Raw genomic sequence first — 230,686 nt, 5'->3', positions numbered from 1 at the left:
TGGTAAAGTAATGTGCCATTCTTCTAATTGGCTGGCCTGTTTAAATAATTGTTTAGGAGAAACTTGTTCTAAAACTCTTCCTTCTTTCATAACAATAATTTCTTCAGCATAATTAGCGACATCGTTCATATCATGTGACACTAAGATAATGGTTTTATGATGTTCTTTTTGAATTTTTTTAAATAATTTCATTACTTGTTGACGGCTTTTTGGATCTAGACCTGCAGTTGGTTCATCTAAAATGATAACATCTGGATCCATTGCAAGTATTGAGACAATAGCTATTTTACGCATTTGACCACCAGACATTTGAAACGGTGACAATGACATAATGTTCTTAGAGAAACCTAGTTCTAAAAATAAGTCTAATGCTCGCGCTTTTACTTTCTCAACATCCATACCAAAGTTCTTAGGCCCAAATTCAATTTCTCTTTCAATATTATCTTCGAATAATTGAGACTCTGGAAACTGAAATACTAAGCCAACATTTTGGCGCATAGCACGTATATACTTATCTTTAGTTTTAGCTACAATAGTTATATTGTCATGCTCAATACTACCTTGTGTAGGTTTTAATAACCCATTCAGATGTTGTATTAACGTAGACTTCCCACTACCAGTCTGTCCAACAATCGCATAATACTTCCCCTGTTCTAACGTAAGGTCGATATGTTTTAAAGCTTCATATTCGTAAGGCGTGCCTTTTTGATAGGTATAAGAAACATCTTTAAAAGTAATAGTCATAGTTTATCTACCAACCTTTCATAGGTAGTATACTGGTCATCAAAACCTAAGAGTTGGTTCATCTTCATAGAGAAAGGTAAGTCTAACCCTATATTGTTCAAACTATCAATATCTTTAAAAATCGTTTCAGGTTTACCTTCTTTAAAGACTTTCCCTTGGTTCATCACTACGATATGGTCGCCTTCCATAGCTTCGGTTAAGTCATGCGTGATAGAAATAATCGTAACATCTTTATATTTTTTCACTTTACGTATTAATTCAAGCAACGATTGTTTAGCTTGAGGGTCAAGCATCGATGTCGCTTCATCTAAGATAATTACAGAAGGACTTAGTGCTAAGACACCTGCAATCGCTACACGCTGTTTCTGACCACCTGAGAGCGACTGTGGTTCATATTCAGCATAATCAGTCATTCCTACGTCTTTTAATGACTGAGCTACAATTTCCTGCATTTCTTCATGCGGGACTAAATGGTTTTCTAGACCAAATGCCACATCATATTTGACGATCGAACCCACGAACTGATTCTCAGGGTTTTGAAAAACAATACCTATATGATTACGAATTGTTTTAAGGTTGTCTGGCGTAATTAACGTGCTGTTAAAGAATATTTGCCCTTTAGTAGCATCCTCAATTCCAACGATGAGTTTCGCAATGGTAGATTTGCCTGAACCATTATGACCAACAATAGAGGTCCATTGATTTTTAGGTATTTTAAAAGAAACATCTTCAAGCGTGAAGGCTGCATCTCCTTGGTACTGAAAATCAATATTCTGTAATTCTATAATAGTTGAATGATTAGCCTCCACGATGTTCCCTCCTAAAATAATTTACTTATATATTTTACATGATAATTAACATTCTGTATATCTATGTTAAAGCATTGCGCTTCAAACGATCACTCTGTACATATACATAGGGACATAATATGAAGCGTTTATATAAAATGAGGCGTAGAGAGTATTCGCATTGAATCTTCTCTACGCCTATGGTTTAGGATTTGTATCCTAGAATTTATAATACGCTTTAAAGTAAGTCGCTAAACGCGTAACTTACTTTAAAACTAAAAAAGCGCGCACCCCATCATATTTTAGTTGAGTTCACGCTTTTTGATAATATTTAATTGATGGGGCACTCTGAGCTAGACAATATCTGTATGTGGCAAACATTATCGTTGCACTCATTTGCTTTAGATATAAGTAGTAAGTGTATTTATAAGTTGAATTAATCTACTAATTCGATGATAACTGATTCAGCACCGTCTCCACGACGAGGACCTACTTTAAGAATACGAGTGTAACCACCTTGACGTTCTGTATAACGTTCAGCAATTTCACCGAATAATTTTTGAAGTGCAGTTTGTGTAGTTTCGTCTTCATTTAAAATTTCAACGTTACGTAATGTTTTAGCAGCATTACGGCGAGAAGCTAAATCTCCTTTTTTACCTAAAGTGATTAATTTCTCAACAACACTACGAACTTCTTTCGCACGAGCTTCTGTAGTTTCAATACGTTCACTAACGATAAGTGAAGTAGCTAAGTCACGTAACATAGCTTTACGTTGATCAGAAGTACGACCTAATTTTCTGTAACCCATGAGTTGACCTCCTTTAACTTATTAATCTTCTTTTCTTAAACCTAATCCTAAATCTTCTAATTTATATTTAACTTCTTCAAGAGATTTACGACCTAAATTACGCACTTTCATCATATCAGCTTCAGATTTATCAGCTAATTCTTGAACAGAATTGATTCCTGCGCGTTTTAAACAGTTGTATGAACGTACTGATAAGTCTAATTCTTCAATAGACATTTCAAGTACTTTTTCTTTTTGGTCTTCTTCTTTTTCAATCATGATTTCAGCATTTTGTGCTTCATCAGTAAGACCTACGAAAATATTTAAATGTTCAGTTATAATCTTAGCAGCTAATGATACAGACTCTTGTGGAGTAATTGAACCATTAGTCCAAACATCTAAAGTTAATTTATCAAAATCACTACTTTGACCTACACGTGTATTTTCAACTGTATAGTTGACACGTTCTACAGGTGAATATAATGAATCAACAGGAATTACACCAATTGGTAAATCACTAGTATTATTTTGTTCTGCTAGTGCGTAACCTCTACCCTTATTAGCAACTAGACGAATTTTTAAATGTCCACCTTTAGACACTGTTGCGATTTTAAGTTCTGGATTTAGAACTTCAACATCACTATCATGAGTAATGTCACTTGCAGTTACTTCGCCTTCATCTCGAACATCGATTTCTAATATTTTATCTTCTTCAGAATAGATCTTAAGCGCTAATTTTTTGATGTTCATAATAATTGTAGAAACATCTTCAACAACGTTATCTATAGCTGAGAATTCGTGTAAAACACCTTCGATTTCAATGTACTTAACGGCTGCACCTGGTAATGAAGATAGTAGGATACGACGTAAGGAGTTTCCTAGTGTAGTACCGTAGCCACGCTCAAGTGGTTCAACAACGAACTTACCGAATTTAGCATCTTCACTAATTTCAATTGTCTCAATTCTAGGTTTTTCAATTTCTATCATTTGCAAAAATCCTCCTTAATTACGTCGACTTAATTTTAAACTGTTTCGCTCAGTGGCCTGTAACAATAACAAACTTAAAAAATTAGACGCGACGACGTTTTGGTGGACGACAACCGTTATGTGGTACTGGAGTAACGTCTCTGATTGCAGTTACTTCTAAACCAGCTGATTGTAAAGCACGAATAGCTGATTCACGACCAGGTCCAGGTCCTTTAACTGTTACTTCTACAGTTTTTAATCCATGTTCCATTGCTGTTTTTGAAGCAGTTTCAGAAGCCATTTGCGCTGCGAATGGTGTTGATTTTTTAGAACCTTTAAAACCTAATGCACCTGCTGATGACCAAGATAAAGCATTACCAAATTCATCAGTGATAGTTACGATTGTATTGTTGAATGTTGAACGGATGTGAGCTACACCATTTTCAATATTCTTTTTAACTCTACGTTTACGAGATACTTGTTTACGAGCCATTTATATTTTGCCTCCTTTACCTATTATTTTTTCTTGTTAGCTACAGTTTTAACTGGGCCTTTACGAGTACGTGCGTTATTTTTAGTTTTTTGACCGCGAACTGGTAAGCCACGACGGTGACGGATACCACGGTATGATGAAATTTCCATTAAACGTTTGATGTTTAAGTTTTGTTCACGACGTAAGTCACCTTCAACTTTGTAACTGTCTACAACTTCACGGATACGACCTAATTCGTCATCTGTTAAATCTTTTACACGAGTATCAGCTGCAATGTTAGCTTCTTCAACGATTTTCTTAGCTGTTGAAGTACCGATACCGTATACGTATGTTAATGAAATAACAACGCGTTTTTCACGTGGAATATCTACTCCTGCAATACGTGCCATATATATTTACACCTCTCTTTTATTATCCTTGTCTTTGTTTGTGCTTAGGATTGTCACAAATTACCATTACTTTACCTTTACGTTTAATGACTTTACATTTTTCGCAAATTGGTTTAACTGATGGTCTTACTTTCATTTTTATACCTCCCTATATTATGGAGTGACGATTATTTATAACGATAAGTAATTCTACCGCGTGATAAATCATACGGAGACATTTCTACAGTTACTTTGTCGCCAGGTAGAATTCGAATGTAGTTCATTCTAATCTTACCACTTACGTGAGCTAAAATTTCATGACCATTTTCTAATTCTACTTTAAACATAGCATTTGGTAAAGTATCTAATACTGTACCTTCTAATTCAATTACATCTTGTTTCGCCATTGATTAACTTCCCCCTTTTTACAATAGTAAGGTAATCGTCAATAGACAACTTCAACGATACGAATCTAATATAGTGACTAGTTATTATAAGTTTAACAAAATGCGGGAATTATTTATCGTCATTCGGCACTCAGAAAACTAATTCTTGCCAGAGAAACCTAGTTAAAATTCACTTCTTCATAGACCGTATAAAGTTGATCTATTTTAAATGATTTAAGATATCAATGACATCTTTGGTTACTTCGTCAATATCTTTTGCGCCATCAATGTTATTCAATACGCCTTTATTATCGTAATACTCTAATATAGGCTTAGATTGTTTAACATTTACACTTAAACGGTTAGATACTGTTTCTGGATTATCATCTTCACGTTGATAAAGTTTTCCACCATCGATATCACAAATACCATCAACCTTTGGAGGATTAAATACAAGATGATAAGTCGTACCACATTTTTCACAAATACGACGACCTGTAAGACGATTCATTAATTCTTCCTCAGGAACTTCAATGTTGATAACAGCATCAATGCTTCTGCCAAGCTCAGACATAATTTCATTTAATGCCTCAGCTTGATCGATAGTTCTAGGGAAACCGTCTAATAAGAATCCTTTTTTTGCATCGTCTTCAGAAATTCTTTCTTTAACGATACCTACAGTAACTTCATCAGGGACTAATTCTCCACGATCCATGTAAGATTTAGCTTCTTTTCCTAAATCTGTTTCATCTTTAATCGCTTTTCTGAACATGTCACCAGTAGATATATGTGGTATTGGGAATTTCTTAACAATTTCACTCGCTTGAGTTCCTTTACCTGCGCCAGGTAAACCCATTAAAATGATATTCATAAATTGCCCTCCTACAAATTATCTACCACCAAAGCCTTTATATTCTTTCTGACTCACTTGAGCTTCAAGTGATTTCATAGTTTCGATTGCTACACCTATTACGATTAATAAGCTCGTACCACCAATCTGAATTGATTGAGGTAAACTCATAAACTTAGTAGCCAATATAGGTAATATAGCAATAACGGCTAAGAAAATAGAGCCTACAAAAGTTAAGCGATAAAGTACTTTAGTAATATATTTTTTTGTTTGATCTCCAGGTCTGATACCTGGTACATAACTACCTTGTTTCTTCAAGTTATCTGCCATTTTTTCAGGGTTAACTTGAACAAAGGCATAGAAATATGTGAATGCAATAATTAGAATTACATAAACTATCATGCCGTAAGTGTTTGAAGGGTTAGCATATTCAGAAATTGTTTGCGCCCAATCAGCTTTCGGGAAGAACAATGTTAATGTTCTTGGCAATAAGAAGAATGCCATCGCAAAGATTACTGGAATAACCCCTGCTGAGTTTACTTTTAAAGGTAGATAAGTTGCTTGTGAACCTAATCTTTGGGCAGATTGTTTCTTCGCATATTGAATAGGAATCTTACGTTTAGCTTCAAGTACATAGATAGCACCAACAGTAAGTAAAATTAAACCTACTATTAAGCCTATAACTTTAAGCCATGCTAACGTTGTATCATCATTACCAACGAACGCTTGTTGTACAAACTGTCCGATAGATGATGGTAACGTAGATAAGATACCTGCAAAGATAATGATAGAAATACCATTACCTACACCAAATTGAGTGATTTGGTCACCAAGCCAAATTAGAAATGCTGTTCCAGCTGTTAAAACAACGGCTATCAATAAATAACTCATGATAGATTGATTAACAATCAATTTACCACCTAGATAATTATTGAATTGAAAAGCCATACCAATTGACTGTATAAAAGCCAAAATGATAGCGAAATAACGTGTTACATTGCTAAGTTTTCTTTTACCTACTTCACCTTGTTTCGCCCATTCTGAGAATTTCGGAACAATATCCATCTGTAATAATTGCATTACGATAGATGCGGTGATGTAAGGCATAATGCCCATTGCAAATATAGAAAAGTTCTTTAAGGCTCCGCCACCAAACGTATTAAGAAGAGCAGCGACACCTTGATCAGAACTTTGTTGTTCAAAAGGCTCTGGGTTTACACCAGGAGCCGGAATATAAGTCCCTATTTTGAATATTACTAACATTGCTAAAGTAAAGAAAATCTTGTTACGAACTTCTTTAGTTTTAAAGAAGCTCACAAGCGTTTGAAACATTAGATCACCTCGTGTGCTCCACCTTTAGCATCAATTGCTTCTACTGCTGAAGCTGAGAATTTATGAGCTTTCACTGTCAATTTTTTATCAAGTGAACCGTTACCTAGTACTTTAATACCAGATTTTTCATTCTTAACTACACCAGTTTCAACTAATAAAGCTGGAGTTACTTCAGTACCATCTTCAAATTTATTAAGTTGGTCTAAGTTAACAATAGCATATTCTTTACGGTTGATGTTAGTGAAACCTCGTTTTGGTAAACGACGGAATAAAGGTAATTGTCCACCTTCAAAACCTGGTCTTACGCCACCACCTGAACGTGCTTTTTGACCTTTTTGACCACGGCCACTAGTTTTACCGTTACCAGTACCAGCGCCACGACCAACACGGTTACGTACTTTACGTGAACCTTCAGCTGCTTTTAACTCATGTAATTTCATTTTATAGGCACCTCCTTAATTATTTTTCTTCAACTGTTAATAAATGTTTAACTTTGTTGATTTGCCCACGGATTGCAGGGTTATCTTCAACAACTACTGAACTATTAGTCTTTTTAAGACCTAAAGCTTCAACAGTTTTACGTTGTGTTTCAGGACGACCAATAACACTACGAGTGAGGGTAATTTGTAATTTAGCCATTATTTATTTTCCCTCCTTAATTATATAATTCTTCTACTGATTTGCCACGTAATTTAGCAACTTCTTCAGCGTTTTTAAGGTTTTGTAAACCATTTAGTGTAGCACGTACCATGTTAATAGGTGTGTTTGAACCTAATGATTTACTTAAGATATCAGTGATACCTGCTAATTCTAATACGGCACGTACTGGGCCACCAGCGATAACTCCTGTACCAGGTGCAGCTGGTTTCATGAATACGCTACCTGAACCATAACGACCAGTGATAATGTGTGGAGTAGTTCCTTCAACACGTGGAACGACTACTAAATCTTTTTTAGCTGCTTCAACAGCTTTTTTGATAGCTTCTGGTACCTCTTGAGCTTTACCAGTACCGAAACCTACACGACCATTTTTGTCTCCAACTACTACTAATGCAGTGAAACGGAAACGACGTCCACCTTTAACAACTTTCGCAACACGATTGATTGTAACAACGCGTTCTTCAAATTCTTTCGTTTCTTCTTCTCTACGAGCCATGTATTTGTCCCTCCTTTAAATTAAAATTCTAATCCGCTTTCTCTAGCAGCTTCTGCTAATGCTTTAACACGACCATGATATAAGTAACCGCCACGATCAAATACGATTTCTTTAATACCTTTGTCAGTAGCTTTTTTAGCAATTGTTTCGCCAACTTTAGTAGATAAATCAACTTTTGTAGTAGATTCGCTAGCGATATCTTTATCTTTAGATGATGCTTGAACTAAAGTTTCGCCTTTAACATCATCGATGATTTGAGCATAAATATGTTTGTTTGAACGATAAACATTTAAACGTGGTTTTTCAGCTGTACCTGATAATTTAGTACGCACACGAGCATGTCTTTTCAAACGCACTTTGTTTTTATCAATTTTACTGATCATTTTATTACTCCTTTCTTAAGAGAGTTATCTATTATTTACCAGTTTTACCTTCTTTACGGCGAACGTATTCACCTTGGTAACGGATACCTTTTCCTTTATAAGGTTCTGGAGGTCTTACTGAACGGATGTTTGAAGCAATAGCTCCAACTTGTTCTTTAGAAACGCCAGATACTCTTACAGTTGTGTTTTTCTCTACTGCGAAAGTAATGCCATCTTCAGCTTTAATTTCAACAGGATGAGAATAACCAACGTTTAATACTAAGTCATTACCTTGCATTTGAGCACGGTAACCTACACCTACAAGTTCAAGAGTTTTTTCGAAACCTTGAGAAACACCTTGTACCATATTATTTAATAAAGCACGAGTTGTACCATGAACTGTTCTATCATCTTTAGAATCAGTAGGTCTAACAACTTCAATTGTGTTTTCTTCTTGTTTGAAAGTCATTCTTTCATTAAAAGTTCTAGTTAATTCACCTTTAGGACCTTTTACAGTAGCTGTTTGACCATCAAAAGTTACTGTAACGTCGCTAGGGATGTCAATAATTTTCTTACCAACACGACTCATGTTATGGCACCTCCTTATTTATTATTACCAAACGTATGCGATAATTTCTCCGCCAACGTTACGTTTTCTAGCTTCTTTGTCAGTGATAACACCTTCAGAAGTTGAAACTAATGCAATACCTAAACCATTTAATACTTTAGGTACTTCGTTTGCTTTAGCATAAACACGTAAACCTGGTTTAGAGATACGTTTTAATCCTGTGATAACACGTTCATTGTTTTGACCATATTTTAAGAATAAACGAATAACACCTTGTTTATCGTCTTCAACGAATTCTACGTTTTTAATGAAACCTTCATTTTTTAAGATTTCAGCAATTTGTTTTTTAATGTTAGACGCAGGTAATTCTAACTTTTCGTGACGCACCATGTTTGCGTTTCTTACACGAGTAAGCATATCTGCGATTGGATCTGTCATTGTCATTGATTGTTGCCTCCTTTCAGACTCTTATATATTACCAGCTAGCTTTACGTACGCCAGGAATTTGGCCTTTGTAAGCTAATTCACGGAAACAAATACGGCATAATTTAAATTTACGATATACAGAATGTGGACGACCACAACGTTCACAACGAGTATATTCACGTACTGCATATTTTTGTTTTTTCTGTTGCTTAGCAACCATAGAAGTTTTAGCCACTTAATTAGCCTCCTTTTAGAGATTATTTACGAAATGGCATACCGAAGTTTGTTAACAATTCACGAGCTTCCTCGTCAGTGTTAGCAGTTGTTACGATAACAATATCCATTCCTCTTACTTTACTTACTTTATCATAATCGATTTCTGGGAAAATTAATTGTTCTTTGATTCCTAGAGTATAGTTACCGCGACCATCAAATGCTTTTTTAGAAACACCTTGGAAGTCACGTACACGAGGTAATGAAACTGCGATTAATTTGTCTAAGAATTCATACATTCTTTCTCCGCGAAGTGTAACTTTCGCACCGATTGGCATACCTTCACGTAAACGGAATGTTGCAACTGATTTTTTAGCTTTTGTTACTAATGGTTTTTGACCAGTGATAAGTTCTAATTCTTCTACAGCATTATCTAATACTTTAGAGTTTTGAACTGCGTCACCTACACCCATATTCACAACGATTTTTTCGATTTTTGGAACTTCCATTACAGAACTATAGTTGAATTTTTTCACTAAGTTTTCAGTAACTTCAGTATTGTATCTTTCTTTTAAACGGTTCAAAGTGGATCCTCCTTTCGACTAATTATTAATTATTAGATTTAATTTCTTCGCCAGATTTTTTAGCGATACGAACTTTTTTGCCGTCTACAAATTTGTATCCAACACGTGTAGGTTCATTTGTTTTAGGGTCTAATAATTGTACGTTAGAAACATGGATTGCTGCCTCTGTTTCTAAGATTCCACCTTCAGGATTTAATTGAGTTGGTTTTTGGTGTTTTTTAATAACGTTAACACCTTCCACAACGACACGGTCTTTTTTAGGTTCAGTAGCAACTACTTTACCTTCTTTACCTTTGTCTTTACCTGCGATAACTTTTACGTTGTCACCTTTTTTGATATGCATGTGGGCACCTCCTTAAATGATATGGTTTTTATAAATTATAGTACTTCTGGTGCTAATGATACGATTTTCATGAAGTTACCATCACGTAATTCACGAGCAACAGGACCAAAGATACGAGTACCACGTGGGCCTTTGTCATCACGAATAATGACACATGCATTTTCATCAAATTTGATATAAGAACCATCATTACGGCGAACGCCTGATTTAGTTCTAACAACAACAGCTTTGACTACATCGCCTTTTTTAACAACGCCACCTGGTGTTGCATTTTTAACAGTACATACAATGATGTCACCAATGTTCGCTGTTTTGCGTCCAGATCCACCTAATACTTTAATTGTAAGAACTTCACGAGCACCAGAGTTGTCCGCTACTTTTAAACGAGTTTCTTGTTGGATCATTAGTTAAACCTCCCTTATCTCTAATCTTGTATTAAATAATAACTGACTCTTCAACAATTTCTACTAAACGAAAACGTTTTGTTGCTGATAAAGGACGAGTTTCTTGAATTTTAACTGTGTCTCCTAATTTAGCTGAATTGTTTTCATCATGAGTTTTGTATTTTTTAGAGTATTTTACACGTTTACCGTATAATTTGTGTGTTTTGTAAGTTTCAACTAATACAGTAATAGTTTTGTCCATTTTATCTGAAACAACTTTACCTACATAAACTTTACGATCGTTTCTTTCACTCACTTTTGTAACCTCCTCTTTCAAATGGATTATTGATTAGCTTTGCTTTGTTCGATTTCTCTTTCACGAGCAACAGTTTTTAGACGTGCAATCGTTTTTCTAACTGTACGAATACGTGCAGTTTCCTCTAATTGACCTGTAGCTAACTGAAAGCGTAGGTTAAAAAGCTCTTCTTTTGAAGATTTGATTTGTTCTTCGATTTCTGAAGTGGTTAAGTCTCTAATTTCCTTAGCTTTCATTTGTTTCACCACCCAATTCTTCACGTTTTACAAACTTAGTTTTTACTGGAAGTTTGTGACTTGCTAAACGCAATGCTTCACGAGCTACTTCTTCAGATACACCAGCAACTTCGAATAAAATTCTACCTGGTTTCACAACTGCGATCCAGCCTTCAACGGCACCTTTACCAGCACCCATACGTACTTCTAAAGGTTTTTTAGTGTATGGTGTATGAGGGAAGATTTTAATCCAAACTTTCCCGCCACGTTTCATGTAACGTGTCATAGCAATACGAGCAGATTCGATTTGACGAGATGTGATCCAAGAAGTTGTTGTAGCTTGTAATCCATACTCACCAAATGTTACATAGTTACCGCCTTTAGAACGACCAGTTGTTTTAGGACGATGTTGACGACGATATTTAACACGTTTTGGTAGTAACATTCTTATTTTCCTCCTTCACTAGTATTCTTAGTAGGAAGAACTTCACCACGATAGATCCATACTTTAACACCTAATTTACCATAAGTAGTGTCAGCTTCAGCATGTGCATAGTCGATGTCTGCACGTAAAGTATGAAGTGGAACAGTTCCTTCTGAATATTGTTCAGCACGAGCGATGTCAGCTCCGCCTAAACGTCCTGATACTTGAGTTTTAATACCTTTAGCACCAAGTTTCATAGCTCTTGTAATAGCTTGTTTTTGTACACGACGGAATGAAGCACGGTTTTCTAATTGACGTGCAATATTCTCAGCAACTAAACGAGCGTCAATATCAACTTTTTTGATTTCCACAACATTGATGTGTACTTTTTTATCAGTTAAGTTGTTTAATTTGTTACGAAGTTTTTCAATTTCTGATCCGCCTTTACCAATTACCATACCTGGTTTACCAGTGTGAATAGCAATATTAATACGGTTCGCAGCACGTTCAATATCAACGTGAGAAACTGATGCTTCTTTTAATTCGTTATCAATAAATTTACGGATTCTTAAATCTTCGTGTAATAGAGAAGCGAAATCTTTTTCAGCATACCATTTAGCTTCCCAATCACGGATAATTCCGACACGAAGTCCGATTGGATTAATTTTTTGACCCACAGTATTCCCTCCTTAAGTAATTATTAAGCTTCTTTAGCTTCTTCTTTACCGTCACTTACGACGATTGTAATGTGGCTTGTACGTTTGTTAATTGCACTTGCACGGCCTTGTGCACGTGGACGGAAACGTTTTAAAGTTGGTCCTTCATTTGCATATGCTTCTTTAACAACTAATTCATCAGTGTTCATGTCATAGTTATGTTCAGCATTTGCTAAAGCGGACATTAATACTTTTTCAATTACTGGTGATGAAGCTTTGTTAGTTAATTTTAAAATAGCAATAGCTTCTCCAGCATTTTTACCTCTAATTAAGTCAAGAACTAATCTTACTTTACGAGGTGCGATTCTGATTGTTCTAGCAACCGCTTTTGCTTCCATTAGGATTTCCTCCTCTACTTCTATTTATTATCTTCTAGTTTTTTTATCGTCAGCAGCATGTCCTTTAAATGTACGAGTTGGAGCAAATTCACCTAATTTGTGACCTACCATATCCTCAGTTACATAAACAGGTACATGTTTACGACCATCGTATACTGCGAAAGTATGACCGATGAAGTTTGGGAAAATTGTAGAACGACGTGACCATGTTTTGATTACTTGTTTCTTTTCACTTCCGTCTTGAGCTTCTACTTTTTTCATTAAATGATCATCGACGAAAGGTCCTTTTTTAATACTACGAGCCATTTGGGCGCCTCCCTTCTTATTATGTGCGTGCAGCTTTTACGCCGCACACCCAAATAAGTTATTATTATTTTTTCTTACGTCCACGAACGATAAGTTTATCTGATGATTTTTTACCGCGACGTGTTTTCTTACCAAGAGTTGGTTTACCCCATGGAGACATTGGAGAAGGTCTACCGATTGGAGCACGTCCTTCACCACCACCGTGTGGGTGATCGTTAGGGTTCATTACAGAACCACGAACTGTTGGACGGATACCTTTCCATCTAGAACGTCCGGCTTTACCAACGTTAACTAATTCATGTTGTAAGTTACCTACTTGACCGATTGTAGCACGGCAAGTTGATAAGATCATACGAACTTCACCAGAACGTAATCTGATTAATACGTATTTACCTTCTTTACCAAGTACTTGTGAACTTGCACCCGCTGAACGAGCTAATTGCCCACCTTTACCAGGTTTTAATTCGATATTGTGAATTACAGTACCAACTGGAATGTTTTGTAATGGTAATGCATTACCAACTTTGATATCTGCATCAGCACCACTTTCAACTGTTTGGCCTACTTGTAATCCTTTTGGTGCGATAATGTAGCGTTTTTCACCGTCTGCATATACTAATAATGCAATGTTTGCTGAACGGTTTGGATCATATTGAATTGAATCAACTTTAGCAGTGATTCCATCTTTATTACGTTTGAAATCGATAACACGGTATTGACGTTTATGTCCTCCACCATGGTGACGAACAGTCAATTTACCTTGGTTGTTACGACCCGCTTTTTTCGGTAGCGGTTGTAATAATGACTTTTCAGGCGTTGTTTTCGTAATTTCTGCGAAATCCAAAGTAGTCATATTACGACGACCATTTGTAATTGGCTTATACTTTTTAAGAGCCATTGTCGCTTACCTCCTTAATGGTAATTTATTATATTTTATTTTTTAGTTGAATAAGTCGATTGAACCTTCTTTAAGTTTAACAATCGCTTTTCTTCTTTTGTTTGTATAGCCTTGGTAACGGCCCATACGTTTTTTCTTAGGTTTGTAGTTGATGATGTTAACATTTTCAACTTTAACGTCAAAAATTTCTTCAACCGCAATTTTAACTTGTGTTTTGTTAGCACGAGTATCTACGTCAAAAGTGTATTTGTCTTCAGCCATAGCTTCAGAAGATTTTTCAGTGATTACGGGGCGCTTAAGAACATCTCTTGCTTCCATTATCCGAGCACCTCCTCAACTTTTTTCGCAGCTGATTCAGTAATAATAACACTGTCAGCGCTAGTGATATCTAACACGTTTAAGCCTTGAGCAGTACTTACTTGTACACCAGGAATGTTACGTGCTGATAATTCAACATTTACATCTTCGTTTTCAGTAACTACTAATACTTTTTTAGGTTGTTCAAGTGTAGTTAATACGTTTTTGAATTCTTTTGTTTTTGGAGCATCAAAACCAAAAGCATCAACAACTGTAAAACTATTTTCTTGAACTTTGAAAGATAATGCAGAACGTAATGCTAAACGACGCATTTTCTTAGGCATTTTATATGCATAGCTTCTTGGTGTTGGTCCGAATACGATACCACCACCACGCCATTGTGGAGCACGGATAGTACCTTGACGCGCACGTCCTGTACCTTTTTGTCTCCATGGTTTACGTCCGCCACCACGTACAGCTGAACGATTTTTAACTGCGTGAGTTCCTTGGCGTAATGAAGCACGTTGTAAATTGATTGCTTCAAAAAGAACACTGTTATTTGGTTCAATAGCGAATACTGAATCGCTTAATTCAACAGAACCTGATTTAGATCCGTCTACTTTTAATACATCATAATTAGCCATTATGCTTTTTCCTCCTTTCGCTACTTATTATTTATTACCTTTTTTAATTGAAGTTTGGATTTCTACGAAACCTTTTTTAGGTCCAGGTACATTACCTTTTACTAAAATAACATTGTTATCTGTATCAACTTGAACTACTTCTAAGTTTTGAACAGTAACTGTGTTACCACCCATACGTCCAGGCATTTTTTGGCCTTTAAATACTCTAGAAGCATCTGAAGCCATACCTACTGAACCTGGTGCTCTATGGAAATGAGAACCGTGGGCCATTGGTCCGCGTGCTTGGCCATGACGTTTAATTGCACCTTGGAAACCTTTACCTTTTGAAGTTCCTGTTACATCAATGATGTCTCCAGCTTCAAAAGTATCTACTGAGACTTCTTGACCTACTTCGTATTCATCAACGTTAACGTTTCTGAATTCACGAATGAAGCGCTTAGGTGTTGCGCCAGCCTTTTTAGCGTGACCTTCTGCTGGTTTGTTAGCATATTTATTTGATTTAGCATCTTTTTTATATGCTTTTTTATCATCAAAACCTACTTGGATAGCGTTATAGCCATCAACTTCTTCAGTTTTCTTTTGTAATACTACGTTTCGACTTGCTTCTACTACTGTAACTGGGATTAATTCACCGTTTTCTCCGAATACTTGTGTCATCCCAATTTTTCTTCCTAAGATTCCTTTGGTCATCGAAAGTCCACCTCCTAAAATTTTCTATTATAATTTAATTTCGATGTCTACACCAGATGGTAAGTTTAAGCCCATTAAAGCATCAACTGTTTTTGGTGTTGGGTTAACAATGTCGATTAAACGTTTATGTGTACGTTGTTCGAATTGTTCACGTGAATCTTTGTACTTATGAACCGCACGGATAATTGTATAAACTGATTTTTCAGTTGGTAACGGAATTGGTCCAGAAACATCTGCACCAGAACGTTTAGCAGTTTCAACAATTTTCTCTGCTGATTGATCAATTACACGGTGATCATAAGCTTTTAATCTGATTCTGATTTTTTGTTTTGCCATAATTTTCCCTCCTTATTCGTCTACATTTAAGTGATAGACTTCTCCACGAAAACTATCTTACACAGCGCCATGGCAAAGCGGCCGGGTGTGTCAGTAACCTTTCGCTTCATCGCTTTCTTCAAGTCCAACATTAGATATGTTACATGAAAAACATTGATAAATCAAGGTTTTTCTTTAACTTTTTCTGTTCTTGTCTAACACATACTTTAGTATTGTACTGGAAATGTTTTGGTACTTCAACCATTTTAGGTAAATTTTTTCCCTTTTTTCTTTTTTCTATTATAATAGAGATATGTCTTAACAGTAATTTACACGATTATTATCTATTTAATAGTAGTTAATATATGGATAGGTTACTTTGTACAATTGATTAATATAAGATTAACTTCTTATTTTAATGAAGTTATCGGAGGCGAATATATTTTGAAAAAAAGCATTAAATTAACATTAGCAATTATGAGTTTCTTTTTATTAGCTACAGAATTTTTCTACGGCATCCCATTTTTAGGTGGTAGCGTCGTCTTAAGTTTTGCGTGGCAACCATTACTATTAAATGCGCTACTCTATTTAATAGTAGGAATTATTTTACTCGTTGATAGTCAAAATACGATTAAACCTATGGCTGTTATTCCGTTAATAGGTGTGATTGGTTCATTTATTGCGTTTATTCCTGTAGTTGGGATGTTTACGCATTGGGTACTATTCTTCTTGATGGTATTCTTCGTATTTATTGTCTTAAGTGCCCCAACCTATCTTCCTAATAGAGATGCTAAAGTCATTTACACACAATATAAAGATGAAGATCATCATCGACGCTAATCATTGCTAAATATATACAAATAATAAAAGAACTGCGTATTCTAAATTCACGAATACGCAGTTCTTTTTATGTTTAGCCGTGTACAAAAACAAAGTACAAGATAAATAAAATCATTAGGAAATACATAATAGGATGTACTTCTTTATGTTTTTTTGTAATTAACATTGTAATTGGATAGAAAATAAAACCACATGCGATACCTGTAGCAATCGAATATGATAAAGGCATCATAATAATTGTAATAAATGAAGGTACGGCTACTTCGAATTTTTTCCAATCAATTTCAGCAAAGTTAGCTGCCATTAATATACCTACTACTACTAACGCTGGTGTAGTAACGGTGCTTGTAACTATTTCAATAAGTGGACTAAAGAATAACGCAAGTAAGAAACAGAGCCCTGTGACTATACTAGCAAATCCTGTACGTGCCCCAACCGCTACACCTGACGTCGATTCTATGTATGAAGTAGTAGTTGTCGTACCAAATACAGCACCTACAATTGTTGCAAGAGAATCTGCAAATAATGCTCTACCCGCTCTAGGTAATTTATTATCTTTCATCATACCCGCTTGAGTAGCTACTGCTACTAGAGTTCCTGCCGTATCAAAAAAGTCGATAAAGAAGAATGTTAAAATAACAATTAAAAATTGTATTGTAAATAATTGAGCTGGATCTTTAAATGCTTCAAATGCTGCGCCAAACGTTGGCGTGATGCTAGGAATTTTTCCTACGATACCTGATGGCGTATGAATTAGACCAGTAATCATACCTACAATAGCAGTAATAATCATACCGATGAAGATTGAACCTGGTACTTTTCGTGCATATAGAATGATTGTAATAACAATACCAAATATTGCTAACAGTACTGGTCCGTCAGTTAAATGACCTAGTGTAACTAAAGTTGAATCATTCTTAACGATAATTCCGGCACTTTGTAGTCCTACGAATGTAATGAACAAACCTATACCTGCTGATACAGCCATCTTCATTTGATAAGGAATCGCATTAATAATGGTTTCCCTTAATCCGGTGGCGGTTAATATCGCGAAGAATATTCCTGAGAATAGCACACCTGTTAAGCCAATTTGCCAAGGAATGCCCATGGTTAACACTACAGTAAATGCGAAGAATGCATTTAATCCCATTCCCGGTGCTAAAGCAATAGGATATTTAGCGATAAGTCCCATGAATAAAGAGCCTACAAATGCTGCTAAAGCTGTCGCTACAAATATAGCACCTTGATCCATTTTCATATCGCCTGAAACACCTTTAACGCCTGCTAAACTTAAAACTTGTGGGTTAACAGCTAAAATATAAGCCATTGATAGAAAAGTAGTGATACCACCGATAATCTCTTTCTTATAGTTTGTACCATACTTATCGAATTGAAAGTATTTTTTCACGGCTTTAAACTCCTTTGTTTGAAATACTTTAATATTTTAATATTACTTATTAAAAAATACAATAGTAAAAACGAACTTTTCTACAAATATATGGAATTTAGTTCGATTTTGACTAAAGTTTTAAATTTTTAAGTGCATCTTTGAACGGATTATTATCAAGCGTTTCTTCCTTTTTCATATATTTATTCATTTCTTTTTTAGAAATCTTGCCACTAGATTTATTTTTAAATCTTTTATCCATTTGTTCTTGAGTCTCAGTATGACCACATGTGCAACGATACACTGCGTCCTTACCTCTACCGAACAATGTCATTTTCTTCTTACAATTTGGACAACGTGCATTAGTCTTACGCTGTACATTCTTCTTAGTTTTACATGCTGGATCTTGGCATACTAACATCTGTCCATTTTTAGTTTTAACTTTAATCATAAATTTGCCACATGTCGGACATTCAGTAGTCGTTAGATTATCATGTTTATACTTTTGTTCACTATTCTTGATATTATTAACAATCGTTGTTGTAAATTCTTTCATTTCATTAATAAAACGTTGTTGATTGTATTTACCTTTTTCAATAAGCAGTAATTTTTCTTCCCATTCTGCCGTCAATAACGGAGATGTTAACTCTTGAGGAGCTAAATCTAATATTTGCTTACCTTTAGTTGTCACTTTAATTTTACCATCTCGAGACTCTATTGCATTGATGTTAAATAGCTTTTCGATTATATCAGCTCTTGTAGCTACCGTTCCTATGCCGCCTGTTTGTTTTAATGTATTCGCATATTTCTTATCTTTTAATGAAATATAATTTTGTGGATTCTCCATCGCTTTGAGTAACGAGCCTTCATTAAAGTATTCTGGTGGCGTAGTTTCATGTTCGTTCACTTTAATATTTTGAAGCGTATAGGTTTCTCCTTTTTCAAAATGAGACCCTACTACCGCTTCATCTTTTTTAGACTTCAATGCCTTAAATCCTAAACGACGTGTAATCTTTTCATTTAATACAAAGGTATGTTTCCCGACATTTAAATCGACTTTAATAGCATCAAACTCATGTGGCTGCATTAATGTTTCTAAAAATCTTTCAGCTACCATTTGATAGATTTTCAATTCTCTATTACTTAAATTTTGGATGTCGGGGCGTACTTCGGTAGGAATAATGGCATGGTGATCAGAAACTTTATTATTATTGAAAATGCGCATCTTAGGCGAATATGATTGACCTATTAATGGACGCACGTGTTCTTTATATTCGGTAGCTAACAACGCTTGTAATCGTTCTTTAATTGTATCTACCATATCATCTGTTAAATAATTAGAATCTGTTCGTGGATACGTTAAAATCTTGTGACGTTCGTATAAGGTTTGAATAGTATTTAATGTTTCTTTTGGCCCCATTTTATAGCGTTGATAAGCTTCTTGTTGTAAGTCAGTTAAATTATATAAAGGCTTTGGATAGCTTTTCTTAATCTTAGAATCAACATAGCCAATTGTTCCCTCACTATTTTTAACTTCACTAGCGATGTTGTCGATCTCTTCTTTCGTCATATAACGTTTATCCGTTTTAAGTTGGAATGTTAATCCTTTAATATCTATGGATAAGGTATAATATTTTTGAGGCTTAAAGTGATTAATTTCTTGTTGTCTATCGTTAACGAGTTGTATTGTAGGTGTTTGTACTCTACCTAATGATAATTGAGCATCGTATTTTGTTGTTAGTGCACGTGTAGCATTAATACCTACAATCCAATCCGCTTCACTTCGTGCTAATGCAGCTTCATATAGATGGTTATAAGCGCGACCGTCTTTGAGTTGCTTAAAGCCTTGTTGAATTGCTTTTTTAGTAACCGAACTAATCCATAATCGCTTAATAGGTTTTTTATTCTTTACTTTATCTAAAATAAGACGTGCAACAAGTTCCCCTTCTCTACCAGCATCCGTTGCAATAACGATGTCTTTGACTTCGTTTTTTAAAATTAAGGATTTTACCGTTTTGAATTGTTTACTTGTTTTTCCAATAACGATAGTTTGCATTTTATTAGGAATAATTGGTAAATCTTCAAGTTTCCATTCTTTAAATGCTTTATCATAATGTTCTGGTTGAGCATTTGTAACTAAATGACCTAATGCCCAAGTGACAATATAACGTTCATTTTCAATATATCCGTTACGTTTACCTTTTATATTTAAAGCTTCAGCAATATCTCGTGCGACTGAAGGTTTTTCAGCTAAAATTAATGTTTTCATACTACTTTCCTTTCACAATAACTATATTTACAGACGTGCAATCATCCAATACTTACAATTGTAACACGATAGACAATAATCCAAACTTTCAATTACATTTAAATACCAATATAATTAATGTAATAGATTGATATTGAACTGGAGGTGCGCTATGAATATCGTTAAAGTAAGTGACCTAAATCAAATCGTATCATTTATTCAAACGTCTTCTAATGAATTTGCGTCTTATATATATAAACTATCTATCTCTCGAGAAGACGTTGAACGTTTATTAACTTCTGCACTCAAGTCTTCTGGAGTATTTTGCCTAATAGAAGATGATGAAATCAAAAGTCTACTGACCGCTATTAAATATGAAGACAATAAGTTTAAAGTTGTCGGCCCTTATGTTAGTAAAGTTTTCAACTTCACAGTAGATCATTTCGATGAATTGTTTACTGCTTTACGTAAGTCATTACCTAATGAATCTATATTTAATTTCTCTTACAATGAATGTACTCAAGATTCTAAAACACTTATGAAACATCTTGGAGCAAACTACAATTTTACCGATTATTATTTAAATGCGTATTCAACCTTAAATAAGTCAGGATTAGCACAAAATATTATTGAATATCAACCTGGTTTTCAACGGGCTTTTAGTAAACTACATGAACAAACTTTCAAACATAATGTCTTGACGCCACGTGAAATTGTCGAATCGTTGGACCATAATAATCGATTGTTTCTATTTGTAAGTGAAGGATTGCTTAAAGGATATTTATATTTACAAATCAATCCAACTGAATCAATAGGAGAAATACGTTACTTTAGTTCTCATAGTGACTATAGGTTAAAAGGGATTGCCTTTGATTTATTATCTTACGCCATTAATTTTGCATTTAACCATTATCAACTTGATAAAGTTTATTTTAAAATTCGTAGTAAAAACTCCGCCCTTGTAGAACGTTTTAATGAACTTGGATTTGAAATTGAAACAGAATATAAGAAGTATAAGTTTGAAGCTACACATGCCCGTCTTTAATGCCTAACTGCTTTAACTAAATATTGATACTCAGAGTCTTAGAGACTTGAGACAATCATCATTTATGCTTTGGAAACCAATTAACGGTGTCTGAAAGCTAGATTTTGTCCTCATCTCTAGACTCTTTTTTTATTAAAATAAATATGTAATGAGCAATTACGTTTGAACTTATGAATATTTCCGATAAAATACATCACGGGTGTTAGAAGAAAGGAAAGCACTTTTAGTAATTAAATAAGGAGAGTGGAATTGAATGCAATTCGTTGATATTTTAATAGCGTTATTACCTGCTCTATTCTGGGGTAGTGTTGTTTTAATTAATGTGTTCGTCGGTGGCGGACCGTATAACCAGATTAGAGGTACGACGCTAGGCGCACTTATCGTCGGTATCGTTTTACTATTAATGGGACGAGCTGAATTTGATAACTTAACAGTTATTATTGTTGGTTTAATTTCTGGTGCATTATGGGCATTTGGTCAAGGTAACCAATTGCGTTCGGTTAATTTAATTGGTGTATCTAAAACAATGCCTATTTCTACAGGTATGCAACTGGTAGGTACAACATTATTTAGTGCCATTTTCTTAGGAGAATGGAGTACAGGTGTTCAAGTCACTATGGGTATCGTTGCAATGATTCTCTTAGTTACTGGTATCGCACTTACTTCATTACGCGCTAAAAATGAAGGTACATCTAATGATCCAGAATTTAAGAAAGCAATGTTAATTTTACTTATCTCTACAGTTGGCTATGTAGGTTATGTAGTCATCGGGGATATCTTTGGTGTTAGCGGTACAGATGCTTTATTCTTCCAATCAGTTGGTATGGCCATTGGTGGTTTCTTACTATCAATGAAACACGAAACAAACATCAAGTCTACTGCTTTAAACTTGATTCCAGGTGTTGTATGGGCAATTGGTAACTTGTTTATGTTCTATTCTCAACCTAAAGTGGGTGTAGCAACTAGCTTCTCACTTTCACAATTACTTGTTATCGTGTCAACACTTGGTGGTATCTTCCTATTAGGTGAGAAAAAAGACAAACGCCAAATGATTGGTATATGGTCAGGTATTGTATTAATTATTATCGCTGCGTTTATTTTAGGTAATTTAAAATAATTGAATAATGCTAAGGAGGAGTCATAATGTTTCCCGAATTAGAAAATAAAGTAGTCGTCATTACTGGCGCTGGTAGTGGTATAGGAAAATCATTTGCTGAAAACTTTGGAAAAGCAAAGTCAAAAGTAGTTTTAAACTATCATTCTGATAAACATTTAGACGAAATTGATGAAATAAAAACGACAATCACTAACGCTGGAGGACAAGCTATTGCTGTTCAAGGTGATGTTGCCGTTGAATCAGATGTGAAGAACTTAGTTCAATCTGCTGTGAATGAATTTGGTACATTAGATATCATGATCAATAATGCTGGGTTTGAAAAGCCAATCCCTACTCATGAAATGTCCATCGATGAATGGCAAAAAGTGATTGATATTAATTTGACTGGTGCTTTTATCGGTTCACGTAAAGCGGTTAATCAATTTTTAAAAGAAGATAAAAAAGGCGTTATTATTAATACTTCAAGTGTGCATGATGTCATTCCTTGGCCAAACTATGTTAATTACGCTGCTAGTAAAGGTGGCTTAAAATTAATGATGGAAACAATGTCAATGGAATATGCACAATATGGTATCCGCATTAATAATATTTCTCCGGGTGCCGTTGTGACTGAACATACAAGAGAAAAATTCTCGGATCCAGATACACGTGCTGAAACGATTGAAATGATTCCAGCTAGAGAAATTGGCGAAGCACAAGATGTTGCTAATGCTGCGTTATTCTTAGCTTCAGATTTAGCAAGCTATATCCACGGCACTACAATCTATGTAGATGGTGGTATGACTAACTACCCTGCATTTATGGGCGGTAAAGGATAAAGTTTGTAAATATTCATGCAAGATGCTTTGATTATTTAAGTATTTATATATAGACTGGGACATTAAACCCACATTAAAAGCGTAGAAGTGATTCATGAGTGAATCACTTCTACGCTTCTCTTTTTATCAATACTCCGTATTGTTTGGCTCGCGTTCTTAGGGGGGAGCGTGACAGAAATCTAATGAAATTTCTAAGATTTCGTAGTCTCGCCCCGGCAAGGTTGACTAGAAATGAAGAAAGTGAGGCTCGAACGTCTCTTCATTTCAGACAACTACTGCCACGTTTAGCCTCGGCCTCGACACTCATCCTGTTCCCTCAAGAGTCTCGCCAACAATACTACATTATTTACATGTGATTTTACATTAAAATATTTAGATAAATATAGCTTGATATACATATAAGATAACGATACTAATTACAATGGATATATTTGTCACCATACCTATTAAAGGTAATGTTTTGTATTTAAATTGAATTGAATATGGAATAATAGCTACTCCTACTGGTAGTAACCATGTAATTAATAATGTGGTTTTAATCATATCATCTGAAACAGGTAAGAAATAATATACTAATAAACCTGCGATGAGTCCTATACCATAATGTGCAACTAAATATTTGATTGCAATTGGTAAGAAGTGTCGTTCAATTTTGAAGCTTAACATCACACCAAGAAGTATCATGGATAACGGCATATTAGCTTTAGAAATGATAGTGAAGAAATCAATTGAAACCTTAGGAAGATGAATGTTAGACATGTTAAGAATAAACATCACAATGTAAGTAACTAGAGGAACAGAAGTAATTAATTTTTTCCCTAAAAATTTAAAATTAAATTGGTCTCCTCCCTCACTAAAATAACTTCCTACGAAATAAGTCACACCAAACATAATTACTGCGCCACCTATATCAGCCATTCCGAAATATATCATGCCGTTTTTCGGCCAAATTGCATCGACTAAAGGATAAGCAAACAAGCCAATGTTAAGTGCTGCTGTCATCATTCCTACTGAGCCTTTAATATGGTTATCATATTTTCTAAATAGCCATACGACAATTATCTTTGAAAGTATACCGTAAATAATCATCATTACTGGTAAGATTGAGAAAGAAAAGTCTAATTCTGCACTATTTAAATTAACGATAACTAAAGAAGGTAACGTGACATTTAAAACAAGCGTGGATAACACTTGACTGTCTGTTGCTTTTAGAAAGTTAATTCGTTTTAAGAAATACCCTAATACAATTAAGAGGATAATCATTACGAATTGCTCTGTCACACATATCCCTTCTTTCTTGCTTTACTTTATTATTACAGTTAAATACTGTAACATAATTTCCATAATTTTTAGAAGTGTCTTGTTTCATGCTATAATTCTAATGATTAAGATATATAAGATAAAGGAGTTAGACTAACTATGGACTTAGAATCACAATTAGCTGAACTTAAATATGATTATACACGTCTACAAAATGACCTTGAAAAGCGTGAATCATTAAATCAAAATATTGATCCTTTATTACAACAACTAGAGAGCATCGAGAAGGAAATCTCGGAAGTTCGTTCAAAATTACGTCAGAAATAGCGTGTTACATCGTCTAGTCATTAAATAAACAACATGCTATTATTAGTCATAGTAGAAAGGATGTCATCTGGTGAAACTTTACCTAATATTATTACCCGTATTATATCTTTTTGTTAGCTACATAAGTATTTTTAAAATGAATTCAATTTTCACTCGTATTTTACGTATTATTATGGGAATTTTATTGTTATTTGTAGTAGCAATTACAACATTACAATTTCCAGCTGAAAATTGGTGGGTCTTCATCGTTTTATTACTTTTAGTAGGTAACGTTGAGGTTACTGCGTTCAAATCATTAAAAAATGATCATAAAGGTGTTTCAATTTTAAACATCTTATCAATTATATTATTTGTTATCTATATTATTTTAACTTTCGTAATGTATTAAACATGTACTTAGTCAGTTCAAATTATACTGAGAGCTTATTCTCATAACATAATAGCACCGCTTGGAAGGATGAAGTTCCCTCCGAGCGGTGCTTTTCTATATCATAATTAAATTTCGTTTCTAACACAGTATTGTAGCTATGACTGCTTCATGGTAATTAAACACAGTCATAGCTCAATTTACGTAAGATTACTTACGCATTATTTTATTTTTTAACGTGAATAATATTTCATAAATCACTGGTACCACGATTAGAGTAAGAATAGTTGAAGATACTAATCCACCAATTACAGTAGCAGCCATACCTTTTGAAATTAAGATTGAGCTATCTTGTCCAAATAGTAATGGTAGTAACGCACCTATTGTAGCAATGGCAGTCATTAAAATAGGTCTAATACGTGTGCCACCTGCTTCTAACAACGCTTCTTTCATAGTCATTCCTTGTTGCTCATTCGTAATCACCCTATCGATAAGTACGATGGCATTGGTTACGACCAGACCAATCAACATCAACATACCTATTAAACTAGGAACAGAAATAGTTTCACCTGTAATCAATAATGCGAAGACTACTCCGATAACCGTAAATGGTAGTGAAAATAGAATAGTGAACGGTGCTAGGCCACCTCTAAATGTAATGACCAAGACTAGATAAACAATTACAATAGCCACTAACATTGCAAACGCTAATTGATTCATAGCTTGATTGATATCATCTGAAGCGCCACCAACGTTAACTTTTACGTTATTAGGCTTGTCGATGTTATCTACTTCATTCATTACCTTACTTGACGTACCGCCTACGTCAGAAGCAGTGACTTTACCTGAAATCGTTGTAGCGTAGTCGCCATCTTCTTGTACTAACTTACTTGGTGTCGTAGTACGTTCAAGTTTCGCTATATCTTTAAGTTTTACAGTTTCACCAGTTGGAGATTTTAATTCAATATTATTTAATTTATCTTGAGACCAATCAGTTTGTTTATTTTGTTTTACTTTTACATCTATTTTATTACCATTTTCCTTAACTGTGGTAATTGTTTTCTCAGGTAAGTTTTCATTAAGATTTAAAGCTAATTGGCTAGCAGAAATGCCTTTATCTGTCGCTTTATTTTGATCAACTTTAATTTCATATTGATCGTATGTTTGTGATAAATCAGATTTCACATTTTCTAATCCATCGATAGACTTCATCTTATCTTCTATTTTAGCTACAGTACCTTTAATATCTTTAGTTGAAGGCCCTTTAACTGTTACTTCAATAGAATCATTTCCCATACCTGTGCCCATGTTTTGATTTTTCCATTCACCTGGGTCTTTCATCTTAGATAAATGAGAAATAACTTTATCTGGTTCTTCATCAAAGTTAGGCGTGTTTTTATCATATTCCACCATAATCGCCATACTATTAGTACTACCTGTTGGATCGGCTGGTGATGGACCACCTACAGAGTATTGTACCGTTTTAACTTTATCTTTACTTTGAAGATATTGTTGTGCTTTTTCTGCATGATTGAGTACTGCTTTTTCAGTTTCGCCTGGTTTAGGCGTATAAGTGAGTGCTAAGAATTTATCATCACCTGTTGAAATAAAGCTTGTACCTAATTTGGTAGCACCTAATCCAATACTTCCAATTAATATAACTAAACTTATAATTAACACTATCCATTTATGGTTAAGCGACCATCCTAATACTTTACGATAGCCACTACCTACTTTACTAGTGTTGTTTTCATGCTTGTCATTAGCATGTTGTTTCGTTTTAATTCCTTTTTTGAAAAAGGTAGAAGCTAAGGCTGGCACAACGGTAATAGATACGAGTAGCGATGCTAATAAACTAAAGGTAATCGCTAACGCAAATGGTCTAAACATTTCCCCTACCGAACCTGAAACAAAGGCAAGTGGTAGGAAGACAATAATAGTTACGATAGTTGAAGATAAAATAGGTTTAAATACTTCTCTCGTAGCACTTATAACTAAGTTATCTCCTTTAAGTTGTTCATGCGGATCAGATAACCGACGATATATATTTTCTACTACTACAATCGAGTCATCAATCACACGGCCAATCGCAATAGTTAATGCACCTAACGTTAAAATATTTAACGACACATCACTTAATTTTAAAGCAATAAGTGCGATTAAAATAGAAAGTGGAATTGAAACCACTGATATAGCAGTCGTTCTAATATTTCTTAAGAATAACAGTATAACGATAATAGCTACAATTGTACCTAATGCAGCTTTTTCAACCATTGTATAAAGTGAGTCTTCAATTGGTTTCGCTGTATCCATTGTCTTAGTAGCTTTAATGTCACTATTATTTTTAACAAATTCATCTATTTTCTTTTGAACGTCGTGGGCAACTTGTACTGTATTTGCGTCTTGTGCTTTCATAATTTGAACATTTACCGCATCTTTGCCGTTCGTTTTAGAAATAGATTCACGTTCGTCGCCAACACTAACTTTAGCTAAATCACTTAATGGGACACTTGGCATCTCGCCACTTGAAGCTTGAGAAGCAGGTTTACTTTGAGATTGACTACTACTAGATGTTGAAGCTTCATCTCCCGTACTACTCATGCTTTCAGCGCCACTGTCGTCTCCACTAGATTGACCTTGGCCACTAATATTTAGAGGGATTTCTAAATCTTTTAACGCGTCGACTGATTTAAATTGACCATCGACTACGATTGATTTTTCATTTTCTCCAAATTGGAATAGTCCAAGCGGTGTTTCACGAGTGGCTGTTTTTATGTAGTTTTCAACATCATCCGCCGTTAATCCCGCTTCGTCTAACTTACTTTGTTTAAATTTCAACGTTACCTGACGTGTTGTTTGCCCGTTAAGTTGGGCATTTTGAACGCCATCAATAGTTTGTAGTTTAGGAATTAATTGGTTATTAATTTCCTTCGTTGTTGTTTTTAAATCATCATTTTTATTAGTAAATGAATACGCTGCTATTGGAAAAGCATCCATAGAGTTACGTGTTAATTCTGGTTCACTTACCCCATCTTTAAAGTCTAATTTATCGATTTCTTTTTTCAGTACTTCTTCTGCTTTATCCATGTCTGTATCATTATTGTATTCAACAGTGACGATGGATGCATTTTGTATCGATTGTGTCTTAACACTCTCTACATAAGCTAAAGAACGGACTTGATTATCTATTTTCGAACTTATTTCATCTTGCGTCGTTTGAGGGGTAGCCCCAGGCATTGTAGTTTGAACAGAAATTACAGAATTCTCAACATCTGGTAATAATTCAAGCTTCAACTTTGCGCTTGAATATACGCCCCCTAAAATAACCAACACTATCATTAAGAAGATAGCGAACTTATTACCAAGAGAAAACTGTAGTATTTTTTTGATCATTCCTTCACTTCCTTTAACTCAACTTATAAACCGCTATATTTCTTTTATTGTCCCATATGATTTGTGAATGTGAATTATCATATTAAGATTAGGACATATTTTGCGTAAATTAGTACTTCAATTTAATCTTTCAGTATTAAGTAGCAGCTATATATATCCTATCTTCTATACAACCTATATTGTTTACTATTTTGCCTTAAACAATACGTTATATATTTCTAAAAAAACTGAACGCTACAATAATTGTAGAATCGTTCAGATTATAAGAATTATTTAAAATGACTTTATTTACCTTTTAGCTTACGGGAAATTTTAATTTTAGCTTTAGTTAAGCGTGGTTTAACTTGTTCGATTAATTGATAAAGTGGTTGATTTAATACGTAGTCGAATTCACCAATTTTTTCACTTAAATAAGTTCCCCATACTTTTTTAAATGCCCATAAACCATAGTGTTCAGTACCTTTTTCAGGATTATTATCTGTACCGCCAAAGTCATATGATGTCGCACCATGTTCACGTGCGTATTTCATCATTGCGAATTGCATGTGATGGTTAGGTAAGAAGTTACGGTACTCATTTGAAGATGCACCATATAAATAATATGATTTTTTACCAGCAAACATGAGTAAAGCACCTGATAAATAAACACCTTCAGGATGTTCTTGTTCTAAGGTAACCATTTCATCTTTCAATTCACTTGTTTTAGAGATTTTATTCTCTAAATCTTTTAATTTGTTAGCTGTTTTCTTATCATTTTTCTTCTCAAGTTTCTCTTGTAATTGCGTCTTTTCTTGGTGTTGTTCTTCAAGTTCTTGATTTAGTTGTTCTAATACAGGTTTTGGTTCTAATTTAACTAAGAAGAGTTCAGCGTCACCATCTTCATGGAGCGCATCATAAATATTTTCAAAGTAACTTATGTCTCTTGTTAAGAAACCATCTCGTTCACCTGTAATTTTCATTAATTCTGCGAAAGTTTTTAGACCTTCTCTATTTGACCGTTCTACTTTTGTGCCACGTTTAAGCGCTAATCTTACTTTAGAACGATTACGACGTTCATAGCTTTCAAAGATTTCATCATCTGTTTTATCAATTGGCGTAATCATTGTCATACGTGGTTGAATGTAATCTTTAGATAGGCCTTCTTTAAATCCTTTATGTTTAAACCCTAAAGCTTTAAGGTTTTTAAGTGCTTCAATCCCTTTATCCACTTCAACATCTGGGTCAATTTTAATAGCATATGCTTTTTCTGCTTTAGCAACTTTTTTAGTTTCTTCTAATAGCTTTTCTAGTGCAGCTTTATTACTATAATCTGTTACAAATCCACGAGATACATAGCATAATGTAAATGGTAACTTAGGTACTTTTTTAAATAATAATTGAGCTACACCTTTAATTTCACCATTTTCTCCAACTGCGACGCGCTTTGAATACCATCCAGTTAAGCGTTTTGTTTCTGCCCATTTTGTCAGTTGCAGTAAATCGCCATTCGGATGAGTTTTTACAAATGCGTCATGTTCTTGATTAGTGATGTTCATCTTTTCCATGCTATAAAAAACTCCTTTATCTTTACATTAATTACAATTATACAATCTACCTGAGTAGGTGTCGACAAACACGACACGTAAGTTCAATTTCCTTTAATATATATGCAAATTTGTTATACTTATTAGACTTAATAACGACCCGCACTTTAAATTTACACTTTATATAAAAGAGGTTTTATTCTTGAGAAATATCATTCTAACTATATTTATCATATGCAATTTAATCGCTATTATCTTAACACTTAGCCAACCACTTACTATCGCATATTTTAGTTTACGAGTTATGTTTGTCGCGTTGAGCTTCGTACTAACCATCTTCTTCCTTCTATTAAGAACGACTAGAATGTCAACGATATTAAGTTCTATCTCCTTAATTCTAGTTATTGTCCATATTGCTTTAATTGCCCATAGCACGTACGTATATCTCTACTAAATATTAATCTTCAGGTTCGAAGCGATACTTTGCTCCTTTAATATTGATGGAATAAGGGGCAGTCGATTCTTTATCTTTAAAAATGACAGTACGGTATCCTGAATGTTGCCCATCTTGAATACGGTAGATGATGTTATCATCTGTTAATCGTAAATCCGTATAATTGTCCCCTTCTTCAATAACGCTCATTTTAAACCAAGTTTGCCATTTAGCTAATGTCTTAGCACGTTTTGAACTATCAATAATAATCTTATCGATTTTAAATTGCTTTTGGAAAAGGGATTCCAATTTTTTATTGCGTTGTGTTTCACTATCTTCCCATTGAATAAAGAATGGTGGTTTAACCATGTAATCTGGATCAGCAATATATAATAATTTCCATTTAACTTTATCACCTTTTTTATTTTCTCGATGCATTTCAACTGGGCCAATGGTTTCCACATGATGTTCTTCTAACGATTGTTTAATCGCCTCGATATCGGATGTTCTAAATGCCATTGTTTTAAAACCTTGTTTAAAGTTGTCTTGCACAATTTTAGTTGCGAAAGCAACACGTCCCTCTTCAGTTTTTGCCTCTTTCTTTAGTTTTTCAGTATCTTCCACATCTAATAATTCTATATAGTTTTCATTGATAAAAGATAAACGATTAAACGTCCCAAATTTATGATGTTTCCCTCCAGAAGATAATTTTAAAATTTCCCCTGGGTATTTAAAATTCTTAAGGTTATCTACATAGTGAATGATATGATCAAATCTTAATTCCATTAGCAGTATGTCCCTTCTCATATATTTCTATTTATCTCTATCTTATCAAACCTCTTACTAGATTACTTCATATGAATTCTACTATTGCATTTTAATCGTATAAGTCATATACTAATTTCTGTCATTAAAACTAGTTAGCAAAGCTAACTTTTGAAAGGGAGTTACTTGTATGCTTATAAATGAATTTTTCAATAGTTTTATTGGAATTTATCGTCCTTATATTAAGCGCACGCAATTTATATTAGATAAATTTGAACTTCACCCAGGTCAATGGTTAGTACTAAGAGATATTGCAAATACTGGTCCTACAACTTTAGTACATATTTCTAAACGTCGATTTATCGAAAAACCAACTGCCCGCAAAATCATTAAAATTTTAGCTGAAAAAGATCTTTTAGTTATAACGCCTGGTCAGGATAAACGTGAAAAGCTTTTAACTTTATCTGACAAAGGACAAAAATTATTCGAAGATGTTAACCAACACATTATTCCTGTACAGAAAGCGCTCATCGAAAACTCTGGTCTTACGATGGAGGAACTAGAGAATGTGATTTCTACCATGAATAAACTTCATCATACGTTGGCTAAGGAGGAAGATGAATGACTCAAACGGAAAATTTAAAGCAACCTATTTTTACAAAGAGTTTTACAGTTAACTTTACTATAAACTTCTTTGTTTATTTATGTATGTATTTATTACTTGTTATTATTGCAGATTATAGTAAAACGGCTTTCCATGCTTCTGATAGTTTAGCTGGGTTAGTAGTAGGCTTATTTATCGTTGGCTCATTGGTCGGTCGTTTTGGAACGGGGAAATACGTCAATAAATTTGGTCCTAAGAAAATTCTTATCGCCGGACTTATCTTTTTAATTATTACTCAATTACTTTATTTTATACCTGGATCAATTACGTTCTTAATGGTTATACGTTTACTCAATGGTATAGCTACTGCCATTGCTACTACTGCGACTGGGACTATTGCAGCACATGTCACACCTGTAGAACGTAAAAGTGAAGGGATAAGCTTATTCTCATTAAGTTTAGTTTTAGGAACAGCTATTGGTCCATTCTTTGGTATTTTGTTATTGAAATCTTTTTCAATTAATTTATTATTTATCATCTGTGTCATATTAGGAATTTTGAGTTTAATTATTTCTTTATTTATCAATATAGATTTCAACCCTTCTACTAATAGAACCGATGAAAAAGTTGCTAAAGCGTCTGGGTTTAATATTCATAGCTTTATCGCAAAAGAAGCTGTACCTGTAGCTATCGTAATGATGATTATTGGTTTAAATTATGCTTCAATTTTAACGTTCTTAAAATCATTCGCAGAGCAACGAGATTTAGTAGAAGCATCTAGTTATTTCTTTATTTGTTATGCGGTTGCTTCGCTCATAACTCGCCCTATCGCCGGTCGTCTTATTGATGCACGTAGTGAAAATGTAGTCGTTTATCCCGCATTTATTGCCTTAATCATTACATTTATTTTACTTGTCTTTAGTCATAGCAGTTGGATGTTATTACTATCAGGTGTCTTCTTAGGCATAGGTTATGGTAATTTATCTTCTTCTATGCAAGCGATTGCGATTAAAGTATCACCATCTAGTAAGTATGGTATTGCGACTTCCACATACTTTATTGGTCTTGATGTAGGTATTGGCTTTGGTCCTTCACTACTTGGATTATTTACTGGTATGATTTCATATACACAAGTGTATTTAATTATGGCTATTGTGGCTGCCTTATGTACATTGCTATATTTCTTAATACATGGACGTAAAGTTCAACCAAACACATAACAAAGTTAAACAAAATAGAATACGAATATATAAAATTAGGCTTAGAGATAATTCATAATTGAATTACCTCTAAGCCTTTATTTCGTGACTGAGACATTAATGATTTGTGCTCTAGGAAACCGATATACGGTGTCCCAACCTCTTAATTCGCAATACTAATTGCTTCAATTTCACTTTTCATTTTATCTAATAATTGTTGTTGTGCGACATTGTAGAAGTAAAATACTTGTCGTTCATCAGTTTCAGAACGTATTTTTGAAATCGATTCTTTTTTATAAATTTTACGGATGATAACATCGATTTTACTTGTATCCCATAACATTTCAAAATGTAATGTGTCACGTAATTCTTTACCACTGATTTTTTTACCCTCATAAACTTTGAACAGAACTACAAATTCTTCGATAGAAATTTTATAAGATGATTTTAACCAGTGTTTCAATTGACTTAATTCTCTTTCAGCTTCAATAAATCGTTGTACTTTATTATCCATAATAACAATCCTCCAATGTTGATTCTAAGATGTTGTATTTGAATTATCAGTTAAAATTACTTAATGAAATTATATAACAGAAGTACAATTTAATCTATTAAAAATTTTATTTTATCTCAGATTATTATTTAATCTGCCTCATTATTTTCATAAAATTGCTCCCTTTTATGCATTCGTATACTTAAACCATAGTTTTTACTAAGATATTTAATGTTTATCAATCAATATTTATATTTAACTGATGACACTAAAAAAGCTATAACACAGTATAGGATTAAGGAATGTTTCAATTCCTCATCCACTGCATTATAGCTATAAAATATATTTCTTCTTAACCGCCAATATAATTCATATTAATCTTCTTACGCTGACGGTTTTTAACTGTTTGTTCAGTACGTTCGTCTGAATATCGATCATCTCTTATGTTCCATAAACTAATCAACTGCGCTCTTAATTCTTCATCAGTCACGCCTGAACGAATAAAGGATTTAATATTGAAACCTTCTACCGTACTAAATAGACAACCATAAAATTTACCATCCGAAGATAGACGTGCACGTGTGCATGTTGAACAAAATGACGCAGACACACTAGTAATTAAACCGAACTTCGCCCCATTATCTTTATGTTTATAATATTTAGCTACTTCACCAAAGTATTTCGGTGCGACTGGCTCGATATCAAAGTGTTCTTCAATAAGCTCTAACATTTCATCTTTTGTGACGACTTTACTAAAGTCCCAACCGTTATCATTGCCGACGTCCATAAACTCTATAAATCGTATTTCAATATTTTTTTCTTTAAAATACTCTATCATTGGAAGTATTTGATCATCATTAACTCCCTTTTGAATTACCACATTCACTTTGACATGGAATCCAATTGATACAGCATAATCAATTTGGTCTAGAATCGTAGAAGCTTTAATATTACGATTATTGATTGCTTGAAAGACTTCATTATCAATGGCATCTAAACTGACATTAATACGACGCAAACCTGCATCATATAAGTTTTGGCCATGTTTTTTTAATAATAAGCCGTTAGTGGTCATTCCAATATCTTCGATGCCTTCAATTTTATTAAGTTCAGCAATGAGTTGATATAAATTACGTCTTAATAATGGTTCTCCACCAGTAATACGTAACTTTTTAACTCCTAGTTCAGCATAGACCTTTGCGATTCTTACCATTTCATCAAATGTTAATAATTCATCTTTAGGGAGAAATACAAAATCGTCGCCAAAAATTTCTTTAGGCATACAGTAATCACATCTGAAATTACAACGGTCTGTTACAGATATACGTAAATCACGGATTGGTCGGCCTAATTTATCTTTGATTAGTGCTACCATAAACGCGGGCCTCCTTAATTATTAATCTGTTGTTTTAAAGAGTCCAAATCATGTTGGTAGTTAATGTTCTTATACCAATAATCATGTGATTGAATATCCTTAACATCCAGACATCTCGTCGTTACTTGTTGATAAACATGTTTTAAGCTATAATCATCTGAATCTAATGCATCTTTCATAATTTCTAAGATGTAAGGACTGTAAAATGCTATGGTTGGTATAACTTTTTCATTTTCCGAAAAAGCAGCAATATCGATTTGGTCTTCTATTAATCTGGAAACCATAAATTGATATAGTGCGCTAATTGCCTTTCCGGTAATCATCGGTGTGTCCACAGATACGACGAAGAAGAGCTCTTCATCACTATAACGTTTCATAACCGTATAGATACCTGCTAAAGGACCCTTATCTTTGTTATATGAATCATCTATAACAATATTATTGTAGTCAAATTGGTCAGCAAGCTGTTCATTTGCACTAATAATAATTTCATTAAACATATTTGTTGCTTCTAAGGTTTGTATAATTCGTTGATAGAACATTTGTCCATCAATCTTGGCAAAGGCTTTCGCTTCTCCAAATCGTTGCGAATGGCCTCCCGCTAAAATAATTGCTTTCATTTCCCAATTAACCCCCGCTTACTGGTGGAATCAATGCAACCACATCAGTTGGTTGTATGATATCCTCTTTTTGTACGAATTCTTCATTGACTGCCACTTGAAACTTTTTATTGCTAATTGAGGGGTGGCGTTCAAATAACGCTTTTTTAAATGATTTAACATCCATATTTTCTTTAATATCAATATTTTCAGAGTTAGTTTGCAGTATTTCTTTAATTTCTGCAAAGTACATTACCTTCACTCTAGACATCTCCTTTAGTAGCTTGCTCGTGGTTGCCCCGTTGATGACCCTGCCATTCTGATCCATCTTCCCAAATTTCTTTCTTCCAAATAGGTACAACTTCTTTAATACGTTCTATTGCATATTCATTAGCACGATATGCATCTTTACGATGAGGCGATGAAACTGCTATTAATACCGCAATATCTGAAATTTGAAGTGGCCCTATTCGGTGCACAATTGTTGTAATCGTTCCAGGCCAACGTTCTTGAATTTCATCACCAATTTGAGCGAGTTTCTTCTCAGCCATCGGTACATACGCTTCATATTCTAAATACTCAGTTTTAACGCCTTTTGTCCACTCTCTTACATGTCCGGTAAAGACTACTACAGCGCCTTGATGCTCATTTATAGTAAAATCTCGATACTGTTCTGTTTGAATCGGTTCAGTAACAATTTCGAATTGCTTCATTATATGTCAGTCCTTTTGTTCAATCCAATCTGTTAGCCATTTCTCATAATTTGCTAGAGCATTTTCTTCTTGAAAATGATAACAAAAACGCACATGAGATAATTGGTTTAATTGCTCTAATTCCTCTTGTGTACGGTAAACTACCACTTTATCGAAATCTTCATTCTTAAAACCTTCAACTAAAATGATATTACATGTTATTGTAACAGATTCGTCAATAATCTGAGTAAGGTTTTGTTTATGGGTTCTAGTTACCGTTTGTTGCAAAGAGTTACCTTGCACGATACTTTGATCCGCGCCAGCTTGAAAATGTTTCATATGATCGACATCATTATCTTGTAGTACAATATCCTGACCGTCATGCCCATGATGTTTAATAGTAACTACCGTATAACCCTTAGATTTTAAAAATTGGACCGTATGTTCCATTAATGTGGTCTTGCCAGAATTTTTAAAACCCACGATTTGTAAAATCATAGCGACATATCCTCTTCAAAAGCATTTGATTCAGTTAGAATTACATCTACTGTATGGCCTGCTTTAAATCCACGTGTGCCTCCAGGCAACATAATCATTGCATTACTATGCGCAATCGCTACTACTGCGCCAGATTTATTAAATCCTGATGGTACCACCGTCGCACCACTTTGTGAAAATGAAGCATGAGCTCTAATAAAGCGTGTAAAAGGATTGGCTTTAGTGAAGTCTTCCATCAACGTTGCTTTAACAACTTGTGGGTAAAAGGCTGTCGCCCCCATCATATGCTTAACAGCTGGTTTTACAAATAGTTCAAATCCTGTAAAACATGCGGACGGATTGCCAGATAAGCCGAATAGATATTGGTCATTAGCTACGGCTACTGTTGTAACACTACCAGGACGCATAGCTACTTTATTAAATAAGACGTCTGCATCTACAGCTTTATAAATTTCTGGTAAATAGTCGAAATCACCTACAGAGACACCACCAGTTGTAATCACGATTTCATGTTTAGCCATAGCGTTTTTGACTACGTCGATACTACTTTGTAAATCGTCTTGTTGTATCTTATAAGCTTCTACTTCTAAACCGAATTTCTCAGCTAGTGCCTTAATCATAGGGCCATTTGAGTTACGGATTTTGCCTGGCTCTAATTCATCATCCACATCTAATAATTCACTGCCCGTCGCAATAATGGCTACACTTGGTTTTTGAACTACTGGCACTTCAGTATATCCATAAGTGGCCAATACTGCTATCGCTCCTGGATTAATAGTTTGTCCTTTTTTCAAGACGATGTCGCCTGTCATCGTTTCTTCGCCTTTAAGTGACACATTTTCATATGCTTCAAAAGGTTTACGTATAGTAAAGGTATCTCCATTTTCAACTGTTTGTTCAAACATAACTACCGCATCTGCGCCTTCTGGAATTTGAGCACCAGTCATAATACGTACTGCTTCATTTTCACCTAATGTTTTGTCTGACACGGAACCTGCGCCAATATGATCAATGACCGTGAATTGCTTACGGTTCTCGGCATATGCGCCTGCTGAATCAGCACTTCGAATAGCAAAACCATCATAGGGTGATTTATTAAAACGTGGGATATCATAGGTTGCTTCAATATCTTGCGCTAAAATATAATTTAGACTATCTTCAAGTTTAACTTTAGTTTCACCCATAAAAATAGATTGTTTTACTACACGTTGAATCGCTTCTTTAACTGGGATTGGATTTCTTTTTTCCACTGCCATTTTATCAACTCCATTTTTATAATAAAAAATCATGATATACTAACAAAAGTGCTTAAAAGTTCTGATTAACTTTATGTTTGAGGAGGAATATGATGTCTGAATTTACTCATATTAATGAACAAGGTAATGCGAAAATGGTGGATGTATCAGATAAAAACGTTACAAAACGTACTGCACAAGCGCATTCTAGCATTACAGTTAACGAGACAATTTATCGTCAAATTCTTGATAATACTAACAAAAAAGGTAATGTATTAAATACCGCACAAATTGCCGGTATTATGGCTGCTAAAAATACTTCAACTATTATTCCTATGTGTCATCCCTTACCATTAACTGGGATTGATGTCACATTTTCTTGGGAAAAGAACGAAGATAATACCTACACATTAAATATTACAACTATTGTCTCTACTACAGGTAAGACAGGCGTTGAAATGGAAGCATTAACTGCTGCATCTGCCACTGCCCTAACTGTCTACGATATGACAAAAGCGATCGATAAAGGTATGATTATCGGTCAAACTTACCTCGAGTCTAAATCAGGAGGCAAGTCTGGCGACTATCAACGCTAATGTAGTTTACAAATGAACATAACGTTTCTATATTAAATATAATAGTCATGGCACCAAAACTTCAATTAGGGAAATCTATAATTGTAGTTCTAGCTCATGACTATTTTTCTATTTATTCAATTCATATACCATATGGTTAAGTTCAGGTTTAATTAACTTTTCCACCGCAAGTTTTACTGCACCCGTAGAGCCCGGCAATGTGAAGATAATCTTATTCATCACTGTTCCCGCTACAGCTCTTGATAATAATGATTTAGTGCCTACATCTTCCGTATAGCTTAAATATCTGAATAACTCTCCAAAACCTTCGATTTCTTTATCTAATAATGGACGCACCGCTTCAATAGTAATATCTTTTTGAGAGATACCTGTACCGCCTGTTGTAATAATTACGTCAATCTCAGAAGCGAGCCATGTTTCAATTTGCGATTGGATAGCTTCTTTATTATCTTTAACAATAGCATAATGTTCATTGTCTATTTCAATATTCATATCTTGTAATAGTGATTGAACGAGTTGTCCACCTTTATCATTGTCTTTATCACGTGTATCGGAAATTGTTAGTACGGCACATCGAATATTTCTATCTACTTTTTCATGTTCATGTTGATGCATTTAAACCACTCCTCTTATCCGAATAATTGATTAATTAAATTTATAGCCTCTGATGTTTTAGTCGTGCCATGTACGAGTATACGCCCACCTTGAAATGCTACAAGGCGATATCCTTTATACTTAAACATCAACATATATTTATTCTCGCGATACTTAAGTTGATGTTGATGTAAGAAATCACGAATCATTTCCTGGGTAATATTTGGGTTATCATACTGTACTGTATCTCTACCACATAATGTCGCATATAATGTATGATTATGCTTTAAATGCGGAAAAGTTGGATGAGACCCACACGTTGGACAATCTGCTCTATGCATACGGCTAAATCCAAACGTATAGTGGTCGCCTTCCCAAATATCACCATATGTGAGTTTTGTAGGAATTACATTGTCAGTAAGCAATTTAAGCGCATCACGTAATTGAAAACTCGTCGTCATTGTGACAGCAGGTTGAATAACCCCAACTGTATCACACGTCATATTAATTGTAGGAAGTTGTGGCATTAAACAGTTGAAACAAGGTGTTTCTCCTGGAATAAACGTTGCTTCAATGTAAGTACTTTGAACCACACCACCATATATCCATGGAATGTCCTCTTTGTATGAAAAATCATTAATGAGTTGTCGTGTGTCAAAATTATCTGTCGCATCAATAATGACATCGACGCCTTTTCCATAATTCTCTAAAAAATAATAATCTACGTGGGCGATATGCGCATAAATTTCAACGTCATGCCTGATTTGTTCTAAATGATGTTTAGCCGTCATCACTTTGGGCGACATTTGATTGGCGTCATCTTCAGTAAATAACGTTTGGCGTTGTAAATTGCTATACTCAATATAGTCTCTATCTACGATGGTTAATCTTTTAATGCCTGCACGTACCAGCCCTTCGGCAACGTGAGTCCCTAAAGCGCCCATCCCAACTATTAATACATGTTTCTGTTCTATCTTTTCTTGTCCTAGAGTACCAATTCCTTTAAATAAGGTTTGTCTTGAATAACGCCCTGTAGTCATAACACATGCCCTTTCTCATCTCTTCTCAGTTAACCTTATTATATCTAAAAAAAGACTGGAATAAAATCAAACGATTCGACAAAGACAAGTGTCATTTTAATCGAATCGTTTGATAGTCTATATTTTTATTTTTCGTTTATTTAACCAAGTTTGATAATTTTATCTGCTAGTACTTCCGCTTCAAAATTCGAATGCGTTACGAAGACAATTGGAATTGACCAGTCTTTGAAAATACGTTTGACCAATTTAATACCTTCATCTCTTGTCGCATCATCTAAACTTGAAAATGGTTCATCTAAAAGTATTAAATCAGGTTTTGTACTCAACGTACGTGCTAATGCTACACGTTGAGATTCGCCACCCGATAACGTTACTGGATATTGATCCATTAAATGACCAATGTTTAATTGTTCTGCTAATTCATCTATATGACTAGAATGCTTTGCCATAAATGTAATATTCTTGCGCACTGTCATATTCGGAAATAATTGATAGTCTTGAAACAAATACCCAATTCTTCGTTCTTGAATTTTAACGTTAATTTTATTTTCAGTATCAAGTAATAAATGATCATTGATTTTGATATAGGCTTTATCAGGTTGACGAAGCCCCGCAATCATATTCAACACTGTCGTCTTGCCTATACCTGAGGGCCCACGAATGGCATATATTTTAGGAGTAGTATCATTGATATCAATATCTATAAACGTCTTTTTTAACTGATATTGTAATTTAAGTCTTAACATCTACTCTACCTCCTGTGATTTATCCCTATTCGCGAAATTTAATACGCCGATAACGGTAATTGAAAATGCTACTAACACAAGAACCCATAACCAAGCTTGATTTTCTCTTCCTTGTTCAACTAAGAAATAAATTTCAAGTGGTAACGTGTTGGTTTTATTTGGTATATAACCTGCGACCATTAATGTAGCACCAAATTCACCGATAGCACGAGCAAAACTCATCATAATACCGGCAATAATTGACCGTTTAGATAAAGGTAATATCAGACGGTAAAAAATTTTATTCTCACTTGCCCCCATGGTACGAGCAGTATTTAACATTTTAGGGTTGATATTTCTAAATCCTTGAATCGTGTGTTGATACATTAACGGAAAACTAACAATGACAGATGCAATTACTGCACCTGTCATCGTAAATACCACTGGTAGATGTAGTATGTTTCCAAAGAATTGTCCTACAACACTTCTAGGAGAAAAGATAATCAGTAGAATAAAACCTAGTACCGTTGGCGGTAGAACAATGGGTAATAGTATAAAACTTTCAAGGAATTTAGTTAAATGCCCTTTTCCCTTATATAGTAATCGACTAATAAAAATGCCTAAGATTGAAACGATAATCGTACTAATAATGGCTACTTTGATCGATATCCAAAAAGGTGTTAAATCAGGCATAGGTTAAACCTCCTTATGCATCAAAATGATATTCTTCAAGAATGTCTTCTGCTTTGTCTGATTTTAAGAAGTCCATCCACTCTTTCGCTAATTTCTTATCAGAAGTAGCGCCTGCTTCATAAGTAATTGGTTTTTTAAGTTCAGCTTCTCTGATTTCATTTACTTTATCTGTTTTTTTGTTACCAGTGTATAAATCAGTTTTATATACAAAGCCCATCTGAGCGTTGCCTTTTTCCACATAATTTAACACTTGTTTAACGTCTTTTGCATAAACTAATTTATCTTTTACGTCGTTGTATAATTTTTGATCTTCAAGATATTGTTTAGCGTATTTACCTGTCGGTACAGTTTTCACTTCCCCAATCGCTAATTTTTCATCATCTTTTAAATCTTTAACTGAAGCTTCATTACTATTTTTGTCACCAATTAGGACAAGTTCATTATGCGCATATTTATATGTATCATGTGCTTTATCTTTATCTTTCAACATGTCTACATCTTTTGTATTTGCTGACATAAAGACATCTGCTGGAGCGCCTTTTTCAATTTGTTGTCTTAAAGCGCCTGATCCACCATAGTTAAAAGTGACATCCACATTTTTATGATCTTTTTTAAATTCTTTTTCTAATGCTTTACTTACATCACCTAAGCTAGCTGCAGCTGAGATTTGTAATTCTTGTTTTTTATCATTATCTTTATTACTTGAGTCAGATGATTTTTTACCCTCATCACTGCCCCCACCTGAGTTTGAACATCCTGCTAACACAACTGCTGATGTTGCAAGTATCGCTAAAGAACGTTTAAATTTCATTCCACAAATACCTCCTTATATATATAATGAATTATACACTTTTCAAATTTTTTTAAAAGACGATAACCAATATTTTCATTAAATTTTAAATTTATAATTTGAAAATAAACATGTACACTAGTTAATTTTAAAAACTTAATCTTTTCATTATTACTAGATAAGTTTTACTATAGTAATATATATTCTTAAAGGAGACAGACGTATGGATAAAGATGTGTTACAGGGACAAACCATTGTACGCTATGAAGACGGCCATTTGTTTGAAACTGAAGATAGCTATGTAACTGAATTTCCGTTAACGATAATGGTCAACGGTACAGAATTTGCTACCGTCATTTGTAGCCCTACCCATATGGAAGAACTAGTTATTGGTTTTTTAGCTTCTGAGGGGGCCATTTTCAAAAAAGAAGAAATAAAATCCATACAGATTGATGATAGTAAGGGGTTTGCGCATGTTGAGTTAACAAAGAAGTTAGGAGATCGATTTGAATACTCTACGAAACGCATGATTGCATCTTGCTGTGGGAAAAGTCGTGAATTCTACTTTCACAATGATGCAGCGATTGCTAAAACATCGATGTCAAAGATTACATTAACGCCGAGACAAGTGCTTAATATGATGACTGGCCTACAAAGTGCTAGTACATTGTTTAAACAAACAGGTGGTTTGCACAATGCAGCGATTAGTGATGGCGATGATTTTTTTGAACATAGACAAGATATAGGACGCCATAATGCGTTAGATAAACTGTATGGTTTCTGTATTCAAAGACATATCCCTGTGCGAAATAAAGTTCTAATCTTTAGCGGTCGCATTTCATCTGAAATATTACTTAAAGCAGCTAAAATTGGTGTAGGTGTGATTCTATCTAAATCAGCTCCTACTACATTAGCGATTACGCTTGCGAATGATTTGAACATTACAGCAATAGGTTTTATTCGAGATGGTAACTTTAATGTATATAGCCATCCCGAACGTATAAAAGGGAGCGAGACAGAAATCTAGGGAGCGGGACTGAAATCTAATGTAATTTCTAAGATTTCGTAGTCCCGCCCCGGCAAGGTTGGCTAGAAATGAAGAAAGTGAGGCTCGAACGCATCTTCATTTCAGACAACTACTGCCCAATGATACAAAAAACTAGGGAGTGAAGGTAAAACCATGAAAAAAAGAAAAATCATGAAGGAAAGATTAATTTTTTATTATCAATCCCTGATTTTTTTAGTGGTATATTTAAAATAATTAAAAATCTATTTACTTAAAAACATATATCAGTGGTGGAAATTTAAATAGAAGTTTCTATTGGTAGTGTGAGTTGTGTCGTATTATAGTTTTTATACATAAGACACCTCGTTAATTTAGTTTTAGTGATGTTGATTAAATTATACGAAAGTGTCTTATTTTTTAATTGTTTTAACGTAAAATCACATGTATATAACGTAGTATTGTGAGTGAGACTCCTGAGGGAATAGGATGAGCGTCGAGACCAAGGCTCGACCCATCCTCCTAGGAACGCGAGATTAACAATACGGAGTATTAATATAAAAGAAGCGTAGAGATGATTCATAATCGAACCATCTCTACGCTATTGTTTTGGGATTGTTGTCCCAGACACTTTTATCATTTATACAATATTTTCTTTTACAATGTGATAGATAAAACTTTGATAGGTATACCCTTGTTTTAGGTACATATCTTTGGCAGTATCTTCACCATCAGCTACAAGAATGACCGGACGTTGTCCAGCTAGATCACCTACATAAGATTGCATTGTAGTACCGATGCCTTGATGTTGATAAGACTCAATCACACCAAAACTATCAATCTCAACTGTATTTTCTGTTTCTATAACATCTACTGTCCCTACTGCTGTATCATCCAAATAAGCAAGTAACTTTAGTGTAACGTCTTCCTTGTTTAGTATACTTTGTCTCGCTATGTTAACGCTCTCTATGGCAAATTTCTCTCCATAAGGTAACGCAAATGAATAATAGATATTTAAATAATCTTCTATATTCTGCTCATTCACCACTTTAATGACTATGTCTTCTCTCTTAGGTAGCATAGCTAATTGAACCCCTTCGATAATGTAAAATTCTAATATCCCCAATTGAAATCCTTCATCTTTAAATAGTTTAAACCATGTTTCATCGAGACTTTCATTTTCAGGAAAGGTAAACGCTAAATGATTAGAATGCTGTTGTTGATGCAATTGTAACTGTTGAGTCATATCTTCATACCATTGTGCTATGGTAGGAACCTTTTTATAAACCCACTTATTAGTATCGTATTTTAATGGCTCAGAAGAAGTGAGATAAATTATTTTTCTCTCATCTTCTGAGTACAAATGTCCTTCTTGATAAATATTATGGATTGAGATACTAGCCATGTGATTATCCCCCTGGCTATTCAAATTTAATACCTTTATTGTATCAAATTTTTAAAGCGAGAGTGGTTTAACATTGTTGCCCCTATTAAACTAGCAATAATGCCTTTAACAATATCGCCAGGCATGAATGTTAATGATAAAACAACAGCTTTACTTACAGGTATATGTATAATGAAGCCCATAATAATTGTACCAACAATATCTAATAGCAATATACCAACGACTAATGTTGCTACAAATAAAATTGTAAAGTTGATTCTATCAAGATAACGATCTCTAACTAATCCAATGAGATAAGCTACTACAGGATATAAGAATAGGAAACCGGCTGAAGGTCCTGCAAATACGCCAACACCTCCACGTCCGCCTGATAAGACAGGTAAACCAGTAGCTGCTAATAATAAGAATACTATGACACTAAGTGCGCCATATTTTCTTCCTAGGATAATACCCGCTAGAAAAATACCAATGTTTTGTAAAACAATCGGTACGGGCATGATAGGTAATGGAATACTTGGCACCAAACCTAAAACACAAATAATCGCTGTCATCAATGCTGTATAAACTAAATTTCTTGTACTCATGTTGTATCCTCCTTCTACGAAAATGATTATACCACTATTGTAAACTTACGTGAATAAAAAGTTTACATTTAATTTAAGATTTAACTTTTTTTGCCAAATCTGTAATATAACGGAAGAAATCATCTCTGTTTACACCATTAACTACATTGATTGGTCGACCATCTTCTTTAATAAACGTACGTCCTTGACTTGGACCATCACTCTCAACATCTACATTCAGTTGAATAGATTGCACTAATTCAGGCTTACCTACATATGCTGTAGTGAGTACATCCCATAAGAAGTATGTGGAATTAGTTACAAAATGAGTAAGTGGAGGTACAGCAGCATAACTTACACCTAGGAAATCCACCCCTTTATATTGACGTTCATTTGCCCACATTTGGCGAATATCTAGGGTTAGTGGCACTTGATTCGTACTTTCTAAGGCAATCATTTCAATCTCTATTGGACTATCAAATACTATTTTTACTGCTTCTGGATCCCAAAAGGCATTCCATTCGGCTGTACCATCATGTTCTGGTTCTTCTACATTACCTTTTTCCAAAAATGTACCACCCATCCACACAAGTTTATGAATATTTTGCGTAATGCTCGGGTCTATCGTAAGTGCTTTAGCTAAGTCTGTAAGTGGGCCAGTAAATAATAAAGTGACTTTGTCATCACTTTCGGTTAAAACTTTAATAATATCTTCATAAGCTTCCAATTGGCTTATGGCAGACTGACGATTCATTGTGGGTTCATTTAAGATAGGTAAGGCGTCCATAAAGAAAGCATGCATTCTCCATTCTTTAGGAAAAGGATTTCTTCCACGTTCACGAGATGCGGCTACCTTAAGAGACAAATTTGAAAATCGATTAATGATTTTACTAGATGCACTTACTGAAGGTTCGACATAACAATCGGCACCAATTGTACTCACTCCAACTAAGTCGACATCTTCCATATGTAATAATAAAAAGAGTGAAATTAAATCATCCACTCCACCGTCGTGATTAAAATAAACTTTCTTCATTATTTATCCTCCTAGATACTCTCAATGACTTGATATAAAAAGAGCTATGATTACATTGTACATAATCATAGCTCAATAGCGTATTAAAATTGATATTCGTTTTAAATTCTACCTAATTATTTACTAGCTTTAATTAATTTGTCTTTTAAGTCTTTTCTCATGAAGTCAAGAGTATAAGGATCATTGTACCAATATGTTTCAGCTTTAACTTCAACTACACGATCATTTTGAACTGCTGGTAAGTTTTTCCAAATATTAGTTGTTTCATAACTTGGTTTAGATTTACCTTCACCAGTTGATACGATATAATCACCAGCTACGTCATCTACTTTTTCTTGACTTACTTCAGCCCAACCTTCTTTTTTAACTAAATCTTGTTGGCCTTTAGGCATATTTAAACCGAATGCTTGATATAAAACTTCTCCACCACGGCCCCAGTTATCGCCGTATGTGTATAATTTTTTATCGAACTCGTCAAAGATTGATACAGTTGAATCTTTACCAATTGCATTTTTGATTTCTTTGCCGTCTTTTTCAGTTTGTTTTTTCCATTTTTCTTCCCATTTTTTAACTTCGTCTTCTTTATCTAAAATTTTACCTAACATTTCTTGTTGTTCTAAGTATTTATGTTTACCATAATCAACAACAATTGTTGGTGCAATTTTTTGGTATTTTTTAATGTTTTTATCAGTAGAATAAACGATAATTAAATCTGGTTTTTTCTTAGTAACTTTTTCTACATCTTCGTCACCGATTTTAGTAGTATCTTTAAATTTATCTTTTAAAATTGGGCTTTGATCAACTTGTTTGTTAACTGCTACGATGTTAGCGCCTAATTTATGTAAACCACCTGCAAACGTAGGTGCTACTACTGCAATACGTTGAGGGTCTTTAGGAATTTTAATTGACTTACCACTATCTAATTTATATGACTTTGTTTCTTCTTTTGAATCTGATTTATTTGAATCACCTGAACCACCGTTATTGCCACATGCAGCTAACACAATGATTAAAGCAATCAATGGAAAAATTAACTTTTTCATAACATCCTCTTATTGAAAACGATTATCAATTTCATCAAAATTATACATGAGGCAATTGATATTTACAATAGAATTTTTAAATATTTAAAAAATAAAAAATTAGTCTCATAACAATAAACAGATGAGACTAATTAATAAATTCAATATATTTTTTAGTTGTTTAGTTTAAAACAGGTCTAATACTGATTTTGCAATATTAGTGTAAGCAGCGTCTTCCATTGGAGGATTGTGTAAACCTGCGCGCATATCGCGATAATAACGTTGTAGTGGACGTTCCATCTCTAAACTTTTCGCTCCAACAATTCGCATAGCTAAATCTATAACAGTTAATCCTTGGTTCATCACAAGGACTTTACTGGCTGCGGTCTCGTTCCAGACGTTAGGATTATCTTCAATAGTTTGATAGCCTTTAGCAGTACTCCATAAGAAATGACGTGCTGAAAGTAATAATGATTCCATTTTACCAACATTTTGTTGCACAGTTGGAAGATTGGCAATAGTTCCTTCAATACTGTTTGGACCATAACTTTTAGCAAATTCAACTGCATAATCCCTTGCTGCTTGTGCTATACCTAAATACGTACTTGGAATGTGTAATATCCAGCCGTTAGGTTGAGGCTTACGTTTTCCTTCTACGAAATACTCTTCTGGGACTATGACGTCATTTAATACTAAATCATGACTTTCTGTGGCTCTCATGCCAATCATATTCCAATTATCAGCTATTTCTACACCTTTGAATTCACGAGGTACTAAGAAGAAACCTACTTCTTCAAGTTCCTCAACGTAAGCAGCCACGATATAGTGTGTGAGTGCTTTACTCATTGAGGTAAATGTTTTAACTCCGTTTAATTGATAGCCCTTTTCCGTTTTAATGGCATGTGTTGCAGGTCGGCCACCACGAGTAGGACTTCCTGTGTCCGCTTCGCTTACCGCTCTATTAACAAGTGCGCCATTTTTAATTTCTTCGGCAAATTGATCAAGCATTTCTTGTTGCCACATATTTTGCTCATATAATTGGCCTACCACACTTAGATGCCAACCAAGAGAATTTCATCCTCAACTTAAGACTAGGTGTAAGTAAATTACTAGTTGATTATTTAATATATTTTTCAAGATCAGCAATCAACTTATTAATTTTTTCACGTTGCTCATCAGTAACGTAAACAATAACAATTCTTTCATCTCTAATACTACGTTTTTTTGATAATAATTGTAAATCTTTCAATTTTTGTAATGCTTTAGTTAAGTAATAAGGTTTAAACTCTGAATACGTTGCGATTTCTTTCGAAGTTATTTCATTTGTTTTACTTCTAGCTATGTAATTTAAAATATAAATCTCTTCATAATTTAAATTATACTTCTTTTTAGTATCCTTGAAGAATTTCTTAACTTGGAATGTTGCATTAACTAAATCATTAATATCTTTAATTTGTCCCATATTCTAAACCACTCCTCCGATGTACGTCTTGTTGCTACAAGGTTCGTGTACTATTTACTACTAACTAAAGATTTCTAATGCTATAAAATTTATTTTATAATATTTAAGTATAATATTTCAATGTTTTTATGAACTTAAAATGATATTACATAATAAAAACACGTTGACTAAATTAAATTATACTTAATCAATTAATCTTCAATACTAATAAAATGAAATAAAAAACTAGGAAGTTTGTCGCTATTTATTACGTCGTACAAACATTCCTAGTTATATATCGTTATTTAATTTTTGCTTCTACATATTCGACAAAAGTTTTAACATCTTCAGTTTGAATTTGTTTCATCGGCACCTTGCCAATATTAAAAGTAAATGCAATATTTTGGCCATCATATTCAATAGCTTCTACTTCATTATAAGGGATATTTCTATAATAAAATTGTCCATTCATATCCACATTCATTATTAAACGTTCTGAAGTCGCAATAAAGGCACCTTCAAATTCGCTTTGTCCCTGTACACTGTATTCAATCATTCCTAATACAGACGGTCCTTTTTGTTCAGTTGGGAATAAATCATCAGGATTTACATTATCTAAAATCATCTTTTGATACTCCTTATTGTCTATGTTATAAAAATTGATTTCATTTCCGCTTGAAACTCATTGTAACATTCAGCAAATAAGCTTTCTGTTTTATTGAGTTGAGACTCTAAAAATTTTATATACACCATGCGTTCATCTTCTGGCTTTCTATATTTTATTATATACCCTTTTTGATATAAACCATTAATAATTGAATTGATACAAATTAAATAGTGATGTGAAAAGGCTTGAAATGCTTTTAAAGAACTCACTTCTTGATGGGTAGTAAGTTTTCCTAATAAAAATATTTCATCTAATGTTAAATCAAACCGTTCCCCCACTAATTTAACTCGGTTTAATGCTTGATAAACAATAGTAATATAAGAAAGTTCTACTAAAATTTTAAAATCTTCATGCTTATTGAGATATCTTACTTTTAACAATTCTTCAACTTCACAAAATAATATTTGTAATTTTTCTTGATATTGCGCAGTGGGGAGAATTAATATCCTTCTTTGATTCACCTCATCGCGCAATTTAATAATCCATTTTAAATGGTAGAGCTGTTCTAAATGATATCGCACATTTTTTTTAGATAAGTCCACTTTTTTAATTAAGTCTTCAATATAAATACCTTGATGTTGTGCTTGGTAATAGTTAATGATTTCATTTAGTATCATTAAATGTTCAAGATTTAGATTATGTGTGTACTTTAATATTGCGTTAATAGCTTTTGTGAACATCAAATAAAATAAGAGTGTCTCAATGTTCTTTTTATTCATAATACTTGCCACCTCATGTCCTAACTTAATGCTTCCTTTAAGCATCGATTTAAAGATAGACATTTTGGTGTTGTAGCATTTTTAAATATCATTATCTTCACATATAAGTATTAATTAGATGAGAGTATCAATACTATCTAATATGAATAACGCTTTGTTTAACAACATCACACTCAACTTTTTATCTTATATGTTTAGGACAAAACATCCGATTTAAACACTCTCGAACAATGGAACAATGATTCGTCACTATTCGAAATTCATAATAATTGTTGAAACCTTAATTTATTGAGCTATTAATCGCTTTTGAAAAGTACAAATAAACCATTTTCTAATAATAATTACTTTTAGCTTCGGCTATTAATAATTGTGCTTCCTTATCAAATGGAATTTCTATCGTTTCTGAACTATTATAATGTATAAGTTGCTTATTCTTCCTAATTTGCCCTGGCGTTGCGCCATATTTGTTATTAAATAAAGCAATGAATCGTGGGTAATGATTAAATCCATGGTCGAAGGCAATATCTTGAATTAGTGCATTTGTTTTTAATATGTCTATCAAACATAATTTCAATCTCACATCGTTGATATACTGAGTAATATTATTGTATGGCGTATGATATTTTATAGCCTCGCTCACTTCTTTTGCCGACATATTCAAAGAATTTGCAAGTTCTTGCCTATTAATTTTTTGAGCATGATGTTCAATAATATATTCATGCACTTCATCGATTAACGTATTTTCCAATTTATAACTATCCCGACGTTTACGTTGAATATAACCTAACTCGACGCATAAGTGTTTCACTAATTTATCTTTAATATGCAATATATGCGGTTTCCGACTTTCAAATTCAAGTAAATTTATAATAAATGGTTCTAACTGTCTTCTTTCAATTGATGAAAATTTATGTCCGTTTAATCTAATGTAATCATCAGCAAATTTCAAATAATCTTTAAAGGCTATTTCAATCAATACTACAAAAGAATCCTCTTCACCATCAATTGAGTATAAGTCATTTAACATGACAAACATCAAATCGCTAGACTGCATTTGAAATTTGTCTAAATTTAAATTAACTACGCCTGAACCTTTTAACCAATAGATTAATTTTATATTCGATTCCTTTTGCCTACTTATCTTTATATTTTTTAAAAGTTTTACCGAAAAGTTATCAATCATACGTACGTCCTCTCACTTTATAATATATAAAGACATGACATAAATAGAAATAGAGTTACCTCCCCAATAACTTCTTTAGCTATTCTGAGGGTGAGCCATTAATAGTTATCTTCTTAAAAATTGATAAACTTTGTCTCAACCTCATTCTTCCTCGAATGTCTATCTTCATATATAATTGTATGTTTTCTTTCGGCGTTACCAGTAGCAAACTTTTGACTAATTATATCACTTTATTACCTTATTCAAATAAAATTATATATATAGCGCACTTAAAATATCACTTTTGGCAAAAATAATATACGCTTTTTTACCTAGTTCATATTTGATTTTAACTACGAGTAGCACATAAATGTGTTTTATATGTAAAAATATCGTACAAAATATATGATTTTTAAAGTTATTTCTTCAGAAATAAAGTTTGCTATTTTTTTACAATAAGATTACAAAGAAATGAGTATTCTTTTCATAATAATCTTCAAACATTGATATATCAATGTTTTTTAAAATTACAAAACATTACTAAAAGTATGTATGTCAAAACATAATATTAGCAAAAAATTACAAAATGATAACAACGCCCACAAACTCAATTTTTTTTGATAAAGTATGTTTTGTCGTTAAGAAACATTGAAACAAAGGACTCAAGGGTCATCAAATGACTATTAAATAATAAATAGAAATTAATTTAATTCTCAGGAGGATATTTACAATGAAAAAAATCGCTACAGCTACAATCGCTACTGCAGGAGTTGCTACAATCGCTATCGCTGGACATGGTCACGAAGCTCACGCAGCTGAACAAGGTTATAACCCAAATGATCCAACATCTTATAGCTATTCTTACACTATCGACCAACAAGGTAATTACCATTACATTTGGAAAGGTAACTGGAGCCCTGATCAAGTAAATCACTCTAGTCAATCAAATTATTCAAATAACAACTACAGCAATAATAATTACAACAACTACAATTCAAATTATTCATATAGCTACAACAATAACAATAATACTCAATCATATAATTCAAATGCACAACGTACTGGTGGCATGGGTGCTAGCTACTCAACTTCAGATCGTAACATCAAAGTAACAACTACAACTGCACCATCATCACGTTCAAATGGCGTATCAATTTCTAACTCTGCAAGCTCAGGTAGTAATTTATACACTAGTGGTCAATGTACTTACTATGCATATGAAAGAGCTGGCGGTAAAATTGGTTCAACTTGGGGCAACGCTAATAACTGGGCAAACGCTGCTGCAGCTTCAGGTTACACTGTAAACAACTCACCTTCAGCTGGTGCTATTTTACAAACTTCTCAAGGTGCATACGGTCACGTTGCATACGTTGAAAGTGTTGGTAGTGACGGTTCAGTTACAGTATCAGAAATGAACTATGGTCACGGTGTAGGTGTTGTTACTTCACGTACAATCTCAGCTAGCCAAGCTTCATCATACAACTACATTCACTAATATGAACTTATAATATAATTTAAATAAGCTGTGCTTCCGCAAACCATTACATTTAACAATGAGATGGTTTGCGTTTTTTTATTAGAGCACAGTGACAGAAATCTAGGGAGTGGGACACTAATGTAATTTCAAAGATTTCGTAGTCCTCCCCGACAAAGTTGACTAGAAATGAAGAAAGTGTGGCTCGAACTCCTTTTCATTTCGGACAACTACTGCAAAAAAATAAGAGACTAAACCATTTTTATGTTAATGGCTTAGTCTCTTATTCTAATCTAGCTATATTCTTACAATAAATTTATTATTTCATGATTGAGTTATATCTATTAAACCTGTTGTTAATAAATTCATTTACTCATCGTTCATGGATTCAATTCTCGCTACAAAAATTGAATCCACTACTTTTGAATATTTCGAGGATATTTACAGTTAAAACCTTATAGGAATAAATATCATCGCTACAATAATATCTATTTACTGTTCTAACATATAAATATATTTCCTTTTTTTACATAAATTAAACATAAAATTATAATTAATTTGATTTTTTACGAATTCCTAGACCTGTAAAGCCGTAAAAGACTGCTAATATAGCACATAAATAACATGGTACTGCCCAAATAAAGAATTGGTCTACTGATACGCCTAATTGTTGCGTATAATAAATACCTGATGTTCCCCATGGTATAAGTGGAAGCACCATTGTACTTGAATCTTCTAGTGTACGTGAAAGATTGCTTCGATCTAAATTCATATCTTCAAACATGTCTTTCATCAATACACCAACCATGATAATAACAATTGAAGCGACTCCAGCTGCAAAGACCATCATTAAACAACATGCGACTGTTATTAATATCAAGGTTCCTACTGACTTCACGCCTTTAGCTACTGTTTGTAACATCACATCTAGACATCCAGATTTCTCCACTATTCCAGCAAACGCATAACCGCAGAAAATCGTTACAAGAATCTCGGTCATACTCATCATTCCGCCTTGTTCTAATAGCGTTTTAGCGTTATCTGACAGATGAGTATGGCCAGTCATAGCAGGTGTAAATCCATTAAATGTCGCTTTGAATCCATCTACAATATTAAAATGATGAGCAAACGTTCCAATAACGATAGCCGTTATACTCGAAGCTAACATTGAAGGTACGGTTGACACTTTACATAATAAACATATAACAATAACAATTAACGGTACCCATACCCAGAAATTCAGATGATAGATGCTTGATAGTTCATTGAGCAAATGATTAATTTGCTTTGAATCTACGCTTCCTTTAGATCTTAGACCAGCAAAGAACCAGACCACTAGTCCAATAATAGAAGCGGGTATAGTTGTCCACATCATTGCTCTAATATGAGAAAAGATATTTACCTTAGTCACTAAAGCAGCTAAGTTGGTTGTGTCAGATAAGGGTGACATTTTATCGCCAAATACTGCACCAGAGATGATAGCGCCGGCTGCCATCCCTAAATCGACATTTAATTGGCCAGCGATAGATATTAGCGCAATACCTGCCGTTGAAGCAGAACCCCAAGCTGTACCAGTCGCAAGACTACATATAGCAGAAATAATAAATGCTGAAACTAAGAAATAATGTGGGTTTAAAAATTTCAATCCGTAATAAATAAGCGCTGGCACGGTACCTGAGTACATCCAACTACCTACAATAATCCCAACGGCTAAAATAATAAATATAGCGGGCATCGCTGTAGTTAAGCGTTTCGTAATACCTTCTTCTAAATCTTCCCATTTCAGTCCTACTCGTACTGCTATGAACGCAGCATAAGCAGAAGAAATAAGGAGCAATACTTGAATAGGTATATCAAAAATAATAAATCCCGTTGTTACAACAATTACCATTACAACGATAGTGGAGATGGCCTCCAAAAATGTTGGTGTTCTCTTCATACACAAGCTCCCTTCCCCTTATTTGATACAAGACCTCTTTTCTTTAATAAATAGTTATTGTTCGATTGATAGTGTTAAATTCTCGTAATCTAGTAACTTACCTGACTAGTTTATTCTAGTCCTAGCTTTTCAAGACCAAGTTCTTCAACTGTAAGTCCTTCTTCGAAAAAGTCACGTTCTAAAATCGTTGAAGCAATCATAATCACTGCATCAATATTCGGTGTCTCCACGTCAATTGCACGCCCTAAACTAGACCATAGTACAAGTCCGTATGCGATATCTTCAGTTAAATAACGATTTTGTACGGAATTAGGACCTGGTATTTGTGAAAATACTGGACTTGTATTAAACAAACGATTTAATGGTTCATCTTCGTCTTTACGTTCTAAATAGCCACGTTGTATACGGGCTTCTTTCGCTGTTAATAATTCAAACCCTAATTTACGGCCAAGTGTTAGACGTTCTAACTCAATGGCGTGTAGTAATCTCACTGTATGTTTCGTGATTCCCTCTTTGTACAATGCAAATGAATCGGCATAATCAATACGGCCAACGTTTAATAATGTTGGTCCTGGATGTACTTCAGGGTTACCATTTTCAAGATTTGTCTTCCATAAATTTTCTTCTTTCACTAGATAAGGATAAATTTGACTAACTTTTTCGAAACTGTCACTTAATTCTTTTTTATTAAAAGTAGAGAAGAAGACTTTACGAACATTTAAAGATAAGTCTACACGTGCTTCGTTAAAATCAACACGTGTGCCGTAAGTTAACGTGTTCGCTTCAGCAAATTTTGGACTGACATCTACGCGACGATCATCAAGTACGTTCATGAAACGGATAGAAGCCATTGCCGCGGCAATATTAAAGAAGATGAGTTGGTCATCAGTAATATGTTCAGCCATAATTTCTGCATAATATTCTATATATGAAGACGGGATAACTACTTGTACAATCTCCGCATCTTTAAGAACGTATTCAATATCATCACTGACATCAGTGAAAGGAACAAATTTCTCTTCACCTTCATTGTTAAAATCAAATCCACCTTTTTCTAAAGCGGTATTAAACTTTTTAATGGAAGAATTTCGGCAATATAATTTAACTTCGTGTCCTTGATCTACCATATCTACTGCTGCTGTAACAGCACCATTACCTGAACCTATAACTGCTATTTTCATACTAATAACTCCTTTATCTTTTTCTATCATAGAGATGTCATAATTATCTTAATTAAAAGAACTCAAAGTAATTGAATCTGTAGATTTCTATTTCATCTTCTTAAGCAATATAAAGAATAACATGTTTAAAATCAGATTCCTTACTTGTTCTAATAATTTCATAAATAAAGGAAGCGAGACAGAAATCTAAACAATTTAAAAGATTTCGTAGTCTCGCCCCGACAAAAATTAACTAGAAATAGAGGTTGGGACACCGTTTATTAGTTTTCTAGAGCACCAAATACACATGCCCCACTCTGCAATAATATCTTGATAATATATATCCAAATTCCCTTAATAATAAACACTTGTGTGTGAACTAGTTCAATTTTAGAAACTAGGCTAACGTTCTTTGGAGAAGTTTGTTATATTAAGGATGAATGATAATAAAAAAAGGAGTGTTCTCATGCAAGAACAATATAATGATTCGCAGCGTACTGAAATTATGAGAGATAATGAACAAGATGCACGTTTAATGTCTATGTTGATATTTTTATTAGGCTTCTTTACTTCTATTATTGGTCCAATTATTATTTGGGCTATCAAGCGTAATGATTCACGTTTAATTGATAAAGCTGGTAAGAATTACTTCAATATGCTCATTTCGTACTTTATTTGGAATGTCGTACTCGGATTATGTTTTATTCCTGTTTATCTTGGATTCTTATTTAATAATGATGCCCTTAGCATTATTTGCGTCATCTTATTAATCATTCTTTTTATAGCATTATTTGTACTTTCAATTCTTTATTTTATTTTCCATATCGTCGCTTGTGTGAAGTATTTTGGTGGAAAAGAATATGTGGTACCGCTATCAATTCGCTTTTTCAAATAAATCGATTGGCACCTATTGTTACAAACTGCTGTAACAATAAACATTTAAAATTTACTGTATGATATTAGATTAATGTAGAAACCATGCATTAATCACGTATTGTTACAGCCTGTAACCTTGGACGCTCTATTATTACGGAGTTGTTCAAGGTTTTTGTATTTCATTTACGAAATCGTAACATTGCACACACCTCTCAATTAATTTGCTAAAGTATGAGTTGTCGTTGGGAGCGACAGTTAATGAAACATAATAACTATTCAACATTTCGCTAAACAAACCAGTGTTGAATACAAATTTTGGGAGGACTTATTACTATGAAAAAAATAATTACAATTTCAACTTTAACAGCAGGTATTGGTATTTCAGCATTAGGTATTAATGCTAATCATGCAGATGCTGCAGAATATAATCATGCACCACAACCTCAAGGACAACATCATGGCGCACAACAACAAGGCCAATTTATGCCACAAGGTTATCATCATTCAAATCAACAATGGAATCCTCAATTCAACCATCATTCAAGAGGATATCAACAAACTCAATTTAAACAACAATCGTTTAACTCAAATACAACTGCGACTAGTACTCAGTCAACTAGTTCATCATCAAACACAAGTGAAACAACTTCATCTTCTACAACATCTACGTCAACTCAAACAACCTCATCTACATCTGGTAATTTATACACTGCCGGTCAATGTACTTGGTATGTATATGACAGAGTTGGAGGTAGCATTGGCAGTACTTGGGGTAATGCTAATAACTGGGCTAGCGCTGCACAATCAGCCGGTTATACAGTAGATAATAACCCAGAAGAAGGATCAATTATGCAGTCTTCTGCCGGAACTTATGGTCACGTAGCTTATGTAGAAAGTGTAAATGACGATGGTTCTATCACTGTTTCAGAAATGAACTATAATGGTGGCCCATACGTTAAAGACACACGTACGATTTCCGCTTCACAAGCAAGTTCTTTTAATTACATCCATTTATCATAATGTTTTAAAGAGGGAGTGCTCTCAGACATCTTTACAAGTCTAATAGATGTCTGTTGTCGCTCCCTCTTATTTGTTTACGTTGCGCAAGATGACCTCTTTTGAGAAAATACTTATATTAGACTTTTAAAATGGAGGTATAGTCATGCAATGGCTTAAAGTTGTGTTGGCGGGACTTGTAGAAGTGATATGGGTTACTGGTTTAAACAACGCCCATAATTTTATAACGTGGTTATTCACACTTATTTTCATAGCATTAAGCTTTTATTTAATGCTTTCTGCCTCTAAATATTTACCTGTAGGCACTGTCTATGCCGTCTTTGTAGGTATAGGTGCGGCAGGAACTGTAATCGTTGATATGATATTTTTCAACCAGCCGTTTACTTTTTCAAAAATTTCCCTTCTCTTATTACTTCTTATCGGAATCATTGGTTTAAAACTGTCTACTAATGATGATGTTGAAGGAGGTCATTAATATGGCTTGGTTATTTCTTATAGTCGCTGGCTTATTTGAAGTGTTAGGAGTTATTTTATTAAATGAGTTATCTCGCACAAAAAAACGTTTCTATATCGTCTTAATGGCTATAACATTTGTTCTTAGTTTCAGTACATTAAAAGTAGCAATGAATACTATACCAATGGGGACTGCTTATGCAATATGGACAGGTATTGGAACAGCTGGTGGTGCCATCATAGGCATGATATTTTATAGAGAATCAACTCATTTTAGTCGGCTATTTTTTATTTTCCTTATAATCGTCTCAGTAATAGGCTTAAGACTTATTCAATAAAACTGATAACAATTTAATTTGTATACGCTTACTTCTTTTATTATACTAAGGGAGAAGTATTCATTAAGGAGTGAGTGTAATGGAAAAAGTATATATTGCCGGTGCAATTCCTGAAGCGGGATTGAATCTACTTAAAGAACATTTCGAAGTTGAGATGTATGAAGGCGAAGGCATCATTGATAAAGAAACACTTAAGAAAGGTGTTAAAGATGCATCAGCTTTAATTAGTATATTATCTACTAATGTCGATCAAGAAGTGATTGATAGCGGTAAAAATCTTAAAATCATTGCTAACTATGGCGCTGGGTTTAACAACGTTGACGTGAAATATGCACGTGAAAAAGATATCGACGTTACTAACACGCCTAAAGCTTCTACAGCGGCAACTGCTGAATTAACATTCGGATTAGTTTTAGCAGTAGCTCGTCGTATTGTAGAAGGCGATAAATTATCTCGTACAAAAGGATTCGACGGTTGGGCTCCACTATTCTTTAGAGGTCGTGAAGTTTCAGGGAAAACGATTGGTATTATCGGTTTAGGTGAAATTGGTGGCGCAGTAGCTAAACGTGCTAAAGCGTTTGATATGGACGTCTTATATACTGGTCCTCATCAAAAGAAAGAAAAAGAACGTGAAATTGGCGCTAAATACGTTGATTTAAATACGTTATTAGAAAATGCTGACTTCATTACAATCAATGCAGCTTACAATCCAGATTTACATCATATGATTGATACTGAACAATTCAAAAAAATGAAATCTACAGCATATTTAGTTAACGCTGGACGTGGCCCTATTGTTAACGAAGAAGCGTTAGTTAAAGCTTTAGAAAATAAAGACATCGAAGGTGCAGCATTAGATGTTTATGAATTTGAACCTGAAATTACTGAAGGATTAAAATCATTAGATAATGTAGTAATTACACCACATATCGGTAATGCAACATTCGAAGCTAGAGATATGATGTCTAAAATTGTCGCAAATGATACAATCAAAAAATTAAATGGCGATGAACCTCAATTTGTCGTTAACAAATAATATGGAATAACATTAAGGACCTGCTTCTATGTGTGTACAAATACTCATAGAAGTAGGTCCTTCTTTTATCGTTTTATTTACTTTTAGCTTTATATAAAAACTTCGTTTGACCACTAACTAAACGCTTAGGCATACGTTTCATTAAGCCATTACGTAGGCTAACGGTCAACTTATTATCTTTTTGAGCAATTGTGCCTATTTTTCTAGAACGCTTAATAACTTTTGCAGTATGTTTAACTCTCAATTTATCATAACGTGTTAGTGCTTTATTAACGTCATACTCCGCTAAACAGTTAGCCAATACAATGGCATCTTCCATAGCTTGGCCTGCGCCTTGACCCATATTCGGCGTAGACGCATGGGCTGCATCACCTAGCAATAGTGTACGTCCGTAGACAAATGTTTTTAACGGCTTCATATCGTACATATCATGTTGAAGAATACCCGTTTCACTTTGTTTATCCAGAATTTGGCGTACTTCATTAGGATAATTATTAAAATATGCCTGTAAATGAGGTTTCTCAAATGTTGAATATTTAGCGTCCTTTTCAGCAGCATTAATTGTAATAAACCAATAAGCTTGATTATTAATTAAAGGCACGATGCCTACACGTCCTCGCGTGCCCCAATATTCATCTGCAGTTTCACGATTTCTCAAATCCGCTTCTTCTACTAAACCACGGAAACACGTGTACCCCTGATAAAGTACTTTGGCGCCAGGGTTAACCGTTTGTCTAATCGTTGAATGGATTCCATCTGCCCCAATACATAAATCAAACGTTTGGCTTGCATGTTTTGAAAAGTGAACCATCACATCTTGTTCATGATTATCCACTTTCGTTACTTCATAATTTGTCATAATACTGTTAGGTTGAACATAAGAGTGGATTAACTCAATCAATGTTTGACGTGCTAATGTCACATTCAGTGTACCCTCTTTTAATTTAGCAGCAGTTAACATGCGTCCTTTCGTATCAAACACGTTCATTGCTGATAAATTTTGACCAGCATTTTTAATACCTTTAGCCAAATCATGCGTGCCTAACTTTTTGAGCACATTATCACCGATACCAATACCGGCGCTAATTTCACTAATATTTGTTTTCTTTTCAAATATCGTTACGTTATGCCCCTGTTCTTGTAAAAGTGCCCCAGCAGTTAACCCACCGATGCCAGCACCTATTATTGCAATCTTCATTTATTTACACCTCAAAATTCAAATTCTTATATATTATTAATGTTTTAACTTAGGTATTCAACACGTTTAAGTCATTGTAGCCGGTGTCCCATATTTAAGAAGCATAATAATTTTTACGTACATAATCTTTTTTGATACCAAACTGTTCATAGTATGCTTTCATATAATGGGCTACATTATCAGCCCAAGCCACGTCACTTGCATACTGATGTTCCCCAGGTTGTTGAGGATTCCAACGCATTTGATATAGTGTTATTTGCTCATTATCGAAATACTGTGTACGCACAAACTTTGCTCCGCCTAGAATTGCTTTATAAGGCGATGTCCATGCTTGTTCTTTTGCGTAACTCTTACCTGTATGTACTGCATTCTCGTCAAAAGCACCTACACCAAAGAAATTATAATAACGTTTCCCATCATCTTTAATACCCTTGGCAAGTTCTGAATCTCCATTGGCAGTTTCTACACGTGCATGACTAATTAAATAAATAATATTCACATCATATTTGTCTTGAGCTTTGATAAAAGCATTCGCTTGGTCTTCAAGAATTCCCTGTCCTTTTAGCATAGTTTTAACTTCACTTTTAGACATTGGTACTTTTTGAGAAATATCCATGTACTTTAATGTATTATCTTTATGAGTAATCTTCATTGCTTGTTCAACTTCACTCTCTTGTGCATCGACAAACTTCCCATTCTTATCAATCGTATTTAATACACTGGGTTGTGTTTGCTTTTGAACCGCTTCTTGAAAAGTAAACTGCCGATCTTCACGTAGAATATTAGTTTGATTGATAACCAACAAGACAATGAGTATACCCAATAAAAGAATAAGTATAGTTATAGATAAACGTAAATTAAACTTCTTTTTCATGTGCGCTACAATCCTTTGTGTGCCTAATTAAGTTAAAAAGAAATATGTAATAATGATAACGATAACGACAATCGCAAACGATAGATTGATAATTATCTTCATTCCTGTACGGTCACGGAATAAAACGTTAAAAATCACTAGACTAATTGCTAGAGAAACAGCAAACATCGAAATAGCTAACATTAATTGCATCATAATTAAGAAGATAATCCCTAGTACGATAAATACGTTAGAAACGATAGCCATTAATTTAATTATATTTGGATGAATAGGTCCTCACCCCTCATTTTTAAAATTTAATATATAGTACACCTTACCATAATTCAATATGAAAGTACTGTTAAATTATAATCAAATTTCAAAGAAAAATCTCTATCAAGAACTACATGAAACCATGCATTTCTCAATAGAGATTCTTTAAATTGTTAGAGACTAGTCTTCGCCTCTAGACATACCTTTTAGTAAATTCAACATGTAAGTTAAACTACGGTTCATATCGTCATCTTTAAGCACGCCCATTAAACTACGCACACTTGTTTTAGCGTTAGGACTAGCTTGGTTAGCAACATGTAAACCTTTATTCAATTTATTTAAGAATTGACTTAATTCTTGAACATTTAATTCGCCTAACATAAAGACCATAGGTGCCAAGTTAGTAATTAAACCTGCATATAAATCTTTATTTAATTCAGTCATAAATTTATTTACAATGACTTGACGGCCTCTAATACCACCATTCATTAAATCAAGAATTTTGGCATCGTCTAAGGCTTTAACGATACGGATGGCTTTTAAAATACTGTCTTTATTTTCAGCAATCGCATCAGTGACTTCGTTTAAACTTTCAAGTTTGATTTGTTCTTCTGACTTTTCTAAACGTTTAATCTTTGTTATTCTTTCAGCCATTATTTATCCACCACATTTCCAGGGAAGACATAGTCTTGACGCTCCCATTTTTTCTGTACTTGGACACTATATTGAGGATTACGTTCTTTATCAACACGGAAGTTTGTAGGGTTTAATGGTGATTTACCTTTTCTAGTTAGTACTTCCATACGACAACTTGTACGTTTATATGATGGTGTATCAGTATATTTATCAACATCACTATTTGTTAGTTTGTTGATAGCACCTAAATCACCATTTGACATAGCGTCATTATTTAATGGAATGTAAATTTCTTTACCTTTAACGCGATCTGTTACCGTAGCAATCAATGTTGCCTCTCCAGTTTCAGAAATTAAGCGTATTTCCGCACCTTCGTGAATGTCTCTTTCTTTTGCAAGTTCTGGTGAGATTTCAACGAATGCATTTGGCATTTTATATTTAATCATTTCAGTTTGATATGTCATATTACCTTCGTGGAAGTGTTCAAGTAATCGTCCGTTATTAACATGTAAATCGTAAACTTCATCTTCTTTGAAGAAGTTATCAAATGTTAATGGGAATAATTTGGCACGTCCATTTTCAAAATTGAAACCGTCTAAATATAATGTTGGTTGATCTGTACCATCTGGAGCTACAGGCCATTGTAAACTATTGAATCCTTCTAAACGGTCGTAACTTACACCAGAATAAGATGGTGTTAAGCGTGCAATCTCATCCATGATTTCACCTGGATGACTGTAATTCCAATCTGCACCCATGCGTTGTGCTATTAATTGGAAAATTTCCCAGTCTGGTTTAGATTCGCCTAATGGTTGTAACGCTTTATTGATACGTTGAATACGACGTTCCGTATTAGTGAATGTACCATCTTTTTCAAGTGATGGACTAGCTGGTAATACAACGTCAGCGTATGTTGCAGTAAATGTTAAGAATTCATCTTGTACTACTAAGAAGTCTACTTTTTCTAATGCTGATTGAACGAAATTGATGTTTGAATCTACGATACCAGTATCTTCACCGTATAAGTATAATGATTGGATGTCTCCGTTATGGATACCTTCCATCATTTGGTGATTGTCTCGTCCTGGTGTTGGATTTAATTCCACACCGTATTCTTTTTCAAATTTAGCTCTAATTTCATCATCTGCAACTTTTTGATAGCCAGGGAATTGGTCTGGCATACTACCCATGTCGCTGGCACCTTGAACGTTGTTATGACCACGTAATGGATATGCGCCTGAGCCTGGTTTTCTGTAGTTACCAGTTACAAGTAATAGGTTTGAAATTGCTGTACTTGTATCACTACCAATATCTTGTTGTGTGACACCCATAGCCCAACAGATTGACATTGATTCTGCTTTAGCCGCTTCTTCAGCAAAACTAATAATTTGTTCTTTAGGAATGCCTGTTGCTTCTTCTGCGAAGTCCATTGTAAATAAATCTAATGATTTGTAATATTCTTCATAGTTATCTACCCATTCACTTAAGAATGCTTTATCGTGTAAATCATTGTCGATAATATATTTAGTAGCTGCGCCTAACCATACTAAGTCTGTACCTGGTTTAGGTTGGTAGAAAGCATCCGCACGTTCTGCCATTTCGTGTTTTCTTATATCAAAGACGTGCATTTTTTGGCCAAATAATTTTTGAGCGCGTTTCATGCGAGAAGCGATAACTGGATGTGCTTCAGCAGTATTTGTTCCAATTAATACCGTCATTGCTGCTTTTTCAAGATCTTCGATTGAACCTGAGTCACCGCCATGACCTACTGTTCTGAATAATCCTTTAGTAGCTGGTGCTTGGCAATATCTTGAACAGTTATCTACGTTGTTTGATCCAAAGACTTGACGTGAAAGTTTTTGCATTAAGTAAGATTCTTCATTTGTACCTTTAGATGAAGCGATAAAGGCTAAATGATCGCCACCGTATTCATTCTTAATACGAGTGAAATTATCAGCAACAACATTTAATGCTTCTTCCCATTCAACTTCGTGGAATTCTCCGTCTTTTCTTACTAAAGGTTTAGTTAAACGTTGGTCTGAATTGATATGACCCCAAGAGAATTTACCTTTTACGCATGTAGCGATTTTATTCGCTGGTGAATCATGTGAAGGTTGTACTTTAAGAACTTCTCTATCTTTTGTCCATACATCGAATGAGCAACCTACACCGCAATATGTACATACTGTTTTTGTTTTATTAATTCTTTCTTTACGCATTTCTGCTTCTGAATCTGATACTGCGAATAGTAATCCATCGCCTGGTTCTGCTTTTTTAGTTAAATCAATCATAGCAGCTAATGAACCTGGTTCAGTATCTGTCATGTAACCTGCGTTACCTTCCATATTCACTTCCATCATAGCGTTACATGGACAAACTGTTGCACATTGACCACATGATACACATGATGACTCGTTAATTGGAACATCATTATCCCAGATAACACGAGGGTGTTCGCGATCCCAGTCGATTGAAATCGTTTCATTAACTTCGATGTCTTGACACGCTTCAACGCAACGACCACATAAGATACATTGATCAGGGTCATAACGATAAAATGGACCATAATCTTTTTCATATGGTTTTGTTTTATATTCATAAGATTGTTCTTCTAAGCCCCACGCGTCCATAGCATTATGGATTTCACAATCTCCGTTATTATAGTCACATACTGTACAATACAACATGTGTTTTTCTAGAATTCTATCTAATGCTTCTTTTTGACTCGTTTTAACATCATTATTTTGAGTATTTACTGTCATAGGTCGATCTACAACAGTACTACACGCACGTTCAATTTTGCCGTCAATTTCGACCATACATGTATCACATGTTTGGATAGGTCCCATCGATTCGTTATAGCAAATTGAAGGTACGAAAGTATCACGAGATTTAATAAACTCGAGTAAACTCGTTCCCGGTTCTACAAGATAATCTGTACCGTCAAGCGTCACGATTAAATGTTCTTGCATACTCTCCACCCCATATATATAAATTTTCCGTAAAATCTTTAGACTAAGTTAATATTCCACATCAATACCCACATATATTGAACATAGAATTACATTCATTGTATAACTTATCACTATTATTGTTAAGACTTTCATAAATATTTTCAATATTTAAAGTATTGTTTTAAACTTTTTTATTTCTGAAAATTAAATCGCTATTCTAATGTACCTTAATTATGCATTAATAACTAAGTTACAAAGATGTATATGTACTATAATATCAGAATTTAAAATAAACTAACTCAAAAAATAGATCATTATATTAAAAAACCCTAAAAAAGAGCAGCGACTAAAATCTACTATAATTCCAAAGATTTCATAGCCCTGCCCTAGCAAGATAAAGTATATTGCTATTAATTATTTAAGTTGTTATTTAATACATCAGTTGCTTGTTGTTTAGAAGAATCGTTAGGGATAAAATACCATAAGCCATCGCTTTGTATGCCACCTTGACCTTCTAATTGATGACGATTCACTGTAGAATTAGCGTTTTTATAATTACTGCGGATAGCATTCATATCACTTAAAGTTAAATCTGTCGTCACATTTTTTTGAACTTCACCAATTAATGATGGGAAATGGGCAAGTGCTGAAGCGCTTGTCATTTTGTTCGCCATCGCTTGTAAAATCAGTTGTTGTCGCTCTTGACGGCCAAAGTCTCCACCGGCACCTTCTTCTTTACGACTGCGAATAAAATACATTGCTGTATCTCCATCCACGTGTGTCTTTGTTCCTTTAACGAAATGTGTGCCATGAGCTGTAAATGTGTCATTGCTTACTACGTCTATGCCACCCAATGCATCAATCATATCATGCAACCCGTCCATGTCTATCGTCGCATAATGATCAACAGGTACGTTCATTAACTTTTCCAAAGATTTAACAGCCATTGTAGGCCCACCATAAGCATAGGCATGGTTAATCTTCTCTGTAGTCCCTCGACCAACAATTTCAGCTTGCGTATCACGTGGTACGCTGACGATTTCAGTCGTCTGTTTGTTAGGATTAATAGATAATAACATGACCGTATCACTACGTTCTCCATCATTTGCACTTTTACGTTGTGCATCTGAATCCACTCCGAACAATGCGATTGTAAATGGATCACCATTTTTTAAATCTACGTTTTTCGAACGTAATTCTGAATGTTGGCGATTCAGGGGATTATGAATCTTTCCACCTGTAATATATATACTCGCAACAACAAAGATAACTGCTACGATTGCAAAAGCAGCCAAAATACCAATAAACCAAAGTAAAACTTTAACGGGCAGGCTCATTCTTCTATGAAATCTACGCATCCCACCACTCCTATTCTATTTTATGAAATATATCGTTTTAATTATATATTAAAATTAACATTTTACTATACGTCTCGAGTAGTAACTTTAAACAAAATAGAAGCCGTTGACGCCTATTTGTGATACCCACCATTACGATTTAAAATAGTTATCATATCGTTATAACAACCTGGGTTACTAATAATAAATGGTCCACTTGTCGCATAATCTAACGGTTGTCCATCTAATTGTGTCATCACTAGATTAAGCTCTTTAGCAAAGAGAAATTGTGCCGCTATATCCCATGGCTTAGGATTTGTATTAATATGCGCGCCAAATTGTCCTTTAATAACTCTCACTGAATCCAAACCACATGATCCAATATTTCGCACGCCAAAAGCCGTATTGTATAATTCTTTCACTGTCTGTTCATTCATATATTGGCTTCCAAATGAAATAATAGCATCGTTTAAAGATAAATGTGACGGTGAAGTCATAGGTTCACCATTTACATAAGCGCCTTCACCTGCTATTGCCTTATACAATTTGTCATGCGGATAATCATATATATAGGAGAGTTTTGGTTCAGCATTTTCAAAATAAGCTAATATAATACAGTAATCTTCTTGTTGTTTAACTAAGTTTGCCGTCCCGTCGATAGGATCCATAATCCATAAATGACCGTCATAAGGTTCGATATTATCGTTATTCTTTTCTTCACCTAACAATTGATGACCTGGAAAATGCTCAGCCAAATAGCTTTCAAATTGATGTTGTAATTGCTTATCAACATTTGTAACTAGGTCAAAACGATCCACCTTCGTGTCTGTGGTCATTTCTTTTATTAAATGAGGAAGTACGTCATCTAACTGTTTTAGCCATTCTATAATTTGACTATCTATATATTGAAGTCGGTTATGTTGCATTTTATCACCTCAAATTGATGTCTCAGTTTATTATATTCAAGTATACTAATAATTACTGTTGGATTAAATTATTTTATTAATAATGATGTTCTTATAATGACAAAATGATTCAATAACATCATATTATTTTTACATATGTATTTTAAACACAAAAAAATCGGCTAGTCTTCTGCTAGCCGACAAATAGAAAGGAAAGTAAGTAATAAATATTGAAGATGTTTCGATGTAACTCGAACGATTCACAATAAGCTATCTGTTATATAGCTTCTACCCCTTTGTTTGAACTCGTTCTCCCCTGTTACAAATAATATACTAGCACAAAATAACTAAAATTGTAAGCGTTTTCCTAATAAAAAATTAATTTTTAGCAATAAATTCTACTTTTATTTAATAAATGTCTTCCTTGCCAGTCTTATGTTATAATTATTGTAATATGTAATGTCCATAGGTGGTGTACAACGTGAATAAATTGGAGAGACAGAATCAAATTATTTCATCTATACAACAAGGTCATAAAATGAATGCAACAGAATTAGCTAAGCAATTAAATGTTTCTGTGCGTACAATCGGACGTGATATCGCTGATTTAGAAGCTCAAGGCGTCCAAATTTATGCGCACAAAGGCAAACTTGGTGGCTATCAAATTCAAGAAACTGAAGATAAAATACAACTTAAGTTAGATGAACAACAACTCATCGCCTTATTTTTAACCTTAAAAGAAAGTCAATCGTATTCGACTTTGCCTTATACCAATGAAATTCAATCAATCATCAAGCAATGTTTTAAAATTCCAAACACTCGCATTCGTAAATATTTAGCCCATATGACTGATTTAATTAAATTCGAAGATACTGAACAAGTTACCTTACCTCACCTTTTCTCTGACATTTTAATCTATAGTGCCGAAAGAAATGTCATGCTAATTGATTTTAACGATGGTTCTAAAACAATTGCCGAGAATGTTATTTTTATCGGTCTATTATGCCGTGACGGCGTTTGGTTAGCTATCATTTATGAGATTGGTTTGGGACGTACACGCGAACTTCCAGTACTTGATATTTACGATATTTCTTATTCATTTGAAAAGATGATCAAAACATATGACATCTCTATTGATAACTACACGCAATTTCTAAATCCAGTCGAGAACGAAGACTAAGGTCTCTCGATTGGATGATTTATTCATCATCTCCTCTTATTATTCTCCATTCATTCTCTCTAGAAAAAGGAGTTCATTAACAACCATGTCCAATCAATTTATAGACTATCAACAACATTTAATCCATTTCATCACACTTATTGAAAAGATTAAATATTACTACTTTATGGATGAATCATCTCTTCTACAAGCAATTGAACACTATAACGAAGAAGTTAAAAACTATGCTTTAAATCCTGTATTAAATGAAGAAATTTACTCAATTGCACCTAGTCAATTGTCCTCTACTTCTCCCAATCATCTGTACTATAAATTACTTATAGAACTTTCTGAGCAACCGCTTCACAACTTTCAACAAGGCACATTACTTTGTGATTTAAATAAACGACAACAACGTATTTATCATACCTATCTTAAAATTAAAGAACTTCAAAATGACTTATAAAAAACATTATATATAATTTATTAATTATATAGGTAAATTGTAATAGCAAGGTTAAACAGGTATAATTATAGGTGATTACAGTAATATAGAAGGTTACTTTTATGGTCATCTTAATGCATAGAAACTTACCATTGCATAAACCTTAGCATTTAGATATGTTTGAATGGAGTTTTTAACTTAACTGGCACCTATTAAAAGAACTATAAGGATAAACTAATATATTTGGGAGAATTATATTAGTTGTTCAACTCTTTATCAGTAACCTAAATCTTCGAAGCGCATCCACCTTTACTGAATCAATCGTTTTATACAGTATAAATGGGGAGTTTATAACACATTAATGGTGTATTAAATATGTTATTAATTTATATCATGATGCGACGTTAAATATAGTGTTTAGTGAGCTACTACACCTACGCGCATTATAAAATTTAAGTTATACAGGGATTTTTGCCCGTACCTATATTCACGATAGGGTTAAATAATAGAGAAACTTAGACAAATTAGGTGATTAAATGACAAATATTTTATATATCATTGATGAAGAATATCCTTCTTTTTCAAAAAATGAACAAAAATTATCGCGTTTTATTTTAAATTCACCTCAGAAGCTCATTCAAATGTCGAATCAAGAAATTGCTAATGAACTTAACATTAGCGTTTCCACGATGAATCGATATAGTCAAAAATTAATTAACGCTAGTTTTCAAGAGATTAGAGCAGAATTAAAGAAGCTCTTTCCCAAACAAATGTCGCCTTACAATATTGAATTAGTTCGTGATGAACCAATTGATACATTAAAAAAGAAACTTTTTCTTCAGGCCGAAGATGCGTTACAAAGAAGTTCAACGTTTACAGATAACACGACAATCGACAATATATGTAAGAGATTTAAATCGGCAAATAAAATATTTGTATTCGGGTATGGTACGTCGTTTGTCTGTGCCACTGATTTATATCAAAAACTTTCAAGAATAGGTCTAAATATACAATTAATACAAGAAACTCACTTATTTACTACTATGTTATCGACATATAATAAGGATGATTGTGTCATCTTAATTACAAATAATGGAGAACAAAGCGAATTACATGCCTTAGTTAAAGTTGTGTCGAACTACAACATCCCTATTATTACGATTACGAGTTCTGAGAGTAATCATGTTGCCAAGCATTCAGACATCGTTTTGACTTATGGGCATTCCGATGAAAACGAATTGCGTATGGGAACAACTACGTCTCTATTCGCTCAAATGTTTACGATCGATCTCTTGTTTTATCGTTATATAGCACTTAATTATCAGTCATCTTTAGACTTTATTACACAATCAAAGATGGCATTAGATAATTACCATAAATACCTATCTCATATTAAATTTAAACATTGAAGCATTATTCAAAAAATTAAACATTATAGAAAAACGGCGGTGAAATCAAATTCACCACCGTTTTTTATGTGTTGTTTGATGTTAATTTAATTATTGTTTTACTTTGCGTGATCCATCTCTTTTATGATGTCCACGAACGAAGTAATAAACTGTTACGCCTGTTAAGAAAACAATACCAATTAAAACTGATACGACTGTTTCTTTATTAAATAGCATACCCACAAGTACAACTAATAGGAATAAAATTGTAATCGCACTAGCAACTGTTCCGCCAGGCATTTTGAATGGGTGGCCTTCTACTTTTTCAGGATGTAATTTTCTAAAGCGAATATGACTAATTAAAATCATAAACCATGGAATCATACCTGGTAAGATTGATGCACTATATACATAAACAAAGATACTGTCTGCGCCTTTAACGAATAAAGGAAGAATAACATTTAATAATGCGCCAAGTAAGATACCTAGTGAAATCGCTAATACTGGATAGAATGGTACACCGTTTTTCATAACGCGTGTAAAGATTTTAGGTAATTGTCCTTTTTGAGCTAGTGTATAAATCATACGACTTGCACTAAAGATACCTGAGTTACAACCTGATAATGCAGCTGTTAATACTACAAAGTTGATTAAACCTGCTGCGAATGTGATACCGATTTTAGCAAATGTTGCTACGAACGGACTACCAATATCTCCTAATTGATTCCAAGGATAGATAGATACAATTACGAAAATCGCACCAATATAGAAAATTAATATACGCCAGATAACCCCATTAACAGCGCTTTTAATATTCTTTTGTGGATCTTTAGTTTCCCCAGCTGTAATACCAATCAGTTCAACCCCTTGATATGAACCAATAACGATTGATAGAGCGAAGAAGAAACCTAGGAAGCCGTTTGGCATAAAGCCGCCGTGAGACCATAGATTTGAAATCCCAATGGCATGTCCTCCGTTACCTATACCAAAGAAGATTAATCCTAAACCTGCAACAATCATTAATAGAATTGTTACGACTTTAATCATTGCAAACCAAAATTCAAATTCACCAAATGCTTTAACTGAAGCTAAGTTCGCCGCTAATAGTAGTAATACAGCAACGACACCTGGAATCCATTGTGGTAAATTAGGGAACCAGTAGTTCATATATTCACCAACGGCTATAACTTCACTCATACCTACGACAATCCACTGGAAGATATTACTCCACGCTGTCATATAACCAGCAGCAGGATGTATGTAGTCACTTGCAAATGTGGCAAATGATCCAGTAGTTGGATTTAAATAAACCATTTCTCCCATTGCTCGCATGATTAAGAATAAAAAGATACCTGCGATTAAATACGCAAAAATAACTGAAGGACCTGTCCACTTAATTGTACTAGTCGCTCCCATAAATAAACCAACACCGATAGTACCACCAAGTGCTATCATTCTAATTTGACGAGCACTTAGCCCCCTATGTAATTCATTGTTATCCATTTAAATAACCCCATCTCTATTAAATCTAAGGCATGAATACTTTCGTCTTTAAGAGCTAGGATACGACTTGTTTTTATTTTGATAGCTACGTCCGAATCGACACAATTTTCAAAAAATATTTACTAATCGTTCGTTGGCATTCAAATCCCAAACAATTCCCAATCTCTTGCTTTCCCCTAAAGTTCCCTGACCTTATTGAGGATATTATACTATAATTTGACAAAATTAAAACATAATTTTTACAAATTTTTGAAATCGCTTCCAATACTGTTGCAATTATATTTTTGGCATTTTTAAAAAACGTTGATTTCACAACATTTTAGCGTGCTAAAGTACCAAAATATCTAAATAAATTTTTTTGAATAAATTTTACGTTTTTCAATTTTTCTTCTTCAATTTTGAAATATCAGTTGCTTTATTTTAATGTTGTCTTATGTATGTAAGTCAAAGTAGAAACTAGAATATGATATACTTTTGATAGATTATTTAAGGGAGCATATTTAAATGCAGAAGTTAGTAAAAAAGAGCGCTAAAATATCAATTATTTTTGGAGTACTATTTTTTCTATTGAATTTTTTTAGTGTGCATCATGATACTATTGGCCCGTTATTAATTAGATCATTAATAGCTACTATTGCTTTTTTTATACTTTATATAGTGGTATTTTCAATATTTAATTCTGATGAACGTAAACTTAAATTCGGTATTACGTTGCCCATCGCTTTAATTGTCTTCTTAATTATTGGTGGAATATTTTTCACTGTGAAAATTGGTTTAATTATTGGTCTAATCGTAGGTATAATTGCTGGTTTTATTTGGGAATGGATGGAAAAGCGAAATGGAGGTACTAAATAATGACCATTACTATTGGGATTATTTTAATTATCGTTTTATTATTTCTAAGTTTAATTCCAAACTATAGCGCTATGAAACAAAATAAAGCGCAAGGCCAAAAGGCTACTCGATATACCGTCATGGTTGGTATTGATTTGATTCTTATCGTGTTATTAGTCGTAACAGTGATTTTAAAAATAATTATATAGAAAAAAGTTGGGACTTAATTCTCAATATAATAGCGTAGAGATGATTCAATCATGAATCATCTCTACGCCATTTTTAATTCAATGTTCTATTTTTTATGATTTTATATTTTCCCTTGTAAGAGTAGGAAGTATCCTATCATTGCTAGAATTAAATAGATAATGGTTCCAACTATGAATGAACGTACTTGTACTCTAAAGGGAATGTGCTTTTTAAAAATAGGTCCGAGTACTAAATTACCAATACCTATAATAATGGGCCCGGCTAGAAAGAATATAATAATTTGCCAAGACATCTATACTACTCCTTATCCTTTTCAAAGAAACGCGTAATAATCTCGTTAAAACTCATATCTCTACCAATATAAGAAATATTTGAAAAGTCTTGTTCTACAGTCATTTCATTCGTATTAACAATGACGTCTAACCCAGCATTCATTGCTGCTGACGCTCCATTCACAGAATCTTCAATAGCTAAACAATGTGCTGGAGAATAATTTAAACGTTGTACAGCAGTTAAATATAATTCTGGATTAGGCTTAACCGCTTCTACATCTTCTCGCCCTACTATCACATCTATAAACTCATCTAATCCTAATGCGTTAAATGTAGGAAGAATTTCTTCTCGATAACTACTTGTGGCTATTGCCATTGGAATATGATGCTGTTTTAGATATTTCATCAGTGCATAGACTGTATCAATAATATCTAATTCATGACTTGTATCATTATGTTCATCATATATATTTTGTTTATTTTCAAGGCCAAGTACTTTTTCAAGATAATCATGTAAACCACGGGCATGTCCACCGATGTGGCTACGATAAAATTCTAAAGAAATAGGTGCTAATTGATGATGCGTTAAATGTTTATTAATGATTTCAAATAAGTGTTTTTCTGTATCTATAATCGTGCCATCGAAATCAAATACAACTGCTTTATACATATGCTTACTCCTTTAAATTCTACAATTACAATTAAGTTTAACATATGTTATTAATGCTTTTCATGACCATTTTCAAACATCAGCGTTTAGACCAATACTTAGCTAAGATCGGACCAGAAATATTATGGACGAAACTAAATATTGCTCCTGGCACAGCTGCTAAAGGACTGAAATGTACTGTGGCAAGAGATACGGCAAGTCCTGAATTCTGCATACCTACTTCAATTGCGACAGCTTTCTTGTCACGATAATTGAGTTTTAGAAGTTTCGCTAAAGTATAGCCAAGGACATAACCTAAGACGTTATGGAGTACGACAACTAAGCAAACAAGTGCACCGGTTTGTAGTATTTGATCTTTGTTACCACCAACTACGGCTGCTAAAATTAATGAAATTGCTACAACTGAAATAATTGGCAATGCTTCTGACACTTTATTAGTCATACGTTTAGAGAGCAGTTGTAACACAAACCCTAAGGCAATAGGAATTAAAATAACTTGGACAACTGACCATAACATACTCATAAATGAAACATTTAGCCATTCATGTGCGAAGACGTAAATTAAAGCTGGTGTAACAAAAGGCGCTAATAATGTTGAAACACTTGTAATAGCCACCGATAATGCTACATTAGCTTTAGCAAGATAGCTCATTACATTACTAGAAGTACCACCCGGGCAACATCCTACTAAGATGACGCCGATAGCTAATTCAGGTGGTAATTGGAATATTTTTGCAATAAGATAGGCTAACGTAGGCATAATCGTAAACTGCAAAATCACACCAATGATGACAGGCTTAGGTGTTTGAAATATGGCTTTAAAATCACGAGGGTTAATTGTCATACCCATCCCTAACATGACAATACCAAGTAACCATGGCACGGCTGTTCCAAGTGATGCAAGCTGACTAGGAAATATAAACCCGATAATAGCTGCCACCAACATCCATAATAGAAATGTACTTGTTGCAAATTGACTGAGCCTATTTAACATTTTCTCCACCCCTTTTAAAAGAAATAATGACCAAAGATTACCACAGGTTGTAGCTACTATCAATAAACTTTTCTGAAAATTTAAAATAATTAATATATAATCAATTCTTGAGTTTAAAATTAGTTAAGATTATATTACAAAATAATTAAATTAAAGCTCGTTCAAAAGTCCTAGTGATAATATTAAAAAAGAGTGATACAATCAGTGTGTATAAAAAGAACGGCGCACGATTTTATGAGACAACATAGCTTATGCTGTAGATACGTTTAAGAAAAATAGGAGGTCATTGCATGTTGTTAGACAAATTTGAAACTTACATTTTAAATATTGTAGGTTTAAAATCTAGATCTACTCGAAAACAATTAATCAAAGTTTGCAAAGACGTTAAATTTTGCGACTCATTTCAATATTCAATAACAAAGCACGATAATATTCCAGTCTTAGAAGTAAGCTTACCTAAACAACAATTGCCATACTTAATTAGCTTTCTAAGCTTTTACCAATTCTCGATTTATCAAATTCTTTCTCCAAGACATTTAAATACTTTATTAGATACAGAACAATCATATCAATCTTCTAAGCGCTTTGATTTAGCGATTGATGGCCTCCAAGATGCTTTCATTAAAGATAAAGTAATTGATATCATGACATATTTCTCTAACCATTACGATATTAAATATACATTAAACAATAATTGTGCAAGTGTGTGCTGTGCACCTGAGATATTCACACAATTACTACAAACAATCGCATGTCGTAATATTGATATCCTATCAGCATCATATAAAGCACGTGTCATTCATAAAGCTAATATATCTTAATAAAGAGTAATAAAAAGTGAGTAGCCGAATAAAATAATATTAATATTAAAGGAGACGTAACAGTGATTTCTGATTGAATTCACTGTTACGTCTCCTTTAATTTTGGAATTTATTTACTAAATTCTATTGTATTCTCTATTATGCTTTATCATTCTCATCGTATACTAAATGTTCAAATGCTTCACGTACTTGAGGTACTGTCATTCCTACAACTACTTGAACATTTTTACCACTTTTAACTAAACCATGGGACATTTGTTCATGTGTAAAGTAGCCACTGTCTTCTACTTTAGATTCGTCATTAACCGTCAAACGTAAACGTGTTGTACAGTTTGTAACGTCTTTAATATTCTCTTTGCCGCCTAAACCTTCTAAGTAATACTGTGCTTTCGCTTCATATTCATTACTTGGTTTAAAGTCTGAAGTTGTCGCACCATCTTCGCCTTTTTTCGCTTTGTAATCTTTTTTAGAGAATAATTTCACTTCTTCTTCAGCACGACGTCCAGGTAAAGGAATATCGAATTTTAAAATTAAATATCTAAATACTACAAAATAAATACCAGAGAAGATTAAACCAATCACTACTTGAGCTACATAAGTTAACCAGTGATTTTGACCTAATGGAATCCAGTTTGTAGCGATAAAGTCTAGTAAGCCACCGCCCATGTTACCTACTACACCGAAACCGTACATAATTGTATCCATTGTCGCTGCTAATAATGCATGGATAACGAATAAGTATGGTGCAATAAATAGGAACGTAAATTCTAATGGTTCAGTAATACCAACAACTACTGCTGTTAATGTAGCTGGTACAAGTAATGCTGCCACTTTTTTACGATTGGCTTTTGGTGTAGTCGTATACATCGCTAAAGCGATACCGATTGCACCGAAGACTTTACCATTACCTTGTAACATGAAACCATAATGGAATTGATCTTTTAATGGTTTGCTACTTTCAGCAAATTGAGTTAAATGCTTGAACCATTCTGCTTTCAGACCGTCTTTTGCTACGACTGGTCCAACTTCGATTGGTGCATAAATAAAGTGATGTAATCCTGTTGGAATTAATACACGTTCTAAGAAATGGTATAACCAAACTCCAATATAACCTGAAGCGATAATGAAGTGTTGCATTGATTCGATACCATTTTGAATTGTTGGCCATACCACACAAGTAATCGCAGCAATTGGTAACATTACAAAGAATGAAATAGTTACTACGAATGTTAACCCTTGGAACACACCTAACATTTCAGGTAATTTCTTACTGTAAAATCTATTATGTATCCAAGTTACTATAGCTGAAATAATGATACCGCCTAAGATATTAGTATCTAATGTTTCAATACCGGCAATGGCTTTTAAACCTGTAACATTTTCAACGCCTTTTTCTAAATTAGCGCCGAACGTATGTGGCCATTGCGTTAAGATAGCATTGATAAATGTGTTAAACATTAAGTAACCCATTAATGCAGCTAATGCAGCATGTCCTGGTGCTTTTTTAGCTAAAGATAATGGTAATCCTACCACAAAGACAATTTCCATATGATTAAAGATGACCCAGCCACCTGATTCAATCACTGACCAGAACTTAAACCAAAATGTATGGTCATCTGCTAATCCACCCATGATTGTTGGATTTTTAAATAATGTCGCAAATCCCAATACAATCCCGAAGAATGCAAACATTAATACAGGAACGATCATCGCACTCCCAAACCGTTTAATTGCGTTCATATATGTACCCCCATATTCTTTTTTCTATATTATTTAACAATGATTAATGTATGAATTAATAATCGTTTATCTCTTTATACTTATTATAGTAAACGCTTTCATATATACAACGCCATTGACTGATTTTGAAATATTTTTGTATAATCAGTTTATGTTTTCTATATGTGAAAATTTTTTCAAGAAAAAATATGAGGTGTTTTTGTGTTATTAGATGAACGAGTAAATGCCAACTTTAATAAATTAAACGACAACGATCTACAAATTGCTCATTTTGTTAATACGAATGTCAATAAATGTAAGACTTTAAAAATCCACGAACTTTCAGCTTATACTCATGCATCAAATGCTACAATTCATCGTTTCACTCGTAAGCTTGGCTTTGATGGGTATAGTGATTTCAAATCGTATCTCAAATTTGAAAGTGAAAATCTAAGTCAACTTCCTACTGACTCTATGGATGCTTTTAAACAAGAAATAGAAACAACATTCACATATTTAGACCGCATTGATTATAACTTAGTCACAGATAAAATTAATAATGCTTCCACTGTATATTTATATGGTACTGGACGCGCTCAGAAAAATGTAGCTGAAGAAGCGCAACGTATTTTACTTACGATGCATAAAAATATTATTGTGTTACACGATGTTCATGAACTTAAAATGGTACTTAATCGTTCAGTAGATGAAGATTTATTCTTTATTATTTCATTATCAGGTGAAACGTATCAACTTACAGAAGTAACCAATCTATTGCAATTACGCCAAAAATACTTTATTTCTGTCACGACTATGAAAGATAATACATTAGCGCAAAAAGCAAACTATAATATTTATGTCTCAAGTAACACTTTCTATCTCTACGACGGCACAGATTATTCAAGTTTCATTAATTACCATATCTTCTTTGAAACATTATTAAGAAAATATAATGAACGCAAAGAAAAAGGCGAACTATACTAAATAATATTTTTTAATTAAGTGAGTTCTTCTCATGCTTTTTTTAAATTATAAAAGAAAAGCAACGTAGTATTGTAGGCGAGACTCCTGAGGGAATAGGATGAGCGTCGAGACCGTGGCTCGACCTGGCAGTAGTTGTCTGAAATGAAGATGCGTCCAATCTGTACTTTCTTCATTTCTAGTCAACCTTGCCGGGGCGGGACTACGAAATCTTCGAAATTTCATTAGATTTCTGTCGCCGCTCCCTAAGAAAGCAAGCCATCAATACTGAGTTTAAAAAAGGAGCGAAACAGAGACCTAATACATTAGATTTCTGTTCTCGCTCCTTTTTTAATACATTATTTTAATAAATCATTATCTTCTACATATTGTTCTAATACTTGGTGCATCTTATCAAACATTAATTCTAAACCATGCACTGTAGAGTCATGATATTCTTTTTTCTTTTGTTTATATTCTAATGTTGTTAAGCGTCGTTCTCTTTCAACTAATGATTGATAAAAGAAAAACATTTGTGTGCCACCAGTCTCACGCTCTTCAAACTCAACTTCTATCACATCTTCATGGTTGCTCAATTCTGGCATACCAATCGTCATCTTGATGTACTCATTATCAACTAATTCTTCATAAGTCCCTTGGATGACATTTTGTTTACCATTACGTGAATCAACAATACGGTAAACACCACCTTCATGCATATCGACATCAAAGGTTTGGTTGGTACGTTGCGACGTCATAAACCATTGTTTTAATAAATCAGCATCCGTCCACGCTTTGTACACGAGTTCTGGTGAATATTTTAATAAACGCTCGATATGAATTTCTACATGTTCATTTTCCACATTATACTTTGCCACTTGTTTCACCTACTTTCACTCTTACTTCTATTTTAACGCATTTATAAATAGTACCAAACTTTCAACTATTAAAATCTTTAAATTATTTTTCTATTTTCAAAAATTAAGCTACTTTACTTACGCTTTAGTACGTTTTTTAGTAGTATGTTTAGATTTAACACGTGGAAAGCGGAATACAATAGCTAAAATACCACATACACCTAATAATATTGAATAAATACAGTATGGCATAACACTAAATGGTGAAATACTAGCCACGCCCGCTGCTGCAATCACTTGTGGACTATAAGGTAATAATCCTTGGAAACAACCAGCAAAAATATCTAATAGACTAGCTGACTTACGTGGGTCAACATCATATTCATCTGCAATATTCTTAGCTAATGGTCCAGCCATAATTATTGAAATCGTATTATTTGCCGTCGAAATATCTGCTGCGCTTACTAAACTGGCAATGCCAAACTCAGCACCACGTTTAGATTTCACTCTGGACCTAACAAAGTTAAGTAACCATTCAATACCACCATTATGCTGGATAATTCCAACAAGGCCACCAATAAGTAATGCAATAATAGCGATATCTTCCATACCTATGATACCTTCTGAAACGGCTTTTAATAAACCTTTCCAGTCGAATGAATGATCGAATAAACCTATTATTCCAGAAAGGAATGTTCCACCAATGAGTACAATAATGACGTTTACGCCAATGAGCGCTAGAATGAGCACTAACACATAGGGAATGACCTTGATTAAGTTATAATCATAACTTTTCGAATGATCAATCGTTACACCATTAGTTAAGAAAAATAGCACAATAATGGTTAAAATCGCACCAGGTAGTACAATCCAAAAATTGACCTTGAACTTATCACTCATTTTCGTCTTTTGGGTACGAACTGCAGCAATTGTAGTATCTGAAATCATAGATAAGTTATCGCCAAACATAGCACCACCTACTACAGTACCCATAGCTAAAGCGGCCGGGATATCCGTAGCTTGTGCGAAACCAAATCCTACGGGCGCGATAGCTGCTACGGTTCCAACCGACGTTCCCATAGAAATAGAGACAAACATACATATAATAAATAATCCTACAATAATTAAATTTTGTGGAATTAATGATAAACCTAAGTTAACGGTAGACTCTACGCCGCCCATTTTCTCAGTAGTTGTTGAAAAGGCACCTGCTAATATAAATATAAATACCATTAAGATGATATTTGAATGCCCGGCCCCTTTCGTAAATACTTCAACTTTATCGGCAAATCGTTCTTTTCTATTCATCAATAAAGCTACAATCACAGTAACCGTAATTGCAACATTGAGTGGCATAGTTGTAAAATCACCTGTAACTGCGCCGACGCCTAAAAATAGTGCAATAAATAACACTAGGGGAAGTAACGCCCAAGCATTGCCTTTCCTCTTTTCTTCCATACTTTACCTACTTTCCTAAAAGCGAATTTATAATTAAAGTTACAAGATTCTTATATTGACGTCAACTAAGTTATATGGAATTTACATTTATCTATGTTGAGCCATCTTTATATTTTACGATTCAGGGCGTTGGATTGTAAATGTTTCTCCTAACTTAGCATAGTCATTTCCCGCTAAACGTGCGACAGGTTTTAGTTCATCAGGATTAATTTTACTATCTTCAAAGTAAGTTTCATCTTCAATATGATACATCACCACTTCACCTATTATTAAGTCAGCACCGTCTTCTTCAGAACCTAATACGACAATCTGATCTAATTTGCATTCAAAGCGAACTTTTGCTTCTTTTATAGCCGGAACACTAACAATTTCAGAATCAATAAGAGTTAAAGCAGTGTGATTTAATTCATTATCTCCCGCTTCAAATGGGGCTGCTGTCTTATTAATCTCCTCCACATTCATTTCATCTGTGATATGTACTACAAATTCTTTCGTTTGTTCAATATTGACCGCTGTATCTTTTCGTTGTCCACCAGCACGTTGCGCAGCAATAGCAATCATCGGCGGCGCATTATTAACGACATTAAAGAAGCTAAATGGTGCAACATTTAATGTCCCCTCCTGATCTTTAGACGTAACAAAGGCAATAGGTCTTGGAATGACCGAACCACTTAATAATTTATAATTTTGAATATCTGTTAAATGTTCTGGATTGAATTGTTTCATTTCACACATCCTCCTAAATTAATATAAAAACGCGAGAGCTTTTATCTTACCCTCGCGTTGGTTTAAATTATTCAATTAATCGATTTGCGTACCACCAGTGACTCCGTATACTTGGCCAGTAGTATAACTAGCATCCTCTGACGCTAATAAGACATACGTGCCTGCTAATTCAACAGGTTGACCCGCTCTACCTAATGGTGTATTTTGACCAAATTTTGGAAGCGCAGACTGTGGTTGGCCGCCAACGATTTGTAATGGTGACCAGAATGGACCTGGCGCTACACAATTCACTCGAATACCTTTTTCCCCTAATTGTTCAGAGAAACTTTTCGTTAGTGAAATAATCGCTGCTTTTGAGGCTGCATAATCGTGTAATAAGGCATTAGGGTTATAACCTTGCACAGATGACGTCGTTGTAATAGACGCTCCTGGTTGTAAGTACTCTAATGCTTTTTGGACAGTCCAGAATACTGGATATACGTTCGTTTCAAACGTCGTTTTAAAGGATTCAGTATCAAATTCTTCTAATTCCTCATGATATTGTTGATGACCTGCGACTAAAGTCACATTATCCAAGCCACCTAAATCACGATAGGCTTGTTCAACTAAATCATAGTTAAATTGTTCATCTTTTACATCACCAGGAATTAATACAGCTTTACGTCCAGCTTTTTCAATTACCGCTTTTACTTCCTGCGCATCTTGTTCTTCACTAGGAAGATAATTAAGTGCGACGTCCGCGCCTTCTTTAGCGTAAGCAATCGCAGCTGCACGTCCAATCGCTGAATCGCCACCAGTCACTAACATTTTATAGTCCTGTAAGCGATTGTGGCCTACATATGATTCCTCACCGCAATCAGGTGCCGGAGTCATTTCTGATTGTAAACCAGGTAGTTCTTGTTCTTGTTTTTCAAAATCTGAAGTTTTAAATTTTGTTCTTGGATCTTGTGCACCCATGTTCACTCATCTCCTAAAAAATAATCTCTTCTAATTTACCCAACTCGTAAAGTAGTTTAATCATTTTTTTGAAAATGCAGACCCATATTGCCTACAATTAAGTAGGATAAAGCGTCTAAAGACACGCATTATGAATACTCAGCAAGTAATTGATGAATTAACGTAATAAAGTACTCTGGAACCTTTTCCAAAATACGCTCATCAGGGTCATATTTAGGATGGTGTAAATCATAAGCACTATTAGAACCTATAAACGCAAAGACACCAGGATGTTCCTTTAATAGGCCAGAGAAATCTTCACCAATTGTCAATGGATTGTCTAGCTCTATAACATTGTACCCTACTGTTTCGGCTGCTTGTTTCGCTTGTTGCGTTAAATAGTCGTCATTAAAAACAGCACCTGGAAGATGTGTATAAATCACTTCAATTTCTACATTGAATAATTGTTCAAGACCTTTCGCAATATCTCGTAAACGTTGTTCAATATAGGCTTGAACTTCTGGCTTAAATGAACGGACTGTGCCTTGAACATAGGCGTTATCTGCAATTACATTCCACGTGTTGCCAGAAGAGACTTCTCCAATTGTCACTACTGCACTATCAAAAGCTGAAATATTGCGACTCACAATCGTTTGTAAACTAGTAATCAGTTGTCCTAAAACCATTACCGGATCATTACCCTGTTCTGGTTTAGCTGCGTGCGCCCCTTTACCATGAATTTTAAATTCAAAACGGTCCACAGCCGATGTAATAGCCCCTGATTTAATCGCAAAATCTCCTATATTTAATGTTGGATAATTATGAAATCCTAAGATGGCTTTCACATCATCTAACACATTAGTATCAGCCATTGCTTTAGCACCATAACCTATTTCTTCAGCAGGTTGAAATAAAAACTTCACACGACCATTTAATTTATCTTCTTGTGCTTTTAATGTTGTTGCGACTGCTAAGATACTAGCCATATGAATGTCATGACCACACGCATGCATCACGCCGGTATTCGTAGATGTAAATTCATGTTCTACTTGTTCATGAATAGGCAAAGCGTCGATATCTGTCCGTACTGCAATGCATGGTTCTCCCTGACCAATTTCAGCTACAAAGCCAGTTTCTAAAGGTATATCAATGATTTTAATTTGATACGCTTCTAATATGCGTTTTAAACGTTTGGTTGTTTCGAATTCGTTATTTGATACTTCAGGATATTGATGGAAAGTACGTCTCCAGTTGACGTAATCGGTATAATTTGTCATACATTCTCATCCCCTTTTTCAATAAACAAAATACATCTTTTAAACTAAGAAATGATGGATTAAATTAGCAGCTAACTTAGATGTACGGTTATCAATGTCGTAATCTGGATTGGTTTCTGCAATACTGATTGATGACACTTTTTCACTTAAAATGACTCGTTTACTAATATCAAACACATCGTGTGGATATAAACCTAACACGCTTGGCGCACTAACGCCTGGTGCGAAAGCACTATCGATAACGTCCATACATATCGTGAACATAATTGTGTCATGATCATGGATAAAACGTTCTACTTTATCTTTAATCGTAGGAGAGACTTGTTGTAATAACTCATCTGCATACACATAGATGATGCCCTTTTCGTTCGCATAGTCATATAGTGAACGTGTATTTCCACCTTGTGCTAAACCTAATACTAAATAATTGGCATTGTCATCATGGTCTAGAATCTGTCTAAACATTGTACCTGAAGTTGGTTCTGAATCTGGGCGGGTATCGAAATGTGCATCAATATTGATAATACCAATCGAAGCATCCGGATAAACGTTTCTTGTAGCTAAATATTGAGCATAAGCAACGTCATGCCCACCTCCGATTAGAAATGTTTGATTATGTTGTTTAATCACTTGAGCAGACAGTCTAGCCATTTCTTCTTGCGTACTACTCAGTTCGCCCTCAGTATATTCAACATTACCGTAATCAATTAACGATTCACACTCACTTAAATCAGGAAGTTTAGCAAATTCTTGCTTAATTGCATCTGGCCCTTTTCTAGCACCTATTCTGCCTTTATTTAATTCAATCCCTTTATCTACCGCGTAACCCAACATCCCCACACCTGTTTTGTCACCGCTAACTTTCATTTTTTCTAAATTAGCAAACTCTACAGTTTGAAAATGTCTAAATTGTTTTGGATCTGTTTCACTATCTATTCTGCCAGTCCATAGTTTTGGATTACCTTGTGTATACATGTCGCTGCCCCCTACATCATATTAGTTGCAAACAGTCTCTTTATTATTTACGTTTACATCTATACTTTAATCATACTACACATTAAAACCTATTTTCGAAATATTCTTGTTATTCTTTTGATACCCTTTACAAATTAATTAAGACATTAAAAATTGTTTTCAATTACATGAAAATAATTCAAGACTATTACATTTTAATGATATTTAAAATGGACAATTTATTTATCCCCTTGTAATATGTATAATATTAAAGAAAGAGTTTTTACGGTCACCCTAATGGAGGTTACATAAATGAAGACTAATCGTATTTCAGGATTCCAATGGGCGCTAACAATATTTGTATTCTTTGTTGTTACAATGGCGTTATCATTAATCTTACGAGATTTTCAAGCTTCAGTCGGTATTAAAAGATTTGTATTTAATCTTACTAATTTAGCACCTTTTATTGCTGCAATCATTTGTATTGTTGCTTTTAAAGATAAACGTGCACAACTTGCTGGTTTAAAATTTTCAATCTCTATAAGAGTTATTGAACGTATGCTACTTGCATTAATTTTACCTTTAATTATTTTTATTGTAGGTATGTTTAGTTTTAATGCATTTGCCGATAGTTTTATTTTATTACAGGCTACTGATTTATCTGTATCAGTGCCAGCAATTATTCTTGGTCATATCTTAATGGCATTCTTTGCGGAATTTGGTTTCCGTTCATATCTACAAAATATTGTTGAAAATAAAGTGAATGTATTCTTTGCTTCTATTATCGTTGGTTTAATCTATTCAATTTGGACGATTAATACAACGTATGGCATGGAATATGCCGGATATCATTTCCTTTATACATTCATGTTCTCAATCATTGTTGGTGAATTAATTCGCGCCACAAATGGTCGTACTATTTATATTGCAGTTATCTTCCATGCAGCTATGACATTCGCTCAAATCTTCTTATTTAGTGAAGAAGTTGGCGATGTATTCTCTATGAAAGTGATTGCCTTAAGTACCACAATTATTGGTATTATCTACATCATTCTAAGTTTAATTATTCGCTTTATCATTTACAAAACAACTAATCGTTCATTAGATGAAGTTGAACCTAATAATTACTTAGACCACGTTAATGATGATGAAGATGAAAGTAGCGTTAATTCTGACGATAAAACGTTAAATACTCGCGATAAAAATATTGAAGATACTAATCAACATCATGCCAACAACGATAAGAAGGCTCCTTCAACCGAAAATCTTAAAGACAATACTTCATATGAGAATGATAGACATTCTTCAGTCGTAGATAACGTTAAAAATGAAATTAACGATGTTAGCAAAACATCCCATACTAAAAACGACAAATAGTTCAAATTAGGAAACAAGGTATAAAGATTATTACGTTAAGATTTATACCCTGGCCTTTAAAAAATATCCCAAAATGACGTGTTAGTATCTCGTCATTTTGGGATATTATTTTAACTTTATTTATTGATTGTTCTAACACCTTGTTGTGTTCCAATAATAGCTTGTTCAGTAATGTCTAAGAAATAGCCTGTTTCTAAGACGCCAGTAAGATGTATTAGAAATTCATGAAGAGCATAAGGGTCTAGTTGTTCATGTAATTTACAATCTAAAATATAATTTCCATTATCTGTAATAAATGGTACATCGTCATTCATTCTACGTTCTGTTGAAATATTGAAGTTTGTTTCAATGTTTTTAGCGATATGCAACCAATTAAATTTATCTACTTCCACTGGTAATTTAAAACTTTGTCCTAAATAGTCGACAAGTTTACTTTCATCGGCTAAAACAACAAATCGTGTAGCCATTTCATCGATGACTTTTTCTCTAAATAGAGCGCCACCGCCACCTTTTATAAGATTTAAGTTAGAATCTACTTCATCCGCCCCGTCTATTGCTAAATCTACATGGTCGACATCATTGATATCTACAATATGTATCTTCAATTGTTTAGCGATATATGCACTTTTATTAGACGTACATACACCTGTAATATTTAAACCTTCACGTTGAATACGTTCAGCAATCTTCGGAATAAGTAGCTCAATCGTACTTCCTGTGCCAATACCTATCACCATATTGTTGTCTATTTGAGCAACAGCATCATCTACTGTCATAAGTTTAAGTTCTTTCGAATCTTTCATGTTTACTGCGACCCCTTTTTATTTATACTTATCTCTTATTTTACATGACGACAGTTAAAATACCTAGTTTCTATATGAATTTTATTTAATTATGTAGTAAACTTTTAATACTATCATATTGGGAGGTTAAACGATGATACCTGTATATGCTATTTCAACGGGAAAGATTAAAGACTTAGACTATGGGCAAAAGCGCGAGATGCTTTCTGCTTTAAATAAAGTTCCTTTTTCAGGAAAAATGTGGTTATCAAACACGGGCTTTGTAGAAGATGAACAAGCATATAAAGATCATGGTGGCCCTCATAAAGCGGTGTGTACTTTTAGCAAAGCGAACTATACTATGTATCAAGAAGATTTGGCTCATTTACCAGAGTATGCGATGTTTGGGGAAAATTTAACATTAGAAGATTTAGATGAATCTGAAGTTTATTATGGTAACCAATATCAATTAGGCGAGGCACTGATTGAGGTTTCAGAAATGCGTGAACCGTGTTGGAAGATACAAACAAAATACGACATTCCTGACTTAGTTAAGCGTATGAGCCGCTCAGGCAAGACAGGATTTTATTTTAGAGTGTTAAAAGAAGGTTATGTCAGTGCTAACGATAACCTTGAATTAATCAAAGAAGCCGAAACTTCTACACGTCTGTCTGTTCAAGAATTAAATGATATTTACTATAATGACCGTAAAAATGTAGAACGTTTAGATTATGCACTCCAAAACCCTTACTTATCTGAAAAACGTCTCGACAAACTCCAAAAACTTAAAGCCAATGCATTAAAGACTAATGCGACATAAAACCTAAAATAGATGCATAGAGATGATGAAATTGAGGCTCAAGAGAATCTTCATGTCAGTCAACTACTACAAAAAATAACGAGGCTAAGCCGTTTTAATATTAATGGCTTAGCCTCGTTAGTATATAAGTCGTTTAACTTTTGAAGTGCGATAATGATACCTTTAAAAATTACATTAGATATCAGTCTCACTTTCTTTTTCAGATATTTGATAGATTGTTTTTGAATAAAATTCTTCATCTGCTTTTAAGATAGATTGTGCTTTATTATTATAAATATTAATATCATTCGGTAAACATTGTGTTTCCAACGTTACACCTGAATGTGCTTTATAAATATTAAAATCACTTTGCCACTCTGTCGTATCATTAAAAGTGAATATAACGACGTTAGGCATTGTTGTTTCTAAATGTAAGGCAAATTCATTATTCTCCATCGTTAGTTCTTGATTCCCTATGTCAAATGGGTGATCTAAACCATTGAACGGTTCAATTTGTTGTTTGAGTTGTTCATTTTCAGAATTAAAAATATCTTTAAAACACACGCTATCGCTATTCAATGTTGCTAATAAGTCGATAGGTTGAGTGTTAGCTACAAGATGTGTTTCATCTATTGGATACATATTGAGCTTAGTACTCGTAATCTTATGGTTATCAATGACATTATTATCGCGATTTAAATTAAAGTACACATGGTTCGTTGGATTAAATACTGTGTCTGCAGTTGAATGTGCTTTATATTCAATTGTCCAACGATGTTCTACATCATATGTATGAATAACTTTTATCGTCATATCTCCAGGATAACCATCCTCTTCAGACTTTAATTGAATGGTAAATGTAAGTTTGATGTTTGTAATATTATCTTGGATGTCATAATCAAACAATCTATTATCCAAACCATGACTGCCACCATGAAGTTGATGAGGGGCATCATTCGCTTCTAGTTTATAATCATGTCCATTTAATTTAAATGTAGCATTCCCAATTCGTCCTGCGTAGCGACCGATTGTTGCACCAAAATGATAAGGATTAGAAGGATAAAACTCATCCGCTTCTACTTTGTTCCCCAATATGATGTTATTATCATGATATTTCCATGATACAATTCGAGCGCCATAATTCGTAAATACAATATTTGTGTCGTTGTTGTCGATTTTAATTAAGTCAATACCATGTCTTTGCTTTTCTACTTCAACTATCATTACTTACGTCTCCCTCTTAACACGCTTAATCAGGTTCTGTTCGGTAAAATCATGACTAATACACCAATAATACAGATAAGTGCACCTAAGAGATCATACTTATCAGGTACTTGTTTATCGACGACGTACGCCCATAATATACTCATGACTATAAAGACTCCGCCATATGCTGCGTAGACTCGACCGAATGTCGGAAATGACTGAAATGTTGCGATGATGCCATACATAATTAATACCGCCCCACCGATAAATCCTAACCAACTTGATTGCCCTTCCCTTAACCACAACCAAATTAGATAGCCACCACCAATCTCACAGAGACCTGCTAATAAAAAGATAAAGATTGAATAAAGCATTAAGATATCCTCCAACTTTTAATTAAGTTAGCATTATTGTAACAACTCATAACTACCTTTATCTAATTAAATTTTTAAGCACTGACTTTTTCACATACATATTGTTACACTTTTTTTATTAATATTCCATAGATTTTATATAAATTAAAAAATGAAAACGCTATCTCTTAAAATTTTTAAAAGATAGCGTTTAATAATGCTCAATATTCTTTTAGCGAGGACTTTAACTTCTTCTTTTTGATTGTATATATAACTAAAATAATAATTATAAAAGCCAATGTAATCATGCTACCAATTGGTAATTGCTGCATGATTAATTCAACAACTAAATCTACGATAGTAATTATGCTTAACCCAATCGTTATCCATTTAAAAACTGACGCATAACTCTTAGTAATCACCATCTTTTGTTGTTCATCGGCATATCTATAATTAGGGATAAGGTTGACTATCCCTTTAGGATTAGCATCTCGATCTTCAATACTTGGTAGAGATGCGTCACTATATTTAATACGTTTATCTTTGAAAAAGATTAATATCACGGCAAAGGCTGGAATAAAAATCATCGAGGCAGGAGTAACCACCCACTCAAATTGTCCATGTTGATAGATCATGGGGGTAATAATATTTGTAATTACAATAATATAAAACATCCATATAATGAAAAATATTAATCGTTTGGTGATTGAATGCCGATTAAGCGTTCTCTTATCTTTCTCATTGTCAACGTAAATAAATATGTTGTCTGCTGTCTCAGCGCGAAGCGTTAATTTACAACCAATTACTATAATTAATATGACACTCCCAATAAATAGTGGAGATAAAATTTCATTCTGTATGTCACTAAACATGGCAAAAAAGTCATTGCACATAAAAAATTCAAACTTATAATTCCTAGTTTTGCTTTTAAAGTTTGAAACTGTTTGTACAATAGCTCATCAGTCATCTATCCCGTTCTTCCCTGTTTTACTCTTACAATTCGAAGTTGTATATGAAGCTCAATTGGTTAAACAAATTTCTTAGGTCACTATGTTTGATAGTCGTTGTCTATCATCGCTCCCAAAATAAATCATCTAGTGTTACACCTAATGTTTTAGCAATGTTAATGCATAATTTTAACGAAGGATTATACTTGTCATTTTCAATCATATTAATCGTCTGACGTGATACGCCAATTGCTCGTGCAAGTTCTAGCTGCGAAATTTTTTTGACGCCGCGGTAAAATTTAACTCTATTCACTTTCCCTCACTTCTCCCATTGATTTAATCTTACTGTTAATTCATAAGTTTTGTCAAATATATATGACATACCCTCAATTTAAGTTACTTATTTTATTTCTTCTTTAAATTCAACTATAATTGTTATAATAATATATTTTAATCATCACGCTCTAGTCATAACTACTTGATTCAGAGCGTTTTTTTATTTTCCAAGAAAGAAGGCTTAAGAATGAATTTCATTTCACAACCAACTATTGAAACTGCTAAAGCATTACTCGGCGTGAAAGTTATCTATAAAGATGAATTTGAAACCTATACTGGTTACATCGTTGAAACAGAGGCGTATTTAGGCTTTAATGATCAAGCGGCGCATGGTTTCGGTGGTAAGCAAACGCCTAAAGTGACATCGTTATATAAAAATGGTGGAACTATCTATGGCCACGTCATGCATACGCACTTGTTAATCAATTTCGTTACACGTAGTGAAGGTGTGCCTGAAGGCGTACTGATACGCGCAATAGAACCTGAAGATGGTATTGACGCAATGCAACGTAATCGTAATAAGACAGGTTTTGAGATAACCAATGGGCCTGGTAAATGGACGAAAGCATTTAATATCCCTAGAGCAATTGATGGCTCAACACTTAATGACTGTCGCCTTTCTATTGATGAAAAAAATAGAAAATATCCTATCGAGATAGTTGAAAGTGCACGAATTGGTATTCCAAATAAAGGTGAATGGACAGCTAAGTCATTGCGCTATACTGTTAAAGGTAATCCTTATGTATCTCGCATGCGCAAATCCGATTACGTCCCAGCCAACACGACTTGGAAGTAACATCTCACCTCATAGTTTAATCTCTAAGTACAATTGTGAATCTTTGCCTTATTATATTTAATCAATTTAAAATTTAAGTTTTAATAAATTAATGATTTTTTATAATTAATAGTAAGTGTAAAACTATCTAACTTCTTCTTTAGATTTCAAAAATATAATTGACATAATAGAAATATATATTTTTTGTATGTATAATGTTAGTTATGGGATTTTATAGCGCTTTCAAAAAGCAATATAAAATCTAGGAAAGTACGCGTAAATAAAGGGGGATTTTAAATTGGAATTGGATGCAGTGACCACACTATGTCTCGCCTGTCTTTTATTTCTATTAGGTGAATTCATAGTCAATCATGTTTCATTCTTACAAAAAATTTGTATTCCACCTCCAGTTATCGGTGGTTTACTATTTGCTATATTAGTCGCGGTGTTAGATACATTTAATATTATTCAAATCAAACTAGATGCAAGCTTCATACAAGATTTCTTCATGATGGTCTTCTTTACAACAATTGGTTTAGGTGCTTCATTTAAATTATTCAAAATTGGCGGTAAAGTCTTAATGATTTATTTTATATGTTGTGCTGTGTTAGCCATTTGCCAAAATTTAATCGGGGTTTCATTAGCTAAACTATTACATATCAAACCATTATTAGGTTTAACAGCAGGTTCAATGTCAATGGAGGGTGGCCACGGTAATGCCGCCGCTTATGGTAAGACACTTGAACAGAGTTTCAATATTGATTCAGCCATTACAGCTGCTCTAGCTGCAGCAACTTTAGGTCTAGTCTTTGGGGGATTAATTGGTGGCCCATTAGTCAAAGCATTAATTAAACGCTATAATCTCAAACCAGAAAATAGCGATGATTCATTTAAAGACTATAGTAAAGTAGAAGAAAATAAAGCTTTATATCAAAAATATAAACCAACTAAAGTTTTCTTTATCCAATTAACAATTATAGCTTTCTGTATGGCTGTGGGAACCTTTATAGGTGATCAGTTCTCAAATTTAACAGGACAAAGTTTACCGATGTATGTCGGTTCAATGTTTGTAGCCGTAGCAATACGTAATATCTCAGAGTATTCAAATTGGCAAATTATCGATTTAAAACTTAATGATCAAATTGGCGATGTGTCATTAGGCCTCTTCTTATCCTTAGCCCTAATGAGTATTCAACTTACACAAGTCTATTCACTTGCCTTACCATTAGTTGCCATCGTCTTAGTACAAGTTGTCTTTATTTCACTATTTGCATTCTTCATCTTATTTAGAGTGTTAGGTAAAGACTACGATGCTGCTGTAATGGCAGGTGGTTTTATCGGTCACGGACTAGGTGCTACACCAAACGCTATGGCTAATTTAGATGTCATTACAAGCAAATATGGTAGTTCACCTAAAGCATATTTAGTTGTCCCTATCGTTGGCGCTTTCTTAATCGACCTAGCAGGCGTTCCAATTGTTATGGGCTTCATGAATATCTTTGGTATGTAACGCCATACTCGCTAATACAAATGTAAACGTGAAAAAGACTGTGAGCAGTCCAAACTGCTCACAGTCTTTAATTTATTATTAGTCTATCTTGGCAAGATAAAACAATGAAATCTTTCAACCTACTTAGACTTCGTCTCGCTCTCTATTAACCTCTATGAATATCTAATCCTCGTTGTTCAATCCATGATAATAATTTATGGTCAAACACAAGTTTGCTTTGTTTTAATTCGCTAATATCTTTCGCATCTACCATAGTCATAATAGCTTTCATATGTTCAATAAAGTCTTCTACATATTCAATCGTTTTAGTGATGCCGCCATTTTCAACTTGATTTAAAAATGGACGTGACATACCTACTGCTTTTGCACCTAATGCTAAACTTTTCACTACATCTAACGGCGTACGGACGCCACCACTTGCTAATACATTCAATGAGTCTTGATAAGCTGTGCTTTCGAGTAATGATTCTACAGTAGATTGACCCCAATTCGCTAAGTAATCCATATCTTTATTAGAGCGACGTTCATTTTCAATCGTAACGAAATTCGTACCGCCTCTTCCGCTAACGTCTACGTATGTAACACCTACATCAATTAAATCTTTATAAAGCTCTTTACTCATTCCAAAGCCAACTTCTTTAATAATCACAGGAACATCCACACGTTGAACAATCGCTGCAACATTATCTAACCATGTAGAGAACTCACGGTTACCTTCAGGCATAACGAGTTCTTGTGGCGCATTAACATGGATTTGTAACGCTTGAGCATCTAATAAACTCACCGCTTCAACTGCTTTATCTACTGGAACATCTGCTCCTACATTACTAAAGATGATGCCTTCTGGGTTCGTTTCACGTGCAATGCTAAATGATTCAGCCATTTTAGGGTTTCTAAGCGCAGCATGTGTTGAGCCTACTGCCATCGCTAAACCTGTTTCGCGTGCAACTACTGCAAGTTTCTCATTAATTTGCTTCGTCCACTCACTTCCGCCCGTCATGGCATTAATATATAACGGATACTTCATGTCGAAATTTGTAGTGTTACTTGTTAAGTCAACTTGATCTACGTTGATATTAGGAATAGAATGATGCACAAACCTCACACGGTCAAAATCAGATTGAGGGGCATCATGTTGAGCCATTGCTATTTCCACATGTTCATTTTTCCTCTGTTCTCTTTGAAAATCACTCATACGCGTACCTACCTTTGCTTAATTTAAATTTATAGCTATTTATATTAAAACCATTTTTTTCGTTTGAAAAAGATAATCAAAGCAATTGCAATCACTAACATTATTAACATACATATTGGATAACTATATTGCCACTTTAACTCTGGCATATATTCAAAGTTCATACCATATACCCCGGCAATAAATGTTAAAGGCGAGAAAATAACGGATACAAGCGTAAGCACTTGCATAATGCTATTCATTCTAAATGAAGAATAAGATTCGAAATTCTCCCTAATCTCATTAGCCATTTCTTGAGATGTACGAATAATATTGTTTTGTTTAATCAAATGGTCATCGATATGTTGAATATACATGGAATGTTTACTATCGACAATTAAATTACCTTCAGTTTTAATGGTATTGACTAATTCTTGCATAGGGAATAATACCCTTTTAATTTTAATTAAATCTGAACGTATCTGGAAGACATTGTCCATCACTTTTTTACTCTGTGTATCATCGACATGAGCTGCCTCAAAATTATACGTCTTTTCTTCAATGGTATAGACAAAATCGAAGTACTTATCCACCATCATATCTAAAATATGAATCACAATATCAGCACAATCTAAATCTGGAGCATGATTATTTGAATTCATCTTCGCCACTTCATTTAAAGATTCAAAATGGTTTTGATGATATGTAACAAGGACTTTCTCGTTCACAAAGACGTTTAACGCAATAGGCGAAAAATCATCTTTATACATACTGTGAAAGACAAGATATTGATAGGTATTATAAGCTTTATATTTAACTCGAGGAACGCCAGTAGTGGCATCTTCTAACTCTAAGTAATTGAAATTAAAATTATTAGTTAAATAGTTATTTTCTTCTTCAGACGCATCTTCAAAATCAAACCATACGATAGTGGCATCGTCAGGTATGTTTTTTACTGTATCAACTTGAGTTAGTGATTGACTAGTAGTTTGATATCGAATTGTCATTGTCATTTCTAAGGTTACCTCCTGCATCACTATACGTCTTACATTCTACCATGAATTAAATATTGTGTAAGCGATATTTTTATTTAGTAAAATAAACATATAACTATTATTAAGTGAGGTAATTATTATGAGCCATCTATTTACTATTAATAAAAAGGTTGAAGCTTCTCAGATTGATCATAATCAACATATGCATGATGCTAAATACAATGATGTGTTTAGTGAAGTGATTAGTGATTTCAACTACAGCCATGGTCTCTCACAAGAAGAAAGAGAGCGCTATAATTATACAACCTTTTCATTAGAAGAACATACCACTTACTTATCCGAACTATCTTTAAATACGCCCTATCGCATTGAAGTTAGAATTTACGATTATGATGAGAAACGCGTCCATTTCTTTTTAATGCTTTATAAAGAGGATAATGTACTAGCAGCCACAAATGAAGTGATGATGATGGGAATAGATAAACGTAGTCGCCGCGGAGCCCCTTTTCCTAAAAAGTATAAAGAACAAATAGAAAATTATTATAAAGCACAAGGCGATGTAGAGTGGCCTAAACAATTAGGCCATCAAATAGGTATTCCGAAAAAGGAGAATAAATAGCTATGTCATATACATTAAAAGACGAGATATTGAACAAGATATATGATTTAAATGATGAATTAAAAGTAAATTTAATTGAAATAAATTCTACGAAGCAGTTATATATGAATGGTCCGAGTCAGGAATTATTAAAAAGAGCATTTAATATAAGTTATTATCAAGGCCAGAAACAAGCTATTGAAGCGGTACAAAAGATGGTGGAAGATGCAGACAAAGAATCCTCTCTTATAAATGAACTAGAAGCATATCATACCCATTTAAATTATAACCATTCAAATTTAGTTGATGTGCTAAAACATCTAGATGACGCTCAATACAATGTAGCGCAATCTTTAGATGAGTATTATCATAATTTAGGACAAGAAAATATTATTACTCAAATTAATCATCTAGCCACAGATTTTAAAAGCTGAATATACATGAGGTTACAAGGATTAAAATAGAAGTTTCTAGTAGTGTATGCTAAGTCATGTTATTTTTTTACATAAGACACCTCGTTAATTTAGCTTATCGGTATTTGTATGAGATGTCTTATTTTTTAAGCATTTTAATGTAAAACTACATGTGCTCAACGTAGTATTGTAGGCGAGACTCCTGAGGGAATAGGATGAGCGTCGAGACCAAGGCTCGACCCATCCCCTAGGAAATGCGAGCCAAACAATACGAAGTATTGATAAAGAAGAAGCGTAGAGGTGGTTCATAATTGAACCGCCTCTACGCTAAATATTTTATGATTTACATCCTAACCACTCTACTCATAACTTTTATTCATTATCAATCGTCTTTGTAATTTGTTTAATTACTTTATGAGACTCATGTATTGGGAACAACGCGAAGTCATGGAACATTTTAGGGTATTCGAAAAATTGAACTGGTTGATTTACTTCTTCAAGTAAATACGCTAAACGTTGCATATCAGGATAGTAAATTTCTCTTCCAGCACCAAACATGATAATCGGTGGTAACCCTTGTAACGAACCATAAATTGGAGAGATAAGTGGATTTGCTAACGCGTCCCCCGCACTCCATTGATTCAAAATACGTTGTAGGCCTTCAATATTTACGAAACGATCTTTATTGACTAAGTCTTCAGTAATTTGATGATTTGTCATCGTCGCATCTAACATTGGAGAAATGAGATATAATCTATTCGGAAGTGCTCGCTCTTGTTCTAAAAGACGTTGTACATAACTAAGTGCTAACGCTCCTCCAGTACCGTCACCCATAATGACAATGTGTTTTGGATCAACCTCTTCTAAAAGTGATTCATACACCTCATCGATAGCTTTAAATGTATCATTTATATGATATTCTGGCGTTTTAGGATAAATGGGTAAGACCACTTCATATAGTGTATTAAGCGCAAGTTTATCCATAAATCTCCAGTGAAATGGAGAGGGTTGTAATGTATTATAACCACCATGAATATATAATATTTTCTTTTTCGTTTCATGACGGAAATTAAATCGAAATACTTGCATGTCACCTAACGATAACTTGTCTAAGTTTGCTTTCACATTTAAAGTTGAGGGTTGTTTATGTTTCGCTCTATTAACATCTTTACGTTTACTCATAAATGCATCAAAATCATCTTGATTCTTAAACAAAATGGAGCGATTATGCAGTAAATATTTATTTATAATTCTATTTACCATACGTGATCTCATATACAATTCTAACCTACCTTATATTTATTATTGATAAATGTTTAAAACGTCATTACATGGTGTTTAAAAAGCGATATAATAAAGAAGATGTTCTTTAAGTTAGGAATCGAGACATTCACGGTCTATGTGACGTGAAACTAGTTGAAATGTCCAAACCTCGACATATTAAATCTAGTATAAATTAGTCAATCTTAGAAAACAAATGAATGACGGCAAAGGAGTTACAAAATGTCAGATATTAGAAAAAATCATTACGACGAGGATAATGATATTAATAACGATTACTTTATTCGTTCTCAACGTAGAGTGAAGAAAAAAAGATCTTGGATTAGCCTGATTATCCAATTTATTGTGTTAATACTCGTGGGTATTACAGGCTATAGTATGTATAAACAACCTATATTCAATCTTGTATTTGCCGACCAACCGGTTAACTATGAACAAATAAAAACCCTTCAAGATACAGTGACGCAAATTGGTGCGTTAAATATTAATTTAAACCAATTAGCTAATTTTGAAGATATTACTAACCGTCTTGTTCTAATATTTAATATCTACTTTATACTTATCATCATTAGTATGGTTATTGCAGTTATCACGATTATTTTTAATCGTACATTACTAAAGATACTTAACTTTATTGTGATTGCTATACTACTTGTAATGTCACTTTACTTTAGCTATGCTATTCAGATGATTGGGCAACGAATCGCCGAGAAATTACAAAGTTATGCTTTAAATATTAATGCTAATCAAATTATTGTGGAAGCGGATGCCCTTCATAATGCTTTAATTTTATTAGTGAGTAGCCTCGCTTTATTAATTATTAGTCTTTTCTTTAGAAACCGATATCCACGTTTACGTTAAATATATTGAAATGGGAACTTGTCCACGAAATCTATGGTAATTCTAAGATTTCGTTGATAAGTTCCTTTTTTAATAAAAAAAGTATCGATAACCCTCCAACAGGTGTACCGATACTTTAAAAATCATGTCCCCACAACACAATTTTATTTAAATTTACTTCCTTCTGCATGCATCATTTTATCATGCTCAGCATCAGCGCCTTTTTTACCTTTTAAGAATAAACTTAAAATTAACGCTAATACTGCTAAGCCAGTTGCGATCCAGAATGCATCATTGATACCTTGAATAGTTGCTAATTGATTAACATATTTCATGATAACTTGTAATGCTCCAGATTGACCGCCATATTCTGCTGCCATTTGACGTACACTATCTTGAATAACAGGATTTGTTTTATCTAAGTCATTTGCAAATGCTGCAACATGATTAGTAGTTTGTGTAGTCATAACAGTAACAAGGATTGCTGTACCAATTGATCCAGCTAATTGTCTCATAGTATTTAAGAATGCATTACCATGAGAAATTAAACGTGGTGGTAAAGCGTTGATTGCTGCTGTCATTAGAGGCATCATTACGAATGCCATACCGAATGAACGAACTACGTAAATAGCCATAATATGGAAATAAGGTGTATCCATATTTAATTTCGTAAGTTCCCAAGTTCCGTATGCCATTACCGCAATACCAAATAAAGCTAATGGCTTCAAACCAATTGTGTCTAGTAATTTACCAGTAATTGGGCCTAGAACACCCATAATTAATGAACCAGGTAGTAATAGTAAACCTGAATCAAGAGCAGAGAAACCTCGTAGGTTTTGTAAGTAGATTGGTAGTAAAATCATACCACCAAATAAACTCATCATTACAACCATGTTAATAATTGTTGTAAGTGTAAATGTTGAAGATTTTAATACTTCAAGATTTAACATTGGCGCTCTCATCGTCAATTCACGAATAACGAATGCTGCAATAAATACTACCCCAATAATAAACATTGTAACGATTTCAACTGAGCCCCAACCTTTATTACCAGCTTCACTGAAGCCGTATAATAAAGCACCGAAACCGATTGTACTGTAAACAATACCTTGATAATCGGCTTTAGGATTTGTCGTTTTTTGGTAAAGTCTGAACCAGAAATTACCAAAGATAATTGTTGCTACACCTAATACAAACATACCGTAGAACATTACGTTCCAATGGTAGTTTTGAACAATGTAACCTGAAAGTGTAGGGCCAATCGCTGGTGCTAGGATCATGGCAATACCCATTGTACCCATAGCTACCCCACGTTTTTCAGGTGGGAAAATAGTAACGATTACATTAGAACCTAATGGCATTAACACACCGGCACCAATGGCTTGTAGTACACGTCCACCCATCATCATAGGGAAGTTAGTTGAAAGCGCACATACAAGTGAACCGATTGTGAATAATACCAACGCTATAATAAATAATCTACGATAAGAATATTTATTGAATAAGAAGGCACTAATTGGAATCAAGATACCATTTACTAACATGAAGCCTGTCATCAACCATTGTCCAGTTGATGCAGAAATATTAAACTCGGTATTAATTTTTGGTAATGCTACGTTAAGTAATGTTTGGTTTAAGATGGCAATAAACATACCAAACAACATTGCCGTTAAAATTTTACCTCTTGTAATATTTTTACCGAACACGAAATCTGATTCTTGTTTTTTGATGCGTTCATTTACGCGTCCTTCTTGAGAATCAGGATTAATCGGTTCATAAATTGAATCTTTAGGAAGATGTTGGTTATTAACATCTCTGTCATCCCTATTTTCTTCACTTGCCTCATCTGTGTGAGATAAAGGTTGTGATGCTTGTTTTTGTTCAGGATGCATATTTTCTATTGAACTGTCTTGTTGATCTTGTTCACTTTCAAAACGATCTTTTCTTTTATCATTATCAAAGCGATGTGCATTATCTTCATCATCTAAGTGACGAGATGCTTCTTCGTCACGATGAGAAGAAGTTCTTTCATTCGAGGCATTGTCTCGTTCTAAGTCACTTATTTTAAATTTAGATGGATTACTTTGACTTTTAGATTCTTCATTTACATGTTGTCCCTTAGTTTGGTTCTTAGACGGCTTCTTGCGAGATTTCAATACAAGAAGGTTAATTAAACCAACTAAAATGACCGCTACAACTATATATCCAATAATGAAGGTCGTTGTCATACTATGACCTCCTTAATCTTTATGAATTTTAACTTCAGCGTTCATTCCAGGAACAACGTTTTTAGATGGTGTAGAATCTAAAGAAATTTTAACAGGTACTACTTGAGATACTTTTGTATAGTTACCGTCAGTGTTTGATGAAGGCATTAATGAGAAGCTTGCTGCAGTAGCTTGGCCTACTTCTTCAACTTTACCGTCAACATCAGAATCTTGACCGTCGATTGATACATCAACTTTATCGCCTTTTTCTACACTGCTAACATCTTTTTCGTCAATATTTGCTGTAATATATAAATCATCTAAATTGTAAGCATAAGCAATTGGTGAGCCAGCTTGAGCAACTGAACCTTCCATGCCGTCAGTTTTTACGATTGTACCGTTTTGAGGCATTTTGATTTCCATATCTTGTGATTCACCGCTTTGGCTTTGACCACTTACCTCAGCAACTTTGTCGCCTTTTTTCATTTTGTCGCCTTGTTTAGCGTCAAAAGATTTAATTTGACCTGATGCAGGACTTGAAATTTTAATTTGATTACCATCAACTTTTGCGTTATCAGTTGTTATATAGCTTGTCGCATTATGATATAACATAAAGCCTACAATACCAACAACAAGTAAAACGATAATTGTGATGATATTAATTAACACCATTTTCTTCATTGAACATTTCCTCCTATTTGCTTTTCAAAATCACTTTTAATATTATAGACGTATGCGATTAAAAAAAATACCAACAATTATTATAAAATTGTTGGCTAATTGAAGATACGAATAAAATAGGTGACGTTATGAAACAAAAAGCAAAATACAGAATCATTAAAAGCTTAATTGATTTATTAGAAGAATATCCATTTGAAAGTATCTCTATCAAAATGATTTGTGCAAATAGTAATGTAAATCGGTCAACCTTTTATGACAACTATCAAGATAAATATGATTTATTAGCTAAGCTACAAAATTATCATCTAACGAAATACGAGAACTTACTTAACACTTTTTCATTGAACTTCAAAAGTATTAAGAAAGATCCAGATAAAGTTTATCAATTCTTTAGAATTATATTAAAATATATTTATCGAAAACAAGCCTTTTATCACGCAATCTTTATCACTCACCCTAACAAAGACCTTGTACATGAATATTTAAATATCACGAGAAGCTATTATGTTAAGGTCTTAGGAGAGAATAAAACTACCATTAAAAACAAATCTTTTTTCATCACCTATACAATGAGTGGCCAAGTTGGCGTTATTCTAACTTGGTTAAGAGACAGTTGTAAAGAAAGTCCAGAAGAAGTAGCAAATATATTATTAGCGAACACTATCAAAGTACAAAGATAATTGAAGAGATTATAGAAAAAAGCGAGGCTGGGCCATTAATATAACAATGGCCCAGCCTCTCGTTTTGGCAGTAGTTGTCTGAAATGAAGATGCGTTCGAGCCTCACTTTCTTCATTTCTAGCCAACCTTGCCGGGGCGGGACTACGAAATCTTAGAAATTACATTAGATTTCTGTCATACTCCCTAGATTTCTGTCCCGCTCCCTTTGTTTTAAATACACTAATATTTAAAATTTGTAAGATGATTAATAAGATAGCCGTGATACTAATAATAATGATATAAGGCGAACTATCATATTCCCCTTTTAAATTAACTAGAGGAGTCACCACGCCTCCAAGAAGAGACTGTAATAATCCTAATAAACTTGAAGCACTACCACTTCCAGTCGTACGTTCCTCCATAGCAATCGAGAATCCCAATGTAGCTACACCCGTCACCGGAGCCACTAAAATAATAAAACCAATGACTAAGAAGGCAAAATGCCAGTGATTTAGTAGAGTTAACGCAACTACAATCACACCTACGACTTGGATTATTGTTAAAGCACGTAGTAATAATTGTGGATGAAAATAATCGACTAGTTTTCCAGTCAGTTGACTTGAAATAATGAGCGTAATGCCAATCCCGGCAAACATCCAACTAAAATGGAGTGGAGATACGCCGTAAATTTTCTGAACTAAGAATGGAGAAGCAGAAATATAACTAAATAGCATTATAAAAGTGACGCCTTGAATTAACATTGGTAAGACAAAGCGCGGTGTCGTTAATAAACTTTTAAAGTTTTTGAAAATGACTCCTATACCGCTAGTGTCGCGTTGTTCGACCGCAAGTGATTCAGGTACTTTAAACAATGAACCCACTACCATCAATACACCAAAGATGGTCAAGATAATAAAGACCATTCGCCATACACTGACACTTAATATAAGACCACCTAATGCCGGCGCGATAACAGGAGCTACCCCATTTACGAGCATGAGTAATGCTAAAAACTTAGTTAATTCATTCCCGTGATACATGTCACTAGCAACCGCTCTTGAAATAACAGCTGCCGCGCCACCCGTAAATCCTTGCACAAATCTTAAAAAGACCATCAACCAAATATTATGTACGAAAACAATGCCTAAACTGGCTAATGTAAAAATAACTAACGCAATAATCAGTGGTTTCTTACGCCCTACACTATCTGAAATAGGACCTACAAATAAATTTCCTAAACCAAGACCAATCATAAATAGTGATAAAGTTAATTGTGCATTTGCCGTCGTGGTGCTGAAATCATTTTTAATTTCAGGTAGACCTGGTAAAAACATATCTATAGACAACGCGCCTATTGCGGTTAATGCGCCTAAGACAACAACAAATAGTAACGAGTTTTTATTATTTTTCTGCTCAGTATTCATTTAAATTCACCCTTTTATCTATATAAAAGAGTGGGAGATGACTCATATTAGAGTCATTTCTCCCACTCCTAATTTGAATTAACTAATTGGAGTTCGCCGCTATCGCTATCTTCCGTCAATTCATAGTTAGTGTTTTCTAGTTGACCATATTCATTCGTTTCTTGTACTTCAGCTTTAATTTTATCCCCTTTTTGAGAAGCATTTAAGATTTGAGGATTAGATAAACCCTTAGAATCATCTAATTCATTTTTGAGTCCTTTATAAATCTTTGAATCTTCTTTTAAGAATGTATTCACTAAACTGAAGTTGCCTTGAGTAATAGCAGAATTTAATGATAACGCATAGTTGCTAAAAAAGTTGCTCAACTTAGTTTTTAGGCTATTCTCTTCTTTTTCTTTCTCAATAATATAATCACTAATCGCTTCATCATCAAATTCTAAGGTAGCACTATTAATATTACCCAAGTCTCTTGCTTTCATAGTTTTACTTTCAGACTTAAATGTTTTTCCTTTTACTTTTCCAGTAGCAGAAACCGTAATATCTTTATTTTGAGGATATGGACCATACTCTCTTGAAGTTGAATAGTCCATTTCTTTATCATTTATTTTAACTTTGAGTGAGTCTTCATCTAAATCACTCTTACCTTTTAATTTCACTGTCAACAACGCTTCATTGAAGTTCTCATTGACTTCTACAGTATCACTTTTACCATATCTAAAATCAAATTTCAATTGGCCGGTAAACTGACCATATTCTGTTTCCTTTTTAGCATCAATAGAATAAATACCCGGGATGAATTTACCAAGAGAAGTTGTTTTATTTCCTTCTGCCACAACGGTTTTATCTTTACCGCCATCTCTAAATTCATATTTAGTATCTAGTTTAGGTTTTACAATCGCTTCTTTAGTCGGCGCCGTATAACTCATATTATCGAAAATGAATAATCGAGTACCATTCTTACTTACTCTTAAGTAATTGTTACCTGCCCGCGTTTTTAAATATGAAGCTTCTTTAGCTTCGCTTTTATTAAGCTTTCCAACTGTTTGTCGAATGTCACGAACAAACTTCTTCATTCCCACTTCACTCTTAATATAATTTATGTACACACTTGCCTCTTCTGAATCAATATGTGTCGCTTTAGTACTCATGAGTGTTGCTACTTTTTGTGAGTCATTATTATCTATCGCATTGACGAGAATCTTTGTTTGCGCTTCTGGAGAATTGTAATTTCTAACTAAAATAAAGACTATAATCAATAAAATAATGATAAAACCAACAATAGCCCAAGGAATAAACTTTCTGATTTTTATATTAGATTGATCTGATTGAGGGGGAGTATGTTGTTTCGTTTGAACATTTTTAGCTTTAAAGCTTTTCCCGCAACTTGGACATTTACTTGCCTTATCGTCGTCAGTTTTTTCTCCGCAATTTGGACATATCTTCATTGAGTCACCAACTTCCCCTGCCTGATGTTTAAATTATCTATTCTCGAATTAATAGATTCCAATTTTTAATATGTATTCTATTATATAATATTCATTCCTTATAGTTCTATTAATTTAATTTATTTTATGTTCAGTCCTGGTTTTAATTATACTCTATTTTTGGAAAATGGTTTTATATATCTCAATGGTCTTATATATTAGTTTTTAAATATTCGCATTAAATCTCTTCACTCTCTCATCAATGATGTAAAGAATACTCAAAGCTTGCTCAATATCTTTAGTCGATAAATCCCCGACTATATCACTTACAATGGAACTAACTATTTCTTTATTTTCTTCTGTATACTTGCGTCCTTTGGCTGTTAAGGTCACATATTTCAAACGTTGATCGATGTCATTACCAGTCTTGTATAATTCGACAAAGCCTCCGTCAATCAACTTTTTAATTCGACGGCTCACTGCAGCTTTATTCACACCTTGCTTCTCGGTAATTTCAGTTATCGATAGCGTATGATGATTACTTAACAGACGCAAGACATTCGACTGTTCCATCGAGATACCATATTTACTCTGTTGATCTTTAAGTAATTTGGCAGTTAAAGTATTTGTATCATCGATAAAACGTTTCATAAATTCAATGTGATTTTTTGAAATTCTACTCATTACGCAACTCCTTGGCTCTTTTCACTATAAATATCTTTCTTATATTCTGTTAAATAATAACAATAAACCTCCCTATTGAAAACCATTATATAGAGTTAATAGTTGCTAAAATGTGACGCTTTCCATTACATTTAAAGATATCAATAAACAAGAGGTTTTGACTATGCTCATAACGACACTATCCATAATTGTAATACTCACCTTAGTTGCCGTTTTATTTAACATATCTTGGTTGCTCTCACTACCGCCATTTATTATTACGATTATACTGTGTTTTACCATTACTGTTTCCGATTTATTAACAAGAACCTTACCCATTAATTTAATTATTATTGCTACCGTGTCACTTATTGGTTTGATAGTTAAACATTACCATCTCTTTACCTTTGAAAAGGGGCTTCACTTCTTAAGAAACATAATTAAACATATACTACGTGTCATTTTATTTCTTATCATTTGTCTCTATATTAGTACCGCCCCTCTTCCAATTGTGAATGGTATTTTTTTATGGTTAGCTTTAATCGCATTTAGTGCTTGTTATAGTTTTCTCATTTATATGGTTTGGTCATCTGCATTCGGACGTACTACTAGTAAAAGAAAATACAATCTAATCATGGTGTTAGGCGCTGGCATTTTTATTGAGCAAGTAACCCCTATGTTAGCTGATAGACTTAATCAAGCACTTGCCGTTTTTAACAAGCAAGATTCAACATGCAAGATTTTGGTAAGTGGAGGTCAAGGACTTGATGAACCTATCTCTGAAGCTTTAGCGATGCAGCGCTATATCATTGCTCATGGTGTTCCTGAATCTTCAATTATTATGGAATCACAATCGACAAGTACCTATGAAAATTTCTCGTTTTCAAAAAAAGTCATAACATCTCAGTTTGATAAATCTACCAAGATGTTATGCATTACGAGTCAATTTCATATTTTAAGAGCCTTGCGATTTGCACAACAAGTTAAATTGAGAACTGATGGAATAGGAAGCCATACGCCCTATCATTTCTTTGATATCGCATTAATTCGTGATTTCTTAGCGCTAATGTATCAATATAAACTATTACTCACCATTTATTTTGCAGTTCTATTCTTTTCTGCAATTTATATATTATTCTAATTAACTTATAGAACGGTTAACTCAACAATATAAAATAACGACGAGGTCTACCTACATTGATAGACCTCGCCGTTATTTTTTTAATTCGTTATTTTGCCGTCTTCCAGTTTAATAATACGGTCTGCATATTCAAATAAGCGTTTGTCATGCGTTATCATTATGCCTACCATATTATTATCTTTAATACGTTGTTTAATCATTTCTACTACACTTGTAGCACGTTCTGCATCTAAACTTGCTGTCGGTTCATCTGCTAAGATAATTTTAGGATTATTCATAAATGCACGCATAATTGCGACACGTTGCTTTTCCCCGCCAGATAACATATGAGGATAGGCATCAAAGCGATGTTGTAAACCAATATCTGTAAGTAACTCCTCTGCGTGTTTAAGTGCTACTTTAGACTTTTGACCCGCTTCTTTCGCAACACTACTAAGTTGTTCTTTTACCGATAAATATGGCACTAGATGTGAAGATTGAAAGATAAAACCAATATCATTTAATCGAAGTAGTGTATTATTTTTTTCTTTTGAAAATAAAGGCTGTTGGTCATATAAAACATCACCTTCTGTAGGGGTTAACAAGCCACCTAAGATATTTAATAATGTAGATTTACCCGAACCAGAAGCACCATTTAAAATAACAAACTCTCCACGTTCAACTTCTAAATTGACGTCTTTCAATACTGAAGTCTTAGCTTCACCTTTACCAAAACTTTTCGTGATATGTTTAAGTTGTAATGTCATTATTCTCCCCCTCCAATAGCTTCAATTGGATCAACTTTTACCACTTTAATGAATGATAATAATACGCCAATAAAGCCTACAATTAGGAACATCACTACCATTAAAATGACATTGCTATTACTTAAATAGAATGGCATTGATACTGGCATTACTAAATCTAAGAGTAAAATGATAGCGAGTGCGATAATTACGCCAATCATTGTAGTAAAAATAATTTGAAGTATAAGTGATAGTAATAAGTGTTTTGTTTTAATTCCAATTGCTTTTAATATGCCGATTTGTGGTATTTTTTGAATAGTCATAACATAGAAGAAAGCACTAAGGACAATCGCTGTTATAACGAATAAACTAATAATCATTAGATTAAGTGGCATTTGTTCAGCTTGGTAACTTGGGATATTACTCGTTAGTGTCTCTTCATTAACTACTTTCACACCATCTATTGAATTTAAATGTTGTTCATCTTTATCGCTAAGTTGATTTACAGGATAAAATGTTGAAGCTTGTTTATTCATGTTGTCAAAGCCTTTAGGTGACATTAAGACCATTGAACTATGTGAATACATTGTATCTTCAATAATGCCACTTACTTGATAACGCTCATCATGCCCTTTGAACGATACATAATCTCCTTCTTTAACACCTTCACTTGTCAATTTATCATTAATTGCAATTTGGTTATCTTTAGTTGGATATGAACCACTTTTCAATGAAGGGTATAATTTTTTTGGTGTACTTAACGTTGTAATATCTTCCTCTTGATTTTTAATCTTTAAAGTTTGTGCACCAATCTTAGTCGGTTGTTGTTTAACATCATCTTCAATTTGAGATTGTTGTTTATCGCTAAGTTGTGAACTTTCCAACTTAGGCTCTTTTGTATCTTGCATAACATATTTTTGCGCAGACATGTTATTTAAGAAAGATACATTTTCTCTAGCTAATCCTTGTGCTAAACCACTAATAAATAGCACCATGATACCTAGTAAAAAGATAATTAACATGATTAAAATATAGCGGAATTTGTAGAATTTCATTTCCTTCCATGCTAAGTTCATTTTTTAATTCCTCCCCATTACTATTTCAATTTGTAGTTTAGTAGTAGAATATGAACTGAATATGAACTTTAGAAATATTTGTGTTTTTAAATAGGTTACGTATAATAATTTTAAAAAAAGGAGTAAGCGCAGCATGGTAAAGTGTTTAATTGTAGATGATGGCCCTAAACTATTACATTACGTTTCACATCATCTCGAAGCTGATCGTATTCGTACTATTACACAGTCTAGTGGGGAAGCTGCCCTTGACTATTTAAGTCATAATCAAGTTGATATAGCTGTCGTAGATATCATGATGGGTGGTATGGATGGCTTTGCTTTATGCCAAGTATTAAAAGAAAGTTATGAATTACCAGTGATTATGTTAACTGCTAGAGATGCTTTAACAGATAAAGAACGGGCGTTTATAAGTGGTACGGACGATTATGTAACCAAACCATTTGAAGTGAAAGAATTGCTCTTCCGTATTCGTGCCGTACTTCGTCGCTATAAAATTAATGCCCAAAGTGAAATTAATATAGGAAATGTCACACTCAATGAAGAATTTATGGAAGTCAGTGTCGCATCAAAAAAGATGAATTTACCTACTAAAGAATTTCAATTGCTCTATTTATTAAGCAGTAATCCAAAACAAATTTTCACGAGAAATACGTTGATTGAAAAGATTTGGGGATTTGATTATGAAGGAGATGAGCGGACTGTTGATGTACATATTAAACGATTACGTCAAAGATTGTCTAAACTACAAGCTAATATTGAAATACAAACCGTACGTGGCCAAGGATATAAGGTAGATCATCATGTTTAAATCATTATATACACGTATCGCAATTTATACGATTACTGTTATTTTATTTAGCGCATTGGTCAGTTTCTTATTTGCAAACGTTTATTATCATTTTAATTTAAAAGAACATAATGATGCTAAAATCATGCGTACACTTAAAGATGCGCGTGCTTATAACGACTCACTAACTTCAAATGACTTTCATGCATATTTCAATCATTTAGGCCATATGAATTATCAAATCATGATAGTTGATGAGCAACATGATACAATGTTTTACGGTGAACCTTTTCGAAAAAATAATATTTCAAAATCAGCTATTAACCAAGTATTGAAAGGTAAAGAATACCACGGAATAAAAGACAAACCTTTCGAATTATTCGTAACAGGCTTTTTCGATAATGAAACCGACAATACCGTTGGCTTAAAATTTGAACATAACAACAAGCCTATTGCCGTCTTTATGCGTCCGGATATCGGTGAGACATTTAGCGAGTTCCGTACCTTTTTAGTTGTTATATTAGTGTGCTTACTCATTATTTCAATTTCTTTAGTTATTGCTTCAACCTATTCAATTATTAAACCAGTCAAAATACTGAAAGATGCTACTGAACGCTTAATGCATGGAAACTTTGACACACCAATTAAGCAAACACGTCAAGACGAAATTGGCACGCTACAATTTCGTTTCGATACGATGCGGCAATCACTAAAACAGTTGGATGATATGCGACAACACTTCGTTCAAAATGTTTCACATGAAATTAAAACACCTTTAACTCATATTCAACGGTTATTGACTGACTTACAACAAACATCATCTTATGACAAGCGTGAAAATTATATCAATGAAATTCACGACGAAGTTACACGTCTTAGTAATTTGACGAAAGAATTATTGCTTTTATCAGAACTTGATAACGCTAACCATATTCAATTTAACGACTCTATTCATTTAACTTCAATGATTACAGATATCATTCGACATGAACAATTTGCGATTGATGATAAAGATTTAATGCTATTGTCTAATTTAGAAGAAGTTTATTTCCGAGGAAATACGCGTTTATTACATCAAGCATTTTCAAATTTAATTCAGAATGCAATTAAATATTCTACATTAGGAAGTGCAATCGAAGTCACACTTTCAGTTGAAAAGGATACCATTCAATTTACTGTAAACAATGAAGGTCATATGATTCCAAGTGAAGCACAAGCACACCTATTCGAACGATTTTATAAGCTAAACGCACAAGATAATAGTAATGGTTTAGGGTTAGCTATTACCCAATCAATTATTTCATTACATGACGGTACCATTTCGGTAACAAGTACAGAGGAAGACGGTACAACATTCATGATTGAATTAAATGATGAACAATCATTTGATTAAACTATTTTAATATTAAAAGTGGAGCAGAAATCTTGTTGTATTAAAATGATTTCACTGTTCCACTTTTATTTTATCTTCTTTATTCTCCCACTTACTTCTTAATTACTACCGTTTATTCATTTTCACGAAAAAACAATGATATTAATGGTTTAATAATATTGAGGAGGAGGCAACCCAATGAAACTTAGATTGTTTATAGCTCCAGAGGAAAAAGAAAAATACTTAGCAATTCATGCACCTAAATTTGATGAGGATATTCAACAGATTATTTCACATATTGAAAACTTAGATAAACTCACGCAGATTTACGGTAAATTAGATAATGAAATCTATGTATTAGAGGTTAAAACAATAACCAGCTTTCGCACCCATAAAAATCAGGTCATTGCACTTAAAGATGGCCAACAGTTTAAACTAAAAGATCGTTTATATTAATTAGAGATGAAATTACCTACATCATTTATTAGAATTTCAAAATCTGAAATCGTTAATATTGAGATGATTGAGAAATTACTTCTTGAACCTAATGGACTTATTAGAATGTATTTGAAGAATGAAGATTATACCTACTCCTCTAGACGATACTTAAAATCTATAAAGGAGAGATTATCATTATGATGAAATTTTATAAGTTTACAAGTATTCCTTTATTAATAGGATTAGCCTTATCTATCCTATTTAGTTATTTATTCGCAGGTAATCAATATTATCCACTATCACCTAATTCAGCAATGGGTCAATTTTATTATCATCATTTAAGCGAGCCCGTGGTTATGATTGTCGCCATACTATTATGGATATCAATTGGTATATTGTTTTATTTTACTAATTTAATTTTCACCCAAACTGATTGGAGTATTACCCGTGCAACCCTATTACATTTTTTATGTAGCTATATAGGCCTATTAGCTATAGGTATTTTAGCTGGCTGGTTTTCACCAAATTTAGCTAATGTATTATCTTTCACTGTGGAATTTATTATTATTTATTTGTTTATTTGGCTCTTTAACTATTACAGAAATAAGAAATACGTAGCAGAAATTAATCAACAACTTGCGAATAAGAGACGTTAAAAAGCGGATAAAGATAGGACATGAGTCATCCAAATGTCCTATCTTCATCCGCTTCATTTTATTTTACATTTAAATATTTTTGAATTTCTTTATTAACTGCACGGTACACGTCTTCATGTTCTGTTAATTTCAGACCAAATGATGGTACCATTTCTTTAATTTTTGGAATCCAATTTTTAAACTCAGAGTCATAACAACGTTGTAGTAAGTCTAACATAATATCTACCGCTGTTGATGCTCCTGGTGATGCACCTAATAACGCAGCAAGAGAACCGTCATCTGATGTGATAACTTCTGTACCAAATTGTAAGTTACCTTTAGAATCTTCAGTGTCTTTAATGACTTGTACACGTTGGCCGGCAACCACTACTTCCCATTCATCGTCTTTCGCATTAGGGACAAAGACGCGCAAGTCATTCATACGATCTTCATGAGATAACATTAATTGTGATACTAAATATTTAGTTAATTTCATTTCTTTCGCGCCTGCTGATAACATTGTTAATAAATTATTAGGTTTTACAGAACGAATTAAATCTAAATTTGAACCTGTTTTTAAGAATTTAGGTGAAAATCCAGCGAACGGTCCAAATAATAATGAACGCTCTCCATTCACAAAACGTGTATCAAGATGTGGCACTGACATAGGTGGTGCACCTACGTTGGCTTTACCATATACTTTGGCATGGTGTTTTTCTATAACGTCTGGGTTTGTACAACGCAAGAATAAACCGCTAACTGGGAATCCACCTACATGTTTAGATTGTTTAATGCCAGTTTTTTGGAGAAGTGGCAAGCTTGCGCCCCCTGCACCAATGAAGACAAATTCTGAATCATATACGTGTTTATCACCAGTTTTTAAATCTTTCACAGTAACACGCCAATTGCCATTATCTAATCTTTTAATATCTTCGACTTCTTGTTTATAAGATACTTCTACATTACGTTCTTTTAAGTTAGAGATTAATTTTTTTGTAAGTGCGCCAAAGTTGACGTCTGTTCCTGTTTCATCACGAGATAAGGCTATAGGCACATTGGATGTTCTACCTTCCACCATTAATGGAACCCACTCGGCGATTTTATCTCGATCTTCAGTAATATCCATATGTTCGAATAAAACATTTTCTTTTAATGCTTGTACACGGTTTTTAAGGAATTTAACATTAAAAATACCTTTAACAAAACTCATATGTGGAACAGATTGAATAAAATTACCTGGATTTTCTAATTGGCCAGTTCGTACTAAGTGCGCCCAAAATTGTTTTGATACTTGGAATTGTTCATTAATTTTGATTGCTTTTTCAATATCAACGCTACCATCTTTACCTTCTTTAGTGTAGTTCAATTCACATAATGCAGAGTGTCCTGTTCCCGCATTATTCCATACGTTTGAACTTTCTTCCCCAGATTGTTCTAATTTTTCAAAAATTTTAATTTCTTTGTCTGGAGATAATTCTTTAAGTAGTGTGCCTAATGTTGCGCTCATAATTCCGCCACCAATTAAGATGACATCTGTTTTGCTATGTTGTGTAGTCATAACAATACAGTCCCCCTTTTTTATAATCACATCTTTAGTCAATCAATATAAACTTTTGGCATAGTAAAATAAAACGCTTTCTTTAACTAGTAAAAATTTTTAATATGGCTTTTATAGGACGTAACCGATTTTTAATAACTAACTTAATTATATACATAATTTCTTTACGAAAAAAGTGTTTATACGAATTCTTGCATAATTTAAAGACGTAGTACATTTTAATGTCACAATATCTGTTCATTACTTATAGATACTCGCTCATTTCTATTAGTCACGGTGGGTTACATGCTATAATTTTATATTATGACGAATTTGGAGTGTAACTATGAAATCATTTACTTTTTTAATGCATAATATCTATGCAATGGGCGGTACCGTTAAGGCAGTAACAGAACTTGCTAATACCCTTTCCAATAAGGGACATACAGTGAACATCATCTCAGTTTTTCAAGCACAAGATAAACCCTATTTCGAGGTTAATGATGCCATTCACATTAAAAGTTTGATTGACTATCGTGTGAAACCTCAAAATATAATCTCTATTATGATGAACCGTTTGAACACGTACACACCATTCTTAAAACCTAAACAACTGTCGCAATATGAACCAGGGTTGAATCAATTTTCAAAATATGTAGAGCGTAAAATGATAAAAGAGATTCAACATGTTGATACAGATGTGTTAGTTGGAACAAGAGCCAGTTTTAACATTTTAATCTCAAAATATCGTCCTGCGCATGTGCTCACTATAGGCATGGAACATATGAATTTAGACGCACATCCTAAAGCTTATCAAGAAGAAATCTTAAAAGCATATAACGATTTAGATGTCGTAACGACTTTGACCTCAGCTGATCAACAACACTATGAACAATTCATTCATACACCAGTCTATACCGTGCCTAATGTAATTAACGTTGAAAAGCTTGATTTACCTAAAGAGAATACCATTATTAGTGCTGGTAGACTTGAACATGAAAAGGGATTTGATATTTTAATCGAGGCTGTTCGACGTATTCAAGATAATTTACTTCAATCTCATTTTAAAGTACATATCTATGGTGATGGACAGGAACGTCAGAATCTTGAACAATTAATTAAACGTAGTGACGTTAATGATTTAGTTACCATTCATCCTGCAACGACTCAATTGAATGAGAAGTTAGCTCAAAGCAAAGTAACTGTTGTACCTTCGAGAAACGAAGGTTTCGGCATGGTAGTTTTAGAAGCATTAGCTCAAGATAATGTAGTGATTAGTTTTAAAGATACCCTTGGTCCAGCCAGTATCTTATCGCATGGTGAAAATGGCTACTTAGCTAACTATGGCGATTCGGGCTCTCTTGCTAAATATATTGATATTGCCATTAATCATATTGATGATATGCAAGAGATGATTCAACAAGGCCATGAGACCATCGCCCACTATTCTTCAGACGCTATTTATACCAAATTCATTAAGGCAGTTAATAGAAATTAAATAGATATTCTAAAACAAAACGTAGAGGTGATTCAATGATGAATCACCTCTACGTTTTTTATATAGACTCCATATTGATTGACGGAGCTTTTCTTATAATATTAGTGAAAGGATAAATGTCCAGATACAAATGAAGACTAATAACCCAATACTATAACGTAATGTCATTTTAAGTAATTCTGATTCTTTACCTACTTCTTTAACTGCTGCAGTAGCGATTGCGATTGATTGTGGTGAAATCAATTTCGCTGCTACCCCACCAACTGTGTTAGAAGCTACAAGTAATGAACCGCTTGTACCAATTTGTTGAGCAACTGATGCTTGAATTGGTGCGAATAGTGAGTTGTTGTTAACAACTGATCCTGTCATAAATACGCCAATCCAACCTAAAATTGGTGATAAGATTGGGAAGACATTACCAGCTTTTGCAATACCTTGTCCCATAGCAGCACTTAAGCCACCGTATGTTGTTACTTTTGAAATAGCAAGGATGAAGCAAATTGTTAAGACTGGTAACCATAATTCTTTAAAAGTAACTCCGAATAAACGACCAGCATCTCCAAAGCTAACTTTTTTAGCCATTAATACTGTAATGATAATAGTTAATAGAATTGCTGTACCTGTTTGTCCAATAAAGTTAAGACTTAAAGTAATTGGTTTATGTGCTACCTCACTGAATGTACCTGGCAAGTTAAAGCTAAATACTAATGAAGCAAGTTTGCCATTTGGTAAGAATAAGTTTTTAAAGAATGTAGCACTCCAAATCATAACGATAACAGTTAAGATAACGAATGGGCTCCATGCATAAATAATTTCTTTAGCACTATGATGTTTGACCGGTTCAGGTTTGACATCTTTTTGGACCCTGAAAATATTTTTCGGTTGGAATTTTCTTGAGAATAAAGCTAATGCACCCATTGTAGCTAAAGGTGGGATAATGTCAGCTAATTCTGGACCGCTAAATACTGTAAGTAAACCTTGTAATACTGTATATGTTACTGATACAACTAAAATAGCAGGTAATGTTTCTTTAATACCTTTAAATCCATCAATAATAAAGATTAATAAGAATGGAATTAAGAAGTTAATGATTGCTAAAGTTAATGTAGAAGTTTGTGATACTCCCATAGCATGAACATCGCCTGGTAAGTGAAGTGTATCTACTACTCCTACTGGAATACCGATAGCACCAAATGCACCAGAAGCTGCGTTAGCTACTAAACATAACATTGCGGCTTGTAAAGGTCTAAAGCCTAATTGAGCTAATAATAATGCACAAATAGCGATTGGCACACCAAAGCCGGCTGCACCTTCTAAGAACGCATTGAATGCGAACCCAATCAATAATAATTGAATACGTTGGTCTTGAGAAATACTAGTAATACTGTCTTGAATAGTACTGAATTGACCAGATTCTTGAGTGATTTTATAAAGTAATACAGCCATCATTACGATATAACCAATTGGAATAATACCTTGATAGAATCCTTCAACAACTGCACCAGAAGCTATACCAACTGGTAATTTAAAGAATGGAACTGCAATAATTAGTGTAACAACTAATGTTGTGATGGCAGCATAAATACCTTTCATTTTAAAAACGGTTAAACATAGTAAAAACAAGATAATTGGTACTGCTGCTATCAAACTGGATAACACTAAATTATCAAAAGGGTTAAATGTTTGAACTAACATAATTTTGACTCTTCTTTCTTTAGTTTTTATTAATGAATATTCTAGCTAATTTAGTTATCCCTTTGTAGTTTTAGATAACTGGCAAAAAAATTAACAATTGTCGACAAGTTAATCATGCTAGATTTCACAATTTCTCTTCTTGTGAACATTTTCACAAGAAAAATATAACACCTTTTCACTTAAATGACAACAGTATATAGTACTTTTAGTTAAAAATTTGTGATTTTTTTAACAAAATTATTTTTTCATAAATAATCATATACTTTTATCATATATTTTAAAACCAAATTTAGAGTCAAAACTTCGTTATTGTGATTTTTTTAAATGCGCGTGGTAAAATGTACATAAGAAATTTACGAGCAAAAGGATAATGTATGATGATTAAACAAATAAATATTTCTAATATGTCACATCTCGAATTACAACTTAATAAGGCCAAATCAGCTGGATTCTCACATTTCATTCCATATTCTAATGAGATTAAAATTAATCAAGACATGCTTGAGGCAATTGAATTAACAAGTCATTCTATCGCCGTTGACTATACTATTAATGCAACTTATCTAAATGATTGTCGCTATTTCGGCGATGACAAATTAACGTTCTTATCTTGGATGAAAAATATTAATCATTATCCAAACTTAATTTACAATATTGACACAGCACTCTTACATTTATCAAAATACGATATCCACTCTATTATGGATTTAGCAGTCATAACAGTGCTAAAAGACGAAATCGATATTGATGGCCATGTATTATTTGATTTCGTAAGTGAGCTGCCAACGAGTAAAGCATTTTGGAAATCGCTCGATATTCATGATATTAAAAAAGTAAATCATTTCGATTTAAATAAACTAGCATACATACACGGCCATGCTGTTCCGTACTCAAAGTTCAAATATCCTCACAAAGAAGAGGAAATGCGATTCGCAGAAAGTTGGTTAGTAACAACTAAATTTAAATTGCCTAAATGGATTTATAACAAAATGAATAATCATGCTTTAAAGAAACATCGTAATTTAAGTTATGTTTATGAAAAAGACCCGTCACAACTCAAAAATCATGTTGTATTCCTAGGGTTCGATTATGGTTACAGAGGAAATTCAAAATATTTATTTAATTATTTTGTGAAAAGAAATCCTACTACTGAAGCGTATTTTATTACTAATGATCGGCGCGGCCCATATTTCTTACCTACCGATGCAGAAGGTAATAAGGAATTAATTGAAACAGCTAAGATTGTTGTGGTAGAAAGTTATATTCCAGACGAATTTAAACCTAATGGCACTGTAATTCAATTATGGCACGGCACACCGATTAAAAAATTATTCTTAGACAGCAAAGAACCGTATCAAAATAAAAATATTTATAATTATAGAGCCCGTAAATATAATAAATGGTTACAACAAGATTATTTCTTAACTGATTCACCTGCTGCTGAAGGCTTGTTTGAAACAGCTTTTCCAAATCATAATACACAATTTGTACCGTACGGCTATCCAAGAGTAAATTACTTATTGCATTATCAACACGACAAAAATCATCATAAAAAAGTAAAAGACTCGTTAAATGTTGATCGTACGAAACCAATCTTGTTATATGCACCAACATGGCACACATCAAATGAAAGTGCGGAAAGTTTAATTATCACACCTGAATTATTAGAAGAATATCACGTTATTTATAAAGGACACGTTGAAGGTAAAGATACTATTCCTGAAAATGTAATCGAAGCACCAAAAAATATCGAAACACAAGATTTATTAATGGTAGCCGATGTAGTAGTCACAGACTATTCTTCAATCATTTTCGACGCATTAACAATTGGGAAAAAAGTTTGTTTATTTACACCAAATCATGAGGCTTATAAAGACGAACGTGGCGTTTATGAAGACGTAATGCAAAGTTTATCTAAAGTTTGGTATACTGACGCTGCTCTATTAACGGACAATTTGGTCAACCACACGTTATTAGATATTAATCAACATCCGCTAATTAATGAGAAAAATAATTCACTAAAAAGATTAACACAATTAATGCGCTATATTTTAAACGAAGAACAATAAGATATATTCAAAAATAATAGGCATGAAGACGGTTTTTAAGTGATACGAATCGTCCTCATGCCTATTTTATATCGTTTTTAGTATTCATTCTGCTATACGTTTCTTTCCATAATAAAATCGATGTCAACAACTTCGCCAGTGATAAATTCATGATGACCAGTCACTTTAAATCCTTTGTTTTTATAAAATCTTAGTGCTTGTTCATTATGTTCCCACACGCCTAACCATATTTTAGGCTTATTAAATTCACGTGCTTTGTCTAAAGCCAATTCAATAAATTTATTCCCTCTACCTTTGCCCTGAAATTGCTTATAAAAATAGATACGTTGAATTTCTAAATAGTCTTCCCCTTTGTCTTCTGTTTGCGCTTCCCCTATATTAAGTTTCAAATATCCAGCAATTTCATTATCAATTTTGTAGAAATAATGGAAAGATTGTGGGTTATCTAACTCTTCTAATAGTATCGTTTCATTGTAACTTTTGGAAAAAAACGTTTGAAAATCTTCTGCACTATATTCACCTTCAAAGGTATCATGAAATGTAGTTTCTGAAATTTTTCTAAGCGCTTCTACTTCTTCTTTTTGAACTGTTTCAATATGTTCAGTCATAGCTAGCTCCCCCTTAATAAAATATAAAAATTAATAATTTATTCCTTATTATATTACTTTCAAACATTTAAATATATTTAATTTGTGAATAAGCAATTTTCTATTGATAATATTTATCAATGAGTATAAAGTAAAGATGATATTAGTATAAAACAGAGTGAGGTTTTTTCCATGTTCCAAGATGTGTTTGTATTAGGCATTACAGGGCCTACAAGTTTAGTCGTGATTAGTATAATTGCGTTAATTATTTTCGGACCTAAAAAATTACCGCAATTCGGCAAAGCAATTGGAAGTACACTAAAAGAGTTTAAGTCTGCTGCTGAGGATTTAGATTCAGATGATGTGCATGATACTCCCAGTAAAGAATCTAAGCAACAACGAGATCAATCAAAATAGTTCGACCTTATTAGAGCACTTTGATGAATTACGTTCAAGAATTGTCAAAGTGTTCATTGCTTTTATTATTTCTGTCATTATTGTATATATTTCGTCTCATTGGTGGATGAAGCCTTTTATCCATTATGTAAAACGTGCTCATGTGACCTTACATGCTTTTTCGTTTACAGAAATGATACAGATTTACGTAATGATTATATTCTTTGTAGCTTTATGTTTAATTATTCCGATTATTTTTTATCAATTATGGGCTTTTATTGCGCCAGGACTCCATCCTCATGAACGAGTATTTATTTATAAATATAGTATCTGGTGTGCCTTATTATTTATTATTGGTGTCGTTTTCGCATTTTTCATAGGTTTTCCATTAATTATTAATTTTTCAATAAATCTATCAGTTATTTTAAGTATTCAACCTGTCATTGGTTTTAAAGCTTATTTACATGAACTGATACGGTGGTTGCTCGTTTTTGGCTTGTTGTTTCAGCTACCGACCTTATTTATGGGCTTAGCTAAATTTGATTTAATAGATATTAAAGAACTCAAAAAGTATCGTAAGTATATTTATTTTGGATGTTTTGTAGTTGCCAGCATTATAGCACCACCCGATTTAATGTTAAATTTATTACTTACATTACCTTTAATCATACTGTTTGAATTCAGTATGTTAATCGCTAAAATTACACATCGTACATAGCTTTTAAGGTTAAATTATCCATATTAAATAGCCTCGAGTGAGTTTCAATTAGAACTCATTCGAGGCTTTTGTTATTCATCTTTTATTTTATTTAACGCGCGTTTCTTTTTTATCTTTACGATTTTTCAAAACAAAGAAAACGATTAAAATAATATAAATCAATTGCGCGACAATCGTTTCAACGCTTGGATAGAAACCAATAATACTTATAGTAGGTAAGCCCTCAATACTATGTTGTGGGACAGTACCTAATAATTGTAATTTTTGAATACTTACGCCAAGCATCTTGAATGCCATTACAAAGATTAATATCGATAGTACTCTAAAAATGTAATAAATAGGAATTAGCTTCACAATAAATCTGAATAGGAAGGCAAAGATAATTAAGATGACTATGGCTAAAGCAATACCAAGTACGAAATCCCAAGTCGTAATGCTACCAATCATACCCATATAGAAAATAATTACCTCTACACCTTCACGTAAGACTGAAATTAACCCAATTGTACCTAAAAGCAATAGATTTCCATTACTAATCGCATTTTGATACATATTCTGAATCATTTCATTCCATCGTTGAGCACTAGAACGACGATGCATCCAAATACCAACGACATACATTAATACTACTGCTACGATACCAAGTACCGCTTCCATACCTTCACGCAATAAACCATTATTACCTAGCGTTTGAATGAAGACGACGGCTAGCGTAATACTTAGAATTAATCCTAGAATACCACCGCCAATAACACTGGCAGTACCTTTAGTATCTTTGACGTTACGTGTCATAGTTGTTAATGTCATGATAATTAATAATACTTCTAAACCTTCACGTAGGAAGATAATCATAACATCTACAAATGAGTAACTGTCTTGGCCTACTGTATCTTTAATATCTGAATTAATTTCTTGTAAGCCTTTTTTAACTCTATCTTTATTACTATTATCTAAAATACTTTGATAATAAGGTATTTTATCCTCAATCGTTGTATACAATGAACCATTCTTAGTTTGAATTTTACCTTCAACGTACGGCCATACTTGTACAAATTTAGACAGAGCATCATCTGTTTGAGTTAAGTTATTATCTTCAATACCTTTAATCGCTTTATCTAATTCATCATTTAATTGGGTAACTTTGTATTTACCAGATTCTTCACTTGATTGCTTTTGATCAACCGTATCAATACTTGATTTGAATGTTGTCCATGCGTTATCTGCCTTTTTAGCATTAAAAGGTTCTTTTTGAACTGCTACACGGAATTGCATTAAGTTGACTTCGATTTGACCATATTTACCTTCATCATAGTTACGAATAGAAGTTTCATGGCTTGTCCAAATCTGGTTTAAACTGTTGTTGATAGATTGTAATTCAGCGGTATTTTTACTTTTAATGGCATCTTTTACTTTGCTATCTTTCGAATCAACTTGTTGTTTTAAAGTTTTTATTTCACCAGATACGTCTTTAGTCGACACAGCATCTTCATAGGCAATAAGTGATTTCGTTAGTTCTGATAAATTATTATCTTGTTTATTTAGCGAAGATGTTTGATCAAGATCTTTTAATTTTGATTTAACATCTTTACCTTCTTTATTATCTTTAATATCTAAAGCATTTACTTTTGATTTAATATCTTCAACGGCTTTTTTCTTCTCTTTATCGCTTTTTTCTTTATCTTCAATTGTAGATTTAGCATCAGTAATCGTAACATACACATCACTTATGTTGCTATCTTCAGCTGCATGAACCTGTGCAAGTGAAGGTGTAATTCTCATTACTGTGAAAATAAGTGCCATAGCGATTAAAAGTCTAACTAAATAATGTTTCACCGAGATAGCCTCCTTTTTTTACACCTGGCAAGACAATGAAGGATGCAGAACCTCGATGTGTGATATATTCATTTAATTTATCTTTATGGCCTAAATTATTTTGAATATCAATAAATTGTTGAGTAGACTTTTGGAAACAAATAAACATTAATCCTGTTTCCAAGGCCCCAGTTTTAGCGTTTGTACCATCAGTATAATTATATGCACGACGTTTAATTGACGTCTTAACTTCACGTGCTAATCGCGCATGTGCATTAGGATCAATAACATAATTACCACTGCTATCTTTGGCATCTAAATCTAGATTTTCAAATTCTTTTTTACCAGTTAAAGGGGCACCAGAAGCACGTTTACGTCCGAAAGTCGCCACTTGCTCATCTAGAGAGGTACGGTCCCATGTTTCGATATGAATTTGGATACGTCTAATAATGCAATAGGTACCATTTTTAGCCCAACCATCATTAATAAAGACATAATCTTTTAATTCATCATTCTTCCGTGGATTGACTGTGCCATCTTTAAAGGCCATGAGGTTTCTCGGCGTTTCTTCTAACTTCCCTGATACAAATCCATTTTGAGACCATTTCATTTTAACAATATCTCTAAATGGACGAATTAAATTATGAATCGCATGAAACGAGACTTGTGGGTCATTAGAACAAGCTTGAATCATTATATCTCCATCACTATATTCATCATCTAATTGATCATTTGGAAAATGTGGTAAGTCTTTGAAGCCTGATGGAATTTTAGACGACAAGCCTACTTTTTTCAAAAAAGATTTACTAACACCGTACGTTAACGTTAACTTGCTAGCCCCTAGTCCGATTGATTCGCCTGTATCTACTGGCGGTAATAATTCATTCTGACTATCTTTTTCAGCAGGCTCACCATCTGTCATATTGACTGACATTTGCGTCCATTTTTTAAACATATCTTTAATTGCACTTTTGTCTTTAGACTTTAAATCTAAAGCTACGAAATTACAGTTTTTCTGTGTAGGCGTTGTTATACCTGCTTGTACACGTCCATAAAATTCAAAGGCATCTTTGTCTTCGTTCTCAGGTGTATCAAACATTGATTTAAACGAGAAAATACTACCTGCACCACTAGCGCCGATGACTACACCGGCGCCGCCTATACCTAGCATTTTTAAAAAGGAACGACGTGAAACATTTGAATCTTGTTGATCGTCTAGCTTACTCATTCTGTAACCACAGCCATTTTACTTAACGGTTCACCAAGAGAGTTTACAGCGTCAGATAATGCTTTTCTATCTTCTTTTGTTACTGCGCTATAATCTTTATAACCGTCACCATCTTTATATTTATCTAATAAGCTATTAACTTTATCAAAGTTCTTTTGAATATCTTTGCTTAAGTTTTTATCTTTTTTCTCTAATTCAGGTTTAAATAATTCGTAAATTTTTTGTGCACCTTCAATGTTGGCTTTGAAGTCATACAAGTCAGTGTGAGAATAGATTTCTTCCTCACCTGTAATTTTAGATGTAGATACTTCGTTTAATAAGTCAACTGATCCTTGTAACATTAATTTTGGCGTGATATCTAACGTATCTACTTTAGCATCTAGTTCTTTGGCATCTTTCAATAATTGATCAGCATCTTTTTTAGTCGTTTCATCTATTTTGTTATCTTGATAAAGAGACTTTTCAATTTTATGGTAGCCAGTCCATTCATCTGCTTTATTTTCTTCTTTCATATCTGCTAAACGTGCATCAATCTTAGGATCTAAATCACCGAATGCTTCCGCAACTGGTTCAGAACGTTCATAATACATACGCACTTTAGGATATAATTCTTTAGCTTTCTCCATATCATCATTTTTAACTGCTGATACAAATTCTTCTGTACCATCTAAGAATTTATCAAGTTGATTATCTGTGTATTTTTTATACTCTTTTGTGGCTTTATCTAACGCTTTGTTATTTTCACTCTTGCTACTTGAGTTTTGTGATGAGCTATCTTTGCTACTACTATCATCACTTTGGTCGTTTGTGCCACATGCTGCTAAAAGTAACGATGACGCTAATAAAATAGTTGGTAATTTTTTCATAATTTTTTCCACCTCAGTTAAGTTTCAGTGATTATCTATCGACGCTGAATCTTTTTAATTGAGAACACTATAGTCACCCCGAAAATTTTAAAAACCTATTCTATGCTAGCCTATTCAGATTGTTAGCCTACTCTCAATTTTGCACTTAGAAAGCCCTTCAATTTCAATTGATAATCATTATCAAATTAATTATAAGTTTGTCTTTATTTTATGTCAATAACAATTCTATCTTAATTTTAATCAACAAAATTTTTATATTTTGCTGATATTTTAGTTTTTATATTTTTAGTCAACCTAATAACTCTCGAGCATGCATAAAATGCAATAAGGGTATATAATTTACATCTGAAATTTTATTTCTTTAAAAAGGAGTCATAACATATGAGTACACAATTCAAAGCATTTTTAGTGGATCAAAATAAAGAAGGTCAAATTAATAGTGATTATAAACAACTGACTACTGATGATTTATCTGAAGGTAATGTTCTAATTAAAGTACACTATTCAGGTATTAACTATAAAGACGCTTTAGCAACAACTGATAATAATAATATCGTCAAATCATATCCTATGGTTCCTGGTATCGATTTAGCAGGTGTCGTAGTAGAATCTGATGACCCTACTATTGAAAAGGGCGAAGAAGTAATTGCGACAAGTTATGACTTAGGTGTTAGTCATTATGGTGGGTTCAGTGAGTACGCTAGAGTAAAATCAGATTGGATTGTTAAACTTCCAGATAATCTCACTTTAGAAGAAGCAATGATTTACGGTACTGCTGGCTATACTGCAGGCTTAGCAATTGAAAAATTAGAAAAAGCAGGTTTTATGACGCTTGAAGGCGGAGAAGTTCTAGTACGTGGTGCTTCAGGTGGCGTAGGATCATTGGCAGTAATGATGCTTTCAAATTTAGGTTATAAAGTTATAGCAAGTACAGGTAATAAAGAAGCTACTGAAAAATTAGAACAATTAGGCGCTAAAGATATTATCGACCGCATTACTGACAACGATGATAAGCCACTCGGTTCACGTACATGGCAAGCTGCGATTGATCCAATTGGAGGCGAAGGTACACCGTATGTCGCTAAACACATTGATAATAATGGTGGTGTCGCACTTATCGGTTTAACTGGTGGTGTGAAATTTAGCACAACAGTGCATCCATTTATTTTAAGAGGTGTTAGTCTTGTAGGAATCGACTCAGTATTCACACCTATGAAATTACGTGAACGCGTTTGGAGACGTTTAGCTACAGATTTAAAATCAGACCAACTACATGATATTAAACGTGTCGTGTCATTCTCTGACTTACCAGACGCAATTGAAACAGTTTTAAACCATAAAAATACAGGACGCATCGTTATCGACTTTAATAAATAATTTAAGATTAAACTATTATTATATAAAAATGGCTTGAAAGGAATTCATTTGGAACTCCTTTCAAGCCATTTTAATGCTTTAATAAACGATATACATGCCACCTGATTTAGGTTCTGTCGATTTAAAACCAAATTTTTCATACAACTTATCTGCAGGATAATCAGCAATTAAACTTACATAAGACCCTTTCATAGCAATCGATTCAATATAAGCCATTACTTTTTCAAGAATCATTCTACCGTAACCTTGACCTTGGTACGCTGGGTCTACGGCTACATCAACAATTTGAAAGGCAGTGCCTCCATCACCAATCACCCTGCCCATACCAATGAGTATATCATCATCATAAATCATTATACTAAAACAGGCATTAGGTAGGCCTTTACGTGCCGCTTCTTCTGATTTCGGACTCATCCCTGCTTTCACTCGTAAATCACAATAGGCTTTAGGTTCAGGTGGCTCATTCGAGTATCGAATCATCTTTTTTCGTCCCCTCTTATCTCACTAGCTATAAATATTGACTAATGACCGCTTTATTAGATTCTTTGAAAATGTCGTTATGACTTGAAACGTAGCCTTCTTTGTAGGCATCAGGTTCAATATACGTTTTAGCTAAATTAGCAGCATTTCCTGCATCACTGAAGGCACTCGCAATCAAATGAACTTTCGCATCATGATGAACGACGTCACCACAAGCAAAGATACCTGGAATGCTCGTAGTTGTATTACCAAAGCCTTTGACGCGATATTCATCATGTAAATCAAACTTAGAAGTACACTCTTTCAATAATGGATTTTCATGATCGAAACCATGACTAATAATTACATCATCGAATGATTGCGTAATGACATCACCCGTTTCAATATTTTCTAATTGTACTTCTCGAATTCGCTCGCAATCTGTGTCACCAATTAATTTATTAATTTGTGTTTTAGGTAGTAGTTTGACATTTAAATCTTCTAAAACATTAATCATCGCTTCATAACCACGGATTTCTGGTTTTCTATAAATTAAAGTGACAGATTGTGCTATTTCGGCTAAATCTCTTGCCCAATCAAGCGCAGTGTTTCCTCCACCTGAGATGAGAATATTTTTATCTTTAAATTTAGAGAACGATTGTACTACATAATGTAGATTAGTAAGTTGGTACCGTTCAGCGTCTTTAATATCAAGTGGTTTAGGATTAATAATACCGCCACCTACCGCAAAAATAACTGCCTTAGACTCGTAGATATTGCCTTGGTCAGTTTCAACTTCAAAGTGACGTTCCCCTAATTTACGAATATCTATCACACGTTCATTCAAATTCACTTCCGGTTGAAAATGTAACCCTTGTTTAATTGTATCTTTAATAATTTCATAACATGGCTTAGGTGCTACGCCACCAATATCCCAAATAATCTTTTCAGGATAAATTTGCATCTTGCCACCTAATTTATCTTGCACATCGATAATTCTGACTGACATCCCACGTAGTCCGGAGTAAAAACTGGCAAAAAGACCTGCGGGGCCTCCCCCAATAATTGTTACATCTTGCATATGATTTCCTCCCAAGTCTCTCTATTATAAATGATAATAATTATCATTGACTTTCATTCATTATACTATATGTTGATATAATGTTGAAGAAATCCCTTTCGCCTAAAATAAAACTTTGTATTAAAAAAGCTAGAAGAAAACAAAATTGCTCTTCAAATTTTGTCAAATCACGATGATATTTGCCAAAAACCCCCCTTTTGCGACACCTAAATCACAAATTATTAATGGCTTATTCTCATATCAGTCAATTACTGCCAAAACTAAAGGCTGAACCATATTATATTAATGGCTCAGCCTCATCAAGCTTAGTATTTTGGGAGTTCCATCCCATTCTTTTTTATAAAACGGTCGTATAAAATATTACTCTTTTGGTTCTTTTAATATAGCTTGACGCAATAAGAAGAAGAGTAGTAATAATCCAGCTAGCATTCCTGTGTGACCAATACCCGCAAATCCAGCAAATGCTTCGGGTTGGAAACTTTTACCGATAACTTGGAATGTACCTTTAGTTAACATCATCCCTATTGTGACAATTACGCCTAAATTATAAACAATAAAGAACCAATTGAATAAATAATAACTACTTAATTTAAATGACTTTTCAAGTGAAAGTAATATTAAAAACATAAACATACCTAAAATAAGGGTATGTGTGTGTACTACTGATAATTGTGTGCCGCCCGTAAAATGGTGTGCTTTAGTTAATTCTCTATAGTAAAAACCACTAAATAATCCAATTATCATATAGACTAAAAAAGCATATAATAATCTGCGCATATGAAAATCCTCCCTCACGTTACTATTATAATTGAAAATAGACATCTTTAAAGTGACAAAATATGTAAGAATATTCCTATATGAAAAAGGAACGAAACTAAAATCAAATTGAATTTCAAAGATTTATAGTTTCGCTCCGGCTAGGTTTAAGGTTTATTTATTTCTTGAATGTTTGAATAAAGCTATCAATGATAAAATGATTGCTATAATTGATACAATCCATAATGCGATTGAACCACCTGAACTTTGTTGTTCACTAGCCGTATCATTAGATTTTTCTTCTTTAACTGTTGTTGCGTTAGCATCTTTTTTAACTTCTAGTGTTGGTGCTGGGTGTTCACTGTCTTCTTTACCAGTCCATTTAACTTTATCACCATTATCGTATGATTGAATTGCTTTAAAAGCATATTTACCTTCTTCTTTAGGACTAGCTACTACAAGTGGAAAGTCCATAAATTCATCTGGGCCAATACCTTTGTCTTTAGCTTTCCATGTAATTTTAGTGATATTCCCTTTTTTATCTTTCTCTAATTTATATTTGTAGCCTTCCACAGGTTGAATATTGACTACTTGAGCTTCTTTAGGAACTTCTAATTCAATTTTCTCTGTATGATCTTTTTGCTCTACAGGAACACGTACATCAACGCGTTCATAAGATTCCGGCTCAACTGCTTTAGGGTTTAACGTAACATGGGCATCCGCGATTTTAAAGAAACCCATTGTAAAGAAGAGTACTAAACTCGTTGCTAATAATTTTTTAATCATCTTTTTTCTCCTTCTTATGGAATACTAATTTGACTCATAATTACTCCGACAAGTATCAGAATCACACCTATTGTGACTTCAACAATTAATGAAGCTTTGTTAACTCTATTTCGACGGTTTAATGCGCGAGTCGTCTGCATGAAACCTAATCCCATCATGATTAATGTACCTACAACTTTAACAATTAAGAAGATTGTCCATGTTTGCATATTTGACCAAATTGAAAGAATTTTAGTTTGGTCTATAGACATTAATACACCAGAAATAATAATAATCGCTACTGCACTTGCGTTAATTTTGAATAAGATTTCGCGTAATAAATCTACAGCATCTTTCTTTCTAGTGAACACTGAAACTAAAAGATAAACAAGTGCGCCTAACCATAAACTAATACCAGTTAAATGTAATGTTCTAAGTAAAAGTGACCAAAGTGGCACACTTTGTGACCAAGCGTGTCCAGACATACTTAAAGCTAAAATCATAGCAATCGATATCATCCAATACCATGATCTTTCCATATTACGTAATACAAATAAACCACTTAAGATAATTAATGCAATTGAACTTAAAATATAAGGAAATTGTATTAATGTATTAGGATTAAGTGTGAGTATTGCATCTAACACATCTGACGATAAGGTCATTAAATATAAGATGAGAGACATTAAATATCCCATCATCATGATTAATGATACTGCTAAATGTCTTGGAAAAATATCAAATGTAGATAAATTATTACGACGTGCAATACCATTTAACCAATAAAGTCCAACTAATAAAATTGTAGCGCCTTCCGCTATGTATCGTAACAATCCAAACCAAAAGTCTGGCGTTTCATAAAAAGCAGGCGAAGTATCTACGCCATTAGCTGTTTTTTCTCCTACAGAAAATTCAAATCGATCACCAATTTCATGGCCATCTGCTGAAACGGTATGCCACTCAATTTGATGTGTACCCTCTCCTACTTTGTCAGCAGGAAACGTTAATGTTTTAGAATGGCCTGTTGTCGACGGGTCAATGTCGGCAATTTTATTACCCTTATCATTATATATCGTAAGGCCTGAATAATCGGCATTAACAGGTTCATTAAATGTCAATTCAATAGTATCAGGTTTCTTAGATACTACTCCATTTTGTGAAGGTGTTGTTTTTTCTAAAGTAGCATGTGCGGATGCGATGTTTTGAACGTTTGGAATTAAAACAAATAAAAGCATCATCATGATTGCTAAAGCTACTTTGGAACTTCGCTTAATTTTCACCATTGACGTCCCCCCCAAAAAATTTACTCATTTATTAATAATAAGATAATGTATGCTATTTAACAATAATAATTCTAATTTGTCACTTTTTATCCAAAAAAAAGGGAGCAGGACAGAAATCTAGGGAGTAGGACAAAAAAAGGGAGCAGGACAGAAATCTAGGGAGTGGGACAGAAATCTAATGTAATTTCAAAGATTTCATCGTCCCACCCCGGCAAGGTTGACTAGAAATGAAGAAAGTGAGGTTCGAATGCATCTTCATTTCAGACAACGACTGCCAAATTTCAAAGATTTCGTCGTCCCGCTCCGGCAAGGTTGACTAGAGATAAAGAAAGTACGGTTTTAACGCATCTTCATCTCAATCAGCTACTGCCTAATCAATAGATTAGGAGATAATATTTTTTGTTCATCGTTTGTTTCTGCTCAAATTCTAAACACTTTTGTCTCAACCTCTCTAACATTAATAAAACAATAGCTTAAGTTTTAAATTTGATAGTTGTTGAGACTAAGACATTAATCATTTGTGCTTTAGGAACTGATAAACGGTGTCCCGTCCTCGCTCTTCCTATTAAATACTTTTCAAAAATAATTAATTTCTATTCTTCAACTAAAGCTTGTGTATCAACAGTAAGGCGATTTCTTAATAAGTAAACAATAAGCATAGCTAATAAAGCACAAATTGTTTCGGCAATAAGTAATGACCAAATTACTCCAGCTAAGCCAAACAAAGCATTCATTACAAACAATACTGGAATAATGATTGTACCTTGTGCAATAGCCATAATAGTTGCTCCACGGCCTTGACCAGTTGCTTGTAACATACCAGTAAACAAGAAGCCAATACCATTTAATAATAATGATGTCATTGTCACTTTAAGAATAAATGTAGCTAATGTAACAATTTGTGGGTCAGTACTAAATAATTGAACGATTGAATGACCAAATAATAAAACTACTGTCATACATACCGCGAAAATTACGGCGATAGACATAATAACGACTTTGATTGTATCTTTCATGCGTGTTTTATTAGAAACAAAGTTATAAGCAATCAATGGTACTACACCTTCAGAAAGCCCCATAATAATCAATTCAGGAAATTGTACAAGTCTAAATGAAATACCATAACTTGCGATGGCATAGTTACCATAGTGTGCTAAGAATAAGTTTACTACTAAACCAGTTACACCCATTAGTACTACCATCAAGAATGCTGGGATACCAATTTTAAACACTTCTTGCATAAGTGCTTTTGTTGGTTTCGCAAATTTAATATTTAATGATAGTGAATCGCTTTTTTTAGCAAAATAAATAACAAAGAATAATGCAGCGACTACGTTTGAAATTGCAGTACCTAATGCTGCACCTACAACATCTAAATGGAAACCAAAAATTAAAATTGGATCTAAAATCATATTTAAAACGACACTTGAAAGCATACCAACCATTGAAACAATTGGTTTACCAATCGCACGTGCAAATTGTTCAAGTACGAAGAATAAAATAACGAATGGTGTGCTTAGAAATTCTATTTTTAAATAGTCACTTGTATAGCGTAATGTTTCTCCGCTTGCACCTAAAACACTCGCGATTTGGTCAGTAAATGGTAATGTGATGATTGCGATAATAATCCCTAATGCAATACTGCTATAAATTGAAAAGCTACTTACGTAATTCGTTTTAGTATAATCTTTAGCGCCAAGCAAACGAGAAATGTATGTTCCGCCACCTACACCAAATAAGTTACCAAATGCCATTAACACTGCAAAAATCGGTAATGTTAAAGAAATAGCTGAAATCATATGGCTATTGTCTAAAAACCCGATAAAATAAACATTTAAAATACCATATATCACGCTTAATAATGAACCTATCATCATAGGTAAAGAAAAATGCATCATTGCTTTAAAAATTGGTGATTTCTCAAAATAATATAATTGTTCGTCTTTCATTTCCATAATCTCCTTTAATATTAGACGCCTAATAATTAGGTACCTAACTATGTGTTGAAAAAGATAGCAGGAGCGAAACCTATTGAATGAAGAAGATTTCGTCATCCTACTCTAGCAATAATCATTATTGCCTAACTTACTAAAATACAAATTTATTTAATTTAATCCTAAATTTCTATATTAAATTAAGACTATTGATTTTACATTTTTAGTCTTAGATTAATTAGCTTTTTTAATATTGTCTAACATACGCTCAAATAAATTACTTAATTGCGCTTTTTCTTCTTCTTTCAAATCTTTAACTAGAATTTCTTCTATTTCATCAAAAATACTAACAAATGATTCTACCAGTTCATTCCCTGCATCTGTAAGTTTTAGATTTTTACGTCTTGAGTCCTCAGGGTCAACCATACGGTAAATAAGTCCCTTACTCTCTAAACTTTTCAAAGTTGAGCTTACTGTAGACCCTTTACGTTGAAATGTCTTAAGCAGTTCATTTTGCGTTATACTTCGTTCTTTATGGCGATACATATAACCGAGCGTGTGACTTTGTTCTTGGGTAACATTATATTCATCTAGCCTACGATCGGCATAATTTTTCATTTCATGTGCCAACGTTCTTAATAAATACTGATATGTTACTTCCATACTTTCACCTCATTTAGTTAGATGTCTAACGAATATAATACTCCGTTTTTCGATATAGTCAACCGATATATTAAAGTTTAAATTTTCAGTTTATTTACCACTAAAAATTAACCCCCAACATAGTATGTAATCATACTACATCGAGGGCAGAGAAAAACTATTATGCTGGGATTTCAGTACGTTTAGTACTATGTTTTCTAACGATAGCTGCTACTAAACTAGATACCGCACCAAAGATAATTAATCCAATCATCATCCAGATTGTTGAATTCATTTCAATAGGATGTCCCATATAAATGATTTGTCTTAATGTTGTTGTGTAGTGAGTGAATGGATCAATATCATACACCCATGTTTGATAGCCTTTAGGAAGCATTTGTTTTGGTAATGTAATCAATTGCATACTAAAGAACATTAATAATACAAAGATTGGAATAGATTTCATTCCAAGCCATACCATGATACCTAAGATTAAACCAATAAATCCTAAGATTGAAATAGCTAAGAAGATTGCTACACGATTAGTATGACCAAATTCAAATCCTAATACACCATGCATGAAGTAAACATATGCGAAACTTGCTACAAACGCAGTAATAACTGCTAATAACATTTGTCCTAGTGATGCAATAATTCTGTGTTGAATTTTAAAGTTGTTACTAGTTCTGAATGCAAAGAACAATAGTACTGATGTTACTAATGAACTCATCCATACTGGCATAAACATTAAGAATGGAGCGTTACCGCCACCTTGATGGTCTTTAACTTTGTTAATTGTTTTGTCGTCCACTTTAACTGGATTAGTTATCCCTTTAATGTCTGATGCATTAACTTTTACATCTTGTTTTTCTAATGTTTTTAAGCTTTGAGATGTAATTTGTTTATTTAAATTATTACCCATACCATCTAAAACATTACCTGTAATTTGAGATGCTTGCATACTCGCACCTTTGTTCACGATTGTTTTAAATGTTGCTTTTTTAACATCAACTTTTTGGTTACCCATTTTTTCTTGCATTTGTTTGGCAGCTGCTGCTGGTACTTCACCAGATTCAACTTTCTCTTTCATTTCAGCTTTTTTGCTGTCCATAACTACTTTTTGCGTTTTACTCATCGCATCTTTAGAAAAGTCTTTATTGAAAATTGCTGCCCCGTAATATTTTTCATCTTCAAGGCCTTTTTTAATATCTGATTCTTTGTCCACTTTAACCCATTTAACAGTGTCTGAATCACTATCCATTAATTTATCTTCAATTTTTTTCCCGATATTTACTTTATTCCCCTGAATGTCTACACCTTTATCATTATTAACAATTGCAATTGGCATTTCTTTAGGTTTAGGATTAAACGCAGGATAGAATGCCAAAGCAAATATTGCTAATAGTAAAATTGCTGCAACAGGTGCAAGCCATAATAATTTGCTTTTAAAAATATTCATGAATCATTACCTCCTTATATTTATTGAACAATGTGTTGAATATTTAGTACGTTGTAAATTATAATAAGGTAGTCAAAAATTAACAATAGTCAATTATTTAAATACCGTATGTTTTTGAACATATTGTTCAATATTGTCTATTAACTATCAGGAGGTCGTTACATATGAAAGAAGATAGGCGGGTTCGCAAGACTAAAACGGCCATTAAACGAGCTTTTACCAATTTGCTCAAACAAAAGGACCTCGATAAAATCACCGTTCAAGATATTTCAGATTTAGCTGATATTAATCGTGGTACCTTTTATTTACATTATGAAGATAAATATTCCCTTTTATCAGATATGGAAGATGAATGTATAGTTGAAATTGAATCGTTATCACAATTTAATCAACTTGGGGGCGATAACCCTGAAGCTATTGCAACTACGTTTATTAATGATGTTTTGACTAAAATTTTGCAACATATCGCTGATAATATGGAATTTTATCACACTATCTTGCAATTAGAACGTAAAAGTAAATTGGAAGACAAAATTCATTCCCTAATCAAGGAAAATATGCAAAACTTTATAAGTATTAATCATGAAATTGATGGTATACCCGAAATGTACTTCCATAGTTATGTTGCAGGTGCTACAATTTCAGTTATTAAGTATTGGGTACATGATGATAATCGAATTCCAGTCGATGAATTAACGCAACACATTTTCAAAATTATTTATAATGGACCACTCAGAATTATGGTTAAAAATCATTATAAACGTATCCAATCTAACTAACACCAAATGAATATGAAAGGAATCATTAACCATGCTAACTGCATATAAACATTCAGCAACAAATGAAATTGTTGAAACTACGTTAGATCATTCTGCATCATGGATTAATGTTGTAGAACCTGAAAGAGAAGAAGTTGAAGAGTTAATTGAAAAATTCAATCTCCCTGAAGACTTTATTCGAGATCCATTGGATGCCGATGAAAGTGCGCGTATAGAATATGATGAAGATACAGGTTACTCTCTTATCATCATCGACTTACCTATCGTGAGTTCATCTAGCCGTCGCGTATTGTCTTTCGTTACCATTCCTTTAGGTATCGTAATTGGTAAAGGTCTGGTTCTAACGATTTGTGACGCTGAAAATGAATTCTTAGAAAATTATGCGCGTCAAGATGACATTAATTTAAAATATCACAGTCGTTTTGCGCTAGATATTTTATTAACTATTTCAAATCACTACAACAGAAATTTAAGACTTTTAAATAAATCACGAATTCGCATTGAACGTGAACTAAAAAACAATATTACGAATAAACAACTTTATAAACTTATGGAAGTTGAAAAAAGTTTAGTCTACTTCTTAGCTGCTTTAAAAGGTAACGACACGGTAATTAAAAAATTATTCCGTTTACCTGCGATTAAACGTTTTGAAGATGATGAGGATTTATTAGAAGACTTGGTAATTGAAAACAACCAAGCGATTGAAACTACAGAATTGTATACAGGCATCTTAGAGAGTGTCACTACTTCATATTCTTCTCTCTTATCTAATGAGATGAATACGATTATGAAAACTTTAACACTATTTACAGTCTTGCTTACGTTACCTACCTTAGTATTTAGTTTCTTTGGTATGAACGTGCCACTTCCAATTGATGATAAAAGTTATGCCTCTTGGATTATTATCCTTGTCATATCCTTAGTACTGGTCACTATTGTTGGTATTTTCTTATGGCGTAAACAGAAACTTTAACTATTTTACTAATACAAATTGAAATGCATTGGCATTTCTAAAATATAAGAAAGGCAATTTCTATTTATTTCATTAGAAATTGCCTTTCTTATATTTATTTACCGCTTCTTATTCAGCGGCAGCTTTATATACTTTTCTACGAGAGAGTATTAACGTAATCGTTACTGAAACAATAAATGCAATAAGCATACCTATAAAGTAATGCAGCCAACCTGAATGTGCAGGGTTAATTGAAATGAAACCTGGAAGTCCAGCAGTACCTAAGGCGATTGCTTTAACTTTAAAGAATGATATATATGCTGCGCCGACAGCTGAACCTACAATGGCACCAATAAATGGATATCTTAGTTTTAAGTTAACACCGAACATAGCTGGTTCAGTGATACCTAACAATGCTGAAATACCTGCTGCAGAAGCAACACCTTTAAGTTTTTTATTATTTTTAATAATTAAGAATGCTGCTAAAGCCGCGCCACCTTGGGCAACGTTAGACATAGTAGCTATTGGGAAGATAAATGAACCTCCCGTTTTAGCTTGGTCTGCAATAAGCGTAGTTTCTACTGCTATAAAGCTATGATGCATTCCTGTTATAACAATTGGCGCGTAGAATAATCCGAAGATAAATCCACCAATCGCTCCACCGAATTCGTATAACCAAGTTAAGCCGTCTGATAACCAGTAGCCGAGTTGACGCGTAATAGGTCCTACAAATAGGAATGTGAGAAACGCTGTGACTAAGATAGATAATAATGGTGTTAATAAATTATCTAACACTGTCGGAATGACTTTACGTAGCCACTTTTCAATAGTAGCCAAGATATAAGCTGCAACTAACATTGGTAATACTTGACCTTGGTAACCTACCTGATTAATATGTAAGCCGAATAAATCCCAATGTGGAATAGCTTTGCCCGCTTCTACTGCTTTTGGAAAATCATACGCACTCATCAATGACGGATGAACTAAAATCATACCTAATGCCGCACCTAAGAATGGATTACCTCCAAAGCGCTTGGCAGCACTAAAGCCTATGAGTATCGGCAACAATGTAAATGGCGCATTCGCGAAGATATTAATCATCTCTGCTAACCCAGCAAATTGACTATGCACCTCTATGAATGATTGCTTATCGTAAAATAAGTCTGGAGCAGTTAGAAGGTTATTAATCCCCATTAATAAACCACCCGCAACGATAGCAGGAATGATAGGTACAAAGATATCAGATAACATCTTCACAAAACGTTGTAATGGGTTCATATTCTTCGAGGATTTATCTTTAACATCAGCAGTGGTTGATGCCTCTTTACCAGTTATTTTTTCTAATTCATTAAACACTTTATTGACCGTTCCAGAGCCAATAATAATTTGATATTGTCCCCCAGTTGAAAATGTTCCCTTAACTACATCCATGTTAGCTAATCGTTCTTCATCTACTTTACTCTCGTCATTTAGCACAAGTCTGAGTCTTGTAGCACAATGAGCCATGGCATCTAAGTTTTCTTCTCCGCCAATAGCATGTAATATATCTTCAGCTGATTGCTTATAATTCATTCAATTGCCCTCCTCTTCGATGGAACCGGTTCTATTACTTACTGATATTGTAACCGGTTCCAAAATAGAAAGCAATATTCTTTTTAAATTTTCCAAAATTAGACAAATTTAGTTATGTAGACATGTATGCCACTCTTTTAGGGAAAATAAATAATAGAACTTACGAATGTGAAATTAATATAGCGAGCAATCTCAAAGGAGATGACCTATGAAAGAACGTGGATATATTGAAAAGCTATGGAGAGAAGAAAAATACCATATTTTATTTCATAGCCAATATTATTACGAGGAGATTCGACAATTATTAAAAGGGTCCCCTAGTTTAGAAGAAGTACAACAAATGATTGATATAGGCCTTCGTGAAGAACCTACTCAAGGTTCAATTATTAATGCTTACGATCATATGTGGGGCTATTTTAAAAAGAAAGCGACTAGTTCTGAAAAAGCGCAATCCCTATCGTTGAAACAACAATTTATGAACGATAATGTGTCTAGTACAGAATTACTTAAGTTCTTAAAGTCCCTTGCCGATAAATACGAAGTGACCTATTTACAACAAAGTACAATCTTAAGAAATAACAAAAAATAAAAGGCCGAGAGCGGGTTCGCGAAATCTTGTATAACATAAGATTTCTGTCCCGCTCCGAACCTCTTTTCATGTATTAATTCTATTCTTTCTATTAAATGAATATACGTTCATGATGTCGAATGAATAAATTAATGTATATATTTAGAGTGATTAGATGTAAAGACTATTATACGTTGCAATTATAATTATATACTTTGGGGAGTTATAGTTAATTCTAAATATACACTGCTTTGCTACTGATAACGCCTATTGTTCATGAGGCAGATGCTTATTCTGATTCTGTGATGTATGGTAGATAGTTGTGTTGTCTGACTTAATCTCATTATTAAATGAATACTATTAATCGTGTTGTTGAGTCATCATGAGGTAGTTTAAATAGTATTCCTTAATTATCAATGTGGCTTAAGTTGTTAAATCCGATAAGATGTTTTGATTTGAGGTGGCAAGAGCGGAATTAACTATTTAAATTAATAATCAATTACTAGACTGCTCTCTACACACATTGATTTGAGAAGTGGAGTTCACATCTGCATATGACAATTTTAAAAAGAATACTGTTCTTATTCATTATATTCTAGGTGCTCATATTCTTTAAGTTGTTGTTCGTTGATGTTTTATAGAATTAATACGTTCTAATTTCGAGATGTACTAAGATTCTTGATTAGTTATATATTGTCTGTCATTTTATCTTAGACAATTTGTCTCGAAATCTATTTATATTATGCAACGAATTAAATTTGTTTACGCTATTAAATGTATTCAAAACTATAACGCTATATTCCTAAATTTTTATTTATATTGTGTATCAAAGAAAATTTTTAACGCTTTCATAAAGATATTGACAAAATATTTTTATTTTTGACTATTAATATTTCTCTATTTTTAATTTATAATAGCTCTTATTATTCACAATTCAATTAAATACTACTATTTTGAGAAAATTAAATACTTAGGAGAAATTCAAATATGAATAGCACACTTTTTTTGCATAAACATATTACCACTATTCCAACACGTAATATTACCGATGTCATTTTATTCTTTTCATTAACGAATGAACTAACAATTTCAATAAATGGTGAAACTAAAGATGTGCATAATCACATTGCGATTATAAATCAAGGCGACTTCTATCATATTAAGTCCGCAAAAAATTTAGTTGAATTGAAAATCCCTGTTATCTATTTTTATCTAGAGGATAGTGATTTCTTTAATTGTTTCTTTGATCGCCATCTTTTACAGTCAAATCGTTTTATAAAATCCATTATCTTACAAAGCATGACCAACTTTTCAAATAATGAAGCTCAAGATGAGGAAACCGTTTCAAAGATTATTCAAACATTATATAAGGAAGCCGTAGTTAGAAATCTTGCTCCTTATATTCCAAACATCTCTGTTAATCATCAATTGTTATCAAAAGCTTTATTATTTATAAATGAACATATTACTGCGAATATCTCCCTCCAAGATGTAGCACAAAACGCCCTGATTTCTAAATCCTATTGTTCTAACTTATTTGGCCGCTTTTTAAATGTAAACTTTAAGGATTACTACACCAGTTTAAAAGTCATCCATTCTCTCAAATTATTAATAACGACTAATGAAACGATTACTACGATTTCTGAACTTTCAGGATTTAGTAGTCATACTAACTTTACTAATCAATTTAAAAACTATCTTGGTTTAAGTCCTAAACAGTATCGTTCCGAATTAAATCAATATGAATCTTTGCCAACAATTACAATCAAGCATTCTATTGATGAGAAATTTTTAGATTTAATTTCTCAATTTGAATTTACGAATCACGTTATGACTGAAACGACGACGATTAATATTGATGAATTTGAACCAAATGATCGCACTAAATCTTCGAAGGCATTTATTCATTTTCAGAGCATTACCGAATTATTTCAATTTGTATTCAACGACTATTACGATATTGATTTATCCTATTTACCAAGAACGGCAATTTTGATTAATGATGTTAGCGATATTGTGAAAGAACGTATTAATATGAATTTATTACATCGTTGTTTTGAAAAGCTTTTCGAGAAAAATATTAGTTTAGCTATGACGATTAAAAATCCTTCGGAATTCAATACGATATATCACCTTATCATCTCGTTTCTACAGAGTAATCAAGACTATAAATGGAATAAAAAACGCGTTAAATTTATGCTTGTATTCAACACTGAGACAATGAGCGTTCAAGACATCCATCTGGCCCATCTCAAGTAAAAAAATAAAAATAGAGAAATCAAATACGGTTTAATCGTAGATGGTCTATTGCATCAATATAATTCATTACAAGAAACGTATAATATCATGAATCGCATGAACTTCGATTATTATTTTGTAGATATTGAAAATATTAATACTAAGAATATACTTATCGATAAACAACGTGGGTTCACCCATGCATCTACGCATTTCGAGAACTATTTACGGTTTATTAAAGATTCCAACATTCCTTCAACACAGTTCGTCTATAGCAATTTGTCATTACGCTGTTTTAAATATACAAATAATGGGGCTAACCCGCTTCAGCTATCAGATATTGTGTGTCATTTGACCGAGCTGATGAAATACGGCGGTGGCGTTTGTTATCGACTTATAGAAACCGATCCAATGTATCTTTCATTATTTAATAGTCACGGTAGTCTCTTACCTATCATGCATTTATATCAATTTGTGGCGGCATTTGTAGATGAGCCTATCCAGATCTCTAACAACTTTGTCATGAGTCGTAAAGACGGGAATTACCATTTCCTACTTTTCAATAAGATTAATGATTGTTATTTATCTGATAATAAGCAGTTTTATCATTTTGAAAATGACTTAAACGAGAACTCGCTCTTTATCATTAATACACTTAATAATGAACACGGATCTATTCATAATTTAATTCCTCAAGCACAATTACCTGTGTATATTGAAAAAAGTATTATTAAACAATTAGATAAGTCTAATCAACCTAAAACAGAATTATTCTTTCAAGAAAATGATAAAGCACCGTTCCAAGTTACTTTAAAAAATGATGAAGTGAAATATATCTGTATTAAGCCAATTTAAGTACTTCACAAGTTTAGGAATCTCCTTATACGGCTATACTATGTGTAAGGAGATGATAAGTTTGGATAAACAACAAGCAACACAAGCCATTGAAAAAGTATTAAATACTTCTAAAGTTGGTGTATTATCAACTGCTTATAACAATAAACCAAATAGTAGATATATGGTGTTTTATAATGACGGTTTAGATTTATATACTAAGACAAGTACGAAGACAGCTAAAGTCGATGAAATTGAAAGTAACCCAAATGCTTATATTTTATTAGGCTATAACGAAACTACAAATAATAGTTTTGTGGAAATTGAAGCTTCAATGGAAATTGTTAAAGACCAAAAAGTTATTGACTGGTTATGGGAAACACAGGATAAAACATTCTTTAATTCTAAAGAAGATCCTGATTTATGTGTCTTAAAAGTTAATCCTAAAACTATCACACTAATGAACGACGATGATATCGATACACCAGTAACGATTGAAGTATAAGTGAGAGAATAGCATCATTAATATAGGAGTAGAGGTGATTCAATGAAGAATTACCCCTACTCCTTTTTCATTAATTTCTAGAAGGAGTCTCGTTAGCGTACTACGACGATTATATGTAAGCTTACATTGGACTATCTATTTAAATTTAAAATTGTAATAACAATGACACAATTTAATGCATCATATTCATGTATTTTATTGCAATTTAATATTATTTTCTGTATAAAAGAAGTAGTATGTTTAAAGGAGTCTTAATATGAAAAATAAAAAAGGTTTGGGTTTAGGCATTGGCTTAATTGCGATTATGTTAATCGTAGGTATCGTGTTAATTATTATGATGCTTAGTGGTAGTCAAAAAGAAACTTACTACGGTTATATGAAAGATAGTCATACAATCGATAAAATGGTAAATGAACAAACTGAAAAAGTAGAGAAAAATGTTGGTTTACCTTCTGATACAGACGTTAAAGTTAAAAAAGGTGATTTCGTATTTCTTGTAAAAGAAAAAGGATCAGATAAATTTTCAAGAGTATCTAAAGTAGATCACGATGATGTGCCTCATGGTTTAATGATGAAAATTCATGAAATGCATGATATGAAAGGCATGTAATAGAACTTTAGGTAAAGAGACCGGGATACAAATCCTAAAATGATAGCGTAGAGATGATTCATGATTGAATCACCTCTACGCTTCCTTTGTATCAATACTACGTTATATACATGTATATTTTACATTAAAGTACTTTAAAAATAAGACACTTTCGTATAATTTAATAAACATCACTAAACTAAAATAACGAGGTGTCTTAAGTACAAAAATTATAACATGACTCAATTTACACTACTGTTAAAAACTTCTATTTTAATTCCTACTAATTAATAAAAAAACCGAGCTTTTAATAAGCTCGGTACAAAAAATGTCAGATTTCTTTTTAAATTGATTCTAAATATTTTTTACCTTTATCTTTATCATACACTTTTTCCCATTTAGAGATAACAATCGCTGATAACGCGTTTCCAATAACGTTTACGCATGTACGTACCATGTCTAGTAAACGGTCAACACCGATAATTAACGCAAGGCCTTGTGCCGGTAAGCCCATTGCACCTAACGTTGTAAGTAATACTACGATAGATACGCCTGGTACACCCGCCATACCTTTAGATGCGACCATAAGCGTTACCATTAAGACAATTTGTTCTGATATAGATAAATGTATGCCATACATTTGTGCTACAAATAATGCAGCAATAGATTGGTATAATGCTGAACCATCTAGGTTAAATGAATATCCAATCGGAATTACGAAAGATGTAACGTCTTTCGGAGCACCAAATTTCTCCATTTTATTCATCATAATAGGTAATACTGCTTCAGAACTTGACGTTGAGAAGGCAAGTAATAATTCGTCTTTTAAAATTTTGATAATTGAGAAGATACTAATACCACAAATTCTAGCCACGATACCTAAAACTACAATAATAAAGAATACCATCGCAAAGACTACAACTAATACTAATTTTGCTAATGGAATTAATGCTGATGCACCAAATGTCATTACAGTTGTACAAATAAATGCAAATACACCAATTGGCGCTAATTTTAAGATTTTATTAATCATCCAGAATACTGCTTCTAAGGTTCCATTTAAAAATCCTTTAACAGGTTCTGCTTTCTCTCCAATGGCAGCTAATCCTAAACCAAAGAACACTGCAAAGAAGATAATCGGTAACAATTCACCTTTAGTTAAAGCTTCAAATATGTTTGTTGGTACAATATTTACAATGGTATCTATAAAGTGATTTCCATATGTAGATTGTTCTGCTGCTGAAGCAGATGATTGATATTTAGAAATATCGCCTTTAGGTAATTTAGTTGGATCTAATCCAGAACCAGGTTTAAATAAATTACCAAAAATAAGTCCTAAGCCGATAGCAATTGTTGTTATAATTTCGAAGTAAAGTATTGCTTTCCATCCATAGCTACCAATCTTTTTTGAATCCCCTAAATTAGAAATTGATAAAGCTAGTGCACAGAATACAATTGGAATGATGATCATTTTGATTAAATTTAAGAAAATATCACCGAAAGGTTTAATATAATTTGCTACATTGTCTTGTCCGAATAATAATAAACCTACTACTACACCTAGCACCAATGCGATTAACACTTGCATTGGCAAGCTAATTTTTCTCTTGAACAGAGTCATGTTGGAACCCCCTTCATCTGACATCGCTTAATTATATCAGATAATTTAAAATTGGGGTATAAAATTTTCAAACCTAACAATTAATATATTATTTGATTTAGCTAAAATTATTAATTTAAAAATAAAAAAGCTGTACAAAGAATTGACTAACTAAGTCTTTGTACAGCTTATTCCTATATATTAGGGTTTAAAATTTCGATCAAAGTCATTATGTTTCGCATCTTTAATATTTTTCTTAGTTTCAGAATCGAATCCTTCTGAGAAGATGCCTTTTCTAGTTCCGATTGGTTGAATCACATATGTCATATTTGGCTCATCTTTAAATACAACTTCTTTATAATAAACACCTTTTTTAGCACTATATAATGTTTCTTCAGATTTCACTTTATCTTTCAAGTGTTTCTGTTCTAAATAAGTATCTACTGTTTTTATATTTCTATGACCTTGATATGTCTTCATTCCAAAGAAGAATGCGATAGCCACAATTAATGAAATCACTAAAATAATAGTTACTCTAATAATTTTTTGCTTTTTACTCATTTAAAAGCTCCTTTGTTTATAACCTATTCAAAACGTCTTTAATTTATTATCTAAATAATTATGAATGATATAGCTGTTTTTTTAAAGACCCAAATAATCTTTGTAACAAAATATACTAATATTCCATCTTAGTTTTCAATTTAAATCAACACTTTAAGACCTTATGTAGACGTACTTTCTAACTTCTGTCAAAAGTATCAAAAAGTCTATAAAATACTATGATAACGCTATTGACATTGGTTTTAGTTCATACTATCTTTAAATAAGTTAAGGGGGGATAAATATGTATGTAAAGGACAGCTATTTAAGTAAGCAATTATGTTTTTTATTCTATGTTACTTCTAAAGAAGTAATTAAGAGATATACTTACTATTTAAAACAACACGATTTAACATATACAAGCTTTATGGTTATCATGGCCATCGAAGATGATGAAAAGATAAATATTAAATCACTTGGTCGCCGCGTCTTTTTAGATTCAGGAACACTTACACCTCTCTTAAAAAAATTAGAGAAAAAAGGCTATGTACAACGTATGCGTGAAAAAGAAGATGAAAGAAATTTACAAATTTCATTAACTGAAAATGGCGTTAACATTAAACCTACGTTGGAAGCTATCTCTGACCGAGTTTTCGATGACTTTGATATTTCTCATGACGAAGCAAAAGACCTCGTCCATAGCTTAAGACATGTTATTTCAAATAACTTTGATTATACAGCTGATTAATCATCCAAACATGACAAAAGCAATCCATTCATCATTTGATACTTGTTTATAAAAGACTTTATACATAATTAAACTTTTGTCATGTTCCTTTCTCGTTTCTGCTTTTCTTACGCTCCATGTACCTCATGTACCTCTCCTTATTCATTTCATAAATGCTTTTACTTTACGTCACGCTTCACTCTTTATATAATGAAGTTGAAAATTTTCACTTAACAACTACGACTTTACTCTTAATATAAAGGAGCGCGTATATAATGAATAATAGAGATTTTTTCGAACAATCATTTTTAAAAAATAACCCAAAAGACGTTTTTCGTGATTTAGGTGAACAAGTGTTTAATCAATTTTCATCTAAAAGTTTTCCAACTAACATTTACAATCAATCAAGCCAATATATTTTAGAAGCTGAATTACCTGGGGTTAATAAATCAGAAATCGAATTAAAATTTGATCACTCTACACTAACAATCAAGGTTCAAAAACAGGTTTCTGAACAAACTGGCAAAGTACAATTAAGTGAACGTGCGAGTGGTGAACTTGTAAGACGTTTTGAATTTGAGGATATTAATAAGTCACAAATTAAAGCAAGCTATGACGATGGTATTTTAACAGTTACTTTACCTAAAGAAGTTAGCGCACAAGATGATGCGACAACAATTACTGTAGAGTAATTAAATAGAAGAAAGAGCATGGAATTCTTTCCGCGCTCTTTCTTTATACATATTAAATTGTGTATTCCTTTTTATATAAATGCCACATAGTAATAAAAGCAAGAACCCCAAATAGTGCTAATAAAATAAATGCAAGGTGACTTGTTCCTGTTAACCCAGTGACGTACGTTATAACTAATGGTGGGAAGAAACCACCTAATCCACCCATCATTGAAACAATACCGTTAGCCGCACCAGATTCTTTAGCAAAATATGATGGTACTAACTTAAATACTAAGCCATTTCCAATTCCAGCACATATACTGATAGTTAAACAACCAATAGTGAATAACGCAATATGACTAGAGATGCCAAGTATGACGGCACCGATAATCATTACAATAAAATCAATCATTAAAACTTTTACTGCATTAAACTTATCACCTAAAATACCACCAATTGGTCTCAGGAACGTGGCTAAGGCAATAAATACACCTGATCTTATACCAGCGTCCACTTTATCAATACCGAAATTATTAACTAAGTAATTAGGTAAAAATAAGCCAAACGCTACAAATGAGCCAAATGTAATAAAGTACCATAAACTTAAATAGTAAACTTTATAATTGGAAGATAATTTTTTAATTTGAGACATTAAAGGAACTTTCACTTTAGTTTCATTGTTATCTCCAAGTAAGAACATCAATACCGCAAAAATAGCGATTATAATTAAGTAACTTCTCACTGTTGTTTGCCATCCTATAATCCCTGCTATAGGAGGTGCTAAGAATGAAGATACAGCTGTACCAATATTACCCATGCCATAAATACCATTCGCAAGCCCTACTTTATCTTTTGAAAAATATTTAGGAATTGAGGTTACGCCCACTGAAAAGATGGCTCCGCCTACACCTAAAAAGAATCCTGATAGCATTAACATGCCAGGCGTTTGGGCTTGTCCTAAAAAGAATATTGGGAATAATAATACTATAAAACTACAGAAAAATACCCACTTCGCACCAATGATATTTGTTAAATAACCAAATGGCACACGAAGTATAGAACCTAAAATTACTGGAATTGCTAAAATAATAGATAGTTGTCCTGGTGAAATATCAATATCTTGCGATATGTACGGCATTAATGGAGAAATAATACTCCATGCCATAAACCCTACGACAAGGCTTAGCGTTTGAAGCGTTAATTGAAATCCACCCTTAGTTTTATTCATTTTCTCACCTTCATCATTTTTTCTTTATCAGCAGTCTTTATATTTAAAAGAGGTCAAGGTTTAATTCATTAGATTGCTGATTACATATAAATTTTAATTAATATGTGAAAAAATGAACATAAGGATATTCCCTCATAATTATCAGTAATCCCCCTAATTTTGTATTACCTTTATAAGACAATATAAAAATAAACCAGAGTGTCACTATAGACCCTGGTTTATACCTATATACATTTAGCTTTAATGAGTAACTATTACTAAAAATCTAATAGTTTTTTCTTAAGTGTATATTCTACTAATTCTGGTTTAGATTTCAAATCTAATTTAGTCATGATATGTGTTTTATGTGCTTCAACAGTTTTAACTGAAACAAATAACTTTTCAGCGATTTCTTTGTTACCATATCCTTTAGCAATCAAAGGTAAAATTTCTAGTTCTCTTTTTGAAAGTATCTTAAATGGATCGTTAGTAGCTTTTTCGTCTACATTAGAATGGTTAACAAACTCATTTACTAGTGATGTAGTAAGTTTCATATCTACATAAGTTTCACCCTTGAATACAGTTCGCACTGCTAGAACTAATTGTTCATCTGGAGAATTTTTTAAGATATAACCTTTAGCACCATTTCTTAAAACATGGAATAGGTACTCATCATCATCATACATTGTTAAAATTAAAATTTTAGTTTCTGGAAAACTTTCAGAAATTTTACTTGTAGCAATTAATCCTGATTCACCAGGTGGCATACTTAAATCCATAATTAATACGTCCGGCTTGTATTCCATTACTTTTTGATAGGCTTCTACGCCATCTGCTGCAGTTGCGACGACTTCCATGTCTTCTTGAAAATTTAAGATCATTGAGAAGCCTGTTCTCACTACTGCATGGTCGTCTGCGATTACAATTTTCAATTTAATTCCCCCAACATGCCTAAAGTGGTATTTCTAAGGTAATAATCGTGCCTTTACCCATGTGAGTCTCTATATTTACCGTTCCCTTAACCAGTTCAGCTCTTTCATTCATGCCATATAATCCTAATCCCGTACCTTGTGGGGTTGAATTTGGGTCAAATCCTATTCCTCTATCAATAATTTCAGCCATTAAAGTTCCGTCAGTCTGTTGAATTGAGACATCTACTTCACTGACACCTGCATATTTCAACGCATTAAATACTGCTTCTTGAACAATTCGATAAACGACTGTTTCAATTTCACTATCATAACGTGCATTATTAATATTAGAATTATAGATAACTTCTAGTCCATAATTCTCTTCAAATTGTTTAAAATAAGATTTAAAAGCCGCTTCTAACCCTAAATCATCTAATGACGATGGTCTCAATTCCACCGATAAATTACGTATATCATCAATTAATTTAGACATTAGCCCTTCGATATGTTCAGACTTATCTACGAGTTCCGTCATATCTTGTTGATACTTTAACAATCTTAATTCCACATCAATATTTAACATTTCTTGCACAACACTATCATGTAACTCTCTTGAAATTCGTTTACGCTCATTTTCTTGAGCTGAAATCGTTTTTCGTAACATTTGGTGTTGGTACATCTTCTCTTGTCGTTCAATTTGAGGTGAAATATCTTGCAACGTGAAGGCATAAATATTTTTATTGTCATCAATACATTGATAACTTGCGGTAAATGGTTGTACTTTATTATCGACCGTCTTCATAAATACCTGAAAGTTTTTATCATTAGGTCTCGATGTATATAAATAACAATTAATACAACTTTGCAAAGCAAATTCATTGGAATATCCTTCACATCGATTACATATTGCATTCGTCATTGCACTATAATTATTATCCTCTGAAATAATTTCTTGAGCTGCTTTATTCATAGCTATTACTTTGCCTTCATTATTTACAAAGACAATTTTTTCATTTGTAGTTTCGTAATATTTCTTCAGCAAGTCTTCTATCATTTCATTTTGTATATCCAACACTTGTGTCACCTACATTTCTTCAGTAAATGCCCATAACTTACCATAAATATTTAAGCTATTGTCTTTTGGTAATGGTTTCTCGTTTCTTTGGCCTAACAGTAATACACCATAAATTTGTTGTTGGAAACATAACGGTATAGCCACAACTGCTGTTAGTTTTTCGCTACTTAAGATTGGATAATTAAATCTTTCTTCAGGTGATAAGCTTTGAGAAACATCGGCAATAATCATTCTCTTAGCGGTCTTCATTACCATTCCAGCTAACCCTCTGCCTTTTCTTAAAATAATCAATTTATACCGATCATTTAAATTTCCAGAAACGTAACGCCACTTTATCGGCGCCGAAGTAGAATGTTGTTCATACAAAGCTATCCCCGCGAAATCATACCCCTCTGATTCTCTTAAAGCGTCTAATTCTTCTTGAAAATCATGTGTTTCAAATAATGGTTCAGATGCCACTATCGTATCTCCTTTCATATCATGAACGTGTTTTATGTCTTCTATAAACAATATATCTTCTATTCGCATATGATAAAGGAACGCTCCACACATGTACTAAACGCGTAAATGGCCAGCATGCTAATATAGTAAAGCCTAATAAAATATGAATCTTGAATGATAATGGCACGCCTACCATTAAATTAGCATTAGGTGAAAATGTGAAGAGATGTCTAAACCATATAGAAATTGTTTGTCGATAATCAAAATCAGTTATAACAGCATTAGTTACTAACGTTGAATAGCAACCCATAAATATGATAATGATTAATAAAGCATTAACAAATATATCCGATGCCGAACTTAACTTTCTTACGTTCTTTATAGTAAGACGTCTTGCTGTTAACATTAACATACCAATAAATGTCATTATACCAAATATACTACCAATATACACCGCACCGAAATGGTACATCCCTTCGCTTACACCTAAACCATCTATCCATTTTGCAGGGATTGCTAATCCCACTACATGTCCGAAAAATACGGGAATAATTCCTAAATGAAATAATAAACTTCCCCATTTAAGCTGCTTTTTTTCTAAAAACTCACTAGACTTTGCAGTCCATGAAAATTGATCATATTTATAGCGCGCAATATGGCCTACTATAAAAATCGCGACACATAGATAGGGAAAGATAATCCACAAAAATTGATTAAGCATGATGTGTCACCTCTTTAGGTACGTCTATGCATTCTTTCAATGTTTCTCTTAATGCTCGAATCACATAAGCATATGGGTTATTATCTTGAGCTAGATGATTAGCCATTTCATAAGTACCATCTTCAATAATCATGATGACTAGTTCAATATTACCTTCAGCACGTGGGTCATCTTGCCATTTAGCAACATGTAAGAACTGTAACATTAAAGGTAGAAAGTCAGATAACTCGTTATCAACCATTTTTAAGCCAAACATTTCATATAATACCTTTAATTTAGCCAACATTTGACCTCTCTCTTTTTGAGTATCAAATTTATTGTAGGTCATATATAATGGAAACTTTTTATTAAAATCAAAGGTATCTGTATAAATCGCTTTAATTTCAGATAGTGTAAATTGGTGCATGATATCACGATATTGTACTAAATCTTGATAACCGGGATGTGACGCATCAATAGCTTCGTCAAACGTTTTAGGATGAAAGGTTAGCTTTTCAGGAAAATTAAGTTGCTGCGCAATGTAGCCTAGACTTTCTTGATAATAATAAAATTTATCTAAATTAATCACGGAAGATACCTCCATAAAAATTATCATTATAAATTTCTTGTCCTGTTTTTCCTGAACCGACTGCTACGCCACAACCTTCACAGTTATCCCCAAAGTATTCGCCGCCATATCCTTGGCTTCCTTGTGCATGGTACGTATCTAAATAACTTTCTTTATGTGATGTTGGCACGACGAAACGATCTTCATATTTAGCTAAGCCTAATAGACGATACATTTCTTTCGTTTGAATTTCTGAAAGTCCTAATCTTTCTAATCTAGACGTATCAAATTCCTTACCTGTAACTTCAGCTCTCATGTAGCTTCTCATCATTGCCATACGTTGTAATGCCTCTTTAACTGGTTCGACTTTTCCAGCTGTGAATAAATTGGCTAAATATTCAATTGGTAAACGCATTTCTTCAATTGCTGGGAAAATCATATCAGGATTTTGGCCAGCATTTTTACCTTCAAAGTAACTCATGATTGGGCTAAGTGGTGGACAATACCATACCATTGGCATTGTTCTAAATTCTGGGTGCAATGGGAATGCTAATTTATATTCTATTGCCAATTTATAAACGGGTGAGTTTTGAGCCGCTTCAATCCATTCATAGCTAATGCCATCTTTTTCAGCTTGTTCAATGACTTCTTCATCAAAAGGATTTAAGAATATATCTAGTTGTTTTTCATACAAATCTTGTTCGTTTTCTGCTGACGCTGCTTCATGCACTCTATCAGCATCATAAAGTAATACACCTAAATATCTCATGCGACCTGTACATGTTTCTGAACATACGGTAGGTAAGCCTGCTTCAATTCTAGGGAAACAGAATGTACATTTCTCCGCTTTATTTGTTTTCCAGTTAAAATAAACTTTTTTATATGGGCAGCCTGTCATACAATAACGCCAACCACGACAAGCATCTTGGTCTACTAGCACGATGCCGTCTTCATCTCTTTTATACATTGCGCCTGATGGACATGAAGCTACGCAACTAGGATTTAAACAATGTTCACATAGACGTGGCAAATACATCATAAATGTTTCATCAAACTGGAATTTAATGTCTTCTTCAATTTTTTGAATATTTGGATCTTCTGGACCAGTAATATGTGCACCAGCTAAATCATCTTCCCAGTTAGGTCCCCATTCAAGATTCAGTTTATCTCCAGAAATTAAAGAATGTGCTTTTGCTACAGGTGAATGTTTACCTTCTTTAGCTGTAGTTAAATGTTCATAGTTATATGTCCATGGTTCATAATAGTCTTTGATAAGAGGCATGTCTGGATTGTAAAAGATCTTACCTAGTGCCATTTTAGTCCATCGACTACCAGATTTAAGTTCAAGTTTACCTTTTTTATTTAGGACCCAGCCACCTTTATATTGTTCTTGGTCTTCCCAACGTTTTGGATAACCGATACCCGGTTTAGTTTCTACGTTATTAAACCACATATATTCGGCTCCGGGTCTATTAGTCCATGTGTTTTTACATGTAACACTACATGTATGACACCCTATACATTTATCTAAATTTAACACCATTGCAATCTGCGCTTTAATCTTCAAGCCAATTTACCTCCTTCATCTTTCTAACGGCAACATATACGTCTCTTTGGTTACCGATAGGACCATAGTAATTGAAGTGATAGCTAATTTGAGCATATCCTCCAACTAGTTGTGTTGGTTTTAAGTGAATTCTTGTTGGTGCATTATGAGAACCACCACGTGTATCAGTAAGTTCTGAACCAGGTGTTTCAATGTGTTTATCTTGAGCATGATACATAAACATCGTACCTCTTGGCATACGGTGTGATGTAACCGCTCTCGCTGTTACTACACCATTTCGGTTATATACTTCAAGCCAGTCATTATCATTAATGTCATGTTCGGCAGCATCTTCATTTGAAATCCAAACTACTGGGCCACCTCTGAATAATGTCAACATACGTTCATTATCTTGATATGTTGAATGAATATTCCATTTACCGTGAGGTGTTAAATAGCGAAGTACTAGTGCATCTTGTCCACCTTTAACTTGTTTATCTCTAGTACCAAATACCATTGGCGGTAACGTCGGTTTGTAGACTGGTAAGCTTTCTCCAAATTGTTGAAATACTTCATGGTCGATGTAATAGCTTTGTCTACCTGTCAATGTTCTAAATGGAACTAAGCGTTCAATGTTTGTAGTGAATGGTGAATATCTACGGTCATTTTTATTAGAACCTGGGAATACAGCTGTTGGAATGACCTCACGTGGTTGAGAAGTGATATTTAAGAAAGAAATCTTTTCAGATGCACGTTCTTTGGAAATATCTTTTAACTCCATACCAGTTTGGTTTTCTAAATCTTCATAAGATTTTTGTGATAACTTACCGTTCGTTGCAGATGAAATATTTAAAATAGCGTCTGCTACTTTGCGAGCAGTATCAATTCGCGGTCTATCATTTCTTACAGAGTCGTTATCATCATCATTCCATGTGCCAACTATACTTTTTAATTCATCATATTCATCTTTGACACCGTAACTTACGCCATGCGCACCTATCTTACCGTTTTCAAGTTTTGGACCTAATGTAACGTATTTATCATAAATTTTTGTATAGTCACGTTCTACGATTGAGAAGTTCGGCATCGTTTTGCCTGGGATGCCTTCTACTTCATCTTTAGACCAATCTTTAACTATGCCATATTCAGAACCAAGTTCTTGTTTAGAGTCGTGGCCTAATGGCGTAGTTACAACATCTTTAAACGTACCTGGCAAGTAATCTTTTGCCATTTCTGAAACAGCTTTACTTAGTGTTTTATAGATATCCCAATCCGAACGTGATTCCCATAATGGATCAATAGCTGGATTAAATGGATGAATAAATGGATGCATGTCAGTTGATGAGATGTCATGTTTTTCATACCATGTCGCAGCTGGTAAGACGATATCAGAGTACAACGGTGTCGCTGTCATTCTGAAATCAAGTGACACTAATAAATCAAGCTTGCCAACTGTATCTTCTCGCCATTTAATTTCTTCTGGTTTATCCTCTTCATTTGGTTCTGCCATAAGACCAGAACGTGCGCCCAATAAATGTTTCATAAAATATTCTTGACCTTTAGCTGAGCTTGAAATCAAATTAGATCTCCAAACGAATAATGTTTTAGGATGATTTTTTCTTAAATCAGGATCTTCTATAGCAAATTGTGTTTCCTTATTCTTCACTGAATTGATTGCATTTTTTAAAATCGTTTCATTAGAAGCATCGCCCGCTTCTTTAGCTTCTTCTCCAAACAATAAACTATTTTTATTAAATTGAGGATATGAAGGTAACCATCCTAAACGCGCTGCAGTAACGTTATAGTCAGCAGGATGTTGATGTTTAATATTTTTAGCTAGTGGCGATTTTAATTTATCGACATTAGACTCTTCGTATTTCCATTGGTCTGTAGCAAAATAGAACCAACTTGTACCGTTTTGTAAGCGTGGTGGGCCTTGCCAATCTTTAGCAAAGGCAATTGTGTTCCATCCTTCGATTGGTCTACATTTTTCTTGACCAACGTAGTGTGCCCAACCTCCGCCGTTAACGCCTTGGCAACCACATAACAATACTAAATTTAAAATTGCACGATAAATCGTATCTGAATTAAACCAGTGATTAATACCGGCGCCCATAATAATCATTGAACGACCTTCAGTATCGATTGCATTTTGTGCAAATTCTCTTGCTACTTGTGTAACCAAATTACTTTTTATGCCTGTAATTTCTTCTTGCCAAGCAGGTGTATATTTAGATTGAACATCATTATAAGATGTAGCTTCTAATTCATGATTGAAACGTTTGATACCGTATTGACTGGCCATTAAGTCATAAACTGTAGCAATATAGACCTCTTCTCCATTTGCTAATGTGATTTTTTTAGTAGGAATAACTCTTTCAAATATTCCATCACCTTTACTATCAAAATATGGAAATTGAATTGTTTGTAATTCGAACTCATCCTCAGTCATTGATAGTGCTGGATTAATTTTAGTACCATCTTCTGTTTCAAGTTTTAAATTCCACTTTGTATCTTCTTCCCAACGTTGACCCATTGTTCCATTAGGTACTACTAATTGTTGGCTAATCGTATCTTGAATAACTGGTTTCCATTCACCATTTTTATTGTCTTGACCTAAATCACTTGCACGTAAAAATCTTCCAGCTTTATAGCCGTTATCATCTTTGTCTAGCATAATGACAAATGGCATATCTGAATATTGTTTAGCATAATTGATAAACATTTCACTTGGATTATCTTCATAAAACTCTTGTAAGATAACATATGTCATTGCTTGTGCAACAGCAGCATCTGTACCTGGATTAGGTGCTAACCAGTTGTCAGCAAATTTAACGTTTTCAGCGTAATCAGGTGCAACGGAAATAACTTTTGTGCCTTTATATCTCACTTCTGTCATAAAATGTGCATCTGGTGTACGAGTTAAAGGTACATTTGAACCCCACATGATAATATATGAAGCGTTATACCAATCACTTGATTCTGGCACATCTGTTTGTTCTCCCCAAATTTGCGGTGAAGCTGGTGGTAAATCGGCGTACCAGTCATAGAAGCTAAGCATTTCTCCACCAAGTAAATTAATAAATCTTGCCCCTGATGCATAACTGATCATTGACATTGCTGGAATTGGTGTAAAGCCTGCAATTCTATCTGGGCCATCTTTTTTAATGGTATATAAGATTTGTGCTGCAATAATATCAGTAGCATCTTTCCAATTAGTACGAACAAGTCCACCTTTACCTCGCGCTTCTTTATATGATTTGGCTTTTTCTTCATCTTCAATAATAGAAGCCCATGCAGCAATACGATTACCATTATTTTCTTCAAGTGCTTCACTCCATAAATCCAATAATTTACTACGGATATAAGGATATTTCACACGTAATGGACTATATTCATACCATGAGAATGAAGCGCCACGCGGACAACCACGAGGTTCAAATTCTGGCATATCTGGTCCACAACTTGGATAATCGATTTGTTGATTTTCCCATGTGATAACACCATTTTTAACAAATACTTTCCACGAACAAGAACCAGTACAATTCACGCCATGTGTAGTTCTTACCACTTTGTCATGACTCCATCGCTCTCGATACATTTTCTCCCATTCTCTGCTTTTACTTTCTAATACGGACCAGTTTCCATTAAATTTTTCTGTTGGTTTAAAAAAGTTTAATCCAAATTTTCCCATTTATATGAATCCTCCTACCTCTATAGGTATTAGTTAACTATGTTAAATGCCGATTACATGTTTATTTATCTAGATTGTACAATTTTTCACAATTAATAAATATTAGGGATTTGCCTATTTAACTATGGGGATTCCCTGAATATTGAAGATTTAGGAGGAAGTAATTGGAAAATTAAAAACAGCCCAGAACATGTAATAAAATGTTTCTGGACTGCCTTTCGCTTCTTAAACTTCTATATATTTAATATTATTTGTTTCAATAATGCGTTGATATACTTGTTCTTGAGAACTATGGTATTGAGCTCCATAGTCTACTAAACATCTCTGTCCTCTATCTGATCGAATCTCAGCTTCAATTAACACATCTTCTTTTGAACCTTTAATGATATATAAAGTATCATCAAATGAATAATTAGAGCCTACTATATGTTCGACATCGATATAATCAATAATCGCACCGAGTATACAAATACCAGGTTCACCATCTAATTGAAGTTGTTGTAGTTGATGCTCAATGTTACTTAATCTTCCTGTCACCACTTTTTGATTATAACAAGTTGCATTAAAAACAATCGCAATTGAATAATCTTCATCCGTAAATTGAGAGATTTGTTGGATAATATTTCCAAGACGTTTAACTCCCATATAAATTGCAAGGGTGCCACCATTTAACAAATTACGAATATCTGTATCGTGATTGCTAGAATTTTTAAAATGTCCTGTGGAAAATGTGACACTTGGAGCTACGGCACGCATAGTTAATCCTAAATCCATAGTCGCAACGGCCGCACTTGCTGAAGTTACGCCAGGTACAATTTCATATGAGATATTATATTGTTTCAAAGTATTCACTTCTTCAGTGACACGTCCAAATATCGCCGGGTCTCCACCTTTTAATCGCACCACTGTTTGATGTTTCTGTGCTGCTTCAACTATTTTAAGATTAATATCGTCTTGTTGAATGTGCTTTACATAAGGTTTCTTCCCCACATCTATAACTTCGGATGTTGCGGGGGCATATTGTAATATTAATGGATTGACTAAACGATCATATAGAATGACATCTGCCTTTCTAATTAAACGTTCAGCTTTTTTGGTTAATAGATTAGGATTTCCGGGACCCGCTCCTATTAAATAAACTTTATTGCCACTGTCTATAGACATACATAAACCGCTCCGTCTATTACTTCAACTTTATATTTCTGAACACAACCTGTATCTGGCTCTTGCACTTCACCTGTTCTTAAGTCTATTTTTTGGTCATGTAAGGGACAATACACATATTCTCCACTAACAGTTCCTTCAGATAATGGGCCTTGTTTATGGGGGCAAACATTATTGATAGCGTGTATATCTCCTGATTCAGTTAGAAAAATACCAATTTGTTTGCCATCGACAATCACTTTTTTCCCAATTAATGGTGTTAACTCCTCTAATGTAGTCACTTTAACTTTTTCCATTGCTTGCATCATTTACACCTTCTCAACTTCAAAGATTTTTTGTTCTTCTTTATTTTCAACAATTGCTTCCCAAGGTTCGCTGTCAATTGCTTTTTTAGCATCCATAATTCGATTGAACAATTCGTCTTGTCTATCAGCATCGAGTAAGACTTCTTTAACGTTTTCAAAGCCTAATCGATTTAGCCAAGGTGCAGTTCTTTCAGCATAAATTCCAGTTTCTCTATAATATTGCATTAAAGCACCACATAATTTGATGACATCATCTTCTGTTTCAACAGTTGTTAGTAATTGACCGATTGTTACATCTGTTCCACCGTTGCCACCGATATAAATTTGATAACCATTTTCTACTGAAATCACACCGAAGTCTTTAACTCCTGATTCTACACAACTACGAGGACAACCTGAAACACCCATTTTAAATTTATGAGGTGTGTCGATATATTCAAATGTTTTTTCTAATCTTATACCTAATCGAGTGGTATATTGCGTACCGAAACGACAGAATTCTTTACCTACGCAGCTTTTTACTGAACGTGTTTTTTTGCCATATGCTGAAGCTGAACGCATACCTAAATCTGCCCAAACTTTTGGTAGTTCTTCTTTTTTCAAACCGTATAATCCTACACGTTGTGAGCCAGTGACTTTAACTAATGGCACATTATATTTCTTCGCTACTTCACCTAATCTAATTAATTGGTCAGCATCTGTGACGCCACCACGCATTTGCGGGATTACTGAGAACGTACCATCATTTTGAATATTCGCATGATAACGTTCGCTCGCAAAACGAGACTCTTTTTCATCTTGATGATCATGTGGGTAGACCATATTGAGATAGTAGTTAATTGCTGGACGGCATTTTGGACATCCATTTTTATCTTTAAAATCTAGTACGTGACGTACTTCTTTAGATGTTTTAAGTCCTTTAGCTCTAATTTGAGTAACAATTTGATCTCGAGTTAAATCAGTACATGCACAAATTCCAGAAGGTTTTGCTGCCACGAAGTCATCGCCTAAAGTACATTGTAGTAATTCTCCAATTTGACCTTTACATTTACCACATGAGTTACCAGCTTTTGTTGCTTTTGTCACTTCATCTACAGAAGTTAAACCTTTAGTTGTAATCGCGTTTACGATAGTTCCTTTATCAACACCGTTACAACCACAAATCGTTTCATCATCTGGCATATCGGCAATAGAAGTCGCAGCTTCTTCGCCACCTTTATACAATAATGAAACTAATGTATAGTCTTCTAATGATTCATGTTTTTTCATCATATTATAGAATCGTGAACCGTCGTCTGTATCTCCGTATAAAACGGCGCCTACCACTTGACCATTACTTAGATATACTTTTTTGTAGATATTGTCCACGCTATTAAATATTTCTATACCATGTACATCTTCACTTTCAACAATTTGTCCGGCGCTATATAAATCGCAACCTGATACTTTTAATGAAGTAAATGTTGTAGAACCTTTATAGCCGTCTGTGTCTTTACCTGTTAAATAATCTGCAAGCACTTTACCTTGTTCATATAAAGGCGCTACTAGCCCATATACTTTACCATTATGTTCTGAACATTCGCCTACAGCGTAGATACTAGGATCAGAAGTTTGAAGATAATCATTGACTACAATACCTCTATTTACTTCTAAACCTGCATCTTTTGCTACATTTACAAATGGACGAATACCAACTGCCATTACTACCAAGTCTGTTTCAATAACACGCCCATCTGATAATTTAATTGCTTCCACATCATCATTACCGATAATTTCTTTGGAATTGGCCTGAAGTTCAATGTGCATACCTTGACGTTCTAAATCCGCTTTAAGCATGCCGCCTGCTTTACGATCAAGTTGCATTTCCATTAACCATTCCGCTAAATGTAATACAGTCACGTCCATGCCTTGATCCATTAAACCACGTGCACATTCAAGTCCAAGTAGTCCCCCGCCGATAACTACTGCACGTTTTTTAGTTTTAGCAATTTCAATCATACGTTCTGTGTCTTCAATTGTTCGCCAACCGATAACGCTCGGTAAATCAGAGCCTGGGATTGGTAAGACAAATGCGCTAGACCCTGTCGCAAAAATACAAATATCGTAGTCTACATCAATGCCGTTTGATGTAGTAACAATTTTATTTGCTCTATCTACTGATTCAACAGGATCATTAACTATCAATTGAATGTTATTGTCTTCATACCAATCATACGGATTCATGATTGTATCTTCGACAGTCATTTTCTTTTGTAAAATATTAGATAGCATGATTCTGTTATAGTTAGGATAAGGTTCTTTACCAATGACCGTAATATCGAATTGGTTATCAGAACGCTCTAATATTTCTTCGATTGTTCTAATACCAGCCATACCGTTTCCTATCATTACTAGTTTCTGTTTAGCCATAAAATATTCCCCTTTTATTACTTGAGATTTTAATATTCCTCTATATGCAAAATTATTAATTATTAGACTTTTTAAGTTTTCTTTGTCGTTACTGCCATTCTATAACAGTTTTACTTATTTTTGTGAATTTATTCACATAAAAATATAAAATCAGGGATTTCCCTAATACGTAATTTAGAGGTTTTAGCTAAAGTTTTTGGTTGATCTATTTTCAAAACGAAACTGGCTGAATAACTACAAATAAAAAAACAATCCAAGGCACGTAGTTCATGCTTCGGATTGTTCATATTTGAAATCTATACTTTAACAAGCTCAATATTCATCGTCACGCTTAAAAGGACTAAATAAACATTGAACGCTTCCCTGTTTTACACCGTTAACTGTGCTAAGCGTTCGCTAATAATGAGTTTAAGAATATTATCAAAATTAATGGACGGTGTGATATGTAAGGTATTCTCTATCTCCATTTCTGAAATAAGACGTTTGACTTTATTAACTAGACGCCCGTCGTATAAAAACATCGGGACGATGATAAGGTTCTCATATTGACGTGATAGCTGATCTAAGTCATTTCTAAATGTGATATCTCCATAGAGTGTGCGACTATAAATGGGTGCGTCTTGAGTTAATTTTCCACTAAATTCCTTTAACTCTTCATGTGCTTGAGTGTAAGAAAAGCTACCATGTGCGATTAATACAATCGCATAATTTTTAGTCTTATCGATGTGTACGTCGTTAATACGTTTTTCAACTAAATCTACCATATAGTCATGTGTACCTAGTGGATTACTGATTTCATAACTTATTTCTGGATGAGCGTGTTTGATATTTTCTAAAATTTCTGGGACATCGACAATGTAATGCATGGCTGAAAAAATAAGCAGCGGTACGACTTTGAAACGTGTTTCGCCTTGTTTAATAAGACGCTCTACTGTCTTCTCGATACTTTTTTCTTCACTTTCAATAAATGCTAATTCATAATCATACGTTTCATCACTTAAAAGATGCTCTAGAAATTCTCCAAGTGCTTTATTTTGTTCGCCTTTTCTCATGCCGTGAGCGACTAGAATATTAGCTACCATATCTCTCATCCCTTTCATTTTTGGAAAATAAACGCTTTGTATCTGGCTAAATCTTAATGTTGATTAAAATGATATGTTTTAATGCGTAGTAAGTCAACCTTGATGTGATAGACTGCCTTATTTTTCAAATTTAATTTATAATTATTTAATGCTTAAACTGTCGCGTTGTCCATTAAGATAAGCGTAGACGAGACCTACAAAGATACCTCCACCAATATAGTTACCAATTAAAGCGAAGATGATGTTTTTCGCAACTCCTAACCATGAGACGGCATCTAAATTATAAAACACCATACCTGCGTATAATCCTGCATTAAAGACAACGTGTTCATAGCCCATAAAGACAAAGACGATGACGCCTGTTGCAATAAAGAATGTTCTTGATAAACCATCTTTAAATAACATAGACACGTAGATACCAATATTAATAAAGAAATTACAGAAAATCCCTTTAACTAATATATTTAACCATGTAGATTCTACAGTCTTCATATGTACTGTTTTACTTAAACTAGCGACCATTTCTGGTGTCATAATATGTGTACCTTTCATTAAGAAAAATAATATAAATCCGCCTATAATATTCCCCACAAAACAGAATAGAAAGATGTATAACATTTTCTTGATAGAAAGTGCTTTATAGTACCAACCGACTGTTAAATACATGAAATTACTTGTTAGTAATTCAGAATTTGTTAAGACGATTAAGACTAACGCTAAACTAAAAGCAATAGCACCTAATAAGTTAACTAATCCTTCATTGGTACCGGCAAATTGTGTTTTTATCGCTAACATAAACACAGTTACAATAGCCAATAAAAATCCTGACATCATGGCTTTTAAAGCATAACGCCCTGGTGTTTTAAATGCCATGACTTCCTTAGTTTGTACCTGGCTTACCGCCGCTTCAACGATATCGCGGGTTGCATGGGTATCGTTAATCGTTTTTTTGTTGTCTAACATATGTAATTCCCCCTATCTCAATATAATACTTTTCATTATATAGTTTTAATTCACTCGTTCATAGGAGAATTGTCATTTTTGTTACATAAAAAGATGCCGAACAGAAATCTAGAGAGCGGAAATCAAACGTATCTTCATTTCAGACAACTACTGCCAAAAATAAAAGCCGAGCCATTATTATATTAATGACTCGGCCTCAAATCTCTATTCAATTTCTAGTGCTTATCCTCTTTTTAATTTAGATAAGTAGTGTAAGCCACTAGCGAATATACCATAACCTAATGCTGTTCTTAAGACGTATTTAACTACGCCATTATTTAAGCATTTAGAATTAAATATTAATGTAGGTATTAATGTACTAACGGAAAATAATGCTAGTACTTTCAAGTATCTTTTGTTCACATTATCAACCCCTCTTCCCCCTACATTATAACTTAATTTTTATTTTATAAATTTGACATACTTATGACTTTTTATTTTTTAATAGTGTATCAAGTTGGTCAAGTGTAGCATTCATACCAGCTTCTACACCCATATTAAGTGCACCTTCAGCAGCTTCTTTAGTTGGAAAAACAGACGTTGATGTAATCGTCGTTCTCTCATCGCCTTGCGCATCAAAGTCTAAATATACTTGCATACCCGGTAAGCGTGTATCTTTCTCTCCTTGTGGTGTTGCAAAGAAGTCGAGATACTCAATATGATTAGGCTGATCAATAGTTTTATATTCAGTCAGTGTGTAACTAGTATGTTCAGAAGTTTCAATTGCAAAGAACGCTTCTCCACCTTCTACTGCATTAAATTTGAACACTTTTGTTTTAGCACCTTGTGGGTGAAACCATTGTTCGAACAACTCTTTAGTAGTATAAGCTTTAAACACTTCATTAATTGGCGCATCAAAGGTTCTAGTAAAAATGATTTTATTATCTTTCACTTCTATTGTCATCATGTGTCTCCCTTATTTTCATCACTTTATATCTCATAATATAGCAATCTTTCTTAATTATCATAACAAAAGATTCAGACAAAAATCTAATTTCTACAAATAGGTGCCGTAAGACACTTATACTATCTAAAATGAAAAAGAGTCAGTACAAGGCGTCATTGCCTCGTACTGACTCATATTAAATGTTTATATTCAAAAATTGATATTATTCTTCAATAGGAAATTCTAAATCGAATTCAACATCTAAATCTTTACCTAATAAGAAACCACCTGTTTCAAGTTGTTGGTTGAATGTGATTTCATATTTTTCACGGTTAATACTACCTGTAATTACAAAACCGGCAGTGTTTTTACCGTTTAAAGGATTTAAACTGATACCTTTGTAATCTAGGTCGAATGTTTCTTCTTGTGTTTGGTCTTTAATAGTTAAATTACCAGTTACTGAATTCTCGTTTACTTTTGTAATTTCAAATTTAATTTTAGGATAATTTTCAACATCTAAGAAGTCTGCACTTTTAAGATGATTATCACGATCTTTCACTTTAGTATCGATTGAATTAGCTTGAATTACAAATGTACCTTGTAATGAACTTAAATCGTTAAAATCACCTGTGATGTCAGCGTCGAATTCATTAAAACGACCTTTAACGTTTGATACTACTAAATGTTGAATAGAAAAGTTTACTCCTGAATGTACTGGATCTAAATTAAAATTAGCCATGCTTACATACCTCCAATGATTTAAATTATGAAACTACAACTAAGAATCAGTTTTATAGTTTGTATAATTATTATACTTAGTATATTAAAGCAACTAGAAGTTAATTACAAGTAAAAAGACTCAAGTTGAAAATGGTTGATTATTTAATTTTCAAATTACTCTAATTACTTTAGCTAATTTTTCTATTCCCGTTTTTCTTAAAAGTAATGTTATTGAGATTGAGACATTAATGATTTGCGCTCTGGGAAACCGATAAACGGTGTCCCAACCTCGTCAGTTTTACGACCTATTTTCAAACGTTATTCAGATTCAGAATCTTTTATTTTTGTATTTGTATTAAGTGCTTTTTCTAAGACTTCGATATTTTTATCCATTAATTTTTGATAGCTTAGGCTATCATCTTTCATTTGGTCTTTACTTAGTGATTCCATATTATAGAATTTCAATGCTTCAGCATCAGTATCTTTTCTAAGTGTTTCAGTTACTTTGTTAGAGACGTTATCTTCATATAATATGTATTTAACGTTGTTCTCTTTAATTTCTTTAACTAATTGTGTTAATTCTTTTTGAGATGGGTCTTCCGCATTCATATTTTGAATACCTTTTTGAACAAAGCCATAACGATCAGCTAAATAACCTAATGATTCATGGGAAATAAATACTGCATTACCTTGTTTGTCTTTAGTAATATCTTTCATTTTAGAATCAATGTTATTTAAGTCTTTTACTAATTTTTTATAATTTTTTTCATAGTCTGCTTTATGGTCAGGGTCTTTTTTAACTAATTGATTTTTAATTTCTTTAGCGAATACTTCATCTTTTTTAGGGTCTAACCATACATGAGGGTCGTAAGCACCGTGATGATGATGTTCATGTTCTTCGTCATGTTCATGGTCTTCACCATGTTCGTGTTCTTCACCATGCTCGTGTTCTTCACCATGTTCATGGTGGTTAGCTAATAAATCTGATTTGTCTAAGCCTTTTTGAAGAGATAACTTGTTGTCATCTTTTTTTATAGTTGATGCTACTTTTTTAGCAACTGGGTCTAAGTCATCACCTGTATAGATGAATAAATCTGATTTATTGGCTTTTAACATGTCCTTTTGAGTAGGTTCATAATCATGCAAGTCTGTGCCCGCAGGATACATAGAAGATACATTAACATGTTTGCCCCCGATTTGTTCAGCAAATGATTGTAATGGATAAACAGTTGTTATGATGTTTATCTTACCGTCTTTTTTACTTTCACCTTGTTTATCACTATCTTGTTTTCCACAAGCCACAAGGCTAAGTACTAAGACAGCAACTAAAGCTACTATACCTATAATTCTTTTCATAATGCCCCTCCTAAATAGTAATGATTACGATTAAAAATTATAACCTTAACTTTTTAAAAATACAAGACTATATTTAGAAATTAATTTAAATGAGTACAATATTAAACGTGTAACAACAAATTCTGTTAGCTCTTTAACCAATAAAAATACTCCCTCTATAGTTCCACCTTATAAGTGAATACTACGAGGGAGTATATACGTATTAATTAAATTATAAATGCTTTTTCCAACCTTTAACGGTATATGGATCTTCAACCTTTTTCCCATTGATAAAAACAGTAGGTACAGATTTAATATGATTCTCTTTAGTTAGCTTTTTCTGTTGCTCTGCTTTTTTCCATGAGTCGCTATCTTTTGTTTTATACTCTTTTTTGATTTTAGCTTTTTGTTGTGCTGAAATATCTAATTTATCAATTTCTTTATCAAGAAAGGTTTCAGTTAACCATTTTTTATCTTCATCTTGCTGTTGTGCAAAAATATGATGTTGAAAAGTTAAATATTCTTTTGGCGCAATTTTTTGTACAGCGTTGCCTGCTCTAGACCCTACTATTGAATCCTTAGCTAAAAAGCCGGCATTGATAAATTCATATTCTACTTTATTTGTATCAATATAGTCTTCTTTAATCGTAGGCATGACTTTATCTTCAACTTTCTTACAATAAGGACATTTAAAATCGCCATATTCAACGATTAAAATCTTATCATTTTTAGTTTTAGTCGGCTTTTTCTCTTCTTTATTCTTTGAACAAGCGCCGATAATGATTAAAAGAACCGCCAATATGCTTATCATTAAAACTATTCTTTTCATAGGTGCTCCTTTAGGGATTATGTATTAATTCATATTTTCTTCTTTATAATCAGCATCATGCGTACCTATATACTTTTTAGTATCAAAGTTTTCTAGATAGTGTGCTTTTTTCCCATTAAATTGATACATATAGTAATGAACTTCTTCATTGTTACTTAATGGCTTGTATGCGAGTACTACATATTTTCCATCTTCATAAACATAGATGTTCGCTTCTTTTTTATCAAAATGCTTCACAACATCGCCTTTTTCATTTTTGGCCATTTGTTCTTGCTTTTGATCTTGTAATTTAACTGCTTTATCTAACTTATCTGTATATTTATCATTTCCGCAGCCTGCCACTAACATCATACAGACGCTTAGCGCTACAATTAATCTTTTCATACATTCACTCCTAATGCTCAATTCGGTATATCACTTTAATTATACTTCTATTGCAAGTACTATCATACAATGCTTTTACGATATGCGCTAGGTCATTAAACATCAAATTTTTAATAGTTAAATAACGTATTCTTTTACAAACAGTTTTTACCTACTACTAAAGTATTACTCAATATACTAACTAAATATGTGTAATAACCTGGCTAGTTTGATAAAATAAATAAAAATTCTTATAAATGACAGAGGAGTAGATTATCATGAAATTCGAGACTTTAACCCCGGAGGAATTTGAGAAATTTACAACTGAAAATTTCTCGCATTATACACAGTCCCGTATACATTATGAAAATAGAAATAAAATGAGAAACGATGTACACGTGGTCGGTGTTAAAGATGACAACGGGAACGTGATTGCCGGAACTTTAATGACCGAAGCGCGCGCATTGAAGTTCTTTAAATATTTTTACACTCATCGTGGACCAGTAATGGATTATAGTAATATTGAATTGGTTCACTTTTTCTTTAAGTCACTAACAGCTTACTTAAAGAAACAAAACTGTTTATATATCCTAGTAGACCCATATATATTAGAAAATTTACGTAATGCAGACGGAGAAATTCTCGAAAGTTACGATAACCGTGCAGTTATCAAAACGTTAGAAGATTTAGGTTATAAACATCAAGGTTGGTCAGTTGGTTATAGTACGATGAGTCAAATCCGTTGGTTATCTGTACTTGATCTTAAAGATAAAACAGAAGACCAATTAATGAAAGAAATGGATTATCAAACACGTCGTAACATTAAAAAGACATATGAGATGGGCGTAAAGGTAAGAACTTTACCAATCGAGGAAACAGATACATTCTTCGAATTATTCCAGATGGCAGAAGAAAAACATGGCTTCAAATTTAGAGATAAACCTTACTTCTATGATATGCAAAAAACATATGAAGACCATGCTATGTTAAAACTAGCCTACATCGACTTAAATGAATATTTATCAACGCTTCAACAAAAACAAGACGATTTAGCACAACAATTAGCTGAAGTCGATGAAGCGTTAAAAGAAAGCCCTAACTCTAAGAAAAATAAAAATAAACGCACTCAAGTTCAACAACAATTTGATAGTAATGAGCGTAAGTTGAACCAAACAAAAGACAAGATTGCTGCAGAAGGCGAAATCTTAAACTTAGCGGCTGCACTTTATCTTTATAATGACCATGAAGTTTATTATCTATCCAGTGGTTCCAATCCTAAATATAATGAATATATGGGCGCATATCGACTACAATGGGATATGATTAAATTTGCTAAAGAACATAACATTGACCGTTACAACTTTTATGGTATTACAGGCGACTTTAGTGAAGATGCTGAAGATTATGGTGTACAACAGTTTAAAAAAGGCTTTAACGCTAATGTCTACGAATATGTTGGCGACTTTATCATACCTATTAAACCATTCGCTTATCAAGTTAAACAATTACTAGAACGTAGATAACAGATAATCTAACCTACTTAATTATTACAAAATAAATATAAGACCAAGACATAAACATCTCGGATTAAAGAGAAAATGGTAACTTCTATCTTGTTTCAATAGAAGTTACCATTTTTTATTTTATATACTTTAGTGTCTCTTGGTCTTTATTAAATTATATGAAGTGTCATATTTTTAATTATTTTAATGTAACTTCACATATAACCAACGAAGTATTTTTGGCGGAGACTCCCGAGGGAATAGGATGAGTGTCGAGACCGTGGCTCGACTTGGCAGTAATTGTCTGAAATGAAGCCACGTTCGAGCCTCACTTTCTTCATTTCTAGTTAACCTTGCCGGGGCGGGACGACGAAATCTTCGAAATTGCATTAGATTTCTGTCGCCGCTCCCCCCTAGGAAAATGCGAGCCAAATAATACGAAGTATTGATAAAAGAGAAGCGTAGAGGTAATTCAATCATGAATCACCTCTACGCTTAAATCTAAGATTTATAACCTAAACACTTTAACTATTCTTTGTTTATATTATTCATTAATAACGTTAAGGAAACGACGTAATTCCTCAGTTTTTGGATGATTAAACATCTCTTCTGGTGAACCTTGTTCGCCAATTAATCCTTCATGAATAAAGACGACTTTGTTAGACACTTGTTGAGCGAAACGCATTTCATGCGTAACAATCACCATTGTCATCCCTTCATCAGCTAATTCTTTAATAACCTTTAATACATCTTTAACCAGTTCAGGGTCTAACGCAGATGTAGGTTCATCGAATAACATCACCTTAGGATTCATTGCTAATGCTCTAGCAATGGCTACACGTTGTTGTTGTCCACCAGATAAAGCATGAGGGCGTTGGTCTTTTACACTTGTTAATCCAACTTTTTCTAATAAGCTTAACGCTCTTTCTCTTGCTTCAGCTTTATTCATCTTCTTAACTGTGACTAACCCTTCCATCACATTTTCCAAAGCGGATTTATGCGGGAAAAGGTTATAACTTTGAAAGACCATACCAGATTGTTTACGTACATTAATCTGAGACTTTTTGTTGTCAGCTGTATAACTTTCACCATTTACAGTCACATTACCTTTAGTAGGAATTTCGAGTGCATTAATCATACGTAGCAATGTTGTTTTACCAGAGCCAGATCGACCGACAAGCGTCACGACTTCCCCTTTTTCAACATTTAAATCAATGCCTTTAATGACTTCTTTATCATTGAATGATTTATGGATACCACTTAATTCAATCATGAGTTATACCCTCTTTCAATATATGATTCATAGAAGCTTTGTAGGACTGAAATGATGAAACATATTACCCAATACATAACTGCTACAAGAATATAAATTGTGAAATATTCATATGTAGTAGATGCTACTTCTTGAGCTTTACGGAACATTTCTGCCACTAAGATAAATCCTAATAAAGATGTATCTTTGATTAAACCTAAGAATGTATTACCTAAAGCTGGAATCGAAACTCTAATTGCTTGAGGTAAAATAATTCGTTGGATAGTTTGACGATAGTTCATTCCAATTGAATAAGCCGCTTCAGTTTGACCTTTAGGAATTGAAATAATACCACCACGGATAATCTCTGAAGCGTAGGCGCCGACATTCAGAGATAAACCAATAATTGCTGAAAGCACTGATGAGAGCGTCCATTGTTCATCGGCATTACCAGTCATCAATCGACCTAATTCCGGAATACCATAGAAGATAATAAACAATTGAACAATCATTGGTGTCCCACGAATAATTGAGACATAAACACGTGCGATACCTTTTAAAATTTTACTTGTAGAAATGCGCATTAACGCTGTAAATAAAGCAATAATTAATCCTAAGATAAATGTAACGATAGTAATTGGAATTGAGTATTTAACTAACCCTTCCAACATTGGCCCGAATGCTTGGCTTGCCGCGTCAAGTGCATGTTGTTGTTCACTATTTAGGCTCAGAAACATTTTCACCAAACCATTTCTTACCGATTTTAGCTAATTCGCCATTTTCTTTAAGTTTTTTAATACCATCATTAAAATCAGAAACTACTTTTTTGTCTACATCTTTATTGAATGTAAATGCTGATTTATTTTGTTCCGCATTACCTTCAATTGATTTAATTTTAGCGTTAGGTTTTTGTTTTTTATAATCTAAATAAGATAAGCTATCGTTGAATGTGCCATCAACACGGTTAGATAATAATAAGTCCATAGATTGGTTGAAACCATCTACTTTAGTAATATCTGCGCCTTTATCTTTCGCTAATTGACCATAGTTAGACGTAAATGTTTGTGCCATTTTTTTGCCTTTTACGTCATCAAATGATTTAATGTCTTTTTCATTTTCACGTACTACTAATACTGCACTTGAATAAGTATAAGGATCAGAGAATTTATATTTTCTTTCTCTATCTTTATTAATACCTACTTGGTTAGCGATTACGTCGAAACGTTTTGCGTCTAAACCTGCGAACATTGAATCCCATGATGTTTCATTGAATTTAAGTTTGTAGCCTTCTTCTTTAGCTACTGCTTTAATAACATCAATGTCGTAACCAGTTAATTTGTCTTGTTTGTCATGATAAGTGAATGGTGCATATGTACCTTCAGTACCTACTTTTAATGTTTTGTTGTCGCTACTGCTTGATTTAGAATCACTATTTTTATCAGATGAGCCCCCGTTACCACAAGCAGCTAATACAAAGATAAGTGCTAAAGCAACAAATAAAAGTCTTTTCATCTATCTTTACCTCCATATTCCTATTAGATTAGTCAGAATAAATTAATTCTAATCTCATAGGTAGGAATAGTCAATATTATTTTACATCTTTCTAAGTGTTCAGAATGTTTGGATATTACATAAATAAACGTCCACATCATGCATTTCATTTACTATAATGAACTACATTAGTGGACGTTTCTAATCATCTACTGTGAACTTTTCTGAGATTCAGCTTTAATTTTCTTTTTACTTTTTATGAAAAATGTCAGCAATAAACTGATTACTGTAATGGCTACGGCAAACAAGAAACCTGAATGATAGCCATGTAACATAGCATCAATTTGAATTTGACCAGCCATTTCTTTCTTATTCATACCTTGATAGTCACTCATCGTAGGTTGAAAATTCTTACTGGCAACACTCAAGATAGTAATTAATCCAGCCGTACCAATTGAACCTGAGATTTGTTGAATGGTATTCGTCATTGATGAACCATGCGCATTTAATTCTGGTGTTAGTTGATTCATCGTATGGGTCATAATAGGCATTAAACCAAGTGCGATACCAATCATACGAATCGCATATACGACTGCTAGCACTACTACAGAAGTATGTTCATCCATAATCACAAAGTAAGAAGTTGTAACAATCACGATTAACATACCAAGAATGGCAAGTACTTTAGCACCAAATTTTTCATATAACCAGCCTGAGATAAAGGACATAATCGCCATAACAATAGCCCCTGGTAATAAGATTAATCCTGAATCAACCGGCGTACGTTCTAATAAGTTTTGAACGAACATCGGTAACACCGTTTCAGAACCAATCATTGAAATCATTGTCGCGGCCATAATCGCTAAACCTACTGCGAACTCTTTATTTTTAAAGACTTTAAAACTTAGTAATGGTATTTCAAGACGTTCTTGTCTCCAAATAAATAGGACTACTAAGATAATGCCACCGATAATAGTTGTAAGTACGACCGGATCATCCCAACCGTCACTAGAAATTGAACTTACGCCGTATAGTAGACCACCGAAACCTAGTATAGATAACATAATTGATATCATATCAATCGGTGTTTTCACTTTAGTTCCTACGTTTTTAATAATTTTAAGAGCGATAATAAATGTAATCGCTGAAATTGGGGCTACGACGTGGAACAACGATCTCCAGTTTAAATATTCTACTAAATAGCCAGATAATGTTGGGCCAATTGCTGGCGCTAATCCAATCACTAATCCAAACATTCCCATATATTTACCACGTTCATGTGGCTTAAATATATCAAGAATTGTCGTCATCATTAATGGCATCATAATTCCTGATCCTAAGGCTTGTATAATACGTGCAATTAATAGCGTAGTGAAATTCGGACTAAATCCTCCTAATAATGTACCTAACAAGAAGATAATGATACCTGTTAGAAAGACTTGTCTTGTTGTGTAACGTTGAATAATAAAGGCTGATAGCGGAACTACTACCCCATTGGTTAATAAGAATGCCGTCGTTAACCATTGAACTTGTGAATATTCGATGTTAAAGTCTTTCATTATTCTAGGTAAGGCCGTCGTTAATAATGTTTCATTTAATAAGCCGAAGAACCCTCCGAGTAACATCGTAAAAATCATGGCTAACTTTCTTCTATGAGACATGCGTGAACCTCCAATCTAATTTGTATCGAAATATATTTGACCATTATACAGATTTCAAATCATATTGCATTAAATATGTTTATATTATAAATCGTAATAATTCCTATTTACATTTTTACTATTTCCCTTTATACTTTTTGAAAAGGAGGAATCAAATATGAAACAAGATGTACAAACAGCACGTCGCAATTTGAACAGTCCCAATATTAAAACACGTAAGCGCGCGCTAAAAATTATTAAACAACATAAACGTAATCGTAAATCAGCATAGTATACCCTTTTCTTCCATAAATAACTCCTATTACAGAATAAGAGCGAGAGGACTTAATCTATTGTACATACAAAAGTTTCGTTCCCTCGCTCTATCCATTTAAACGTCTTCTTATTTAATTAATAATTAATTATAAATAGTAATGATCAGTTACATTTAAGTGCTCATCTAGTTCATAAATGAGTGGCGCACCTGTTTTAATTTCATAACCGACAATATCTTCATCTGAGACATTATCTAAATACTTAATTAATGCACGAATTGAATTACCGTGAGCAGCCACTAACACTGTTTCTCCGTCTAATAAGTGTTGTGAAATTTTATCTGTCCAAATAGGAACCACACGTTCTAAAGTTGTTTTTAGACTTTCTGAATATGGCATCATGCGATGATCTAAGTAACGATAACGGCGATCTTTTAAGTAAGATTCACGTTGTTCTTCAGTTTGTGCTGGAGGTTTCACATCATAAGAACGACGCCATTGATGTACTTGTTCTTCGCCAAACTCTTTACGTGCTTCATCTTTATTAAGACCTTGCAATTTACCATAGTGACGTTCGTTTAGACGCCAACTTTTATGCACTGGAATCCATTCTTGATCTGATTCTGCTAAAAGATATTGTGTCGTTTCTAATGCTCTTGTTAATAATGAAGTAAAAGCAACGTCAATTTCAATTCCACTTTCTTTTAACTTACGACCAGACGTAATAGCTTCATTTCTACCTTGTTCAGATAATTGGACATCTTCCCAACCAGTAAATAGGTTTTTAGCGTTCCATTCGCTTTGTCCATGACGACATAAAATTAATTTTGGCATATAAGACACCTTCCTGTACGTTAGTTTAGGGAGTGTTGCTTAACTTTTTAATGCATTACCCACTAAACTTATCTTTTTTAAATATCGTTGTGCTAAGAAACTGAATACTTTTTCTATTTATTAATTTTATTATAAAACTATTTCAGTTATTTTCATAATAATGCCGTTTATTCATCTTCTTGGAATATATGTCTTACTTTTGTCATGTTTGTTATGTGTGCTTTATTTCTGAAATCTACTTTTGATTTGGTGGTAACCTATGACATCTTTTGTGGTGTTATAGTGGATTTACCGTAATCGATCGCAAAGTTTGTGGGAGTACTAATTTTCCAGAAAAATTAATCAAACCAATAACTAAAGGAGAATTTTATTTATGAAGAAATCAATATTTGCTTTAATGACAATGGTATCTTTAGGTGCCGCAGGTTTAGAATCAGGACAAGCTCATGCGAGTGAAGCAACACCTAATCAATATAATCAACAATCAAATGTAACGACGACTAATACTGCTTCAAGTGATAGTACATCTTCTGTCTATCAACGTTTTATCGCAGCTGGTGGGACTCAAGAACTTTGGGAAAAGGTAGTCTTACCTGAATCAAGTGGTAATCCAAATGCCTCAAATGGTCAATATCACGGTTTAGGCCAAACGAACCAATCATGGGGCTATGGTTCAGTAGAAACACAAACTAAAGGTATGGTCCAATACGCTAAAGAACGCTATGGTTCAATCGAAGCAACGATTAGCTTTAGAGAATCTAATGGCTGGTGGTAAGCGAATAGACACATTGACTAGACATGAACAAAGTACAATTTCAGTCAATACTACACAAAAGAGGCTAGAACATTTCGTATCGCAAAATGTTCTAGCCTCTTTGTTTATTCTAGTCTGTAATCTATTATTCCAATAAATTCATTCTACTATTTAGTCTCTGAATTAACTAATGTGTCCGGTTCTGGATGTACATACACTGATGAAATACCTTTACTATGTAAATGTTCTTCTACTTTATCGCAAATTTCATGAGCTTGTTGTAATGATAAACTAGCATCCACTACTATTGTGACATCTAAAAATATACTACTTCCATGATAACGGCCTTTAAGATTATTAACATCTTTAACTTCTTCGACCTCTAACACTTCATCACGATATTCTTCTAAATCTTTTTCATTAAACCCGTCACTAAGTGTAAATATAGATGTTCTGAAAATACCAAATCCTGTATAGATAATTAATAACCCTAATACAGTAGCTAAAATAACATCGACAATAGGTAAACCAAATTGCGTGAAGACCAAGCCAACTGCAGTACCAATACTTACTAAGCCATCTGATAAATTGTCCTTAGCTGCAGAATCTAATGAACTACTATTTGTTTTTTTAGCTAGACGATGATTGACGGCATATACACCAATCATCACGATACCACTAATTAAACTCACTACAATCGTAATAATATTAGGCGTATGATGTTCATTTGTCAGTATGTGGGGAGCATTTTCAATAACAACTTGTATACCCACAAACATAATAATAAATGACACTAATAACGTTGAAATATTCTCAGATTTCAAGTGACCATATGGATGGTTCTTATCGGCCGGTTTAATCGATATTTTAAGACCAACGATTACTGCAATAGAGACAATAATATCTGTCATATTATTTAACGCATCTGCTCTAACCGCAGCTGAATCATAAATAAAACCAGTAATATATTTAGATACAGAGAGAATAATATATACTACTAAACTTAAGTAAGCCCCTCTTTGAGCCAATTTAAGATTTTCACTTTGAGACATTCGGTTAACCACCTTAAACGCTTTAATATCAATAGTATGAACCATAAAAAATCTAATGACAACGTTTTTTAAATTCTATATTTTTTATATAAATAAGCTAATTAATTTTTTAGCAAAACCTAAATTTCTGAAAATTTGGCATAAAAAAAGAGCGGTCAGAAATCTTATAAATTACATTAGATTTCTGTTCCGCTCCCTAATCTCTTAAGATCCATTTTGATAATACGAATGTAATAGGAATAGTAACGATTAATCCTACAAATGGAGCAATTTCAGTTGGAAAATCAAACCATCTTACGAAGATATATAATAGAAATGTTTGCATTCCCATATTCACTACTTGGGTAATTGGAAAGCTTAAAAATTTCTTCAATGTCGGTTTTACTTTATAAACAAAATAACAATTTAAATAGTAAGAAATAATAAAGCTTACTAAAAAACCAATAATATGACTGAACATATAATTCACATTTAATAACTTCAATAAGATTAAATACACGATGTAGTAGTCTAGTGTATTAATCCCGCCCACTATGACGAATTTAATAATTTCATAGTGTGTTTGTGTTAACTTCATAATTAGGCTCCTTTGTAGTCTTTTTAAGGTCTTTTAATTAGTTTAATTTCTTCATATAAATAGAAAGTATTTGTATACTGAATGTGTTAACATTTCAAAATATATTATAATCACTATACGCTAAATTGCCTAGCTTAGATATGGAATTGTTTATGAATCAAATTCACAATTATTATTTAAGCAACCTCTTAAACTTCTATGCGTTATAATAATAATTAAGAATATCATGTCATTTTTTAAATTGCTTGAAAGCAAATAATAATGTCACACATTTTAATATCTTTAAAAAATTAAGGAGTGGCTATACATATGAATCTCAATCATATCGTTATCTCAACAGATTCATTTAAAGAGAGTATGTCAGCTAAACAAGCAGGATTAGCTATTCAACAAGGTTTCACTAATGTGTTCAAAGACACTGTCAGCTTTGACATTATACCTATGGCCGATGGTGGCGAAGGAACCACAGATGCCTTAAAGGAAGCACTTCATGCTCAATCACATACCGTAAAAGTTCATGATCCTTTATACCGTGAAATTAAAGCTAGTTATGCACGTTCACAAGATGATACGGTAGCTATTATTGAAATGGCAGCAGCTGCTGGTTTAGATTTAATTTCTAAAGAAGAACGCAACCCTTTAATAACCACAACTTACGGTGTAGGCGAGCTTATTTTAGATGCTCTCGATCATGGGGTATCAAAGATTATCCTTGGCATTGGCGGCAGTGCTACCAACGACGGCGGTAGTGGTATGTTAAGCGCGTTAGGCGTTAAATTTCTTGATGCTAATCATGTCCCGTTAAAACCAGGTGGAGAACCACTTGCCAGCCTAGCACACATTGATATTTCATCATTAGACAAACGCCTTAAAGACGTACACTTTGAAGTTGCTTGTGATGTGACTAATCCACTATTAGGTACGAATGGCGCAACAGCTGTTTATGGCCCTCAAAAAGGTGCAACTCAAAAGATGATACCAAAGTTGGATTCCGCTCTGACAAACTATCATGCTATGATAGAACAAGAACTTCATACACATGTAAAAGACATCCCTGGCGCTGGAGCTGCTGGAGGATTAGGTGCAGGTATTCTTGCTTTCTTTAATGCCTCACTATCTAAAGGGATTGATATCGTGCTACAGGAGACCCACTTTTCAGAAAGAGTGAAAGATGCCGATTTAGTTATTACCGGTGAAGGCAAGATGGATGCGCAAACAATCTATGGCAAGACGCCAATCGGAGTAGCTAAAGCTGCGAAAGCCTATCATATTCCAGTCATTGCCCTGTGTGGTAGCTTAGGTGAAGATTATCAAGCCGTTTATCAACATGGCATCGATAGTGTGTTTAGCATTATTGAACAACCTGAGGATATCGCTACGCTCTTGGATAATGGTGAGCGCAATTTAACACGCACTGCTGAAAATGTCGCAAGAGTACTTAAACAGTTAACTTAAACTATTAAATAGAAGAGGTGACTATCATGAAACGAACAGATAAGTATAAAGATTCATATAAATATGATGAACAATACCGCAAGCGGAATCGTCAAAGTAACGAGGAACGTTATCGTCAAGAACGCCGACACGATGAAGAAGCGTATCGCCGCAACGATGCCCGTTATCGTGATGAAGATCCAAGATATCGTGATGACGACTATGAGCGTGAAAGAGACCATCGCCGTGATGAATATGACCGTGATGGCAATCGCTATTACAATGAACGTGACTTTCGACGTGAACAACAATTGGAAGAAGAAAATGAGAAAAACAGAAAATCTAAAAAGTGGTTAATCGCTATTATTGCCATCTTAGTTATTATTCTAGCAGTGTTTGCGACGCGCGCTTTACTCAATCATAATAGTGATAGTAATGAACAAGCAACAGAGTCATCAAATGATAATAATGTATCGAAAAACTATCAAAAAGAAGTTGAAAATCAAAGCGACGATATTAAACAACAAGTTGAAAACGCTAAGAATGATATTAAAGACAAAGTCGATACAGACGGTCGCATTAAACAACTTCAAGATGAGATTAATAATTTAAAAAATAATGAGCAAAATGGCGAAGATTCAAAATTAACTAAGTTCTATCAAGAACAAGTGGATAAATTGAAAGAAGCCAATAATGCACAACAAAATAACGAAAATGAAAGTAAAGTAAATGATTTATTAAATGATGTAAATACAAAATTTGATGATATTAAAGAAAAACTCAATAATATCCTAAACAACTCAAACGATTCTTCATCTCAATAATCTTCATACTTTACAATGCCATACGCCTTCTAGTTGGATATAACATCTGGCTAAGGGCGTATTTTAATTTCCACTAAAGATAGGTTCCAACTTATTTTTTAAAATGTAAATTGCAAATACTATAAAAACCTATATAATATAGCCATAAAAACTTATATAATATAATTGTATACACTTTAAGGAGAACAATTATGCAAAATACACAAAACACCAAATTGCCCTTACTTTTATTAATCGTTTTAGGTGTCATGACAGCATTCGGACCGATGATTATTGATATGTATTTGCCGGCATTGCCAGAAGTACAACATCAATTTAAATCATCAACTTCAGAAATACAACTCACCCTCTCATTTGCGATGATCGGTTTAGCGCTAGGCCAATTTTTATTTGGTCCATTGTCAGATGCGTTTGGCCGTAAAAAGATGGCTTTAATTATATTAAGCGTCTTTTTCTTAGCTTCTGTATGTGCAATCTTTGTCACAAGCTTAAGTTTATTTCTAGTTATTCGTTTTATTCAAGGTTTAACTGCAGGCGGTATTATTGTGATGGCTAAAGCCTTTGCCGGAGACAGATATGAAGGCGACGTATTGGCAAAATTTCTTGCCTCGCTTATGGTCGTGAACGGCATTGTAACTATTATTATGCCATTACTCGGTGGTGCCTCACTGACATTAGGTTCATGGAGAATTATCTTCATTATCTTAACTATCATTAGTATTTTAGTTATTTGTGGCGTAGCTTTCAATATGCCGAAAACAACTAAAGCCGAACATACAACGTTAAACTTTAAAGCTATATTTAAAGACTTCGGTAGTTTATTGAAAAAGCCACGTTTTATTATACCGATGTTATTACAAGGTTTGACTTACGTCATGTTATTCAGCTTTTCATCTGCGTCACCTTTCATTACGCAAAAGGTTTACAGTATGACGCCACAACAATATAGTGTGATGATTGCCGTCAACGGTATTGGATTAATTGTCGTTAGTCAAATCGTTGCATTACTTGTAGAATACATTAATCGCTTCAAATTACTTATTTATTTAACATTAATTCAAGTACTCGGCGTTATTTTAATCGTCATCACCTTAGCTACACATGGACCACTATGGATCTTGCTTATCGCTTTCTTCTTAAACGTTTGTCCAGTAACGTCAATTGGCCCACTCGGTTTCTCAATGGCTATGGAAGAACGTACAGGTGGAAGCGGAAATGCTTCAAGTTTATTAGGATTATTCCAATTCATGCTTGGAGGTATTATTTCACCATTAGTCGGTCTCAAAGGTCAATACGATGCAACGCCATATATGATTGTCATTATATTAACAGCGATTATCTTAATTACACTTCAAGTAATTTACTTTAGTAATCACCGTAACCCAGCTTAAATTACATTTCAGACATACCTTTTAAGAGAACCAACATGGGATAGTTTAATATTCCGTGTTGGTTCTTTTTTATAATTTTTATATAAAGTTTTAACAAATATATGACATTTTCAACATTCGTAATTGAAAATCATTATTATTTAGTATACTTGAATTGAAATAAGGGAGGAATAATTATGATTACAAAACAATCCATCGTTGCAGATATTGTAACTGACCACCCACTCAGTTCAGATATCTTCAGACAATATGGCATAGACTTCTGTTGTGGAGGCAACATTTCCATTGAAGAGGCCGTTAAGAATAAAAAAGTAGATGCTGAGACACTAATCGATAAAATTAACGCTTTACCTCAACAACAAGCTGGTAATATTAACGTTAAATATCTCGACGTACCATCATTAATTCAATATATCCAATCACGTTATCATCAAACGATGCGTGAAGAATTTTCAAATCTTTCTCCATACGTAACTAAAGTCGCTAAAGTCCATGGTGGCAACCATCCATTTTTACTTCAACTACAAGATTTATACCGACAATATAGAGACGGCATGTTAGAACATATGGCTCAAGAAGATGACCAAGATTTCCCTCAATTAATTAAAATCTCTAAAGGTGAACATGTAGATAATGCTGATAGTATTATTCAAAGTTTAGTAGATGATCATACGCATACTGGAGAATTACTTGAAGAAATGCGACGTTTGACGAACGACTATCAACCACCTGCTGAAGCTTGCCAAACTTGGAGACTAGTTTATCAAAGACTTGAGAATTTAGAACGTGAAACACATGAACACGTTCATCTCGAAAACCATGTATTATTTAACAAATTTTAACAGACATAGAGGTGTTCAATATGGCGAAAAAAATAGCTGGCCATACTTTTCTAGCTCAATTAGGTAAAAAACGCTTACGACCTGGAGGCATAGTCGCTACAAATTGGCTCATCGATAAAGGGCATTTTTCAAAAGAAAAACGTGTATTAGAAGTTGGCTGTAATATGTGTACGACTTCTATTGAACTAGTTCAAAAATTCCAATGTCATATAGAAGGCGTCGACCTTAATAAAGCTGCTTTGGAAAAGGGACAACAAAATATTTCTAAACATCAATTAGAGGATTACATCCATTTAACACAAGCAAATGCTGCATCCTTACCTTTCAAAGACAATAGCTTTGATATTATCTTAAATGAGGCCATGCTGACAATGTTACCATTATCAGTTAAGGAAAAGGTGCTTCAAGAATATTCACGTGTACTCAAACCAAATGGCGTGTTGTTAACGCATGATATTGCTATTGTGAATCGAGAACAGGAACAACTTGTCGTTAGCGAGTTAAGTGAGGCCATAAACGTTAAGGTGACCCCACTCAAACCTGAACATTGGTATCAACTTTATCAAGACGCAGGCTTTTCTAACATTCAATCTCACATGGGACCATTATCATTAATGACACCACGTGGTATGATTCGCGATGAAGGACTGTTAGGCACATTAAATATTATTAAAAATGCCCTTAAACCATCTAATCGTCCAATGTTTGTAAATATGTTCAAGACAATGCGCACACATAAAGATGACATGAACTATATCGTCCATGCCGTAAGAAAACAATAAATCGTTATAAAAATGAGGCTGAGCTATTAAGATAGAAATAGCTTAGCCCCTTTTCTTTGGCTCTAATAACTTTTTAAAATATTTCCTGGTAAATAATGTTCAAAATAATATACGAGATTGCGTTCAAGGTATATAATAAATTTACTTTAACTAGACCGTACACAACGCTTTATATGGGTACGAAGGAGAACGCGTAATGAAGAAAACAATCTTACCTATTAAACCGATAAGTCAATTATTTCCAATCCCGATGATAATGGGGTGCGAAGGTGTCTCAGCAGCAATGTTATTACAATATAATCAACACAATATTCGTGCCACTGATATTATGAAATACTGGCCGACACATCCTAATAATCCCTACAAAGGATATGTAGGACATCATCTACTTATTAAATTAGGATATCATCAAACGATATTTCCAGATGCCTACGTGCCCTATTTAAAAACGATTGATGAGCGTTTCGTCGATGGCACAGGTACTGACTTAAAAGATTTAGAAACAGTCATTGATGCAGGTCAGCCTGTTATCATGTATCACACAAGTTTAGGACGCAAGCCATTTCATAGAAAGTTTAAATTCGATAACGGTGCGATGCGACTTGTTTCTAATATTCATGTCACATTATTAATCGGCTATGATGATGACTATTATTATTATATTGACCCATTATGGAGCCACTTTTTCAAAAAAATTATCCTACCCGCCATCGTGCCAAATCATTTTCAATTGATTAAAATCAAAAAAGAAAAGTTAGAACGTAGTTTTAATGCTCCTGGCAAAAAATGTATCTACTTACAACCTTAATTTGAGAAAACCAGAAATCTAATATATTTTAAAAGATTTCTGGCCTTCTCGTTACTATTAAATATCTATTTCCATTAAAGCATGATTCATTTCTTGCTCGATATTAGACGTTCGCCACTGACGTTGATAACCAAGACACGGGCATAAATATGTCGTGTTCTGTTCAACAAGTGACTTACGAAAATGAACGTGCCCCATAATACTGTATTTGATTGGAAACCTTGCATATAAATCATCAAATTCTCTAGTGCCTATAAACGCATTGAAAAAATCAAAGATACGATGTGGTGTTGGCACTACAAATTGAGGATGCGTAACAATATGCGTCATTAAGATTACTTGTCTGTTACCCACTTGTTCTAAATCATGTCTCGTCTGTTGCGCAGCTACTTTAGACCATGTTCTATCATCCATTTGCCAATCTATTTTCACCTTATCTTGCCATGTCGCACCATAAAATTTACCACGCGCTATACGTTCCATATCAAACTTGTCATCGGCATAACTATAATCATACCAAGCTGTATGACCTACAATTGCCCACTCGTCATTAATTATATAGGGCTTGCCAATTAAACACTCCGGCTTACTCACGTAAAAATCATATATTTCCGTTGATGTAGGCATATTCTCGTCCGTCCAATAATCATGATTTCCAGGCACAAAGAATATAGGAATAGCGCAGCGTTCTTTTAAATCTACAATAAATTGATAACTTCGTTGAAAATGATTAGACATATCGCCAGCGATTAACAATAAATCTATGCGTCTTTGTTTTACAACATGTGTCAAAGCCTCAAGATATGTCTCCGCTTCAAGTTTAGGATGACGATCAATATGTAAATCTGCTATGGTTCCAATTTTCATGACACTATCCCTCTCCACTATTTAAGCTTTAGAATTTAATAATTATGTCATAGTTATCATATATTATAAATTATTCTGTTTCTTAAATTTTCAGAAATTTTTTTGTATTTCCACAAATTAAGAGTATAATAAAAATAACTTTTAGCAAAGTTACATTTTTTGTAAACAATTAAAATTGCAAATCTAAAAAAACTGAATACTTCAACACCTAGACATTTTTAACTTAGCTGATTTATAAATAATCCATTTCTTTGTTGAAAGTGAGTATTAGATTACTATTAAAAGAAAGCGTTTACAATACTAAAGCGTCAAATTATAAGCGTGCTTTCTAAGGAGGAAGTATATGGCTAGACAGTTAGAGAGAGAGTTAAACAACAGACACATCCAATTAATCTCAATTGGGGGCGCGATTGGAACAGGTTTATTCTTAGGTTCAGGTCAAACCATTGCTTTAACAGGACCTTCACTTCTACTTACATACATGATTATTGGTATGGTGCTTTTTGCTTTTATGAGAGCACTAGGGGAATTATTACTTAGTAATACACGATTCAATTCATTTGTGGATATTGCCAATGAATATATAGGACCTTTTGGAGGATTCGTGATTGGCTGGACTTACTGGCTTTCTTGGATTTTTTCAAGTATGTCGGATTTAACCGCAATGGGACAATATTTTAGTTTTTGGTTCCCACAAGTTCCACACTGGATTACCGTGCTTTTTATCGTACTCATGCTTATTTCATTTAATATGTTAGGTGCTAAATTATTTGGGGAGTTAGAATTTTGGTTCTCAATCATTAAAATCATCACGATTATCGCAATGATTATCGTCGGTCTTGTTATGATATTCTTCTCATTTAAAACATCATATGGACATGCCTCATTTGGTAACCTAGTTAACCATGGTGGTATCTTCCCAAATGGTCCATTTGGTTTCTTGATGGCTTTCCAAATTGCAGTTTATTCATTTATAGGAATTGAATTAATTGGGGTTACTGCTGGAGAAACAAAAGATCCAAGAACAGTTATCCCTAAAGCAATCAACAATGTACCGATACGTATTCTATTATTCTACGTGGGTGGTTTACTTGTTATTATGTCAGTTATCCCATGGAATAAAATTGACTCAAACAGCAGTCCATTTGTAACAATGTTCAGTTTAATTGGCTTACCTTTCGCAGCTGGATTAGTTAACTTTGTGGTACTTACAGCTGCCGCTTCAGCAACGAATAGTGGTATTTATTCAAACAGCCGTATTTTATTTGGTCTTTCAAAACAAGGGCTAGGCCCGAAAGTATTAAGTAAAACCAATAATAATAGCGTGCCATACCTATCATTATTTGTGTCATCTGGAACATTATTAGGCGCAGCCTTATTAAACTTTATTTTCCCAGATGCAATTCAATTATTTATATACGTTACAACATTATCTACCGTCCTATTCTTAGTCGTATGGGCAATGATAATTATTTCTTATATTATATATGTGCGTAAAAACCCTGAAGAACATCGTAAAAATAAATTCAAATTATTTGGCGGACAAGCCATGGCCTATGTCGTACTTGCCTTCTTCGCCTTTGTATTTATTCTCTTATTCTTCAGTGCAGATACACGAATGGCGATTTTCATTTCACCGATTTGGTTCATTTTCCTAATTCTTTTTTATAGAAAATATAAAACCAATGCCCAAGCTCTGGCTGAAAAGACACGTAGCCAAGGTCGTCATTCAATTAACTATTAATTTTCAAGAGGTCTCACAGCATTAACTGTTTTCAATATGAACAAACTATAATGCTTTACTCCTCTATTTATTAAAAGACTCTTAAATGATGTGATTCCTAGTCATTTAAGAGTTTTTTAGTATCTCATCCGTTCACAACAATTCTTCCAAGATAACTTAATTCGCCATTCCATATAAGCCTAAATAATAATAGTTTTATAAAATAGTACTCGTGTTTTGATAGCGCATTTCATATAATGGTAAAATAATAATGATTTTATTTTACAAAGGAGTTATTTATGGAACTATTAGAAGCATTTTTATTATTTATATTCGCAGTAATCATTAGTTCTATTATTTATAACAGGTTTCCCGTAATTCCTACTGCCTTTATTCAAATTGCATTAGGTGTTTGTCTATTTATTTTGCCTATCCCTATTCATTTTGAATTTGAGTCAGAAGTATTTATGATGGCAGTCATCGCCCCACTATTATTCGTTGAAGGAACGCACGTGTCTCGTACCAAACTTCTTGAATATCGTAAACCCGTTATTTTGATGGCAATGGGACTTGTCTTCACTACCGTCATCGGTGTTGGTTTCTTTATCCATTGGATTTGGCCTAACTTACCTATGCCAGCCGCGTTCGCTATCGCTGCGATACTCTGTCCAACAGATGCTGTAGCCGTGTCTGCGATTACTAAAGGTAAACTCTTACCTAAAGGATCGATGTCAATTTTAGAAGGTGAATCATTATTAAATGATGCAGCGGGTATCATTTCTTTTAAAATTGCTGTGACAGCACTTGTGACTGGTAGCTTTTCTGCATTTGACGCTATTGGACAATTTATCATTTCAACTATTTTAGGCATTTTAGTTGGAGCGATAATTGGTGCACTTGTGGTTAGTCTAAGAGTCTACCTTACTGCCAATAAAGGATTAAAAGATGGTAACACACTTACATTTATTCAATTATTAACACCCTTTGCGATTTACTTCGTCGCAGAAGAAGTTCACGCGTCAGGTATCATCGCTGTAGTTGTTGCAGGTTTAATTCACGGTTTAGAACGCGATCGACTAATACGTGCCCAAACTGAAATCCAAATGAACTACAATCAAATTTGGAACACGTTAAGCTATGCCTTAAACGGTTTCGTCTTCGTAGTGCTTGGTTACATCGTTCCAGAAGTATTTATGGAAATTGTAAGAGATGAACCTCAAAACATCCTATTTCTAGTTACTACCGCACTATTAATCGCCTTAGCAATTTATATCTTTAGATTTATCTGGGTATATCTATGGTTTAAAGATTTTTATTATCCGAAAAATATGCAATCTTACCTAGACGATGAAGAAGATACCGGCCCACCTAATCGTAAACATTATGCGTTTATCATGACGATGTGTGGTATTCACGGTACAATCTCGCTATCAATGGCACTAACCTTGCCATTTATGATGAATAATAACCAAGAATTTATTTATCGTAATGATTTATTATTTATTGCTTCGCTAATGGTATTAATTAGTTTAATCCTAGCTCAAATTGTATTACCTTTCATCACCCCTTCTGAACAAACGTCAGAATTTAAAGGGATGTCTTATCAAGCGGCTAAAATATTTATGGTTCAAAATGTCCTTGATGCATTTAAAAATAAAATGAAGGAAAATACTAATGTAGATTATCGTCCAATTCTTAACCAATACTTTAACGAATTATCATTCCTAATTAATATGGAACCTGATAATAAAAACACGAAAGAATTGCGACGTTTACAAGAACTTGCTGAAGATGAAGAAACCGAAACACTTGAACGCTTAATTCAAAAAGGACGTATCACTAAAAAAGACTTAACTGATTATCGTAACGTGATGGAATTCAGTCAGTCCTATCGTGAAATGTCACTATTGAAAAAGATAAGTCGTTTCTTCAGACTCCTCTTCTTACGTTTTAAAGCACGTAAAGATTCAAGAAAAGAAGCGCATCGCGTCCATAAAGAGGAACGTGCTTTAATTAAAGAAGAACATAATGCAACATCTCAACAGCATATTGATAGTGCAAAAGAAAGACGTGAAGAATATAAACAAGAGCGTGAAAAATTAAAAGAAACACGTAAAACGCAAAGAGAAGAATTTAAAAATAGCTTTAATAAAGTACAACAAATTATGCGTGTGGTTAATCACAATATTATTATGAAAATGCGTGATGAACAAAATAGTTCGAATGTGCTAGAAGTTAGTTTAATTATTAACCAATATCACAATCTCTCTCGTACGATTCGTCAAAATCAAACGAGAAAGCAACAAAGAGAACAGAATAAAGAAGTGTACGAGTTAACGACGCAACAAGAACAAGATGTAAAACTCGAAGCACTCTACATTCAACGTGAATTGTTAGATGAACTGATTTCTAGAAATAAATTAACCAACGAAGTAGCAACACAACTTCGTGAGAATATTAACTATAACGAAATCGTATTGGCCCATGAAGCAAACCATTAAAACATAACAGTCTGGTGCCTAAATCCCAAAATAATAGCGTAGAGATGATTCAATTCACCTCTACGCTTCTTTTTTATAAATACTTCGTATTGTTTGGCTCGCATTTTCCTAGGGGGAGCGGAACAGAAATCTAATGTAATTTCTAAGATTTCGTAGTTCCGCCCCGGCAAGGTTGACTAGAAATGAAGAAAGTGAGGTTCGAACGTCTCTTCATTTCAGACAACTACTGCCCAAAAATGACGAGGCTAAGCCATTTCTATTTTAATAGCTCAACCTCGTTATTCTTATTTCTGAAGTTTGAATGGTACTGTGGCTAGGATAACGTTTTTTTGATAAAACAAGTGCATTTTTAAGCGTATGCTTGTTTGGTTGTGTAAGAAATTGTGCCAAGATTTTTTAGTAATAAACTGTGGTACTACCACTGTAATCACATAGTTTTTATCGTTGGCTTTTTTATTAATTTTATCAATAAAGCGTGAAATCGGACGTATTACACTACGATATTCTGAATGTAGTATAACTAGACGTACGTCTGGGAAATGACGTTCCCATTTTTCCGCAAAACATTTATCCGCTTCATCTCCAAACGATACATGTACGGCAATGACATCATCAGCAATCATTTGCGCATAATATACTGATTTATCGATAGAAGATGTAATAGTACTTACTGGCACAACAGCCAAGTTTTTATCGACCGTTGGCATATCTTGGACCATAGCAGTCGATCTAAGTTGTGAAGCGATATCTTTATAGTGACATTTAATACGTAAAAATACATATACGACAAATGGTAAAAAGATTAAAATCGGCCACACTTGGCTGAATTTAGTAATTAAGAAAATCATAAAGACGATAAAAGTAATGGTACCACCGACTGCATTAGCAATAAGTTTTGTTGCCCATCCTTTTTCACGTCCTTTAATCCATTTAATCACCATGCCATATTGCGCTAAAGTAAATGGAATAAATACCCCTACTGCATATAACGGAATTAAGTTTTCAGTTTTACCATTAAACACAATAATTAATAAAATCGCACATGCGCCTAACGTAATAATCGAATTAGAATAACCTAATCGGTCACCACGTACTCTAAACATATGTGGCATATATTTATCTTTGGCCATACTGGCAGCTAACATAGGAAAAGCGGTAAAGCCTGTATTAGCAGCAAGTACAAGAATCATAACAGTAGTAACCTGTACAAAATAATATCCTACATTATGACCTAAAATATTCATAGCCAATTGAGACAATACCGTCGTTTCAGTTTCTGGCATAATACCATACCAATAAGCTAAACCTACGATACCAACTAATAAGAAAGCTAAGATGCTTCCCATGGCAATCAATGTTTTAACCGCATTTTTAGGTCCAGGATCTTTGAAGTTCGTTACGGCATTTGAAATAGCCTCCACACCTGTTAAAGATGAGGCACCTGATGAAAATGCTTTTAACAATAAAAATAATGTTACGCCTGGCACAGCTGTACCTACTGTCGCATGCATATGAGGTGTAGCTTGCCCAGTAGCCACTTTCCAAACGCCAACAAGAATCATAATAATTAACCCGATAATAAATAAATATACTGGATATGACAATACGGTTGCCGATTCAGTCAATCCACGTAAATTCATAATTAGAATGAACAATACTAATAAACACGCAATAAGTACTTTGTGATTATATAATGAAGGAAATGCAGCTACGAATGCATCTGCGCCAGATGAAATACTTACCGCTACCGTCAAAATATAATCAACTAATAAAGAACCACCTGCAAGTAAACCCCATTTTTCACCAATGTTTGTCTTCGATACCATGTATGCACCGCCGCCTTTAGGATAGGCATAAATAATTTGGCGATACGATAAGATTAACGCAGCCAATAGAATTAACACGGCACAAGCAATTGGCAATGTATACCAAGAAGCTACAGCCCCAACTACCGCTAAAGTAATTAAAATTTGTTCAGGACCATACGCCACGGAAGACAACGCATCAGAAGATAAGATTGCTAAAGCCTTAAAGTTACTGATTTTTTCATTTTTTAAATCTCGATTACGTTTAGGCTTACCAATCAAAAGTCTTTTAAATTGAGTAAACATAATAACCCTTACCTCTTTTATATTCAGTTTTAATGGATAAAATATACTCCCATTCTTGAAAAATGTATAGCTATTACATTTAAATTTAATATATCTTTTTACTCTTATGGTGTCATTTTATCATTATATTTTTAATAATTTTATTAAAAATATGTTTTGTAAATACATTGTTTGCAACGAATAAATAGATGTTCTTACGCTTTTCAAAAAAACTTGCTATACTATTCACGATATTATATTAAATGGACCACGATATGAAAATGGATATAGAGGATACAACTAAATGAAAAAGAATTTAACTATTAGCGGTACAATTTTAGTCATCATTATACTTGTCACTTCAATTGTAATTAAAATTACACCTAATTATTCGATGTTTAGTCCAGCATCTCAAAATTATATTGATCATATGATTAAGAATGAAATGCATGACGGCCATATACCTGGTATGTCTGTATTAATTGTGAGACACAACAAAGTTATCCTTGATAAAGGATATGGTTATGCAAATATTAAAAAGAAAGTTAAAGTATCACCGAAAACACGTTTTGAGATTGCTTCAAATACTAAGGCGTTTACTGGTTATGCCCTTATGCAATTGGTTAAAGATGGGAAAATTCAATTAAACGAGAAAGTAAGCCATTATATTCCTGGATTTTATATGACCTATAACGGTCATAAACAAGATATCACCGTAAATCAACTTGTCGCTCAAACAAGTGGGATTCCTGCTGATATTACTGATAACGATAAGATTACTCAGTCAAATAATAGCTTAGAAGGTATTGTAAATAGTGTTAAAGGCCGACATTTGAACGCTAAACCTGGTAAGAATTTCGAATACTCGAACATGAACTATGATATTCTCGGCCTCATTGTGCAACAAGTGTCGCATGAATCTTATGCTTCCTATCTTAAGGCGCATATTTTCAAACCTTTAAAAATGAAGCATGTAACTACTAAAGAGAGCAATAACAAAACAGCTAAAGATGCGCAAGGTTATGACATTCAAGGGACTAAAGCGTATATAAGTAACCCTGAATTTAACGTCGGCGATACCCCTTCAGCTTACATGATGTCAGGCACCAAAGATTTAGAGCCATGGATCAGATTCCAGTTGAACCCACCTAGCGATTTAAATACGATGGTTGAAACGACACATCAAGCTAAAGTGAAGACAGAAAGCGGAGAGAACGCTACGGAATATGCGACTGGCTGGTTTATCGACCACAGTACCGGTGAAAGACTCGTCTATCATCCCGGCACTCTGGAAAATTATTCATCATATATTATTCTAAATCCTAAAAAAGACTACGGCATCGTGGTTTTAGCTAATGCCTATTCTAAAGATGTATCCCAATTAGCACATAATTTAAATATCCAGATGAGTAATGGAAAACATGTGACTACTATGCAACATCTTATTAATCAATGGCAACCTTATATTGTTGTCTTAACGGTAATCATTTGGGTAATCATTGTAGCCGTTTTACGTCTTATTTATCGCTATATTAAACGTATCACGCCACTTCGATTTACTCTGACATTACCTAACGTAAAATTAAATATAGTGATGTTAAGCGTCGCCTTTATACTCATTTTAGGCTTACTTCACTTATTACCATCACTTATTCTTTCAGGCTCTGACTGGTATTTTATGATGTCTTGGTTACCGATATCGGTGGAAATTGCTTTATTAAGTTTAATCATATTACTTACAAGTTGTTTTGCTTTTCTTTTCCTAAAAATAAGCACATCTAACATTAAGGCAAAATAATTCACATTTATATGTTAATCTATATGTATTAAAGACTAAGATTATTAAAGACCTCAGTATATAGGAGTTTATACATGAAACATAAATATCCCCTCTTCTTATTGAGTGTAATCACATTATTGGCGGGTTGTGATTACTCTCATGCTGAAGATCAACATGGTGTCTTTTATTCAGTATTTGTAAAGCCGATGGATACATTGCTTCATTTTCTCGGAGGAGCATTTAACGAGAATTATGGCTTAGCGATTATTGTCATCGTATTGATTATCCGCTTGGTGTTAATGCCTTTAATGTTTATTCAGGTGAAGAATATTCACGTTATGCGCGGGAAAACTAAGGTCGTTAAACCTGAAATTGATAAGATTCAGGAGAAAATTAAGCATGCGACATCGCAAGAGGAAAAAAGTGCTGCAAATAAATTATTAATGAAGAAGTATAATGACTATGGCATTAACCCTTTTAAAAGTTTAGTCGGTACATTGCCTATTCTAATTCAAATTCCAATTTTATTAGGTTTATATGCGTGTATTAAGTATCCGACAAGCGGTGGTATTAAGGAACATCCACATTTCTTATGGTTTAACTTAATGCATACCGACATTATAATGACTTGTCTTGCAGCATTACTTTATTTTATTCAACCCTTGGTTAACTCAATTCATTACCCTAAAAATGAACGTCGCTCATATTACGTGATGATGATTTTATCACCGTTATTTATTATTTACGCATCACTACAATCCGCTTCAGCATTAAGTTTATATTGGGCTATCAGTGCGACATTTTTAATTATTCAAATGCATTTCGCCCACAGTCACTATGCTAAAGTCGGGAAATTAGCTAGCGACAAGTTGAAACAACGAATCGAACAACAACGTCGCGAGCGTGCGAGCGCACAAACTACTCAATCAGAAACAGAGTTAACAACTACCACTAATGAACGACCACCACAGATTTAATGAACATGATAAAAAGGTTGGGAGACCGATAAATGGTATCCCAACCTTTTCTAATTCTAATATCTAATATCATTTTTAATCATTTATTTTAATGGATGCATGCCGTCTTTCCATGAATTATAGATTAATTTACCACCTTGTGCTTTGAACTTATCATTCGTAATACCACGTTCAAAATCTTGAGCTGGTGTAATATTCACGTTAGGTTTTACACCTACTTCTTGTGCATACCATTCTGCGAAATCAGAACCTTTAACAGGCTCATCATCTGCTACATTATAAATACCATTATCAAAATTCATTGCTTGAATAGAAACTTCTACCGCATCATTTAAATGGATAAATGATGTCACGCCATCAGATAATGTCACGTCGCCCTCTTTAAATTGGTTATAAATCATACCATCTTTACCATACCAAGTGCCTGGGCCGTATAACCAACCGAAACGTAAAACAACATATTGATCCATACGTGCCGTTTCTTTTTCAAGACCTACAACACCATCAACTGTAATCTTTCTATCCCCGTCAGAATTATAATCTAGAGGCGTTTCCTCAGTTGCTAATCCTTGACCAGGTTCATACATGAAACCAATACTTTGCGCCACCACTTTCTTCACGCCATATTTTAAGGCTGCATCTGTTAAGTTTTTACCACCTTCAACACGGACTTTTGTGTTTGCCGCCATATCGACGTTCTTCAAATCAGTAATTTGATTAATAATAATTTCTGGACGGAAATCTCCAATAGCTGCGTCAATCGTGTCTGCTTTAAGAATATCACCAATGTACGCTTTCGCATTGAGGCCTTCTAACTTGGCTTTACCTCTCTCTGAAGTTGTAAATCCAGCGACCTCATGTCCTTCTTCAATAAGACGTTGCGTCAATCGTGTTCCAATTAAACCTGTTGCACCAGTAATAAATATTTTAGCCATAGTTAATACTCACCTTTCTATCTCTCTTTTTTGAAAATGAATATGTCAATTGAACTTATTTTTCAGAATCTCTAACTAAATCAATGGTATTCATCCATACAATATGACCGAATAACTCAGACATACGCTCTTCAGTTGGTAAATCTTTCACAGGAGGCGTCAGGTTAAGTTTCGGTAGTATATACTCATGAAATGCAATATGGATGGCAATACCAAATAATGAGCCATGTAATGCAGTGACTTTCGGACATTTTTCAGCTAATAAAGCATACGCCATCGCATTCGCTACTGAAAATCCATAATGTACGCCCATTACCGTAACAGGAATGTCATGACCATTATAGTGATACGTCGCATCCTTAATATTGCTAGGAAGACCTAGTTGTTTAAGTAACGTCATTGGTGGTGGCTCTTCATCGCGTTGTGGGGTTCTTGGTGGTACAAGGGCTTCCCACCCCATCTTCACGGCACCGCTTAATAATCCACCAACGACGCCAGTTAAAATTATTTTTTTAGTTGAACGATTCATAGTCTAACAACTCCTTAATTTCACTTAATGATGTTCTACCCGATTTCATTAATTTTAAAATTCAGTTGTATTAAAATTAAGTGTTGAGTGGGTTATCTTACCATCTTTTCAATGTGGTTATAAACGTAAGCGCTCACTGTTGTAAAAATAAATAAAAAACCCTTCAAAGTGCTTATAGATGAATGCCTACTTTGAAGGGCCAATGGAATACTTATATTTAATTATTGCGCTTGACGTTGCTCTTCTTTAGCATGAATCATATTAGCTACGAATTGATTCACAGGAGCTTTAATGTCATGTTCAAGTCCTAATTTCGCTACGGCACCATTAATGTAGTCAATTTCTGTTAAACGATTGTTATTTATTAAATCTTGATACATAGATGGGAAATGTGGTCCTACTTTGTCATTTAAATCGATAAGATAATGGTAAACTTCATCTGCATTTAAATGAACACCATCAATTGTTGCTACTTGAACGATTTCGTTAGTAATTTTATAAACTAACTTTCTCGCATATTCACTTTCATTAAGATTTGATAAACGACATTCTAAGATTGTACATAACGCATTTGCCGTGCCGTTAACACAAATCTTTTTCCAAATAGATTGTTGCAGATTATCACTCTTTAACGGTTTAAGATCTGCTTTTTCTAATAAATCATACACTACATCCACGTTAGCTTGACCTTCTGGCACGAGTGCACCAATTTCTACTGGGCCACTACCCATTAAATGTGTGTGACCTGGAGACTCTAAACCAGCTGTCCATGTGGTTACACCACGTACAATACGAGCTTCATCCACCACATTCGCAATATAGCGCTCATGTTTTAATCCGTTCATTGTACATACCATAATCGTATTGTCATGAATATGGTGTTTAATATGACCTAACATATCTTGTAATTGCATTGCTTTCGTAAATAAAAAGACCACATCAAATTGAGCGTCTTGAGGGATGTCAGTGTCTTGATACATAGGAATGTTCAGATGATGTTGTTCCCCATTAATATCAATATGTAGTCCATCTTTTTTTACGGCAGTAGCTTGTGGTTGCCATCCGTCAATTAATGTTACATCAAAACCTTGACGATATAACATGGCTCCAAATCCACTTCCTAAGGCGCCTGAACCGGCGATAGCTATTTTCATAAGGCATGACTCCTTTATCAAATGTTGTTTTTAAAATACTACTTTACTCAATAGCCGTCAATATTGTAGACACAATATTCTTAATTTTAAGATAATTATATAGTGTAAAAATGAAGGCTAAGACATTTTATGTGCTAATGTCTCAGCCTTATTTCAAACAACTGTTTAAACTACTTAGTTATTTTGTAACTTTTTCGGAACTAAGAAGAAAATAACTATAAACGCAGTGAAGGCAATACCGGCGTTAAATAACACACCAGCTGCGCCACCTAATTGTAAATTCATTAGTGAAGCACAGAAGCCATAAATTGTACTAGACATTACGACACCAAAGGCATTACCTAATGATGACGCCATCTTATACAAGCCTGAAGCTACGCCGACTTTATCGTCAGGTGCTTCAGCAACGGCTGTATCTGTTGAAGGTGTTGCATACATACCTAAACCGATACCAAATAGTAAATAGCCGATGATACTTGAAATAATATAAGCTATATCTGGTAAGAATGTTAATGATAGTAATAACAATCCTACAAATGTGAAACCACTCCCCATTAATAGCGGTTTCTTAGCGCCTAGTTGTTGTAATAACTTTTCACCTGCGCGAATCATTATAAGGACGGCAATAAGGTACGTAATTGAAATTAAGCCCGCTTGCAATGAACTAAATCCTAGTTGACTTTGGTAATACGTATTAACAACGATTAATGTACCACCAGCCACACCATTTAACATAAAGTTTGAAAGCGTAGCCCCGCTATAACCTTTATTTTTGAAAATGTGGAAATCAACTAAAGGATTTTTAGCTTTCATTTCACGAATAATAAATAATATTCCCGCAATGATGAACACAGCGCCTAAAGATAAAATGAATGGTGAGAATAATCCACGATCAGCAGATTGTGTAACCATTACATTGACACTTAATAAAGTAATGACAAGTAAGATTAAGCCACTCACGTCGAACTTAGATTTATTATCTTTTTCATTCGGACCTGGTTCAACTTTCGTTTCTGGCGTATGTTTAATTAAGAAAAATGCGACAATTGATAGCACAATAGATACAATAAAAATCCATTGCCAACCAACTGTTGAGGCCATAAAGCCACCAAATAATGAACAAATACCACTACCGCCCCAAGAACCAATTGACCAGTAACTTAAAGCACGTTGTCTCTCAGTTCCTTTGTAATATTCATTAATAATCGCAAGTGTTGATGGCATAATAAATGCGCCAGAAAAACCTTGTAACGCACGGCCAAGTATTAATAACCAGGCGTAAGGTGCGATAATCAATAATAATGAACCGATAATACTTAAAGCTAAACCTACGTACGTCATTTTCACGCGACCAAATTTATCCGCAACGTCTCCGGCTCCAACAATGAATAAGCCAGAAATTAATGCAGATAAACTGACTGCGATATTGATTGTTCCCAAATTAGTGTTAAAAGACGATTGTAATGTTGGAACAATATTTAGTAATGATTGTGCAAACAACCAAAATGTAAGTACCCCTATAATAATACCTACAAGTAATTTATTATCTCCCCTAAATTGGTTTGAAGATTCCATCTCAAAAAACTCCTCCTACTATACCCTTAAAAAACTATAAATTAGTTTACAATGAAAACCTTATCATAATTAAGACTAAAAAACTTAACAAAAACACTAATTATTTTTATAGTTTTTCACAATATATACTTTTATAAGATATATCCGTTTGAAATTATGTCTAAAATATAACTTTTAATTTTAAACTATTCAGTTAATTTTTTCCATACTATAATAAAGTAATAGCTTAAATTTTGAGTTTAAAAAAATATATCATAGGTGCTAAATATGTTTAACTTATTTATTTTATTACTTGAACGCGTTGGTTTAATCATTATTATTGCTTATATGTTAATGAACATTAATCATTTCAAGACAATGATGGGTGAACGTGAGAAGTTACGCTCGCAATGGCAATTAACCATTCTCTTCTCGCTCTTTGCGATTATTTCGAACTTTACCGGCATCGAAATTGAAAATGGCAAAATTGTGTCTAGCAATATTTATTACCATTTGAGCAGTGAAGCTTCTATGGCTAATACGCGTGTATTAACGATAGGCATGTCCGGCTTGATTGGTGGGCCTTTTGTTGCCATCATTGTAGGTATTATTTCAGGACTATCACGTCTCTTTATAGGCGGGGCGAACGCTTATACCTATCTGATTTCATCTGTGATTATCGCATTGATTTCAGGATTTTATGGCTATCGTACTATGCGTCGATATACGTACCCTACTGTTTTAACCGGGGCAATTATTGGTGCTGTAAATGAGGCCATACAAATGATTTGTATCATCGTATTTGCTAATCATACCTCTGCCGCTTGGTCCTTAGTACAATTTATTTCATTACCGATGATTTTAATTAATAGTATCGGCACGGCAATATTTTTATCGATAATTTTGTCAACTTTACGACAAGAGGAACAGACACGTGCAATTCAAACGCATGATGTTTTAGAATTGGCTAATAAGACGTTACCTTATTTTCGTTCTGGATTGAATGAAGCGTCTGCACGTCCGGTTGCTGAAATCATTTTAAAATTAATGAAAGTATCGGCCGTTGCGATTACAAATAAAACTGATATCTTAACGCATGTGGGTGCTGGCAGTAATCATCATGTAGCTAAAAAAGAGATTATTACTCATCTCTCCAAAGAAGTGATTCGAACTGGGAAATTAAAAGAAGCACATTCTAAAGAAGGGATTGGTTGTAATCATCCTAATTGTCCACTTAAAGCTGGGATTGTTATTCCTTTAATGACTAACAATGAAGTTGCAGGAACTTTGAAGTTTTATTTTACGGATAAGCACGATATTACCACGTCGACTAAACAACTCACTCGAGGTTTAGCAGACATTTTCTCAAGCCAACTGGAATTAGGACAAGCTGAAACACAAAGTAAACTCTTAAGAGATGCAGAAATTAAATCATTACAAGCACAAGTGAATCCGCATTTCTTCTTTAATGCGATTAATACAATTTCAGCTTTGGTACGTATTGATAGCGAGAAAGCACGAAAATTATTATTACAGTTGAGTCAATTCTTTAGATCTAACTTGCAAGGTGCTCGAAATAATACAATTACGTTAGATAAAGAATTACAACAAGTTGAAGCGTATTTAGCACTTGAACAAGCACGTTTTCCCGATCGTTTTACGATTAAATATCATATTGATCATTCTTGTGAAAATGTGTTAATTCCACCTTTCATTATTCAAATTTTAGTGGAAAATGCGGTGAAACATGCGTTTAAACATCGCCGTAAAGATAACATCATCAATGTAGAAGCACATTCTAAGCAACAAACGCTTAAAATTACAGTTAGCGATAATGGGCACGGTATTGATGACGAGAAATTACCTCTAATTGGGCAAATGAGTGTGGCGTCAGAAACTGGAACAGGTAGCGCCTTAGAGAATTTAAACCGACGTTTAATAGGACTATATGGTTCAAAAGCACAATTGCATTTTGAATCCACTACACAAGGTACAACTGTAAGTTGTTATATTCCCTATAGTTACACAAAGGAGGACAACTAAGTGAATACATTAATCGTTGATGATGAACCCTTAGCTCGTAATGAATTACATTACTTACTTGATGAAATATCAGGATTTGACTTGATTGACGAAGCGGAAAATATTGAAGAAACGCTAGAAAAATTATTATACGAAACTTATGATTTAGTCTTTATAGATATTAATTTAATGGACGAAAATGGTATAGATTTAGCACATAAAATACAGAAAATGAAACATGCGCCTTATATTATTTTCGCGACGGCACATGATACATTTGCGGTCAAAGCGTTTGAACTTAATGCGATTGATTATATTCTAAAACCTTTTGAACTTGACCGTGTAGAACAAGCTATACAAAAAGTAAAAAAATTCTCTGACTTTCCGTCTGATACTTCAGAAGATGCAACGTCTAATCAGCAAGTGTCATTTTCCAAAATGTCACAAACTTCAAATAATGAGGAATCAGTCATCCCCATCGAAGTAAACGAACGTATTTATATTATTAACATCAACGATATTACTGCCGTATCTGTCCACAATGGTGTGTCGACGATTACGACTACTAAATACACATATGAAACGACTGAACCGCTTAATTACTATGAAAAGAAATTGCCAGACAATAAATTTATTAAGATACACAGAGCTACGATTATAAATAAACAACATATCGACTGTATTGAACATTGGTTTAATTATACGTACCAAGTTACGATGCGATCTGGCGCAAAATTCCAAGTGAGTCGTTCATATATGAAGCCTTTCAAACATGAAATAGGACTGCTTTAAATTAAAAAAAAGATTAAGAAGCAATACTTAGTATAAAGACGTAGAGATGATTCATAATAGAGTCATTTCTACGTCTTATCTTTATCAATACTCCGTATTGTTTGCCGATGCTTTCCTGGGGGGACTGGCTAAGCCTCGGTCTTAGCCTAGCCCTGTTCCCCTAGGAGTCACGTCAACAATACTACGTTGGTTATATAATTTCTCATTAAAGTACTTAAAATAATAAGACATTTCCAATTGGTTTTTATATAGAATCAGTGAACATAATAGTCTCTATTTTATTACAATAGACGTTGTCATTTTCTATTTAGTTTAAAACATTTCTCTCCGTCTTTTAGATTTTTATTTAACCAATTTTAATAAAGCGCTTTATTGGTTTTCAGCTGTAATTTAATGCAACTCACCCAATTATTTCTGTAACTCACAGATAAAAATGCCACAAAAAACCTTTTCCGTTCTATTCTAAATACATTAAAAGAAAGAAAAGGGAGCGTTTATTTATGTCAAATGACAATGCCTCAAATGGTGCTGCTCAACGAAATGGTAAGTTAGCCAAAACTTACAACTTTTTCCAACAAGCATTAACCATTGCCATAGTATTATTCATTTCTAAAATTATTGAAAGTTTTATTCCATTTCCAATGCCCGCTTCAGTAATTGGTCTTGTATTATTATTTATTCTATTATGCACAGGCATCGTGAAATTAGGACAAGTTGAAGGTGTAGGAACTGCACTCACAAACAACATTAGTTTCCTATTCGTCCCTGCTGGTGTATCTGTAATTAATTCATTACCAATCTTAAGCCAGCATCCTATATTAATCATTTTATTAATCGTAATTTCAACATTATTGCTATTAATCTGTGTAGGTTTTGTTTCTCAATTATTCGTAACAAAATCATTATTCCCATCTAAAGAACAAAATGAACAAACTAAACTTGGGGAGGGTAACTAATGGTTGATCATTTAGGTATTACAACACCATATTTTGGAATTTTAGTTTCACTTATTCCATTCGTTATCGCGCAATATTTTTATAAAAAAACAAATGGCTTTTTCTTACTTGCACCACTTTTCGTAGCGATGGTAGCAGGTATCGTATTTCTAAAAGTAACTGGCATTAGCTATGCTAACTATAAAATCGGTGGAGACATCATTAACTTCTTCCTAGAACCAGCAACAATCAGTTTTGCGATTCCTTTATACAAAAAACGTGACGTACTTAAAAAATATTGGTTACAAATCTTCGGTGGTATCGCAATAGGAACATTAATTGCACTTATCTTAATTTACTTAGTCGCAATCATCTTCCAATTAGGCGATAAAATTGGAGCATCAATGTTACCACAAGCCGCTACAACAGCTATTGCCTTACCAGTATCTGAAGGTATCGGCGGTGTGAAAGAATTAACATCACTAGCCGTTATCCTTAACGCAGTTGTTATTTCTGCACTAGGAACTAAAATTGTTAAATGGTTTAAAATTTCAAACCCTATTGCCCGTGGTTTAGCATTAGGTACAAGCGGACATACACTTGGTGTTGCCGCTGCTAAAGAACTTGGTGAAACTGAAGAATCAATGGGTAGTATCGCCGTAGTTATCGTCGGTGTTATTATCGTAGCCATCGTTCCACCACTCGCTTCAATCTTGTTTTAATCATTAAAAAGCAGCTATAAGAAATCTATAATAATAGGTTTCCTATAGCTGCTTTTTCTATTACAAAAATACAATTGATTTTATTTTAATTAATACTTTGAACTTGGTTTTGTCGTTTTTTACTTTTATTTGTTGGATCTAATCGACGTTCTAAAAAGCGTAGTCCTAAATCAATAAGAATAGCGATTAAGGCAATTGGAATGGCCCCTGCTAAAATATATACTGTACCATCTGTTGAATTGGTACCACGAATAATAATATCACCTAATGTTGGCGCTCCAATAAATGAACCGATTGCCACAATACCAATCGCTACAACTAACGCAATTCGAATGCCTCCAAGAATAACAGATAATGATAATGGTAGTTCTATCATACGCATAACTTGGTTCTTAGTCATGCCCATACCTTTGCCGGCATCTTTAATATTATTGTCTACTTCCGTAATACCAGTATACGTATTTTTTATAATTGGAAGTAAAGCATATAAGAAGACCGCAAATACAACCGTTGTAGGTCCTAGTCCAAGCGATAACATTAGTATCGCTAACATCGCGATTGCTGGTACCGTTTGAATAATGTTCGCAATCGTAATCAACGGCCATGCCAATTTAGTGTAACGTGAAATTAAGATGCCTAAAGGAATACCAATAATACACGCGAATAGTACTCCATAAACTGACATTAATAAATGTTTAAAAAATAACTCCATCAGATAGCCAAAGTTCAAGGTATAGTATTCATAAAGTGAACTTAATAAGTTACCTTTCATTAGTTTTGACCACCCTTCTTAGTATCATCTTCGAAATAATTATGTTTTTTCACATACTCTTCAGCAATAACGGCTGGCTCTTTTCCTTTACCATCCGCTTCATAATTTAATTTCTGCATTTCTTCCGTACTAATCTTGCCTTCAAGTTTTTGTAAAGCTTTATCAATTTCTGGGTTATCTTTAATTAGTTTTTCAGTTGCTAACGGACTACCGTCATATGGTGGGAAGAATTTACGATCATCTTTTAAGATTTTTAAATCATACGCAGCAATACGACCATCTGTTGAATATCCGACTGCTACATCTAGCTTTTTATTCTTCAACGCATCGTAAACCAAACCGATTTGCATTGGTCGTGCACTCGCAAATTTGAAACCATAATCTTTTTGGAACGCTGGATAACCATCACCCGCACGGTTCATCCACTGCGTATCCATGCCTAAACGCAATTCATCTTTATATTTTTTCAAATCTGAAACCTTTTCAAGATGATATTTCTCAGCAACTTCTTTCGTTACCATAAATGCATACGTATTCTCAAATCCAAATGAATTATAGAATTTTTGATCATATTTCTTTTTGAAAAGTCTTTGCGACTCTGACATCGCCTTTTTCGTATCTTTAGTAGGTGGCGCCTCAAGTACACTTGTCAATTCAGTACCTGTATATCTTACAGCTGACATATTGACGTCGCCACGTTGTAAAGCGTTATGTTGAATAATACTAGAACCCAAGTTACCAACAATCGTCGGCTTAATTCTGTCATTGGTATAATGTTCAATCATTAACTTTTCAATATTTGCCATAATTTTTGTTTCACTTGTTTCAGTAGCGGTAATCTTCACACTATCTTTGCCATCGCCTAAACCTGGTAAGCTACATCCAGATAATACAACGAGAGACAATGCCATAAGTATGAAAGTAAGTTTTAACTTTTTCATAAATTAGATATCCTCCCTTATTATCTAGATACTTTTAGTCCTTTAGGCACGGCCCATTTTTCAACTAAAGAAAGTAAAAAGTCTACAATTAATGCTAAACATGTTACTAGAATCGCTGCGCTAATAATCATTGGTGGTTGGTAAAGGTTTAAACCATTAAATACTAAGTCGCCTAAACCACCGGCACCAACATAACTGGCAAGTGTTGCCCAACTAATCACATAAACACTTGATAAGCGAATACCACTAATAATTAATGGTAAAGCCAATGGTAATTCAACGTCTTTCATAAGTTGTAATTTCGTCATACCCATACTCGTACCGGCTTGGATAATATTTTTGTCAATATTTTGCACACCTAGCACAGTATTATTTAAGATTGGTAATAATACATATATGAATAATGCAACTATTGCTGGTGTTTTACCTACACCAAAGATTGGAATCATAATGGCTAATACGGCTAACGTAGGAATGGTTTGAAGCACGCCCGCAATCGTCAGCACTACATTCGCAGTTCGTTTCGTCTTAGACAATAAGATGCCTAATGGTACCGCAACGACAATCGCAATGAGTAATGCGATGATTGAGATATAAAAGTGTTCAACCGTTTTCGATACGAGCTGACTTCCATATTCTTGAAAAAATTGTCGCATTAACGATCAACTCCTGACTCATGTGTTTCATCTAAGTCGTGTGTGTCCAATCTATCTGTAACATCTTTCTGTTTATCCGTTGCATCTTTATTATTTTGTTTATCAAGATCTCTCTTCTCTTGATTGCCTAGTTCATTTTCACGTTCAACATCGTTCATATGTGAATCTGACAAGGTCGTGTCTTGGTCTTCTTCGCCCCAAATTGAGTCATACACAATATCAACAAGGTTCGCACGTGTAATAAGACCTATTAACGTATTGTCATTATCTACTACTGGAATATTTCTAACGTTTCTTTTCAAGATTGTGCGTACAGAATCTTGTAACTTAGAATCAATATGTACTTTATAGACATCGCGTTGCATCGTATCTATCAATTCTTTATGGTGACGTAAGCCTTGGTTGATATCTTCAATATCCAAGAATCCTAATAAACGATTATGACTATTCACTACAAACAGTGTATCTACACGACGCTCTCTCATTATATTTACTGCGTCGTTAAGTGAGTCATCAGCTTTGACTGTAACCGGCGTAATCATCGCATCTTCAACAGTTCGCATATTTGGACGATCTTGAATCAGTCTATTTTGACCGATAAATTCACGCACGAAGTCATTTGCCGGATTTCTAAGAATATTATCTGGTGTATCATATTGCACTACTTTACCTTGCGACATGATACAAATACGGTCTGCTAATTTAATCGCTTCGTCCATATCATGTGTAACAAAGATAAATGTTTTACCTAATTTTTGTTGTAATTCTTTAACTAAGTCTTGTAAGGTATCACGAGTGATTGGGTCTAAAGCACCAAAAGGTTCATCCATTAAAATGATATCTTGTTCTGCCGCTAAGGCACGTACGACCCCTATACGTTGTTGTTGTCCACCTGATAATTCAGAAGGATAGCGATCTAAATATTCTTCAGGTAAGTCTACTAATTTAATCAATTCTTTAGCTTTTGCGTCTTTCTTTTCTTTAGACCATTTTAAAAGTTTAGGTACTAAGACAATGTTCTCACGAATAGTCATATGTGGCATAAGCCCAATTTGTTGAATCACGTAACCAATGCTTCTACGCAATTCTACAGGGTTCATATTGCGTACATTTTTACCATTCATTTCAATTGTTCCTTCGGTAGCTTCAATCATACGGTTAATCATTCTTAACGCAGTTGTTTTACCGCTACCACTTGTCCCAATAAAAGCAATAAATTCGCCTGATTCAATATCTAGTGAAATATTGTCGACTGCTTTTTTATTGCCAGAGTAAATCTTTGTTAAGTTTTTCACACTTAGCGTCATTCCATTTCCCCCTCTTGTTATTCCCGATGAAAAATTTTCCGGACACAAAAAGGCCAACAGTCCCGTTGTTAAACATATACTTGATAAGTCAAACAAGAGCCTAATGGCCTTTGCTTTTTAATTTTTTAATTTTAATTCAAACGGAAAATCATCAATTTTTCATCATTTATAAATATATACCCTATATAATTTTTTGAAACATTTGTAATACCAACTATTAAAAAAGTTCACAAATTATTTTTTTATGAATCATTTAAATATTAACAAACATTGCACTACTAATTCAAATCCGACTAATAACTAAAAATTCACACAATTGTCAATAATCCGAAATAATACTTCCCAATTATATAGGTTAAATTGAATTCTTATCGGAATAGTATTAATCTATAAGTGTAGTAAGTATTTAACGAAGGGATGTTTTACTAATGAAAGCAGCAGTATGGTATGGTCAAAAAGATGTTCGTGTGGAAGATCGCGAACCTAAACAATTACAAAACAACGAAGTTAAAGTAAAAGTATCGTGGGCAGGTATTTGCGGTACAGACTTACATGAATATTTAGAAGGACCTGTCTTTATTTCTACAGATAAACCTGACCCATTCTTAGGTCAAAAAGCGCCTGTAACGTTAGGTCATGAATTCGCAGGTGTTGTAGAAGAAGTTGGTAAAGACGTAACTAAATATAAAAAAGGCGACCGCGTTGTTGTTAACCCAACTGTATCAAAACGTGAAAAAGACGAAAGTGTAGACTTATATGATGGTTATTCATTCATCGGTTTAGGTTCAGATGGTGGTTTCGCAGAATTCACTAACGCTCCTGAAGAAAATGTTTATACATTACCTGAAAATGTTTCAGACAAAGAAGGTGCATTAGTAGAACCAACAGCTGTAGCAGTACAAGCCGTTAAAGAAGGTAATTTACTATTTGGTGACACTGTGGCTATCTTTGGTGCTGGCCCAATCGGTTTATTAACAGTTGTTGCAGCTAAAGCAGCTGGCGCAAGCAAAATCTTCGTCTTCGATTTATCAGAAGAACGTTTAGCAAAAGCGAAAGAAGTTGGCGCAACTCACGTTATCAATTCTGGTAATACTAACCCTGTGGAATTCATTAATGAACATACTGAAAATGGCGTAGACGTTACTTTCGAAGTAGCTGGTGTTGGCGTAACATTATCTCAATCAGTACAAGTTACTCGCCCTAGAGGTACAGTTGTTATCGTTTCTATCTTCGCTCACGAAGTAGACTTCGACCCAATGTTATTAACTAACTCTGGTGTACACTTAGCATCAACAATTGCTTATTCACCAACTACATTCCAACAAACAATTGATTTAATTGCGAACGGTAGCTTAGACGTTAAGAGCGTAGTTACAGACGAAATTGAATTAGAAAACATTGTTGAATCTGGATTCGAACAATTAGTGAATGACAAATCACAAGCTAAAATCCTCGTTAAATTAAACGGATAAATTTAAATACGCATCATTCAAAAGAATGGCTTGAGGGCGTTTTCAATGAAAACACCCCCAAGCCTTTTTAATTATTTATCATGCATGCCTTTGCCTTCTAAGATATGGTCAACATATTTATCTACTCTGTTTTGTCGTGTTTGGCTACGTTTGGCTTGGCTAATATGGTAAATATATTGATGTTGTCTTCCAGGTGTTAGTTGATAAAATGCTTTTTCAAGCTCTGGCATGTCTTCAAATTTATGTTGTAACTCTTCAGGGATGGTATAATCTTCAGTCTGTTTTAAGGCCACTTTTTTACCTGCTTTTTCGACCTTAATCGCTTTATTAATATAATATAGAATTTCTTCTTGGCGCTCTTTAATCTCATCTAACGTATTAAATCTTAATTGTCTTGCTGCCTGCACCTTCTCAGTTTGTTGAATAAGTGTCTGATAACGGTCCTCTAGGATAGCCCCTTTATGAAATAACAGTGCTACATAATGCTTGAACCCATGGATTAATACTACATTTTTATCATTCAATGTATAACATGGATGCATCCATTTATAAGTTTCTTCTAACTCCGTTTCTTCAAATATCAAATTTCTTAAATATTGATATGCTTCCTTCCATTGGCTTTCTTTTTCTAAAAATGTTAAAACATCAGCATTCGCCTGTTTCTGAGTCATGTGACACATGTTTTAGTTCATAATTTTAAAACAATACAGTCATTATAATATGATAATTTCTAATTAACTATAAATAACACAATATTTTGTAAAATCGCAAAATCATAAATTGACTAATTTATTGATAAGCGTATAATTATATTGTGTCATTTTTAATAAATATTAAAAGAAATAAAAGGAGATTTTATGGGACAGAATAACAACGATAGCAATAAGATCAATCTGACTCAACTAGTCTTACTTGGGTTAGGCGGTTTAATCGGTTCCGGATGGCTCTTTGGTGCGTGGGAAGCCTCTTCAGTGGCTGGACCAGCATCGATTATCTCTTGGATAATTGGGTTTATCGTCATCGGATCTATTTCATATAACTATATCGAAATTGGAACAATGTTTCCGCAATCAGGTGGTATGAGTAACTATGCTCAGTACACACACGGCTCCCTACTAGGATTTATTGCAGCGTGGGCAAACTGGGTATCACTTGTAACCATCATTCCTATTGAAGCGGTATCAGCCGTTCAATATATTAGTTCTTGGCCTTGGGACTGGGCTAAGCCAACATCTGCATTAATGCACGATGGAACTATCAGTACGATAGGTCTATTTACCGTTTATGCGATTATTATCATCTTTTCACTATTAAACTATTGGTCAGTGAAATTATTAACGTCATTTACAAGCTTAATTTCTATATTTAAACTCGGCGTACCTTTATTAACAATTATCATGTTAATTATCTCTGGTTTCGATACGAGTAATTACGGTTCATCAATAGGTGAATTTATGCCGTATGGTAGTGCGCCAATCTTTGCGGCTACTACAACGTCAGGTATCATTTTCTCATTTAATGCATTCCAAACAATCATTAACATGGGTTCTGAAATTAAAAATCCTGAAAAGAACATTGCACGTGGTATCGCAATTTCTTTAACATTAAGTGCGATTTTATATGTAGCTTTACAAAGTACATTTATCACATCAATGCCACAATCAATGATTCACGAACACGGTTGGCACGGTATTAATTTCAACTCTCCTTTCGCTGATATGGCGATTCTATTAGGCTTAAACTGGTTAGCTATTTTACTTTATATTGAAGCCGTAGTTTCACCATTTGGTACAGGTGTATCATTCGTCGCAATCACAGGACGTGTATTACACGCAATGGAGAAAAATGGACACATTCCTAAATTCTTAGGAAAAATTAATTCAAAATATAATATCCCACGTGTGGCAATTATCTTTAATGCCATCGTAAGTATGATCATGGTAACGTTATTCCGTGATTGGGGCGTACTTGCGGCGGTTATTTCAACTGCAACATTAGTTGCTTATTTAACTGGTCCAACGACAGTTATTGCTTTACGTAAGATGGGGCCTAAATTACACCGTCCATTCCGAGGTGCATTATTAAAATTCATGGCGCCATTCTCATTCGTTTTAGCATCACTAGCCATCTATTGGGCGATGTGGCCAACAACTGCCGAAGTTATCTTTATTATTATTTTAGGTTTACCAATTTATTTCTTCTATGAATATCAAATGAATTGGAGTAATACTAAAAAACAAATCGGCGGTAGTTTATGGATTATCGTTTACTTAATTCTTTTAGCTACAATGTCATTTATTGGTAGTAAAGAATTTAATGGTATCAATTTAATCCATTACCCTTACGATTTCATTGTTATTATTGTATTAGCGTGTATCTTCTATAAACTTGGTACAATCAGTCACTTTGAAAGTATTTATTTCAAACGTGCGAAACGTATCAATAAGAAAATGAAAGAAGATACTATGGATACAACACAACAAGACGTTAATCAACAACAGTCAGAGAAATAAGTAAAATTTAGAAGTGAGACAGAGATTAATTTAGATTTCTGTCTTGCTTCTTTTTTTTAATGGTAAAGTAAGGATAAATAGCTTATAGGAAGTGGTGATGAGATGGTCACAATTCAAACTCACGGTGGCAGTATTAGAGGTATTGAAAAAGATGGCTTACATATGTTTTTAGGCATTCCCTATGCTTACCCTCCTACTGAATATCGTCGTTTCAAACACTCTGAATTAGTAACGACTTGGGATAATATTATTGATGCTTCAGCTTTTCAAAATATTCCTCCCCAACCTGATAATAAATTAGAAACATTCTTTTCTTCTATACCTGCCTCATTCAAACAAAGCGAAGATTGTTTATATTTAAATATTTGGTCGCAAAATAATCAACTTAAAGATAAACCAGTTATTATTTACTTTTACGGTGGCGGTTTTGTTAATGGTCATGGATCTGCCGAATTATACACGCTTGAACATATTGTTCAACAACACGATGTGGTGGTCGTTACTTTTAATTATCGCCTAGGCGCTTTAGGTTATTTAGACTGGTCCTATTTTAATCAAAGCTATCATAAAAATAATGGGCTATCCGATCAAATTAATGTTTTAAAATGGGCAAATCGTTTTATTGAAGACTTTGGTGGCGACCCTCACAACATTACATTAATGGGTCAGTCTGCAGGAAGTATGAGTATCATGGCATTGATGCAACAACCTGAGTTAGATATGTACTATCAAAAAGTCATATTATTAAGTGGTACTTTACAACTCGACACACTACAAAATGGCTATTTGAAAGCACAACATTTTGATAATTTAAGGGAGCACCATTTTCCAAATAAAGAGATAGAAGAGTTATCAGCTAATGAGATTCTAAAATTAATGGAAGAAGATGAAAGAGTTAGAGGGAAATCTAAAGGATTGGAACTTATTTATGCCCCTATTGATGATACAACAATGTGCCGTCCCCTATCCGCATTCACTAAACCAGTCGTGGTTGGTTATACTCAGGATGAAGGAGATTGTTATATCCGCAATGAATCGCGCAAATTAGCACCTCAACGATTTGTAGATGTTATGAAATTAAATAATATTAGAATTAATATTGAAGAAGCTCAAACGGGGCAGCAACAAGCGCAAGTGGTCACAGACTTATATTTCAAACAGCCTGCCTTACAATTTCTTGATAATTTGAAGGATAATCCTCATAAATGGTTAGCACGTTTCGATTGGTCAATACCGTCTCAGCCGGATTTCAATAGCGCGTATCATATTTTAGATTTAGTGTTTTGGTTTGGGAAAATGGAAATTTTAAACGCACACGATGTTAAAGATTTAACTTCTGAAAAAGTATTAAGCCAACAAATGATGAACGATTTAGTCTATTTCGCGAAGAACAGTATCATGCCATGGGCGCCCTATACCCTTCATCACACTCAACCACATAAATATATTTAATAAAAATAAAGGGAGCGGTGACAGAAATCTAATGTAATTTCAAAGATTTCGTAGTCCCGCCCCGGCAAGGTTGACTAGAGATGAAGAAAGTCCAAGTTGGACGCATCTTCATCTCAGACAACTACTGCCATAACTAAAAGCTGAACCATTTTTTTATATTAATGGCTCAGTCTCTTTTGAATATTAATTTTTAGCGTAGTGATAATTTTTCAATGTAAGTACAACGATTAAGCCTAATAAGCCTATAAAGGCACTTACTAATGTGACCGCTTCGACAGAGATGTTAGATACCACAAGTCCGCCTATGATACCACCGAAACCGATACCCGCATTAAGACAAGACATGTTCCAACTCATCACTTGGCTTGTGTCGCCTTCGACATGTTCAATAATCCCACTTTGAATTGCTGGGTTGGTGCTCCATTGAACGATGTTCCAAATAAAGAGTCCTATTAATAATAAGACCGTCGTAGAAAGTATTAAGTTAACGATTAACATCATCACGGTAAATACTGAAAATGCGATAATTAACCAACGTTTACTTGTTAGTTTATCTGCTAAGACGCCACCTAATGATGTACCTACGACACCTGCCACACCGTTCACTAATAATGCTAATGATACATATCCCATGCTATGACCATTTTCCAAAATAAGTGGATTAATGTAGACGAATGTTACAGAATTGGCAATAAGAATTAACAGTGTAATCGCTAAGTATTTCACAATTTCTGCAGGACGTAAGATACGAGACGACGACTGATTGTCTTCTGTCACATGATTAAACATTCGATTCGCATCATTAAGTTCTCCCGTAGTTGGTAAGTATTTCAACATTAATAATCCAGCAAGAAGACTGATTACAATAATAAAGACGAACGTAAAACGCCAACCAATCCAATCACCTATCATTGTTCCAATAGGTACACCGAAGACGTTAGCCCCACTAAAGCCAGTGTAGACAACGCCAATCATTTTACCTCTATTCTTGGGAACGGTAAGTATTGCTGTTAAAGCAAGTACTTTTACAATAATGAGAGAAGCGGCTGCTGAAGATAAAATACGTCCAATGACTAAAATAGTAAAATTAGGCGCTATCGCAATGATACCGTTACCCACGATAAACGCTACCAACGTCCATAGTAAAACTGAACGTGCAGGAAATCTGTTGGTTAACTTAACTAATATAGGTCCACAAATCGCAAATGTTAGTGCGTAAAGCGTAACGAGCTGACCAATAATTGGTTCTGAAACGCCTAAGTCATCACTCATAAGATTCATGATACCAGCGACCATCATTTCAACCATGCCTACGATAAAGACACTAATAATGAATGTCACTATACGCATGACAGACATGTTATGTTCTCCTTTCTTTGTGTTATCTATACAAATTTTGCTCATTAATAAATATGATCCCTTAAAAATAAAAAAACAGCTACAAACTATTTTCCAAGTATTATAACTGTTCTATTATATAATATTCAATTGTAATTTTCTTCAAAAAGGTTTTAATGTACTTGTTTATTATCTTTTAAATATTGGTTAATTACTTCTTGTACAGTAATTAATAGTATTAGTAATCCCATTGTGCCATATACAACATAGTTATTATGAAGTAATATATCAATGCCGAAATTCAAGTTGAAATGGTTTTCTGTGAGAGTAAATAAAAAGCGTAAAATATTGTATAAAGCTAAGATAGTTATTATAAAGCCAATAAAATGCGATAAAGTTTTCATATTAATACTCCTTCACTTCATTATTTAGCTTTATTGTAATCCTCATGGATTAATTCAAACTTATATTTACCTTAATTTTTCCTTAAATAATAACAGCAAGAATAGTTAAATCTCAAAAAGTTTTATAAGATGAATAATGAGGTGTTATTAATGAATGAAGAGGTTCTTATAATTGAAGATGACAAAGATATTAATGAATTAATGAAATTATCTTTAAATACAAAAGGTATTACGCGAGTAACTGCGGTAGATAATATCATTGATGCAAAAACAGAATTACTAAATTTCAATTATCAAGTCGTGTTGTTAGATTTAAATTTAAAATCAGAAAGTGGTTATCAATTATTGAAATACATTGATTTAAAAGATACCGCAGTTATAGTAGTTACAGCGAAGACGACGCACATTGATGTTTATAAAGGATTTGAAAATGGCGCCGTTGATTATATTAAAAAGCCCTTTGATCCAATGGAGCTTTATTACAGGGTATCAATCCATTTAAAGAATAACTCAGACGAGATTTATACTTATCAACATTTAAAAGTAAACTTTAATAGTATGGAAGTTTATATACATAATCAGCTAATTAATCTAACTAATCGTGAGTATAATTTACTTACTTTTCTTATTAAAAATAAAAACCAAGTACTTACAAAAGAACAATTATATTCTAAAGTTTGGGGCTATGATACTGGCGTTGATGATAATACACTAATGGTCCATATCCGGACATTACGTAAAAAGATAGAAGATGAGCCGAATGCGCCAAAGTTAATTAAAACGGTGCGTAGTAAAGGCTATATGTTTAAGGAAGCTCAATATGAATAAGCGCTTTATTATAAAATTCTTCAAATATATGTCGATATTTCTTGTTGTTAATTTTATTGTATCTGTAGCTTTCGTATTTTTTATGTTTTATACACTTGTTGTTAATTTATATAATGACTTAAACGAAGTTGGTAGTGAATACTTAGAACTTGCCAATATAAATGATCAACCTAATGATAATTTAAAGAATTTAGCGAAAAAACAGAATGCCTCCCTTTATATTTCTAAAAAGAATGGTGAAATTCTCTATCCAAAACATCTAAAGTCTAAAAATATAAAGCCTATTATACTTAAGAATATTAATGATGCTAATTCTGTTAAATCTAACCACGGAAATTATTTAGTTTATATTTATCGTAATCGAACTAAAAATTATACTATACGTAATAGCGATGATATCGATCCAAACCAATTGCTAGATAGTCTCGAAGTTCAAGACTACAATCATTATAATTATAATATTTCAAATGAAAAACTCACTTTTACTAAGAATTCTAATGTTCGATTAGATACTTCTTCATTAGAACTCAAGGACCCGGCAAGTATGTCTTTCATTAAAATTACAGGTATTTTTATTCTTGTAAATATAATTTTAGTAGCGTTAACTGCTTTCTTTATTTCCAAACGTTTAACAAAGCCGTTATCGTACTATATTGATTGGATTGGTAATCTGTCACAAGGTAAGCTTCATCAACCTACTTCTAAACGTAAAATTAAGAAAAAGCGTAAGACTTATCCAGAATTAGATACCTCGTTAACGCAACTGAATCAACAAATGTTGTCGAATAATATTTATCATAATCAAATTGACTACTATAAATCTAAATGGATTAGCCAAATTTCTCATGATTTAAAATCACCTTTAACTACAATTTACGGCTATTCTAAATTAATTCAAACAGATGAATCATCTCAACCGTATGTTCAGCTTATCGTTGAAAAGTCTCTATTCATGAGTAAATTAATTGATAGCTTGAATACCACTTTCGATGCTGAAACTCGTCAAATGAAACAGGACAAAGAACATTTTCCAATCAAATCAACGGTCGATCATATTACATCTATTATTGGATATGAAGCTATTTCACTTACGTTCAACCTTAATGGAAAAGATGAATTTTACGGTAACAAGTTATATTTTGAGCGTTTGTTAATCAATTTAATTAATAACAGTATTGAACATAATAATGAGAATCCAGCTATTGATATTACATTTACGCTAGAGGACATTAATTTAGTCATCGATTATAAAGATAATGGTCAAGGTATTGATAAAAATAATATTGAACAATTAATTAAACAATCCTATACTTCAAAGCTTAATAAAGAACAACATGGTGTGGGACTATCAATTATTCAAGATGCCGTTAATTATCATAATGGGCATATTGAACTTGTTCCTATTTCTAAAGGAGTTCATTTCCATATTGTACTTATCAGTGAAGAAGACCCACAATAACACGCAAGGCAGTTTACCGTTCGCCTATATGAACGATAAACTGCCTTTTATATTTAATAATCATTTATTTTCATATTCGTCACTTTTTATTGGGGCTTCGCGTGCTACTAATTGATGGCGCGCATTAAAGAATTGATTATAACTTAAATATGTTGCGATTAAAGCTGACATAATAGTGGCAGTAGTATGAATAAACACTACGAGTAATTGAAATTTAATCGCTTGTAATGGTGGTGTGCCTCCAATAATTAGTCCTGTCATCATACCTGGAATTGAAACTAATCCGTATGTTTTAACTGAATCAATCGTTGGAACAATCGCTAGACGTATACTTTCTCTGATTGATTCTTTAGAAGCAAGCTTAGGCGTTGCAGCTAATGTTAACTTAGACTCAATGTCAGTGACATCTTTGACAAAGGCACGGTCTAAATTCTGATAGGCTAAATTAATGGCGATTAATCCATTGTTAGCCAACATACCGCCAATAGGAATAACTTCGTTGGCTTTGAAATCAATTGCGCCTGCCAATACTGTGGCTGTTAAAGGCAACGCTGTACCGATAAAAATAGCCACAAAAGAAATGAAAAATACATGATGCATAACTGGTGACGCTCGGTTAATTGTGTTCCATGAGGCATTCACAATGATGACAAGGACGGCTAAAATAAGAATCCATGCTTCGTCAATTTTAAAAATATAATGAAGCACAAAGCCTAAAATAATCAATTGGACGACGGCACGAATAGACGCTACAACTAAATCTTTAATAATATGCAGGCCTTCTTTATAAGAAATAAAGATAGGTATTAACAGTAATAATGCAGTTAAACAGAGGGCTGTATTACTCATCTTGATTCAAGTTCTCCTCTTTAGTAATCTGTCCATCGGTAATCGTAATTCTTCTTTGAAAATAGCGCATGCTCTCATCATCGCTATGTGTAATCCATAAAATCGCGACCCCTTCACGTGCTAATTCAAAGATAATATCTTCAATCTTTTCTTTATTATGCGTATCTAATGCACTTGTCGATTCATCCAACAATAAAATCTCCGGGCGATACATTAATTGGCGCGCAATTGTTATCCTTTGACGTTCACCGCCAGATAAGTGTTCAATGCGATCATTAAGTTGATAATGACCTAAACTGACTTTCTCAAGCAATTGTTGCGCTTTCTCTTCATCAAAGTCATCTCCATGCGCAAGAGCGGGAAACGCCATATTATCTTTAATCGTTTCACCAAATAACTGGCTTTGTTGCATTAAATAGCTAATTTTTGAGCGCAATTCTTCGGGTGGATAGTCATTATAAGGCTTTCCTTTGAAAAGTAGCTCCCCCTTCGTAGGGCTTATTAAGTTGTTGATTTGTTTAAGAAATGTACTCTTACCGCTTCCAGATGGGCCTATAATAGCTACGGTTTCTCCTGCTTCCAATTGAAAATTAACATCGTCTAATATAACCCGTCTATCTGCTTTATACGTAAGATGTTTCACTTCTAATAACATAGCCGTCCCTCCTCTTCATCATTATTTACAACACCAAATTAAATCATTACATAAAAACAATTTTTATATTAATTAATTTTCTCCTTTATAATAACAAAAAAGAAGTGGAAGAGTGTAACTCAAGTTTGTCCCTTGAGCTATTCTCTTCCACTTCTCTGTCATCATTTTATTTCCACAACATCATACCAACAATTGTAAAATAGGAGATGCCGTTGTTAATCATATGTAGCGTAATGGTCGTGGCGAGATTGCGTCCACTGAAATGATAAGCTACAACGAAACATGTGGCCATAATCAAATATGGGCCTATTTCAAATATTGAAGTTGCATTTATGACATGCAAACTTGCAAAAAATACAACTGAAACTACGTACATTAAGCCGTAAGTTAATTTCTTGCCTAACTCATGAATAATTAAATGTCTAAACAATAACTCCTCTACAATCGGAGTAATAATAACAATATCTAAAAAGAGTATCGGCCAAATCCAAGTCGTTTTGAATAATTGAATAATCTGCTTATTATTTTCCGTCTCATCAAACTGATATTTCTTAGGTAAAAATTCCATCCCAAACGCATACGCATAATTTAATAAATACATCGCAATGAACACGATAACGATGAGTACGATATGTTTTTTCAAATCTTTAAACCGTTGAATCGCCAATGGAATAAGTGTTTTACGATGCATTAAGTAAAATAAAAGCAACACCAGACATTGGCCTATTAATGCGAATACTTGACTAATCCCCATGGCTTGTCGCGTAAATTCATTTTCAGAACTGCTGCCTGTTAATAAAACCATAAATAGCATCACAAAAAATGATAATACAATTGGTAACAACATACTAAATCCTAAGTATCCCGGTATTAACCAAAAGTCACGTTTAACTACGCGTTTAGAGGCAAATTCATTCTTCAACTGTGGCTTCTGTGAAAGTGATTGCGAATCTTTATATTCCGAAGTCATATTTTTCTCCTTTTCTTCTTATCTTTGAAAAGTAAGTTACACAACTCTTTTCAAATATTAAAAGAACCTTTCAACCATTGTAATAATAAATATCACCAATTGTACAGAGCTATGGTAAAGATAAGACGCAGCTAAATTTTTACCACTATATAAATAAACGACGATGGCTCCTATTGATAATATCATGTACGGTATCATCTCCATGAGGGAAATTAAATCATATACATGCAAGATGACTTCAATAAACAAACTTAAAATAACAACGAGTGCGAGATTCCACTTTTTACCCAGTTCATGAATGATCAAATGTCTCAAGATTAACTCTTCTACTAAAGGTCTCAAGATTACCATACTCACAAAGGTAAAGATTATCGCCCCAGGATGATTAAATAGCCCTTCTAATCGAATGAGTGCTTGCGTCTTTTCATATCCAAAAGGCGACGGGATAAATTGTGCTAACATATTAAAACCAAAGTACAAAATCAAACTAATGATAGTTACGCACGCTATTACTCCTACGTAACGTTGTTTAACATAATACAACTGGCGTCGCGCAACATCAGCAATATAATATTTATGCAAGGCAAAAAACGCCCCAATTGCAATAAACTGTGCAATAACTAAACTAATGCTTAATGTTAAATTATATAAATATAAAGGTGGCGAATCTTGGGTAATCATCGCCGTCACACCTAGAACTCCAAAGACGATAATAATCGGCATTAGTATTTGAAAAAATATGTAAATAGGAAGTAATAGAAAATCTTTCTTTACAATGTCGTTGGTCCCCCACCGATTTCTCGGGACCACACGCGCTACAACTTCTTTACTCATAACACACCTCAACTATTTCTTTGCTTAACCTTACCACAGAAAACCAATTATTTTTTTATATTTTAAATTGTAACAAAGTTGCGATTATAAAAAATTTAAAATTTATTAAAAATTTGAATTGTAAAAAAGAAGTGTTGGTGTATGATTGAAATTGTAAAAGGATATAAGGGGGAAGTTTTAATTGTTATCATTACTTACAACAATGCAATTTATTGTAAATGTCATGATTTTTATAATCATATTTGCAGTAATCGTCCTTGCTTTGATTTTCCTATTCAAAGATAAAGGGCAATCACAACATAGTGTATTACGTAATTATCCAGTTCTAGGACGCGTGCGTTATTTCGCTGAGAAAATCGGTCCAGAATTACGTCAATATCTATTTGCGAATGATACAGAGGGGAAACCATTTTCAAGAAATCAATATACTAATATTGTCTTAGCCGGCAAATATAATACACGTATGTCAAGTTTCGGTTCACAACGTGACTATGAAGAAGGTTTCTATATTCGTAATACGATGTTTCCACTACAACGAAATGAACTTCACATCGATAATGCTTCAATGATTTCAACATTTGTGTATACAGTGGATAATGAGCGATTGTTTAAAAGAGATGAACATCGTGACAGAAAAGATATTGATCCATACTATTTATCATCAGACAATGCGGTGGTCTTAGGTGAAGAACTTGCGCATCCATTTAGAATCAAACGTTTAGTAGGACAATCGGGGATGAGTTATGGTGCGCTAGGTGGACGTGCCATTACCGCGTTATCACAAGGACTAGCTCGTGCCGGTACATGGATGAACACAGGTGAAGGTGGTTTATCAGAATACCATCTCAAAGGTGGCGGCGATATTATCTTCCAAATTGGGCCAGGATTATTTGGTGTGCGTGACAAGGATGGCAACTTTAGTGACGATAAGTTTATGGAAATGGCACAACATAAAGAAGTTAAAGCCTTTGAACTTAAACTTGCCCAAGGTGCGAAAACTCGTGGTGGCCATATGGAAGCTAATAAAGTGACAGAGGAAATTGCTCAAATTAGAAATATTGAACCATATAAAACAGTTAACTCACCTAACCGCTTCGAATTTATCAACTCTCCAGAAGATTTATTAAAATTCGTGGGTAAGATTCGTCAATTAGGTCAAAAACCAGTAGGCTTTAAAATCCTCGTGAGTAAAGTAGAAGAAATCGAGAAACTTGTCCAAACAATGATTCAACTTGATATCTATCCAGACTTTATTACTGTCGACGGCGGTGAAGGTGGTACGGGAGCCACTTTCCAAGAGCTTCAAGATGGCGTCGGCCTACCATTATTTACTGCTCTACCTATCGTGTCGGGTGTATTAGAACGCTATAAAGTGCGTGATAAGATGAAGATTTTCGCTTCAGGAAAATTAATTACCCCTGACAAAGTAGCCATTGCTTTAGGTCTAGGTGCAGATTTAGTAAACATCGCTCGGGGTATGATGATTAGCGTTGGTTGTATTATGAGCCAACAATGTCATCTTAATACTTGCCCTGTCGGTGTAGCGACAACAGATCCTAAGAAAGAGAAAGCTTTAATTGTAGAAGAAAAACAATATCGTGTAACCAACTATATTACAAGCTTACATGAAGGATTATTTAATATCGCTGCTGCAGTAGGTGTTAAAAGCCCAGACGAGATTACAAGCGACCATATCGTTATTAAACGTAAAGATGGCTCTATTGAAAATATCGCAAATTATAAACTTAAATTAATTGATTAAATATAAACGGGGTTGAGGCGCTAATAAACGGCGCCCAGCCTCGTTTATTAATTCCTAGTAATTTGGTTTGATTTAAATTGAAACTGCTGTATAATATGATTAAAAATATCAGAATATTCTATCAATTGGAGGTTTTATTTATGTCAGAACAACATCCAAACTGGAAATTTGAAACTCAAACGATTCACGCAGGTCAAGAAGTTGATGAATTCTCGAAATCTCGTGCCGTTCCAATCTATCAAACTTCAAGCTATGTTTTTGATAACACGCAACATGCACAAGACTTATTTTCACTCGCTAAACCCGGCAATATCTATACACGTATTATGAACCCTACGCAAAACGTCTTTGAAGAACGTATCACTCAACTTGAAGGTGGCGTAGGTGCCTTAGCAACGTCTTCTGGACAAGCTGCTATTACCCTTGCCTTACTTAACATTGTAGAATCAGGTTCAGAAATTGTTGCTTCGTCTAATCTTTATGGCGGTTCATACAATTTACTTCATATTACCTTTGAAAAGTTAGGCATTAAAGTTCATTTCGTCGATCCAAGCAATCCAGATAATTTTAAATCAGCAATTAATGACAATACACGCGCAGTATATGCCGAAACAATCGGTAACCCGGCAATTGATGTATTGGATATTGAAGCGGTAGCGAAGATTGCACACGATAATGGCGTACCTTTAGTAATTGATAATACGTTCGCCTCTCCATACTTATGCCGTCCATTTGAACATGGTGCTGATGTGGTGATTCATTCTGCCACTAAATTTATTGGTGGTCATGGTACATCTATTGGTGGCGTTATTGTAGATAGCGGTAAGTTCAATTGGGATAATGGTAAATTCCCAGGATTAGTTGAACCTGACCCAAGTTATCATGGTATTTCTTATACTAACGATGTAGGTGAAGCGGCTTATATTACTAAAGCACGTGTTCAACTCTTACGTGATTTAGGTTCAGCCGTCTCTCCATATAACGTGCATGAATTCTTAATTGGGCTTGAAACACTTCATTTACGCATGGAACGTCACTCTGAAAATGCCTTAAAAGTGGCGCAATTCCTTGACCAGCACCCTAAAGTAACTTGGGTAAATTACCCTGGGCTTGAAAACAGTCAATATCATCATTTAGCTAATAAATATTTGCCTAAAGGACAAGGCGCCATCTTAACTTTCGGCGTAGATGGTTCTATCGAAGATATTGCCCACTTTGTCGATGAGTTACAATTATTCTCATTACTTGCCAACGTTGGCGATTCTAAATCATTAGTTATCCATCCGGCTAGCACAACACATCAACAATTAACGGAAGAAGAACAACGTCAGTCAGGCGTCCTTCCAGAAATGGTCCGCTTATCTATCGGAACTGAAAATGTTGATGATATCATCCAAGATCTTGACGCAGCGCTAAATTCAATCTAAAAAATATTAAGGTTGAGTCATTAATTGTTTAAATTTTGAGCAACTACTTAATAGTTACTCAAAGTTTAATTAATGACCCGACCTTCTTATTAATCATCTGTCATATTACTTTTTTGAGTGAATCCCATACGTTTTAATTGTCTTACTGTGCCTTCCATATTAACTTTCTTATCATTTTTAGAAGTTAAGGCTAATGAGAAGTATTGTTTAATTTCTTTGATATCTCCCTTTGTATAATCGATATCTATATTTTCCACCCATTTACCATGATTATTCTCTAAACGATATGTCACACCTTTTAAATGTTTCAATGGACGGTTCTCTTTAAACGCAGTCTTACCTTCTTTTCTCGCCATGCCCAAATCATTGTATTTCAATGTGCTCACTGTCGATTGTTTAACTACCTTATTCTTCTTATAAGATAGCGTCGTTAAGACGTGTTTACCTTCCACGTTCCCCTCATATGTTTTAGAACGCTCTTTACTACAAGCCCCTAGTATACCTACGCTTAACACTAAGATTATCGTTAACGTTAAGAATTTTTTCATCCTATTCATCTACTTCCCACTATGTCATTTTCAACTAAATTATATCTCATTATCTATAACATTACCTTATACTTTCTATTACAAACACTTTTTTCAGAAAATTAAATCTAGGCATGCTACAATAATAGTATCTATTTCTATTGGGAGCGTGTGACAATGAAAGAATCAATCGAATTACTCAAATCATTAACGGACGTTAATGGCATCGCTGGTTATGAACATCAGGTTAAGGAGAAAATGCGTGAGTATCTCGAACCAGTGAGCGATGAAATTATTGAAGATGGTTTGGGTGGCATTTTCGGGAAAAAAGAAAGTAAAAATGGTACTAAATCATTAATGGTGGCAGGTCATTTAGATGAAATCGGCTTTATTGTTACTAAAATCGATAAAGACGGCTTTATCAAATTCCAACCTATTGGTGGTTGGTGGAATCAAGTGATGTTATCACAAAAAGTAACTATTACAACTGATGATGGTACGGAAATACGCGGTGTTATTGGATCTAAACCACCACATGCGTTAAGTGCTGAAGAAAGAAAGCAACCTGTTCAAATTAAAGATATGTTTATAGATATTGGTGTGCGAAGCAAAGAAGACGCGGAACAACACGGTATCGAGGTCGGTAATATGATTACGCCTTATAGCGAATTTGAACAATTAGCTAACGGTAAATATTTAACGGCTAAAGCGTTTGATAACCGTTATGGTTGTGCGTTAGCTGTTGATGTATTAAATAACATTAAAGATGAAAATATCGGTATCAATGTTTATGCAGGAGGCACAGTTCAAGAAGAAGTAGGCTTACGTGGTGCGAAAGTAGCTGCTAACAAGATTAAACCTGATTTAGCCATTGCGGTTGATGTAGCAGTCGCTTATGATACACCAGGAATGACTAATCTAGGCAGTGATACAGCTATTGGTAATGGTCCTGTCGTAATTTTAATGGATGCGTCTAACGTTGCGCATCAAGGCTTACGTCAACATATTAAAGAAGTCGCTAAGAAACATTATATTACGGTACAATGGGATACAACGCCTGGCGGTGGCACTGATGCAGGTAGTCTTCATGTTGCTAACGAAGGTATTCCAACCATCTCAATTGGTGTAGCACTTCGTTACATGCACTCTAACGTTTCTGTACTCCACACTGACGATTATGAAAATTCAGTACGTCTAGTTACAGAAATCATACGTTCACTTAACGACGACGCATACGATAAAATTAAATGGTAATGAATAACTTTGGAGGTATGACATGTTTTCAAATAGTGATTCAAAAAAATCAATATTCGGCGTTATGAAATGCTCAAATTGTAAGAATGAATTGCGTAAAGATGAAACAGTTACACTTAAAGTTAAGGCTAATGATTTAAAAGGTATGACTCAGCTAGCAAGTTGGGCGGATAATCAATATAAATTATGTGAAACTTGCGCAAAACAACAGTAATTAGAATATATTAAGACATACTAAAATTACATTACAATGTTAATGGTTTAGTCACTACACATCAAAAGAACTATTTATAATTAAAAACTGATAGACTAAAGGCTAGGACGTTTTATATAATGTCCTAGCCTTGTTTTGTCTGAATTTAATCTTAAATTGACTTTATTTTCTTCATATCAAATACGAATATATTAACTATTTTTTGTTTTTCAATTTTGTAATTACGGTGCCTATTATCACTAAAATTAAAAACGTGATAATCCAACTAATTATCGTAATCACTTTAAACCCACCTTTTTGTGAGCATTATAACATTCCTATATTTTAAATTTCTATCCCACTCCGTAAATTTATTCTACTGAGTTTTTCCAACTGTTATCGCTTAACATTTCGCCTGGCCAAGTATAAGCCATAACGCCTCCGTCAATACGAATTGTTTCTCCAGTCACAAATGAACTATCATCTGAGGCTAAGAACGCGACAAGTTTACCTACCTCTTCCGCTTTACCTAATCGACCTAGTGGCGTTACCCATTTTTGATTTTCACGGAAAGTTTTACCCGCTTCATCATCTTCTGTACCAGCTAAATTATCAACTAATGGCGTTTCAATTGTACCTGGCGCAATCGCATTAGCACGAATATTCTCACGACCATATTCAATCGCAATTGACTTCGTGAAATTGATGACTGCTCCTTTCGCCGCATTGTAGCCTGAACGATATAAGTCTGCAGCTTGGCCTGAGAATGAAGATGTATTAATAATTGAACCACCGTTCTCCATCATTAAAGGTAATAAGAATTTCGTTACTAAGAACGTTCCTCTCATATCAACTGCCATGATTTTATCAAACACTTCTACTGGATATTCATGAATACGGCCAGCGTTATCATCGACGCCTGCATTATTAAAGATAACATCAATGCGCCCATACTCTTTTTTCGCTTGATCAGCAAAGTCTTGAACCTGTTTATCATCTGAAATATCCACTTTATACGCCGTTGCTTTACCACCATTATTATTAATGTCTGCAACCGTAGATTCAAGTTCATCTGCAATATCTAGCGCTAAAACATGCGCACCTTCATTAGCTAACACTTCCGCTGAAGCTCGACCAATTCCAGTACTGGCCCCTGTAATGACTGCTATTTTATTTTCTAATCGTTTCATAACGCATTCACTCCATTTTTAAATATCTATCTAGAAATTCAAGTTTTATATAATTCTTATGTTCCACTCTTGAAGCGTACTCAAACCCCTTCTGAAAATGATAGCGCTTTACCTTATCGCCTTAATTTACTTATTTTAATTTGTTATATCTTATAAATATTATAATTTTTTCTTATGTAAAATTTCTGAAAATTGGTATATTTTAAAATAATGTTTGTTATACTTTACGTTAACTAACAAAGGGGGCTACTTTATGACTACAAAGGCAAAAGAAAGACCATCTTTAATTAATCGATTTCTTAATATTGTTGAAAAAGCAGGTAATAAATTACCAGATCCTGCTGTACTATTCTTTTTAATATGTGTGGGCTTAGCCGTCATCACATGGATTGTGTCGTTATTCGATGTGTCAGTTAAACACCCGGGTAGCGGAGAAATGATACATATTAAAAATATTATCAGTACCGAAGGCATCGCAATGATTATGAATGATGCAATTAAGAACTTTTCAGAGTTCCCTGCACTTGGGCTTGTACTAGCTGTCATGATTGGTGTCGGTGCCGCTGAGAAGTCAGGCTATTTCGACAAACTAATGATTTCAGTAGTCAATAAAGCCTCAAAGAAGATGATTGTACCTACTATCATCTTAATTGGTATTTTAGGAAGTTTAGCTGGGGATGCTGCGACAGTTATCTTACCACCACTCGCAGCGATGATCTTCATTAAAATTGGTTACCATCCCATTGCCGGCTTGGCTATGGCATACGCTTCAGCTGTAGGAGGATTTGGTGCTAACTTACTTATCGGCATGCAAGATGCCTTAGTATATGCTTTTACAGAACCTGCAACAAAGATTGTTTCTGATAGTGTAAAGATTAACGTCGCAATGAATTGGTATTTTATTGCTGCGAGTGTCTTTCTCGTGTTGCCAGTCATTTATTTTACAACGACTAAAATCGTGCTACCACGCCTAGGTACTTACGATGAAAGTCAATCTAACATCGATGAGGACGAAGAAACATCATCAACTATAACAACAACAGAGAAGCATGCATTATTCTGGGCAAATATGTCATTTATCGTTTTAGTCGTTGCACTTATTATTTGTTGCCTTCCTGAAGGTAGCTGGCTACGTAACGCTAAAACAGGTAGTCTGATTGATGATTCCCCACTTATTAATGGCGTGGGTCTCGTTATTCTCGTACTCTTTTTAATACCTGGTATTGTCTACGGCGTTCTTAGTAAACAAATCAACAATTCTAAAGATTTAGGCGCCATGGTGAGTGAATCTTTAGGTTCAATGGGCGCATTCATCCTCATCGTCTTCTTTGCCGCTCAATTACTCGCCTTTCTACAATGGAGTAACCTAGGCATTATTGTCTCTGTTTACGGGGCTATGTTATTACAACATCAAAGCGGTATTGTCCTCATTATCGGTATTATCGTGTTAAGTAGTTTAATCAACCTCATCATTGGTAGTGCCTCTGCTAAATGGGGAATACTCGCTCCAATCTTTGTCCCGATGATGATTTTAGTGGGCTACCACCCTGCTTTTACGCAAATGATTTATCGTATAGGCGACTCAGTTACAAATCCAATTACACCTATGATGCCTTACCTACCACTCATCTTATCTTATGCGCAAAAGTATGATAAAAATATGAAGCTTGGCTCTCTACTTTCAAGTCTTATGCCATACACCATTGCCTTATCTATCATATGGACACTCTTTATTATTGTATGGTACTTAATCGGACTTCCATTAGGACCAGGTGGACCGATTAAAATACCAAAATAACATGTAAATTCAGTTATTTTTCGACTAAATAAAGTCGATGATCATTTTCATAAATAAATTAAATACTTGGGTAAATAAATTCTTATTTATTAAATAAGATTTCTGCTCCAGTCCCTTTTTCAAACGGCAATATTACGGTAAAATATAAGTATAGAGAGTGTATAAATTCAGCTATTTTTTAGCAATTTAGGAGGACACGATGGAAGAACGTATAGGTTTAATAGATATTGGGTCAAACACCATCAGGCTAGTTATATTTAAATTTGATAAAGCGACAGGGATTAATGAATTACTAAACATTAAAACACCTGCCCGTCTTAGCCAATATCTCAATAAAGATAACGAAATGAGTAAAGAAGGTATTCAAGTTTTAATAGATGCCTTACACAGTTTTAAATCCGTTTCTGAGAAGTTTAACGTCACAGAATTACATCCAATTGCGACAGCTGCAATTCGTCAGTCTAAAAATAACGCTGATATTATAAAAGCAGTTAAAAAAGAAGTCGACATGGATATTAAAATTGTACCTGAAGAAGATGAAGCGTTTTACGGTTACTATGCGATTACACATACCACAGAAATTGAAAATGGCGTTTCAGTAGATATTGGTGGCGGCTCAACAGAAGTCACATTATTTAAAGATAAAGAACTTCTTAAAGCACATAGTTTCCCATTCGGCGTCGTAACGCTAAACCGCAAATTCTTCGACGGCAAAGCGCACAACGACAAAGGTGCCATTAAAGATATGGAGAAATTCTTAGCACAACAATTCGATACATTAGATTGGTTAAAAGGCCAAGATGTCTCACTTGTAGGTGTAGGTGGTTCTGCACGTAACGTTGCTCGTATCCACCAAGCGAAACATTCTTACCCTATCGGTGGCGTGCATAACTATACAATGACATATAAAGATATCGATGAAGTCTTTGACCTTATTCGTAAAAGTTCTCGTGATGAGTTAACGAACCTTGATGGCTTAAGTCGCGATCGTGCTGACATTATTTTACCTGCCGTTTCGGTCTTTAAAGCACTTTATAAGAAAGTAGACGCAAAACAATTTACATTTTCAAGAAATGGGCTTCGTGAAGGCTATATCATTCATCAAGTGAATGAACGCTATCCTGATGTGTTCGATAAGCACAATGTTCGTAAAGAATCGATTCATTTCTTAGCACGTGAATATATTATTGAAGACGTGACATCACAAGTACGATTAAAACTGGCGAAATCTTTACTTGCACAACTTATCGAGCTGGCTGATTTAGATATTAGTGAGAACGACCAACGTTTATTTGAAGAAGGAACTTATATTTATTACTTAGGTAGTTTTATCGATTCCGATTCAAGTTCACCACATACGTACTATATTATCGCGAACTCAATGATTAATGGCTATACACACAAAGATCGTGTCAAATTAGCATTATTAGCTAGTTTCAAAAATAAATCATTATTGAAATTCTATTGCGAAGAAACGGACTGGTTTAGCAATAAAGAAATAGATACAATTCAAACTCTCGGGGGTATTATCAAGTTCATCAATGCATTAAACATCTCACACACTAGTTTCGTTGAAGATGTCGTATTGAAGAAGAAGAAAAAAGGTGACGAGGATTACGAATTAACCGTATTTTATACTGAAGGTGAACCTATCGCTGAAGAGTATCAAGCTGTAAGACAAAAAAAACATATAGAAAAGATACTTAAAGGGAAAGTTTCCATCATCTTTACAAAATCTTAAAATAACTATGCTATTTTAAAGTTAGGTAGTTGTGCCTTCCACTAAAAAATTAATTAAACAAAGTATATTTGAGGAAATGACGAGGTGTATTCGGAATATGCAAACTCAATTGGGAGAAAATGATATTAGCTTACCACAATACTATAATAACCGCGAATTAAGTTGGTTAGACTTCAACTATCGCGTACTTCAAGAGTCATATGATAATAACAATCCATTATTAGAAAAATTAAACTTTATTTCTATTTTTAGCTCAAACTTAGATGAATTCTTTATGGTGCGTGTGGCCGGTTTAAAAGACCAAGTGAAACTAGGTTACGACAAGCCTGAAAACAAAGCACAAATGACGCCACAAGAACAAGTCGATGCCATCCAAGAAAAAGCTAAAAAATATGTAAACAAACAATATGAACGTTACAACGAATTAATGAACGAACTTAAAGATTACGACATCGTAATGTGTGAACCAGACAAATTATCAGAATCTCTATTAGAAAAGTTAGAAAGAGATTTTAAATTGACCATTCTACCAACGTTAACACCACTTGGTATCGATGCGTATCATCCTTTTCCAAAACTTAATAATAAAAGCTTAAACATCTTCGTTGATATTGATACAGAGGATGCGATTAATTCAGCGATTGTACAAATTCCATCGCTAATTCCGAGATTCTTAACTTACAACGAAGGTCCTAAGCAATATGTCTTGATGATTGAAGATGTCATTTCATACTTCATCAATTATTTATTCACAGGATATGAAGTTTTAAATACGTTCACATTCAGAATTACAAGAAATGCCGATTTAACTATCCATGAAGATGGTGCTGAAGACTTATTAATCGAAATTGAACGTTTCCTTAAAGAACGTAAAAGCGGTTCTGCCGTGCGCTTAGAAGTAGATGGTCGCACTGCGAATCGTGATGATTTAGACTGGTTGGTTGAAACATTAGAAGTAGATAAACAAGACGTTTATTTCTTAGATGGTCCATTAGATTTAACATTTATCTTTAGCTTAGTTGATCATCTGTCTCATAAACTAAATTATTTAACTTATAAGAAGTATTCACCACAAATTTCTCGTTCTTTAGGAAATAACAATGTATATGAATTAGCATTAAAACGTGATATCTTCTTCCACCATCCTTACGAATCATTTGAACCTATCGTCGACTTTATACGTGAAGCGGCGGATGATCCAAATACAATCGCGATTAAACAAACGCTTTATCGTGTAAGTAAGGATTCACCGATTATCAACAGTTTAAAAGAAGCTGCTGAAAAAGGTAAACAAGTAACGGTGCTAGTAGAATTAAAAGCTCGTTTCGATGAAGAAAATAATGTGCACTGGGCACGTATGTTAGAAGATGCAGGTTGTCACGTGATTTACGGTATGACACATTTAAAAACACACAGTAAAATCGCCTTAGTCGTTAAACGTATCGGCGGCGAATTAACATCATTCGTCCATCTCGGTACAGGCAACTATAACGATAAAACTGCGAAACTTTATACTGACATGGGTATTATTACCACTAATAAAGAAATTGCAGAAGACGCGATTAACTTCTTCAATTACCTAAGTGGCTACTCAGTGAAACCAGAGTACAATAAATTAATCGTTGCGCCATTCGACATTCGTGACGTCTTTATCGACCGTATCGACAAAGAGATTAATAGTCACCTTCAACATGGCAACGGTAAGATTATGATGAAGATGAACTCTTTAACTGATAAAGCTATCATTGAAAAGTTATTCGAAGCATCACAAGCTGGCGTGAAGATTCAACTCATTATCCGAGGTATTTGTTGCTTAAAACCAGGCATCCCTGGTATTAGTGAAAATATCGAAGTGGTAAGTATCGTAGGACGTTTACTTGAACATTCTCGTATTTATTACTTCCATAACAATGGCGATGAGCGTATTTATTTATCATCTGCCGATGTAATGACACGTAATATGATTAAACGTGTGGAAATTTTATTCCCTGTTGAAGATAAAGAAATTGGTAAACGTTTAGTAGACTTTATGAATTTACAATTATCTGATAATCAAAAAGGTCGTTATCAAGACCAAGAGGGTAATTACCATTATGTTGAAAATAATTTATCACCATTAAATTCTCAAGTGTATTTAATGCGTGAAGCTGTTGAATATGGTCAAGAACTAAAGAAAAAATCTGCGCAACCATCAGGCATGCCTGTCGTTTCTAAACGTAAAGCAGGTTGGGTTAACCGTATTCGACGTTCATTAAAAAAATAGGATTTTAATACGAAAAAGCTAGGTTTAATTCCAAACTATAGGCGTAGAAATGATTCAATTATGAATTATTTCTACGCCATTTTCATATTAATACTTCGTATTGTTTGGCTCGCGTTCCTGGGAGACAACTTCAGCCAGCCCATACTGACGTTTGGGCCCCAGTCTTCAGTTTGTCTTGTTTCCCTAGGAGTCTCGCCAACAATACTACGTTATATACATGTAATTTTACACTTAAATACTTTGCAGTTAAATCGACTTTGTTTACTTTAATATCGATAAACCACATTAATATTAAATAATTACTTAGTACTGAGATATTTTTAACCCAATCTCACTTTTTATTTTTCAGGGTTTTGGTACCAATGTTTGAGGAAGGTATATAAGACGTTGCTATAGGTCTCTAATTCTGAAGCTTCTATTTTTTCGTCTACGCTATGTGCTTCTTCAAGGCTTCCTGGTCCATATAAAATAGTTGGAATACCAAAATGTGCTGTCCAACCACCATCTGTAACAGTCGTACTCATGCCATATTGCATGTCGGTACCATTTACTGTTCGATGTGCATCTTGTAATTGTTTAAATCCAGGATGTTCTGTTGGAATCGTAAAGCTCGGGAAGATTTCACCTTTATCTTCAATCATAGATTCTCCGCCCCATTCAAACTGTAATGGGTTCTCTCGTAACCAAATATCTGCATTGGCCATTCGATTCAAGTAATCTTCAATTTCCGCTATAACATCTTCATAGCTTTCATTTGGCAAGTAATGTACCGTAATCCATAATCGACATTCGTCTGCAATAAAGGCTGGATGACGGCCACCTTCTATCACTGCAGGATTAATAGTATTGGCACCTGGTGGCATACCAGGACTATGTTTCATAACGGCCCAATGTTGTTCTAACTCATTCAAGGCTTGTATGACTTTGGTCATCTTTTCGATAGCGCTTGCGCCAAATAAGCCACCGCCTGCATGAATGGTTTGGCTACGGGCACCATCATGGATAGTATTTTTACTTTTCACTGTTACCCAGCCTGTAATAACGCCACCTTGACCTAATGCCATCATTTCACTCGTATCTAAGACTAAAGCTAAATCCGCTTTCGGACCAATTTCACACGCTAATTTTGTGCCCGCTTCGCCTACTTCTTCACCTACGACCGATTGTACGATAATATCGCCTTCAGGTTGGTGTCCTTCTTGGCGTAACTTTTCAAGAACATAAAATAATGAGGCCATGCCGCCTTTCATATCACTCACACCACGACCATAAAGCCAGTCGCCACTTTGCGTAAGTTTAAATGGTGGATAAGTCCAGTTCGAGTCATCATCGACAGAAGCTACGTCTACATGGCCATTTAAAATTAACTTCGGTGCATTAGGATTCTTACCTTTCAAGGTGCCCACAATCACACTATCATTCTTGTACAGTTGTTCACGTTGAATGCTAAAACCTAAGTCTTTTAATACATGTTCAATCTCATCTTGTAGTGGATCTGTATTACGTCCAGGAGGGCTCTCCGTATTATACTTAACCAATAAATCTAATAAGTCATAAAGACGTTGTTCCATATCAGTCACATCCTTGTATAAAATTGAATACACTAAGCGTATGTCAATTCTAGTGTAACATTTTACAGGATATTATTTAGCCCCTGTTTACACTGGTCGGACAATGACTTCATTAACATTAACGTGGTCCGGTTGTGTTAAAGCATAAATAACCGCATTGGCGATATCTTCAGGGTCTAACTTTTTACGTCCACCGAAATCAGTGTTTTCCGTCATAGGTGTATCTACCATGCCTGGTAAAATGCTTGTCGATTTAATGCCTGTACGCGCTAATTCTTTCTCTAAGGCTTCTACGATACGTACTACTGCTGATTTACTTGCGCTATAAATTGCACTGTCTTTTGATACTTCAAAGCCAGAAATTGAGGCTAAATTGATAATATGAGCACTGCTTTGTTCTTCAAAGTGTGGTAACACGGCGTTCAAGCTATATAATAAGCCTTTGACATTCGTATCTATCATCGCGTCCCAGTGGTCGACGTCATAGTCTGTAATTTTAGATGAGCCGTTAATACCGGCGCAATTGACTAGAATGTCGACTTGTTTAAATTTAGCGACGGCATTTTCAACTAGTGCGTCGACTTCATCTTTAGATGTGATATCTGTTGGCGTAATGAGATAGTCGCCTTCTGCCATATCACTTGCTACTTCTTGTAGTTTGT

At 33.8% G+C, this 230,686-nt stretch carries 231 protein-coding genes and 5 pseudogenes (2 of these 236 only partly in view); 79 read left to right on the top strand and 157 right to left on the bottom strand.

The genetic code is table 11. The features are described from left to right. From HS848_RS09440 to rpsJ, 31 genes are all read right to left on the bottom strand, one after another. A protein-coding gene (locus tag HS848_RS09440) for an energy-coupling factor transporter ATPase (protein ID WP_198612117.1) crosses the window boundary here: on the bottom strand, window positions 1-744 show its 5' portion. Its footprint begins 120 nt before the window's first position; 744 of the gene's 864 nt are visible here — the first part of the coding sequence; its start codon is at window positions 742-744; its stop codon lies off the left edge, out of view. Further along, window positions 741-1,553 (bottom strand): energy-coupling factor transporter ATPase, encoded by an 813-nt coding sequence (locus HS848_RS09435; protein ID WP_198612116.1) that lies wholly within the window; start codon window positions 1,551-1,553, stop codon window positions 741-743. The genes HS848_RS09440 and HS848_RS09435 overlap by 4 nt, the downstream gene beginning before the upstream one ends. Before the next feature lie 415 nt (window positions 1,554-1,968). Further along, the gene (rplQ, locus tag HS848_RS09430) at window positions 1,969-2,340 is read right to left on the bottom strand and encodes a 50S ribosomal protein L17 (RefSeq protein ID WP_011275144.1); all 372 of its coding nucleotides are present in this window, start codon (window positions 2,338-2,340) and stop codon (window positions 1,969-1,971) included. Window positions 2,341-2,361: 21 nt separating this feature from the next. Then, window positions 2,362-3,306 (bottom strand): DNA-directed RNA polymerase subunit alpha, encoded by a 945-nt coding sequence (locus tag HS848_RS09425; protein ID WP_107506618.1) that lies wholly within the window; start codon window positions 3,304-3,306, stop codon window positions 2,362-2,364. Between the two features lie 82 nt (window positions 3,307-3,388). Continuing rightward, a complete protein-coding gene (gene rpsK, locus HS848_RS09420) occupies window positions 3,389-3,778 on the bottom strand; it encodes a 30S ribosomal protein S11 (protein WP_001829725.1) in 390 nt (129 codons plus the stop codon). Window positions 3,779-3,801: 23 nt separating this feature from the next. Next, window positions 3,802-4,167 carry a 30S ribosomal protein S13 gene (gene rpsM, locus HS848_RS09415; protein WP_198612115.1) on the bottom strand — a complete coding sequence of 122 codons (366 nt, stop codon included), beginning with the start codon at window positions 4,165-4,167 and terminating at the stop codon, window positions 3,802-3,804. Between the two features lie 22 nt (window positions 4,168-4,189). Then, window positions 4,190-4,303 carry a 50S ribosomal protein L36 gene (gene rpmJ, locus HS848_RS09410; protein WP_001829709.1) on the bottom strand — a complete coding sequence of 38 codons (114 nt, stop codon included), beginning with the start codon at window positions 4,301-4,303 and terminating at the stop codon, window positions 4,190-4,192. Between the two features lie 31 nt (window positions 4,304-4,334). Beyond that, window positions 4,335-4,553 carry a translation initiation factor IF-1 gene (infA, locus tag HS848_RS09405; RefSeq protein ID WP_001829792.1) on the bottom strand — a complete coding sequence of 73 codons (219 nt, stop codon included), beginning with the start codon at window positions 4,551-4,553 and terminating at the stop codon, window positions 4,335-4,337. Between the two features lie 199 nt (window positions 4,554-4,752). Then, window positions 4,753-5,403, bottom strand: coding sequence for an adenylate kinase (locus HS848_RS09400; protein ID WP_198612114.1), 651 nt, complete (start codon window positions 5,401-5,403; stop codon window positions 4,753-4,755). Between the two features lie 18 nt (window positions 5,404-5,421). Beyond that, a complete protein-coding gene (secY, locus tag HS848_RS09395; protein WP_107506619.1) occupies window positions 5,422-6,714 on the bottom strand; it encodes a preprotein translocase subunit SecY in 1,293 nt (430 codons plus the stop codon). Beyond that, window positions 6,714-7,154 carry a 50S ribosomal protein L15 gene (rplO, locus tag HS848_RS09390; protein WP_103166925.1) on the bottom strand — a complete coding sequence of 147 codons (441 nt, stop codon included), beginning with the start codon at window positions 7,152-7,154 and terminating at the stop codon, window positions 6,714-6,716. The genes secY and rplO overlap by 1 nt, the downstream gene beginning before the upstream one ends. A 19-nt stretch (window positions 7,155-7,173) precedes the next feature. Beyond that, complete coding sequence (gene rpmD / locus HS848_RS09385) at window positions 7,174-7,353, bottom strand: 50S ribosomal protein L30 (protein ID WP_001096576.1); 180 nt, start codon at window positions 7,351-7,353, stop codon at window positions 7,174-7,176. A 16-nt stretch (window positions 7,354-7,369) separates the two neighbouring features. Beyond that, on the bottom strand, window positions 7,370-7,870 hold the full coding sequence (gene rpsE / locus HS848_RS09380; RefSeq protein ID WP_103166926.1) for a 30S ribosomal protein S5: 501 nt from the start codon (window positions 7,868-7,870) through the stop codon (window positions 7,370-7,372). 20 nt (window positions 7,871-7,890) lie between these two features. After that, on the bottom strand, window positions 7,891-8,253 hold the full coding sequence (rplR, locus tag HS848_RS09375; protein WP_103166927.1) for a 50S ribosomal protein L18: 363 nt from the start codon (window positions 8,251-8,253) through the stop codon (window positions 7,891-7,893). Between the two features lie 31 nt (window positions 8,254-8,284). Continuing rightward, a complete protein-coding gene (rplF, locus tag HS848_RS09370; protein WP_103166928.1) occupies window positions 8,285-8,821 on the bottom strand; it encodes a 50S ribosomal protein L6 in 537 nt (178 codons plus the stop codon). 24 nt (window positions 8,822-8,845) lie between these two features. Beyond that, window positions 8,846-9,244, bottom strand: a complete 399-nt coding sequence (gene rpsH / locus HS848_RS09365; protein WP_103166929.1) for a 30S ribosomal protein S8 — start codon at window positions 9,242-9,244, stop codon at window positions 8,846-8,848. Window positions 9,245-9,275: 31 nt separating this feature from the next. After that, window positions 9,276-9,461, bottom strand: coding sequence for a type Z 30S ribosomal protein S14 (locus tag HS848_RS09360; RefSeq protein WP_001140799.1), 186 nt, complete (start codon window positions 9,459-9,461; stop codon window positions 9,276-9,278). Window positions 9,462-9,483: 22 nt separating this feature from the next. Next, entirely contained in the window at window positions 9,484-10,023 is a 540-nt protein-coding gene (gene rplE, locus HS848_RS09355) for a 50S ribosomal protein L5 (RefSeq protein WP_103166930.1), read from the bottom strand. 25 nt (window positions 10,024-10,048) lie between these two features. Beyond that, window positions 10,049-10,366 carry a 50S ribosomal protein L24 gene (gene rplX, locus HS848_RS09350; RefSeq protein ID WP_103166931.1) on the bottom strand — a complete coding sequence of 106 codons (318 nt, stop codon included), beginning with the start codon at window positions 10,364-10,366 and terminating at the stop codon, window positions 10,049-10,051. A gap of 35 nt (window positions 10,367-10,401) precedes the next feature. Further along, window positions 10,402-10,770, bottom strand: coding sequence for a 50S ribosomal protein L14 (gene rplN / locus HS848_RS09345; RefSeq protein WP_103166932.1), 369 nt, complete (start codon window positions 10,768-10,770; stop codon window positions 10,402-10,404). A 31-nt stretch (window positions 10,771-10,801) separates the two neighbouring features. After that, window positions 10,802-11,065 (bottom strand): 30S ribosomal protein S17, encoded by a 264-nt coding sequence (gene rpsQ / locus HS848_RS09340; RefSeq protein ID WP_103166933.1) that lies wholly within the window; start codon window positions 11,063-11,065, stop codon window positions 10,802-10,804. Between the two features lie 26 nt (window positions 11,066-11,091). Further along, window positions 11,092-11,301, bottom strand: a complete 210-nt coding sequence (gene rpmC, locus HS848_RS09335; protein ID WP_000644737.1) for a 50S ribosomal protein L29 — start codon at window positions 11,299-11,301, stop codon at window positions 11,092-11,094. Beyond that, window positions 11,291-11,725: a 50S ribosomal protein L16 gene (gene rplP / locus HS848_RS09330; protein WP_002432945.1), complete on the bottom strand. Its 435-nt coding sequence runs from the start codon at window positions 11,723-11,725 to the stop codon at window positions 11,291-11,293. Before rplP ends, rpmC begins: the two co-directional genes overlap by 11 nt. A gap of 2 nt (window positions 11,726-11,727) precedes the next feature. Then, complete coding sequence (gene rpsC, locus HS848_RS09325; RefSeq protein WP_103166934.1) at window positions 11,728-12,381, bottom strand: 30S ribosomal protein S3; 654 nt, start codon at window positions 12,379-12,381, stop codon at window positions 11,728-11,730. A gap of 23 nt (window positions 12,382-12,404) precedes the next feature. Further along, window positions 12,405-12,758: a 50S ribosomal protein L22 gene (rplV, locus tag HS848_RS09320; RefSeq protein ID WP_001829734.1), complete on the bottom strand. Its 354-nt coding sequence runs from the start codon at window positions 12,756-12,758 to the stop codon at window positions 12,405-12,407. A gap of 27 nt (window positions 12,759-12,785) precedes the next feature. Then, a complete protein-coding gene (gene rpsS, locus HS848_RS09315) occupies window positions 12,786-13,064 on the bottom strand; it encodes a 30S ribosomal protein S19 (RefSeq protein ID WP_001829710.1) in 279 nt (92 codons plus the stop codon). A 64-nt stretch (window positions 13,065-13,128) separates the two neighbouring features. Next, on the bottom strand, window positions 13,129-13,962 hold the full coding sequence (gene rplB / locus HS848_RS09310; RefSeq protein WP_107506621.1) for a 50S ribosomal protein L2: 834 nt from the start codon (window positions 13,960-13,962) through the stop codon (window positions 13,129-13,131). A gap of 42 nt (window positions 13,963-14,004) precedes the next feature. After that, a complete protein-coding gene (gene rplW, locus HS848_RS09305) occupies window positions 14,005-14,280 on the bottom strand; it encodes a 50S ribosomal protein L23 (RefSeq protein WP_103166936.1) in 276 nt (91 codons plus the stop codon). Beyond that, on the bottom strand, window positions 14,280-14,903 hold the full coding sequence (gene rplD / locus HS848_RS09300) for a 50S ribosomal protein L4 (protein WP_103166937.1): 624 nt from the start codon (window positions 14,901-14,903) through the stop codon (window positions 14,280-14,282). The genes rplW and rplD overlap by 1 nt, the downstream gene beginning before the upstream one ends. Before the next feature lie 27 nt (window positions 14,904-14,930). After that, a complete protein-coding gene (gene rplC, locus HS848_RS09295; RefSeq protein ID WP_198612113.1) occupies window positions 14,931-15,593 on the bottom strand; it encodes a 50S ribosomal protein L3 in 663 nt (220 codons plus the stop codon). Between the two features lie 27 nt (window positions 15,594-15,620). Next, entirely contained in the window at window positions 15,621-15,929 is a 309-nt protein-coding gene (gene rpsJ / locus HS848_RS09290) for a 30S ribosomal protein S10 (protein WP_001118667.1), read from the bottom strand. 456 nt (window positions 15,930-16,385) lie between these two features. Here rpsJ and HS848_RS09285 point away from each other — a divergent pair, with 456 nt between their 5' ends. After that, window positions 16,386-16,748: a hypothetical protein gene (locus HS848_RS09285; protein ID WP_408642068.1), complete on the top strand. Its 363-nt coding sequence runs from the start codon at window positions 16,386-16,388 to the stop codon at window positions 16,746-16,748. A 73-nt stretch (window positions 16,749-16,821) separates the two neighbouring features. Here HS848_RS09285 and HS848_RS09280 read toward each other — a convergent pair whose 3' ends face one another. Both HS848_RS09280 and HS848_RS09275 read right to left on the bottom strand, forming a co-directional pair. Then, window positions 16,822-18,156, bottom strand: coding sequence for an NCS2 family permease (locus tag HS848_RS09280; protein WP_198612111.1), 1,335 nt, complete (start codon window positions 18,154-18,156; stop codon window positions 16,822-16,824). 112 nt (window positions 18,157-18,268) lie between these two features. Further along, window positions 18,269-20,404 carry a DNA topoisomerase III gene (locus tag HS848_RS09275; protein ID WP_198612110.1) on the bottom strand — a complete coding sequence of 712 codons (2,136 nt, stop codon included), beginning with the start codon at window positions 20,402-20,404 and terminating at the stop codon, window positions 18,269-18,271. A gap of 151 nt (window positions 20,405-20,555) precedes the next feature. Between HS848_RS09275 and HS848_RS09270 the strand changes: the two genes are divergently transcribed. From HS848_RS09270 to HS848_RS09260, 3 genes are all read left to right on the top strand, one after another. Continuing rightward, window positions 20,556-21,428: a GNAT family N-acetyltransferase gene (locus tag HS848_RS09270; protein ID WP_198612109.1), complete on the top strand. Its 873-nt coding sequence runs from the start codon at window positions 20,556-20,558 to the stop codon at window positions 21,426-21,428. A gap of 253 nt (window positions 21,429-21,681) precedes the next feature. Then, on the top strand, window positions 21,682-22,545 hold the full coding sequence (locus HS848_RS09265; RefSeq protein WP_198612108.1) for a GRP family sugar transporter: 864 nt from the start codon (window positions 21,682-21,684) through the stop codon (window positions 22,543-22,545). A 26-nt stretch (window positions 22,546-22,571) separates the two neighbouring features. After that, window positions 22,572-23,363, top strand: coding sequence for a glucose 1-dehydrogenase (locus tag HS848_RS09260; protein ID WP_198612107.1), 792 nt, complete (start codon window positions 22,572-22,574; stop codon window positions 23,361-23,363). Between the two features lie 372 nt (window positions 23,364-23,735). On the opposite strand, the gene HS848_RS09255 is transcribed toward HS848_RS09260, so the two are convergent. Next, on the bottom strand, window positions 23,736-24,644 hold the full coding sequence (locus HS848_RS09255) for an AEC family transporter (RefSeq protein ID WP_198612106.1): 909 nt from the start codon (window positions 24,642-24,644) through the stop codon (window positions 23,736-23,738). A gap of 138 nt (window positions 24,645-24,782) precedes the next feature. Between HS848_RS09255 and HS848_RS09250 the strand changes: the two genes are divergently transcribed. Both HS848_RS09250 and mspA read left to right on the top strand, forming a co-directional pair. Next, the gene (locus tag HS848_RS09250) at window positions 24,783-24,950 is read left to right on the top strand and encodes an SE1832 family protein (RefSeq protein ID WP_198612105.1); all 168 of its coding nucleotides are present in this window, start codon (window positions 24,783-24,785) and stop codon (window positions 24,948-24,950) included. A 70-nt stretch (window positions 24,951-25,020) separates the two neighbouring features. Further along, a complete protein-coding gene (gene mspA, locus HS848_RS09245; RefSeq protein ID WP_107506630.1) occupies window positions 25,021-25,338 on the top strand; it encodes a membrane stabilizing protein MspA in 318 nt (105 codons plus the stop codon). Between the two features lie 189 nt (window positions 25,339-25,527). Here mspA and HS848_RS09240 read toward each other — a convergent pair whose 3' ends face one another. Both HS848_RS09240 and HS848_RS09235 read right to left on the bottom strand, forming a co-directional pair. Beyond that, on the bottom strand, window positions 25,528-28,710 hold the full coding sequence (locus tag HS848_RS09240; protein WP_198612104.1) for an efflux RND transporter permease subunit: 3,183 nt from the start codon (window positions 28,708-28,710) through the stop codon (window positions 25,528-25,530). Window positions 28,711-28,994: 284 nt separating this feature from the next. After that, on the bottom strand, window positions 28,995-30,254 hold the full coding sequence (locus tag HS848_RS09235; RefSeq protein ID WP_107506632.1) for a lipid II:glycine glycyltransferase FemX: 1,260 nt from the start codon (window positions 30,252-30,254) through the stop codon (window positions 28,995-28,997). A gap of 181 nt (window positions 30,255-30,435) precedes the next feature. Here HS848_RS09235 and HS848_RS12730 point away from each other — a divergent pair, with 181 nt between their 5' ends. After that, the gene (locus HS848_RS12730; protein WP_232806132.1) at window positions 30,436-30,687 is read left to right on the top strand and encodes a hypothetical protein; all 252 of its coding nucleotides are present in this window, start codon (window positions 30,436-30,438) and stop codon (window positions 30,685-30,687) included. A 3-nt stretch (window positions 30,688-30,690) separates the two neighbouring features. Here the strand turns inward: HS848_RS12730 and HS848_RS09230 are convergent, their stop codons facing one another. Beyond that, window positions 30,691-31,452: a VOC family protein gene (locus HS848_RS09230; RefSeq protein ID WP_198612103.1), complete on the bottom strand. Its 762-nt coding sequence runs from the start codon at window positions 31,450-31,452 to the stop codon at window positions 30,691-30,693. Window positions 31,453-31,621: 169 nt separating this feature from the next. On the opposite strand from HS848_RS09230, the gene HS848_RS09225 reads away from it, so the two are divergent. Together HS848_RS09225 and HS848_RS09220 are read left to right on the top strand one after the other, a co-directional pair. After that, entirely contained in the window at window positions 31,622-32,056 is a 435-nt protein-coding gene (locus tag HS848_RS09225) for a MarR family winged helix-turn-helix transcriptional regulator (RefSeq protein WP_107506635.1), read from the top strand. Then, entirely contained in the window at window positions 32,053-33,255 is a 1,203-nt protein-coding gene (locus HS848_RS09220; RefSeq protein WP_198612102.1) for an MFS transporter, read from the top strand. Before HS848_RS09225 ends, HS848_RS09220 begins: the two co-directional genes overlap by 4 nt. A 142-nt stretch (window positions 33,256-33,397) precedes the next feature. On the opposite strand, the gene HS848_RS09215 is transcribed toward HS848_RS09220, so the two are convergent. The 7 genes from HS848_RS09215 to HS848_RS09185 form a co-directional block, all read right to left on the bottom strand. Further along, a complete protein-coding gene (locus HS848_RS09215) occupies window positions 33,398-33,748 on the bottom strand; it encodes a transcriptional regulator, SarA/Rot family (protein WP_198612101.1) in 351 nt (116 codons plus the stop codon). A gap of 331 nt (window positions 33,749-34,079) precedes the next feature. Continuing rightward, a complete protein-coding gene (gene moaA, locus HS848_RS09210; protein ID WP_198612100.1) occupies window positions 34,080-35,102 on the bottom strand; it encodes a GTP 3',8-cyclase MoaA in 1,023 nt (340 codons plus the stop codon). A gap of 14 nt (window positions 35,103-35,116) precedes the next feature. Further along, window positions 35,117-35,722: a molybdenum cofactor guanylyltransferase MobA gene (gene mobA, locus HS848_RS09205; protein ID WP_198612099.1), complete on the bottom strand. Its 606-nt coding sequence runs from the start codon at window positions 35,720-35,722 to the stop codon at window positions 35,117-35,119. A gap of 7 nt (window positions 35,723-35,729) precedes the next feature. Then, a complete protein-coding gene (gene moaD / locus HS848_RS09200; RefSeq protein WP_198612098.1) occupies window positions 35,730-35,963 on the bottom strand; it encodes a molybdopterin converting factor subunit 1 in 234 nt (77 codons plus the stop codon). 1 nt (window position 35,964) lies between these two features. Beyond that, window positions 35,965-36,414, bottom strand: coding sequence for a molybdenum cofactor biosynthesis protein MoaE (locus HS848_RS09195; RefSeq protein WP_107506641.1), 450 nt, complete (start codon window positions 36,412-36,414; stop codon window positions 35,965-35,967). Window positions 36,415-36,420: 6 nt separating this feature from the next. Beyond that, window positions 36,421-36,891, bottom strand: coding sequence for a molybdopterin-guanine dinucleotide biosynthesis protein B (gene mobB, locus HS848_RS09190; protein WP_198612097.1), 471 nt, complete (start codon window positions 36,889-36,891; stop codon window positions 36,421-36,423). After that, window positions 36,888-38,147 (bottom strand): molybdopterin molybdotransferase MoeA, encoded by a 1,260-nt coding sequence (locus HS848_RS09185; RefSeq protein ID WP_198612096.1) that lies wholly within the window; start codon window positions 38,145-38,147, stop codon window positions 36,888-36,890. Before HS848_RS09185 ends, mobB begins: the two co-directional genes overlap by 4 nt. A 92-nt stretch (window positions 38,148-38,239) precedes the next feature. On the opposite strand from HS848_RS09185, the gene moaC reads away from it, so the two are divergent. Then, window positions 38,240-38,722 carry a cyclic pyranopterin monophosphate synthase MoaC gene (moaC, locus tag HS848_RS09180; protein ID WP_198612095.1) on the top strand — a complete coding sequence of 161 codons (483 nt, stop codon included), beginning with the start codon at window positions 38,240-38,242 and terminating at the stop codon, window positions 38,720-38,722. Window positions 38,723-38,830: 108 nt separating this feature from the next. Here the strand turns inward: moaC and HS848_RS09175 are convergent, their stop codons facing one another. From HS848_RS09175 to modA, 5 genes are all read right to left on the bottom strand, one after another. Further along, complete coding sequence (locus tag HS848_RS09175; RefSeq protein WP_198612094.1) at window positions 38,831-39,337, bottom strand: MogA/MoaB family molybdenum cofactor biosynthesis protein; 507 nt, start codon at window positions 39,335-39,337, stop codon at window positions 38,831-38,833. A gap of 14 nt (window positions 39,338-39,351) precedes the next feature. Further along, the gene (locus HS848_RS09170) at window positions 39,352-40,356 is read right to left on the bottom strand and encodes a ThiF family adenylyltransferase (protein WP_198612093.1); all 1,005 of its coding nucleotides are present in this window, start codon (window positions 40,354-40,356) and stop codon (window positions 39,352-39,354) included. Window positions 40,357-40,496: 140 nt separating this feature from the next. Then, window positions 40,497-41,102 carry an ATP-binding cassette domain-containing protein gene (locus HS848_RS09165; protein ID WP_198612092.1) on the bottom strand — a complete coding sequence of 202 codons (606 nt, stop codon included), beginning with the start codon at window positions 41,100-41,102 and terminating at the stop codon, window positions 40,497-40,499. Then, entirely contained in the window at window positions 41,103-41,774 is a 672-nt protein-coding gene (gene modB, locus HS848_RS09160) for a molybdate ABC transporter permease subunit (protein WP_198612091.1), read from the bottom strand. A gap of 13 nt (window positions 41,775-41,787) precedes the next feature. Beyond that, the gene (gene modA, locus HS848_RS09155) at window positions 41,788-42,585 is read right to left on the bottom strand and encodes a molybdate ABC transporter substrate-binding protein (protein ID WP_198612090.1); all 798 of its coding nucleotides are present in this window, start codon (window positions 42,583-42,585) and stop codon (window positions 41,788-41,790) included. Window positions 42,586-42,787: 202 nt separating this feature from the next. Here modA and fdhD point away from each other — a divergent pair, with 202 nt between their 5' ends. After that, complete coding sequence (gene fdhD, locus HS848_RS09150) at window positions 42,788-43,591, top strand: formate dehydrogenase accessory sulfurtransferase FdhD (RefSeq protein WP_198612089.1); 804 nt, start codon at window positions 42,788-42,790, stop codon at window positions 43,589-43,591. A gap of 616 nt (window positions 43,592-44,207) precedes the next feature. Here fdhD and HS848_RS09145 read toward each other — a convergent pair. The 9 genes and pseudogenes from HS848_RS09145 to HS848_RS09105 all read right to left on the bottom strand — a co-directional run bounded on the left by HS848_RS09145 (window position 44,208) and on the right by HS848_RS09105 (window position 51,603). After that, window positions 44,208-44,972 carry a GNAT family N-acetyltransferase gene (locus HS848_RS09145; protein ID WP_198612088.1) on the bottom strand — a complete coding sequence of 255 codons (765 nt, stop codon included), beginning with the start codon at window positions 44,970-44,972 and terminating at the stop codon, window positions 44,208-44,210. A 35-nt stretch (window positions 44,973-45,007) separates the two neighbouring features. Next, window positions 45,008-45,556: a biotin transporter BioY gene (locus HS848_RS09140; protein WP_198612087.1), complete on the bottom strand. Its 549-nt coding sequence runs from the start codon at window positions 45,554-45,556 to the stop codon at window positions 45,008-45,010. A 73-nt stretch (window positions 45,557-45,629) separates the two neighbouring features. Continuing rightward, complete coding sequence (locus HS848_RS09135) at window positions 45,630-46,574, bottom strand: nucleoside hydrolase (RefSeq protein ID WP_198612175.1); 945 nt, start codon at window positions 46,572-46,574, stop codon at window positions 45,630-45,632. Window positions 46,575-46,687: 113 nt separating this feature from the next. After that, window positions 46,688-47,614 (bottom strand): ABC transporter substrate-binding protein, encoded by a 927-nt coding sequence (locus tag HS848_RS09130; RefSeq protein WP_198612086.1) that lies wholly within the window; start codon window positions 47,612-47,614, stop codon window positions 46,688-46,690. 165 nt (window positions 47,615-47,779) lie between these two features. Beyond that, window positions 47,780-48,664 (bottom strand): annotated as a pseudogene (locus tag HS848_RS09125) (acyl-CoA dehydrogenase); the annotation flags it as partial. A gap of 46 nt (window positions 48,665-48,710) precedes the next feature. After that, window positions 48,711-49,055, bottom strand: coding sequence for a transcriptional regulator, SarA/Rot family (locus HS848_RS09120; protein ID WP_103167534.1), 345 nt, complete (start codon window positions 49,053-49,055; stop codon window positions 48,711-48,713). A gap of 280 nt (window positions 49,056-49,335) precedes the next feature. Continuing rightward, window positions 49,336-49,659 carry a PH domain-containing protein gene (locus HS848_RS09115; RefSeq protein ID WP_198612084.1) on the bottom strand — a complete coding sequence of 108 codons (324 nt, stop codon included), beginning with the start codon at window positions 49,657-49,659 and terminating at the stop codon, window positions 49,336-49,338. 20 nt (window positions 49,660-49,679) lie between these two features. Further along, window positions 49,680-50,420, bottom strand: a complete 741-nt coding sequence (locus HS848_RS09110) for a transcriptional regulator, SarA/Rot family (protein ID WP_198612083.1) — start codon at window positions 50,418-50,420, stop codon at window positions 49,680-49,682. A gap of 331 nt (window positions 50,421-50,751) precedes the next feature. After that, window positions 50,752-51,603 (bottom strand): helix-turn-helix transcriptional regulator, encoded by an 852-nt coding sequence (locus HS848_RS09105; protein WP_107506658.1) that lies wholly within the window; start codon window positions 51,601-51,603, stop codon window positions 50,752-50,754. Window positions 51,604-52,312: 709 nt separating this feature from the next. Between HS848_RS09105 and HS848_RS09100 the strand changes: the two genes are divergently transcribed. Continuing rightward, window positions 52,313-53,077 (top strand): CHAP domain-containing protein, encoded by a 765-nt coding sequence (locus HS848_RS09100; protein WP_198612082.1) that lies wholly within the window; start codon window positions 52,313-52,315, stop codon window positions 53,075-53,077. A gap of 532 nt (window positions 53,078-53,609) precedes the next feature. Here HS848_RS09100 and nhaC read toward each other — a convergent pair. Together nhaC and HS848_RS09090 are read right to left on the bottom strand one after the other, a co-directional pair. Continuing rightward, on the bottom strand, window positions 53,610-54,995 hold the full coding sequence (gene nhaC, locus HS848_RS09095) for a Na+/H+ antiporter NhaC (protein ID WP_198612081.1): 1,386 nt from the start codon (window positions 54,993-54,995) through the stop codon (window positions 53,610-53,612). A 110-nt stretch (window positions 54,996-55,105) separates the two neighbouring features. Next, window positions 55,106-56,176 (bottom strand): NAD/NADP-dependent octopine/nopaline dehydrogenase family protein, encoded by a 1,071-nt coding sequence (locus HS848_RS09090; protein WP_107506661.1) that lies wholly within the window; start codon window positions 56,174-56,176, stop codon window positions 55,106-55,108. Between the two features lie 445 nt (window positions 56,177-56,621). Between HS848_RS09090 and HS848_RS09085 the strand changes: the two genes are divergently transcribed. From HS848_RS09085 to HS848_RS09065, 5 genes are all read left to right on the top strand, one after another. Next, the gene (locus HS848_RS09085) at window positions 56,622-57,050 is read left to right on the top strand and encodes a DUF4870 domain-containing protein (RefSeq protein WP_198612080.1); all 429 of its coding nucleotides are present in this window, start codon (window positions 56,622-56,624) and stop codon (window positions 57,048-57,050) included. Window positions 57,051-57,364: 314 nt separating this feature from the next. After that, window positions 57,365-58,051, top strand: a complete 687-nt coding sequence (locus HS848_RS09080; protein ID WP_107506663.1) for a CHAP domain-containing protein — start codon at window positions 57,365-57,367, stop codon at window positions 58,049-58,051. A 142-nt stretch (window positions 58,052-58,193) separates the two neighbouring features. Further along, on the top strand, window positions 58,194-58,523 hold the full coding sequence (locus tag HS848_RS09075; protein WP_198612079.1) for a DMT family transporter: 330 nt from the start codon (window positions 58,194-58,196) through the stop codon (window positions 58,521-58,523). A gap of 1 nt (window position 58,524) precedes the next feature. Continuing rightward, complete coding sequence (locus HS848_RS09070; RefSeq protein ID WP_198612078.1) at window positions 58,525-58,839, top strand: DMT family transporter; 315 nt, start codon at window positions 58,525-58,527, stop codon at window positions 58,837-58,839. 79 nt (window positions 58,840-58,918) lie between these two features. Continuing rightward, window positions 58,919-59,875: a 2-hydroxyacid dehydrogenase family protein gene (locus HS848_RS09065; protein ID WP_107506666.1), complete on the top strand. Its 957-nt coding sequence runs from the start codon at window positions 58,919-58,921 to the stop codon at window positions 59,873-59,875. 73 nt (window positions 59,876-59,948) lie between these two features. Here the strand turns inward: HS848_RS09065 and HS848_RS09060 are convergent, their stop codons facing one another. From HS848_RS09060 to HS848_RS09030, 7 genes are all read right to left on the bottom strand, one after another. After that, window positions 59,949-61,073: an FAD-dependent monooxygenase gene (locus tag HS848_RS09060; RefSeq protein ID WP_198612077.1), complete on the bottom strand. Its 1,125-nt coding sequence runs from the start codon at window positions 61,071-61,073 to the stop codon at window positions 59,949-59,951. 94 nt (window positions 61,074-61,167) lie between these two features. Continuing rightward, window positions 61,168-61,947: an N-acetylglucosaminidase gene (locus HS848_RS09055; RefSeq protein ID WP_198612076.1), complete on the bottom strand. Its 780-nt coding sequence runs from the start codon at window positions 61,945-61,947 to the stop codon at window positions 61,168-61,170. Between the two features lie 27 nt (window positions 61,948-61,974). Then, entirely contained in the window at window positions 61,975-62,193 is a 219-nt protein-coding gene (locus tag HS848_RS09050; RefSeq protein WP_103165813.1) for a hypothetical protein, read from the bottom strand. Window positions 62,194-62,379: 186 nt separating this feature from the next. Beyond that, window positions 62,380-62,853 carry a DUF1641 domain-containing protein gene (locus HS848_RS09045; RefSeq protein WP_107506669.1) on the bottom strand — a complete coding sequence of 158 codons (474 nt, stop codon included), beginning with the start codon at window positions 62,851-62,853 and terminating at the stop codon, window positions 62,380-62,382. Next, window positions 62,853-65,807, bottom strand: coding sequence for a formate dehydrogenase subunit alpha (gene fdhF, locus HS848_RS09040; RefSeq protein WP_107506670.1), 2,955 nt, complete (start codon window positions 65,805-65,807; stop codon window positions 62,853-62,855). Before fdhF ends, HS848_RS09045 begins: the two co-directional genes overlap by 1 nt. 392 nt (window positions 65,808-66,199) lie before the next feature. Continuing rightward, complete coding sequence (locus HS848_RS09035) at window positions 66,200-67,147, bottom strand: LCP family glycopolymer transferase (protein ID WP_198612075.1); 948 nt, start codon at window positions 67,145-67,147, stop codon at window positions 66,200-66,202. 113 nt (window positions 67,148-67,260) lie between these two features. Further along, on the bottom strand, window positions 67,261-68,052 hold the full coding sequence (locus HS848_RS09030; protein ID WP_198612074.1) for an inositol monophosphatase family protein: 792 nt from the start codon (window positions 68,050-68,052) through the stop codon (window positions 67,261-67,263). A 460-nt stretch (window positions 68,053-68,512) separates the two neighbouring features. Between HS848_RS09030 and HS848_RS09025 the strand changes: the two genes are divergently transcribed. The 3 genes from HS848_RS09025 (at window position 68,513) to HS848_RS09015 (ending at window position 71,044) form a co-directional block, all read left to right on the top strand. Further along, a complete protein-coding gene (locus HS848_RS09025; protein WP_107506673.1) occupies window positions 68,513-69,211 on the top strand; it encodes a helix-turn-helix transcriptional regulator in 699 nt (232 codons plus the stop codon). 85 nt (window positions 69,212-69,296) lie between these two features. Continuing rightward, window positions 69,297-69,656, top strand: a complete 360-nt coding sequence (locus tag HS848_RS09020) for a hypothetical protein (RefSeq protein WP_198612073.1) — start codon at window positions 69,297-69,299, stop codon at window positions 69,654-69,656. 515 nt (window positions 69,657-70,171) lie between these two features. Next, on the top strand, window positions 70,172-71,044 hold the full coding sequence (locus HS848_RS09015) for a MurR/RpiR family transcriptional regulator (protein WP_198612072.1): 873 nt from the start codon (window positions 70,172-70,174) through the stop codon (window positions 71,042-71,044). 90 nt (window positions 71,045-71,134) lie between these two features. Here the strand turns inward: HS848_RS09015 and HS848_RS09010 are convergent, their stop codons facing one another. Further along, window positions 71,135-72,526 carry an amino acid permease gene (locus tag HS848_RS09010; protein WP_198612071.1) on the bottom strand — a complete coding sequence of 464 codons (1,392 nt, stop codon included), beginning with the start codon at window positions 72,524-72,526 and terminating at the stop codon, window positions 71,135-71,137. Between the two features lie 504 nt (window positions 72,527-73,030). Here HS848_RS09010 and HS848_RS09005 point away from each other — a divergent pair. Together HS848_RS09005 and HS848_RS09000 are read left to right on the top strand one after the other, a co-directional pair. Continuing rightward, window positions 73,031-73,381, top strand: a complete 351-nt coding sequence (locus tag HS848_RS09005) for a hypothetical protein (protein WP_198612070.1) — start codon at window positions 73,031-73,033, stop codon at window positions 73,379-73,381. After that, entirely contained in the window at window positions 73,381-73,569 is a 189-nt protein-coding gene (locus HS848_RS09000) for a hypothetical protein (protein WP_103165735.1), read from the top strand. The genes HS848_RS09005 and HS848_RS09000 overlap by 1 nt, the downstream gene beginning before the upstream one ends. Window positions 73,570-73,670: 101 nt before the next feature. On the opposite strand, the gene HS848_RS08995 is transcribed toward HS848_RS09000, so the two are convergent. The 3 genes from HS848_RS08995 to HS848_RS08985 all read right to left on the bottom strand — a co-directional run bounded on the left by HS848_RS08995 (window position 73,671) and on the right by HS848_RS08985 (window position 75,506). After that, complete coding sequence (locus HS848_RS08995) at window positions 73,671-73,862, bottom strand: hypothetical protein (protein WP_198612069.1); 192 nt, start codon at window positions 73,860-73,862, stop codon at window positions 73,671-73,673. 5 nt (window positions 73,863-73,867) lie between these two features. Further along, window positions 73,868-74,512 carry an HAD family hydrolase gene (locus tag HS848_RS08990; RefSeq protein WP_198612068.1) on the bottom strand — a complete coding sequence of 215 codons (645 nt, stop codon included), beginning with the start codon at window positions 74,510-74,512 and terminating at the stop codon, window positions 73,868-73,870. Window positions 74,513-74,591: 79 nt separating this feature from the next. Next, window positions 74,592-75,506 carry a bile acid:sodium symporter family protein gene (locus HS848_RS08985; RefSeq protein WP_198612067.1) on the bottom strand — a complete coding sequence of 305 codons (915 nt, stop codon included), beginning with the start codon at window positions 75,504-75,506 and terminating at the stop codon, window positions 74,592-74,594. Window positions 75,507-75,796: 290 nt separating this feature from the next. On the opposite strand from HS848_RS08985, the gene HS848_RS08980 reads away from it, so the two are divergent. Then, complete coding sequence (locus HS848_RS08980) at window positions 75,797-76,327, top strand: hypothetical protein (protein WP_107506681.1); 531 nt, start codon at window positions 75,797-75,799, stop codon at window positions 76,325-76,327. A gap of 138 nt (window positions 76,328-76,465) precedes the next feature. On the opposite strand, the gene HS848_RS08975 is transcribed toward HS848_RS08980, so the two are convergent. Further along, window positions 76,466-78,067: an alpha-glucoside-specific PTS transporter subunit IIBC gene (locus tag HS848_RS08975; RefSeq protein ID WP_198612066.1), complete on the bottom strand. Its 1,602-nt coding sequence runs from the start codon at window positions 78,065-78,067 to the stop codon at window positions 76,466-76,468. 201 nt (window positions 78,068-78,268) lie between these two features. On the opposite strand from HS848_RS08975, the gene HS848_RS08970 reads away from it, so the two are divergent. Then, the gene (locus tag HS848_RS08970; RefSeq protein WP_198612065.1) at window positions 78,269-79,030 is read left to right on the top strand and encodes a MurR/RpiR family transcriptional regulator; all 762 of its coding nucleotides are present in this window, start codon (window positions 78,269-78,271) and stop codon (window positions 79,028-79,030) included. Window positions 79,031-79,365: 335 nt separating this feature from the next. Here HS848_RS08970 and HS848_RS08965 read toward each other — a convergent pair whose 3' ends face one another. The 6 genes from HS848_RS08965 to hutG form a co-directional block, all read right to left on the bottom strand. Then, window positions 79,366-79,884 (bottom strand): SRPBCC family protein, encoded by a 519-nt coding sequence (locus tag HS848_RS08965; RefSeq protein ID WP_107506777.1) that lies wholly within the window; start codon window positions 79,882-79,884, stop codon window positions 79,366-79,368. Window positions 79,885-80,001: 117 nt separating this feature from the next. Continuing rightward, window positions 80,002-81,321, bottom strand: coding sequence for a Na+/H+ antiporter NhaC family protein (locus HS848_RS08960; protein ID WP_198612064.1), 1,320 nt, complete (start codon window positions 81,319-81,321; stop codon window positions 80,002-80,004). A gap of 114 nt (window positions 81,322-81,435) precedes the next feature. Beyond that, window positions 81,436-82,047, bottom strand: coding sequence for a flavin reductase family protein (locus HS848_RS08955; protein WP_198612063.1), 612 nt, complete (start codon window positions 82,045-82,047; stop codon window positions 81,436-81,438). Window positions 82,048-82,122: 75 nt separating this feature from the next. After that, window positions 82,123-83,004: an SDR family oxidoreductase gene (locus HS848_RS08950; protein WP_198612062.1), complete on the bottom strand. Its 882-nt coding sequence runs from the start codon at window positions 83,002-83,004 to the stop codon at window positions 82,123-82,125. A 128-nt stretch (window positions 83,005-83,132) separates the two neighbouring features. Continuing rightward, complete coding sequence (locus HS848_RS08945) at window positions 83,133-84,260, bottom strand: amidohydrolase (RefSeq protein ID WP_198612061.1); 1,128 nt, start codon at window positions 84,258-84,260, stop codon at window positions 83,133-83,135. Window positions 84,261-84,299: 39 nt separating this feature from the next. Further along, entirely contained in the window at window positions 84,300-85,235 is a 936-nt protein-coding gene (hutG, locus tag HS848_RS08940; RefSeq protein WP_198612060.1) for a formimidoylglutamase, read from the bottom strand. A gap of 291 nt (window positions 85,236-85,526) precedes the next feature. On the opposite strand from hutG, the gene HS848_RS08935 reads away from it, so the two are divergent. Then, window positions 85,527-86,591: a CPBP family intramembrane glutamic endopeptidase gene (locus tag HS848_RS08935; RefSeq protein WP_198612059.1), complete on the top strand. Its 1,065-nt coding sequence runs from the start codon at window positions 85,527-85,529 to the stop codon at window positions 86,589-86,591. A gap of 116 nt (window positions 86,592-86,707) precedes the next feature. Here HS848_RS08935 and HS848_RS08930 read toward each other — a convergent pair whose 3' ends face one another. Next, a complete protein-coding gene (locus tag HS848_RS08930; RefSeq protein WP_198612058.1) occupies window positions 86,708-87,394 on the bottom strand; it encodes a ribose 5-phosphate isomerase A in 687 nt (228 codons plus the stop codon). Between the two features lie 133 nt (window positions 87,395-87,527). Between HS848_RS08930 and HS848_RS08925 the strand changes: the two genes are divergently transcribed. Then, window positions 87,528-88,193, top strand: a complete 666-nt coding sequence (locus HS848_RS08925; protein WP_198612057.1) for an MOSC domain-containing protein — start codon at window positions 87,528-87,530, stop codon at window positions 88,191-88,193. A gap of 174 nt (window positions 88,194-88,367) precedes the next feature. Here the strand turns inward: HS848_RS08925 and HS848_RS08920 are convergent, their stop codons facing one another. The 4 genes from HS848_RS08920 to HS848_RS08905 all read right to left on the bottom strand — a co-directional run bounded on the left by HS848_RS08920 (window position 88,368) and on the right by HS848_RS08905 (window position 90,991). Further along, complete coding sequence (locus HS848_RS08920) at window positions 88,368-89,396, bottom strand: aldose epimerase family protein (RefSeq protein ID WP_198612056.1); 1,029 nt, start codon at window positions 89,394-89,396, stop codon at window positions 88,368-88,370. A 29-nt stretch (window positions 89,397-89,425) separates the two neighbouring features. Continuing rightward, the gene (locus HS848_RS08915) at window positions 89,426-89,752 is read right to left on the bottom strand and encodes a YnfA family protein (protein WP_198612055.1); all 327 of its coding nucleotides are present in this window, start codon (window positions 89,750-89,752) and stop codon (window positions 89,426-89,428) included. Window positions 89,753-89,952: 200 nt separating this feature from the next. Further along, window positions 89,953-90,624, bottom strand: coding sequence for a hypothetical protein (locus tag HS848_RS08910; protein WP_232806129.1), 672 nt, complete (start codon window positions 90,622-90,624; stop codon window positions 89,953-89,955). A gap of 178 nt (window positions 90,625-90,802) precedes the next feature. Beyond that, a complete protein-coding gene (locus HS848_RS08905) occupies window positions 90,803-90,991 on the bottom strand; it encodes a helix-turn-helix transcriptional regulator (protein ID WP_107506694.1) in 189 nt (62 codons plus the stop codon). 210 nt (window positions 90,992-91,201) lie between these two features. Between HS848_RS08905 and HS848_RS08900 the strand changes: the two genes are divergently transcribed. Then, window positions 91,202-91,810 carry a DNA-3-methyladenine glycosylase gene (locus HS848_RS08900; RefSeq protein ID WP_198612054.1) on the top strand — a complete coding sequence of 203 codons (609 nt, stop codon included), beginning with the start codon at window positions 91,202-91,204 and terminating at the stop codon, window positions 91,808-91,810. Window positions 91,811-92,087: 277 nt separating this feature from the next. Beyond that, window positions 92,088-93,299, top strand: a complete 1,212-nt coding sequence (gene gltS / locus HS848_RS08895; RefSeq protein WP_107506696.1) for a sodium/glutamate symporter — start codon at window positions 92,088-92,090, stop codon at window positions 93,297-93,299. A 145-nt stretch (window positions 93,300-93,444) separates the two neighbouring features. Here the strand turns inward: gltS and fni are convergent, their stop codons facing one another. Both fni and corA read right to left on the bottom strand, forming a co-directional pair. Further along, a complete protein-coding gene (gene fni, locus HS848_RS08890) occupies window positions 93,445-94,494 on the bottom strand; it encodes a type 2 isopentenyl-diphosphate Delta-isomerase (protein ID WP_198612053.1) in 1,050 nt (349 codons plus the stop codon). A 44-nt stretch (window positions 94,495-94,538) separates the two neighbouring features. Further along, window positions 94,539-95,486 carry a magnesium/cobalt transporter CorA gene (gene corA / locus HS848_RS08885; RefSeq protein ID WP_198612052.1) on the bottom strand — a complete coding sequence of 316 codons (948 nt, stop codon included), beginning with the start codon at window positions 95,484-95,486 and terminating at the stop codon, window positions 94,539-94,541. A gap of 121 nt (window positions 95,487-95,607) precedes the next feature. Between corA and HS848_RS08880 the strand changes: the two genes are divergently transcribed. Continuing rightward, a complete protein-coding gene (locus HS848_RS08880) occupies window positions 95,608-96,087 on the top strand; it encodes a thioesterase family protein (protein ID WP_198612051.1) in 480 nt (159 codons plus the stop codon). A gap of 2 nt (window positions 96,088-96,089) precedes the next feature. Further along, window positions 96,090-96,500 (top strand): hypothetical protein, encoded by a 411-nt coding sequence (locus HS848_RS08875; protein WP_198612050.1) that lies wholly within the window; start codon window positions 96,090-96,092, stop codon window positions 96,498-96,500. A 351-nt stretch (window positions 96,501-96,851) separates the two neighbouring features. On the opposite strand, the gene HS848_RS08870 is transcribed toward HS848_RS08875, so the two are convergent. Further along, the gene (locus HS848_RS08870) at window positions 96,852-97,754 is read right to left on the bottom strand and encodes an alpha/beta hydrolase fold domain-containing protein (protein ID WP_198612049.1); all 903 of its coding nucleotides are present in this window, start codon (window positions 97,752-97,754) and stop codon (window positions 96,852-96,854) included. Window positions 97,755-97,982: 228 nt separating this feature from the next. On the opposite strand from HS848_RS08870, the gene HS848_RS08865 reads away from it, so the two are divergent. Beyond that, window positions 97,983-98,621 carry a hypothetical protein gene (locus HS848_RS08865; RefSeq protein WP_198612048.1) on the top strand — a complete coding sequence of 213 codons (639 nt, stop codon included), beginning with the start codon at window positions 97,983-97,985 and terminating at the stop codon, window positions 98,619-98,621. A gap of 143 nt (window positions 98,622-98,764) precedes the next feature. On the opposite strand, the gene HS848_RS08860 is transcribed toward HS848_RS08865, so the two are convergent. Further along, complete coding sequence (locus HS848_RS08860; protein ID WP_198612047.1) at window positions 98,765-100,828, bottom strand: DHA2 family efflux MFS transporter permease subunit; 2,064 nt, start codon at window positions 100,826-100,828, stop codon at window positions 98,765-98,767. 12 nt (window positions 100,829-100,840) lie between these two features. Beyond that, a complete protein-coding gene (locus tag HS848_RS08855) occupies window positions 100,841-101,488 on the bottom strand; it encodes an HlyD family secretion protein (protein WP_107506703.1) in 648 nt (215 codons plus the stop codon). A gap of 128 nt (window positions 101,489-101,616) precedes the next feature. Between HS848_RS08855 and HS848_RS08850 the strand changes: the two genes are divergently transcribed. Next, the gene (locus HS848_RS08850) at window positions 101,617-102,168 is read left to right on the top strand and encodes a TetR/AcrR family transcriptional regulator (RefSeq protein ID WP_198612046.1); all 552 of its coding nucleotides are present in this window, start codon (window positions 101,617-101,619) and stop codon (window positions 102,166-102,168) included. Window positions 102,169-102,326: 158 nt separating this feature from the next. Here HS848_RS08850 and HS848_RS08845 read toward each other — a convergent pair whose 3' ends face one another. The 3 genes from HS848_RS08845 to HS848_RS08835 all read right to left on the bottom strand — a co-directional run bounded on the left by HS848_RS08845 (window position 102,327) and on the right by HS848_RS08835 (window position 105,679). Next, complete coding sequence (locus tag HS848_RS08845; protein WP_198612045.1) at window positions 102,327-103,571, bottom strand: multidrug effflux MFS transporter; 1,245 nt, start codon at window positions 103,569-103,571, stop codon at window positions 102,327-102,329. A 68-nt stretch (window positions 103,572-103,639) separates the two neighbouring features. Continuing rightward, a complete protein-coding gene (locus HS848_RS08840) occupies window positions 103,640-105,016 on the bottom strand; it encodes a zinc ribbon domain-containing protein (RefSeq protein ID WP_198612044.1) in 1,377 nt (458 codons plus the stop codon). 204 nt (window positions 105,017-105,220) lie between these two features. Continuing rightward, a complete protein-coding gene (locus tag HS848_RS08835) occupies window positions 105,221-105,679 on the bottom strand; it encodes a MarR family winged helix-turn-helix transcriptional regulator (RefSeq protein WP_198612043.1) in 459 nt (152 codons plus the stop codon). 163 nt (window positions 105,680-105,842) lie between these two features. Here HS848_RS08835 and HS848_RS13035 point away from each other — a divergent pair, with 163 nt between their 5' ends. Next, window positions 105,843-106,799, top strand: a complete 957-nt coding sequence (locus HS848_RS13035) for a YdcF family protein (RefSeq protein WP_198612042.1) — start codon at window positions 105,843-105,845, stop codon at window positions 106,797-106,799. An 80-nt stretch (window positions 106,800-106,879) separates the two neighbouring features. Here HS848_RS13035 and HS848_RS08825 read toward each other — a convergent pair whose 3' ends face one another. Together HS848_RS08825 and HS848_RS08820 are read right to left on the bottom strand one after the other, a co-directional pair. Then, window positions 106,880-107,545, bottom strand: a complete 666-nt coding sequence (locus HS848_RS08825; protein ID WP_198612041.1) for an ABC transporter ATP-binding protein — start codon at window positions 107,543-107,545, stop codon at window positions 106,880-106,882. Beyond that, the gene (locus HS848_RS08820; RefSeq protein ID WP_198612040.1) at window positions 107,545-108,600 is read right to left on the bottom strand and encodes an ABC transporter permease; all 1,056 of its coding nucleotides are present in this window, start codon (window positions 108,598-108,600) and stop codon (window positions 107,545-107,547) included. The genes HS848_RS08825 and HS848_RS08820 overlap by 1 nt, the downstream gene beginning before the upstream one ends. 133 nt (window positions 108,601-108,733) lie before the next feature. On the opposite strand from HS848_RS08820, the gene HS848_RS08815 reads away from it, so the two are divergent. From HS848_RS08815 to HS848_RS08800, 4 genes and pseudogenes are all read left to right on the top strand, one after another. Beyond that, a complete protein-coding gene (locus HS848_RS08815; protein ID WP_198612039.1) occupies window positions 108,734-109,408 on the top strand; it encodes a response regulator transcription factor in 675 nt (224 codons plus the stop codon). Continuing rightward, entirely contained in the window at window positions 109,401-110,780 is a 1,380-nt protein-coding gene (locus HS848_RS08810; protein WP_198612038.1) for a sensor histidine kinase, read from the top strand. The genes HS848_RS08815 and HS848_RS08810 overlap by 8 nt, the downstream gene beginning before the upstream one ends. A 177-nt stretch (window positions 110,781-110,957) precedes the next feature. After that, window positions 110,958-111,398, top strand: a pseudogene (locus HS848_RS08805) (LytTR family DNA-binding domain-containing protein). Continuing rightward, window positions 111,395-111,853, top strand: coding sequence for a DUF3021 domain-containing protein (locus tag HS848_RS08800; protein ID WP_107506714.1), 459 nt, complete (start codon window positions 111,395-111,397; stop codon window positions 111,851-111,853). The pseudogene HS848_RS08805 and the gene HS848_RS08800 overlap by 4 nt, the downstream one beginning before the upstream one ends. Window positions 111,854-111,911: 58 nt before the next feature. On the opposite strand, the gene mqo is transcribed toward HS848_RS08800, so the two are convergent. Beyond that, entirely contained in the window at window positions 111,912-113,390 is a 1,479-nt protein-coding gene (gene mqo, locus HS848_RS08795; RefSeq protein ID WP_107506715.1) for a malate dehydrogenase (quinone), read from the bottom strand. A gap of 325 nt (window positions 113,391-113,715) precedes the next feature. Between mqo and HS848_RS08790 the strand changes: the two genes are divergently transcribed. Then, the gene (locus HS848_RS08790; RefSeq protein ID WP_198612037.1) at window positions 113,716-114,867 is read left to right on the top strand and encodes a glycosyltransferase family 4 protein; all 1,152 of its coding nucleotides are present in this window, start codon (window positions 113,716-113,718) and stop codon (window positions 114,865-114,867) included. Between the two features lie 93 nt (window positions 114,868-114,960). Here the strand turns inward: HS848_RS08790 and HS848_RS08785 are convergent, their stop codons facing one another. Beyond that, a complete protein-coding gene (locus HS848_RS08785; protein ID WP_107506717.1) occupies window positions 114,961-116,562 on the bottom strand; it encodes an L-lactate permease in 1,602 nt (533 codons plus the stop codon). Between the two features lie 377 nt (window positions 116,563-116,939). Between HS848_RS08785 and HS848_RS08780 the strand changes: the two genes are divergently transcribed. Beyond that, a complete protein-coding gene (locus HS848_RS08780) occupies window positions 116,940-118,631 on the top strand; it encodes a CDP-glycerol glycerophosphotransferase family protein (protein ID WP_198612036.1) in 1,692 nt (563 codons plus the stop codon). Window positions 118,632-118,723: 92 nt separating this feature from the next. Here HS848_RS08780 and HS848_RS08775 read toward each other — a convergent pair whose 3' ends face one another. Then, window positions 118,724-119,239 carry a GNAT family N-acetyltransferase gene (locus HS848_RS08775; RefSeq protein ID WP_198612035.1) on the bottom strand — a complete coding sequence of 172 codons (516 nt, stop codon included), beginning with the start codon at window positions 119,237-119,239 and terminating at the stop codon, window positions 118,724-118,726. 171 nt (window positions 119,240-119,410) lie between these two features. Here HS848_RS08775 and HS848_RS08770 point away from each other — a divergent pair, with 171 nt between their 5' ends. Both HS848_RS08770 and tatC read left to right on the top strand, forming a co-directional pair. Continuing rightward, window positions 119,411-119,635, top strand: coding sequence for a twin-arginine translocase TatA/TatE family subunit (locus HS848_RS08770; RefSeq protein WP_198612034.1), 225 nt, complete (start codon window positions 119,411-119,413; stop codon window positions 119,633-119,635). Next, entirely contained in the window at window positions 119,586-120,332 is a 747-nt protein-coding gene (gene tatC, locus HS848_RS08765; protein ID WP_198612033.1) for a twin-arginine translocase subunit TatC, read from the top strand. Before HS848_RS08770 ends, tatC begins: the two co-directional genes overlap by 50 nt. An 87-nt stretch (window positions 120,333-120,419) precedes the next feature. On the opposite strand, the gene HS848_RS08760 is transcribed toward tatC, so the two are convergent. The 3 genes from HS848_RS08760 to efeO are packed head-to-tail and all read right to left on the bottom strand — an operon-like array spanning window position 120,420 to window position 124,238. Next, window positions 120,420-122,165, bottom strand: a complete 1,746-nt coding sequence (locus HS848_RS08760; protein WP_198612032.1) for an FTR1 family iron permease — start codon at window positions 122,163-122,165, stop codon at window positions 120,420-120,422. Then, window positions 122,146-123,372: an iron uptake transporter deferrochelatase/peroxidase subunit gene (efeB, locus tag HS848_RS08755; RefSeq protein WP_198612031.1), complete on the bottom strand. Its 1,227-nt coding sequence runs from the start codon at window positions 123,370-123,372 to the stop codon at window positions 122,146-122,148. The genes HS848_RS08760 and efeB overlap by 20 nt, the downstream gene beginning before the upstream one ends. Next, a complete protein-coding gene (gene efeO, locus HS848_RS08750; RefSeq protein ID WP_107506724.1) occupies window positions 123,369-124,238 on the bottom strand; it encodes an iron uptake system protein EfeO in 870 nt (289 codons plus the stop codon). Before efeO ends, efeB begins: the two co-directional genes overlap by 4 nt. A gap of 381 nt (window positions 124,239-124,619) precedes the next feature. Between efeO and HS848_RS08745 the strand changes: the two genes are divergently transcribed. Beyond that, on the top strand, window positions 124,620-125,615 hold the full coding sequence (locus tag HS848_RS08745; RefSeq protein WP_198612030.1) for an acrylyl-CoA reductase family protein: 996 nt from the start codon (window positions 124,620-124,622) through the stop codon (window positions 125,613-125,615). Window positions 125,616-125,693: 78 nt separating this feature from the next. Here HS848_RS08745 and HS848_RS08740 read toward each other — a convergent pair whose 3' ends face one another. From HS848_RS08740 to HS848_RS08705, 8 genes are all read right to left on the bottom strand, one after another. Then, window positions 125,694-126,095, bottom strand: a complete 402-nt coding sequence (locus tag HS848_RS08740) for a GNAT family N-acetyltransferase (RefSeq protein WP_198612029.1) — start codon at window positions 126,093-126,095, stop codon at window positions 125,694-125,696. Window positions 126,096-126,123: 28 nt separating this feature from the next. Next, the gene (locus tag HS848_RS08735) at window positions 126,124-127,155 is read right to left on the bottom strand and encodes an NAD(P)/FAD-dependent oxidoreductase (protein ID WP_198612028.1); all 1,032 of its coding nucleotides are present in this window, start codon (window positions 127,153-127,155) and stop codon (window positions 126,124-126,126) included. 360 nt (window positions 127,156-127,515) lie between these two features. Next, window positions 127,516-127,932 (bottom strand): DUF2871 domain-containing protein, encoded by a 417-nt coding sequence (locus tag HS848_RS08730; RefSeq protein WP_198612027.1) that lies wholly within the window; start codon window positions 127,930-127,932, stop codon window positions 127,516-127,518. Window positions 127,933-128,085: 153 nt separating this feature from the next. Then, entirely contained in the window at window positions 128,086-128,697 is a 612-nt protein-coding gene (locus tag HS848_RS08725; RefSeq protein WP_198612026.1) for a YcnI family protein, read from the bottom strand. A gap of 14 nt (window positions 128,698-128,711) precedes the next feature. After that, entirely contained in the window at window positions 128,712-129,959 is a 1,248-nt protein-coding gene (locus tag HS848_RS08720) for a copper resistance CopC/CopD family protein (protein WP_198612025.1), read from the bottom strand. Between the two features lie 593 nt (window positions 129,960-130,552). Next, a complete protein-coding gene (locus HS848_RS08715) occupies window positions 130,553-131,908 on the bottom strand; it encodes an MATE family efflux transporter (RefSeq protein WP_198612024.1) in 1,356 nt (451 codons plus the stop codon). A 219-nt stretch (window positions 131,909-132,127) separates the two neighbouring features. Then, window positions 132,128-132,556, bottom strand: a complete 429-nt coding sequence (locus HS848_RS08710; protein WP_107506732.1) for a MarR family winged helix-turn-helix transcriptional regulator — start codon at window positions 132,554-132,556, stop codon at window positions 132,128-132,130. Between the two features lie 160 nt (window positions 132,557-132,716). Further along, window positions 132,717-133,994 carry an ABC transporter permease gene (locus HS848_RS08705; RefSeq protein WP_198612023.1) on the bottom strand — a complete coding sequence of 426 codons (1,278 nt, stop codon included), beginning with the start codon at window positions 133,992-133,994 and terminating at the stop codon, window positions 132,717-132,719. A gap of 164 nt (window positions 133,995-134,158) precedes the next feature. Here HS848_RS08705 and HS848_RS08700 point away from each other — a divergent pair, with 164 nt between their 5' ends. Both HS848_RS08700 and HS848_RS08695 read left to right on the top strand, forming a co-directional pair. Further along, window positions 134,159-134,773 (top strand): TetR/AcrR family transcriptional regulator, encoded by a 615-nt coding sequence (locus tag HS848_RS08700; RefSeq protein ID WP_107506733.1) that lies wholly within the window; start codon window positions 134,159-134,161, stop codon window positions 134,771-134,773. A gap of 31 nt (window positions 134,774-134,804) precedes the next feature. Beyond that, window positions 134,805-135,746: a magnesium transporter CorA family protein gene (locus HS848_RS08695; RefSeq protein ID WP_107506734.1), complete on the top strand. Its 942-nt coding sequence runs from the start codon at window positions 134,805-134,807 to the stop codon at window positions 135,744-135,746. A gap of 108 nt (window positions 135,747-135,854) precedes the next feature. Here HS848_RS08695 and HS848_RS08690 read toward each other — a convergent pair whose 3' ends face one another. Then, complete coding sequence (locus HS848_RS08690; protein WP_198612022.1) at window positions 135,855-137,297, bottom strand: sucrose-specific PTS transporter subunit IIBC; 1,443 nt, start codon at window positions 137,295-137,297, stop codon at window positions 135,855-135,857. 208 nt (window positions 137,298-137,505) lie between these two features. Between HS848_RS08690 and HS848_RS08685 the strand changes: the two genes are divergently transcribed. From HS848_RS08685 to HS848_RS08670, 4 genes and pseudogenes are all read left to right on the top strand, one after another. Beyond that, on the top strand, window positions 137,506-137,886 hold the full coding sequence (locus HS848_RS08685) for a YbgA family protein (RefSeq protein ID WP_198612021.1): 381 nt from the start codon (window positions 137,506-137,508) through the stop codon (window positions 137,884-137,886). Between the two features lie 966 nt (window positions 137,887-138,852). Further along, a pseudogene (gene rsp / locus HS848_RS08680) lies at window positions 138,853-140,958 on the top strand (AraC family transcriptional regulator Rsp). A gap of 61 nt (window positions 140,959-141,019) precedes the next feature. Next, entirely contained in the window at window positions 141,020-141,442 is a 423-nt protein-coding gene (locus HS848_RS08675; RefSeq protein WP_103165689.1) for a pyridoxamine 5'-phosphate oxidase family protein, read from the top strand. 256 nt (window positions 141,443-141,698) lie between these two features. After that, window positions 141,699-142,052 carry a DUF4889 domain-containing protein gene (locus HS848_RS08670; RefSeq protein ID WP_198612020.1) on the top strand — a complete coding sequence of 118 codons (354 nt, stop codon included), beginning with the start codon at window positions 141,699-141,701 and terminating at the stop codon, window positions 142,050-142,052. A 322-nt stretch (window positions 142,053-142,374) separates the two neighbouring features. On the opposite strand, the gene HS848_RS08665 is transcribed toward HS848_RS08670, so the two are convergent. Beyond that, complete coding sequence (locus HS848_RS08665) at window positions 142,375-143,652, bottom strand: cation:dicarboxylate symporter family transporter (protein WP_107506739.1); 1,278 nt, start codon at window positions 143,650-143,652, stop codon at window positions 142,375-142,377. 180 nt (window positions 143,653-143,832) lie between these two features. Then, window positions 143,833-144,192, bottom strand: a complete 360-nt coding sequence (locus HS848_RS08660; protein WP_107506740.1) for a DUF3139 domain-containing protein — start codon at window positions 144,190-144,192, stop codon at window positions 143,833-143,835. A gap of 283 nt (window positions 144,193-144,475) precedes the next feature. On the opposite strand from HS848_RS08660, the gene HS848_RS08655 reads away from it, so the two are divergent. Continuing rightward, window positions 144,476-144,919, top strand: coding sequence for a MarR family winged helix-turn-helix transcriptional regulator (locus HS848_RS08655; RefSeq protein ID WP_198612019.1), 444 nt, complete (start codon window positions 144,476-144,478; stop codon window positions 144,917-144,919). A 254-nt stretch (window positions 144,920-145,173) separates the two neighbouring features. Further along, window positions 145,174-145,590, top strand: coding sequence for an Hsp20/alpha crystallin family protein (locus HS848_RS08650; protein ID WP_107506742.1), 417 nt, complete (start codon window positions 145,174-145,176; stop codon window positions 145,588-145,590). Window positions 145,591-145,642: 52 nt separating this feature from the next. On the opposite strand, the gene HS848_RS08645 is transcribed toward HS848_RS08650, so the two are convergent. From HS848_RS08645 to HS848_RS08555, 19 genes and pseudogenes are all read right to left on the bottom strand, one after another. Next, window positions 145,643-146,800, bottom strand: coding sequence for a nitrate/nitrite transporter (locus HS848_RS08645; protein ID WP_198612018.1), 1,158 nt, complete (start codon window positions 146,798-146,800; stop codon window positions 145,643-145,645). Between the two features lie 257 nt (window positions 146,801-147,057). Further along, a complete protein-coding gene (gene nreC, locus HS848_RS08640; protein WP_198612017.1) occupies window positions 147,058-147,711 on the bottom strand; it encodes a response regulator transcription factor in 654 nt (217 codons plus the stop codon). A 19-nt stretch (window positions 147,712-147,730) separates the two neighbouring features. Continuing rightward, window positions 147,731-148,744, bottom strand: a complete 1,014-nt coding sequence (gene nreB, locus HS848_RS08635) for a nitrate respiration regulation sensor histidine kinase NreB (protein ID WP_232806151.1) — start codon at window positions 148,742-148,744, stop codon at window positions 147,731-147,733. Window positions 148,745-148,774: 30 nt separating this feature from the next. Next, entirely contained in the window at window positions 148,775-149,224 is a 450-nt protein-coding gene (nreA, locus tag HS848_RS08630) for a nitrate respiration regulation accessory nitrate sensor NreA (RefSeq protein ID WP_332871290.1), read from the bottom strand. Window positions 149,225-149,243: 19 nt separating this feature from the next. After that, the gene (gene narI / locus HS848_RS08625) at window positions 149,244-149,927 is read right to left on the bottom strand and encodes a respiratory nitrate reductase subunit gamma (RefSeq protein ID WP_198612016.1); all 684 of its coding nucleotides are present in this window, start codon (window positions 149,925-149,927) and stop codon (window positions 149,244-149,246) included. Beyond that, entirely contained in the window at window positions 149,920-150,495 is a 576-nt protein-coding gene (gene narJ / locus HS848_RS08620; protein ID WP_198612015.1) for a nitrate reductase molybdenum cofactor assembly chaperone, read from the bottom strand. The genes narI and narJ overlap by 8 nt, the downstream gene beginning before the upstream one ends. Continuing rightward, window positions 150,488-152,041, bottom strand: a complete 1,554-nt coding sequence (gene narH / locus HS848_RS08615) for a nitrate reductase subunit beta (protein WP_198612014.1) — start codon at window positions 152,039-152,041, stop codon at window positions 150,488-150,490. Before narH ends, narJ begins: the two co-directional genes overlap by 8 nt. Further along, the gene (locus HS848_RS08610; RefSeq protein WP_198612013.1) at window positions 152,031-155,714 is read right to left on the bottom strand and encodes a nitrate reductase subunit alpha; all 3,684 of its coding nucleotides are present in this window, start codon (window positions 155,712-155,714) and stop codon (window positions 152,031-152,033) included. Before HS848_RS08610 ends, narH begins: the two co-directional genes overlap by 11 nt. 225 nt (window positions 155,715-155,939) lie before the next feature. Next, window positions 155,940-156,878 (bottom strand): uroporphyrinogen-III C-methyltransferase, encoded by a 939-nt coding sequence (gene cobA / locus HS848_RS08605; protein WP_198612012.1) that lies wholly within the window; start codon window positions 156,876-156,878, stop codon window positions 155,940-155,942. Beyond that, window positions 156,869-157,183, bottom strand: a complete 315-nt coding sequence (gene nirD, locus HS848_RS08600) for a nitrite reductase small subunit NirD (protein WP_107506748.1) — start codon at window positions 157,181-157,183, stop codon at window positions 156,869-156,871. Before nirD ends, cobA begins: the two co-directional genes overlap by 10 nt. Window positions 157,184-157,186: 3 nt before the next feature. Further along, a complete protein-coding gene (gene nirB, locus HS848_RS08595; RefSeq protein ID WP_198612011.1) occupies window positions 157,187-159,592 on the bottom strand; it encodes a nitrite reductase large subunit NirB in 2,406 nt (801 codons plus the stop codon). Window positions 159,593-159,960: 368 nt separating this feature from the next. Further along, window positions 159,961-160,674, bottom strand: coding sequence for a sirohydrochlorin chelatase (locus HS848_RS08590; protein WP_198612010.1), 714 nt, complete (start codon window positions 160,672-160,674; stop codon window positions 159,961-159,963). Window positions 160,675-160,815: 141 nt separating this feature from the next. After that, on the bottom strand, window positions 160,816-161,637 hold the full coding sequence (locus HS848_RS08585) for a formate/nitrite transporter family protein (protein ID WP_198612009.1): 822 nt from the start codon (window positions 161,635-161,637) through the stop codon (window positions 160,816-160,818). Between the two features lie 222 nt (window positions 161,638-161,859). Further along, window positions 161,860-162,039, bottom strand: a complete 180-nt coding sequence (locus HS848_RS08580; RefSeq protein WP_107506751.1) for a hypothetical protein — start codon at window positions 162,037-162,039, stop codon at window positions 161,860-161,862. A 61-nt stretch (window positions 162,040-162,100) separates the two neighbouring features. Continuing rightward, entirely contained in the window at window positions 162,101-162,580 is a 480-nt protein-coding gene (locus HS848_RS08575) for an SRPBCC family protein (protein ID WP_198612008.1), read from the bottom strand. 205 nt (window positions 162,581-162,785) lie between these two features. Then, window positions 162,786-163,301, bottom strand: coding sequence for a YceI family protein (locus HS848_RS08570; RefSeq protein ID WP_107506753.1), 516 nt, complete (start codon window positions 163,299-163,301; stop codon window positions 162,786-162,788). Between the two features lie 302 nt (window positions 163,302-163,603). Further along, window positions 163,604-164,638 (bottom strand): annotated as a pseudogene (locus HS848_RS08565) (metal ABC transporter solute-binding protein, Zn/Mn family); the annotation flags it as partial. Between the two features lie 211 nt (window positions 164,639-164,849). Next, entirely contained in the window at window positions 164,850-165,446 is a 597-nt protein-coding gene (locus HS848_RS08560) for a thioredoxin domain-containing protein (protein WP_198612006.1), read from the bottom strand. A 24-nt stretch (window positions 165,447-165,470) separates the two neighbouring features. Continuing rightward, window positions 165,471-165,830 (bottom strand): DUF4467 domain-containing protein, encoded by a 360-nt coding sequence (locus tag HS848_RS08555; protein WP_198612005.1) that lies wholly within the window; start codon window positions 165,828-165,830, stop codon window positions 165,471-165,473. A gap of 257 nt (window positions 165,831-166,087) precedes the next feature. On the opposite strand from HS848_RS08555, the gene HS848_RS08550 reads away from it, so the two are divergent. Continuing rightward, window positions 166,088-167,332, top strand: coding sequence for an aminoacyltransferase (locus HS848_RS08550; protein ID WP_198612004.1), 1,245 nt, complete (start codon window positions 166,088-166,090; stop codon window positions 167,330-167,332). A gap of 523 nt (window positions 167,333-167,855) precedes the next feature. On the opposite strand, the gene HS848_RS08545 is transcribed toward HS848_RS08550, so the two are convergent. The 4 genes from HS848_RS08545 to HS848_RS08530 form a co-directional block, all read right to left on the bottom strand. Beyond that, on the bottom strand, window positions 167,856-168,584 hold the full coding sequence (locus tag HS848_RS08545; protein ID WP_107506758.1) for an amino acid ABC transporter ATP-binding protein: 729 nt from the start codon (window positions 168,582-168,584) through the stop codon (window positions 167,856-167,858). Beyond that, window positions 168,581-169,300, bottom strand: coding sequence for an amino acid ABC transporter permease (locus HS848_RS08540; protein ID WP_198612003.1), 720 nt, complete (start codon window positions 169,298-169,300; stop codon window positions 168,581-168,583). The genes HS848_RS08545 and HS848_RS08540 overlap by 4 nt, the downstream gene beginning before the upstream one ends. Then, a complete protein-coding gene (locus HS848_RS08535; RefSeq protein ID WP_107506760.1) occupies window positions 169,281-170,075 on the bottom strand; it encodes a transporter substrate-binding domain-containing protein in 795 nt (264 codons plus the stop codon). The genes HS848_RS08540 and HS848_RS08535 overlap by 20 nt, the downstream gene beginning before the upstream one ends. Window positions 170,076-170,263: 188 nt before the next feature. Beyond that, window positions 170,264-171,715, bottom strand: a complete 1,452-nt coding sequence (locus tag HS848_RS08530; RefSeq protein WP_198612002.1) for an MDR family MFS transporter — start codon at window positions 171,713-171,715, stop codon at window positions 170,264-170,266. A gap of 157 nt (window positions 171,716-171,872) precedes the next feature. Between HS848_RS08530 and HS848_RS08525 the strand changes: the two genes are divergently transcribed. Beyond that, entirely contained in the window at window positions 171,873-171,986 is a 114-nt protein-coding gene (locus HS848_RS08525) for a putative metal homeostasis protein (protein ID WP_103165712.1), read from the top strand. Window positions 171,987-172,116: 130 nt separating this feature from the next. On the opposite strand, the gene HS848_RS08520 is transcribed toward HS848_RS08525, so the two are convergent. Beyond that, a complete protein-coding gene (locus HS848_RS08520; protein WP_198612001.1) occupies window positions 172,117-172,803 on the bottom strand; it encodes a 2,3-diphosphoglycerate-dependent phosphoglycerate mutase in 687 nt (228 codons plus the stop codon). A gap of 373 nt (window positions 172,804-173,176) precedes the next feature. Here HS848_RS08520 and HS848_RS08515 point away from each other — a divergent pair, with 373 nt between their 5' ends. After that, the gene (locus HS848_RS08515) at window positions 173,177-173,578 is read left to right on the top strand and encodes an aggregation-promoting factor C-terminal-like domain-containing protein (protein WP_198612000.1); all 402 of its coding nucleotides are present in this window, start codon (window positions 173,177-173,179) and stop codon (window positions 173,576-173,578) included. 146 nt (window positions 173,579-173,724) lie between these two features. Here the strand turns inward: HS848_RS08515 and HS848_RS08510 are convergent, their stop codons facing one another. Continuing rightward, the gene (locus HS848_RS08510; protein WP_198611999.1) at window positions 173,725-174,609 is read right to left on the bottom strand and encodes a cation diffusion facilitator family transporter; all 885 of its coding nucleotides are present in this window, start codon (window positions 174,607-174,609) and stop codon (window positions 173,725-173,727) included. Between the two features lie 196 nt (window positions 174,610-174,805). Further along, a complete protein-coding gene (locus HS848_RS08505; RefSeq protein WP_107506765.1) occupies window positions 174,806-175,186 on the bottom strand; it encodes a GtrA family protein in 381 nt (126 codons plus the stop codon). Window positions 175,187-175,495: 309 nt separating this feature from the next. Here HS848_RS08505 and HS848_RS08500 point away from each other — a divergent pair, with 309 nt between their 5' ends. The 6 genes from HS848_RS08500 to HS848_RS08475 all read left to right on the top strand — a co-directional run bounded on the left by HS848_RS08500 (window position 175,496) and on the right by HS848_RS08475 (window position 181,267). Then, window positions 175,496-176,641 carry a glycerate kinase gene (locus HS848_RS08500; RefSeq protein WP_198611998.1) on the top strand — a complete coding sequence of 382 codons (1,146 nt, stop codon included), beginning with the start codon at window positions 175,496-175,498 and terminating at the stop codon, window positions 176,639-176,641. 26 nt (window positions 176,642-176,667) lie between these two features. Continuing rightward, a complete protein-coding gene (locus HS848_RS08495; RefSeq protein ID WP_198611997.1) occupies window positions 176,668-177,444 on the top strand; it encodes a hypothetical protein in 777 nt (258 codons plus the stop codon). 191 nt (window positions 177,445-177,635) lie between these two features. Then, a complete protein-coding gene (locus HS848_RS08490; protein WP_198611996.1) occupies window positions 177,636-178,835 on the top strand; it encodes a multidrug effflux MFS transporter in 1,200 nt (399 codons plus the stop codon). A 176-nt stretch (window positions 178,836-179,011) separates the two neighbouring features. Next, window positions 179,012-179,677 (top strand): iron-sulfur cluster repair di-iron protein ScdA, encoded by a 666-nt coding sequence (gene scdA / locus HS848_RS08485; protein ID WP_198611995.1) that lies wholly within the window; start codon window positions 179,012-179,014, stop codon window positions 179,675-179,677. Between the two features lie 20 nt (window positions 179,678-179,697). Beyond that, window positions 179,698-180,459, top strand: coding sequence for a class I SAM-dependent methyltransferase (locus HS848_RS08480; RefSeq protein ID WP_198611994.1), 762 nt, complete (start codon window positions 179,698-179,700; stop codon window positions 180,457-180,459). 196 nt (window positions 180,460-180,655) lie between these two features. After that, a complete protein-coding gene (locus tag HS848_RS08475) occupies window positions 180,656-181,267 on the top strand; it encodes a C39 family peptidase (RefSeq protein ID WP_198611993.1) in 612 nt (203 codons plus the stop codon). Between the two features lie 57 nt (window positions 181,268-181,324). Here HS848_RS08475 and HS848_RS08470 read toward each other — a convergent pair whose 3' ends face one another. After that, complete coding sequence (locus HS848_RS08470) at window positions 181,325-182,134, bottom strand: metallophosphoesterase (protein WP_198611992.1); 810 nt, start codon at window positions 182,132-182,134, stop codon at window positions 181,325-181,327. Between the two features lie 343 nt (window positions 182,135-182,477). Here HS848_RS08470 and HS848_RS08465 point away from each other — a divergent pair, with 343 nt between their 5' ends. Both HS848_RS08465 and HS848_RS08460 read left to right on the top strand, forming a co-directional pair. Beyond that, window positions 182,478-183,878, top strand: a complete 1,401-nt coding sequence (locus tag HS848_RS08465; RefSeq protein WP_198611991.1) for an amino acid permease — start codon at window positions 182,478-182,480, stop codon at window positions 183,876-183,878. Window positions 183,879-184,156: 278 nt separating this feature from the next. Next, window positions 184,157-186,131: pseudogene (locus HS848_RS08460) on the top strand (cation:proton antiporter domain-containing protein); the annotation flags it as partial. Window positions 186,132-186,642: 511 nt separating this feature from the next. Here the strand turns inward: HS848_RS08460 and HS848_RS08455 are convergent. Further along, window positions 186,643-188,469: an APC family permease gene (locus tag HS848_RS08455; RefSeq protein WP_107506775.1), complete on the bottom strand. Its 1,827-nt coding sequence runs from the start codon at window positions 188,467-188,469 to the stop codon at window positions 186,643-186,645. 283 nt (window positions 188,470-188,752) lie between these two features. On the opposite strand from HS848_RS08455, the gene HS848_RS08450 reads away from it, so the two are divergent. Together HS848_RS08450 and yidC are read left to right on the top strand one after the other, a co-directional pair. After that, window positions 188,753-190,246 (top strand): serine hydrolase domain-containing protein, encoded by a 1,494-nt coding sequence (locus HS848_RS08450; RefSeq protein WP_198611989.1) that lies wholly within the window; start codon window positions 188,753-188,755, stop codon window positions 190,244-190,246. Between the two features lie 74 nt (window positions 190,247-190,320). Beyond that, on the top strand, window positions 190,321-191,205 hold the full coding sequence (gene yidC / locus HS848_RS08445; protein ID WP_198611988.1) for a membrane protein insertase YidC: 885 nt from the start codon (window positions 190,321-190,323) through the stop codon (window positions 191,203-191,205). 83 nt (window positions 191,206-191,288) lie between these two features. Here the strand turns inward: yidC and HS848_RS08440 are convergent, their stop codons facing one another. The 4 genes from HS848_RS08440 to HS848_RS08425 all read right to left on the bottom strand — a co-directional run bounded on the left by HS848_RS08440 (window position 191,289) and on the right by HS848_RS08425 (window position 195,398). Then, the gene (locus HS848_RS08440) at window positions 191,289-192,140 is read right to left on the bottom strand and encodes an NAD-dependent epimerase/dehydratase family protein (protein WP_198611987.1); all 852 of its coding nucleotides are present in this window, start codon (window positions 192,138-192,140) and stop codon (window positions 191,289-191,291) included. Between the two features lie 55 nt (window positions 192,141-192,195). Continuing rightward, window positions 192,196-192,669, bottom strand: a complete 474-nt coding sequence (locus HS848_RS08435; protein WP_198611986.1) for a YagU family protein — start codon at window positions 192,667-192,669, stop codon at window positions 192,196-192,198. A 221-nt stretch (window positions 192,670-192,890) separates the two neighbouring features. After that, window positions 192,891-193,823 (bottom strand): 2-dehydropantoate 2-reductase, encoded by a 933-nt coding sequence (locus tag HS848_RS08430; RefSeq protein WP_198611985.1) that lies wholly within the window; start codon window positions 193,821-193,823, stop codon window positions 192,891-192,893. A gap of 174 nt (window positions 193,824-193,997) precedes the next feature. Continuing rightward, window positions 193,998-195,398, bottom strand: a complete 1,401-nt coding sequence (locus HS848_RS08425) for an MFS transporter (RefSeq protein ID WP_198611984.1) — start codon at window positions 195,396-195,398, stop codon at window positions 193,998-194,000. 267 nt (window positions 195,399-195,665) lie between these two features. On the opposite strand from HS848_RS08425, the gene HS848_RS08420 reads away from it, so the two are divergent. From HS848_RS08420 to lrgB, 4 genes are all read left to right on the top strand, one after another. Continuing rightward, complete coding sequence (locus HS848_RS08420; RefSeq protein ID WP_198611983.1) at window positions 195,666-197,420, top strand: sensor histidine kinase; 1,755 nt, start codon at window positions 195,666-195,668, stop codon at window positions 197,418-197,420. Further along, entirely contained in the window at window positions 197,421-198,191 is a 771-nt protein-coding gene (locus tag HS848_RS08415; RefSeq protein WP_198611982.1) for a response regulator transcription factor LytR, read from the top strand. Window positions 198,192-198,691: 500 nt separating this feature from the next. Beyond that, window positions 198,692-199,147 (top strand): antiholin-like murein hydrolase modulator LrgA, encoded by a 456-nt coding sequence (gene lrgA, locus HS848_RS08410; RefSeq protein ID WP_107508206.1) that lies wholly within the window; start codon window positions 198,692-198,694, stop codon window positions 199,145-199,147. After that, window positions 199,147-199,848: an antiholin-like protein LrgB gene (lrgB, locus tag HS848_RS08405; protein ID WP_107505993.1), complete on the top strand. Its 702-nt coding sequence runs from the start codon at window positions 199,147-199,149 to the stop codon at window positions 199,846-199,848. Before lrgA ends, lrgB begins: the two co-directional genes overlap by 1 nt. Window positions 199,849-199,933: 85 nt before the next feature. On the opposite strand, the gene HS848_RS08400 is transcribed toward lrgB, so the two are convergent. Genes HS848_RS08400 through HS848_RS08385 form a run of 4 tightly spaced genes read right to left on the bottom strand, consistent with a single transcriptional unit; the run spans window position 199,934 to window position 203,524 of the window. Continuing rightward, the gene (locus HS848_RS08400; protein ID WP_107508205.1) at window positions 199,934-200,620 is read right to left on the bottom strand and encodes an ABC transporter permease; all 687 of its coding nucleotides are present in this window, start codon (window positions 200,618-200,620) and stop codon (window positions 199,934-199,936) included. Beyond that, a complete protein-coding gene (locus tag HS848_RS08395) occupies window positions 200,620-201,561 on the bottom strand; it encodes an osmoprotectant ABC transporter substrate-binding protein (RefSeq protein WP_198611981.1) in 942 nt (313 codons plus the stop codon). The genes HS848_RS08400 and HS848_RS08395 overlap by 1 nt, the downstream gene beginning before the upstream one ends. A 20-nt stretch (window positions 201,562-201,581) precedes the next feature. Beyond that, window positions 201,582-202,217, bottom strand: a complete 636-nt coding sequence (locus HS848_RS08390) for an ABC transporter permease (protein ID WP_107508203.1) — start codon at window positions 202,215-202,217, stop codon at window positions 201,582-201,584. After that, window positions 202,217-203,524, bottom strand: coding sequence for a betaine/proline/choline family ABC transporter ATP-binding protein (locus HS848_RS08385; RefSeq protein WP_198611980.1), 1,308 nt, complete (start codon window positions 203,522-203,524; stop codon window positions 202,217-202,219). The genes HS848_RS08390 and HS848_RS08385 overlap by 1 nt, the downstream gene beginning before the upstream one ends. Window positions 203,525-203,952: 428 nt before the next feature. On the opposite strand from HS848_RS08385, the gene HS848_RS08380 reads away from it, so the two are divergent. Continuing rightward, a complete protein-coding gene (locus HS848_RS08380) occupies window positions 203,953-204,996 on the top strand; it encodes a 2,3-butanediol dehydrogenase (RefSeq protein ID WP_198611979.1) in 1,044 nt (347 codons plus the stop codon). 71 nt (window positions 204,997-205,067) lie between these two features. On the opposite strand, the gene HS848_RS08375 is transcribed toward HS848_RS08380, so the two are convergent. Continuing rightward, on the bottom strand, window positions 205,068-205,667 hold the full coding sequence (locus tag HS848_RS08375; protein ID WP_198611978.1) for a YdeI/OmpD-associated family protein: 600 nt from the start codon (window positions 205,665-205,667) through the stop codon (window positions 205,068-205,070). Window positions 205,668-205,853: 186 nt separating this feature from the next. On the opposite strand from HS848_RS08375, the gene HS848_RS08370 reads away from it, so the two are divergent. Continuing rightward, a complete protein-coding gene (locus HS848_RS08370; protein WP_198611977.1) occupies window positions 205,854-207,509 on the top strand; it encodes an APC family permease in 1,656 nt (551 codons plus the stop codon). 102 nt (window positions 207,510-207,611) lie between these two features. Continuing rightward, on the top strand, window positions 207,612-208,961 hold the full coding sequence (locus tag HS848_RS08365) for a carboxylesterase family protein (protein WP_198611976.1): 1,350 nt from the start codon (window positions 207,612-207,614) through the stop codon (window positions 208,959-208,961). A gap of 183 nt (window positions 208,962-209,144) precedes the next feature. On the opposite strand, the gene HS848_RS08360 is transcribed toward HS848_RS08365, so the two are convergent. Beyond that, a complete protein-coding gene (locus tag HS848_RS08360) occupies window positions 209,145-210,320 on the bottom strand; it encodes an MFS transporter (protein ID WP_198611975.1) in 1,176 nt (391 codons plus the stop codon). A 152-nt stretch (window positions 210,321-210,472) separates the two neighbouring features. After that, on the bottom strand, window positions 210,473-210,703 hold the full coding sequence (locus tag HS848_RS08355; RefSeq protein WP_198611974.1) for a hypothetical protein: 231 nt from the start codon (window positions 210,701-210,703) through the stop codon (window positions 210,473-210,475). A gap of 150 nt (window positions 210,704-210,853) precedes the next feature. On the opposite strand from HS848_RS08355, the gene HS848_RS08350 reads away from it, so the two are divergent. After that, entirely contained in the window at window positions 210,854-211,531 is a 678-nt protein-coding gene (locus HS848_RS08350) for a response regulator transcription factor (RefSeq protein ID WP_198611973.1), read from the top strand. Further along, complete coding sequence (locus HS848_RS08345) at window positions 211,524-212,990, top strand: HAMP domain-containing sensor histidine kinase (RefSeq protein WP_198611972.1); 1,467 nt, start codon at window positions 211,524-211,526, stop codon at window positions 212,988-212,990. Before HS848_RS08350 ends, HS848_RS08345 begins: the two co-directional genes overlap by 8 nt. 60 nt (window positions 212,991-213,050) lie before the next feature. Here the strand turns inward: HS848_RS08345 and HS848_RS08340 are convergent, their stop codons facing one another. The 4 genes from HS848_RS08340 to lnsB all read right to left on the bottom strand — a co-directional run bounded on the left by HS848_RS08340 (window position 213,051) and on the right by lnsB (window position 216,298). Beyond that, window positions 213,051-213,839: an ABC transporter permease gene (locus tag HS848_RS08340; RefSeq protein WP_198611971.1), complete on the bottom strand. Its 789-nt coding sequence runs from the start codon at window positions 213,837-213,839 to the stop codon at window positions 213,051-213,053. Further along, window positions 213,832-214,494 (bottom strand): ABC transporter ATP-binding protein, encoded by a 663-nt coding sequence (locus HS848_RS08335; protein WP_198611970.1) that lies wholly within the window; start codon window positions 214,492-214,494, stop codon window positions 213,832-213,834. The genes HS848_RS08340 and HS848_RS08335 overlap by 8 nt, the downstream gene beginning before the upstream one ends. Window positions 214,495-214,660: 166 nt before the next feature. Next, the gene (locus HS848_RS08330; protein ID WP_198611969.1) at window positions 214,661-215,464 is read right to left on the bottom strand and encodes a CPBP family intramembrane glutamic endopeptidase; all 804 of its coding nucleotides are present in this window, start codon (window positions 215,462-215,464) and stop codon (window positions 214,661-214,663) included. Window positions 215,465-215,521: 57 nt separating this feature from the next. Then, a complete protein-coding gene (gene lnsB / locus HS848_RS08325; RefSeq protein WP_198611968.1) occupies window positions 215,522-216,298 on the bottom strand; it encodes a CPBP family lipoprotein N-acylation protein LnsB in 777 nt (258 codons plus the stop codon). Between the two features lie 202 nt (window positions 216,299-216,500). Between lnsB and HS848_RS08320 the strand changes: the two genes are divergently transcribed. Together HS848_RS08320 and HS848_RS08315 are read left to right on the top strand one after the other, a co-directional pair. Continuing rightward, window positions 216,501-218,060: an FMN-binding glutamate synthase family protein gene (locus HS848_RS08320; RefSeq protein WP_198612172.1), complete on the top strand. Its 1,560-nt coding sequence runs from the start codon at window positions 216,501-216,503 to the stop codon at window positions 218,058-218,060. 140 nt (window positions 218,061-218,200) lie between these two features. Then, a complete protein-coding gene (locus tag HS848_RS08315; RefSeq protein WP_198611967.1) occupies window positions 218,201-219,487 on the top strand; it encodes an O-acetylhomoserine aminocarboxypropyltransferase/cysteine synthase family protein in 1,287 nt (428 codons plus the stop codon). 89 nt (window positions 219,488-219,576) lie between these two features. On the opposite strand, the gene HS848_RS08310 is transcribed toward HS848_RS08315, so the two are convergent. Continuing rightward, entirely contained in the window at window positions 219,577-220,035 is a 459-nt protein-coding gene (locus HS848_RS08310) for a YehR family lipoprotein (RefSeq protein ID WP_198611966.1), read from the bottom strand. A 156-nt stretch (window positions 220,036-220,191) separates the two neighbouring features. Here HS848_RS08310 and HS848_RS08305 point away from each other — a divergent pair, with 156 nt between their 5' ends. Together HS848_RS08305 and HS848_RS08300 are read left to right on the top strand one after the other, a co-directional pair. Continuing rightward, window positions 220,192-221,268 (top strand): M42 family metallopeptidase, encoded by a 1,077-nt coding sequence (locus tag HS848_RS08305; RefSeq protein WP_198611965.1) that lies wholly within the window; start codon window positions 220,192-220,194, stop codon window positions 221,266-221,268. Window positions 221,269-221,290: 22 nt separating this feature from the next. Continuing rightward, complete coding sequence (locus tag HS848_RS08300; RefSeq protein ID WP_198611964.1) at window positions 221,291-221,482, top strand: hypothetical protein; 192 nt, start codon at window positions 221,291-221,293, stop codon at window positions 221,480-221,482. A gap of 350 nt (window positions 221,483-221,832) precedes the next feature. Here HS848_RS08300 and HS848_RS08295 read toward each other — a convergent pair whose 3' ends face one another. Next, window positions 221,833-222,651, bottom strand: coding sequence for an SDR family oxidoreductase (locus tag HS848_RS08295; RefSeq protein ID WP_107508186.1), 819 nt, complete (start codon window positions 222,649-222,651; stop codon window positions 221,833-221,835). A 253-nt stretch (window positions 222,652-222,904) separates the two neighbouring features. On the opposite strand from HS848_RS08295, the gene HS848_RS08290 reads away from it, so the two are divergent. The 3 genes from HS848_RS08290 (at window position 222,905) to HS848_RS08280 (ending at window position 228,453) form a co-directional block, all read left to right on the top strand. After that, window positions 222,905-224,449, top strand: a complete 1,545-nt coding sequence (locus HS848_RS08290; RefSeq protein ID WP_198611963.1) for an AbgT family transporter — start codon at window positions 222,905-222,907, stop codon at window positions 224,447-224,449. 199 nt (window positions 224,450-224,648) lie between these two features. Further along, complete coding sequence (ppx, locus tag HS848_RS08285; protein ID WP_107508184.1) at window positions 224,649-226,190, top strand: exopolyphosphatase; 1,542 nt, start codon at window positions 224,649-224,651, stop codon at window positions 226,188-226,190. A 97-nt stretch (window positions 226,191-226,287) separates the two neighbouring features. Then, a complete protein-coding gene (locus HS848_RS08280) occupies window positions 226,288-228,453 on the top strand; it encodes an RNA degradosome polyphosphate kinase (protein WP_198611962.1) in 2,166 nt (721 codons plus the stop codon). Between the two features lie 338 nt (window positions 228,454-228,791). Here HS848_RS08280 and HS848_RS08275 read toward each other — a convergent pair whose 3' ends face one another. Then, complete coding sequence (locus HS848_RS08275; RefSeq protein ID WP_332871289.1) at window positions 228,792-230,033, bottom strand: acetylornithine deacetylase; 1,242 nt, start codon at window positions 230,031-230,033, stop codon at window positions 228,792-228,794. 78 nt (window positions 230,034-230,111) lie between these two features. Beyond that, a protein-coding gene (locus HS848_RS08270; protein ID WP_198611961.1) for an SDR family oxidoreductase crosses the window boundary here: on the bottom strand, window positions 230,112-230,686 show its 3' portion. It continues 121 nt past the right edge of the window; 575 of the gene's 696 nt are visible here — the last part of the coding sequence; its start codon lies beyond the right edge, outside the window — the gene reads right to left on this strand; the stop codon is at window positions 230,112-230,114.

The sequence above is a fragment of the Staphylococcus caledonicus genome (assembly GCF_016238465.1).
GTDB classification, from domain to species: Bacteria; Bacillota; Bacilli; order Staphylococcales; family Staphylococcaceae; genus Staphylococcus; species Staphylococcus caledonicus.
The sequence above is the reverse complement of the archived record's forward strand: the minus strand, read 5'-3'. Positions and strand labels throughout refer to the sequence as shown.

Bases quoted from the DNA above. Each gene is read 5' to 3' on its own strand.
- rplQ (WP_011275144.1), bottom strand. From the start codon at position 2,340: ATGGGTTACAGAAAATTAGGTCGTACTTCTGATCAACGTAAAGCTATG.
- HS848_RS09425 (WP_107506618.1), bottom strand. From the start codon at position 3,306: ATGATAGAAATTGAAAAACCTAGAATTGAGACAATTGAAATTAGTGAA.
- rpsK (WP_001829725.1), bottom strand. From the start codon at position 3,778: ATGGCTCGTAAACAAGTATCTCGTAAACGTAGAGTTAAAAAGAATATT.
- rpsM (WP_198612115.1), bottom strand. From the start codon at position 4,167: ATGGCACGTATTGCAGGAGTAGATATTCCACGTGAAAAACGCGTTGTT.
- rpmJ (WP_001829709.1), bottom strand. From the start codon at position 4,303: ATGAAAGTAAGACCATCAGTTAAACCAATTTGCGAAAAATGTAAAGTC.
- infA (WP_001829792.1), bottom strand. From the start codon at position 4,553: ATGGCGAAACAAGATGTAATTGAATTAGAAGGTACAGTATTAGATACT.
- HS848_RS09400 (WP_198612114.1), bottom strand. From the start codon at position 5,403: ATGAATATCATTTTAATGGGTTTACCTGGCGCAGGTAAAGGAACTCAA.
- secY (WP_107506619.1), bottom strand. From the start codon at position 6,714: ATGTTTCAAACGCTTGTGAGCTTCTTTAAAACTAAAGAAGTTCGTAAC.
- rplO (WP_103166925.1), bottom strand. From the start codon at position 7,154: ATGAAATTACATGAGTTAAAAGCAGCTGAAGGTTCACGTAAAGTACGT.
- rpmD (WP_001096576.1), bottom strand. From the start codon at position 7,353: ATGGCTAAATTACAAATTACCCTCACTCGTAGTGTTATTGGTCGTCCT.
- rpsE (WP_103166926.1), bottom strand. From the start codon at position 7,870: ATGGCTCGTAGAGAAGAAGAAACGAAAGAATTTGAAGAACGCGTTGTT.
- rplR (WP_103166927.1), bottom strand. From the start codon at position 8,253: ATGATCAGTAAAATTGATAAAAACAAAGTGCGTTTGAAAAGACATGCT.
- rplF (WP_103166928.1), bottom strand. From the start codon at position 8,821: ATGAGTCGTGTTGGTAAGAAAATTATTGACATCCCTAGCGACGTTACA.
- rpsH (WP_103166929.1), bottom strand. From the start codon at position 9,244: ATGACAATGACAGATCCAATCGCAGATATGCTTACTCGTGTAAGAAAC.
- rplX (WP_103166931.1), bottom strand. From the start codon at position 10,366: ATGCATATCAAAAAAGGTGACAACGTAAAAGTTATCGCAGGTAAAGAC.
- rplN (WP_103166932.1), bottom strand. From the start codon at position 10,770: ATGATCCAACAAGAAACTCGTTTAAAAGTAGCGGACAACTCTGGTGCT.
- rpmC (WP_000644737.1), bottom strand. From the start codon at position 11,301: ATGAAAGCTAAGGAAATTAGAGACTTAACCACTTCAGAAATCGAAGAA.
- rplP (WP_002432945.1), bottom strand. From the start codon at position 11,725: ATGTTACTACCAAAACGTGTTAAATATCGTCGTCAACATCGTCCTAAA.
- rplV (WP_001829734.1), bottom strand. From the start codon at position 12,758: ATGGAAGCAAAAGCGGTTGCTAGAACAATCAGAATCGCACCTCGTAAA.
- rpsS (WP_001829710.1), bottom strand. From the start codon at position 13,064: ATGGCTCGTAGTATTAAAAAAGGACCTTTCGTCGATGATCATTTAATG.
- rplB (WP_107506621.1), bottom strand. From the start codon at position 13,962: ATGGCTCTTAAAAAGTATAAGCCAATTACAAATGGTCGTCGTAATATG.
- rplW (WP_103166936.1), bottom strand. From the start codon at position 14,280: ATGGAAGCAAGAGATGTTCTTAAGCGCCCCGTAATCACTGAAAAATCT.
- rplD (WP_103166937.1), bottom strand. From the start codon at position 14,903: ATGGCTAATTATGATGTATTAAAAGTAGACGGATCTAAATCAGGTTCT.
- rplC (WP_198612113.1), bottom strand. From the start codon at position 15,593: ATGACCAAAGGAATCTTAGGAAGAAAAATTGGGATGACACAAGTATTC.
- rpsJ (WP_001118667.1), bottom strand. From the start codon at position 15,929: ATGGCAAAACAAAAAATCAGAATCAGATTAAAAGCTTATGATCACCGT.
- HS848_RS09285 (WP_408642068.1), top strand. From the start codon at position 16,386: ATGAGTTTCTTTTTATTAGCTACAGAATTTTTCTACGGCATCCCATTT.
- HS848_RS09275 (WP_198612110.1), bottom strand. From the start codon at position 20,404: ATGAAAACATTAATTTTAGCTGAAAAACCTTCAGTCGCACGAGATATT.
- HS848_RS09270 (WP_198612109.1), top strand. From the start codon at position 20,556: ATGAATATCGTTAAAGTAAGTGACCTAAATCAAATCGTATCATTTATT.
- HS848_RS09265 (WP_198612108.1), top strand. From the start codon at position 21,682: ATGCAATTCGTTGATATTTTAATAGCGTTATTACCTGCTCTATTCTGG.
- HS848_RS09260 (WP_198612107.1), top strand. From the start codon at position 22,572: ATGTTTCCCGAATTAGAAAATAAAGTAGTCGTCATTACTGGCGCTGGT.
- HS848_RS09250 (WP_198612105.1), top strand. From the start codon at position 24,783: ATGGACTTAGAATCACAATTAGCTGAACTTAAATATGATTATACACGT.
- HS848_RS09240 (WP_198612104.1), bottom strand. From the start codon at position 28,710: ATGATCAAAAAAATACTACAGTTTTCTCTTGGTAATAAGTTCGCTATC.
- HS848_RS09235 (WP_107506632.1), bottom strand. From the start codon at position 30,254: ATGGAAAAGATGAACATCACTAATCAAGAACATGACGCATTTGTAAAA.
- HS848_RS09230 (WP_198612103.1), bottom strand. From the start codon at position 31,452: ATGGAATTAAGATTTGATCATATCATTCACTATGTAGATAACCTTAAG.
- HS848_RS09225 (WP_107506635.1), top strand. From the start codon at position 31,622: ATGCTTATAAATGAATTTTTCAATAGTTTTATTGGAATTTATCGTCCT.
- HS848_RS09220 (WP_198612102.1), top strand. From the start codon at position 32,053: ATGACTCAAACGGAAAATTTAAAGCAACCTATTTTTACAAAGAGTTTT.
- HS848_RS09215 (WP_198612101.1), bottom strand. From the start codon at position 33,748: ATGGATAATAAAGTACAACGATTTATTGAAGCTGAAAGAGAATTAAGT.
- moaA (WP_198612100.1), bottom strand. From the start codon at position 35,102: ATGGTAGCACTAATCAAAGATAAATTAGGCCGACCAATCCGTGATTTA.
- mobA (WP_198612099.1), bottom strand. From the start codon at position 35,722: ATGAAAGCAATTATTTTAGCGGGAGGCCATTCGCAACGATTTGGAGAA.
- HS848_RS09195 (WP_107506641.1), bottom strand. From the start codon at position 36,414: ATGAAGCAATTCGAAATTGTTACTGAACCGATTCAAACAGAACAGTAT.
- mobB (WP_198612097.1), bottom strand. From the start codon at position 36,891: ATGATTTTACAAATCGTGGGTTTTAAAAATTCTGGCAAGACCACATTA.
- HS848_RS09185 (WP_198612096.1), bottom strand. From the start codon at position 38,147: ATGGCAGTGGAAAAAAGAAATCCAATCCCAGTTAAAGAAGCGATTCAA.
- moaC (WP_198612095.1), top strand. From the start codon at position 38,240: ATGTCTGAATTTACTCATATTAATGAACAAGGTAATGCGAAAATGGTG.
- HS848_RS09175 (WP_198612094.1), bottom strand. From the start codon at position 39,337: ATGCATCAACATGAACATGAAAAAGTAGATAGAAATATTCGATGTGCC.
- HS848_RS09170 (WP_198612093.1), bottom strand. From the start codon at position 40,356: ATGACTACAGGGCGTTATTCAAGACAAACCTTATTTAAAGGAATTGGT.
- HS848_RS09165 (WP_198612092.1), bottom strand. From the start codon at position 41,102: ATGTTAAGACTTAAATTACAATATCAGTTAAAAAAGACGTTTATAGAT.
- modB (WP_198612091.1), bottom strand. From the start codon at position 41,774: ATGCCTGATTTAACACCTTTTTGGATATCGATCAAAGTAGCCATTATT.
- modA (WP_198612090.1), bottom strand. From the start codon at position 42,585: ATGAAATTTAAACGTTCTTTAGCGATACTTGCAACATCAGCAGTTGTG.
- fdhD (WP_198612089.1), top strand. From the start codon at position 42,788: ATGGATAAAGATGTGTTACAGGGACAAACCATTGTACGCTATGAAGAC.
- HS848_RS09145 (WP_198612088.1), bottom strand. From the start codon at position 44,972: ATGGCTAGTATCTCAATCCATAATATTTATCAAGAAGGACATTTGTAC.
- HS848_RS09140 (WP_198612087.1), bottom strand. From the start codon at position 45,556: ATGAGTACAAGAAATTTAGTTTATACAGCATTGATGACAGCGATTATT.
- HS848_RS09130 (WP_198612086.1), bottom strand. From the start codon at position 47,614: ATGAAAAAGTTAATTTTTCCATTGATTGCTTTAATCATTGTGTTAGCT.
- HS848_RS09120 (WP_103167534.1), bottom strand. From the start codon at position 49,055: ATGGGACAAATTAAAGATATTAATGATTTAGTTAATGCAACATTCCAA.
- HS848_RS09115 (WP_198612084.1), bottom strand. From the start codon at position 49,659: ATGATTTTAGATAATGTAAATCCTGATGATTTATTCCCAACTGAACAA.
- HS848_RS09110 (WP_198612083.1), bottom strand. From the start codon at position 50,420: ATGAATAAAAAGAACATTGAGACACTCTTATTTTATTTGATGTTCACA.
- HS848_RS09105 (WP_107506658.1), bottom strand. From the start codon at position 51,603: ATGATTGATAACTTTTCGGTAAAACTTTTAAAAAATATAAAGATAAGT.
- HS848_RS09100 (WP_198612082.1), top strand. From the start codon at position 52,313: ATGAAAAAAATCGCTACAGCTACAATCGCTACTGCAGGAGTTGCTACA.
- nhaC (WP_198612081.1), bottom strand. From the start codon at position 54,995: ATGAAGAGAACACCAACATTTTTGGAGGCCATCTCCACTATCGTTGTA.
- HS848_RS09090 (WP_107506661.1), bottom strand. From the start codon at position 56,176: ATGAAAATAGCAGTTATAGGTTCAGGTAATGGTGCTGTTACAGCAGCA.
- HS848_RS09085 (WP_198612080.1), top strand. From the start codon at position 56,622: ATGCAAGAACAATATAATGATTCGCAGCGTACTGAAATTATGAGAGAT.
- HS848_RS09080 (WP_107506663.1), top strand. From the start codon at position 57,365: ATGAAAAAAATAATTACAATTTCAACTTTAACAGCAGGTATTGGTATT.
- HS848_RS09075 (WP_198612079.1), top strand. From the start codon at position 58,194: ATGCAATGGCTTAAAGTTGTGTTGGCGGGACTTGTAGAAGTGATATGG.
- HS848_RS09070 (WP_198612078.1), top strand. From the start codon at position 58,525: ATGGCTTGGTTATTTCTTATAGTCGCTGGCTTATTTGAAGTGTTAGGA.
- HS848_RS09065 (WP_107506666.1), top strand. From the start codon at position 58,919: ATGGAAAAAGTATATATTGCCGGTGCAATTCCTGAAGCGGGATTGAAT.
- HS848_RS09060 (WP_198612077.1), bottom strand. From the start codon at position 61,073: ATGAAGATTGCAATAATAGGTGCTGGCATCGGTGGGTTAACTGCTGGG.
- HS848_RS09055 (WP_198612076.1), bottom strand. From the start codon at position 61,947: ATGAAAAAGAAGTTTAATTTACGTTTATCTATAACTATACTTATTCTT.
- HS848_RS09050 (WP_103165813.1), bottom strand. From the start codon at position 62,193: ATGGCTATCGTTTCTAACGTATTTATCGTACTAGGGATTATCTTCTTA.
- HS848_RS09045 (WP_107506669.1), bottom strand. From the start codon at position 62,853: ATGGCTGAAAGAATAACAAAGATTAAACGTTTAGAAAAGTCAGAAGAA.
- fdhF (WP_107506670.1), bottom strand. From the start codon at position 65,807: ATGCAAGAACATTTAATCGTGACGCTTGACGGTACAGATTATCTTGTA.
- HS848_RS09035 (WP_198612075.1), bottom strand. From the start codon at position 67,147: ATGCGTAGATTTCATAGAAGAATGAGCCTGCCCGTTAAAGTTTTACTT.
- HS848_RS09030 (WP_198612074.1), bottom strand. From the start codon at position 68,052: ATGCAACATAACCGACTTCAATATATAGATAGTCAAATTATAGAATGG.
- HS848_RS09020 (WP_198612073.1), top strand. From the start codon at position 69,297: ATGTCCAATCAATTTATAGACTATCAACAACATTTAATCCATTTCATC.
- HS848_RS09015 (WP_198612072.1), top strand. From the start codon at position 70,172: ATGACAAATATTTTATATATCATTGATGAAGAATATCCTTCTTTTTCA.
- HS848_RS09010 (WP_198612071.1), bottom strand. From the start codon at position 72,526: ATGGATAACAATGAATTACATAGGGGGCTAAGTGCTCGTCAAATTAGA.
- HS848_RS09005 (WP_198612070.1), top strand. From the start codon at position 73,031: ATGCAGAAGTTAGTAAAAAAGAGCGCTAAAATATCAATTATTTTTGGA.
- HS848_RS09000 (WP_103165735.1), top strand. From the start codon at position 73,381: ATGACCATTACTATTGGGATTATTTTAATTATCGTTTTATTATTTCTA.
- HS848_RS08995 (WP_198612069.1), bottom strand. From the start codon at position 73,862: ATGTCTTGGCAAATTATTATATTCTTTCTAGCCGGGCCCATTATTATA.
- HS848_RS08990 (WP_198612068.1), bottom strand. From the start codon at position 74,512: ATGTATAAAGCAGTTGTATTTGATTTCGATGGCACGATTATAGATACA.
- HS848_RS08985 (WP_198612067.1), bottom strand. From the start codon at position 75,506: ATGTTAAATAGGCTCAGTCAATTTGCAACAAGTACATTTCTATTATGG.
- HS848_RS08980 (WP_107506681.1), top strand. From the start codon at position 75,797: ATGTTGTTAGACAAATTTGAAACTTACATTTTAAATATTGTAGGTTTA.
- HS848_RS08975 (WP_198612066.1), bottom strand. From the start codon at position 78,067: ATGAACGCAATTAAACGGTTTGGGAGTGCGATGATCGTTCCTGTATTA.
- HS848_RS08960 (WP_198612064.1), bottom strand. From the start codon at position 81,321: ATGGAAGAAAAGAGGAAAGGCAATGCTTGGGCGTTACTTCCCCTAGTG.
- HS848_RS08955 (WP_198612063.1), bottom strand. From the start codon at position 82,047: ATGAAACAATTCAATCCAGAACATTTAACAGATATTCAAAATTATAAA.
- HS848_RS08950 (WP_198612062.1), bottom strand. From the start codon at position 83,004: ATGGGTGCACAAGATCCAAGAACAAAATTTAAAACTTCAGATTTTGAA.
- HS848_RS08945 (WP_198612061.1), bottom strand. From the start codon at position 84,260: ATGACAAATTATACCGATTACGTCAACTGGAGACGTACTTTCCATCAA.
- hutG (WP_198612060.1), bottom strand. From the start codon at position 85,235: ATGTATACACAAGGTAATCCAAAACTATGGACTGGCAGAATAGATAGT.
- HS848_RS08935 (WP_198612059.1), top strand. From the start codon at position 85,527: ATGAAGACTAATCGTATTTCAGGATTCCAATGGGCGCTAACAATATTT.
- HS848_RS08930 (WP_198612058.1), bottom strand. From the start codon at position 87,394: ATGAAAGATTCGAAAGAACTTAAACTTATGACAGTAGATGATGCTGTT.
- HS848_RS08925 (WP_198612057.1), top strand. From the start codon at position 87,528: ATGATACCTGTATATGCTATTTCAACGGGAAAGATTAAAGACTTAGAC.
- HS848_RS08920 (WP_198612056.1), bottom strand. From the start codon at position 89,396: ATGATAGTTGAAGTAGAAAAGCAAAGACATGGTATTGACTTAATTAAA.
- HS848_RS08915 (WP_198612055.1), bottom strand. From the start codon at position 89,752: ATGCTTTATTCAATCTTTATCTTTTTATTAGCAGGTCTCTGTGAGATT.
- HS848_RS08910 (WP_232806129.1), bottom strand. From the start codon at position 90,624: ATGTGCAATGACTTTTTTGCCATGTTTAGTGACATACAGAATGAAATT.
- HS848_RS08900 (WP_198612054.1), top strand. From the start codon at position 91,202: ATGAATTTCATTTCACAACCAACTATTGAAACTGCTAAAGCATTACTC.
- fni (WP_198612053.1), bottom strand. From the start codon at position 94,494: ATGAGTGATTTTCAAAGAGAACAGAGGAAAAATGAACATGTGGAAATA.
- corA (WP_198612052.1), bottom strand. From the start codon at position 95,486: ATGACAATGACAATTCGATATCAAACTACTAGTCAATCACTAACTCAA.
- HS848_RS08880 (WP_198612051.1), top strand. From the start codon at position 95,608: ATGAGCCATCTATTTACTATTAATAAAAAGGTTGAAGCTTCTCAGATT.
- HS848_RS08875 (WP_198612050.1), top strand. From the start codon at position 96,090: ATGTCATATACATTAAAAGACGAGATATTGAACAAGATATATGATTTA.
- HS848_RS08870 (WP_198612049.1), bottom strand. From the start codon at position 97,754: ATGAGATCACGTATGGTAAATAGAATTATAAATAAATATTTACTGCAT.
- HS848_RS08865 (WP_198612048.1), top strand. From the start codon at position 97,983: ATGTCAGATATTAGAAAAAATCATTACGACGAGGATAATGATATTAAT.
- HS848_RS08860 (WP_198612047.1), bottom strand. From the start codon at position 100,828: ATGACAACGACCTTCATTATTGGATATATAGTTGTAGCGGTCATTTTA.
- HS848_RS08855 (WP_107506703.1), bottom strand. From the start codon at position 101,488: ATGAAGAAAATGGTGTTAATTAATATCATCACAATTATCGTTTTACTT.
- HS848_RS08850 (WP_198612046.1), top strand. From the start codon at position 101,617: ATGAAACAAAAAGCAAAATACAGAATCATTAAAAGCTTAATTGATTTA.
- HS848_RS08845 (WP_198612045.1), bottom strand. From the start codon at position 103,571: ATGAATACTGAGCAGAAAAATAATAAAAACTCGTTACTATTTGTTGTT.
- HS848_RS08840 (WP_198612044.1), bottom strand. From the start codon at position 105,016: ATGAAGATATGTCCAAATTGCGGAGAAAAAACTGACGACGATAAGGCA.
- HS848_RS08835 (WP_198612043.1), bottom strand. From the start codon at position 105,679: ATGAGTAGAATTTCAAAAAATCACATTGAATTTATGAAACGTTTTATC.
- HS848_RS13035 (WP_198612042.1), top strand. From the start codon at position 105,843: ATGCTCATAACGACACTATCCATAATTGTAATACTCACCTTAGTTGCC.
- HS848_RS08825 (WP_198612041.1), bottom strand. From the start codon at position 107,545: ATGACATTACAACTTAAACATATCACGAAAAGTTTTGGTAAAGGTGAA.
- HS848_RS08820 (WP_198612040.1), bottom strand. From the start codon at position 108,600: ATGAACTTAGCATGGAAGGAAATGAAATTCTACAAATTCCGCTATATT.
- HS848_RS08815 (WP_198612039.1), top strand. From the start codon at position 108,734: ATGGTAAAGTGTTTAATTGTAGATGATGGCCCTAAACTATTACATTAC.
- HS848_RS08810 (WP_198612038.1), top strand. From the start codon at position 109,401: ATGTTTAAATCATTATATACACGTATCGCAATTTATACGATTACTGTT.
- HS848_RS08800 (WP_107506714.1), top strand. From the start codon at position 111,395: ATGATGAAATTTTATAAGTTTACAAGTATTCCTTTATTAATAGGATTA.
- mqo (WP_107506715.1), bottom strand. From the start codon at position 113,390: ATGACTACACAACATAGCAAAACAGATGTCATCTTAATTGGTGGCGGA.
- HS848_RS08790 (WP_198612037.1), top strand. From the start codon at position 113,716: ATGAAATCATTTACTTTTTTAATGCATAATATCTATGCAATGGGCGGT.
- HS848_RS08785 (WP_107506717.1), bottom strand. From the start codon at position 116,562: ATGTTAGTTCAAACATTTAACCCTTTTGATAATTTAGTGTTATCCAGT.
- HS848_RS08780 (WP_198612036.1), top strand. From the start codon at position 116,940: ATGATTAAACAAATAAATATTTCTAATATGTCACATCTCGAATTACAA.
- HS848_RS08775 (WP_198612035.1), bottom strand. From the start codon at position 119,239: ATGACTGAACATATTGAAACAGTTCAAAAAGAAGAAGTAGAAGCGCTT.
- HS848_RS08770 (WP_198612034.1), top strand. From the start codon at position 119,411: ATGTTCCAAGATGTGTTTGTATTAGGCATTACAGGGCCTACAAGTTTA.
- tatC (WP_198612033.1), top strand. From the start codon at position 119,586: ATGATACTCCCAGTAAAGAATCTAAGCAACAACGAGATCAATCAAAAT.
- efeB (WP_198612031.1), bottom strand. From the start codon at position 123,372: ATGAGTAAGCTAGACGATCAACAAGATTCAAATGTTTCACGTCGTTCC.
- efeO (WP_107506724.1), bottom strand. From the start codon at position 124,238: ATGAAAAAATTACCAACTATTTTATTAGCGTCATCGTTACTTTTAGCA.
- HS848_RS08745 (WP_198612030.1), top strand. From the start codon at position 124,620: ATGAGTACACAATTCAAAGCATTTTTAGTGGATCAAAATAAAGAAGGT.
- HS848_RS08740 (WP_198612029.1), bottom strand. From the start codon at position 126,095: ATGATTCGATACTCGAATGAGCCACCTGAACCTAAAGCCTATTGTGAT.
- HS848_RS08735 (WP_198612028.1), bottom strand. From the start codon at position 127,155: ATGCAAGATGTAACAATTATTGGGGGAGGCCCCGCAGGTCTTTTTGCC.
- HS848_RS08730 (WP_198612027.1), bottom strand. From the start codon at position 127,932: ATGCGCAGATTATTATATGCTTTTTTAGTCTATATGATAATTGGATTA.
- HS848_RS08725 (WP_198612026.1), bottom strand. From the start codon at position 128,697: ATGATTAAAAAATTATTAGCAACGAGTTTAGTACTCTTCTTTACAATG.
- HS848_RS08720 (WP_198612025.1), bottom strand. From the start codon at position 129,959: ATGGTGAAAATTAAGCGAAGTTCCAAAGTAGCTTTAGCAATCATGATG.
- HS848_RS08715 (WP_198612024.1), bottom strand. From the start codon at position 131,908: ATGAAAGACGAACAATTATATTATTTTGAGAAATCACCAATTTTTAAA.
- HS848_RS08710 (WP_107506732.1), bottom strand. From the start codon at position 132,556: ATGGAAGTAACATATCAGTATTTATTAAGAACGTTGGCACATGAAATG.
- HS848_RS08705 (WP_198612023.1), bottom strand. From the start codon at position 133,994: ATGAATATTTTTAAAAGCAAATTATTATGGCTTGCACCTGTTGCAGCA.
- HS848_RS08700 (WP_107506733.1), top strand. From the start codon at position 134,159: ATGAAAGAAGATAGGCGGGTTCGCAAGACTAAAACGGCCATTAAACGA.
- HS848_RS08695 (WP_107506734.1), top strand. From the start codon at position 134,805: ATGCTAACTGCATATAAACATTCAGCAACAAATGAAATTGTTGAAACT.
- HS848_RS08690 (WP_198612022.1), bottom strand. From the start codon at position 137,297: ATGAATTATAAGCAATCAGCTGAAGATATATTACATGCTATTGGCGGA.
- HS848_RS08685 (WP_198612021.1), top strand. From the start codon at position 137,506: ATGAAAGAACGTGGATATATTGAAAAGCTATGGAGAGAAGAAAAATAC.
- HS848_RS08670 (WP_198612020.1), top strand. From the start codon at position 141,699: ATGAAAAATAAAAAAGGTTTGGGTTTAGGCATTGGCTTAATTGCGATT.
- HS848_RS08665 (WP_107506739.1), bottom strand. From the start codon at position 143,652: ATGACTCTGTTCAAGAGAAAAATTAGCTTGCCAATGCAAGTGTTAATC.
- HS848_RS08660 (WP_107506740.1), bottom strand. From the start codon at position 144,192: ATGAGTAAAAAGCAAAAAATTATTAGAGTAACTATTATTTTAGTGATT.
- HS848_RS08655 (WP_198612019.1), top strand. From the start codon at position 144,476: ATGTATGTAAAGGACAGCTATTTAAGTAAGCAATTATGTTTTTTATTC.
- HS848_RS08650 (WP_107506742.1), top strand. From the start codon at position 145,174: ATGAATAATAGAGATTTTTTCGAACAATCATTTTTAAAAAATAACCCA.
- HS848_RS08645 (WP_198612018.1), bottom strand. From the start codon at position 146,800: ATGAATAAAACTAAGGGTGGATTTCAATTAACGCTTCAAACGCTAAGC.
- nreB (WP_232806151.1), bottom strand. From the start codon at position 148,744: ATGATAGAAGACTTGCTGAAGAAATATTACGAAACTACAAATGAAAAA.
- narI (WP_198612016.1), bottom strand. From the start codon at position 149,927: ATGCTTAATCAATTTTTGTGGATTATCTTTCCCTATCTATGTGTCGCG.
- HS848_RS08610 (WP_198612013.1), bottom strand. From the start codon at position 155,714: ATGGGAAAATTTGGATTAAACTTTTTTAAACCAACAGAAAAATTTAAT.
- cobA (WP_198612012.1), bottom strand. From the start codon at position 156,878: ATGTCTATAGACAGTGGCAATAAAGTTTATTTAATAGGAGCGGGTCCC.
- nirD (WP_107506748.1), bottom strand. From the start codon at position 157,183: ATGCAAGCAATGGAAAAAGTTAAAGTGACTACATTAGAGGAGTTAACA.
- nirB (WP_198612011.1), bottom strand. From the start codon at position 159,592: ATGGCTAAACAGAAACTAGTAATGATAGGAAACGGTATGGCTGGTATT.
- HS848_RS08590 (WP_198612010.1), bottom strand. From the start codon at position 160,674: ATGGTAGCTAATATTCTAGTCGCTCACGGCATGAGAAAAGGCGAACAA.
- HS848_RS08585 (WP_198612009.1), bottom strand. From the start codon at position 161,637: ATGTTAGACAACAAAAAAACGATTAACGATACCCATGCAACCCGCGAT.
- HS848_RS08575 (WP_198612008.1), bottom strand. From the start codon at position 162,580: ATGACAATAGAAGTGAAAGATAATAAAATCATTTTTACTAGAACCTTT.
- HS848_RS08570 (WP_107506753.1), bottom strand. From the start codon at position 163,301: ATGGCTAATTTTAATTTAGATCCAGTACATTCAGGAGTAAACTTTTCT.
- HS848_RS08560 (WP_198612006.1), bottom strand. From the start codon at position 165,446: ATGAAAAGAATAGTTTTAATGATAAGCATATTGGCGGTTCTTTTAATC.
- HS848_RS08555 (WP_198612005.1), bottom strand. From the start codon at position 165,830: ATGAAAAGATTAATTGTAGCGCTAAGCGTCTGTATGATGTTAGTGGCA.
- HS848_RS08550 (WP_198612004.1), top strand. From the start codon at position 166,088: ATGAAATTCGAGACTTTAACCCCGGAGGAATTTGAGAAATTTACAACT.
- HS848_RS08545 (WP_107506758.1), bottom strand. From the start codon at position 168,584: ATGATTGAATTAAGTGGTATCCATAAATCATTCAATGATAAAGAAGTC.
- HS848_RS08540 (WP_198612003.1), bottom strand. From the start codon at position 169,300: ATGTTTCTGAGCCTAAATAGTGAACAACAACATGCACTTGACGCGGCA.
- HS848_RS08535 (WP_107506760.1), bottom strand. From the start codon at position 170,075: ATGAAAAGACTTTTATTTGTTGCTTTAGCACTTATCTTTGTATTAGCT.
- HS848_RS08530 (WP_198612002.1), bottom strand. From the start codon at position 171,715: ATGTCTCATAGAAGAAAGTTAGCCATGATTTTTACGATGTTACTCGGA.
- HS848_RS08525 (WP_103165712.1), top strand. From the start codon at position 171,873: ATGAAACAAGATGTACAAACAGCACGTCGCAATTTGAACAGTCCCAAT.
- HS848_RS08520 (WP_198612001.1), bottom strand. From the start codon at position 172,803: ATGCCAAAATTAATTTTATGTCGTCATGGACAAAGCGAATGGAACGCT.
- HS848_RS08515 (WP_198612000.1), top strand. From the start codon at position 173,177: ATGAAGAAATCAATATTTGCTTTAATGACAATGGTATCTTTAGGTGCC.
- HS848_RS08510 (WP_198611999.1), bottom strand. From the start codon at position 174,609: ATGTCTCAAAGTGAAAATCTTAAATTGGCTCAAAGAGGGGCTTACTTA.
- HS848_RS08505 (WP_107506765.1), bottom strand. From the start codon at position 175,186: ATGAAGTTAACACAAACACACTATGAAATTATTAAATTCGTCATAGTG.
- HS848_RS08500 (WP_198611998.1), top strand. From the start codon at position 175,496: ATGAATCTCAATCATATCGTTATCTCAACAGATTCATTTAAAGAGAGT.
- HS848_RS08495 (WP_198611997.1), top strand. From the start codon at position 176,668: ATGAAACGAACAGATAAGTATAAAGATTCATATAAATATGATGAACAA.
- HS848_RS08490 (WP_198611996.1), top strand. From the start codon at position 177,636: ATGCAAAATACACAAAACACCAAATTGCCCTTACTTTTATTAATCGTT.
- scdA (WP_198611995.1), top strand. From the start codon at position 179,012: ATGATTACAAAACAATCCATCGTTGCAGATATTGTAACTGACCACCCA.
- HS848_RS08480 (WP_198611994.1), top strand. From the start codon at position 179,698: ATGGCGAAAAAAATAGCTGGCCATACTTTTCTAGCTCAATTAGGTAAA.
- HS848_RS08475 (WP_198611993.1), top strand. From the start codon at position 180,656: ATGAAGAAAACAATCTTACCTATTAAACCGATAAGTCAATTATTTCCA.
- HS848_RS08470 (WP_198611992.1), bottom strand. From the start codon at position 182,134: ATGAAAATTGGAACCATAGCAGATTTACATATTGATCGTCATCCTAAA.
- HS848_RS08465 (WP_198611991.1), top strand. From the start codon at position 182,478: ATGGCTAGACAGTTAGAGAGAGAGTTAAACAACAGACACATCCAATTA.
- HS848_RS08455 (WP_107506775.1), bottom strand. From the start codon at position 188,469: ATGTTTACTCAATTTAAAAGACTTTTGATTGGTAAGCCTAAACGTAAT.
- HS848_RS08450 (WP_198611989.1), top strand. From the start codon at position 188,753: ATGAAAAAGAATTTAACTATTAGCGGTACAATTTTAGTCATCATTATA.
- yidC (WP_198611988.1), top strand. From the start codon at position 190,321: ATGAAACATAAATATCCCCTCTTCTTATTGAGTGTAATCACATTATTG.
- HS848_RS08440 (WP_198611987.1), bottom strand. From the start codon at position 192,140: ATGGCTAAAATATTTATTACTGGTGCAACAGGTTTAATTGGAACACGA.
- HS848_RS08435 (WP_198611986.1), bottom strand. From the start codon at position 192,669: ATGAATCGTTCAACTAAAAAAATAATTTTAACTGGCGTCGTTGGTGGA.
- HS848_RS08430 (WP_198611985.1), bottom strand. From the start codon at position 193,823: ATGAAAATAGCTATCGCCGGTTCAGGCGCCTTAGGAAGTGGATTTGGA.
- HS848_RS08425 (WP_198611984.1), bottom strand. From the start codon at position 195,398: ATGGAATCTTCAAACCAATTTAGGGGAGATAATAAATTACTTGTAGGT.
- HS848_RS08420 (WP_198611983.1), top strand. From the start codon at position 195,666: ATGTTTAACTTATTTATTTTATTACTTGAACGCGTTGGTTTAATCATT.
- lrgA (WP_107508206.1), top strand. From the start codon at position 198,692: ATGTCAAATGACAATGCCTCAAATGGTGCTGCTCAACGAAATGGTAAG.
- lrgB (WP_107505993.1), top strand. From the start codon at position 199,147: ATGGTTGATCATTTAGGTATTACAACACCATATTTTGGAATTTTAGTT.
- HS848_RS08400 (WP_107508205.1), bottom strand. From the start codon at position 200,620: ATGAAAGGTAACTTATTAAGTTCACTTTATGAATACTATACCTTGAAC.
- HS848_RS08395 (WP_198611981.1), bottom strand. From the start codon at position 201,561: ATGAAAAAGTTAAAACTTACTTTCATACTTATGGCATTGTCTCTCGTT.
- HS848_RS08390 (WP_107508203.1), bottom strand. From the start codon at position 202,217: ATGCGACAATTTTTTCAAGAATATGGAAGTCAGCTCGTATCGAAAACG.
- HS848_RS08385 (WP_198611980.1), bottom strand. From the start codon at position 203,524: ATGACGCTAAGTGTGAAAAACTTAACAAAGATTTACTCTGGCAATAAA.
- HS848_RS08380 (WP_198611979.1), top strand. From the start codon at position 203,953: ATGAAAGCAGCAGTATGGTATGGTCAAAAAGATGTTCGTGTGGAAGAT.
- HS848_RS08375 (WP_198611978.1), bottom strand. From the start codon at position 205,667: ATGACTCAGAAACAGGCGAATGCTGATGTTTTAACATTTTTAGAAAAA.
- HS848_RS08370 (WP_198611977.1), top strand. From the start codon at position 205,854: ATGGGACAGAATAACAACGATAGCAATAAGATCAATCTGACTCAACTA.
- HS848_RS08365 (WP_198611976.1), top strand. From the start codon at position 207,612: ATGGTCACAATTCAAACTCACGGTGGCAGTATTAGAGGTATTGAAAAA.
- HS848_RS08360 (WP_198611975.1), bottom strand. From the start codon at position 210,320: ATGTCTGTCATGCGTATAGTGACATTCATTATTAGTGTCTTTATCGTA.
- HS848_RS08355 (WP_198611974.1), bottom strand. From the start codon at position 210,703: ATGAAAACTTTATCGCATTTTATTGGCTTTATAATAACTATCTTAGCT.
- HS848_RS08350 (WP_198611973.1), top strand. From the start codon at position 210,854: ATGAATGAAGAGGTTCTTATAATTGAAGATGACAAAGATATTAATGAA.
- HS848_RS08345 (WP_198611972.1), top strand. From the start codon at position 211,524: ATGAATAAGCGCTTTATTATAAAATTCTTCAAATATATGTCGATATTT.
- HS848_RS08340 (WP_198611971.1), bottom strand. From the start codon at position 213,839: ATGAGTAATACAGCCCTCTGTTTAACTGCATTATTACTGTTAATACCT.
- HS848_RS08335 (WP_198611970.1), bottom strand. From the start codon at position 214,494: ATGTTATTAGAAGTGAAACATCTTACGTATAAAGCAGATAGACGGGTT.
- HS848_RS08330 (WP_198611969.1), bottom strand. From the start codon at position 215,464: ATGACTTCGGAATATAAAGATTCGCAATCACTTTCACAGAAGCCACAG.
- lnsB (WP_198611968.1), bottom strand. From the start codon at position 216,298: ATGAGTAAAGAAGTTGTAGCGCGTGTGGTCCCGAGAAATCGGTGGGGG.
- HS848_RS08320 (WP_198612172.1), top strand. From the start codon at position 216,501: ATGCAATTTATTGTAAATGTCATGATTTTTATAATCATATTTGCAGTA.
- HS848_RS08315 (WP_198611967.1), top strand. From the start codon at position 218,201: ATGTCAGAACAACATCCAAACTGGAAATTTGAAACTCAAACGATTCAC.
- HS848_RS08310 (WP_198611966.1), bottom strand. From the start codon at position 220,035: ATGAAAAAATTCTTAACGTTAACGATAATCTTAGTGTTAAGCGTAGGT.
- HS848_RS08305 (WP_198611965.1), top strand. From the start codon at position 220,192: ATGAAAGAATCAATCGAATTACTCAAATCATTAACGGACGTTAATGGC.
- HS848_RS08300 (WP_198611964.1), top strand. From the start codon at position 221,291: ATGTTTTCAAATAGTGATTCAAAAAAATCAATATTCGGCGTTATGAAA.
- HS848_RS08295 (WP_107508186.1), bottom strand. From the start codon at position 222,651: ATGAAACGATTAGAAAATAAAATAGCAGTCATTACAGGGGCCAGTACT.
- HS848_RS08290 (WP_198611963.1), top strand. From the start codon at position 222,905: ATGACTACAAAGGCAAAAGAAAGACCATCTTTAATTAATCGATTTCTT.
- ppx (WP_107508184.1), top strand. From the start codon at position 224,649: ATGGAAGAACGTATAGGTTTAATAGATATTGGGTCAAACACCATCAGG.
- HS848_RS08280 (WP_198611962.1), top strand. From the start codon at position 226,288: ATGCAAACTCAATTGGGAGAAAATGATATTAGCTTACCACAATACTAT.